The sequence below is a fragment of the Streptomyces sp. NBC_00442 genome, from assembly GCF_036014195.1.
Taxonomy (GTDB): Bacteria; Actinomycetota; Actinomycetes; order Streptomycetales; family Streptomycetaceae; genus Streptomyces.
The window spans coordinates 1,655,553-1,885,055 of sequence record NZ_CP107918.1; the positions used below are offsets into that span (position 1 = coordinate 1,655,553).

The 229,503-nt window shown below is 71.5% G+C and carries 208 protein-coding genes, 5 tRNA genes and 3 pseudogenes (2 of these 216 running past the window's edge); 78 read left to right on the forward strand and 138 right to left on the reverse strand.

The genetic code is table 11. The features are described 5' to 3' along the window. The 3 genes from OG432_RS07260 to eccB form a co-directional block, all read right to left on the reverse strand. Nucleotides 1-364, reverse strand: partial view of a hypothetical protein gene (locus OG432_RS07260; RefSeq protein ID WP_328308896.1) — the 5' portion only. 65 nt of this gene lie to the left of the window's left edge; the window shows 364 of its 429 coding nt (coding positions 1-364); its start codon is at nt 362-364; its stop codon lies beyond the left edge, outside the window. Between the two features lie 298 nt (nt 365-662). After that, complete coding sequence (gene mycP / locus OG432_RS07265) at nt 663-1,949, reverse strand: type VII secretion-associated serine protease mycosin (RefSeq protein ID WP_328308898.1); 1,287 nt, start codon at nt 1,947-1,949, stop codon at nt 663-665. Between the two features lie 14 nt (nt 1,950-1,963). Continuing rightward, nucleotides 1,964-3,490, reverse strand: coding sequence for a type VII secretion protein EccB (gene eccB, locus OG432_RS07270; RefSeq protein ID WP_328308900.1), 1,527 nt, complete (start codon nt 3,488-3,490; stop codon nt 1,964-1,966). A 181-nt stretch (nt 3,491-3,671) separates the two neighbouring features. Here eccB and eccE point away from each other — a divergent pair, with 181 nt between their 5' ends. The 8 genes from eccE (at nt 3,672) to OG432_RS07310 (ending at nt 15,881) form a co-directional block, all read left to right on the forward strand. After that, nucleotides 3,672-5,033 carry a type VII secretion protein EccE gene (gene eccE / locus OG432_RS07275; RefSeq protein WP_328308902.1) on the forward strand — a complete coding sequence of 454 codons (1,362 nt, stop codon included), beginning with the start codon at nt 3,672-3,674 and terminating at the stop codon, nt 5,031-5,033. Continuing rightward, complete coding sequence (locus tag OG432_RS07280) at nt 5,033-5,767, forward strand: hypothetical protein (protein ID WP_328308904.1); 735 nt, start codon at nt 5,033-5,035, stop codon at nt 5,765-5,767. The genes eccE and OG432_RS07280 overlap by 1 nt, the downstream gene beginning before the upstream one ends. A gap of 379 nt (nt 5,768-6,146) precedes the next feature. Further along, complete coding sequence (locus OG432_RS07285; RefSeq protein ID WP_328308906.1) at nt 6,147-9,782, forward strand: SCO5717 family growth-regulating ATPase; 3,636 nt, start codon at nt 6,147-6,149, stop codon at nt 9,780-9,782. 251 nt (nt 9,783-10,033) lie between these two features. Next, nucleotides 10,034-11,884 carry an ABC transporter substrate-binding protein gene (locus tag OG432_RS07290; RefSeq protein ID WP_328308908.1) on the forward strand — a complete coding sequence of 617 codons (1,851 nt, stop codon included), beginning with the start codon at nt 10,034-10,036 and terminating at the stop codon, nt 11,882-11,884. Nucleotides 11,885-11,887: 3 nt separating this feature from the next. Continuing rightward, nucleotides 11,888-12,955 (forward strand): ABC transporter permease, encoded by a 1,068-nt coding sequence (locus OG432_RS07295; protein ID WP_328308910.1) that lies wholly within the window; start codon nt 11,888-11,890, stop codon nt 12,953-12,955. Between the two features lie 43 nt (nt 12,956-12,998). After that, nucleotides 12,999-13,907, forward strand: coding sequence for an ABC transporter permease (locus OG432_RS07300; protein ID WP_328308912.1), 909 nt, complete (start codon nt 12,999-13,001; stop codon nt 13,905-13,907). Next, nucleotides 13,904-14,872, forward strand: a complete 969-nt coding sequence (locus OG432_RS07305) for an ABC transporter ATP-binding protein (protein WP_328308914.1) — start codon at nt 13,904-13,906, stop codon at nt 14,870-14,872. The genes OG432_RS07300 and OG432_RS07305 overlap by 4 nt, the downstream gene beginning before the upstream one ends. 16 nt (nt 14,873-14,888) lie before the next feature. Further along, a complete protein-coding gene (locus OG432_RS07310; protein ID WP_328308917.1) occupies nt 14,889-15,881 on the forward strand; it encodes an ABC transporter ATP-binding protein in 993 nt (330 codons plus the stop codon). Here OG432_RS07310 and OG432_RS07315 read toward each other — a convergent pair. The 13 genes from OG432_RS07315 to rimP all read right to left on the reverse strand — a co-directional run bounded on the left by OG432_RS07315 (nt 15,868) and on the right by rimP (nt 30,500). Then, nucleotides 15,868-16,374, reverse strand: a complete 507-nt coding sequence (locus OG432_RS07315; RefSeq protein ID WP_328308919.1) for a hypothetical protein — start codon at nt 16,372-16,374, stop codon at nt 15,868-15,870. The genes OG432_RS07310 and OG432_RS07315 overlap by 14 nt on opposite strands. Continuing rightward, nucleotides 16,352-17,680 carry a WXG100 family type VII secretion target gene (locus OG432_RS07320; RefSeq protein ID WP_328308921.1) on the reverse strand — a complete coding sequence of 443 codons (1,329 nt, stop codon included), beginning with the start codon at nt 17,678-17,680 and terminating at the stop codon, nt 16,352-16,354. Before OG432_RS07320 ends, OG432_RS07315 begins: the two co-directional genes overlap by 23 nt. Nucleotides 17,681-17,690: 10 nt before the next feature. Continuing rightward, the gene (locus OG432_RS07325; RefSeq protein ID WP_328308923.1) at nt 17,691-17,993 is read right to left on the reverse strand and encodes a DUF6317 family protein; all 303 of its coding nucleotides are present in this window, start codon (nt 17,991-17,993) and stop codon (nt 17,691-17,693) included. Further along, entirely contained in the window at nt 17,990-18,385 is a 396-nt protein-coding gene (locus OG432_RS07330) for an SAV_915 family protein (protein WP_328308925.1), read from the reverse strand. Before OG432_RS07330 ends, OG432_RS07325 begins: the two co-directional genes overlap by 4 nt. 228 nt (nt 18,386-18,613) lie before the next feature. Then, complete coding sequence (locus tag OG432_RS07335; RefSeq protein ID WP_328308927.1) at nt 18,614-19,588, reverse strand: bifunctional riboflavin kinase/FAD synthetase; 975 nt, start codon at nt 19,586-19,588, stop codon at nt 18,614-18,616. A 44-nt stretch (nt 19,589-19,632) separates the two neighbouring features. Then, the gene (locus OG432_RS07340) at nt 19,633-23,214 is read right to left on the reverse strand and encodes a trypsin-like peptidase domain-containing protein (RefSeq protein WP_328308929.1); all 3,582 of its coding nucleotides are present in this window, start codon (nt 23,212-23,214) and stop codon (nt 19,633-19,635) included. Nucleotides 23,215-23,396: 182 nt separating this feature from the next. Further along, nucleotides 23,397-24,302: a tRNA pseudouridine(55) synthase TruB gene (gene truB, locus OG432_RS07345; protein WP_328308931.1), complete on the reverse strand. Its 906-nt coding sequence runs from the start codon at nt 24,300-24,302 to the stop codon at nt 23,397-23,399. Continuing rightward, on the reverse strand, nt 24,299-24,742 hold the full coding sequence (gene rbfA, locus OG432_RS07350) for a 30S ribosome-binding factor RbfA (protein WP_328308933.1): 444 nt from the start codon (nt 24,740-24,742) through the stop codon (nt 24,299-24,301). Before rbfA ends, truB begins: the two co-directional genes overlap by 4 nt. Nucleotides 24,743-24,775: 33 nt before the next feature. Continuing rightward, complete coding sequence (locus OG432_RS07355) at nt 24,776-25,069, reverse strand: DUF503 domain-containing protein (protein ID WP_267056714.1); 294 nt, start codon at nt 25,067-25,069, stop codon at nt 24,776-24,778. A 154-nt stretch (nt 25,070-25,223) separates the two neighbouring features. Beyond that, nucleotides 25,224-28,364 (reverse strand): translation initiation factor IF-2, encoded by a 3,141-nt coding sequence (infB, locus tag OG432_RS07360; RefSeq protein ID WP_328308938.1) that lies wholly within the window; start codon nt 28,362-28,364, stop codon nt 25,224-25,226. A gap of 148 nt (nt 28,365-28,512) precedes the next feature. Beyond that, entirely contained in the window at nt 28,513-28,791 is a 279-nt protein-coding gene (locus OG432_RS07365; RefSeq protein WP_328308940.1) for a YlxR family protein, read from the reverse strand. A gap of 144 nt (nt 28,792-28,935) precedes the next feature. Further along, nucleotides 28,936-29,925, reverse strand: coding sequence for a transcription termination factor NusA (nusA, locus tag OG432_RS07370; protein WP_328308942.1), 990 nt, complete (start codon nt 29,923-29,925; stop codon nt 28,936-28,938). A 2-nt stretch (nt 29,926-29,927) separates the two neighbouring features. Continuing rightward, complete coding sequence (gene rimP / locus OG432_RS07375; RefSeq protein ID WP_328308944.1) at nt 29,928-30,500, reverse strand: ribosome maturation factor RimP; 573 nt, start codon at nt 30,498-30,500, stop codon at nt 29,928-29,930. A 226-nt stretch (nt 30,501-30,726) separates the two neighbouring features. Here rimP and OG432_RS07380 point away from each other — a divergent pair, with 226 nt between their 5' ends. Genes OG432_RS07380 through OG432_RS07390 form a run of 3 tightly spaced genes read left to right on the forward strand, consistent with a single transcriptional unit; the run spans nt 30,727 to nt 32,615 of the window. Beyond that, entirely contained in the window at nt 30,727-31,233 is a 507-nt protein-coding gene (locus OG432_RS07380) for a hypothetical protein (RefSeq protein ID WP_328308946.1), read from the forward strand. Then, nucleotides 31,230-31,676: a DUF4439 domain-containing protein gene (locus OG432_RS07385; RefSeq protein WP_328308949.1), complete on the forward strand. Its 447-nt coding sequence runs from the start codon at nt 31,230-31,232 to the stop codon at nt 31,674-31,676. The genes OG432_RS07380 and OG432_RS07385 overlap by 4 nt, the downstream gene beginning before the upstream one ends. A 39-nt stretch (nt 31,677-31,715) precedes the next feature. Further along, nucleotides 31,716-32,615: an aminoglycoside phosphotransferase family protein gene (locus OG432_RS07390; protein ID WP_328308951.1), complete on the forward strand. Its 900-nt coding sequence runs from the start codon at nt 31,716-31,718 to the stop codon at nt 32,613-32,615. 316 nt (nt 32,616-32,931) lie between these two features. Here the strand turns inward: OG432_RS07390 and OG432_RS07395 are convergent, their stop codons facing one another. From OG432_RS07395 to OG432_RS07440, 10 genes are all read right to left on the reverse strand, one after another. Beyond that, nucleotides 32,932-34,635 (reverse strand): proline--tRNA ligase, encoded by a 1,704-nt coding sequence (locus OG432_RS07395; RefSeq protein ID WP_328308953.1) that lies wholly within the window; start codon nt 34,633-34,635, stop codon nt 32,932-32,934. Between the two features lie 73 nt (nt 34,636-34,708). After that, entirely contained in the window at nt 34,709-35,266 is a 558-nt protein-coding gene (locus OG432_RS07400; RefSeq protein ID WP_328308955.1) for a GNAT family N-acetyltransferase, read from the reverse strand. A 29-nt stretch (nt 35,267-35,295) separates the two neighbouring features. Next, nucleotides 35,296-36,141: a GNAT family N-acetyltransferase gene (locus tag OG432_RS07405; RefSeq protein WP_328308957.1), complete on the reverse strand. Its 846-nt coding sequence runs from the start codon at nt 36,139-36,141 to the stop codon at nt 35,296-35,298. A gap of 438 nt (nt 36,142-36,579) precedes the next feature. Beyond that, nucleotides 36,580-37,737: a flavodoxin-dependent (E)-4-hydroxy-3-methylbut-2-enyl-diphosphate synthase gene (ispG, locus tag OG432_RS07410; RefSeq protein ID WP_328308959.1), complete on the reverse strand. Its 1,158-nt coding sequence runs from the start codon at nt 37,735-37,737 to the stop codon at nt 36,580-36,582. 156 nt (nt 37,738-37,893) lie between these two features. Further along, the gene (locus OG432_RS07415) at nt 37,894-39,195 is read right to left on the reverse strand and encodes a M50 family metallopeptidase (protein ID WP_328308961.1); all 1,302 of its coding nucleotides are present in this window, start codon (nt 39,193-39,195) and stop codon (nt 37,894-37,896) included. Beyond that, nucleotides 39,192-40,442 (reverse strand): 1-deoxy-D-xylulose-5-phosphate reductoisomerase, encoded by a 1,251-nt coding sequence (dxr, locus tag OG432_RS07420; protein WP_328308962.1) that lies wholly within the window; start codon nt 40,440-40,442, stop codon nt 39,192-39,194. Before dxr ends, OG432_RS07415 begins: the two co-directional genes overlap by 4 nt. A gap of 152 nt (nt 40,443-40,594) precedes the next feature. Beyond that, complete coding sequence (locus tag OG432_RS07425) at nt 40,595-42,520, reverse strand: acyl-CoA dehydrogenase family protein (RefSeq protein ID WP_328308964.1); 1,926 nt, start codon at nt 42,518-42,520, stop codon at nt 40,595-40,597. A 201-nt stretch (nt 42,521-42,721) separates the two neighbouring features. Further along, the gene (locus OG432_RS07430; protein WP_328308966.1) at nt 42,722-44,167 is read right to left on the reverse strand and encodes an aldehyde dehydrogenase family protein; all 1,446 of its coding nucleotides are present in this window, start codon (nt 44,165-44,167) and stop codon (nt 42,722-42,724) included. Nucleotides 44,168-44,480: 313 nt separating this feature from the next. Then, complete coding sequence (locus tag OG432_RS07435; protein ID WP_328308968.1) at nt 44,481-46,034, reverse strand: PucR family transcriptional regulator; 1,554 nt, start codon at nt 46,032-46,034, stop codon at nt 44,481-44,483. A gap of 144 nt (nt 46,035-46,178) precedes the next feature. Next, entirely contained in the window at nt 46,179-48,527 is a 2,349-nt protein-coding gene (locus OG432_RS07440) for an ATP/GTP-binding protein (RefSeq protein WP_328308970.1), read from the reverse strand. Between the two features lie 246 nt (nt 48,528-48,773). Between OG432_RS07440 and gabT the strand changes: the two genes are divergently transcribed. Both gabT and OG432_RS07450 read left to right on the forward strand, forming a co-directional pair. Then, a complete protein-coding gene (gabT, locus tag OG432_RS07445) occupies nt 48,774-50,108 on the forward strand; it encodes a 4-aminobutyrate--2-oxoglutarate transaminase (RefSeq protein WP_328308973.1) in 1,335 nt (444 codons plus the stop codon). A gap of 113 nt (nt 50,109-50,221) precedes the next feature. Beyond that, nucleotides 50,222-51,019, forward strand: a complete 798-nt coding sequence (locus OG432_RS07450; RefSeq protein WP_328308975.1) for a phosphatase PAP2 family protein — start codon at nt 50,222-50,224, stop codon at nt 51,017-51,019. Here the strand turns inward: OG432_RS07450 and OG432_RS07455 are convergent. The 8 genes from OG432_RS07455 to OG432_RS07490 all read right to left on the reverse strand — a co-directional run bounded on the left by OG432_RS07455 (nt 50,970) and on the right by OG432_RS07490 (nt 60,885). After that, on the reverse strand, nt 50,970-52,790 hold the full coding sequence (locus tag OG432_RS07455; protein WP_328308977.1) for a chitinase: 1,821 nt from the start codon (nt 52,788-52,790) through the stop codon (nt 50,970-50,972). The two genes, OG432_RS07450 and OG432_RS07455, sit on opposite strands and share 50 nt — an antisense overlap. Nucleotides 52,791-52,900: 110 nt before the next feature. After that, nucleotides 52,901-53,374, reverse strand: a complete 474-nt coding sequence (locus tag OG432_RS07460) for a hypothetical protein (RefSeq protein WP_328308979.1) — start codon at nt 53,372-53,374, stop codon at nt 52,901-52,903. A 180-nt stretch (nt 53,375-53,554) separates the two neighbouring features. After that, the gene (locus OG432_RS07465) at nt 53,555-54,976 is read right to left on the reverse strand and encodes an NAD(P)/FAD-dependent oxidoreductase (RefSeq protein WP_328308981.1); all 1,422 of its coding nucleotides are present in this window, start codon (nt 54,974-54,976) and stop codon (nt 53,555-53,557) included. Between the two features lie 31 nt (nt 54,977-55,007). Further along, nucleotides 55,008-55,811 carry an ABC transporter permease gene (locus OG432_RS07470; RefSeq protein WP_328308983.1) on the reverse strand — a complete coding sequence of 268 codons (804 nt, stop codon included), beginning with the start codon at nt 55,809-55,811 and terminating at the stop codon, nt 55,008-55,010. Continuing rightward, the gene (locus OG432_RS07475) at nt 55,811-56,737 is read right to left on the reverse strand and encodes an ABC transporter permease (protein ID WP_328308985.1); all 927 of its coding nucleotides are present in this window, start codon (nt 56,735-56,737) and stop codon (nt 55,811-55,813) included. The genes OG432_RS07470 and OG432_RS07475 overlap by 1 nt, the downstream gene beginning before the upstream one ends. Further along, entirely contained in the window at nt 56,734-57,885 is a 1,152-nt protein-coding gene (locus OG432_RS07480) for an ABC transporter ATP-binding protein (RefSeq protein ID WP_328308987.1), read from the reverse strand. The genes OG432_RS07475 and OG432_RS07480 overlap by 4 nt, the downstream gene beginning before the upstream one ends. Before the next feature lie 119 nt (nt 57,886-58,004). Further along, a complete protein-coding gene (locus tag OG432_RS07485; RefSeq protein WP_328308989.1) occupies nt 58,005-59,294 on the reverse strand; it encodes a polyamine ABC transporter substrate-binding protein in 1,290 nt (429 codons plus the stop codon). 49 nt (nt 59,295-59,343) lie between these two features. Beyond that, a complete protein-coding gene (locus OG432_RS07490) occupies nt 59,344-60,885 on the reverse strand; it encodes a gamma-aminobutyraldehyde dehydrogenase (RefSeq protein WP_328308991.1) in 1,542 nt (513 codons plus the stop codon). A gap of 151 nt (nt 60,886-61,036) precedes the next feature. Here OG432_RS07490 and OG432_RS07495 point away from each other — a divergent pair, with 151 nt between their 5' ends. Continuing rightward, nucleotides 61,037-61,636, forward strand: coding sequence for an NADAR family protein (locus OG432_RS07495; protein WP_443058350.1), 600 nt, complete (start codon nt 61,037-61,039; stop codon nt 61,634-61,636). Between the two features lie 242 nt (nt 61,637-61,878). Here OG432_RS07495 and OG432_RS07500 read toward each other — a convergent pair whose 3' ends face one another. Further along, nucleotides 61,879-62,625, reverse strand: a complete 747-nt coding sequence (locus tag OG432_RS07500) for a DUF4190 domain-containing protein (RefSeq protein WP_328308995.1) — start codon at nt 62,623-62,625, stop codon at nt 61,879-61,881. Nucleotides 62,626-62,675: 50 nt separating this feature from the next. Between OG432_RS07500 and OG432_RS07505 the strand changes: the two genes are divergently transcribed. From OG432_RS07505 to OG432_RS07525, 5 genes are all read left to right on the forward strand, one after another. Continuing rightward, entirely contained in the window at nt 62,676-63,797 is a 1,122-nt protein-coding gene (locus tag OG432_RS07505) for an adenosine deaminase (RefSeq protein ID WP_443058557.1), read from the forward strand. A 58-nt stretch (nt 63,798-63,855) separates the two neighbouring features. Beyond that, a complete protein-coding gene (locus tag OG432_RS07510; protein WP_328308997.1) occupies nt 63,856-64,539 on the forward strand; it encodes a glycerophosphodiester phosphodiesterase in 684 nt (227 codons plus the stop codon). Between the two features lie 98 nt (nt 64,540-64,637). After that, nucleotides 64,638-65,864 carry a sensor histidine kinase gene (locus tag OG432_RS07515; RefSeq protein WP_328308998.1) on the forward strand — a complete coding sequence of 409 codons (1,227 nt, stop codon included), beginning with the start codon at nt 64,638-64,640 and terminating at the stop codon, nt 65,862-65,864. After that, complete coding sequence (locus tag OG432_RS07520; RefSeq protein ID WP_328308999.1) at nt 65,861-66,529, forward strand: response regulator transcription factor; 669 nt, start codon at nt 65,861-65,863, stop codon at nt 66,527-66,529. Before OG432_RS07515 ends, OG432_RS07520 begins: the two co-directional genes overlap by 4 nt. A 160-nt stretch (nt 66,530-66,689) precedes the next feature. Continuing rightward, the gene (locus OG432_RS07525) at nt 66,690-67,898 is read left to right on the forward strand and encodes a serine hydrolase domain-containing protein (protein ID WP_328309001.1); all 1,209 of its coding nucleotides are present in this window, start codon (nt 66,690-66,692) and stop codon (nt 67,896-67,898) included. A gap of 12 nt (nt 67,899-67,910) precedes the next feature. Here the strand turns inward: OG432_RS07525 and OG432_RS07530 are convergent, their stop codons facing one another. From OG432_RS07530 to OG432_RS07540, 3 genes are all read right to left on the reverse strand, one after another. After that, entirely contained in the window at nt 67,911-68,438 is a 528-nt protein-coding gene (locus tag OG432_RS07530; RefSeq protein ID WP_328309003.1) for a hypothetical protein, read from the reverse strand. An 83-nt stretch (nt 68,439-68,521) separates the two neighbouring features. Then, on the reverse strand, nt 68,522-69,718 hold the full coding sequence (locus OG432_RS07535; protein ID WP_328309005.1) for a polyamine ABC transporter substrate-binding protein: 1,197 nt from the start codon (nt 69,716-69,718) through the stop codon (nt 68,522-68,524). Between the two features lie 193 nt (nt 69,719-69,911). Then, on the reverse strand, nt 69,912-71,351 hold the full coding sequence (locus OG432_RS07540; protein WP_328309007.1) for a gamma-aminobutyraldehyde dehydrogenase: 1,440 nt from the start codon (nt 71,349-71,351) through the stop codon (nt 69,912-69,914). 165 nt (nt 71,352-71,516) lie between these two features. Here OG432_RS07540 and OG432_RS07545 point away from each other — a divergent pair, with 165 nt between their 5' ends. The 6 genes from OG432_RS07545 (at nt 71,517) to OG432_RS07570 (ending at nt 77,977) form a co-directional block, all read left to right on the forward strand. Next, the gene (locus OG432_RS07545; protein WP_328309009.1) at nt 71,517-72,077 is read left to right on the forward strand and encodes an Lrp/AsnC family transcriptional regulator; all 561 of its coding nucleotides are present in this window, start codon (nt 71,517-71,519) and stop codon (nt 72,075-72,077) included. Then, a complete protein-coding gene (locus OG432_RS07550; protein WP_328309011.1) occupies nt 72,062-73,441 on the forward strand; it encodes an aspartate aminotransferase family protein in 1,380 nt (459 codons plus the stop codon). The genes OG432_RS07545 and OG432_RS07550 overlap by 16 nt, the downstream gene beginning before the upstream one ends. A gap of 182 nt (nt 73,442-73,623) precedes the next feature. Then, nucleotides 73,624-74,361, forward strand: coding sequence for an ABC transporter ATP-binding protein (locus OG432_RS07555; protein ID WP_328309013.1), 738 nt, complete (start codon nt 73,624-73,626; stop codon nt 74,359-74,361). Continuing rightward, a complete protein-coding gene (locus tag OG432_RS07560; RefSeq protein ID WP_328309015.1) occupies nt 74,343-75,500 on the forward strand; it encodes a hypothetical protein in 1,158 nt (385 codons plus the stop codon). The genes OG432_RS07555 and OG432_RS07560 overlap by 19 nt, the downstream gene beginning before the upstream one ends. A gap of 317 nt (nt 75,501-75,817) precedes the next feature. Beyond that, entirely contained in the window at nt 75,818-76,951 is a 1,134-nt protein-coding gene (locus OG432_RS07565; RefSeq protein WP_443058351.1) for an LOG family protein, read from the forward strand. A gap of 123 nt (nt 76,952-77,074) precedes the next feature. Further along, nucleotides 77,075-77,977, forward strand: a complete 903-nt coding sequence (locus OG432_RS07570; protein WP_328309019.1) for a hypothetical protein — start codon at nt 77,075-77,077, stop codon at nt 77,975-77,977. 19 nt (nt 77,978-77,996) lie between these two features. On the opposite strand, the gene OG432_RS07575 is transcribed toward OG432_RS07570, so the two are convergent. From OG432_RS07575 to rpsB, 9 genes are all read right to left on the reverse strand, one after another. Next, complete coding sequence (locus OG432_RS07575) at nt 77,997-79,019, reverse strand: ABC transporter ATP-binding protein (protein WP_328309021.1); 1,023 nt, start codon at nt 79,017-79,019, stop codon at nt 77,997-77,999. Further along, a complete protein-coding gene (locus OG432_RS07580) occupies nt 79,019-80,632 on the reverse strand; it encodes an ABC transporter permease (RefSeq protein WP_328315035.1) in 1,614 nt (537 codons plus the stop codon). Before OG432_RS07580 ends, OG432_RS07575 begins: the two co-directional genes overlap by 1 nt. Before the next feature lie 107 nt (nt 80,633-80,739). Further along, entirely contained in the window at nt 80,740-81,840 is a 1,101-nt protein-coding gene (locus OG432_RS07585) for a thiamine ABC transporter substrate-binding protein (RefSeq protein ID WP_328309023.1), read from the reverse strand. Between the two features lie 340 nt (nt 81,841-82,180). Beyond that, nucleotides 82,181-83,293 (reverse strand): 23S rRNA (adenine(2503)-C(2))-methyltransferase RlmN, encoded by a 1,113-nt coding sequence (gene rlmN / locus OG432_RS07590; RefSeq protein WP_328309025.1) that lies wholly within the window; start codon nt 83,291-83,293, stop codon nt 82,181-82,183. 170 nt (nt 83,294-83,463) lie between these two features. Next, nucleotides 83,464-84,573, reverse strand: a complete 1,110-nt coding sequence (locus OG432_RS07595; protein ID WP_328309027.1) for a phosphatidate cytidylyltransferase — start codon at nt 84,571-84,573, stop codon at nt 83,464-83,466. Further along, nucleotides 84,573-85,130 (reverse strand): ribosome recycling factor, encoded by a 558-nt coding sequence (gene frr / locus OG432_RS07600; protein WP_328309029.1) that lies wholly within the window; start codon nt 85,128-85,130, stop codon nt 84,573-84,575. The genes OG432_RS07595 and frr overlap by 1 nt, the downstream gene beginning before the upstream one ends. A 124-nt stretch (nt 85,131-85,254) precedes the next feature. Next, complete coding sequence (gene pyrH / locus OG432_RS07605) at nt 85,255-86,043, reverse strand: UMP kinase (protein WP_328309030.1); 789 nt, start codon at nt 86,041-86,043, stop codon at nt 85,255-85,257. Between the two features lie 160 nt (nt 86,044-86,203). Next, a complete protein-coding gene (gene tsf, locus OG432_RS07610) occupies nt 86,204-87,040 on the reverse strand; it encodes a translation elongation factor Ts (protein WP_328309032.1) in 837 nt (278 codons plus the stop codon). 121 nt (nt 87,041-87,161) lie between these two features. Then, entirely contained in the window at nt 87,162-88,103 is a 942-nt protein-coding gene (gene rpsB, locus OG432_RS07615) for a 30S ribosomal protein S2 (protein WP_328309034.1), read from the reverse strand. A 291-nt stretch (nt 88,104-88,394) separates the two neighbouring features. Here rpsB and OG432_RS07620 point away from each other — a divergent pair, with 291 nt between their 5' ends. Then, nucleotides 88,395-88,862 (forward strand): murein hydrolase activator EnvC family protein, encoded by a 468-nt coding sequence (locus OG432_RS07620; RefSeq protein ID WP_328309036.1) that lies wholly within the window; start codon nt 88,395-88,397, stop codon nt 88,860-88,862. Between the two features lie 119 nt (nt 88,863-88,981). On the opposite strand, the gene OG432_RS07625 is transcribed toward OG432_RS07620, so the two are convergent. The 18 genes and pseudogenes from OG432_RS07625 to proS form a co-directional block, all read right to left on the reverse strand. Further along, a complete protein-coding gene (locus tag OG432_RS07625; RefSeq protein WP_328315036.1) occupies nt 88,982-89,539 on the reverse strand; it encodes a TetR/AcrR family transcriptional regulator in 558 nt (185 codons plus the stop codon). 100 nt (nt 89,540-89,639) lie between these two features. Further along, complete coding sequence (gene whiG / locus OG432_RS07630) at nt 89,640-90,482, reverse strand: RNA polymerase sigma factor WhiG (protein WP_328309038.1); 843 nt, start codon at nt 90,480-90,482, stop codon at nt 89,640-89,642. Between the two features lie 241 nt (nt 90,483-90,723). Then, nucleotides 90,724-91,890 carry a DNA-processing protein DprA gene (gene dprA, locus OG432_RS07635; RefSeq protein WP_328309040.1) on the reverse strand — a complete coding sequence of 389 codons (1,167 nt, stop codon included), beginning with the start codon at nt 91,888-91,890 and terminating at the stop codon, nt 90,724-90,726. Further along, the gene (locus OG432_RS07640; RefSeq protein ID WP_328309042.1) at nt 91,887-93,503 is read right to left on the reverse strand and encodes a YifB family Mg chelatase-like AAA ATPase; all 1,617 of its coding nucleotides are present in this window, start codon (nt 93,501-93,503) and stop codon (nt 91,887-91,889) included. The genes dprA and OG432_RS07640 overlap by 4 nt, the downstream gene beginning before the upstream one ends. Before the next feature lies 1 nt (nt 93,504). Continuing rightward, on the reverse strand, nt 93,505-93,882 hold the full coding sequence (locus OG432_RS07645; protein ID WP_328309044.1) for a YraN family protein: 378 nt from the start codon (nt 93,880-93,882) through the stop codon (nt 93,505-93,507). 192 nt (nt 93,883-94,074) lie between these two features. Beyond that, nucleotides 94,075-94,383 (reverse strand): DUF2469 domain-containing protein, encoded by a 309-nt coding sequence (locus tag OG432_RS07650; RefSeq protein WP_003965949.1) that lies wholly within the window; start codon nt 94,381-94,383, stop codon nt 94,075-94,077. Between the two features lie 55 nt (nt 94,384-94,438). Next, a complete protein-coding gene (locus OG432_RS07655; RefSeq protein ID WP_328309046.1) occupies nt 94,439-94,924 on the reverse strand; it encodes an NUDIX hydrolase in 486 nt (161 codons plus the stop codon). 4 nt (nt 94,925-94,928) lie between these two features. After that, a complete protein-coding gene (gene lepB / locus OG432_RS07660; protein WP_328309048.1) occupies nt 94,929-95,672 on the reverse strand; it encodes a signal peptidase I in 744 nt (247 codons plus the stop codon). A 102-nt stretch (nt 95,673-95,774) separates the two neighbouring features. After that, nucleotides 95,775-96,764 (reverse strand): signal peptidase I, encoded by a 990-nt coding sequence (lepB, locus tag OG432_RS07665; protein WP_443058558.1) that lies wholly within the window; start codon nt 96,762-96,764, stop codon nt 95,775-95,777. Then, a pseudogene (gene lepB, locus OG432_RS07670) lies at nt 96,658-97,767 on the reverse strand (signal peptidase I); the annotation flags it as partial. The gene lepB (OG432_RS07665) and the pseudogene lepB (OG432_RS07670), both read right to left, overlap by 107 nt. Further along, entirely contained in the window at nt 97,760-98,533 is a 774-nt protein-coding gene (gene lepB, locus OG432_RS07675; protein ID WP_328309052.1) for a signal peptidase I, read from the reverse strand. The pseudogene lepB (OG432_RS07670) and the gene lepB (OG432_RS07675), both read right to left, overlap by 8 nt. Nucleotides 98,534-98,589: 56 nt before the next feature. Continuing rightward, nucleotides 98,590-98,940 carry a 50S ribosomal protein L19 gene (rplS, locus tag OG432_RS07680; RefSeq protein ID WP_328309054.1) on the reverse strand — a complete coding sequence of 117 codons (351 nt, stop codon included), beginning with the start codon at nt 98,938-98,940 and terminating at the stop codon, nt 98,590-98,592. Between the two features lie 126 nt (nt 98,941-99,066). After that, nucleotides 99,067-99,888 carry a tRNA (guanosine(37)-N1)-methyltransferase TrmD gene (trmD, locus tag OG432_RS07685; RefSeq protein WP_328309055.1) on the reverse strand — a complete coding sequence of 274 codons (822 nt, stop codon included), beginning with the start codon at nt 99,886-99,888 and terminating at the stop codon, nt 99,067-99,069. Continuing rightward, entirely contained in the window at nt 99,888-100,496 is a 609-nt protein-coding gene (gene rimM, locus OG432_RS07690; RefSeq protein WP_328309056.1) for a ribosome maturation factor RimM, read from the reverse strand. Before rimM ends, trmD begins: the two co-directional genes overlap by 1 nt. A gap of 183 nt (nt 100,497-100,679) precedes the next feature. After that, nucleotides 100,680-100,919 carry an RNA-binding protein gene (locus OG432_RS07695; protein WP_030206382.1) on the reverse strand — a complete coding sequence of 80 codons (240 nt, stop codon included), beginning with the start codon at nt 100,917-100,919 and terminating at the stop codon, nt 100,680-100,682. 2 nt (nt 100,920-100,921) lie between these two features. Then, nucleotides 100,922-101,359, reverse strand: coding sequence for a 30S ribosomal protein S16 (gene rpsP / locus OG432_RS07700; protein WP_328309058.1), 438 nt, complete (start codon nt 101,357-101,359; stop codon nt 100,922-100,924). 239 nt (nt 101,360-101,598) lie between these two features. Then, a complete protein-coding gene (locus OG432_RS07705; protein ID WP_114040425.1) occupies nt 101,599-102,201 on the reverse strand; it encodes a hypothetical protein in 603 nt (200 codons plus the stop codon). Nucleotides 102,202-102,504: 303 nt separating this feature from the next. Then, nucleotides 102,505-103,917, reverse strand: a complete 1,413-nt coding sequence (gene proS, locus OG432_RS07710) for a proline--tRNA ligase (protein ID WP_328309060.1) — start codon at nt 103,915-103,917, stop codon at nt 102,505-102,507. Between the two features lie 211 nt (nt 103,918-104,128). On the opposite strand from proS, the gene OG432_RS07715 reads away from it, so the two are divergent. Further along, the gene (locus tag OG432_RS07715; protein WP_328309062.1) at nt 104,129-104,992 is read left to right on the forward strand and encodes an SAM-dependent methyltransferase; all 864 of its coding nucleotides are present in this window, start codon (nt 104,129-104,131) and stop codon (nt 104,990-104,992) included. Between the two features lie 117 nt (nt 104,993-105,109). On the opposite strand, the gene OG432_RS07720 is transcribed toward OG432_RS07715, so the two are convergent. Continuing rightward, nucleotides 105,110-105,823: an SDR family oxidoreductase gene (locus OG432_RS07720; RefSeq protein WP_328309064.1), complete on the reverse strand. Its 714-nt coding sequence runs from the start codon at nt 105,821-105,823 to the stop codon at nt 105,110-105,112. A gap of 88 nt (nt 105,824-105,911) precedes the next feature. Between OG432_RS07720 and OG432_RS07725 the strand changes: the two genes are divergently transcribed. Then, the gene (locus tag OG432_RS07725; protein ID WP_328309066.1) at nt 105,912-106,235 is read left to right on the forward strand and encodes an ArsR/SmtB family transcription factor; all 324 of its coding nucleotides are present in this window, start codon (nt 105,912-105,914) and stop codon (nt 106,233-106,235) included. A 58-nt stretch (nt 106,236-106,293) separates the two neighbouring features. Here OG432_RS07725 and ftsH read toward each other — a convergent pair whose 3' ends face one another. The 6 genes from ftsH to nsdA form a co-directional block, all read right to left on the reverse strand. Next, nucleotides 106,294-108,225, reverse strand: coding sequence for an ATP-dependent zinc metalloprotease FtsH (ftsH, locus tag OG432_RS07730; RefSeq protein ID WP_328309068.1), 1,932 nt, complete (start codon nt 108,223-108,225; stop codon nt 106,294-106,296). 164 nt (nt 108,226-108,389) lie between these two features. After that, nucleotides 108,390-109,931: a signal recognition particle protein gene (ffh, locus tag OG432_RS07735; protein ID WP_328309070.1), complete on the reverse strand. Its 1,542-nt coding sequence runs from the start codon at nt 109,929-109,931 to the stop codon at nt 108,390-108,392. Nucleotides 109,932-110,061: 130 nt separating this feature from the next. Further along, nucleotides 110,062-112,521, reverse strand: coding sequence for a [protein-PII] uridylyltransferase (locus tag OG432_RS07740; protein WP_328309072.1), 2,460 nt, complete (start codon nt 112,519-112,521; stop codon nt 110,062-110,064). A 21-nt stretch (nt 112,522-112,542) separates the two neighbouring features. Further along, the gene (locus OG432_RS07745; protein ID WP_328309074.1) at nt 112,543-112,881 is read right to left on the reverse strand and encodes a P-II family nitrogen regulator; all 339 of its coding nucleotides are present in this window, start codon (nt 112,879-112,881) and stop codon (nt 112,543-112,545) included. Then, a complete protein-coding gene (locus OG432_RS07750) occupies nt 112,878-114,218 on the reverse strand; it encodes an ammonium transporter (protein WP_328309076.1) in 1,341 nt (446 codons plus the stop codon). The genes OG432_RS07745 and OG432_RS07750 overlap by 4 nt, the downstream gene beginning before the upstream one ends. Nucleotides 114,219-114,557: 339 nt before the next feature. Next, nucleotides 114,558-116,033 (reverse strand): transcriptional repressor NsdA, encoded by a 1,476-nt coding sequence (gene nsdA, locus OG432_RS07755; protein ID WP_328315037.1) that lies wholly within the window; start codon nt 116,031-116,033, stop codon nt 114,558-114,560. A 461-nt stretch (nt 116,034-116,494) separates the two neighbouring features. On the opposite strand from nsdA, the gene OG432_RS07760 reads away from it, so the two are divergent. Then, the gene (locus OG432_RS07760) at nt 116,495-117,160 is read left to right on the forward strand and encodes a bifunctional DNA primase/polymerase (RefSeq protein ID WP_328309078.1); all 666 of its coding nucleotides are present in this window, start codon (nt 116,495-116,497) and stop codon (nt 117,158-117,160) included. A 95-nt stretch (nt 117,161-117,255) separates the two neighbouring features. On the opposite strand, the gene ftsY is transcribed toward OG432_RS07760, so the two are convergent. Further along, complete coding sequence (gene ftsY, locus OG432_RS07765; protein ID WP_328309080.1) at nt 117,256-118,461, reverse strand: signal recognition particle-docking protein FtsY; 1,206 nt, start codon at nt 118,459-118,461, stop codon at nt 117,256-117,258. Between the two features lie 192 nt (nt 118,462-118,653). On the opposite strand from ftsY, the gene OG432_RS07770 reads away from it, so the two are divergent. Together OG432_RS07770 and OG432_RS07775 are read left to right on the forward strand one after the other, a co-directional pair. Then, nucleotides 118,654-120,126, forward strand: a complete 1,473-nt coding sequence (locus tag OG432_RS07770) for a cytosine permease (protein ID WP_328309082.1) — start codon at nt 118,654-118,656, stop codon at nt 120,124-120,126. Between the two features lie 74 nt (nt 120,127-120,200). Continuing rightward, nucleotides 120,201-121,166 (forward strand): LLM class flavin-dependent oxidoreductase, encoded by a 966-nt coding sequence (locus OG432_RS07775; protein WP_328309084.1) that lies wholly within the window; start codon nt 120,201-120,203, stop codon nt 121,164-121,166. A 443-nt stretch (nt 121,167-121,609) separates the two neighbouring features. Here OG432_RS07775 and OG432_RS07780 read toward each other — a convergent pair whose 3' ends face one another. From OG432_RS07780 to OG432_RS07795, 4 genes are all read right to left on the reverse strand, one after another. Continuing rightward, nucleotides 121,610-123,028 (reverse strand): sugar porter family MFS transporter, encoded by a 1,419-nt coding sequence (locus tag OG432_RS07780; protein WP_328309085.1) that lies wholly within the window; start codon nt 123,026-123,028, stop codon nt 121,610-121,612. A gap of 234 nt (nt 123,029-123,262) precedes the next feature. After that, complete coding sequence (gene smc / locus OG432_RS07785; protein ID WP_328309087.1) at nt 123,263-126,814, reverse strand: chromosome segregation protein SMC; 3,552 nt, start codon at nt 126,812-126,814, stop codon at nt 123,263-123,265. A 198-nt stretch (nt 126,815-127,012) separates the two neighbouring features. After that, nucleotides 127,013-127,231, reverse strand: coding sequence for a hypothetical protein (locus OG432_RS07790; RefSeq protein ID WP_328309089.1), 219 nt, complete (start codon nt 127,229-127,231; stop codon nt 127,013-127,015). A gap of 378 nt (nt 127,232-127,609) precedes the next feature. Continuing rightward, nucleotides 127,610-127,903: an acylphosphatase gene (locus OG432_RS07795; RefSeq protein WP_328309091.1), complete on the reverse strand. Its 294-nt coding sequence runs from the start codon at nt 127,901-127,903 to the stop codon at nt 127,610-127,612. Between the two features lie 181 nt (nt 127,904-128,084). On the opposite strand from OG432_RS07795, the gene OG432_RS07800 reads away from it, so the two are divergent. Beyond that, nucleotides 128,085-129,008, forward strand: coding sequence for a CAP domain-containing protein (locus OG432_RS07800; RefSeq protein WP_328309093.1), 924 nt, complete (start codon nt 128,085-128,087; stop codon nt 129,006-129,008). A gap of 210 nt (nt 129,009-129,218) precedes the next feature. Here the strand turns inward: OG432_RS07800 and OG432_RS07805 are convergent, their stop codons facing one another. Next, nucleotides 129,219-129,809, reverse strand: a complete 591-nt coding sequence (locus OG432_RS07805) for a flavodoxin family protein (RefSeq protein ID WP_328309095.1) — start codon at nt 129,807-129,809, stop codon at nt 129,219-129,221. Nucleotides 129,810-130,024: 215 nt separating this feature from the next. On the opposite strand from OG432_RS07805, the gene OG432_RS07810 reads away from it, so the two are divergent. Then, nucleotides 130,025-130,462: a winged helix-turn-helix transcriptional regulator gene (locus OG432_RS07810; RefSeq protein WP_328309097.1), complete on the forward strand. Its 438-nt coding sequence runs from the start codon at nt 130,025-130,027 to the stop codon at nt 130,460-130,462. Here the strand turns inward: OG432_RS07810 and mutM are convergent. From mutM to OG432_RS07855, 9 genes are all read right to left on the reverse strand, one after another. Continuing rightward, nucleotides 130,435-131,304 (reverse strand): bifunctional DNA-formamidopyrimidine glycosylase/DNA-(apurinic or apyrimidinic site) lyase, encoded by an 870-nt coding sequence (gene mutM, locus OG432_RS07815; RefSeq protein ID WP_328309099.1) that lies wholly within the window; start codon nt 131,302-131,304, stop codon nt 130,435-130,437. The two genes, OG432_RS07810 and mutM, sit on opposite strands and share 28 nt — an antisense overlap. Before the next feature lie 147 nt (nt 131,305-131,451). Further along, nucleotides 131,452-132,258, reverse strand: a complete 807-nt coding sequence (rnc, locus tag OG432_RS07820) for a ribonuclease III (protein WP_328309101.1) — start codon at nt 132,256-132,258, stop codon at nt 131,452-131,454. A 19-nt stretch (nt 132,259-132,277) separates the two neighbouring features. Continuing rightward, the gene (gene rpmF, locus OG432_RS07825) at nt 132,278-132,451 is read right to left on the reverse strand and encodes a 50S ribosomal protein L32 (protein ID WP_007493396.1); all 174 of its coding nucleotides are present in this window, start codon (nt 132,449-132,451) and stop codon (nt 132,278-132,280) included. Between the two features lie 2 nt (nt 132,452-132,453). Next, nucleotides 132,454-133,101, reverse strand: a complete 648-nt coding sequence (locus tag OG432_RS07830) for a YceD family protein (RefSeq protein WP_328315038.1) — start codon at nt 133,099-133,101, stop codon at nt 132,454-132,456. Between the two features lie 217 nt (nt 133,102-133,318). Then, the gene (locus OG432_RS07835; protein WP_328309103.1) at nt 133,319-134,386 is read right to left on the reverse strand and encodes a cell division initiation protein; all 1,068 of its coding nucleotides are present in this window, start codon (nt 134,384-134,386) and stop codon (nt 133,319-133,321) included. A gap of 108 nt (nt 134,387-134,494) precedes the next feature. Continuing rightward, entirely contained in the window at nt 134,495-134,974 is a 480-nt protein-coding gene (gene coaD / locus OG432_RS07840) for a pantetheine-phosphate adenylyltransferase (protein WP_267057052.1), read from the reverse strand. A gap of 26 nt (nt 134,975-135,000) precedes the next feature. Then, nucleotides 135,001-135,597, reverse strand: a complete 597-nt coding sequence (rsmD, locus tag OG432_RS07845; protein WP_328309105.1) for a 16S rRNA (guanine(966)-N(2))-methyltransferase RsmD — start codon at nt 135,595-135,597, stop codon at nt 135,001-135,003. 63 nt (nt 135,598-135,660) lie between these two features. Then, nucleotides 135,661-137,880 carry an ATP-dependent DNA helicase RecG gene (gene recG / locus OG432_RS07850; RefSeq protein ID WP_328309106.1) on the reverse strand — a complete coding sequence of 740 codons (2,220 nt, stop codon included), beginning with the start codon at nt 137,878-137,880 and terminating at the stop codon, nt 135,661-135,663. Between the two features lie 76 nt (nt 137,881-137,956). Next, nucleotides 137,957-138,646, reverse strand: a complete 690-nt coding sequence (locus tag OG432_RS07855) for a DJ-1/PfpI family protein (protein WP_328309108.1) — start codon at nt 138,644-138,646, stop codon at nt 137,957-137,959. A 174-nt stretch (nt 138,647-138,820) separates the two neighbouring features. On the opposite strand from OG432_RS07855, the gene OG432_RS07860 reads away from it, so the two are divergent. After that, nucleotides 138,821-139,774, forward strand: a complete 954-nt coding sequence (locus OG432_RS07860) for a GlxA family transcriptional regulator (protein ID WP_443058559.1) — start codon at nt 138,821-138,823, stop codon at nt 139,772-139,774. A gap of 116 nt (nt 139,775-139,890) precedes the next feature. Here the strand turns inward: OG432_RS07860 and OG432_RS07865 are convergent, their stop codons facing one another. Continuing rightward, a complete protein-coding gene (locus tag OG432_RS07865; RefSeq protein WP_328309112.1) occupies nt 139,891-141,501 on the reverse strand; it encodes a DAK2 domain-containing protein in 1,611 nt (536 codons plus the stop codon). 267 nt (nt 141,502-141,768) lie between these two features. Here OG432_RS07865 and rpmB point away from each other — a divergent pair, with 267 nt between their 5' ends. Beyond that, entirely contained in the window at nt 141,769-141,954 is a 186-nt protein-coding gene (gene rpmB, locus OG432_RS07870; protein ID WP_003951095.1) for a 50S ribosomal protein L28, read from the forward strand. A gap of 162 nt (nt 141,955-142,116) precedes the next feature. On the opposite strand, the gene thiD is transcribed toward rpmB, so the two are convergent. Continuing rightward, complete coding sequence (gene thiD / locus OG432_RS07875) at nt 142,117-142,899, reverse strand: bifunctional hydroxymethylpyrimidine kinase/phosphomethylpyrimidine kinase (RefSeq protein WP_328309115.1); 783 nt, start codon at nt 142,897-142,899, stop codon at nt 142,117-142,119. Continuing rightward, nucleotides 142,896-143,861, reverse strand: coding sequence for a thiamine-phosphate kinase (locus tag OG432_RS07880; RefSeq protein ID WP_328309117.1), 966 nt, complete (start codon nt 143,859-143,861; stop codon nt 142,896-142,898). Before OG432_RS07880 ends, thiD begins: the two co-directional genes overlap by 4 nt. A 224-nt stretch (nt 143,862-144,085) precedes the next feature. On the opposite strand from OG432_RS07880, the gene OG432_RS07885 reads away from it, so the two are divergent. Together OG432_RS07885 and OG432_RS07890 are read left to right on the forward strand one after the other, a co-directional pair. After that, on the forward strand, nt 144,086-144,319 hold the full coding sequence (locus tag OG432_RS07885) for an Lrp/AsnC family transcriptional regulator (RefSeq protein WP_328309119.1): 234 nt from the start codon (nt 144,086-144,088) through the stop codon (nt 144,317-144,319). Between the two features lie 20 nt (nt 144,320-144,339). Beyond that, on the forward strand, nt 144,340-144,822 hold the full coding sequence (locus OG432_RS07890; RefSeq protein WP_328309121.1) for a DUF3515 domain-containing protein: 483 nt from the start codon (nt 144,340-144,342) through the stop codon (nt 144,820-144,822). Nucleotides 144,823-144,859: 37 nt separating this feature from the next. Here the strand turns inward: OG432_RS07890 and OG432_RS07895 are convergent, their stop codons facing one another. Genes OG432_RS07895 through OG432_RS07905 form a run of 3 tightly spaced genes read right to left on the reverse strand, consistent with a single transcriptional unit; the run spans nt 144,860 to nt 147,837 of the window. After that, on the reverse strand, nt 144,860-146,017 hold the full coding sequence (locus tag OG432_RS07895) for a D-alanine--D-alanine ligase family protein (RefSeq protein WP_328309122.1): 1,158 nt from the start codon (nt 146,015-146,017) through the stop codon (nt 144,860-144,862). 57 nt (nt 146,018-146,074) lie between these two features. Beyond that, a complete protein-coding gene (locus OG432_RS07900) occupies nt 146,075-147,088 on the reverse strand; it encodes an NAD(P)H-dependent glycerol-3-phosphate dehydrogenase (RefSeq protein WP_328309124.1) in 1,014 nt (337 codons plus the stop codon). Next, nucleotides 147,085-147,837, reverse strand: coding sequence for a lysophospholipid acyltransferase family protein (locus OG432_RS07905; protein WP_328309126.1), 753 nt, complete (start codon nt 147,835-147,837; stop codon nt 147,085-147,087). The genes OG432_RS07900 and OG432_RS07905 overlap by 4 nt, the downstream gene beginning before the upstream one ends. Nucleotides 147,838-148,091: 254 nt before the next feature. On the opposite strand from OG432_RS07905, the gene cofC reads away from it, so the two are divergent. Both cofC and OG432_RS07915 read left to right on the forward strand, forming a co-directional pair. Next, entirely contained in the window at nt 148,092-148,709 is a 618-nt protein-coding gene (gene cofC / locus OG432_RS07910; protein WP_328315039.1) for a 2-phospho-L-lactate guanylyltransferase, read from the forward strand. A gap of 9 nt (nt 148,710-148,718) precedes the next feature. Further along, complete coding sequence (locus OG432_RS07915) at nt 148,719-148,922, forward strand: hypothetical protein (protein ID WP_328309128.1); 204 nt, start codon at nt 148,719-148,721, stop codon at nt 148,920-148,922. 131 nt (nt 148,923-149,053) lie between these two features. Here the strand turns inward: OG432_RS07915 and OG432_RS07920 are convergent, their stop codons facing one another. From OG432_RS07920 to leuC, 4 genes are all read right to left on the reverse strand, one after another. Next, the gene (locus OG432_RS07920) at nt 149,054-149,713 is read right to left on the reverse strand and encodes an HU family DNA-binding protein (protein WP_328309130.1); all 660 of its coding nucleotides are present in this window, start codon (nt 149,711-149,713) and stop codon (nt 149,054-149,056) included. A gap of 144 nt (nt 149,714-149,857) precedes the next feature. Beyond that, complete coding sequence (locus OG432_RS07925) at nt 149,858-150,085, reverse strand: hypothetical protein (RefSeq protein ID WP_267056617.1); 228 nt, start codon at nt 150,083-150,085, stop codon at nt 149,858-149,860. Nucleotides 150,086-150,324: 239 nt separating this feature from the next. Then, nucleotides 150,325-150,918, reverse strand: a complete 594-nt coding sequence (leuD, locus tag OG432_RS07930) for a 3-isopropylmalate dehydratase small subunit (RefSeq protein ID WP_328309134.1) — start codon at nt 150,916-150,918, stop codon at nt 150,325-150,327. A gap of 5 nt (nt 150,919-150,923) precedes the next feature. After that, nucleotides 150,924-152,348: a 3-isopropylmalate dehydratase large subunit gene (gene leuC, locus OG432_RS07935; protein ID WP_328309136.1), complete on the reverse strand. Its 1,425-nt coding sequence runs from the start codon at nt 152,346-152,348 to the stop codon at nt 150,924-150,926. A 175-nt stretch (nt 152,349-152,523) separates the two neighbouring features. On the opposite strand from leuC, the gene ndgR reads away from it, so the two are divergent. Further along, nucleotides 152,524-153,240, forward strand: coding sequence for an IclR family transcriptional regulator NdgR (gene ndgR / locus OG432_RS07940; protein WP_055634332.1), 717 nt, complete (start codon nt 152,524-152,526; stop codon nt 153,238-153,240). Between the two features lie 335 nt (nt 153,241-153,575). Here the strand turns inward: ndgR and OG432_RS07945 are convergent. The 7 genes from OG432_RS07945 to OG432_RS07975 all read right to left on the reverse strand — a co-directional run bounded on the left by OG432_RS07945 (nt 153,576) and on the right by OG432_RS07975 (nt 155,641). Beyond that, nucleotides 153,576-153,648, reverse strand: a tRNA-Glu gene (locus tag OG432_RS07945). 52 nt (nt 153,649-153,700) lie between these two features. Next, a tRNA-Gln gene (locus OG432_RS07950) sits at nt 153,701-153,772 on the reverse strand. A gap of 16 nt (nt 153,773-153,788) precedes the next feature. Beyond that, nucleotides 153,789-153,861: transfer RNA gene (locus OG432_RS07955), tRNA-Glu, on the reverse strand. A gap of 61 nt (nt 153,862-153,922) precedes the next feature. Continuing rightward, nucleotides 153,923-153,995 (reverse strand) — tRNA-Glu (locus tag OG432_RS07960). Between the two features lie 22 nt (nt 153,996-154,017). Further along, nucleotides 154,018-154,089 (reverse strand) — tRNA-Gln (locus tag OG432_RS07965). A gap of 89 nt (nt 154,090-154,178) precedes the next feature. Next, nucleotides 154,179-154,898 (reverse strand): HAD family hydrolase, encoded by a 720-nt coding sequence (locus tag OG432_RS07970; protein WP_328309141.1) that lies wholly within the window; start codon nt 154,896-154,898, stop codon nt 154,179-154,181. Nucleotides 154,899-154,969: 71 nt separating this feature from the next. Then, entirely contained in the window at nt 154,970-155,641 is a 672-nt protein-coding gene (locus OG432_RS07975; protein WP_328309143.1) for a DUF4241 domain-containing protein, read from the reverse strand. A gap of 355 nt (nt 155,642-155,996) precedes the next feature. Here OG432_RS07975 and OG432_RS07980 point away from each other — a divergent pair, with 355 nt between their 5' ends. From OG432_RS07980 to OG432_RS08005, 6 genes and pseudogenes are all read left to right on the forward strand, one after another. Continuing rightward, complete coding sequence (locus OG432_RS07980; RefSeq protein WP_328309145.1) at nt 155,997-156,140, forward strand: hypothetical protein; 144 nt, start codon at nt 155,997-155,999, stop codon at nt 156,138-156,140. Between the two features lie 24 nt (nt 156,141-156,164). Next, complete coding sequence (locus tag OG432_RS07985) at nt 156,165-156,464, forward strand: WXG100 family type VII secretion target (protein WP_328309147.1); 300 nt, start codon at nt 156,165-156,167, stop codon at nt 156,462-156,464. A gap of 569 nt (nt 156,465-157,033) precedes the next feature. Continuing rightward, nucleotides 157,034-158,371, forward strand: a pseudogene (locus OG432_RS07990) (RNase A-like domain-containing protein). Between the two features lie 24 nt (nt 158,372-158,395). Further along, entirely contained in the window at nt 158,396-158,896 is a 501-nt protein-coding gene (locus OG432_RS07995) for a hypothetical protein (RefSeq protein ID WP_328309149.1), read from the forward strand. 56 nt (nt 158,897-158,952) lie between these two features. Next, complete coding sequence (locus tag OG432_RS08000) at nt 158,953-159,258, forward strand: RNase A-like domain-containing protein (RefSeq protein ID WP_328309151.1); 306 nt, start codon at nt 158,953-158,955, stop codon at nt 159,256-159,258. A 10-nt stretch (nt 159,259-159,268) separates the two neighbouring features. Continuing rightward, a pseudogene (locus tag OG432_RS08005) lies at nt 159,269-159,934 on the forward strand (contact-dependent growth inhibition system immunity protein). Between the two features lie 113 nt (nt 159,935-160,047). On the opposite strand, the gene gltX reads toward OG432_RS08005, so the two are convergent. From gltX to OG432_RS08020, 3 genes are all read right to left on the reverse strand, one after another. Further along, nucleotides 160,048-161,532: a glutamate--tRNA ligase gene (gene gltX / locus OG432_RS08010; RefSeq protein ID WP_328309153.1), complete on the reverse strand. Its 1,485-nt coding sequence runs from the start codon at nt 161,530-161,532 to the stop codon at nt 160,048-160,050. Beyond that, nucleotides 161,525-162,319: a fumarylacetoacetate hydrolase family protein gene (locus OG432_RS08015; RefSeq protein ID WP_328309155.1), complete on the reverse strand. Its 795-nt coding sequence runs from the start codon at nt 162,317-162,319 to the stop codon at nt 161,525-161,527. Before OG432_RS08015 ends, gltX begins: the two co-directional genes overlap by 8 nt. A 123-nt stretch (nt 162,320-162,442) precedes the next feature. Then, nucleotides 162,443-162,652 carry a hypothetical protein gene (locus OG432_RS08020; RefSeq protein WP_328309157.1) on the reverse strand — a complete coding sequence of 70 codons (210 nt, stop codon included), beginning with the start codon at nt 162,650-162,652 and terminating at the stop codon, nt 162,443-162,445. Nucleotides 162,653-163,231: 579 nt separating this feature from the next. Between OG432_RS08020 and OG432_RS08025 the strand changes: the two genes are divergently transcribed. From OG432_RS08025 to OG432_RS08060, 8 genes are all read left to right on the forward strand, one after another. After that, the gene (locus OG432_RS08025; protein ID WP_328309159.1) at nt 163,232-167,131 is read left to right on the forward strand and encodes a sensor histidine kinase; all 3,900 of its coding nucleotides are present in this window, start codon (nt 163,232-163,234) and stop codon (nt 167,129-167,131) included. A 9-nt stretch (nt 167,132-167,140) separates the two neighbouring features. Further along, nucleotides 167,141-167,554 carry a roadblock/LC7 domain-containing protein gene (locus OG432_RS08030; RefSeq protein WP_100577622.1) on the forward strand — a complete coding sequence of 138 codons (414 nt, stop codon included), beginning with the start codon at nt 167,141-167,143 and terminating at the stop codon, nt 167,552-167,554. Nucleotides 167,555-167,733: 179 nt separating this feature from the next. Then, nucleotides 167,734-168,141 (forward strand): DUF742 domain-containing protein, encoded by a 408-nt coding sequence (locus tag OG432_RS08035; protein ID WP_189968088.1) that lies wholly within the window; start codon nt 167,734-167,736, stop codon nt 168,139-168,141. After that, nucleotides 168,122-168,703, forward strand: a complete 582-nt coding sequence (locus tag OG432_RS08040) for a GTP-binding protein (RefSeq protein ID WP_100577621.1) — start codon at nt 168,122-168,124, stop codon at nt 168,701-168,703. Before OG432_RS08035 ends, OG432_RS08040 begins: the two co-directional genes overlap by 20 nt. Before the next feature lie 368 nt (nt 168,704-169,071). Further along, entirely contained in the window at nt 169,072-172,302 is a 3,231-nt protein-coding gene (locus OG432_RS08045; protein ID WP_328309166.1) for a sensor histidine kinase, read from the forward strand. Nucleotides 172,303-172,312: 10 nt separating this feature from the next. Further along, nucleotides 172,313-172,726, forward strand: a complete 414-nt coding sequence (locus OG432_RS08050) for a roadblock/LC7 domain-containing protein (RefSeq protein WP_053725133.1) — start codon at nt 172,313-172,315, stop codon at nt 172,724-172,726. Nucleotides 172,727-172,837: 111 nt separating this feature from the next. Then, entirely contained in the window at nt 172,838-173,425 is a 588-nt protein-coding gene (locus tag OG432_RS08055) for a DUF742 domain-containing protein (RefSeq protein ID WP_328309168.1), read from the forward strand. After that, on the forward strand, nt 173,406-173,987 hold the full coding sequence (locus OG432_RS08060) for a GTP-binding protein (RefSeq protein WP_100577617.1): 582 nt from the start codon (nt 173,406-173,408) through the stop codon (nt 173,985-173,987). Before OG432_RS08055 ends, OG432_RS08060 begins: the two co-directional genes overlap by 20 nt. A gap of 230 nt (nt 173,988-174,217) precedes the next feature. Here OG432_RS08060 and OG432_RS08065 read toward each other — a convergent pair whose 3' ends face one another. From OG432_RS08065 to OG432_RS08085, 5 genes are all read right to left on the reverse strand, one after another. After that, entirely contained in the window at nt 174,218-175,048 is an 831-nt protein-coding gene (locus OG432_RS08065; protein ID WP_328309171.1) for an alpha/beta fold hydrolase, read from the reverse strand. After that, a complete protein-coding gene (locus OG432_RS08070; RefSeq protein WP_328309173.1) occupies nt 175,041-175,637 on the reverse strand; it encodes a TetR/AcrR family transcriptional regulator in 597 nt (198 codons plus the stop codon). Before OG432_RS08070 ends, OG432_RS08065 begins: the two co-directional genes overlap by 8 nt. Nucleotides 175,638-175,773: 136 nt before the next feature. Then, nucleotides 175,774-175,989 (reverse strand): acyl-CoA carboxylase subunit epsilon, encoded by a 216-nt coding sequence (locus OG432_RS08075; protein WP_328309175.1) that lies wholly within the window; start codon nt 175,987-175,989, stop codon nt 175,774-175,776. Nucleotides 175,990-176,042: 53 nt separating this feature from the next. Continuing rightward, nucleotides 176,043-177,626, reverse strand: a complete 1,584-nt coding sequence (locus OG432_RS08080) for an acyl-CoA carboxylase subunit beta (RefSeq protein ID WP_328309177.1) — start codon at nt 177,624-177,626, stop codon at nt 176,043-176,045. Nucleotides 177,627-177,858: 232 nt separating this feature from the next. Further along, nucleotides 177,859-180,273 carry a polysaccharide lyase 8 family protein gene (locus OG432_RS08085; RefSeq protein WP_328309179.1) on the reverse strand — a complete coding sequence of 805 codons (2,415 nt, stop codon included), beginning with the start codon at nt 180,271-180,273 and terminating at the stop codon, nt 177,859-177,861. A 245-nt stretch (nt 180,274-180,518) separates the two neighbouring features. Here OG432_RS08085 and OG432_RS08090 point away from each other — a divergent pair, with 245 nt between their 5' ends. Further along, entirely contained in the window at nt 180,519-181,571 is a 1,053-nt protein-coding gene (locus tag OG432_RS08090; RefSeq protein ID WP_328309182.1) for a substrate-binding domain-containing protein, read from the forward strand. Nucleotides 181,572-181,623: 52 nt separating this feature from the next. After that, on the forward strand, nt 181,624-182,475 hold the full coding sequence (locus tag OG432_RS08095; protein ID WP_328309184.1) for a hypothetical protein: 852 nt from the start codon (nt 181,624-181,626) through the stop codon (nt 182,473-182,475). A gap of 102 nt (nt 182,476-182,577) precedes the next feature. Here the strand turns inward: OG432_RS08095 and OG432_RS08100 are convergent, their stop codons facing one another. Then, nucleotides 182,578-183,108, reverse strand: coding sequence for a hypothetical protein (locus tag OG432_RS08100; RefSeq protein WP_328309186.1), 531 nt, complete (start codon nt 183,106-183,108; stop codon nt 182,578-182,580). 268 nt (nt 183,109-183,376) lie between these two features. Continuing rightward, a complete protein-coding gene (locus tag OG432_RS08105; protein ID WP_328309187.1) occupies nt 183,377-184,747 on the reverse strand; it encodes a M64 family metallopeptidase in 1,371 nt (456 codons plus the stop codon). 112 nt (nt 184,748-184,859) lie between these two features. Here OG432_RS08105 and OG432_RS08110 point away from each other — a divergent pair, with 112 nt between their 5' ends. The 3 genes from OG432_RS08110 (at nt 184,860) to OG432_RS08120 (ending at nt 187,364) form a co-directional block, all read left to right on the forward strand. Further along, entirely contained in the window at nt 184,860-186,191 is a 1,332-nt protein-coding gene (locus OG432_RS08110) for a helix-turn-helix domain-containing protein (protein WP_328309189.1), read from the forward strand. Between the two features lie 142 nt (nt 186,192-186,333). Next, complete coding sequence (locus tag OG432_RS08115) at nt 186,334-186,954, forward strand: YceI family protein (protein ID WP_328309191.1); 621 nt, start codon at nt 186,334-186,336, stop codon at nt 186,952-186,954. Between the two features lie 134 nt (nt 186,955-187,088). Then, complete coding sequence (locus OG432_RS08120) at nt 187,089-187,364, forward strand: DUF2087 domain-containing protein (protein ID WP_328309193.1); 276 nt, start codon at nt 187,089-187,091, stop codon at nt 187,362-187,364. Here the strand turns inward: OG432_RS08120 and OG432_RS08125 are convergent. The 6 genes from OG432_RS08125 to OG432_RS08150 form a co-directional block, all read right to left on the reverse strand. Next, nucleotides 187,346-188,257, reverse strand: a complete 912-nt coding sequence (locus OG432_RS08125) for a hypothetical protein (protein WP_328309195.1) — start codon at nt 188,255-188,257, stop codon at nt 187,346-187,348. The two genes, OG432_RS08120 and OG432_RS08125, sit on opposite strands and share 19 nt — an antisense overlap. A gap of 165 nt (nt 188,258-188,422) precedes the next feature. Then, a complete protein-coding gene (locus tag OG432_RS08130; RefSeq protein ID WP_328309197.1) occupies nt 188,423-189,781 on the reverse strand; it encodes a hypothetical protein in 1,359 nt (452 codons plus the stop codon). Between the two features lie 220 nt (nt 189,782-190,001). Then, the gene (gene cimA, locus OG432_RS08135) at nt 190,002-191,645 is read right to left on the reverse strand and encodes a citramalate synthase (RefSeq protein ID WP_328309199.1); all 1,644 of its coding nucleotides are present in this window, start codon (nt 191,643-191,645) and stop codon (nt 190,002-190,004) included. Between the two features lie 329 nt (nt 191,646-191,974). Further along, nucleotides 191,975-193,288: an MFS transporter gene (locus OG432_RS08140; protein ID WP_328309201.1), complete on the reverse strand. Its 1,314-nt coding sequence runs from the start codon at nt 193,286-193,288 to the stop codon at nt 191,975-191,977. Nucleotides 193,289-193,434: 146 nt separating this feature from the next. Further along, nucleotides 193,435-194,037 carry a TetR/AcrR family transcriptional regulator gene (locus OG432_RS08145; protein ID WP_328309203.1) on the reverse strand — a complete coding sequence of 201 codons (603 nt, stop codon included), beginning with the start codon at nt 194,035-194,037 and terminating at the stop codon, nt 193,435-193,437. Between the two features lie 119 nt (nt 194,038-194,156). Further along, nucleotides 194,157-194,702, reverse strand: coding sequence for a flavoprotein (locus tag OG432_RS08150; RefSeq protein WP_328309205.1), 546 nt, complete (start codon nt 194,700-194,702; stop codon nt 194,157-194,159). A 347-nt stretch (nt 194,703-195,049) separates the two neighbouring features. Here OG432_RS08150 and OG432_RS08155 point away from each other — a divergent pair, with 347 nt between their 5' ends. Both OG432_RS08155 and OG432_RS08160 read left to right on the forward strand, forming a co-directional pair. Next, nucleotides 195,050-195,634 (forward strand): dihydrofolate reductase family protein, encoded by a 585-nt coding sequence (locus OG432_RS08155; RefSeq protein WP_328309207.1) that lies wholly within the window; start codon nt 195,050-195,052, stop codon nt 195,632-195,634. Further along, on the forward strand, nt 195,631-196,044 hold the full coding sequence (locus OG432_RS08160) for a VOC family protein (protein ID WP_328309209.1): 414 nt from the start codon (nt 195,631-195,633) through the stop codon (nt 196,042-196,044). Before OG432_RS08155 ends, OG432_RS08160 begins: the two co-directional genes overlap by 4 nt. 18 nt (nt 196,045-196,062) lie before the next feature. Here OG432_RS08160 and OG432_RS08165 read toward each other — a convergent pair whose 3' ends face one another. The 3 genes from OG432_RS08165 to OG432_RS08175 form a co-directional block, all read right to left on the reverse strand. Continuing rightward, nucleotides 196,063-196,665, reverse strand: coding sequence for a hypothetical protein (locus tag OG432_RS08165; protein ID WP_328309211.1), 603 nt, complete (start codon nt 196,663-196,665; stop codon nt 196,063-196,065). Between the two features lie 239 nt (nt 196,666-196,904). Next, nucleotides 196,905-197,084, reverse strand: coding sequence for a hypothetical protein (locus OG432_RS08170; RefSeq protein WP_328309213.1), 180 nt, complete (start codon nt 197,082-197,084; stop codon nt 196,905-196,907). A 41-nt stretch (nt 197,085-197,125) separates the two neighbouring features. Beyond that, on the reverse strand, nt 197,126-197,806 hold the full coding sequence (locus tag OG432_RS08175; RefSeq protein WP_328309216.1) for an HAD family hydrolase: 681 nt from the start codon (nt 197,804-197,806) through the stop codon (nt 197,126-197,128). 134 nt (nt 197,807-197,940) lie between these two features. Here OG432_RS08175 and OG432_RS08180 point away from each other — a divergent pair, with 134 nt between their 5' ends. From OG432_RS08180 to OG432_RS08190, 3 genes are all read left to right on the forward strand, one after another. Further along, nucleotides 197,941-199,155 (forward strand): helix-turn-helix domain-containing protein, encoded by a 1,215-nt coding sequence (locus OG432_RS08180; protein ID WP_328309218.1) that lies wholly within the window; start codon nt 197,941-197,943, stop codon nt 199,153-199,155. Nucleotides 199,156-199,250: 95 nt separating this feature from the next. Then, a complete protein-coding gene (locus tag OG432_RS08185) occupies nt 199,251-199,655 on the forward strand; it encodes a hypothetical protein (protein ID WP_328309219.1) in 405 nt (134 codons plus the stop codon). Then, nucleotides 199,652-199,816: a hypothetical protein gene (locus tag OG432_RS08190; RefSeq protein WP_328309221.1), complete on the forward strand. Its 165-nt coding sequence runs from the start codon at nt 199,652-199,654 to the stop codon at nt 199,814-199,816. The genes OG432_RS08185 and OG432_RS08190 overlap by 4 nt, the downstream gene beginning before the upstream one ends. A gap of 90 nt (nt 199,817-199,906) precedes the next feature. Here OG432_RS08190 and OG432_RS08195 read toward each other — a convergent pair whose 3' ends face one another. The 3 genes from OG432_RS08195 to ureA are packed head-to-tail and all read right to left on the reverse strand — an operon-like array spanning nt 199,907 to nt 203,387. Beyond that, nucleotides 199,907-200,944, reverse strand: coding sequence for an agmatine deiminase family protein (locus OG432_RS08195; RefSeq protein ID WP_328309223.1), 1,038 nt, complete (start codon nt 200,942-200,944; stop codon nt 199,907-199,909). 11 nt (nt 200,945-200,955) lie between these two features. Beyond that, on the reverse strand, nt 200,956-202,638 hold the full coding sequence (locus tag OG432_RS08200) for an urease subunit alpha (protein ID WP_328309225.1): 1,683 nt from the start codon (nt 202,636-202,638) through the stop codon (nt 200,956-200,958). Further along, on the reverse strand, nt 202,638-203,387 hold the full coding sequence (gene ureA / locus OG432_RS08205) for an urease subunit gamma (RefSeq protein ID WP_328309227.1): 750 nt from the start codon (nt 203,385-203,387) through the stop codon (nt 202,638-202,640). The genes OG432_RS08200 and ureA overlap by 1 nt, the downstream gene beginning before the upstream one ends. A 159-nt stretch (nt 203,388-203,546) precedes the next feature. Here ureA and OG432_RS08210 point away from each other — a divergent pair, with 159 nt between their 5' ends. Continuing rightward, complete coding sequence (locus OG432_RS08210) at nt 203,547-204,983, forward strand: cytosine permease (RefSeq protein WP_328309229.1); 1,437 nt, start codon at nt 203,547-203,549, stop codon at nt 204,981-204,983. 49 nt (nt 204,984-205,032) lie between these two features. Here the strand turns inward: OG432_RS08210 and OG432_RS08215 are convergent, their stop codons facing one another. Then, nucleotides 205,033-206,133 (reverse strand): branched-chain amino acid aminotransferase, encoded by a 1,101-nt coding sequence (locus OG432_RS08215; RefSeq protein ID WP_328309231.1) that lies wholly within the window; start codon nt 206,131-206,133, stop codon nt 205,033-205,035. Between the two features lie 238 nt (nt 206,134-206,371). Then, nucleotides 206,372-207,421, reverse strand: a complete 1,050-nt coding sequence (locus tag OG432_RS08220) for a 3-isopropylmalate dehydrogenase (protein WP_328309233.1) — start codon at nt 207,419-207,421, stop codon at nt 206,372-206,374. A gap of 152 nt (nt 207,422-207,573) precedes the next feature. Between OG432_RS08220 and OG432_RS08225 the strand changes: the two genes are divergently transcribed. After that, entirely contained in the window at nt 207,574-209,148 is a 1,575-nt protein-coding gene (locus OG432_RS08225) for a purple acid phosphatase family protein (RefSeq protein WP_328309235.1), read from the forward strand. A 24-nt stretch (nt 209,149-209,172) separates the two neighbouring features. Here the strand turns inward: OG432_RS08225 and OG432_RS08230 are convergent, their stop codons facing one another. Both OG432_RS08230 and OG432_RS08235 read right to left on the reverse strand, forming a co-directional pair. After that, complete coding sequence (locus OG432_RS08230) at nt 209,173-209,301, reverse strand: hypothetical protein (RefSeq protein WP_267056578.1); 129 nt, start codon at nt 209,299-209,301, stop codon at nt 209,173-209,175. A 193-nt stretch (nt 209,302-209,494) separates the two neighbouring features. Then, nucleotides 209,495-210,934, reverse strand: a complete 1,440-nt coding sequence (locus tag OG432_RS08235) for an MFS transporter (protein ID WP_328309239.1) — start codon at nt 210,932-210,934, stop codon at nt 209,495-209,497. Between the two features lie 93 nt (nt 210,935-211,027). Here OG432_RS08235 and OG432_RS08240 point away from each other — a divergent pair, with 93 nt between their 5' ends. The 7 genes from OG432_RS08240 (at nt 211,028) to OG432_RS08270 (ending at nt 218,052) form a co-directional block, all read left to right on the forward strand. Beyond that, entirely contained in the window at nt 211,028-211,996 is a 969-nt protein-coding gene (locus tag OG432_RS08240; protein WP_328309241.1) for a LysR family transcriptional regulator, read from the forward strand. A 36-nt stretch (nt 211,997-212,032) separates the two neighbouring features. After that, nucleotides 212,033-212,380 (forward strand): PadR family transcriptional regulator, encoded by a 348-nt coding sequence (locus OG432_RS08245; protein ID WP_328309243.1) that lies wholly within the window; start codon nt 212,033-212,035, stop codon nt 212,378-212,380. Continuing rightward, a complete protein-coding gene (locus OG432_RS08250; RefSeq protein WP_328309245.1) occupies nt 212,377-213,120 on the forward strand; it encodes a hypothetical protein in 744 nt (247 codons plus the stop codon). The genes OG432_RS08245 and OG432_RS08250 overlap by 4 nt, the downstream gene beginning before the upstream one ends. A 202-nt stretch (nt 213,121-213,322) precedes the next feature. Then, nucleotides 213,323-215,365, forward strand: coding sequence for a phosphocholine-specific phospholipase C (locus OG432_RS08255; RefSeq protein WP_328309246.1), 2,043 nt, complete (start codon nt 213,323-213,325; stop codon nt 215,363-215,365). Between the two features lie 70 nt (nt 215,366-215,435). Further along, on the forward strand, nt 215,436-216,011 hold the full coding sequence (locus OG432_RS08260) for a CDP-alcohol phosphatidyltransferase family protein (protein ID WP_328309248.1): 576 nt from the start codon (nt 215,436-215,438) through the stop codon (nt 216,009-216,011). Further along, nucleotides 216,008-216,850 (forward strand): phosphatidate cytidylyltransferase, encoded by an 843-nt coding sequence (locus OG432_RS08265; protein WP_328309250.1) that lies wholly within the window; start codon nt 216,008-216,010, stop codon nt 216,848-216,850. The genes OG432_RS08260 and OG432_RS08265 overlap by 4 nt, the downstream gene beginning before the upstream one ends. Then, entirely contained in the window at nt 216,847-218,052 is a 1,206-nt protein-coding gene (locus OG432_RS08270; protein ID WP_328309252.1) for a lysophospholipid acyltransferase family protein, read from the forward strand. The genes OG432_RS08265 and OG432_RS08270 overlap by 4 nt, the downstream gene beginning before the upstream one ends. A gap of 81 nt (nt 218,053-218,133) precedes the next feature. Here the strand turns inward: OG432_RS08270 and OG432_RS08275 are convergent, their stop codons facing one another. Further along, nucleotides 218,134-218,523 (reverse strand): cupin domain-containing protein, encoded by a 390-nt coding sequence (locus OG432_RS08275; protein WP_328309254.1) that lies wholly within the window; start codon nt 218,521-218,523, stop codon nt 218,134-218,136. A 70-nt stretch (nt 218,524-218,593) separates the two neighbouring features. Here OG432_RS08275 and OG432_RS08280 point away from each other — a divergent pair, with 70 nt between their 5' ends. The 4 genes from OG432_RS08280 (at nt 218,594) to OG432_RS08295 (ending at nt 221,391) form a co-directional block, all read left to right on the forward strand. Continuing rightward, complete coding sequence (locus tag OG432_RS08280) at nt 218,594-219,565, forward strand: GlxA family transcriptional regulator (protein ID WP_328309255.1); 972 nt, start codon at nt 218,594-218,596, stop codon at nt 219,563-219,565. 66 nt (nt 219,566-219,631) lie between these two features. Continuing rightward, on the forward strand, nt 219,632-220,336 hold the full coding sequence (locus tag OG432_RS08285) for a nitroreductase family protein (RefSeq protein WP_328309256.1): 705 nt from the start codon (nt 219,632-219,634) through the stop codon (nt 220,334-220,336). 126 nt (nt 220,337-220,462) lie between these two features. Continuing rightward, nucleotides 220,463-220,861, forward strand: a complete 399-nt coding sequence (locus OG432_RS08290; RefSeq protein WP_328309257.1) for an alpha/beta fold hydrolase — start codon at nt 220,463-220,465, stop codon at nt 220,859-220,861. Continuing rightward, on the forward strand, nt 220,813-221,391 hold the full coding sequence (locus OG432_RS08295) for an alpha/beta hydrolase (RefSeq protein ID WP_328309259.1): 579 nt from the start codon (nt 220,813-220,815) through the stop codon (nt 221,389-221,391). The genes OG432_RS08290 and OG432_RS08295 overlap by 49 nt, the downstream gene beginning before the upstream one ends. 47 nt (nt 221,392-221,438) lie before the next feature. Here OG432_RS08295 and OG432_RS08300 read toward each other — a convergent pair whose 3' ends face one another. The 4 genes from OG432_RS08300 to OG432_RS08315 form a co-directional block, all read right to left on the reverse strand. Next, nucleotides 221,439-221,909 carry a hypothetical protein gene (locus tag OG432_RS08300; protein WP_328309261.1) on the reverse strand — a complete coding sequence of 157 codons (471 nt, stop codon included), beginning with the start codon at nt 221,907-221,909 and terminating at the stop codon, nt 221,439-221,441. Beyond that, nucleotides 221,906-222,442, reverse strand: a complete 537-nt coding sequence (locus tag OG432_RS08305) for an RNA polymerase sigma factor (protein ID WP_328309263.1) — start codon at nt 222,440-222,442, stop codon at nt 221,906-221,908. The genes OG432_RS08300 and OG432_RS08305 overlap by 4 nt, the downstream gene beginning before the upstream one ends. Nucleotides 222,443-222,538: 96 nt before the next feature. Next, nucleotides 222,539-224,170: an L-glutamate gamma-semialdehyde dehydrogenase gene (gene pruA / locus OG432_RS08310; protein ID WP_328309265.1), complete on the reverse strand. Its 1,632-nt coding sequence runs from the start codon at nt 224,168-224,170 to the stop codon at nt 222,539-222,541. Nucleotides 224,171-224,254: 84 nt separating this feature from the next. Continuing rightward, entirely contained in the window at nt 224,255-225,181 is a 927-nt protein-coding gene (locus tag OG432_RS08315) for a proline dehydrogenase family protein (RefSeq protein WP_328309267.1), read from the reverse strand. A gap of 201 nt (nt 225,182-225,382) precedes the next feature. Between OG432_RS08315 and OG432_RS08320 the strand changes: the two genes are divergently transcribed. Next, the gene (locus OG432_RS08320) at nt 225,383-226,552 is read left to right on the forward strand and encodes a PucR family transcriptional regulator (RefSeq protein ID WP_328309269.1); all 1,170 of its coding nucleotides are present in this window, start codon (nt 225,383-225,385) and stop codon (nt 226,550-226,552) included. 105 nt (nt 226,553-226,657) lie between these two features. On the opposite strand, the gene OG432_RS08325 is transcribed toward OG432_RS08320, so the two are convergent. The 3 genes from OG432_RS08325 to ilvC all read right to left on the reverse strand — a co-directional run. Further along, a complete protein-coding gene (locus OG432_RS08325; protein ID WP_328309271.1) occupies nt 226,658-227,257 on the reverse strand; it encodes a TetR/AcrR family transcriptional regulator in 600 nt (199 codons plus the stop codon). 99 nt (nt 227,258-227,356) lie between these two features. Continuing rightward, entirely contained in the window at nt 227,357-228,949 is a 1,593-nt protein-coding gene (gene serA, locus OG432_RS08330) for a phosphoglycerate dehydrogenase (protein WP_328309273.1), read from the reverse strand. A gap of 301 nt (nt 228,950-229,250) precedes the next feature. Further along, nucleotides 229,251-229,503: the final stretch of a ketol-acid reductoisomerase gene (gene ilvC, locus OG432_RS08335; RefSeq protein WP_328309275.1), read on the reverse strand. The gene runs 749 nt beyond the window's last position; only the last 253 of its 1,002 coding nucleotides appear in the window; its start codon lies beyond the right edge, outside the window; it ends in the stop codon at nt 229,251-229,253.

Below are 229,503 nucleotides of genomic sequence, written 5' to 3' on the forward strand. Positions count from 1 at the left end.
GCTTCGCCGCGTCCGCGTCGTAGTCGATCCTGGACTGGATCGCCCAGAACCGCTGCCGGGTCTCCTCGTCCAGGTTGTCGAACCCGACGTCCGCCCCGTGCACGGCGATCCCCATCGCCTCGATCTGGAGGCTGAGGGACTTCGACAGCGAGGTCAGGTGTTCGTGGACGCGGTGGTACTGGGTGTAGAGGCCGTCCGCTTCGGGGAACGCCGCGCCTGCGGCACTGAAGGAGGCGCGGGGGATCTGGTGGGACGCGAGCTTCGTGGCGCTGCCGTGCGACTCCTCGAAGGTGGTGAGCACCGTGTCCACGCGGCCCTTGAAGGTCTTCAGCGCCTCCAGGCCGCGGCTGAGGTCAGCTGTCATTGCGGCCGCCCTCACCCGTGCCGGCAGGACGCCGTCCCATGACACTCCTCCCCGTCACGCAATTCCCGTTCGCCCTCGTGCGATCCGGCCGTACCGGAATGTGATCGTCACTCCTCATCGGCACCGCTTGACACACCGCAATCACTCTAACCAACGCCCGCCCCTCACCCAACAGGGAATTACCGGGCACAAGTTGACGGAGGCCGACTGCAACGACTCCGTGTCGCTTCGGCGACTCGGTCCCCCCAGTTCGCTCAAAGCTACGAGGAGTTGGCCGACCAGGCATGAGTACTTCTACTCAGTTCCTTTCCGCCACCCGCCGGCTCCTGCGTCGCGCGTCCCTGATCGCCACCGCCGTGCCGCCCAGCACCGCCGCCAGGACCGCCGCCCCGGTCGCCACGTACATGGCGAGGCGCTGCGTGCGTTCCTCGTCGGTCTCGCCGAGGTGGAGAGCCGCGGGGGTGGGGGCGCGGGCGGGGGTGACGCCCTCGTGGGCGACCGGGGACTCCAGGGGGTGGTCGTCCTCGGTGAGGGCGCGGACCGGGTCGACGACGCCCCAGCCGACCAGACGGTCGTGTCCGGACACCGAACGTTCCGCGGTCTGCTGGATCTGCGTGACGATCTCGCGCTGGGTCCAGCGGGGATGCTTGGCCTTGATGAGCGCCGCCACTCCCGCGACGTAGGGCGCGGAGAAGCTCGTACCGTTGTCGGCGCAGTGGCCGCCGCCGGGCACGGTGGAGACCATGTCGACGCCCGGCGCGGCCACGCCGACGAACTCACCGGACTGCGAGAAGGCCGCCCGTTCGTTGTTGCGGTCGGAGGCGGCGACCGCGAGGACGCCCGGGTAGGACGCGGGATAGGTCGACTTGACGTTGCCGCCGAGGCCGTCGTTGCCCGCCGAGGCGACCACCACGATCTGGTGGGCCAGGGCCGCGTCCACCGCCTGCTTGAGGGTGGCCGCCGGTGCCACCGCGTTCGCCGTGTCCTGCGAGATGTTGATGACGTCGGCGCCCGCGTCGATCGCGTAGCGGATGGCGTCGGCCAGGGTCTGCGCCGTGCCGTGGCCGTCGGCGTCGTTCTGCTGGATGGGGATGATCGTGGCGTCGGGGGCGAGCCCGACGAACCCCGTGTTCTTGGCGGGGCGGGCCGCGATGATCCCGGCGACCCTCGTGCCGTGTCCCACGGTGTCCGTCGTGCCGTTCTCGGCGCCGCGCGGGAGCGGCCGGTTGTCGGGGTCCTTGAGGTCCTTGGGCAGGTAGTTCTTGCCCTTGGAGGCGTCGACGGCACCGGTCAGCTGGGGGTTCTTGATGTCGACGCCCGTGTCGATCACCGCGACCTTCACGCCCTTCCCGGTCGACTGGTGCCAGAGCTCGTCCAGGAGCACGCGCTGGAGCGCCCAGGGGCGGCCCGCGTACGGCTTGGAGGGGAAGGTGCACTGGTCGCCGACGCCGCCGTCGGCGGGGACGACGGGAGTGACGGGAGGGACGGAGATGACGGGGATGGCGGCGGCTGCGGCCGTGGGCCCTGCCAGCACGGTCAGGGCCGCCGCGGCGGACAGGGCAAGGGACTTGAGGGCATACACCATGCTCGTGCCGCCCCTCAGGAGCCCTGGGGCTGGCGGGCCGCCCCGGTGGACAAGCGGGGGCCGGTGGGCAGGAAGGAGGACCAGCTCATGGGGATCGGCGCCGGCTCGGACTTGGCGTAGCCGAGCCGGGTCTGGGCCTGCTGGGCCTCCTGGTCGAGCTGCTTGCGCTGGTCGGCGCTGAGGCCTGCGCCCGAGTCGCCGTCGGCGCTGTCGCTGTTGGACTGCATGGCGTAGCGCAGACCCGTGTCCGTCACGAGGAAGACGCCGCCCGCCGTGGTCTGGGAGCCCTGGACCTGACGGAAGAGCTGGCCGGATCCGGGCGTCACGTAGGCGCTGCTGGAACCGGTGGGCAGCGGCGCGGGGAAGTCGGTGCCCGCCCAGGTGCTCATGGTCGTGGTGCCGTTGTCCTTGTTGACGTCGCGCAGCACGTTGCACACGGTGTTGCGGCTGCCGCTCGCGGTGCCCGCGTCGTTGACGGCGACGGGCGACTGGCGCGGCCAGTTCGCCTGGGCACCGAACTCGGTGGGCTCCGGGGTGAACTGGGAGGCGTTCGTCTCGGTGGCCCGGCCGGTCTTCATGAGGCTGCCGAGCGAGCGGCTGTTGAGGAGCAGCTTCGCCGTGAAGTCGGAGACCGGCGCGACCTTGCCCTGCTGGACGAGGTAGTACTGGCTGCCCGCGCCGTTGGGTGCGCGCAGCACCATGCCGATCCGGTTGGCCTCGCGGGAGAGGGTGCCGGGCACTCCGGCGGGGTCGCCGATCTTCCCCTCCACCTCGGGGAACGTGATCGGGTCACCCGAACGAAGGGTCTCCAGCCACTCCTTGGACACCCGCTCGGGCTGCCGGCCGGAGCCGACCAGGGCGCGCAGGAGGAGTTCGTCGGTGCCGACCTGGTACTTGGTTCCCTGCGCGTCCACGACGTAGCGGGTCTTGTCGTCGGCTCCGGTGACGTACAGGAGCTGGCCGCCGGTCAGGCGCTGGGCGCCGTCCGTGCGTTTCGCGTCGCGGTCGGCGAAGACGAACGCGGCCTTCTGGATGGCGCGTCCGCCGTCGCCGGGACGCTCGCACACCGCCCAGCGCTTGGCGGATCCGGCCTCCTTCGGGGAGGGCAGCCGGTCGGGGGCGTAGGGGATGCCGAGGGTGGCGCCGTGGGGCAGGGAGCCCTTGTCGAGTACGGACTCGTCGACCTTGACGACCTCGCCCTTGGCGGGGTCGAGGAGGAGTTTGGCGGACGCCATGTTGAGGACGGGGTGCAGCTCCTTCTTGCCGTCGGTGGTCAGCACCACGTACCGGGTGGTGGAGTCGCTCGCGATGATCACCTTCTCGCCGGGGGTGTCCCAGCCGGGCGGCGCGGTGGGTTTGAACATCCCCCACGCACCGAACGCGGCGAGCAGCACCACGGCCGCGATGGTGCCCGGCAGCACGGCGCGCAGCGGGCGCGGTGCCCCTTCTTCCGAGCCCGTAGGCGAGGGCTGGATGAATGACGCGAGCGTACGACGCTTCGCGAAGGTGTACGCGTTGAGCTCGTCCCGCCGTGATGCCATGAGTGTCCGCGTTCTCCATTGTCCCCGTGCGGAGCAGCGGGAGCCCGTCCCCCGCCCTGCGTTGTCAGACCGGCGACCTACTATGCCTGTTACGTGATCGTACGCCTGGGGCGGGTAGGGTGAGCGGGTCCTCAAGGGCCCCATCGGCCAAGGGCTTTCGAGGAGTTCGGGGGGTTCAAGGATGGTTTCGCCGACAGGGACTCGGTCGCGCTCGCGGGAGCGTTCCGGTGCGCCGGGCGGCACGGTTCCACGCCCGGGTGGGCGTGCGCAGCCGGCCCCCGCGGTGGTGCGGCGTCCGGCGGCCGCGGCCGTCGGGCCGGTCGCACCCCGGCTCAAATCCCGTTCCGGACGCTTTGGTTCGTTTCGTCTGCAACAACTGGTCCTGATCGAGTCGGCCGTCGCGCTGCTGTTCGCCGCGTGGGTCGCCGGCCCGATGGCGCTGGTGCCGGCGGGCGTCGTCGCCGTGGCTCTCGTGGTGCTCGCGGTGGTGCGCCTTCGGGGGCGCTCGCTGCCCGAGTGGCTGGGCACCGCCTGGGCGCTGCGGCAACGCCGGCGCCGGGCGGGCGCCGTCGCGGTGCCGTCGGGCACGCTGCCGGGGCTCGCGCCCGCCGTGGAGTGCGATCCGACGCTGCGCACCTACAGCCACGGCGACCGGGACCAGCGGCCCATCGGGATGATCGGTGACGGTGGCTTCCTCACCGTCGTCCTCCAGGTCGAGTCGGACGCGACGGCGCTGCGGACCGACCGTGGCCGACGCCCGCTCCCGCTGGCGCTGGTGCGCGACGCGCTCGACGTGGACGACATCCGTCTCGAATCGGCGCAGATCGTGCTGCACACCCAGCCGGCTCCGGCACTGCGGCTGCCGCAGCAGTCGGTGGCGGTCACCAACTACGCGCCGCTGCACGCCCAGACCACGTCGCCCGCGATCCGCATCACCTGGATCGCCCTGAAGCTCAATCCGGAGCTGTGCCCGGAGGCGGTGGCGGCGCGGGGCGGCGGCATCGAGGGTGCCCAGAAGTGCGCGGCGCGCACCGCGCTCCATCTGGCGAGCCGGCTGACCGGCGCGGGCCTGCACACCACGGTGCTGACCGAGGAGGAGCTCGCGGACGCGGTGGCCACGTCGGCCTGCGCCAACCCGCTGGTCACGGCGCAGGCGGGCCGCACGGAGACGCCGCAGCGGCGCACCGAGGAGTCGAGCCGGTCCTGGCGCTGCGACAACCGCCGCCACACCACGTACTGGGTGCGGCGCTGGCCGAGGATCGACGCGGCGTCCGGGACCGGCGGGCTCCCGCAGCTGGTGGCCCTCCTGACGGGGGTCCCGGCGCTCGCGACCACCTTCAGCCTCACCATCGCTCGGACGAGTGCCCGGGAGGGCACCATCAGCGGCCACGTCCGGGTGACCGGTCGCAGCGAGGCCGAACTGGCGGCCGCCCGGCGGGAGTTGACGCGCACCGCGCGCGAGGCGAAGGCCGGGCTCGTGCCGCTCGACCACGAGCAGCTGCCCGGCATGCTCGCCACCCTGCCGTTCGGAGGCGCCCGCTGATGGCCACCACGACTTCGGCCGCGGGCCCGCGCCCCGGGCCCCGCACCGGCTTCGGCCTCATCGGCCCGCGCCACCGCCGGCACGCCCTGTCCGTCGAGCAGTTGGACGCCCTGGCGCTGCCGATCGGTGACGACGGGGTGGTCGTCGGGATGGACATCGAGGGCCGGCCCGCGGTGCTCGGCGTGAGCAGGCCGACCGCGTACGACATCGTGTTCGTCGGCGGCCTGTGGACCGCCCAGGTGCTCGCGCTGCGCGCCGCGGCGACCGGCATACGGGTCGCGGTCGAGACGGGCCGCCCGCAGGCCTGGGCGCAGCTGGTGCACGCGATCGCCAGCCAGAGCGGTATGACGGTGCACGACGTGGGCCGGGTGCCCCCGCTCGGTGCTTCGGCCGGTGAGCCGGTGCTCGTGGTGCGGGACTGCGGCATGCGCCCGCCGCGCGGACGCGTGGTGTCGGCACCCTGGCAGGCGGTGCTCACGCTGCTCCCCTATGTGAGCCCGGTCGCGCCCCGGCTGATCCGCCAGGCGCGGCTCGTCGGTGTGCAGCGGGTCTCGCCGGACGAGGCCGCACAGCTGGGCCGCATCATGAACCTGCCGCGCACGGAGCAGGAGACGCTGTCGACGCTCGCGGACGGCGTGACCCTCTGGTGCAACGACCGCGACCGCTCCTTCACGATGACGCAGGCGACCGACACCGAGACCGGATTGTTGGGGAACGCCCGACGGGTCGACTGACGCGGGGCACGGCGCGGGAGTTGACCCGGTCCGACCCTTTCGTCCCCGATGCTCCCCCGCCTCCCGGCCCCTTCGGCGTGGCCCGTGAGCCATGGGTGACGAAGGGGACAGGCGCTCGGGGCGGCCGGGCCTGCCATGGCGGTATTGACGACGATTAGGGTGGGACGGACCGGGGGCAGGGACCCCATGGCGAGCGTGCGTCGTCCGTACGGTTCCGTACGGTTCCGTACGTCCGCGGATGTCGCGGCGCTCGTGGTGGGCGGGGCGGACGACCGCGTGCGGTTCCGCGCCCACCGCACGGGCGCAGCCCACCCCCGCCCGTACATGCCCATGGGACCTCACGACCTCCACCCGGTCACAGGCGAACGAAAGGAAACCGGTGAACAGCGACCAGGACCAGTTCCGCACCGGCGGGAACGCGCGCGACGAGAATCGGTCCGACGCCGATCCCGAGACCACGGGTGAGTTCACCATCGACTACACCCCTCCCGCCTGGTACACGCAGGGCGCGCAGGACACCCCGCCGCCGCCCCCGGCGCCGGGTCCCGACCAGCGGGCCGGCGCCGCGGGGCCTCCGCTGCCGCCGCCCGTGGGTGCGCCCCTCGACGTTCCGGGGCTTCCGCAGTCCGGCGGTTTCCAGCCGAGCTGGAGCCCGGCCCCGCCGCAGCCCGCCTTCCCGGGCCCCGTGCAGCCGGGCCCCGTGCAGCCGGGTCCCGTGTCCTCCGCGCCCTCCCCCGACGCCCACCGTCCCGCGGACGAGAGCCAGGCGTTCGGCGGCGGCGACATCGAGAGCGGCGCCACGATGCGCTTCTCCCCCTCCGCGCTGAAGCGGGAGTTCGCGCAGCTCGAAGCGGCAGCGGCGGCGGCGCGGGGCGAATCCGCCCCCGCGCCGGATACCGACGGCACGTCAGCTTCGCCTTCCGGCCACCCCGCGCCCGAGACACCCGCGACGCCCCAGAGCTCCGGCCCGGCGGCGGACTCCGGCAGCCCGGCGAATCCCGCCAGGGCGGCCGACCGCACCGACAGCCCGAATGCCGGGGCGCCCGACATGGTCGCGCCCTCGAACGCGGCGCACCTGGCGAGCGGTCCGGACTCCGCGAACACGGCGCCGGACTCCGCGAACACGACGGGCCCGGCCGACGGAACGGACTCGCCGAGCGCGGCGAACACCGCGGGCCCGACGCACCCAGGGGACGAGGAGGTGACGGGCCCGACCGGCCCCGACGCCCCGCCGTTCGGCACATCCGCCGCCGACGACTCGCCCGACCCGCGCTTCGACGGTACGTCCGCCGCTCCGGCCGGCGACGAAGAGGCGTCCGGGACGACCGTGATTCCCGACGCCAGCGCGGCTTCCGGCTCCAGCGCGGCTTCCCAGGCAGCCGAAGCCGAGACGCCGGGCGGCGAGCAGGAGGCCGGATCCCGCCGGGACACCGCATCGGCCGACGGCACGCCGCCCGCTCCCCTCGTTGCCCCGGCCGCCGCCGACACCGCCTCGCGCTCGGCCGACGCCGACACCGCCGACGCCGTCCCCGCCGACGGCTCGGCTTCTGATGCCGGGACCGCGGACTCCGCACCGGCCGGCCCCACGCCTCACGCGGACGCCGCGCCGGTCCCGCGGGACACCCCGCCCGCCCCGCAGGACGCCGCACCCGTCACCGACGCGGTGCCGCTCGCGGACGCCGCGCCCGTCGCCGATGCCGCGCCGCTCGCGGATAGCGTGCCGGCGGACGCCACCGCCCCGGAGCCCCAGGACGCGGCCCCCGCGCCCAACGACCAGCCGTGGGCCGCGAGCCCGCAGCCGCAGCCGCAGCCGCAGCAGCAGCAGCAGCAGCAGCCCGGACTGCCCCCGCTTCCGCCCGCGTTCCAGCCCGCGGCGCCCGCCGCGGCGCCCCAATGGCCGGTGCAGTCGCAGGCGCAGCCGACGCCGGCCGGTGTACAGGATCAGACCGCCCCGGCACCCGCATGGCCACAGCAGCCGCAGCCACAGCCGCAGCAGCCGAACGGGTACGGGTTCCCGCAGCAGGGCGCGTACCCGCCCGGCGCCCCCAACTCGCAGGCGGCGCAGGGTGGTTACGGCTTCCCGCACCCGAGCGCGACCCCGCCCGCCGCACCCGCCCCCGCGGCCCCGCAGGGCAGTTACGGCTTCCCGCAGCAGGCACCCGCACCGGACGCGCCCGCCCCGGAAGGGACGCCCCAGCAGGGCGGCTACGGCTTCCCGCACCAGGGAGCGGCCCCCGGGCCCGGCCCGTCGGCGGACCCGCGCTTCCCCGCACCGAACGGCGCCCCCGACTCCGCCGCCCAGCAAGGCGGTTACGGCTTCCCCCAGCAGGGCCCGCAGGGCGACGGCGTGCCGCCGCAGGCGCAGCCCGTGGATCCCCGGTCCGGGACCGCGTGGCCCTCGCCGGTGACGCACGACCAGCGTGAGCGGTCGATGCCCGGTGCCCCGCTCGGATACACGGCCGCCGTCGAGCTCTCCTCCGACCGGCTGCTGCGCAACAACAAGCCCAAGCCGAAGAGCAGCCGGGGCCCGGCCGTCGGAGCCTCGCGCTTCAAGTTCGGCGCCAAGAAGGAGGAAGCGGAGCGGCAGCAGAAGCTCGGCCTCATCCGCACGCCGGTGCTCTCCTGCTACCGGATCGCGGTGATCTCCCTCAAGGGCGGCGTCGGCAAGACCACCACCACGACCGCGCTCGGCGCGACCCTGGCCACCGAGCGGCAGGACAAGATCCTCGCGATCGACGCCAACCCGGACGCGGGCACGCTCGGCCGCAGGGTGCGCCGCGAGACCGGGGCCACCATCCGCGACCTCGTCCAGGCGATCCCGTACCTCAACTCGTACATGGACATCCGCCGCTTCACCTCGCAGGCGCCCTCCGGTCTGGAGATCATCGCCAACGACGTGGACCCGGCGGTGTCCACGACGTTCAACGACGAGGACTACCGGCGTGCGATAGACGTCCTGGGCAAGCAGTACCCGATCATCCTCACCGACTCGGGCACCGGTCTGCTGTACTCCGCGATGCGGGGCGTGCTCGATCTCGCCGACCAGTTGATCATCATCTCGACGCCCTCGGTGGACGGTGCGTCCAGCGCCTCCACCACGCTCGACTGGCTCTCCGCGCACGGGTACGCCGACCTCGTGCAGCGTTCGCTCACCGTCATCTCCGGGGTCCGCGAGACCGGCAAGATGATCAAGGTGGACGACATCGTGCAGCACTTCCAGACGCGCTGCCGCGGTGTGGTCGTGGTGCCGTTCGACGAACACCTCGCGGCCGGCGCCGAGGTGGACCTCGACATGATGCGGCCCAAGACCCGGGAGGCGTACTTCAACCTCTCGGCGCTGGTGGCCGAGGACTTCGTACGGGCCCAGCAGCAGCAAGGGCTGTGGACGGGCGACGGCCACAACCCGCCGCCGCGTCTCGCGCCGCCGATGCCGGGCGGGCAGGGCGCCCCCGGGCAGCCGTATCCGGAGCAGGCCCAGCCGTACCCCGGGCAGCAGTTCCAGCCCGGCCCGCCGCAGCCGCAGCCGCAGGCACAACCGCACCCGGGTCAGCCCTACCCCGTGCAGGGGCAGCCGGCATCCGGCCCGCCCTTCCCCCACCAGGCCCAGCCGCAGCCGGGCCAGCCGTACGGGGCCCAGCCCGGTCAGCCCGCGCCCGGCCGGCCGTTCCCGAACCAGGCGCAGCCGCAGCCCGGTCAACCGCTCCCGGACCAGGGCCAGTTCCAGCCCGGCCAGCCGCAGCCCGGCGCGCACCAGCCGATGCCGGGTGCCCCCGGCGCCCCCGGCCAGCACTTCCCGGGGCAGCCGTACGCGGCGCAGCCCGGCCAGCCAGGCCAGCCCGCACCCGGCCAGCCCTACCCCGGCGCCCCGCTGCCGCCCCCCGGGTGGCAGCAGCAGCCCGTCGGTGAAGGCGCGCCCGGCGAACCCGGGCCGCAGGGGTCCGTGCCCCCGCCGGGATGGCCCGGACAGGAGGGTGGCGGCCACGCTCCGCAGCCGCCGTCGGCGCCTCAGCAGTAGGACGTCCCGGACTGGACCAATGAGGGCCCACACCGTTCGTACGGTGTGGGCCCTTCGGTGTTTTCGCAGACCAAATGGCCTGCCGCGCGTCGTTGACACGTCTAGACCACCCTGGTAAACCTTCGCCCACGCCCGCCGCCTACGCCCCTGCCCCCCCGGTTCGACCGACGATCCGCCCGCGATCAACCATGCGCTCAGCCCTGCTTTCCCGTGCGCCTTCCCGCGCGAGTGATGACGCGAGGTCACCGTCCATGGCAAGAACTGTCCCGTCGCACCGGGCCCTTCGGCCGTCGCGGCCCCGCAGCCTCGCGGCCGCCGCCCTCACGGCCGCGCTCGCGCTCACCGCGGCGGGCCCGCCCCCCGCGCGGGGAGTCACGGCCGACGACGCCAAGGCCGGGCGGAAGGTGCTCACGGCCGCCGTATCGCAGAGCGTCGACTCGTTGAGTCCCTTCCTCGCACAGCGGGTGATCAGCACCAGCGTGCACCGCCTGATGTACCCGTACCTGACGGACTACGACCCGAAGGACGGTCATGCGATCGCGGGCCTCGCCACCGCGTGGAAGGCATCGCCGGACAAGCTCACCTGGACGTACACCATCCGGGGGAATTCGCTGTGGTCGGACGGGCAGCGGGTCACCGCACGGGACGCGGCCTGGACGTTCAACACGATGATGAGCGACAAGGGCGCGGCGACCGCCAACGGCAGCTTCGTCGCGAACTTCAAGAAGGTCACCGCGCGCGGCCCGGCCACGCTCGTCATCGAGCTGAAGCGCCCCCAGGCGACGATGACGGCGCTGGACGTGCCGATCGTGCCGGCGCACGTGTGGGAGAAGGTCGGCGACTTCACCAAGTTCAACAACGATCAGCACTTCCCGGTCGTCGGCGACGGGCCGTTCGTCCTGACCGACTACAAGGTCGACCAGTACATCAAGCTGAAGCCGAACAGGAGCTTCTGGCGGGGCGCGCCCCGGTTCGACGAGTTGGTCTTCAAGTACTACAAGGACAATGACGCGGCGGTCGCGGCACTCCGCAAGGGCGAGGTGTCCTTCGTCTCCAACTTGACGCCCGCACAGGCGAGTTCACTGAAGTCCGCCCCGGGCATCAAGGTCAACGACGCGCCCGGCCGGCGCTTCCTCGCGCTCGCCACCAACCCCGGTGCGCGGTCACGGGACGGGACGAGGTTCGGCGACGGCAATCCGGCGCTGCTCGACGCGAAGGTGCGCCGGGCCCTGTTCGCGTCCATCGACCGCGGGACCCTCGTCGACAAGGTGTTCCAGGGGCACGCCGTCGAAGGCCAGGGCTACATCCCGCCCCGGTTCGCCGACTACTTCTGGACGCCGGCCGCCGCACAGAAGATCTCCTACGATCCGGCGCGGGCGGCGGCGCTGCTCGACGCGGCCGGCTACCGCGCGGGAGGGGGCGGGAAGCGGCTCGGCAGGGACGGGAAGCCGCTGTCCCTGCGCCTGCTCTGTCACGCCGTCGATCCCAATGACAAGGCCATCAGCAAGTACCTCCAGGAGTGGTGGGGCAGGCTCGGCATCGGCCTGACGGTGGACTGCGTCGACAACGTCACCGACCCGTGGGCGGCCGGCGAGTACGACCTCGCCCTGGACGGCTACTCGGTCAGCCCCGACCCCGACTACGTGCTGTCCATCCACACCTGCGCCGCGCTGCCCGCGACGCCGAAGGTGAGCGGACAGACCGACGACTTCGTGTGCGACGGGCGGTTCGACGCGCTGTACGCGCGGCAGGTGGCCGAATACGACACCGCCAAGCGGGCGGACCTGGTCAAGCGGATGGAGTCGCGGCTGTACGACACCGGGTACATCAACGTCATGGCGTACCCCAACGCGGTCGAGGCGTACCGCACCGACCGGATCGCGGCGATCACGACGATGCCCGAGGCCGCGGGCAACATCTACGGGCAGGACGGCTACTGGAGCTGGTGGTCGGCGGTGCCCGGGGCGGGCGCGGGCGCCGGGCCGCGCGGTGGCGCATCGGCGGGGCTCGTCCTCGGGATCGTCGCGGGCGCCGTGGTCCTGGCCGGGCTCGGCTCGTTCCTGGTCCTGCGCCGCCGCGCCGGGGCCGACGACCGTGAGTAGCCGATGACCACCGCGAGTCCGGCCGAGACTCCCGCCGCCGTCGTCGAGGCGCGCAGCGGTCCGCGGGGCCGCCGTCTGGCGGCCGCGGGCCCGGCGCTCACCTATCTGCGCTATGTGGGCGGCAAACTGGCGGGGGCGGTGGTCTCCCTGTTCGCCGTCCTCGTCACGAGTTTCTTCCTGTTCCGGATCGTTCCGGGCGATCCGGTCCGCACCATGACCCACGGCCGGCAGGTCTCGGCCGGCCAACTGGCGGCTCTGAGAAGCCAGTTCGGACTCGATCTGCCGTTGTGGCAGCAGTTCACGGACTACTGCGGCAAGGCGCTCACGGGCGATCTGGGCACCTCGTACCAGTTCCATGCCCCGGTCGGCTCGCTCATCGCAGAGAAGCTGCCGGCGACGCTGCTCCTGACGGGGACGGCCGTCGTCCTGTATTCGGCGCTCGGCATCTGGCTCGGCACCCGCTCGGCCTGGCGCAGCGGGGGGATGGGCGACCGGTTCAACACGGGGCTGGCGCTGACGCTGTGGTCGGTGCCGTCGTTCTGGCTCGGGCTGCTGCTCATCATCACGTTCTCGGTGGGGGCGGGCCCGGTCCCGGGCCTCTTCCCGACCGGGGGCATGGAGTCCGGCGACACGAGCGGCTTCTCCTACGTCCTGGACGTGGCACACCACCTGGTACTGCCGGTGCTCACGCTGGTCGCGGTGCAGTACGCACAGACCCTGCTCGTCATGCGCTCCTCGCTCCTGGACGAGATGGGCGGCGACTATCTGACGACGGCCCGCGCGAAGGGGCTGCGCGATGTCGCGGTGCGCCGCCACCACGCGGTGCCCAATGCGCTGCTGCCCACGGTCACGATGCTGTTCATCAATCTGGGCCATGTGGCGGCCGGTTCGATCCTGGTGGAGACGGTGTTCTCCTGGCCGGGGCTCGGCGGCCTGTTCTACCAGGCGCTCAGCGTGCCCGATCTGCCGCTGGTGCAGGGCCTGTTCATGGTCTTCGCGGGCGCGATGATCGTGATGAACCTGCTGGCCGATCTGCTCTATCCGCTGCTCGATCCAAGGGTGGGCCGATGACGACGACCCCGTACGTGCCGCAGCCCGTGCCGGGGGCGGGCCGGTGACCGCGACCTCTGCCCCCGGCACGTCGGGCTCCCTGGCCTGGGCGCGCCGCCGCGACTCGGTGACCCGTTTCTGGCGCGCCTACCGTACGCAGCGGTCCGGCCTGTACGGTCTCGCCGGCCTCGCCGTGATCGGCTTGCTGGCGCTGACCGCGCCGCTCACCGCCGGCGACGACGTCCAGAGCGTGACCAGTGCGCCCGGCGGCCCCCTGGAGCCGCCCAGCGCCCGATTCCCGCTGGGAACCGATCAGTTCGGGCGTTCCCTGCTCGGACTGCTGGTCTGGGGCGCCCGGATCTCCCTTGCGGTGGGGCTGCTCGCGGCCGCGCTGAGCGTGGCGATCGGCACGCTGGTCGGCATCCTGGCCGGGCACTTCGGGGGCCGGCTCGCCACGGTGCTGATGCGGGTCACCGACTGGTTCCTCGTGATGCCCACACTGGTGCTCGCCATCGTGCTCGCCACCGTCATGTCGCACAGTCTGTGGACGGTGGTCCTGGCGATCGGGGTGACGTCCTGGCCGACGACGGCCCGGCTCGTGCGGGCGCAGACCATCGCGGTCGAGTCGCGCCCGTACATCGAGCGTGCCCGCGCGCTCGGCGGCGGGCACGGTCACGTCATGAACCGGCACGTCCTGCCGAACGTGATGCCGCTCGTCCTCGCGCAGACGACGCTCGGCATCTCCAACGCCATCCTCACCGAGGCCACCCTCGCCTTCCTGGGCCTGGGCGATCCGACGGTCGTGTCGTGGGGCGGCATGCTCCAGGACGCCCGCGAGGCGGGCGCGGTCTCCTCGGGCCACTGGTGGTACCTGGCGCCGCCCGGCATCGCGATCGCCCTGGTGGCGCTGTCGTTCACGCTCTGCGGCCGGGCCGTCGAAGCCGTCCTCAATCCGAAGCTGGGGGTCCGGTGAGCCTGTTGGAGATCAAGGACCTGCACGTCACGTACGGGACCGGCGCGGCGGCCGTGCGGGGGGTCGACCTGCGGATCGAGCCGGGCCGGGCGCTCGGCATCGCGGGCGAGTCGGGCTGCGGGAAGTCGACCCTGGCGATGGCGCTGCTGCGGCTGCTGCCCGCGTCGGCGAGGACGACCGGGCAGGTGCTGCTCGACGGCGAGGACGTCCTGACCATGCGGTGGGGGCGGCTGCGGGCGGTCCGCTGGGCGGGCGCGTCCATCGTGTTCCAGGGCGCGATGCACTCGCTCAACGCGGTGCACCGGGTCGGCGACCAGATCGCCGAGCCGATCGTGCTGCACGGCCTCGCGTCACCGGCCGGGGCCCGCGAGCGCGTCGCCCGGCTGCTCGAACAGGTGGGCCTGCCGGCCGCGCGCGCCGACGCCCACCCGCACGAACTGTCCGGCGGCCAGCGCCAGCGCGTGATGATCGCGATGGCGCTGGCGTGCGCCCCGGACCTGATCGTCGCGGACGAGCCGACGACGGCACTCGACGTGATGATCCAGGCCCAGATCCTGCGGCTGATCGAGCGGCTCGTGGCCGACCGGGGCATCAGCCTGCTGATGATCAGCCACGATCTGGCGGTGCTCGCCGACACCTGCGACCGGCTCGCGGTGATGTACGCGGGCCGCGTCGTCGAGGAGGGCCCGGCGCGCGCGGTCTACGCGGCGGCCCATCACCCCTACGGCCGGGCCCTGTCGGCGGCGTTCCCCCGCATCGGCGATCCGGCGTCGCGCCGTGCGCCCCGCGGACTGCCGGGCGATCCGCCCGACCCGTCCGCGCTGCCGCCGGGCTGCGCCTTCCATCCGCGCTGCCCGGTCTCGACCGGCGTCTGTGCCGTCGACGACCCGTCGCTGCGCGCCGCGGGACCCGACCACCGGGCGGCCTGCGTCCACGCCGGTTCCCTTCCGAGGAGCACCGCATGACGCCGAGGAGCACCGCATGACCACCACGCCGGGCCCGCTGCTCAGCGCCGCCGGCCTGCACGTCACCTTCCCCGGGCGGCGCGGCGCCGCGCCGGCCCGAGCGGTCGACGGCGTCGAACTCACCGTCGGCGCGGGCGAGATCGTCGCCCTGGTCGGCGAGTCGGGGTGCGGCAAGACGACCCTGGCGCGCGCCCTGCTCGGCCTGGTCGTCCCCACCGCGGGCTGCGTGAGCTTCGCCGGCCGCCCGCTCGACCACCGTCCGCGCGCGCTCAAGGCGTACCGCAGACGGGTCCAGCTGGTCCTCCAGGACCCGAGCGGCTCCCTCAACCCCCGGCACACGGTGTACGACGCGGTCGCCGAGGGCCTGCGCATCCACGGATCGCCGTGCGACGAGCGGGAGTTGGTGGCCGACGCGCTGTCCCGGGCGGGCCTGCGCCCTCCCGAGCGGTTCTTCCTGCGCTACCCGCACGAGTTGTCGGGCGGCCAGCGCCAGCGCGTGGTGATCGCGGGCGCCCTCGTCCTGTCCCCCGAACTGATCGTCGCGGACGAGCCGGTGGCCTCGCTCGACGCGTCGGTACGCGGCGAGATCCTGGCCCTGTTGCTGCGCCTGCGGGACGAACTCGGCCTGTCCGCCCTCGTCGTCACCCACGACCTGGGCCTCGCGTGGAACATCGCGGACCGGGTGGCGGTGATGTACCTGGGCCGTATCGTGGAGACGGGCCCGGTCGAGGACGTCCTGATCCGCCCCCAACACCCGTACACGCAGGCCCTGTTGTCGGTCCTTCCGGAGTCCCCGGGCGACCCGGTGGTCCTGACGGGCGAGCCACCGGACCCCGCCCGCATCCCCGGCGGCTGCCGCTTCCACGCCCGCTGCCACATCCTGGCCTCGGGCGAGGCCGACCGGGCGGGCGTCGCGGAACGCTGCCGCACGGACGACCCGCCGGTCCTCGCGGGCGGCCCGGCGGCGCGGGTGGCGTGCCACTGGGCGACGGCGGTCAGGGCCGGGTGAGCGCCTTGCGGGCGCCGGCTTCGGAGGGGAGTTCGCGCGCGAAGGCCGTGGCGAGGAGCGCCCCCAGGACCCACGCGAACACGGGCGCCATGAAGGGCAGCAGGAGGAGCGCCGGCAGTCGGCCCGCGCTCGCCAGACCCGGCGCCCGGCGCTGTTGGTACTGGTGCTGCCGCCAGGTCTCCGCCGGGCTCGCGGCTTTCGCCTGCACCTGCCGCGCCTTGCGGCGAGCGTAGGTCCAGCCCCAGCCTGCGGCGCCGGTGGAGGCGACGGCTTGAAGGACGTCGCAGAAGTGGCGCCAGCCGTCGCTCAGGCCGTCGACGGCGTTGACGAACATGCTCAGCGTCACCCCGAACATCAGGCCCATCACGATCAGCATGAACCCGACGAACGCGATGCGGCGCAGCCAGTAGGCGGGGCCCCTGCGGTACCACGTGGTCCCGACGATGGGGAGTTTCGCGGGGCCCACGCTCTCAGAAGAGACCCTTGAACCCATTCCACGCCTTCTTTCCCGCGCCGAGCGCGTCCTCGCCGACGCGCTTCAGGTCGTCCCCGGTGTTCGACAGCACATTGCCGGTGCCGTGCCAGATGCCGCCCACGACCCCGTGGTCGTGGATGTCCTCACTCCAGTGCTCGTGAAAACTCTCGTCGATGATGTCGGTCGCGCCGATGACCACGGCGCCGCCGACTCCGGCGATCACGGCCACTGGGACGGTGACCTCCGAACTCGCGATGAGCCCCACCGCGGCCACCAGGCCCGCTGTCGCGCCCGCACCCGCGGCGAGCCCTCCCAGGGCGGCCCCTCCGTCCACCACCACGGAGTGCGTCCACGACCACCCCTTGTCGTGGTCGTCCTTGGCTTCCAGGAGCCCGCAGACGCTCGCCGCCGCGACGTCCACCACCGGAAGCTCCCGCAGGAACTCCGGAACGCTCTCCAGGGCCTTGCCCGCCCTCAGCGTCTCCGCCACGTCCGCGATCTTCGTGTTGAGGACGTGGTCGTAGGGCAGCTTCGAACTGCCGTGTTCGCCGCGGGCGATGTCCGTCTCCAGGCTGTCGAGCTTGCTCAGCGCGTCCTTGTACGCGACGCGGACCCCGGCGTCGTCGGGCAGCGCCCTGCCGGCCTTCTGCCACGCCTTGCGTTCGGCGCGCAGGTCCTTCTTCGCGTCGTCGGCTTCCTTCTTGGCGTCGTCCAGCAGCGTGGCGGCACGATTTCCCTTGACCCGCGTCCGTTCCGAGTCATAGGCGTACAGGCCGCGCAGATAGTCCGCGATGGTGACCTTGTCGCCGGGCGAAACCGCCGTGGTGTCCTCCGCGTACAGCTTCTCCAGCGCCTCCGCCGCGTCCAGGCGCGCCTGCTGGGCGGTGTGCAGGATTTCGTCACGTACCGTGCCGTAGTCGGTGAGCGCCTTGATGGCCTTCTGCTCGGCGGCGTCCGGATGGGTGCTGGTCATCAACTGGCCTGGCACGCCCAGGGGTTGGATCGGCGCTCCGGCCCGCACCGCGACGTCCTCCGCGTTCTGGAGCGCGGCCTGTGCCGTGGCGAGGTGGTCCGCGAGGTCGGTGAGGATCTCGCCGGTCGCCTGGACCATTTCGGCGAATCCGCCCGCCGTCATGGCGTCCTCGGTCCACTTGGCCCGGAACGATTCGTCCGCCTCGCCCTGCCACCCCGTGTCCTTCGCGAGCGCCTCGACGCTGCCGCTCAGCGGCTTCACGATGGATTCCAGGTCCGTCTTGGCCTTCTTGTAGGCCTCCCCCATGGTGCGCAGTGCGCCGATGTCACCGCCGACCCAGCTGTCCGTCATGTGCGGTCCTTCATGTGCGGTCCTTCATCAGGTCGTCGAACAGGCCGTGCACGTCGATGTCGTGGCGCTGCATCGAGTCGTGCGCGTACCGCAGCTTGTCGCTGCGGTCGTCGAGGCGGTCCGACAGCTTGTCGTGCAGACCGGCGATGAGGTCGGCCATCGCCTTGATCGCCGCGTCGCATCCGGCGTCCCCGGAACCGGCGATCGCCGGCGTCACGTTCTGGTGCAGCTTGCGGTAGTTCTCGGCCTCTGTGTGGAAGGTGCCCGCCATCGCGTTCAGGTCCGCGAGGACCAGCTTCAGGTCGGCGCTCATGCGGAGGCCTCCGCGGCGCCGTACGCGCGCTCCAGGTCCTCGGCGCGCCATCGGCGACCGCCCGGGGCGACGACCGGATCGAGCCACACCCTGGGCAGCTTGGACTGCCGCATCGTCTCGGTGAACGGGCCCAGCGACACGGCGACCCAGGGCTGGGCCGGGCCGAGGGCGTCGACGAGGCCGTGCAGGCTGGTGAACGCGACCGGGACGGGCGGACCCGATGGACGGGCCAGGAGTTCGTAGTCCACGCACGGCGCCGCTCCGCCGCCGGGGTAGCGCGGATGGGCCGGTATGAACACCGGGGTGTGGTACGGCGGTACGCCTTGCTGAGCGCCCTGCGCCGGCACGTCGCCGACCAGGTCCAGGAGGCGGGACACGGACTGCTCGCCCACGCGTTCCCCCTTGTGGGGTGGGTTGGGAGGTGGGGTGAATCGGCGCTCAACCTACGCGCGGCACAAGGGACCCGAACGCCAGAAACCGCCCATACCCTGCACCCATGCGCAATGGATGCCAGGACTTGGACGGTTTCGGATCGCTCTTTGACCAGCGTTTGACCGGATCGGATTGGCCGGATCGCGTGACCTTCGGCGCGGCGCCCGGCGGAGCCGGTTCCGCAGGGGCTAGTTCCGCGGGGGCTGGTTCCGCTCCGCCTCGTACGCCTCGATCAGCTCCGTCGACCGCTTCACGTCGTTGCCGATCGCTTCGAGGAGGTCCTCGATGGAGTCGAACTTGGCCATGCCGCGCACATAGGCGAGGAAGTCGACGGCGACGTGCAGTCCGTACAGGTCGAGGCCGACGCGGTCGATGGCGTACGCCTCCACCGTGCGCTCGGTGCCCTCGAACTGGGGGTTGGTGCCGACCGAGATCGCGGCGGGCATCCGCTCGCCCGCCGCTGTGAGCCAGCCGGCGTAGACGCCGTCGGCGGGGATCGCGGTGTGCGGCAGGGTCTCGACGTTGGCCGTCGGGTAGCCGAGTTCGCGGCCGCGCTGGGCGCCGCGCACGACGACGCCCTCGACGCGGTGCGGACGGCCGAGGATCTCGGCGGCGCCCTCGATGTCGCCCTCGGTGACCAGGCGGCGGGTCAGGGTGGAGGAGAACGGCTCGCCGCCGCCCGCCTCGCCGCGCACCCGCAGGTCGATGACCTCGACCTCGTAGTCGTAGGTGCGGCCGAGTTCGGCGAGCACCTCGACGTTGCCCGCGGCCTTGTGGCCGAAGCGGAAGTTGGGACCCTCGACGACGAGCTTGGCGTGCAGCTTGTCGACCAGGACCTTCACCACGAAGTCGGCGGCCGACAGCTTCGAGAACTCGCTGGTGAAGGGGAGGATGAGGATCGCGTCGACGCCGAGCCCGGCCATCAGTTCCGCGCGCCGGTGGTGCGGGGCGAGCAGCGGCGGGTGGCTGCCGGGCCGCACGACTTCACTCGGGTGCGGGTCGAAGGTGACCACGACGGACGGCACGCCGAGCTCGCGGGCGCGCTCCACGGCCCGCCCGATGATCAGCTGGTGTCCGCGGTGCACCCCGTCGTAGGAGCCGATGGTGACGACGCTGCGTCCCCAGTCCTGGGGGATGTCCTCCAAGCCACGCCAGCGCTGCACTGTGACCGCTCCTCGAACCCGTGTACGTCGTTGACCCTTACGCGTCATGCAGGTCTAAGACTGCCATGCCCGGCGGCCCGGGAACGCATCGGCATGGGAGTCCCCAGCGACTCCACGGTCCGGCGGGCGTCGGGACCGACCACCGCGGCCCATTCGTGCGGAGCCTGGAACAGCCATCCGGCGACCTGCGCGGCGAACCCGGGCACCTGCTCGCACAGCTCGACAAGGCGCCGGTCGAAGCACGCCGCGCCCTCGGGCGTACGGGCGAAGAGGAGCCCGGTGCGGTGGACGAGGTCGCGGGTGCGCGGCTCGGCCCGCCGGCCCGAGCCGCGCGCCGCGGCGCCGAGCAGGGCGTCCACGACGGCCAGGTCCCGTGCGGCGTGGCGCTCGAAGGACAGGAGCGCGTCGAGCAGCTCGGCGCGCAGCGGGCGCGAGGCCCGCGTGCCGGGCGCGGCGAGGACGGGGGCGAGCGCACACCGCACCTCGGGATGGCCGCTGCCGCGCAGCAGGCTGGTCACCATCGGGAACAGCACCGCGCGCGCGGCGGGGCCGTATTCGAGGCGCCGGTCCACGAAGGCCGCGACCTGCGCGGCCGCTTCGGGGTGGTGCTCGGCGTGGTCCTGGACGAGGGCGGCGGCGCGACGGGCCAGGGCCGGGGTGTCGATCTCCGCGAGCGCTCGGAGGATGTCGGCCGTCCCGGCGCCGGCGCCGCGCAGCCGCGCCTGGAGGGCGGCGAGGACGGGCTCGGGGTGGGTGGTGAGGGCGGCGGCGAGGGCCGGGGCGGTGAGCCCGGGGTCGCTCGCGGCGTAGCGGGCCAGCGCCCGGTCGAGGTGGCGGGCGCGGGTGCGCGGGTCGCGGATCAGGAGGTCGAGGGCCGCGCCGTGCAGGGCGGCGTCCTCGTGGCGGGCGAGCAGGGCGAGGGCGGCGTAGCGCAGCAGGTCGCGGTCGGCCGCGGTGGGGGCGCGCGGGGCGACGCGCGGCCCGTGGGCGGCGGCCGCGGCACGCCGTTCGGGCCGTTCGTCGTGGGCCCAGCGGTCCACGGCGCGGCACAGCGCCGACGGCTCGTCCTCGGAGAGCTGGGCCAGGAGTTCCTCGGCGCGGACGTGTCCCGAGGCGACGAGTGCCTCGGTGAGGTCGTCGACGGCGAGCGTCCGGCGTGCGTACAGGAGGGCCTGGGCGGCACGGGCGACGGTGGGCCGCACCGGAGCCCCTGGCTCCACGGGCAGCGGTCGTTCGTCGGTGAACCAGCGGCACAACAGCGGCTGTACGGCGGTGGGGTCGCCAGCGAGCCGCCGGTCGACGGCGTCGAGGTAGCGGTCCCAGCCGGGCGCGGCCCCGGGTACGCCGTCGGCGGGCACCAGACGGCGCAGGAGGTCGAACCTCTCGGCCTCGCCGAGCCGCAGCCGCGTCCAGAACCAGGGCCCGAACTCCCCGAGCGGGCCCAGGTTCACCGGTCCGCCGTCCCGTACCGAGCGGCGGCCGATGCGGTCCGCGAGCAGCCGCAGTACCTCCTGGTAGGGCCGTACGTCGGGGACGCGCAGCAGGGCCTCGGTGAGCAGGTGCACCGCCCACCACTGCGCGTCGGCGACGCGGCCGTGCTCGGCGCCCGCCGCCGGCGACCGGTCGAGGACGTCCACCAACTCCTTGAATTTCAGGGCGAGTTGGGTGGATCCCTGCTCGCTCGCGAGCAGCAGCAGGGCTTCGAGGACGGGCCCGATGCGGTGCCGGGGCACCGGCAGGGAGCGGGCGGTGGGGGCCCGGCCCGATCCCGGCGGGGGCGGCACGTGGCCCGGCGGGACGGCACTGACGGCGGGGCGCGAGGGGAGCCGCACGGCCTGCGCGGGCTGCGGGTCGCTCCCGTCGTACCAGCGGTGCACCAGGGCGTGCAGTGCGGCGTCGAGGTCGAGGTGGGCCGCCTGCACCCAGTCGGCGAGTTCCTCGTGCGCGAACCGGTAGCCGGAGCCGGCCGGCACGAGCAGACCCTCGGTGAGCACCGCGGACGCCGACCCCGTACGCCACGGGAAGATCTCCTCGAACGACTCCCGGTCGAGCTCGCCCTGGCCGGGGCCGAGGCAGCGGCGGGCCGCCTCGTGCACCTGCCCGGCCACGCGGGCCGCCCCCCGGCGCACGCCGCTGCCGCGCACCGGGGGGCGGGCGGACGCGGCGACGCGCACCGCGATCCGCAGGCACATCAGGTCCAGGTGGGCACGGAAGACCTCCTCCCGTTCGGGCCTGCCCTCGATGCCGCCGGGCAGCGCGGTCCGTACCTCGGCGAGCAGACGCAGCGTCAAAGGGTGCCGTCCGTCGCGCTCGGCGAGGGCGCCGGCCGGGATGCCGTAGCGCTCGCGGGCCCGCTCCGCTTCCTCGCGGCCGAGGTCGCCGATGCGTACGCAGTCCGGCAGGCGGGACTGCGGCGCCGGATGCAGGGCGCCGCGCGGGTAGTGCGCGCCGGCCTGCTCCCAGTGCTCGGGCCGGCAGGCGACGATCATGCGCGCTCCGGCGGCGCCGAGCCAGTCGGCGGTCGCGGCGCTCCAGTCGTCGAGGCGGTGGGCCAGCACGGGCGGCATCTCCTCCGGCCCGTCGAGCAGGACGAGCAGCGGCCGGCGGGCGTCGAGGGCGAGCCGCGCCACCCGGTCCGGTGTGGCCGCTCCCTCACCGGGCGCCGTGGGGGCGGCGACGATCCGCGCCGCCTGCGTCAGGGCGCGTGCGACGGCGTCGGCCACCGAGGTGTCGTCGGCGCGCAGGTCCGCGCCGCGCAGCCACAGCGTCGGCGCGGGCTCGGCGCCGCGGGCCCTGCGCGCGGCGAACGCGGCCAGTTCGGTGGTGCGGCCGGTGCCGGGGTCACCGACGAGGCCGAGTACCAGGGCCTCGCCCGCGCAGAACGCGGCGAACTCCGCAAGCGTGGCGGGCCGTTCCACGGGGTCCTGCCACACGCTGGGGCCGCCGACGGATCCCACGGAGGTGGCGGTGAGCTGGAGCGCTCCGGCGAGGTTCAGATCGGTGCCGTAGGCGGGCACGGTGGCGGCGTTGCGCGCCAGCAGTTCGGCGAGCGGCCCGTGCGCCGCGCGCAGCGGCACCGCGAAGCCGGAGGCCGGGTGGGATGCGTGCAGCGCGGTCCCCACCACCCCGACGACGGCTCCGGTCACGGGGTCGACGACGGGCCCCCCGCTGGCCTCGCCGCCGAGCCGCATGGCCTCGCTGCCGGCCGTGCCGATCGCCAACTCCAGTACGCCGTCCAGGAGATGGAAGCGGTCGGTGGCGGTGTAGGTGACGGCCGATGCGCCGAGGACGCGTGCCTCGCGCCAGCCGTGGGCGGCGACCCGCACATAGGTTCCCGCGCCGGTCCCGGCCCGCGAGGAGATGGGCAGCGGCCGCAGCCCGAGCCCGTCGGTGCGCACGAGGGCGAGGCCGGCGCCGGGCAGCGGGGTGAGGTCGTCGGCCTCGGCGAGCCAGGTCCGCTCGCCGGGCGCGTGGAGGACGACCCTGCTCAGTCCGTCGACGGCTTCGTGGCTGGTGACGACGGTCCCCCGGTCGTCGGCGACGAATCCCGTTCCCCGGGTTCTTCCGGCCAGGTCACAGATCCTTACGAGCGTCTGCGCGCCCTCGCCGTCAGCCCCGCGTCCCATGTCCGAAACGGTAGTTCTGGGGTGATCCGCCCGAGAAGGACTCCCGGGGAAAGCGCCCCCCTGTGCCCCCGTGATTCACTCCGAGCGCCCGCTCGAAGGGGTGAATTGCCCAGGTCCGGCGGATAGACCCCTTGCGAGGGGGATCGTGGAGCGGGCCGGCCGCCCGCTCCACGGTGGGCCGCTCAGCCGAAGACGGCGAGGCTCTTGGCCTTGCCCTTCTGGTTCTCGACCAGCGCGAGGAACGCGCCCCCGGGTCCGAACACGCCGACCGGCTTGCCCGTCTCGTACTCGTCGGGCATCTCCAGGCGTACGCCGTTGAGCAGCAGCCCGCCGCGGCGCTGGTCCACGTCCCAGCGCGCGAAGGCGGCGGCCGCGGCTTCGGCGACCGGCATCACGGTGAGGGATTCCTGGAGCTGGTCCAGGGTGCGGGCGGCGTCGATGCCGTAGGGGCCGACGCGGGTGCGGCGCAGCGCGGTGAGGTGGCCGCCGACGCCGAGCGCGGCCCCGAGGTCGCGGGCGAGCGCGCGGATGTAGGTGCCGGAGGAGCAGACGACCGAGACGACCAGGTCGACGACGGGCGTGCCGTCCTCGGCGACGGCCTCGCGGACGTCGTAGACACGGAAGGAGGACACGGTCACCGGGCGGGCCGGGATCTCGAACTCCTCGCCGCCGCGCACCCTCGCGTAGGACCGCTTGCCGTCGATCTTGATGGCGGAGACCTTCGACGGCACCTGCATGATGGCGCCGGTCAGCTCCGCGACGCCCGCGTCGATGCCCTCGCGGGTCACCTTGGAGGCGTCGGTGGAGGAGGTGATCTCGCCCTCGGCGTCGTCGGTGACGGTGTCCTGGCCGAGCCGGATCGTACCGAGGTACTCCTTCTCCGTCAGGGCGAGGTGGCCGAGGAGCTTGGTGGCTCGCTCCACGCCCAGGACGAGCACCCCGGTCGCCATCGGGTCGAGGGTGCCCGCGTGGCCGACACGGCGGGTCTTGGCGATGCCGCGCATCTTGGCCACGACGTCGTGCGAAGTGAAGCCCGACGGCTTGTCGACAATGACAAGGCCGTCGGGCGTCTTTGCTGCGGTGCTCATTCGGTGGCGTCGTCCTCGTCGCCGGGCTTCTTGTACGGGTCGGCGTCGCCGGCGAACTTGGCGTCCGAGGACACCTCGCGCACCGCGGCGTCGGAGGCCCGCGCCTTGTCGAGGAGGTCCTCGATGGTCCGGGCGTTGTCGGGGAGCGCGTCCGCGATGAACGTCAGGGTGGGGGTGAACTTGGTGCCGGCGGCGGCACCGACCGCGGAGCGCAGGATGCCCTTGGCGCTCTCCAGGCCGGCCGCGGCGGCGGCCCGGTCCTCGTCGTCCCCGTACACCGTGTAGAAGACCGTGGCCTCCCGCAGGTCGCCGGTGACCCGGGTGTCCGTGATGGTGACGTGTGTTCCGAGGCGCGGGTCCTTGACGCCACGCAGCAGCTTCTCGGCCACCACCTCTCGGATGAGGTCCGCCAGCTTCTTCGCCCGCGCGTTGTCGGCCACTGGTCCTTCTCCTTCTCAAGCCTTGCTCGGTGTTCAGTCTTCGTCGCCGTGGAGCCTGCGTCTCACCGAGAGCAGCTCCACCTCGGGCCGGCCGGCCACAAGCCGCTCGCACCGGTCGAGTACCTCTGTCAGGTGCCCCGTGTCCCCGGACACCACCGCCAGGCCGATCTCGGCCCTGCGGTGCAGGTCCTGGTCACCCACCTCCGCCACGCTCACCGCGTACTTGCGCTGGAGCTCGGCCACGATGGGCCGGACGACGGAGCGTTTCTCCTTCAGCGACCGTACGTCGCCGAGGAGCAGATCGAAGGACAGCGTCCCCACGTACATGGATGTCCGGATGTCCCGCCGGTACGGGTTAGAGGACCCCGCCAAAGACTTGGCAGGGACATCAGAACCGTACCGGAACGGCCGGGGCCGATCGACGGAAATATTCTTCCCGCCGATCGGCCCCGACTGCTGAGGTACGGGTCAGCCTCGCGGACTAGCCGCGCGGCTTCTCGCGCATCTCGTACGTCGCGATGACGTCGTCGATCTTGATGTCGTTGAAGTTTCCGAGGTTGATACCGCCCTCGAAGCCTTCGCGGATCTCGGTGACGTCGTCCTTGAAGCGACGGAGGCCGGAGATGTTGAGGTTCTCCGCGATGACCTTGCCGTCGCGCAGCAGGCGCGCCTTGGTGTTGCGCTTGACCTCGCCCGACCGGACCAGGACACCGGCGATGTTGCCCAGCTTGGACGAGCGGAAGATCTCGCGGATCTCCGCCGTGCCGAGCTCGACCTCTTCGTACTCCGGCTTGAGCATGCCCTTGAGGGCCGCTTCGATCTCTTCGATCGCCTGGTAGATGACCGAGTAGTACCGGACGTCGACGCCTTCGCGGTCCGCCATCTGGGCCGCGCGGCCCGCTGCGCGGACGTTGAAGCCGATGACGATCGCGTCGGAGCCGGTCGCCAGGTTGATGTCGGACTCGGTGACCGCACCCACACCGCGGTGCAGGACGCGGATGTCGACCTCGTCGCCGACGTCGAGCTGGAGCAGCGAGGACTCGAGGGCCTCCACCGAACCGGACGCGTCGCCCTTGATGATGAGGTTGAGTTCCTGCACCAGACCGGCCTTGAGGGCCTCGTCCAGGTTCTCCAGGGAGAACCGCACACCCTTGCGGGCGAAGCGGACGTTGCGCTCACGGGCGGCACGCTTCTCGGCGATCTGACGGGCCGTACGGTCCTCGTCGACGACCAGGAAGTTGTCGCCGGCGCCCGGGACGTTGGTGAGACCGAGGACGAGGACCGGGGTCGAGGGACCCGCCTCTTCCACGTTCTCGCCCTTGTCGTCGAGCATGGCGCGCACACGGCCGTAGGCGTCGCCCACGACCATCGTGTCGCCGACGCGCAGCGTGCCTCGCTGGACCAGGACGGTCGCGACGGCGCCGCGGCCCTTGTCCAGGTGGGACTCGATCGCGATGCCCTGCGCGTCCTGCTCCGGGTTGGCCCGCAGGTCGAGCGAGGCGTCGGCGGTGAGGACGACGGCCTCCAGGAGGGACTCGATGTTGAGGCCCTGCTTGGCGGAGATGTCGACGAACATCGTGTCGCCGCCGTACTCCTCGGCCACCAGACCGAACTCGGTGAGCTGACCGCGCACCTTGGTCGGGTCCGCGCCCTCGACGTCGATCTTGTTGACCGCGACCACGATCGGCACGTCGGCCGCCTTGGCGTGGTTCAGCGCCTCGATCGTCTGGGGCATCACACCGTCGTTCGCCGCCACCACGAGGATCGCGATGTCGGTGGACTTGGCACCACGGGCACGCATGGCGGTGAACGCCTCGTGACCCGGGGTGTCGATGAAGGTGATCTTGCGGTCTTCACCGTTGACCTCGGTGGCGACCTGGTACGCACCGATGTGCTGCGTGATGCCGCCGGCCTCGCCCGCAACGACGTTCGTCTTGCGGATCGCGTCCAGAAGGCGGGTCTTACCGTGGTCGACGTGACCCATGACGGTCACGACCGGCGGACGCGCGACGAGGAGTTCCTCGCCACCCTCGTCCTCACCGAACTCGATGTCGAAGGACTCGAGCAGCTCGCGGTCCTCCTCCTCGGGGCTGACGATCTCCAGGACGAAGTTCATCTCGTCCGCGAGCAGCTTCAGCGTCTCGTCGGAGACGGACTGCGTGGCGGTGACCATCTCGCCGAGGTTCATCATCACGCCGACGAGCGACGCCGGGTTGGCGCCGATCTTCTCGGCGAAGTCGGTCAGCGAGGCACCGCGCGACAGGCGGACGGACTGTCCGTTGCCGCGAGGCAGCATGACGCCGCCCACCGACGGGGCCTGCATGGCCTCGTACTCCTGGCGCCTCTGGCGCTTCGACTTGCGGCCACGACGGGCGGGCCCGCCGGGACGGCCGAAGGCACCCTGCGTGCCACCACGGGCACCGGGGCCACCGGGACGGCCCTGGAATCCGGGACGACCGCCGAAGCCGCCGCCACCACCGGGAGCGCCGCCACCCGGACGGGGGCCGCCGAAGCCGCCGCCACCACCGGGACGACCGCCGCCACCGGGACCGGCCGGACGGCCGGCGAAGCCGCCGCCGCCACCGGGACGACCGGCGCCGCCACCCGGACGGCCACCGGGGCCACCGGGACCACGGCCACCGGGGCCGCCGCCGGGACGCGGGGAGGCCGCGGGACGCTGCGGCATCATGCCGGGGTTGGGACGGTTGCCGCCGGGGGCACCGCCACCGGGACGCGGAGCGCCGCCCTGCGGACGGGGCATGCCGCCCGGACTCGGACGGGCGCCGCCCTGACCCTGCGGACGCGGAGCGCCGCCGGGGCCGCCCTGGGGACGCGGGGCGCCACCGGGGGCACCGGCACCGCCGGGACGCGGGGCGCCACCGCCGGGACGGGGCGCCTGCGGGCGCGCCATTCCGGTGGAGCCACCCGAGGTGAACGGGTTGTTGCCGGGACGCGGACCGGCCGGACGGGCACCGCCCGGACGGGGAGCGCCCTGACCCGCGGGGCGGGCCGGACGGTCGCCGCCACGGCCACCGTCGCGCTGGCCGCCGTCACGCTGACCGCCGGCCGGAGCCGGACGGGACGCGGCGGGACGCGGGCCGGGGGTGGCACCGGCGGGACGCGGGGCCTGGGAGGGCGCCGCGGGCTGGGCCGGAGCCGGAGCCGAGAACTCGGCGGCGGGCACCGGGGTGACCGGGGCCGGCTTGGCCGGGGCGGGCTTCGGACCCGGGCGGGGGCCCGAGGCGGCCGGAGCCGGAGAAGAGGGGGTGCTGCTCGCCGGGGCGGCCGGGGCCGCCGGGCTGACCGGCGCGGCCGGGGCCGCAGGCGCGGCGGGGGCCGGCTTGGGGGCCGGGGCGCCGGGCTTCGGGGCAGCGGGACGTGCCGCGGCGGGCGCCGCGGGCTTTGCAGGCGCGGCCTTGCGGGGCGCGCCGGGCTTCGCAGCGGACTTGCCGGCGTTGCCGCCGGGCCCCTGCAGTGCGTCAGTCAACTTGCGTACAACCGGCGCCTCGATCGTCGAGGACGCCGAACGGACGAATTCACCGAGTTCTTGGAGCTTGGCCATGACGACCTTGCTCTCCACCCCGAACTCCTTGGCGAGTTCGTATACCCGGACCTTAGCCACTTCGCTCCTTTTAGGTCCGGGTTACCGCCGGACCGTCGCTACTTCATGGGCGTACTCATCGCGTACTCATCGAGTGCTCATCGCAATCTCGACCTACTTCCAACTCGCGAGGTACCTGACCGCACGGGATTCCGTGCCGTACTTCTTCTTACGTTGCCGCCTGCTCGACGTAGTTCCGCACATCCGCGGTGTCGAGCGCCTCCTTGGCCCGGAAGGCCCTGGAGAACGCCCGGCGGCGGACCGCCTGGTCGAGACAGACCGAGGCGGGGTGGACGTACGCACCCCGGCCGGGCAGCGTACCGCGAGGATCAGGGGCGCAAGCACCCTCGATCACCACGATGCGCAGCAGATCGCTCTTGGCCGCTCGCTCCCGGCAACCCACGCAGGTTCGCTCAGGGCAGGCGCGGGCGTGCGTCCGGCCAGACACGTTTAAGTCTACCTCCCCGTAGCGACCTCACCCCTTGGGGGCAAAAATCGAACGGTTGTTGTCCAGAAAGCTTCACCCTGCCCCGTCGAACGGGGCCGGGCCAGTTCTTATTCCCGCCGGACCCCTCGGCCCCGCGGAAACCGCTCAGTCCTCGTCGGGCTGCTCGGTGTCCGGGCGGATGTCGATGCGCCAGCCCGTCAGCCGCGCGGCGAGGCGGGCGTTCTGGCCCTCCTTGCCGATGGCCAGCGAGAGCTGGTAGTCCGGCACGGTCACCCGGGCGGAACGGGCCGCGAGGTCCACGACCTCGACCCGCGAGACCCGGGCCGGGGACAGCGCGTGGGCCACCATCTCGGCCGGGTCATCCGACCAGTCCACGATGTCGATCTTCTCACCGTGAAGTTCGGCCATCACATTGCGGACCCGGCCGCCCATCGGGCCGATGCAGGCGCCCTTGGCGTTGAGGCCGCTGCGCGTGGCGCGCACCGCGATCTTCGTGCGGTGACCGGCCTCGCGGGCGATCGCGGAGATCTCCACCGATCCGTCGGCGATCTCCGGGACCTCCAGGGCGAACAGCTTCTTGACGAGGTTCGGGTGGGTGCGCGACAGCGTCACGGACGGACCGCGCACGCCCTTCGCCACCCGAACGACGTACGTGCGAAGGCGCAGCCCGTGCGTGTACTCCTCGCCCGGCACCTGCTCCTGCACCGGCAGCATGGCCTCCATCTTGCCGATGTCGACCAGCACGTTCTTGGGGTCCTTGCCCTGCTGGACGACGCCGGTGATGACGTCGCCCTCACGCCCGGCGAACTCACCGAAGGTGATGTCGTCCTCGGCGTCGCGCAGGCGCTGCAGGATGACCTGCTTGGCGGTGCTCGCCGCGATCCGGCCGAAGTCGGAGGGGGTGTCGTCGAACTCCTTGGCCTCCTGGCCCTCTTCGAGGTCGGCCGGGTCTTCCTTCGCCCACACCGTGACATGACCGTTCTCACGGTCGAGCTTCACGCGCGCACGCCGGAAGCTGCCCTCGGTGCGGTGGTAGGCGATGAGGAGCGCCGACTCGATCGCCTCGACCAGCAGGTCGAAGGAGATCTCCTTCTCCCGGACCAGACCCCGCAGGGCACTCATGTCGATGTCCACGGCTACGCCTCCTCTTCGTTGTCGTTGTCGATGTGACGGTCACTGTCACTGTCGTCGGGGATGTCGTTCTCGCTGTCTGCTGCGATCTCGTTCTTTCCGTCCTTGCGGTTGAACTCGATCTCGACCCGCGCCTTGGCGATCTCGGCGAAGCCGATCCGGCGGGCGGTGGGCTTGCGCCCCTTCACACCCGGGATCTCGGTGTCGATGCCGTCGTCGTTGGCCTCGAGGATCCGCGCGACCAGCTCGTCGCCGCTGTGCAGCTGGAGCCGTGCGAGGCGCCCGGTGGCACGCCGGTAGTGGCGGAGTTCGGTGAGGGGGCGCTCGGCACCGGGCGACGTCACTTCGAGGACGTACTCGCCGTCGCCCATCGCGTCGCTCTCGTCGAGCACCTCGGCGGCGGCCCTGCTCAGTTCGGCACAGGCGTCGAGCTCCACGCCCTCGTCGGAGTCGACCACGATCCGCAGCACGTGCCGACGGCCTGCCCGGGTCACCTCGATCTCCTCGAGGTCCAGATCCTTCGCGCTGACGAGCGGCTCAAGGAGACCGCGCAGCCTGTCGCTCTGGGTCGTGCTCATCCGGGTGACTCCTCGGCCGCGTCTGCTGTTGTGGGGGATCGTCGTCGCACACGGTGGCGTCGTGCCGACCGCCGCCGTCAGATCAAAGGGTATCCGGTCCGGAAGGGTGTTGCCGTCCACGGCCCCGGGCCCGCGGGTACGCTCGCCTGCGGTGATCACTCGGTCACCGGCGGACCGGCACACAGGGGAGTGACACGTGGGGCACCCGGGGACCACACGACGGCGTGTGCTGGCCGTGACGGGCGCGGCGACGGCAGGCCTCCTGACCGGCTGCTCGCGGGGCCCGTCCGAGAGCGGCGGCGCGGCGGCCGGAGCGCGCGAGGCGGCGGCCCGCGCGGAGACGGCGCTGCGCGCCAGGACCTCCGCCGCGAGCCGGGCCCTCGTCGCCCAGTACGACGCGGTCCTCGCGATGCACCCGGCGTTGCGGCCCCGGCTCGCGCCGCTGCGCGACCAGGCCGCCCAGCACGTCACGGCGCTCGCCGCGGCTCCCGCGCCCTCCCACTCCCCCACCGCCCCGGCCGCGCCGTCCCCGTCCGCCGCCCCGGACACGGTCTCGACGGTCCCCTCCGACGCCGACGAGGCCGTCAAGCAACTCGCGGAGGCCGAACGCCGCACGTCCGAGGCCCAGTTGACGGCGCTCGCCACCGCGCCGCCGGAGCTCGCCCGCCTGCTCGCCTCGGTGTCGGCCTCCGGCGCGGGGCACGCCTATCTCCTCGCCGGAGGTGTCCGATGAGCGAGCCCCTGGACGCGGCGCAGGCCGCGCTGGCCGCCGAACACGCGGCGGTGTACGGGTACGGGGTACTCGGCGGGCGGCTCTCCGGCGCCCGCGCCGCCGAGGCGCGCGAGGCCGCCACCGCCCACCGCTCCCGCCGCGACTCGCTGGCCCGTACCGTGCGCGACCTGGGCGGATCGCCGGTGGCGGCGGCCGCCGCGTACGCGCTGCCGTTCGCCGTGCCCGACGCCGCGGCGGCGCTGCGGCTCGCCGCGGAACTGGAGGACCGGGTCGCCGGCGTCTACTCCGACCTCGTCCGGTCCGCCGCGGGGGCGCTGCGTCGGGACGCGGCCGCCGCGCTGCGGGAGGCCGCGGTACGGGCCGTGCGCTGGCGGGGCGGGAGCGTAGCCTTTCCTGGGCTCGCGGAACGCCCGAGTGCGCCGGTCCCGCCGGCCCGTACCTGAGTTCCACCGGCTAGTACCTGAGCAAGGGGCAATACACGTATGGCTTTCGAACCGCCTGAGCGGCTGGTGCGTGCGCTCGGCGAGACGTACGGGGAGGAGCTGGCCGGGCCCTGGCTCGGCCGGCTGCCGGAGCTGGCCGCCGACGCCGCAGCCCGGCGCGGGCTCGGTGTCGACCGGGTGCAGGCCCCCGGCGGCCGATCCAGCCTCGTCGCCCTCGTACGCCGTCCGGACGGCGCCCCCGCCGCCCTCAAGGTCGCCCCCTCCTTCGCCCGCCCCGACCTGGAACGCGCGGCCCTCGCGCACTGGAACGGCTGGGGCGCGGCGCAGCTCCTCGACGACGACGGTGGTGACGACGCGCTGCTCGTGGAGCGGCTGCACCCCGAGGTGTCGCTGCGCTCGCTGCCCGAGGCCAAGGCGCTGCTCGAAGCGGCGGGGACGGTACGGCGCCTGTGGATCGAGCCTCCCGGCGGCCACGCCTTCGAGACGGTGGCCGAGCGCACGGAGCGCCAGAGCGTGCCGATGCGGGCGGCGCCTGATTCCGAACTGGCGCCGCTCGTCGAGGCGGCCCTGACGGCCCGCGACGAACTCGCCGGTTCCGCGGGCGAGTTGCTCCTGCTGCACGGCAACTTCCGCCAGAGCAAGGTGCTTTCGGGCGAGCGGGTGCCGTGGCTGACGGTGGGCCCGGAGCCGCTGGTGGGTGAGCGGGCCTACGATCTCGCGCGGTTGGTACGGGACCGGGTGGAGGACCTGATCGCGGCGCCGAGCGGGGCGTCCGCGGCGCGCCGCCGGGTCAACAAGCTCGCCGACTCCTTGGACGTGGAACCGGCCCGGCTGCACGGCTGGACGCTGTTCCGTGCGGTCGAGTCCGGACTGCGGGCGAGGGCGGCGGGCCGCCACCAGGACGCGGAGCTACTCCTCGAATTCGCCGGCTGGCTGTAGCCTCCTGGGACTCCGCCCCAGATTTTGTATCGCACCTCAAGGGCGCTCGTCCTCAACTGCCGGACAGGCCAAAAATACCCATGCCGCCCGGCACCGGGTAGTTGGGGGCGCGGGGAACTGCGCGAGAAGCGGGCACGGTCCGCAGACGAAAGCGGGGCTAAGGGGCGCGGGGAACTGCGCGAGAAGCGGGCACGGTCCGCAGACGAAAGCGGGGTTAAGGGGCGCGGGGAACTGCGCGACCAGCCACCCAGCGGCCCGCACCCGAAAGCGAACCGGGGACCCGGGGGCGGCGCCGCCCCCGGGATTTTCGGAGCGGTCAGCGCGTGAGGCGCGCGATCGCCTCCGCCAGCGCAAGCTCCTCGCGCTCCCCGCTGCGCCGGTCCTTCAGCTCGAAGACACCCTCGGCCACCCGCCGCCCCGCCACCAGGATCTGCGGCACACCGATGAGCTCCGCGTCGGTGAACTTGACGCCCGGAGAGACCCCCGCGCGGTCGTCCACGAGGACACGCAGCCCCGCCGCACGCAACTGCTCCGCCGCGTCGAGCGCCGCCTCGGTCTGCGCGGCCTTGCCCGCCGCGACGACGTGCACGTCGGCCGGGGCGATCTCGGCAGGCCAGCACAGGCCCTTGTCGTCCGCCGTCTGCTCGGCGAGCGCCGCCACCGCCCGCGAGACGCCGATCCCGTACGAGCCCATCGTGACCCGGACCGGCTTGCCCTCCTTGCCGAGGACGTCGAGCTGGAAGGTGTCGGCGTACTTGCGGCCCAGCTGGAAGATGTGACCGATCTCGATCGCGCGGTCCAGGGTGAGCCCGGCGCCGCAGGACGGGCAGGGGTCGCCCGCTTCGACCACGACGACGTCCAGGTGGTCGTCGACCTCGAAGTCGCGGCCGCAGACCACGTTGCGCACATGCGTGTCCGCCTTGTTGGCCCCGGTGATCCACGCCGTGCCGGGGGCGATGCGCGGGTCGGCGATGTAGCGGACCTTGTCCAGGCCCTGCGGGCCGACGTAGCCGCGTACGAGGTCGGGCCGGTCGGCGAAGTCCTCGGCCGTCACGAGCTCCACGACGGCCGGCGCGAGGTGCTCGCCGAGCTTGCCGAGATCCACCTCGCGGTCGCCGGGCACGCCGACCGCGACGATCTCGCCGTCCACCTTGACCAGGAGGTTCTTCAGGGTGGCGGAGGCCGGGACGCCGAGGTGCGCGGCCAGGGACTCGATGGTGGGGGTGTCGGGGGTGGCCAGCTCCTCCATCGGACCGTGCTCGGCGGGGGCGCCGGCGGCGGCCGTCGTGAAGGTGACGGCCTCGGTGTTGGCGGCGTAGTCGCACGCCGGGCAGTCCACGAAGGTGTCCTCGCCCGCGGCGGCCGGGGCCAGGAACTCCTCGGACGCGGAGCCGCCCATCGCACCGGACACGGCCGACACGATGCGGTAGTCGAGACCGAGGCGCGCGAAGATCTTCTGGTAGGCCGCGCGGTGCAGGGCGTACGACTCGGCGAGGCCCTCGTCGGTGGTGTCGAAGGAGTACGAGTCCTTCATCTGGAACTCGCGGCCGCGCAGCACGCCGGAGCGCGGGCGGGCCTCGTCGCGGTACTTGGTCTGGATCTGGTAGAGCATCACCGGCAGGTCCTTGTAGGACGTGCACTGGTCCTTGACCGTCTGCGTGAAGATCTCTTCGTGGGTGGGGCCGAGCAGGTACTCGCCGCCCTTGCGGTCCTTGAGGCGGAACAGCAGGTCGCCGTACTCGTCCCAGCGGCCGCTCGCCTCGTACGCGTCCTTGGGCAGCAGCGCGGGCAGCAGGACCTCCTGGGCGCCGATGGCGTCCATTTCCTCGCGCACGACCGTGGAGATGTTGTCCAGGACCTTCTTGCCCAGCGGCAGCCACGTCCAGATCCCGGCGGCGTTGCGCCGCACGTATCCGGCGCGGACCAGCAGCTTGTGGCTGAGCGTCTCGGCATCCGCCGGGTCGTCGCGCAATGTCTTGGCCATCAGACGGGACATGCGCTGAACCTGGGCGGCTGCCATGGATTTCTCTCCTGTACGTGCACGGGGTGATGCCTGGAGGTTAGCCGGGCGGCCCGAGTGCGCGGTAATCCGTTTACCGCGGGGGCTCTCCGCGCAGCAGCGGGAGGGGGGCGCCCATCACGGCGTACGGCCGTGCCGCGCTCGGGAACTGCACCCGGCAGGCCAGGTCCGCGTAGCCGAGCGTCCGGTACAGGGCGCGGGCGGGGCTCTCGGTGTCGATGGCGGAGAGGATCGAGCGGGGTTCGGTGGCGGTGCCGGTGATGGTGGTGATGAGCCCGCGGCCCAGGCCACGGCCCTGGAAGCCGGGGTGGACGTGCAGCTCGGTGATCACGAACGCGTCGTCGAGCCAGTCGTCGACGCCGTTGTTGCGCAGATACGGCTCGACGACGGTCGACCACCAGTGGGCGCGGTCGTTGGGCATCCCGTACACGAAGCCGACCAGACGCCCGTCGGACGTGGTGGCTCCGAACGCCCTGGCGCCCGGGTAGGTGAGGTGGCGCAGCACGATGTGGCGGCGCACCGCGACCTCGTCGGCACCGAGTCCGAAGGCGACGGCCTGCACGGCGAGCGCCTCGTCGACGCGGGCCGCGAGGTCGAGGGGTCCGACGGTCACGTCAGGGTCAGGAGCCATGGGCGCACCCTAACCTCACAAGGGCGGCCTCAGAACAGCACGCTCATGAACGCCCCGGTCTCGCGGAAACCGACCCGGCGGTAGCAGGCGCGGGCGGGGGCGTTGAAGTCGTTGACGTAGAGGCTGACGATCGGCGCGATGTCCGCGAGGGCGTACCGCAGGACGGCCGCCATGCCGGTGGCCGAGAGGCCCTTGCCGCGGTGTTCGGGGGCGACCCACACGCCCTGGATCTGGCAGGCCTGGTTGGTGGCGGCGCCGATCTCCGCCTTGAAGACGACCTTGCCGTCCTCGATGTGGGCGAACGAGCGGCCCGAGCCGACGAGTTCGGCGACGCGGGCCTGGTAGAGCAGGCCGCCGTCGCCGGCGAGCGGGGAGACTCCGACCTCCTCGGTGAACATGGCGACACAGGCCGGCATGATCACGTCCATCTCGTCCTTGCGGATGCGACGGACGTAGGGGTCGGGCCGGATATCGTCCGGCATCCGCTCGGTGACCATGAGCGGCTGGTGCGGGCGTACGTCACGGGCGGGGCCCCAGTGCGGTTCGAGCAGCCGCCACAGCTCGGCGGTGGGCTCGGCGGGACCGACGATCGAGGAGCAGCGGCGGCCGGTGCGGCGGGCCCGGTCGGCGAAGGAACGTACCGCCTCGGGGGTGGCGCAGATGGGTACGAGGTTGGCGCCGGAGTAGCACAGGGAGCGGAGCCTGCCGTCGGTGTACCAGCCCCACATCTCGCCGCCGAGCCGCCAGGGGTCGAGGCCGGCGATCTGCACGCGGGAGGTCACGAAGGCGTTGGCGACCGGGTCGCTCTCCAGGATGGCGAGCGCCGCGCCGAGGTCGCCGGGTTCGAGGACCCGGGTGGTGGTCTGCGTCAACACGAGGGGGCCTCACGGTACGGTCTGCTGATCTCCGCACTGTACCCGCCCCCCAACCCCCAACACCCTGGGGCTCCGCCCCCAGAGACCACGACCGCTCGACACCGGGCGCCCTACCAGGAACGCGGGGCTGTGACACCGCGCGGCTCCGCCGCGGTGGGCGCGACCGCTCGACACCGGGCGCCCAACAGGGGCGCGGGGAACTGCGCGGGACGCGGGCACGGTCCGCAGACGACATACGGCCGTTCAAGGGGCGCGGGGAACTGCGCGAGAAGCGGGCACGGTCCGCAGACGAGAGCGAGGTTAGGGGCGCGGGGAACTGCGCGAGCAAGCCAGCACGGTCCGCACACGAAGGCGGGGTCAAGGGCGCGAGAAGGCATAGGCGGCCCGCGCCTGTAGGTGGGCCGGGGTCCGGGGCGGACGGAGCCGCCCCGGGGCGGGTCAGCCCGCTACCGACACCTGCGGCTCGCCCGACGCGATGCCGTCCTTCTCCATCTGCTCCGCGATCTTCATCGCCTCGTCGATCAGCGTCTCCACGATCTTCGACTCCGGCACGGTCTTGATGACCTCGCCCTTCACGAAGATCTGCCCCTTGCCGTTGCCGGAGGCGACACCGAGGTCGGCCTCGCGCGCCTCGCCGGGGCCGTTCACGACACAGCCCATGACGGCGACCCGCAGCGGAACCTCCATGCCTTCGAGGCCCGCCGTGACCTCCTCGGCCAGCTTGTACACGTCCACCTGGGCGCGGCCGCAGGAGGGGCAGGAGACGATCTCCAGCCGGCGCTGGCGCAGGTTCAGCGACTCCAGGATCTGGATGCCGACCTTGATCTCCTCCGCCGGCGGGGCGGAAAGCGACACGCGGATGGTGTCGCCGATACCCTCCGCGAGCAGCGCGCCGAACGCCACGGCCGACTTGATCGTGCCCTGGAACGCCGGGCCCGCCTCCGTCACACCGAGGTGCAGCGGGTAGTCGCACTGCGCGGCGAGCTGCCGGTAGGCGTTGACCATGACGACCGGGTCGTTGTGCTTGACCGAGATCTTGATGTCGCGGAAGCCGTGCTCCTCGAAGAGGGAGGCCTCCCACAACGCCGACTCCACCAGCGCCTCGGGCGTCGCCTTGCCGTACTTCTTCAGCAGGCGCGCGTCGAGCGAACCGGCGTTGACGCCGATGCGGATCGGGGTGCCCGCGTCCTTCGCCGCCAGCGCGATCTCGCGCACCTTGTCGTCGAACTGCTTGATGTTGCCCGGGTTGACCCGCACCGCGGCGCATCCCGCGTCGATCGCGGCGAACACGTACTTCGGCTGGAAGTGGATGTCCGCGATCACCGGGATCTGCGACTTCCGGGCGATCGTGGCCAGCGCGTCCGCGTCGTCCTGCGTGGGGCAGGCGACCCGCACGATCTGGCAGCCGGACGCCGTCAGTTCGGCGATCTGCTGCAGCGTCGCGCCGATGTCGGACGTACGCGTGGTCGTCATCGATTGGACCGAGACCGGCGCGTCACCGCCGACCGCCACTGTGCCGACCTGGATCTGACGGCTCTTGCGACGCTCGGCGAGCCTGGTCGGCACGTCCGGCATTCCCAGTGAAATCGCAGTCATCTGCTGTGCAACCCCAAGGTGTGGATCAAGGTCCCGAGATCGGCGGGCTCCAGCCTTCGAGGTTACGTCACCCGAAGGGCCCCGCGTACACGCTGCCCCCGGAGTTCACGCGAAGGGGCGGCCCGGACCCGCCATCGGCCCGGACCGCCCCCGCCGTCAGGTGAGCTTCACCGGATTCACCACGTCGGCCACCAGGACGAGCAGGGTGAAGCAGATGAAGATCCCGGCCACCACGTACGCCACCGGCATCAGCTTCGCCACGTCGAACGCGCCCGGGTCGGGGCGCTTGAGGATCCGCGCCACGGTGCGGCGCAGCGACTCCCACAGGGCGCCGGCGATGTGGCCGCCGTCCAGGGGCAGCAGCGGCAGCATGTTGAAGAGGAACAGCGACAGGTTGAAGCCCGCGAGGAGGAACAGGAACGTCGCGATGATGCTCTGCGTCGGGGCGTCCAGGTTGAGCACCTCGCCGCTGAGGCGGGCCGCGCCCACCACGCCGACCGGGGAGTCGGCCTTGCGCTCGCCGCCGTCGAAGGCCGCGTTCCACAGGTCCGGGATCTTGCCGGGCAGCGCGACGATGGAGTGCACGCCGTTCTCCACCATGTCGCCCATGCGGTCGACGGACTCGCCGAAGGTGAGCGGCTTGATCTCGGACTTGGGCGAGAAGCCGAGGTAGCCGGCCGGGACGTACTGGTCGGGGACGGCCTGCCCGTCGGCGTCCTTCTTCGCCACCATGTTCTTGGCGAGCGTGGCGTGCAGGGTGACCTGCTGCCCCGCGCGCTCCACGGTGACGGTGGCCGGGCCGATGGTCTCGCGGATGCGGTCGGAGAGGTCGGACCAGTCCTTCACGGGCTTGCCGTCGAAGGCGACGATCTTGTCGCCGACCTTCAGGCCCGCCGCCTGGGCGGGTGAGGTCTTGTCGCCCGCCTTGCAGGTGTCACGGTGCTCGGTCTGCGCGATCACGCACTTCTGGACGCCGGCGACCTGGGTGGTCTCGGCGGCCATGCCGAAGCCCATGAGCACGCTGAGGAAGATCGCGACCGCGAGGATCAGGTTCATGAACGGGCCGGCGAACATGACGATGACGCGCTTCCACGGCTTGCGCGTGTAGAAGAGCCGGTCCTCGTCGCCGGGCTGGAGCTCCTCGAAGGCCGCGGCCCGCGCGTCCTCGATCATGCCGCGGAACGGCGAGGTCGACCGTGCCTCGATGCGGCCGTCGGCGCCGGGCGGGAACATGCCGATCATGCGGATGTAGCCGCCGGCCGGGATCGCCTTGATGCCGTACTCCGTGTCGCCCTTCTTGCGCGACCAGATGGTGGGGCCGAAGCCGACCATGTACTGGGGCACGCGGATGCCGAAGAGCTTGGCCGTGGAGAGGTGGCCGAGCTCGTGCCAGGCGATGGAGATGAGCAGCCCGACGGCGAAGAGCGCTATGCCGAGGACCGTCAACAGGATCGTCATGCGCGTGCCTCCGCTGTCGCCTTCACCGCGAGTTCGCGGGCCCGAGCTCGTGCCCAGGTCTCCGCCTCCAGGACGTCCGGGACCGTGAGGGAAGTTCCCGCACGCGGCGTTCCGTGTTCGGTGACGACCTCCGTCACCGTCTCCATGATTCCGTTGAACGGGAGCCGCCCGGCCAGGAACGCGTCCACGCACTCCTCGTTCGCGGCATTGAACACCGCCGGGGCCGTCCCGCCCAGCTCCCCGACGTGCCGGGCGAGTCCCACCGAGGGGAAGGCGTCGTTGTCGAGCGGGTAGAACTGCCAGGTCGAGGCCTGGGTCCAGTCGAAGGCGGGCGCGGCGTCCGGGACCCGCTCGGGCCAGCCGAGCCCGATGGCGATCGGACCGCGCATGTCGGGCGGGGTGGCCTGCGCCAGCGTGGAGCCGTCGGTGAACTCGACCATCGAGTGGACGTAGGACTGGGGGTGGACGACGACCTCGATGCGCTCGAAGGGGATGTCGTAGAGCAGATGGGCCTCGATCACCTCAAGGCCCTTGTTGACGAGGGTCGCCGAGTTGACGGTGATGACGGGGCCCATCGCCCAGGTGGGGTGGGCGAGCGCGTCGGTGGGGGTGACGTCGGCGAGCTCGTCCTTGGTGCGGCCGCGGAAGGGCCCGCCGGACGCGGTGACGACGAGCTTGCGCACGTCGGAGCGCTTGCCCGCGGCCAGGGCCTGGAAGAGCGCGGCGTGCTCGGAGTCGACGGGGATGATCTGGCCGGGTCGGGCGAGCGCCTTGACGAGAGGGCCGCCGACGATCAGGGACTCCTTGTTGGCGAGCGCGAGCGTGCGGCCGGCCGAGAGCGCGGCCAGCGTCGGGGCGAGACCGATGGAGCCGGTGATGCCGTTGAGGACGGTGTGGCAGGGGGACGCGGCGAGGTCGGTCGCGGCGTCGGGTCCTGCCAGGATCTCGGGGAGCGGTTCGCCGCCGTACTGCGCCGCCAGCGCCTCGCGCAGCGCGGGCACGGCGTCCTCGCGCGCCACCGCGACGGCGCGGACCCCGAGCCGTCGGGCCTGCTCGGCCAGGAGTCCGACCCGGCCGCCGGCCGCGGAGAGCGCGGTCACGCGGAAGCGGTCGGGGTTGCGCAGGACCAGGTCGATGGCCTGGGTTCCGATGGACCCGGTGGATCCGAGGACGACCACATCGCGTCGGCCTTCGGCCGGATCGAAGGTGATGTGGGGGTCGGCGAGGGGGGCTGGGCTGTCGCTCATGCCCCCATTGTTGCCGCATCGGCTGTGCGCCAGGACAGCGCTCCTGTCAATAAGACCGGGATGAGTGCGGACGGGGTGGCGTCGCGGTGTCCCGCGCGGGCCGGGGCGCCGGAGCGGACGAGCCGCTCCGGCGCCCCGGCGCGCGTATCGGATCAGCGGACCGGGCGGTGGACGTTGTCCCGTCCGGACGGCCCCGGGGTCGCGTCCGCGATCCACGGGCCGTCGCCCGAGGGGTCGATGACGCCCTGCTCCAGCCAGGTGTACGCGCCGGCGAGCACCTCGTCGACGACCTTGCGGTCGAGGTCGTCGGTGTTGCTCCACAGCCGCGTGAAGAGTTCCTCCACGCGGATGCGGGACTGGCGGCAGAACGTGTCGGCCAGCTGGACCGCCTCGCGGCCGTTCTCGCCGGCGGCCCGCAGGTGCTCGGCCCGTACGCAGGCCGCGCTCATCGCGAACAGCTCGGCCCCGATGTCGACGATGCGGCCGAGGAAGCCCTGCTTGGTCTCCATCCGGCCCTGCCAGCGCGACATCGCGTAGAACGTGGAGCGGGCGAGCTTGCGGGCGGAGCGCTCGGCGTAGCGCAGGTGCTGGGCCAGTGGCCCGAACTCGCTGTATGAGCGCGGGAGTTGACCGGGGCCCGCGACCAGCTTGGGCAGCCACTTGGCGTAGAACCCGGCGGCGTTGGCGCCCGCCTTGGCCTTGTCCTGGAGGGTCTTGTCGGGGTCGATGAGGTCGCCCGCCACCGACAGATGGGCGTCGACGGCCTCGCGGGCGATCAGCAGGTGCATGATCTCCGTGGAGCCCTCGAAGATGCGGTTGATGCGCATGTCGCGGAGCATCTGCTCGGCGGGCACGGCCCGCTCGCCGCGCGCCTCGAGGGAGTCCGCGGTCTCGAACCCGCGGCCGCCGCGGATCTGGACCAGCTCGTCCGTCATCAGCCAGCCCATCTCTGAGCCGTACAGCTTGGCGAGGGCGGCCTCGATGCGGATGTCGTTGCGGTTCTCGTCGGCCATCTGAGCGGAGAGGTCGGTCATCGCTTCGAGGGCGAACGTGGTCGCGGCGATGAAGGAGATCTTGGCGCCGACCGCCTCGTGCCGGGCGACCGGGCGGCCCCACTGTTCGCGTACACCGGCCCATTCGCGGGCGATCTTCAGACACCACTTGCCGCCGCCCACGCACATCGCGGGCAGCGAGAGGCGGCCGGTGTTGAGGGTGGTCAGGGCGATCTTGAGGCCGGAGCCCTCGGGCCCGATCCGGTGGGCGGCCGGGACGCGCACCTGGTGGAAGCGGGTGACGCCGTTCTCGATGCCGCGCAGCCCCATGAACGCGTTGCGGTTCTCGACGGTGACGCCCGGCGAGTCCGCCTCCACGACGAAGGCGGTGATGCCGCCCTTGTGGCCCTCGGACTTCGGCACCCGGGCCATCACGACGAGCAGATCGGCGACGACGCCGTTGGTGGTCCACAGCTTCACGCCGTCCAGGACGTACGTGTCCTCGCCGTCCGGCACCGCCGTGGTGGCGAGCCGGGCCGGGTCGGACCCGACGTCGGGCTCGGTGAGCAGGAACGCGGAGATGTCGGTACGGGCACACCGCGGCAGGAAGGTGTCCTTCTGCTCCTGGGTGCCGAACAGCTTCAGCGGCTGGGGCACGCCGATCGACTGGTGCGCGGAGAGCAGCGCGCCGATCGCGGGGCTGGCCGAACCGGCGAGCGTGAGCGCCTTGTTGTAATAGACCTGGGTCAGGCCCTGGCCGCCGTACTTCGTGTCGATCTTCATGCCGAGGGCGCCGAGCTCCTTGAGCCCGTTCACGACGTCGTCGGGGATCTGCGACTCGCGCTCGATGAGCCGGCCGTCGACGCGGGTCTCGCAGAAGTCGCGCATCTTGGCGAGGAACGCCTCGCCGCGTTCCACGTCCTCGGGGGCGGGCTGGGGATGGGGGTGGATCAGATCGAGGCGCAGCCGGCCGAGGAAGAGTTCCTTCGCGAAGCTGGGCTTGCGCCAGTCCTGCTCGCGTGCGGCCTCGGCGACCTGGCGCGCCTCGCGCTCGGAGACCTTGGGCGTGTGCTGTGGTGCGGTCATAGAGGGTTCTCCTCGCCGCGGGCTGACGGGTGCGGGCGGCTGCCCGTTACCGGGTGGTGCTACCCGTCCGTATGTACCCGATTCCCGGGAGTTGGACCACCCGCACGCCTGCCCGGTCGTACGGCGGCGGCCGGAACCCCCGCACAGTGGGTTCCGGCCGCCGGTCTCACGTCGCCCGTGTCCTGCACACCGCGTGCACTCCTACAGGGCGAGGCCCGTCAGGACGAGGACGCGCTCGTAGGTGTAGTCGTCCATCGCGTAGCGGACGCCCTCGCGGCCGACGCCGGAGGCCTTGGCGCCGCCGTACGGCATCTGGTCGGCGCGGTAGGACGGCACGTCGCCGATGATCACGCCGCCGACCTCGAGGGCGCGGTGGGCGCGGAAGGCGGTCTGCACGTCGTGCGTGAACACCCCTGCCTGGAGGCCGTACTTGGAGGAGTTGACCGCGGCGAACGCCTCGGCCTCGCCGTCCACCCTCTGTACGGTCAGGACCGGCCCGAAGACCTCCTCGCAGGCCAGGGTGGTGCCGTCCGGGACGTCGGTGAGCACGGTCGGCGCGTAGGAGGCGCCGTCGCGCTTGCCTCCGGCGAGCAGCTTGGCTCCGGCCGCGACGGCCTCGTCCACCCAGGACTCGACGCGCCGGGCGGCGTCCTCGCTGACCAGCGGGCCGACGTCGGTGGCGGAGTCGGACGGGTCGCCGGTGACCTGTGCCTCGACCGCGGCGACGACCTTCGGGAGCAGCCGGTCGTACACGGCGGCGTCCGCGATCACGCGCTGCACGGAGATGCAGGACTGGCCGCCCTGGTAGTTGGAGAAGGTGGCGATGCGGGTCGCCGCCCAGTCCAGGTCCTCTTCGGAGGCCCAGTCGGCGAGCACGACGGCCGCGCCGTTGCCGCCGAGCTCCAGGGTGCAGTGCTTGCGCGGCACGGAGTCCATGATCGCGTAGCCGACCTTGTCGGAGCCGGTGAAGGAGATGACCGGGAGGCGGTCGTCCTGCACCAGGGCCGGCATCTTGTCGTTGGCGACCGGCAGGATGCTCCACGAGCCGGCGGGCAGCTCGGTCTCGGCGAGCAGCTCGCCGAGGATGAGCCCCGAGAGCGGGGTCGCGGGGGCGGGCTTCAGGACGATCGGGGCGCCGACCGCGATGGCCGGGGCGACCTTGTGGGCGCACAGGTTCAGCGGGAAGTTGAACGGCGCGATGCCGAGGACGACGCCCTTGGGGAAGCGGCGGGTCAGGGCGAGGCGGCCCACGCCGCCGCCGTCGGTGTCCAGGCGCTGGGCCTCGCCGCCGTTGAAGCGGCGGGCCTCCTCCGCGGCGAAGCGGAACACGGACACCGCGCGGCCGACCTCGCCGCGGGCCCACTTGATCGGCTTGCCGTTCTCGGCGGAGATCAGCTGGGCGATCTCCTCGGTGCGCTCGGCGAGGCGCTTGGAGACGTGGTCCAGGGCGGCGGCGCGGACGTGCGCCGGGGTCGCCGCGAACTCCTCCACGACGGCGTGCGCGGCGGCCACGGCCTCCTCGACCTGGGCGTCGGTGGGGACGCTGACCGAGGCGACGTGACGGCCGTCCCAGGGCGAAGTGACATCGAAGCTGTCGTCGCCGGTGGCCTCGCGGCCGGCGAGCCAGAAGGCGTGGGTAGAAGTCATGCCCTCACGGTAGGGCGCGGGACGGAGGTGCGCGTTTGTCCGGGGTGGAGTGGTGCGCCTGCGGCTTACGCCGCTTTGTCGCCCCTACCCCGCTGCCACCCCGCCCCTTCCCGAGACCCTCCGGGGGAGAGATCGTCGGCTGCGGACCGTGCGTGGCTGGTCGCGCAGTCCCCCGCGCCCCCAGCAGCACCGGTGGTGGGTCGCCTACAGCCCGTCATGGGGGTTCCCCCAGGCCTTCAAGGCCTGGGGGAGATCGAGGACGAGCGTCCTTGAGACGCGAACGGGGTCCGGGGCGGGGCCCCAGGTGGCGGGGTCACTCCGGGTCGGGGGCGGACGTCGCCTTCAGGGCGAGCCACAGCTCCATGCGGACGTCCGGGTCGTCGAGGGAGCGGCCCAGGATCTCCTCCACGCGGCGCATGCGGTACCGCAGGGTGTGCCGGTGCACACCCAGGTCCGCGGCCGCCGCGTCCCACTGCCCGTGCCGCGAGAGCCACGCCCGCAGCGAGGCCACCAGGTCGCCCCGCCCGGTCGCGTCGTGCTCGTACAGCGCCCGGAGCATCCCGTCCGCGAACGCCCGTACCGCGTCGTCCGCGAGCAGCGGCAGCACGGAGCCCGCAACGAGCTCCTCGTGTTCGACGAGCGGCTTGCCGCGGCGGCGGGCGACCGACAGTGCCTGCTCGGCCTGTTTGTACGCGGAGGCCGCGGCTATCGGGCCGGCCGGCGCCGAGAGGCCGACGACGAGCTCCTCGCCCTCGGCGTTCTCGTGGGCGAGGCAGGCGGCGACGGCCTCGCCGCCGTCGGCCGCGAGCACCACGAGCCGCCCGGCCTCCGGCACCACGAGCACCGTCTCGCCGCCGCGGGCGGCCGCCGACTCCATGGTCTCGGTCAGCGCCCCGAGCCCGGCCGTCACGCCCTCGCTCGCGGGTTCGGCGATGGCGAGGCGGAACGGCGCGTCCAGGAGTCCGCCGTACAGGTCCCCCGCGACGGCGCGGGCGTGGTCCTGCTGGCCGGAGAGGAGCATCCGCAGCACAGCGGCGCCCAGCCGCTGCTCGGCGGCCTGGAGCGAGCGGGAGCGTTCCGTGGTGAGGGTGAGCAGGGCGACCGCGGAGTGCACCGCGTACCGCTCGGCCGTGCCGAGCGGAGCGCCCGTACCGACGGCGAGCGCGCCGCGCACCCGTCGCCCGGTGCCCAGTGACTGGAGTTCGACGCGGTCGCCGGATGCCTCGTCTGCGCCGCCGACGACCGCGCTCGCCGGGGCCGGGCGCTCGCGCAGCCGGGCGACGTCCGCGGTGAGCCGGGCGGCCCGGCGGGCGGCCCATTCGGGCGCCGCGGCCACGACCGCCCCGGAGGCGTCGTACAGGGCGGCCCAGCCGTCGACGTGGGTGGCGAGCTTGGCGACGAGCACGGCGGGGCCGTCGGCGAGCGCGGCCCGCGTCAGCTCGCGCTGGGCCTCGAACCCGGCGGTCACCGCGCGGTACTGCTCGGCCGAGATCGCCGCCGAGACCGCCTTGGAAATGGCGAGGAACGGGGTGCGCCGGGGCACTTCGAGGAGCGGGAGCCCCTCCTCCCGTGCCGCGTCGAGCAGGGCGCTCGGCACGGTGTCGTAGTTGACGCCGATCGCGAAGCCGAGCCCGACGACCCCGGCCCTGGCGAGGCGGCGCACGTAGCGGCGCATCGCCTGGGGGTCGTCGGCCGCGAGGGTCATCGCGGTGGTGAGCAGCAGTTCGCCGCCCTCCATGTACGGGACGGGGTCGGCGAGTTCGCTGACGTGGGCCCAGCGCACCGGGCGGTCCAGCTGGTCCTCCCCCGCGCGCACGGTGAGCTTGAGCGCCGAGTGCTGGATGAGCGAGGCGAGCGTGGGCGGCATGGGACGGGGTTACCTTCGGCAGTCGATTGCTACGTCCCGTATGAACGGAGCATCTCCATTTTGCCAGCTCGGCCAGGTTCCGCGGCCTCCTTCGGCCACGGAACCCGCCGACCGGGCACCCCTTGCGGCCGGCCCCGGGGCGGCTCAGCCCCGCAGGTCCACCAGGAGCGGCGGCGCGTGCTCGCCCTTGACGGTGGTCAGGGACAGCACGGCGTGCCCGGCCGGTACCTGGTGGGCGAGCTCGGAGGCCGACCAGCGTTCGCGCTCCACCTTGCGCACGGTCACGGCGTCGGTGGTGACCGCCTTGCCGGTGACGAGTTTGCGCAGCGCGTGAATGGCCCGGGTGAGGGGCTGGTCGGCGAAGACGGTGTGCTTGGCGACCTCGGTGGTCTCCACCCATTCGGTGCCCCAGGCCTGCGCGAAGAGCCGCCCGTCCCAGGTGGTGACCCCGGAGAACGCCATGTGGCAGCCGACCGAGCCGAGCAGCGAGGTGTGCAGGTGTTCCGGTACGTCGCCGAGCGCCCGCAGGGTGAGCAGCACTCCGGCGTTGGCGTTCCGCAGCCGCTGCACGGCCCGTACGGATTCGGCGGTGATGGCGTGGGTGGCGTCGTCGAGGGCGAGGAAGGCGAAGAGCGAGCGGTCCCCGCGGGCCGTCGCCCCTGCGGTGAACTGGGCGAGGATCAGCCGGGTCAGCAGGTGCGCCGCCTCGGGGTGGGCGCGTTCGGGCACGTCGATGCGGACCCGCAGGGGGTGTTCCAGGGCGCGCAGCGAGAACGGCCGGGTCTCACCCGTGGTGTCGAAGAACCCCTCGAAGGCGGGGCGGTCGAGCACCGCGACCCGGGCGGCGAGGGCGAGCCCGGGGTCGCCCGGGGTGCCCGACTGGCGTTCCCGCGCGTCGAGTTCGCGGAGCTGGGCGCGGTGCGCCTCGGCGTCGAGGCGCCCCCGCAGGTCCTCCGTGGCGCCGGGTGAGCCGTCGAGGAGTTCGCGCAGGACGGGGACGGAGGGGAAGCGGCCGTGGGCCGCGCGATAGGGGCCGAGCAGCTGGGCCAGGGCGGTCGCGGCGCGGCGCGCGTCGATCTCGGCGAGGTCTCCCGCGAAGGCCTCGGCGAGCAGGACCGCGGCTTCGTCGGGGTCGAGGGTGCCGCCGTACAGGTCGAGGTCGTACGCCGATGCCGGGTCGCCGGGCTTGATCACCACGTCGTACCCGTCGTCGGCGCCCAACGGGGTGCCTGCCGCGCAGACCGCCACGACGGCGGCCTTGCCGGCCAGCGCCTGGAGCGCGAGCGACTCCACGACGGGCCGCACCAGGTGCCGCGTCTTGCCCGCGCCGAACGGTCCGATCGCGAGCAGCGACGAGCCGAGCGCGGCGGGCTCGACCGCGGCGCCCGCGCCCCTGCGGGTGGCCGGGGTGCGGTCGGTGTCGGGGTAACGGCCGATCCGCACCTGCGAGGTGAGCAGGTCGTGGGTGGCCGCGCGGGCCGGCAGGTCGCGGTCGCCCGAGGGATGCAGACAGGCCCGCGCGCCCTGGCCCGCGACCGCGTCGGTGAACGCGGTGAGCCGGGAGGGGTCGGCCTGGACGGTCGTCCAGGCCCGCCGGATGCGGACGCAGTCGACGTCGTTCATCCGTCCGGAACGCTCCTCCGCGACGAGCCGGTCGGCGACCCCGCCGAGCCCGGCGGCCCGCAGCCGGGGCCAGTCGGCGGGCGAGGAGGCAGGCGGCGCAGCGGGCGCGGCCGGGGTGTGGTCCAAGGGCGCTGGCTTGCCCTTGCGGAAGTGGCCCAGCCAGTCGCCGGCCTTGGCGAAGGGCCACAAGATCACTGCTGTGACGATGGCATAGAAGGCATACGCGACCAGCGCCGCCACCACGTGGTCACCTCCCCCCTGCATCCACGACAGCGGGACCATGTGCAGCACGACGACGAAGAACGGCACAAGGTTGGACCACATGAAGAACCAGACAGCCACAGCTCCCACCAGTGCCGTACGCAGGGCACGCTCGGGCTGTGGGTGATCAACCGCATACCGCCGGAAGACCTCGGCCCAGTTGCCCATCCGTCCGAAGGCGAACATCAGCAACGCCGCGAACAGGCAGTTGTAGACGTCGATTGCCGTCTCAGCCTGCGGTGGCCGCGGGTAACCCCACCATTCCGCCGGTGTGAACAGTTCGAGCAACACCCGGCTGTGCGGGATGTAGCCGTTGCTCCACAGCGACCAGACCAGGACGGCGGCGAGGAACGCCACCAGCGCACCGCCGATCAGCGCCCGGTTCGGCACCCGGTCGGGGTCCGCGTCCGGCCGCGGGGTGTGGCCGAAGCGCCACAGGCCGGGTTCGGCGGGGGCGCGCGGGGTGCGCAGCCAGTCGCCGAGCGAGGGCGCGGCAGCGGGCGCCTCGGCGGGCCGGGGCGGGAGCGCCGGGCGCGGGGGCGGTCCCGCGGGGCGCGGGACCGCCCCCGAACGGGTGCCGCGTGCGTCGTACGTGCCTTCGGTGTCCATCGACCCCTTGCCCCCTGACCAGCCAGGTCCGTTCCGAGCGGTGCGAACGCTCAATCTAGTGCCCGCGCACGACGGTTCACCGCTGCCGCGCACCACGCGCCCGCCCGGGGGAACTGTCCGCCGAGGACAAGGGACACACCTCCACCACTACCGAACGGCGCATGCCGCGGGCCGTCCGGGCGCCCTAGCCTGCCAAGAAAGCCAAGGAAGCGTCCGAATCCCCCAGAACATCTCCAGGAGCCCCTCATGAGCGCGATCCCGCAGGAGCGCCGCGTCGTCACCGCCATCCCCGGCCCGAAGTCGCAGGAGCTTCAGGCCCGCCGTCTCGCGGCGGTCGCCGCGGGTGTGGGCTCCACGCTGCCCGTCTTCACCGCGCGCGCGGGCGGCGGCATCATCGAGGACGTCGACGGCAACCGCCTGATCGACTTCGGTTCCGGCATCGCGGTGACCTCGGTGGGCGCGTCCGCCGAGGCCGTGGTGCGCCGCGCGAGCGCCCAGCTGCAGGACTTCACGCACACCTGCTTCATGGTCACGCCGTACGAGGGCTACGTCGCCGTCGCCGAGCAGCTCGCCGAGCTGACCCCGGGCGACCACGCCAAGAAGTCGGCCCTGTTCAACTCGGGCGCCGAGGCCGTCGAGAACGCCGTCAAGATCGCCCGTGCGTACACCAAGCGCCAGGCCGTCGTCGTCTTCGACCACGGCTACCACGGCCGCACCAACCTGACGATGGCGCTGACGTCGAAGAACATGCCGTACAAGAACGGCTTCGGCCCGTTCGCGCCCGAGGTCTACCGGGTTCCGGTGGCCTACGGCTACCGCTGGCTGACCGGCCCGGAGAACGCAGGCGCCGAGGCGTCCGCCCAGGCCATCGACATGATCAACAAGCAGATCGGCGCGGACAACGTCGCCGCGATCATCATCGAGCCGGTGCTCGGCGAGGGCGGCTTCATCGAGCCGGCCAAGGGCTTCCTGCCGGCGATCAGCCAGTTCGCCAAGGACAACGGCATCGTCTTCGTCGCGGACGAGATCCAGTCCGGCTTCTGCCGCACCGGCCAGTGGTTCGCCTGTGAGGACGAGGGCATCGTCCCCGACCTGATCACCACCGCCAAGGGCATCGCGGGCGGCATGCCGCTGGCCGCCGTGACGGGCCGCGCCGAGATCATGGACTCCGCTCACGCGGGCGGCCTCGGCGGCACCTACGGCGGCAACCCGGTGGCCTGTGCCGCCGCCCTCGGCGCGATCGAGACGATGAAGGAGCTCGACCTCAACGGCAGGGCCAAGCGCATCGAGGAGGTCATGAAGGCCCGTCTGGCCACCATGGCCGAGAAGTACGACATCATCGGCGACATCCGAGGCCGCGGCGCCATGATCGCCATCGAGCTGGTCAAGGACCGCGCGTCGAAGACCCCGAATCCGGAGGCGGCCGGCGCGCTCGCCAAGGCCTGCCACGCCGAGGGCCTCCTGGTCCTGACCTGCGGCACCTACGGAAATGTCCTGCGTTTCCTGCCGCCGCTCGTCATCGGCGAGGACCTCCTGAACGAGGGCCTCGACATCATCGAGCAGGCCTTCACCGGCGTCTGAACCGAACACGGGGCAGAGGCGCTCGCACCGCCTGTGAAGAAGGTGTGGGGGGCCGATGGCGGGATGGAGTTCCCGCTGTCGGACCCCCGCCGACTGACGTACGGTTTCTGCAGATGAGAGAAACACCCCGCCCGCAGGGGACTGCGGGCGATCCCAGGGCGCAGCATCCCCAGCCTTGCCCTGGTCGTGCCCTCGCGCACACCACTGGAGCCTCCGGCTCCGGAACTCCTCACCGATCGGATGACCGACCGCCCCACACCCCCCGGGGCGAGCGGTACGCCGGTCAAGGCGGCCGCCCCGGAACCTCCCCCCCTGTTCCGGGGCGGCCGGCTTTCCTCTTCGCCACGCTGCTCGGCGTGTTCGCGGTCATCACCTGGCAGGTCGCTTCGGGCGGCCCGCTGCGCCGTCTCGACGAGCGCCTCGACCCCCCGCTCACCGGCCACGGCCCGTCCTGGCTCGCGGAGGGGCTCTCCGACCTCGGCAGCATGCCGGTCGCCCTGCCGGTCCTCGCCTGTGCGATCGGGTACGCCCTCCACCGCGGCCTGCGCCGCCGGGCCCTGATCGCCGCCGCCACGATGGCGCTCGTGCCGCTGCTCGTGGTGCCGCTGAAGGAGTGGATCGCGCGGCCGGGCCCCTTCGACCCGGCGACCGGCTACTACCCGTCAGGACATACGGCGACCGCGATGGTGGCCTACGGCGCGGCGGCCCTGCTGCTCGCCCCCTTCGTGCGCCGCGGGTGGTTGATGCCCGCCGCCGCGGGGGCGCTGACAGCGGCGACGGGCATCGGTCTCGTGCTGCACGGCTACCACTGGCCCCTCGACGTGCTCGCCAGTGTGTGCCTGTGCGGGGCTCTCCTGGTGGTCAGCTCCACGGGTATGCGTCGTAGTTCTTCGAGAACTCGGCTCCGTTGAACCGGTCCCAGTTGATGGACCAGGTCATCAGTCCGCGCAGCCCCGGCCAGCTGCCGTGGGTCTGGTACGCGCCGCAGTCGGCCTTCTTCGTCAGGCAGTCCAGGGTCTTGGTGACCTCGGCGGGGCCGGTCCAGCCGTTGCCCGCCTGAGTGGAGGCCGGCAGGCCGATGGCGACCTGGTCGGGCCGCAGCGCCGGGAACACCTTCGAGGTGTCGCCCGCGACCGGGAAGCCGGTGAGCAGCATGTCGGTCATGGCGATGTGGAAGTCCGAGCCGCCCATCGAGTGGTACTGGTTGTCGAGGCCCATGATCGAGCCCGAGTTGTAGTCCTGGACGTGCAGCAGGGTGAGCGAGTCGCGCAGCGCGTAGATGACCGGAAGGTAGGCGCCGCAGCGCGGGTCCTGTCCGCCCCAGGGTCCCGAGCCGTAGTACTGGTAGCCCATCTGCACGAAGAACGTCTCCGGGGCCATGGTCAGGACGAACTTCGCGCCGTACTTCGCCTTGAGGGTCTTCAGGGCGTCGATGAGGTTGACGACGACGGGAGTCGTGGGACTCCTGAAGTCGGTGTCGCCGGTGTTCAGGGAGAGCGAGTGGCCCTCGAAGTCGACGTCGAGGCCGTCGAGACCGTAGTCGTCGATGATCTTCGAGACGGACGAGACGAAGGTGTCGCGTGCGGCGGTCGTGGTGAGCTGGACCTGGCCGTTCTGGCCGCCGATGGAGATCAGCACCTTCTTGCCCTTGGCCTGCTTGGCCTTGATGGCCGCCTTGAAGTCGGCGAGCGACTCCACGGTCGGGCACTGGCTGACCGGGCACGGGGTGAAGCGGATGTCGCCCGAGGTCGGGGAGGTGGGCTCGCCGAAGGCCAGGTCGATGATGTTCCAGTCGTCGGGCACGTCGGCCATGCGCGTGTAGCCCGCGCCGTTGGCGAACGAGGCGTGCAGATAACCGACGAGGGCGTGCCCGGAGGGCGGTGGGGTGGTGCCGCCGCCACTGGTGGTGCTCGCGCTGACGGCGGCCGACTTCGGGGACTCCCCCGCGCTGTTGGTCGCGGTGACCTGGAAGCTGTACGAGGTGCCGGCGGTCAGGCCCGTCACGGTGACCGAAGTCCCGCTCGCCGAGGCCGCTTTGAGGCCGTCGCGGTAGACGGTGTAGCCGGTGGCGCCGGTGACCGGGGACCAGTTCAGGCCGATGCTGGAGGAGGTGGCGCCCGAGGCGGTGAGACCGGCGGGCGTGGCGGGTGTCTGCACGGGAGCGCCGCCGGGGCCGATCAGGCTCACGTCGTCGGCGCTGTAGGCGGGCGTTCCGTACCAGCCGTGCGTGTAGACGGTCACCGACGTGGTGCTCGGGCCGGTCTTGAAGGTGGTCTTCAGCTGCTGCCAGGAGGACGCGGACTGGGTCCAGGTCGACACATCGGTGGTGCCGGTGCCGGACGCGCCGAGATACACATAGCTGCCCTGCACCCAACTGCTCAGTGTGTATGTGGAGTTGGGCTGCACGGCCACGCTCTGGGCGCACTGCGCGTTGTCGCTGCCGGCCGGGGTGGCCCTGAGGGCGCCGCTGCCGCTGCGCACGGGCGAGGAGACGGCGGCGCCGCTGCCCGCGGTGCAGTTCCAGCCGTCGAGCGCGGACTCGAAGCCTCCGTTGCGGATGAGGTCGGTGTCGGCGGCGTGCGCGGACGGCGCGGCGGCGACGAGCCCGGCCGCGGCGAGGGCGGCCGCCGTCAGGGCGCCGATGAGCGTCGAACGTGGGGCCTGATGTCTGGTGCGGTCCACAACTGCCTCCGGGCAAGGGGGTATTGAGACACGAAGTGCGCACAACATGGTCCAGACCAATCGGCTTGTCAAGGGTTCCGGCAGCGAACCGCACGCGATCGATCCCCTGGTCAGTCCCCCTTGCCCCGCTTGTCGCCGTCGCGTGCGATATGGGCCGCGGCCTCGTGCATCGCCAGCTCAAGGACCGCGGGATCGGTCAGGGTGCCCGAGCCGTCCGGCGGCACCACCCAGCGCACCCCGCCGACCGCCCGGCCGGGATGGGGGACCACGATCCAGCTGCCGCGGCCCGCGCCCCGCACCCCCGTGCCGAGCCAGCGCGCGGCGGTGCCGGGCGGCACGAAGAAGCCCATGCGCACCTCTCCCAGGTCGGCGAGCACGGGACCCGGCCGGTCCACGAGCCGGGACAGCACGTCGAGCGCGCCGTGCCCGAGCCCGCCCGGCAGGATCAGTACGTCCCAGCTCCGGCCCGCCGGAAGGAGCGCCGTCCCCAGAGGGTTGCGCTCCCATTCCCATCGGCAGGCATCGGGATCCGGCGCCACCGACGCCAGCCATTCCACCGCGCTCCTTGCCCCCGAGGCAGTCATTGCCGTCCTCCCGTTTCCGAGGCCGTTGATCGGGCGCAGGGGTTGCGTCCACCAGGGAGAGCGGCTTCGGGGCGGGCTATGACGCGGCTTCGGCCACCTATCGGTAGTGAGCTGGGTCACACCCCCATCCCCAGGGGTGCGCCCCCGGCGTGACCGGGAGCGCACGAGGCGGTCGAGCGGTCAGCTGTCGAATCCGAGCCCGACCCGGTCCATCGCCTTGAGCCAGAGGTTGCGCCGGCCACCGTTCTCGTCGGCACGGGCCAACGACCACTTGGTGATGCCGATGCCCGCCCAGGCCACCGGCTCCGGCGGGAACGGCAGCGGCTTGGTACGCACCATCTCCAGGTCGGTGCGCTCGGTGGGCTCCCCCGACAGCAGGTCCAGCATCACGTCGGCGCCGAACCGGGTCGCGCCGACGCCGAGCCCGGTGTATCCGGCGGCGTACGCGACCCGGCCGCCGTGCGCGGTGCCGAAGAACGCCGAGAAGCGCGAGCAGGTGTCGATCGCGCCGCCCCAGGCGTGGCTGAAGCGCACCCCGGCCAGCTGCGGGAAGCAGGTGAAGAACTGCTCGGCGAGCTTGGCGTAGGTCGCGGGCCGGTCGTCGTACTCGGTGCGCACCTTCTTGCCGTACTGGTAGATCGCGTCGTAGCCGCCCCACAGGATGCGGTTGTCGGCGGACAGGCGGAAGTAGTGGAACTGGTTGGCCGCGTCCCCGAGCCCCTGCCGGCGGTGCCAGCCGATGGACTCCAGCTGGGCCGAGGTCAGCGGCTCGGTCATCAGCGCGTAGTCGTAGACCGGGACCGTGTACGGGCGCAGCCGCTTGACCAGCGACGGGAAGACGTTGGTGCCGAGTGCGACCTGTTCGGCGCGCACCTTGCCGTACGGGGTGCGTACGCCCATGCCGCCGTCGACCCGGGTCAGCGAGAGGCCCGGGGTGTGCTCGTAGATCCGTACGCCCAGGTCCAGGCAGGTCCGCTTCAGGCCCCAGGCGAGCTTGGCCGGGTGGAGCATGGCGACGCCTTCGCGGTCCCAGAGCCCGCCGAGGAAGGTGGGTGAGTCGACCTCGGCGCGCAGCTGGTCCTCGTCGAGGAGTTCGAGGCCGCCGAAGCCGAGTTTCGTCGCCTCCTCGTACATCTCGTGCAGTTCTTCGAGCTGGTGGGGTTCGGTGGCCACGTCGATCTCGCCGGTGCGCTCGAAGTCGCAGTCGATCGTGTAGCGGGCGACCGTGTCCGCGATGGCGTCGAGGTTGGCCACGCCGAGCTCTTCGAGCTTGGCGAGCTCGCCGGGCCAGCGGGCCAGGCCGTTGCCCAGGCCGTGGGTGAGGGAGGCGGCGCAGAAGCCGCCGTTGCGGCCGGAGGCGGCCCAGCCGATTTCCTTGCCCTCGATGAGGACGACGTCGCGGCCGGGCTCGCGCTCCTTGGCGATGAGCGCGGTCCACAGCCCGCTGTAGCCGCCGCCGATGACGAGGAGGTCGCACTTCTCGTCGCCGGTGAGGGCGGGCAGCGCCTCGGGGCGGCCGGGGTCCTCCAGCCAGAAGGGGACGGGCTGCGCGCCCGCCAGGGACTGTCGTGCTGCGCTCTTCATGGCTCGGGTCACGGCCATGATTTCCAACTCCCTCGGGAACTGCGTACGGTTACGCTTTCGCGCTGTTCTTGCGCCGGTTGGCAATGAATTGTCCGGCGGTGACCACCACGACGGCGATGACGAACATGGCCGTCCCGATGACGTTGATCTGCACGGGTGTGCCGCGCTGTGCCGAGCCCCACACGAACATGGGGAAGGTCACGGTGGAGCCCGCGTTGAAGTTGGTGATGATGAAGTCGTCGAAGGAGAGCGCGAAGGCGAGCAGCGCGCCCGCCGCGATGCCGGGCGACGCGATCGGCAGCGTCACGCGCAGGAACGTCTGGACGGGCCCGGCGTAGAGGTCGCGTGCGGCTTCTTCGAGTCGTGGGTCCATGGACATCACGCGCGCCTTGACGGCGGTGACGACGAAGCTGAGGCAGAACATGATGTGGGCGATGAGGATGGTCCAGAAGCCCAGCCGCGCGCCCATGTTGAGGAACAGCGTGAGGAGCGAGGCGGCCATGACGACCTCGGGCATCGCCATCGGCAGGAAGATCAGCGAGTTGATCGCGCCGCGTGCCCGGAACCGGTAGCGGACCAGGGCGAACGCGATCATCGTGCCGAGCGCGGTCGAGCCGATCGTCGCCCAGAGGGCGATCTGGAGCGAGAGCGAGAGGGAGCCGCACATGTCGGCGACCCCGCAGGGATCCTTCCAGGCGTCGGTGGAGAACCGTGTCCAGGAGTAGTTGAAGCGCCCGTTCGGCTTGTTGAACGAGAACACCATCACGACGACGTTGGGCAGGATCAGGTAGGCGAGCGTCGCGAGTCCCGCGAGCACCACGAGGTTGCGGCGCAGCCACTTGACGAGGGGCATCAGACCAGGTCCTCCGTCCCGGATCGGCGGATGTAGACGGTGACCATGATCAGCACGATCGCCATGAGGATGAAGGAGAGCGCGGCGGCCGTCGGGTAGTCCAGGACGCGCAGGAACTGCGACTGGATGACGTTGCCGACCATTTTCTGGTCGGTGGAGCCGAGCAGTTCGGCGTTGACGTAGTCGCCGCTGGCGGGGATGAAGGTCAGCAGGGTGCCGGAGACGACACCGGGCATCGACAGCGGGAAGGTCACCTTGCGGAAGGTGGTGGCGGGGGTGGCGTACAGGTCGCCGGCGGCTTCGTGCAGCCGGGAGTCGATCCGCTCCAGGGAGGTGTAGAGCGGCAGGATCATGAAGGGCAGGAAGTTGTAGGTGAGGCCGCACACCACGGCCATCGGTGTGGCGAGGACCCGGTTGCCGTCGGTCCATCCCAGCCAGCTGGTGACGTCGAGGACGTGCAGCGTGGACAGCGCGTGCACCACGGGTCCGCCGTCGGCCAGGATCGTCTTCCAGGCCAGGGTGCGGATGAGGAAGCTGGTGAAGAACGGTGCGATGACCAGGACCAGGACGATGTTGCGCCAGCGGCCCGCTTTGAAGGCGATGAGGTAGGCCAGCGGGTAGCCGAGCAGCAGACACAGCAGGGTCGCCGTGCCGGCGTAGAGCAGGGAGCGGATGAACTGCGGGTAGTACTCCTTGAAGGCGTCCCAGTAGGTCTGGAAGTGCCAGGTGACCTGGAAGCCCTTCTCGAGTGAGCCGGTCTGTACGGAGGTCGAGGCCTGGTACACCATCGGCAGCGCGAAGAACACGATCAGCCAGAGGATGCCGGGCAGCAGCAGCCAGTAGGGCACGAGCCGCTTGCGGGCGGATGCCTTGCGCACGGGGAGGTCGTCGCTCGGCGCGGGGGGCGCCTCGGCCGGGGCGGTCACGCGGCGTCCTCGACCTTCTCCACGCCCGCGTCGATCGCCTGGGCGGCGTCGAGCCCGAAGGTGTGCGCCGGGTTCCAGTGCAGGACGACCTCGGCGCCCGGGACGAGCCGGGTGTCGCGCTCGATGTTCTGCTCGTACACGGCGAGGCCCTTGCCCGCCGGGGAGTCCACCAGGTACTGGGTGGAGACGCCGATGAAGGAGGAGTCGACGATGCGGCCGGTGACGCGGTTGCGGCCGTCCGCGATCGCGCCTTCCTCGTCGCGGTGGGCGAGCGAGATCTTTTCGGGGCGTACGCCGACGAGGAGCTTGCCGCCGCTGCTGGTGGGGGCCGAACATCGGTCGCCGGGCAGCCGCAGCTTGGAGCCGCCGGCGCTGACGACGAGGTCGTCGCCGCTCGACTCGGCGACTTCGGCCTCGATGAGGTTGGAGGTGCCGAGGAAGTTCGCGACGAACGTGGTCTGCGGGTTCTCGTACAGGTCGGCCGGGGCGCCGAGCTGTTCGACGCGGCCGCCGTTCATCACCGCGACGGTGTCGGCCATCGTCATGGCCTCCTCCTGGTCGTGGGTGACGTGGACGAAGGTGATGCCGACCTCGGTCTGGATGCGCTTGAGTTCCAGCTGCATCTGGCGGCGCAGCTTGAGGTCGAGGGCGCCGAGCGGCTCGTCGAGGAGCAGTACCTGCGGGTGGTTGATGAGGGCGCGGGCGACCGCGACGCGCTGTTGCTGGCCGCCGGAGAGCTGGTGCGGCTTGCGGCGTGCGAAGTCGCCGAGCTGGACGAGTTCCAGCATGTCGTCGACCTGCTTCTTCACCGACTTGATGCCCCGTCGGCGCAGCCCGAAGGCGATGTTCTCGGTGACGTCCAGGTGCGGGAAGAGGGCGTACGACTGGAAGACGGTGTTGACCGGCCGCTTGTAGGGCGGCAGGTCGGTGACGTCCTTGTCGCCGAGGAAGACGGTGCCGGTGGTGGGCTCCTCAAGTCCGGCGATCATGCGGAGCGTGGTGGTCTTGCCGCAGCCGGACGCACCGAGCAGTGCGAAGAACGAGCCTTGCGGCACGGTCAGTTCGAGCGGATGCACGGCGGTGAAGGAACCGTATGTCTTGCTGATCCCGGTGAGGCGGACATCGCCGCCGGCGGTGCTGTCAGTCATGGGTGGGGTCCCAGGGGGTGTCGAGGGGGAGGGAGGGGGCCTATCGCCCCGAAGGGGCGCGGGGACTGCGCGACCAGCCACAACGGCCCGGCACCTACGAACGCAAGCCCCGCGGAGCGCTACGCTCCGATGAGTCGCGAGAACTTCTGCTCGTACGCCGTCTCCTCGGCCTCGCTGAGCGAGCGGAAGGAGTGGGACTTCGCGCTCATCGCCTTGTCCGGAAGGATGAGTTCGTTGGCCGCGAGGGCGGGGTCGATCTTCGCGAGTTCGTCGCGGACTCCGTCGACGGGGCACTGGTAGTTGATGAACGCGGCGAGCTTGGCGGCGACCGGAAGCTCGTAGTAGTAGTCGATGAGCTTCTCGGCGTTGCTCTGGTGGCGGGCCTTGGCCGGGACGATCAGGTTGTCGCTCGATGTCATGTAGCCGGCCGCCGGGATCGCGTACTTGATGTCCGGGTTGTCGGCGCGCAGTTGGGTCACGTCGCCGCCCCAGGCGACACAGGCCGCGAGGTCGCCCTTCACCAGGTCGCCGGTGTAATCGTTGCCGGTGAAGCGGCGGATCTGCTTGGTGTCGACGCCCTTTTGGAGGCGTCCGATCGCGGCGTCGAAGTCGGCGTCGGTGAAATGGGCGGGGTCCTTGCCGAGGTCGAGCAGGGTCATCCCGATGGAGTCGCGCATCTCGGACAGGAAGCCGACGCGGCCCTTGAGGCTGGGGTCGTCGAGGAGCTGGGTGATCGAGTCGACCTTCTTGCCGCCGGTGGCCTTGGAGTTGTAGGCGATGACGGTCGGGATGCCGGTCCAGGGGTAGGAGTAGGCGCGGCCCGGGTCCCAGTCGGGGGTGCGGAACTGGGACGCGAGGTTGGCGTAGGCGTGCGGCAGGTGCTCGGGGTCGAGCTTCTGTGCCCAGCCGAGCCGGATGAGGCGGGCGGCCAGCCAGTCGGTGAGGACCATGAGGTCGCGGCCGGTGTCCTGGCCGCCGGCGAGCTGCGGCTTGATCTTGCCGAAGAACTCGACGTTGTCGTTGATGTCCTCGGTGTAGGTGACCTGGATCCCGGTGCGGCGGGTGAACTCGTCCAGCGTCGGATGGTGCTTCTTGTCGTCGCTGATGTCCATGTACTGCGTCCAGTTGGAGAAGTTGATCTTCTTCTCCTGGGCGGAGTGGTCGGCGTTGGACGGTCCGGTGCCGTTCTCCTTGGTGGCGGCGGGGATGCCGCAGGCGCTCAGGGTGGCGAGGCCGCCGACGGTAAGCGCGCCGAGGCCCGATGCGCGCAGCACGGAGCGGCGGGTGAGGGCGCCGCGGCCGGTGGTCAGGCTGCGCCGGACGGCGGCCAGTTGGGCCGCGGCGAGGGGGCCGTTGCCCGCTCGGGCGGAGTGGGGAGCTGGGGGGAGGTCGGACTCGTACTGCTCCATGCGCGGTGTGCCCTTCCGGGTGGGTTCGTCGGCCTCGTCGGGCCCTCGGCTATCGGTCCCCGAAGATCGTGCGGTGCCAGTCCTTCTTCGCCACCGCCGTGTTGTCGTACATCACGTGTTTGACCTGCGTGTACTCCTCGAAGGAATACGCCGACATGTCCTTTCCGCTCCCACTCGCCTTGTAGCCGCCGTGCGGCATCTCGCTGATGATCGGAATGTGGTCGTTGATCCAGACACATCCCGCTTTGATCTCGCGGGTCGCCCGGCCGGTGCGGTACACGTCGCGGCTCCAGGCGGAGGCGGCGAGTCCGTAGGGGGTGTCGTTGGCGAGGGCGATGCCTTCGTCGTCGGTGTCGAAGGGCAGCACGACCAGGACGGGGCCGAAGATCTCGGCCTGGACGGCCTCGCTGTCCTGGGCGGCGTCGGCGATGAGGGTGGGCGGGTAGTAGGCGCCGTCGCCCTCGGGGGCCCGGCCGCCGGTCACGATCCGGGCGTAGTCGCGGGCCCGCTCGACGAAGGCGGCGACACGGTCGCGGTGCACGTGGGAGATGAGCGGGCCGAGGTCGGTGTCCTCGCGGAACGGGTCGCCGAGCCGGACGCTCTCCATGAGGGCCGCGACCCGCTCGACGAAGGCGTCGTAGAGGGGACGCTGTACGTAGGCGCGGGTGGCGGCGGTGCAGTCCTGGCCGGAGTTGATGAGCGAGCCGGCGACGGCGCCGTGCACGGCGGCTTCCAGGTCGGCGTCGTCGAACACCACGAAGGGGGCCTTGCCGCCGAGTTCGAGGTGGACGCGCTTGACGGTGCGGGTGGCGATCTCCGCGACGCGTTTGCCGACGCCGGTGGACCCGGTGAAGGAGGTCATGACGACGTCGGGGTGGCCGACGAGGTGCTCGCCCGCGTCCTTGCCGGATCCGCTGACGATGTTGATGACACCGTCCGGGATGCCCGCCTCCTTGGCGGCCTCGGCGAACAGGAGCGAGGTCAGCGGGGTGATCTCGGCGGGCTTGAGGACGATGGTGTTGCCCGCCGCGATCGCCGGGAGGATCTTCCAGGCGGCCATCTGGAGCGGGTAGTTCCAGGGGGCGATGGACCCGACGACGCCGATGGGCTCGCGGCGTACGTAGGAGGTGTGGTCGCCGGAGTACTCGCCGGCGGAGGTGCCTTGGAGGTGCCGGGCCGCCCCCGCGAAGAAGGCGGCGTTGTCGACCGTGCCGGGGACGTCGAACTCGCGGGTCAGCTTGAGGGGCTTGCCGCACTGGAGGGACTCGGCCTGGGCGAATTCCTCGGCGCGCTCGGCGAGCACCTCGGCGAGCTTGTGCAGGGCGGCGGAGCGCTCGCCGGGGGCGGCGGCCGACCATCCGGGGAAGGCCTCCTTGGCGGCGGCGACCGCGGCGTCGACGTCGGCGGTGCCCGCCAGCTCGTACGCGTACACCGTGTCCCCCGTCGCGGGGTCGACGACGGCCTGGCGCCGCCCGGAGGTCCCCGGGCGCAGTCGCCCGCCGATGTACTGGGCGCCGGCCGCGAAGCGGTCCTGTGCGGGGAAGCGGTCCTGTGCGGGGGTGCGGTTGCCTTGGCCGGTGTCGGTGTCCATGTCGCCCACGTTCTTCGTAGCTTCAGCTCGATTTGAGTGACGATCCTGGCAGAGCGACATCCGGCCAACAAGTGATTCCGTTGTTGCCTTTTGGTTACGCGACGGAATCTGTCGACCAAGTGTCGCGTCGGAGCGGCGTTGGCCCGACGGGTTGTCAGTGGCGCGTGCCAGACTCGCGTGCATGACGGGGATCACGGGGGACCGCGCGCCGCTGGACGGACTGATCGCGCAGGTCAAGAAGGGTGAGCGGATCAAGTTCCTGCACTTCTGGGGGCACCGGCCGCAGCGGGACGGGTCGCTGGGCCCGAGCTGTTTCAGCCAGTGGTGGCCGTCACGCTTCGTGGTCGACGGTGTCGAGTACGCGACGGCCGAGCACTGGATGATGGCGGCGAAGGCGCGGCTCTTCGGGGACGCGGAGGGCGAGCGCGCGGCGCTCACCGCACCGAACCCGGCGCTGGCGAAGAAGGCGGGCCGCCTGGTGCGGGGCTTCGACGAAGCGGTGTGGCGGCGGGAGCGCTACGCGACAGTGCGCGCCGGGTGCCTGCACAAATTCGGCCAGGACGCGGCGCTGCGGGCGTATCTGCTCGGCACCGGCGACCGGGTTCTGGTCGAGGCGAGCCCGCTGGACCGCATCTGGGGCATCGGCCGGGCGGCGGACACCCCGGAGGCCCAGGATCCGGCCCAGTGGCGCGGCCTGAACCTCCTGGGCTTCGCCCTCACCGAAACCCGCGAAAGGCTGCGCCGCGAGTAGGCCCCTGCAGGGGACGCGAGCAACCCACCGCGCGCGCAGCCGACCAACAAGCCCCCGGGACGCGGCCCCGCCCAAAGGGGCGCGAGGAACTGCGCTAGCAACCCACCACGGCCGACAGCCGAAACCGCGGGGCCGGCACGGCAAACCCCGGCGCGGGGAGCCGATGCGGGCTCCCCGCGCCGGGGCGGGGTACTGCGGGCGCCGCCCGAAAGCGGCGCCCCGGTGGTGCTACGAGGCAGCCCTCAACGACCCGACGCGGCCAGCGTCAACGCGCTGTCCCAGTAGTCGTACTCGCTGTGGTGCGACTCCGGCGCGTTGGCCACGAGCACGATCAGCAGGACGAGGATCACGACACCGAGCACGATGCCGACGATGCCCATGATGATGCCCGCGAGGGCCTGCCCCCGGTTGCTGGCCTCCCCCCGCGCGGCCTTGCCCTTGCCGAGCATGCCGAAGATCAGGGCCAGCACACCGAGCACGATGCCGGAGATGCCCCACGAGCAGAACATCGTCACGCAGGCGACGATGCCGAGCACCATCGCGGCTATGCCGAACCCGTTCTGCGGAGCGGCCATCCCGGTCCAGCCGGCATAGCCGTAGGAGGGCTGCTGGCCGGGGTAGCCGGGGTAGCCACCGTCGTAACCGGGCTGCTGCCCGGGGTAGCCGGGATATCCGGCGTCCTGGCCCGGCTGCTGGCCCGGGTAGCCGCCGTCCTGGGCCGGCTGCTGCGGCGGGGCGGGGTAGCCGTAACTCCCGGGCGCCGCCTGCGGTGCGGGCGGCGGCGTCGGAGCGCCGAAGCCGGGTGCCTGCTGTCCGGGCGCGCCCGGGTAGGGGGCACCGGTCGGGGCGCCGGCGGGCGGCGCGGGCATCGAGACGACGGTCTGCTGGTCGTGCACCGGCGGCTTGTCCAGCGGGACCTTGCGTTCCGGCGGCGCCCAGGGGTCGCGCGGCTCCTGGCCTCCCGACGGCTGCTGGGTGTTCTCTGACATGGGCCTCCCCCATCGTGGTTCCGTCATGCTACGGCCCGGGTCATGGGCCGATCCGCCCGGCCTACCATGATCCCCGACCGGCGAAGGCCCTACGACGCCGAGCACGCGAGCCCCCTCGCGGCAGACCCTGGAGGACCCCCATGACCGACCTGCACCCCTTCATCGCGGGGCTGCCCAAGGCCGAGCTCCACGTGCACCACGTCGGCTCCGCCTCGCCGCGCATCGTGGCCGAACTCGCCGCCCGGCACGCGGACTCGAAGGTCCCCACCGACCCCGAGGCGCTCGCCGACTACTTCACCTTCACGGACTTCGCCCACTTCATCGAGGTGTACCTCTCGGTCGTCGACCTGATCCGTACGCCGGAAGATGTGCGCCTTCTCACCTACGAGGTGGCCCGTGACATGGCCCGGCAGAACATCCGGTACGCCGAGCTGACCATCACGCCGTTCTCGTCCACCCGACGCGGCATCGACGAGCGCGCGTTCATGGACGCGATCGAGGACGCCCGCAGGGCCGCGGAGGCCGAGTTCGGCACGGTCCTTCGCTGGTGCTTCGACATTCCGGGCGAGGCGGGCCTGGAGGCCGCCGCCGAGACGGCCCGCCTCGCCACCGAGGACGGGGTGCGCCCCGAAGGCCTGGTCTCCTTCGGCCTGGGCGGCCCGGAGATCGGGGTACCGCGCCCGCAGTTCAAGCCGTACTTCGACCGGGCCATCGCCGCCGGCCTGCACTCCGTGCCGCACTCGGGCGAGTCCACGGGACCCCAGTCGATCTGGGACGCGCTGATCGAGCTGCGCGCCGAACGGATCGGCCACGGCACCAGCGCCACCCAGGACCCGGCGCTCCTCAAGCACCTCGCCGAGCACCGGATCGCGCTGGAGGTCTGCCCGACGTCCAACCTGGCGACGCGCGTGGTGCCCGGCCTGGACCGGCACCCGGTCAAGGAGATGGTGGCGGCCGGCGTCCTCGTCACCATCAACAGTGACGACCCGCCGATGTTCGGCAGCGACCTGAACAACGAGTACGCGGTCGCCGCCCGCCTCCTCGACCTGGACGAGCGGGGCCTGGCGGGCCTCGCCAAGAACGCCGTCGAGGCGTCGTTCCTCGACCCGGCGGGCAGGACGAAGCTCGTCGCGGAGATCGACGACTACACCGCCAAGTGGCTCGCCGGCTGACCCGGCCGGGCCGTGGCTCCGGCTGGCCGCGGCCGCGACCGGTCAGCACAATGACCCCATGCGCACCGTGACTGCCGTGGCCCACCGCGGCGACCCGTACCGTGTCCGCGAGAACACGCTCCCCTCCATCGCCTCGGCTCTGGAGCGGGGCGCCGACGCGGTCGAGATCGACGTCCGGACGACCAAGGACGGCGTGCCCGTGCTGCTGCACGACGACACGCTGAAGCGGCTGTGGGACGTCGACCGCCCGCTGGCCGAGCTCCCGCACGCGGAGGTCACCGAGGTCACGGGCGGCGGAGTCCCCACCCTGCGCCGGGCCCTGATGGCGGCCGGCGCGCACCGGGTGATGATCGACCTGCCGGGCGCGACCGAGGAGTCGGTGCGCAAGGTGGTGGGCACGGTGCGCGAGTGCGGGGCGGGCGAGCGGGTCTACTACTGCGCGGGCCCGGTCACCATGCTGCGGGTCCGCCGCGCCGACCCCGGCGCCGAGATCGCCCTGACCTGGACGAAGCCCGCTCCGCCGCGCCCCGCCCTGGTCGACGCCATCAAGCCGCGCTGGCTCAACTACCGCTTCGGCCTGGTGCGTTCGGATGTGGTGGCGCGGGCCCACCGGGACGGCCTGCTCGTCTCGGCGTGGACCGCGGACACGGCCCGCACGCAGCGCCGTCTCGTCGCATACGGCGTGGACTCGATCACCACCAACCGGCTGGACGCGCTGCGCGGGGTCCTGTCCGCGCGGTAGCGGCGCGCGGGGCGGACACGACGGCACAGGACCGGCGGGCGCGGGGCGGCCACGGCCACGAGGGCCCAGGGCAGGCGGGGGCGGGGACGGGGGGCGGGATGACGGCGGAGAGTCCGGCGGCACGGCTGCGGGCGGCGAACGGCTGGGCGGTCGACATCGGTCTCGCCCTGCTGGTGCAGGTGGCGATGTCGATCCCGTTCGTCGTCGGGCGCCCCGACGGGCTGCGCCCCGCCACCTGGGCGGACTACGGGCTGACCTCGCTGTGTGTGCTGCCCCTGGTGTGGCGGCGCCGGGCCCCGGTGACGGTGGCGCTCGCGGTCCTGACGGCCGGCGCGGTGTACAAACTGACCCTCGACGGACCGGGCCAGCCGCTGCCCTACCCCGGGCTCGTCGCCCTGTATTCGGTGGCGGCGCTCTCCCCGCCGCGCCGCAGGATCGGGGTCGCCGCGCTGGTGGCCGCCCTCATCGTGCCCTCGGTGGCGCTCAACACCCAGGACGCCAAGGAGTTGATGTTCTCCTTCTTCGTCTTCGGCGCCGCGTACGCGCTCGGCCGGCTCACCCACACCCGGCAGGCCTACACACGGGCCGTCGAGGACCGTGCGGCGCAGTTGCAGCGGGCCAACCGGATCGAGGCCGAACAGGCCACGGCTCGTGAACGGGCGCGGATCGCCCGGGAGATGCACGACATCCTGTCCCATGCGGTCAGCATCATGATCGTGCAGGCGGAGGCGGGCCCGCTGGCGGTGCGGGCGGCGCCGGCGCGGGCCGAGGCCGCGTTCGAGGTGATCTCCGAGACGGGCCGGGACGCGATGGTGCAGCTGCGCCGGATGCTGGGCGTGCTGCGCGAGGAGGGTCCCGCGCACGCCGTCCCCGCCCCGCGCCGGCCGCAGCCGGGCGTCGCGGAACTGCCCGCGCTGGCCGAGCGCGTGTCCCTGAACGGCCCTTCGGTGGCGTACGAGGTGACGGGTGCGCCGTGCCCCCTGCCGCCCGATGCCGGGGTCACCGCGTACCGGATCGTGCAGGAGGCCCTGACGAACGTGGTCAAGCACGCGTCCGCCTCCTCGGTGTCCGTTCAACTGGCTTATGCGGCGGACGAGTTGACGATCACGGTCCTCGACAACGGCTGCGGGGCGGCGCCCGGCCCCGGGACCGGTGGCGGACACGGCCTGATCGGGGTGCGCGAGCGCGCGGCGGCACACGGCGGCACCTCGGCGGCGGGCCCGGGGCCCGGCGGCCGTGGTTTCGAGGTACGAGCCGTCATCCCGCTGCCGCCCCCCGAGCCGCGCTCCCGCCCGGTAACCTCCCGCACGGAGGTGGGGCCGTGACGATCCGTGTGCTGGTGGCCGACGACCAGGAGCTGGTGCGCAGCGGTTTCGCCCTGATCCTGGACGTGCAGCCGGACATCGAGGTGGTCGCCGAGGTGGGCGACGGCGTGCGGGCCGTCGAAGCGGTGCGCCGGCTCGCGCCGGACGTGGCGCTGCTCGACATCAGGATGCCGCACCTGGACGGCATCGAGGCCTGCCGCGAGATCAGCGCGCGGAGCGCCTGCCGCACGGTGATGCTGACCACCTTCGATTCCGACGAGTACGTCTACGAGGCGCTGCACGCCGGGGCGAGCGGCTTCCTGCTCAAGGACGTGCGGCGGGACGATCTGGTGCACGCGGTACGGGTGGTGGCGGCCGGGGACGCGCTGCTCGCCCCGTCGGTGGCGCGCCGGCTCATCGCCGAGTACACCTCGCGTCCCGCCGCCCCGAGCTCCGCCGGGCGCCTCGACCACCTCGACGCACTGACCGCGCGTGAACGCCAGACGCTGCTCCTGCTCGGCCGTGGCCTGTCCAACGCCGAGATCGCGGCGGAACTGTCGGTCTCCGAGCACACGGTGAAGACGCACGTCGGCAACGTCCTGGCCAAGCTGGGGCTGCGCGACCGCGTGCAGGCCGTGATCTGCGCGTACGAGACGGGCCTGATCTCGGCGGCCCCGGCGCCCTGACCGGCTCCCCCGCGCGAGGGAGTGCGGGCGGCCGGACTCCCCCGTACCGGTGAGGAGCGGCGGCCGCGGAGATCGCTCTCCACGGCGATCCGCCCGCGGCCCGTGATCAGCAGGATGGGCCCATCGGCACGACATCCCCCTCGATCACGGAGATCTCCGCATGAACGCCCGTACCCGTACCACCCTGCTCGCCACGGCTCTGGTCGTGGGGCTCTCGGCGGTCCCCGCCGTCGCGGCCCCCGCGCCGGCGACGGCCGCTGCCGCTGTCGGCCACACCACCCCCGGCCTCGACACCCTCGCGCTGCGCGCGGCCATCGCCGGCGCCGGGAAGCCGGGCGCGGACGCGACGGCCGCGCTGGTCCGGGTCGGCGGTGCCGGAGGGAGCTGGCGCGGCAGTGCCGGGGTGCACGACCTGGCGAGCGGCGCCCCGGCGGACCCGGAAGGACGCTTCCGGGCGGGTTCGGTCACCAAGGTCTTCACCGCGGCGATGGTGCTGCAGCTCGCGGGCGAGGGCAGAGTCGACCTGAACCGGCCGGTGCGCGCCTACCTTCCCGACCTGATCCCGGCCGCCTACGCGAAAGTGACGGTACGTCAGCTTCTCAACCACACCTCCGGCATACCGTCCGCCGGATCGCCCGGCGGCTCCCTCGACGACGTGTACGCGCACCGCTTCGAGAGCCGCGACCCGAAGGACGTGGTCCGCGAGGCGACCGCACAGAAGCCGGACTTCGCGCCGGGCACCGAGCAGCACTACGACAACATCGGCTACACCGTGGCGGGCCTGCTCCTTGAGCGGGTGACCGGCGACTCGTACGCCCATCAGCTGGCCACCCGCATCGTGCGGCCGCTGCGCCTGACGAACACGTGTGTGCCCGGCGCGGATCCCGCCCTCAGGGGCCCGCACAACCACGGCTACCAGGTGTTCACCGCGCCGGACGGCTCGACGGACCTGCGGGACGTGACGGTGTGGGGCGCGGGCGACACGTTCGCGGCGGGGGACCTGATCTCCACCACGGCCGATCTGGAGCACTTCACGAACGCCCTGTTCACGGGCCGGGTGGTGCGCGGGCCCCAGTTGAAGGAGATGTTCACGCTGCCCGGCCGGTCGGTGCGCGACATGGAGACGGGGAAGGCGGCCGCGTACAGCGTGGGTCTTTCGACGATCCGGCTCGGCGGCCACGACGTGTGGGGCAAGACGGGTGGCCGTTACGGTTACAACACCGCGATCGGCGCCACGTTGTCGCCCTCGGGCGACGTCACGCGGACGCTGGTCTACAGCGTCAACTCCACGGACGCGAAGGGCGAGGACATGAACCCGACCGCCATGAAGATCATGACCGCCGCCTTCGGAGCGCCGGACCCCGCCTGACGGACCGCCGTCTCATGCGGGCGCGGGCACGGCGGCCGCGGCCGGGCCGGTCATCGCCTCCAGCGCCTTGATCCTGCGCCGCACCACGTACAGCGGGATCACGCCGAACACCCCGAACGACATGTCGATCACCGACCACCAGAAGGGGATTCCCCTGATGGGGCCGCAGATCAGGGCGACGGGCAGGATGCCGGCGCAGGCGATCATCGCGAACTCGACGACCCAGACGTTGCGGACGGGATCGCGCAGCACCCCGTAGAAGGCGACCGCGATGACGAGATGGGCGAAGGCGAGCCAGTCCGTGCCGTACAGCAGGAACGGATGGTCGGTGTCGGCGGAGTCGAGTCCGGCCCGCACCCGGTCGATCCAGGCGCTCAGGCCGGGCAGCCGGTCCCCCAGCGGGGTGTCGCGCAACAGGGACTGGGTCCAGTGCAGTTCGTGCACCAGGGGGAAGGCCGTCAGCCCGCTCAGGACCAGACAGACGACGAACACGGCCAGCCACACGCGGATACGCCTCAGCAGGGCGTTTCGCTCGCTCATGATCGCAGCGTACGCCACTGTTGAACACGTTCAAAAATCGGGTCCGCCGGCACGGTACGACGGGGCGGCGGACGTTCGGCCGGCTACAGCCCCACGATCGCGTTCCACCGTTTGGCGAACTCCACCCGTTCCGTGGAGGTGATGTCCCGGGCGATCGCGAGGCGGGAGCGCATCGCGGCGTCGGGGAAGATCAGGGGGTTCTCGGCGAGTTCGGCCTCGTCCTTGTCCTTGGAGGAGGCCAGGACCTCGCGGGCGGCCGGGACCGGGCAGACGTAGTTGACCGACGCGGCAAGCTCCGCGGCGACCTCGGGGTCGTAGTAGTAGTCGACCAGCGCTTCCGCGTTCGCCTTGTGGCGGGCCAGGTTGGGGATCATCATCGACTCCGCCCACAGCTCCGCCCCCTCCACGGGCACCACGAACTCGATGTCGGGATTGTCGGCCTGGAGCTGGAACACGTCGCCGCTGTAGGCCTGACAGGCCAGCACGTCGCCCTTGTTGAGGTCGCTGGTGTAGTCGTTGCCGGTGAAGCGCCGGATCTGGTTCTTCGCGACCTGCTTCTCGACCTGGTCGCACATGCGGTGGAAGTCGTCGGCCGTCCACCGGGTGATGTCGACGCCGTTGCCCTGCATCAGGAGCGCGAAGGATTCGTCCAGGCCGGAGAAGAGCGTCACCTTGCCCGCGAGCCGCGGGTCCCACAGGTCGCTCACGTGCTTCAGCTCACGGCCGAGCTTCTTCCGGTTGTACGCGATGCCGGTGATCCCGGACTGCCACGGGACGCTGTGCAGGCGCCCGTTGTCGAAGGCGGGTGTGCGCAGCTGCGGGTCCAGGTACTTCGTGACGTTGGGCTGCTTGGCGCGGTCCATCTCCTGCACCCAGCCCAGCCGCACGAACCGGGCCGCCATCCAGTCGCTGATGACCATGAGGTCGCGGCCGGTCTCCTGGTGGTTCATCAGGGCCGGGCTGATCTTCCCGAAGAACTCGTCGTTGTCGTTGATCTCCTCGGTGTACGTGACGGAGATCCCGGTGCTCTTGGTGAACGCGTCCAGGGTGGGCCGCCGGGAGGCGTCGTTGTCGTCGACGTCTATGTAGAGCGGCCAGTTGGCGAAGGTCAGGGCCTTGTCGGCCGCCGAGCGGTCGCGTCCGGCCCGGTCGCCCGGTGCGACGTACGCTGCGGGGACCCCGCAGCCGGCCAGCGCGGCCAGCGCGGCGCCGCCGCCGAGGGCGCGCAGGAGACTGCGGCGGGTCAGAGGGCTGCTGGCGCGGTGCGCGGTCGGTGGCATGCCCGCAGGATGCCCGGCCCGCCCACCGGGTTCAATGGACGCTGCGTACAGCCCTGCGGCCCAGGCCAGACACCCTGTCGGGGCACCCCGTCGACGCGGCGGGAGCACCACGCCGGCACGGCGGCAGCCGAAAGGGGCGGGGGATCAACTCCCCCGCCCCTCGCGGTCGTTCGGGCCGGCTCGGCGGCCGGGCTCAGCCCTCGATCGACGTCATCACGTGCTTGATGCGCGTGTAGTCCTCGAAGCCGTACGCGGAGAGGTCCTTGCCGTAGCCGGACTTCTTGAAGCCGCCGTGCGGCATCTCGGCGACCAGCGGGATGTGGGTGTTGATCCACACGCAGCCGAAGTCGAGGTTCTTGGACATCCGCATGGCGCGGGCGTGGTCCTTGGTCCACACCGAGGAGGCCAGGGCGTACTCGACGCCATTGGCGTACTCCAGGGCCTGGGCCTCGTCGGTGAAGGACTGGACGGTGATGACCGGCCCGAACACCTCGTTCTGGATGATCTCGTCGTCCTGCTTCAGGCCGGAGACGACGGTCGGGGCGTAGAAGTAGCCCTGGTCGCCGACGCGGTGGCCGCCGGCCTCGACCTTGGCGTGTGCGGGCAGGCGCTCGATGAAGCCGGTCACCTGCTTGAGCTGGTTGGCGTTGTTGAGCGGGCCGTACAGCACGTCCGCGTCGTCGGGCTGCCCGGTCTTGGTGTCGGAGGCGGCCTTGGCGAGCGCGGTCACGAACTCGTCGTGGATCGACTCGTGCACGAGCACGCGGGTCGCGGCGGTGCAGTCCTGGCCGGCGTTGAAGTAGCCCGCGACCGCGATGTCCTCGACGGCCTTGGCGATGTCGGCGTCCTCGAAGACGACGACCGGGGCCTTGCCGCCCAGCTCCAGGTGGACACGCTTGACGTCCTTGGAGGCGGACTCGGCGACCTGCATGCCGGCCCGTACGGAACCGGTGATGGAGGCCATGGCCGGGGTCCGGTGCTCGACCATCGCGCGGCCGGTGTCACGGTCGCCGCAGACGACGTTGAAGACGCCCTTGGGGACGATCGCGCCGATGATCTCGGCGATCAGGACCGTCGAGGCGGGGGTGGTGTCCGAGGGCTTGAGGACCACGGTGTTGCCCGCGGCGAGCGCCGGGGCGAACTTCCACACGGCCATCATCATCGGGTAGTTCCACGGCGCGACCTGCGCGCAGACGCCGACCGGCTCGCGGCGCACGATGGAGGTCAGACCCTCCATGTACTCGCCGGCGCTGCGGCCTTCGAGCAGCCGGGCCGCGCCCGCGAAGAAGCGGATCTGGTCGACCATGGGCGGCACTTCTTCGGTGCGGGTGAGCTCGATCGGCTTGCCGGTGTTCTCCGACTCGGCGGCGATCAGCTCCTCGGCGCGCTCCTCGAAGGCGTCCGCGATCTTGAGCAGCACGCGCTGGCGCTCGGCGGGCGTGCTGTCGCGCCAGGCGGGGAACGCCTTGGCCGCGGCCGCCATGGCGGCGTCCACGTCCTCCTGGCCGGAGAGCGGCGAGGTCGCGTAGGGCTGGCCCGTGGCCGGGTTGACCACCTCGATGGTCCGCCCGTCGGCAGCATCGCGGAACTCTCCGTCGATGTAGTTGCGCAAACGACGCAGTTCGGTGGTCACTTCGCTGGCCTCCCGGTCCGATGTCCGATGGATGAGACAACCCACCCTAGTCGGTGGAGCGACGCTTTCGACAGACCCGACGCCCCTGAACTTCGGATTCAGTTCCCTGGAGGTCACGGAACAACGAATTTCATCGCTTTGGGGTTGCGGGACGGACCGGGTCGGGTGCACAGTGGCTCCGTGGCCAGCCGAAGCACAGACCCCAGGACCGGGAACGGATCACCGTCCCGGCTCCCGACCCCAGCCCCTCAGGGAGACGCCACGCGTCGTACCAACGGGTCGACGATCGATGCCGTCTCTCTGGCGATCATCGAGCAGCTCCAGGAGGACGGGCGCCGCCCGTACGCCGCGATCGGCAAGGCCGTGGGCCTGTCCGAGGCGGCCGTGCGCCAGCGCGTCCAGAAGCTGCTCGACCAGGGTGTGATGCAGATCGTCGCCGTCACCGACCCGCTCACCGTGGGTTTCCGGCGTCAGGCGATGGTCGGCATCCGGGTCGAGGGAGACCTCGACCCGGTGGCGGAGGCACTGACGGCCATGGCCGAATGCGAGTACGTGGTGATGACCGCGGGCTCCTTCGACCTGATGGTGGAGGTCGTCTGCGAGGACGACGACCACCTTCTCGAAGTGATCAACAAGAGGATCCGCGCCCTCCCCGGCGTGCGTTCCACCGAGAGCTTCGTCTATCTCAAGCTGAAGAAGCAGACCTATATGTGGGGAACCCGATAGCCGTGAGCAAGGACCTCAGCCAGACCGCCTACGACCACCTGTGGATGCACTTCACCCGCATGTCGTCGTACGAGAACGCGCCCGTTCCCACCATCGTCCGTGGCGAAGGCACCTACATCTACGACGACAAGGGCAAGAAGTACCTGGACGGCCTGTCGGGCCTGTTCGTCGTCAACGCAGGACACGGCCGTCACGAGCTCGCCGAGACCGCCTACAAGCAGGCGCAGGAGCTGGCCTTCTTCCCGGTGTGGTCCTACGCCCACCCCAAGGCCGTCGAGCTCGCCGAGCGCCTCGCGAACTACGCGCCGGGCGACCTCAACAAGGTCTTCTTCACCACCGGTGGCGGCGAGGCCGTCGAGACCGCGTGGAAGCTGGCGAAGCAGTACCACAAGCTCACCGGCAACCACACCAAGTACAAGGTCATCTCGCGTGCGGTCGCCTACCACGGCACCCCGCAGGGCGCCCTGTCCATCACCGGTCTGCCCGCCCTGAAGGCGCCCTTCGAGCCGCTGGTCCCCGGCGCGCACAAGGTGCCCAACACCAACATCTACCGCGCCCCGATCCACGGCGAGGACCCGGTGGCCTTCGGCCGCTGGGCCGCCGACCAGATCGAGCAGGAGATCCTCTTCGAGGGCCCCGAGACCGTCGCCGCCGTCTTCCTCGAGCCGGTGCAGAACGCGGGCGGCTGCTTCCCGCCGCCGCCCGGCTACTTCCAGCGGGTCCGCGAGATCTGCGACAAGTACGACGTGCTGCTCGTCTCCGACGAGGTCATCTGCGCCTTCGGCCGGCTCGGCACGATGTTCGCCTGTGACAAGTTCGACTACGTGCCGGACATGATCACCTGCGCCAAGGGCATGACGTCGGGCTACTCCCCGATCGGCGCCTGCATCATCTCCGACCGCCTCGCCGAGCCGTTCTACAAGGGCGACAACACCTTCCTGCACGGCTACACCTTCGGCGGCCACCCGGTCTCCGCCGCGGTGGGCCTGGCCAACCTCGACATCTTCGAGCGCGAGGGCCTCAACCAGCACGTCCTCGACAACGAGGGCGCCTTCTTCGACACCCTCAAGAAGCTCCACGACCTGCCGATAGTCGGCGACGTCCGCGGCAACGGCTTCTTCTACGGCATCGAGCTGGTGAAGGACAAGGTCACCAAGGAGAGCTTCAACGACGAGGAGACCGAGCGCGTCCTGTACGGCTTCCTCTCCAAGGCGCTGTACGACAACGGCCTGTACTGCCGGGCCGACGACCGCGGCGACCCGGTCGTCCAGCTCGCGCCGCCGCTCATCTCCGACCAGTCGACCTTCGACGAGATCGAGGGCGTCCTGCGTCAGGTCCTGACGGAGGCCTGGACGAAGCTCTGACCGTCCCCGCACGTCCCCCGCACGCGGCCCGGCCGCGCCCATCCGAGTGAGATGGGCGCGGCCGGGCCGCGTGCTGTTGGGCGAGCCACACCCCACTGCTTAGCGTGCCAGTGACCGATCGGCCCTGCCTTCGTTCCCCCGTACGGGGAGCAGGAAATCTGATCTGAACCGAGGTGTGCACCATGGTGGCTCCGCCGGACAACGACGTGCTGTGGGCACGTTCCCTGAACCATTCCCACAGCGGCTCGCCCGCCCTGACCGGGGTCGGCGTGGAGGTCCGCGAGGGCGAGATCCTCGCCGTGGGCGGTCCGCGCGGCTGCGGCAAGACGACCCTATTGCGCTGTCTCTCGGGCAGTCTCGTGCCGGACGAGGGCGAGGTCTGGTTCACCGGCGTGCCGGTGCACACCCTGGGCGCGGCGGCCCGTGAGCGGCTGCGCCGCGACCGGTTCGCGTGGATCGACCCCGAGCCCACCCTGGTGCCCGAGCTGAGCGCGTGGGAGAACGCCGCGCTGCCGCTGCTCCTGCGCGGCGTCGCACAGCGCGCCGCGAAGAAGACCGCCCTGGAGTGGCTGGAGCGCCTCGACATCGACACCTGCGCGAAGAAGCGGCCGCACGCCCTGCTCCAGGCGGAGCGCCAGCGCGTGGCGATCGCGCGGGCCCTGGTCACCGAGCCCGCCGTGCTGTTCGCGGACGAGCCGACGGCGACCCTGCACCGCGGCGACGGGGCGCAGGTGCTGCGCACCCTGCTGACCGCGGCCCGCTCGCACCACATCACCACGCTCATCGCCACCCACGACACGGAGGTGGCGGCCCTCGCGGACCGCACGGTGGTCCTCATCGACGGGCGCCGGGTCAACTCCCGGGGAAACAACGGCCCTTCGGAAGCGGAGGGTATCGCCGCGTGCTCGCTCTCCGTCTAGCCCGCGGCACCCACCCGCTGGTCCTGCTGCGACGCCTGCTGGTGTCGGCGGCGTCCGCCGGGGTCGGCTTCCTCCTGCTGTGCACGCTCGGCCACGCCGTCGGCCATCCCGGCGCGTCCGTCCTGCGCCTGCTGTGGTGCGCCGTCCCCCTGGCCGCCACCGTGTACTTCGCTGTCGCGGTGGCCCGCACCGATCCCAGCACCCGGCCGCGCCCCGGGCTGTCCGCGGTGGGCCTCGGCCCGGCCCGCCTCGCCGCGATCGCGGCCGCGTCCACGGCGGTGACGTGCACGCTCGGCTCGGCGGTGGCGCTCCTGGTCTACCTCCACCTGCGCGGCGACATCACCGGTCTTCCCTTCGACGGGGCCGCCGCGGGACTGCTCGCCGCGGACCAGCCGATGCCGCTCGCGGCAGCGCTGACCCTGCTCGCCGTGCTGCCGGTGACGGCCTCGACGGCGGCCGGCCTCGCGCTGCGCCCGCGTACGGTCCGTGCCGGTGACCAGAGCGACCCGGTGCACCCCGAGGAGCCCGCGCCCACGCCGAGCGGGCTGCCGTGGGGCTGCGCGCTCATCGCGGTGGGCCTCGCGGTGGAGACGTACGTGAGCCGGGACGGCTCGGGGTCGGGGTTCCCGATGCCGGGCCACCCCGAGGGCAGCCCGGCCGGGCTGCTCGGCGGCTGGGCGCTGACCGCGCTCGGCCTCGCCCTGGCCGGCCCCGCGCTCGCGCATTTCAGCGGACGCCTGCTGCAACTGGCCCGTCCGGGCGCGGCCCGCCTGCTCGCCGGGCGGGTCCTGATGGCGGAGGCGCGCCGCATCGGTCGCCCCCTGGGCGTGGTGAGCGCGGTGGCGTCGGCCGCGATCGCGGCGGCCGCGCTGTACGGGGACCAGGCGGGTCCGCACCCGTTCGGGCCCCTCACGGGACTCGGCGCGGCGCTGGTGATGAGCTGCACGGTGGCCACGCTGCTGACCGCGTTGCTCGAATCCCGTCACGCTCGTGCCCACACGACGGCGGCCCTTGTGTCGATCGGCACCCCGGCCACCACCCTCAGAGCCGCGGCGGCCCTGAGGACCCTGGCTCTGCTGGCCGTCTTCACCCCGCTGACCGCCACGATCGCCGAGGCAGCGGCGCTCCCCCTGCGCTAGCGCCCCGCCCCCCCCTGGGGCCCCGCCCCAGACCCCGTATCGCGCCTCAAGGGCGCTCGTCCTCAAACTCCCCCAAGGCCTCAAGGGCCAGGGGGGACCCCCATGACAGGCTGAAGCGGCCTCCACCGAGCCCCGCCAGGGGCGCGGGGAACTGCGCGCGCAACCGTCCACGGTCCGCACACGAAGGCGGGGCCAGGGGCGCGGGGAACTGCGCGAGACGCGGGCACGGTCCGCACACGAAGGCGGGGTCGGAGGGGCCGGGGCCCGCCTCGCACCCGGGGCACCCGCATTCCGCCCGGCGCAGCGCAGCGCCTAGCATGGCCGCCGTGCCGGACACAGACGAAACCCTCCCCGCGGGCAGCGACACCGAGATCGAGTCGCTGGCCGAATTCGACGCGGCCACCGCGCACGGCGGCCTCACCGGCTTCCGCGTGCAGTCCGTCGACCTCACGGCCCGCACGCCCGCCCTGCTCGCCACCGACACCTCCGCCGCCGTCTTCCTCGGCTGCGCGATGGAGCCGGACGCCGCCGCCAAGGTCCGCGCCGACGGCGCCCTCGTCTTCCCACCCGTCCCGCACCTGCCGTTCAACCCCTACCGCGGCACCCTCTACTCCCCCGCCGAACTCTTCGAGGGCCTCGCGGCCGGCTACGAGCACACCCCGGACGCGCTGTCGTACGCCTGGTTCCAGCGGACCAAGGCCGACGGCGACGTCTTCTCCTCGATGCTGCGCTCCATCCATGACGACGCGGTCTCCGACGCCCTGGACGAACTCCTCGTCGGCGCACGGGTGGCGGGCGTGATGGGCGGCCATGCGATGGCCCGCGGCACCAGCGAGTACCAGGGCGCGGCCGTGCTCGGGCGCACCCTGACCCGCGCCGGGTTCACCGTGGCGACGGGCGGCGGTCCTGGCGCGATGGAGGCCGCGAACCTGGGCGCGTACGCCGCGCCCTTCGACGACGCGATGCTGGACTCGGCCCTTCAACTCCTCGCCGGCGAGCCCTCGTTCAGGCCGTCGGTGTCCGCGTGGGCCCGCGTCGCGTTCGAGGTGCGGACCAAGTGGCCGCGCGGCGCCACCTCCGTCGGCATCCCCACCTGGTTCTACGGCCACGAGCCGCCGAACGCCTTCGCGGGCGCCATCGCCAAGTACTTCGCCAACGCCATCCGCGAGGACGGCCTGCTCGCCCGCTCCAACGCGGGCGTCGTCTTCCTGCCGGGTGCGGCCGGCACCGTACAGGAGATCTTCGACAACGCGACGCCGAACTACTACGAGTCGCACGGCACACCGACGCCGATGGTGCTCGTCGACCGCGCGCACTGGACGCGGGAGCTGCCGGCCTGGCCGCTGCTCCAGGCGCTGGCGCAGGACCGTCCGATGGCGTCCCGCATCGCCCTCGTCGACTCCGTGTCGGAGGCCCCCGAGGCGCTGGCCCGCATGTCGGGCGAGGCCTGAGGGCGGGCGCCGGGGCAGGCGGGCCAGAAACTGCGGGGACCCAGGCAACTCCCAAAGGACGGCAAACGTCTGGTAAAGCGCAGGGGGGTGAACCGGTTGCCCCCGCCATGAACGGAGTCACCCGTGCTGCTCGGTCTGCTGACCGCCATCGCCGCCTCGGTCTGTTACGGCACGGGCTCGGTCCTGCAAGCCGTCGGGTCCCGCAGGTCCGCCCGCCGCGACGCCGCCGCGAGCGATCGCACGCAGCACGGCGGCCCCAGCCTCTCCTCCACCGCGAAGGCGGCGGCGACCTGGGAGTTCATCGTCGGCACGGTCCTCGACTTCGTCGGGTTCGGGCTCGGCGCACTGGCGGCCCGCCTGCTTCCCCTGTTCCTCTCGCAGACGGTGATCAGCGCGAACCTGGTCATCACCGCGGTGCTCAGCGTCAAGCTCCTCGGCATCCGGCTGAGCCGCGCGGAGTGGACGTCCATCGGCGTGGTCTGCTCGGCCCTGGTGCTGCTCGCCACGGCGGCGGGCCATGAGGGCGGCGGGCACACCGCGCCGGCCACGCACGGGTGGCTCCTGGCGGTCTCGCTCCTCCTGATGGCCGGCGGCGCGGTGGCCGTACGCCTGCTGGGCGCCCGCGCGGCGATCCTCGCGGGTCTCCTGTCGGGGCTCGGCTTCGGCGCGCTCGGCGTGGGTGTGCGCGTCCTGAACGGCGTGGACCCCTTCGACGCCGGGGCCCTGCTCGCCGACCCGGCCCTCTACGCGATCCTGGTCGCCGGCATCGGCGGCATGTACCTGCACACGGTGGCGCTCCAGATCGGTTCGGTGAACGGGGCGACGGCGGCGCTGGTGGTCGGCGAGACGGTGTTGCCGGGGGTGATTGGCGTGCTGTGGCTCGGCGACGCGTCGCGGGCGGGGCTCGCCTGGATGGCGGTCCTGGGGTTCCTCCTTGCGGTGGGCGGGGCGGTGGCGGTCGCGTGGTTCGGCACGCCCGACACCCCGGCCCCGGCCACCCCGAAGGAACCGGCCCGGGTCGGCTAGCCCCTCGGGACAGCAGGCCCTACCCGTCCCCCAGCACCACGACCCCGCCCGCCGCGAAGGCGACCCCCACCCCGGTCCCGACCTCGGGGGCCGCCGCCACGTCGCACTCCGCTTCCACCAACGGCCCTGCCGCAGGCCGCAGTTGGAGGGCCACATGGCTGCCCCGGAACGTACGCGAGACGACCTCGCAGGGCAGGCCGTCCCGCACGGGGACCAGTCGGACGCCGCCGGGGCGGATCAGCAGGCGCACCTCGCCCCGAGGGGAGTCCGGCGGGACCGGCACCTTCCCCCAGGGGGTGTCCGCCACTTCCCCCGCCACCGTCGCCGGCACCACGTTCTCGAAGCCGAGAAAGCGTGCCACGAACTCCGAGGCGGGTCGGCGCCAGACCTCGAGGGGCGTGCCGGCCTGCGCGATGCGGCCGTCCCGCATCACCACCACCCGGTCGGCCAGCGCGAACGCCTCGCCCTGGTCGTGGGTGACGGCCAGCACGGTGGTGCCCAACCGGCCGAAGAGCGAGCGGAGTTCGAGTACCAGGCGCTCGCGCAGGGTGCGGTCGAGCTGGCCCAGCGGCTCGTCCAGCATGAGCAGGCGCGGCGAGGGTGCCAGCGCGCGGGCCAGGGCGACGCGCTGCTGTTCGCCGCCGGACAGGGCGGCCACGGCCCGCCCGCCCGCACCGGGCAGTCCCACCAGGTCGAGCAACTCGCCGACCCTACGGTCCTGTTCCTCGCGCGAGGCGCCTCGCATGCGCAGCCCGAACGCCACGTTTCCGGCGACGTCGCGCTGCGGGAACAGCTGGTGGTCCTGGAACATCAGGCCGAGCCCGCGCTTGTGCACGGGCACCCCTGCCTGGTCGGCGCCGCCGAGCAACACCCGCCCGCTGTCCGGGGGTTGGAGGCCGGCCACGACTCGCAACAGCGTGGACTTGCCGCTGCCGCTCGGCCCGAGCACGCACACCGTCCGGTGCTCGGCGACCTCCAGGTCGACCGCGTCGAGCGCGGCCCTCCGTGCGAACCGTACGGTCACTTCGTCGAGCTTGAGCATCAGAACTCCCCGCTCCGGTCGGTCCGGATGCGTTCGAGGACGAGCAGCGACACCGCGCACACCACCATCAAAATCGTGCTGAGGGCCATCGCCTGGCCGTAGTTGAGGTCGCCGGCCCGGCCGAGGAGTCGGGCCACGGCGACGGGCAGCGTCGGGTGGTCGGGCCGTGCGATGAAGACCGTCGCCCCGAATTCGCCGAGCGAGACGGCGAAGGCGAAGCCCGCCGCGACGAGCAGGGCCCGGCGTACCAGGGGAAGGTCGACCTCGCGCCAGACGCGCAGCGGGGACGCGCCGAGCACGGCCGCCGCCTCGCGCAGGCGTCCGTCCACCGCGCGCAGCACGGGCAGCAGGATCCGCACGACGAAGGGCGTGCCCACCAGGGCCTGCGCGAGCGGCACCAGGATCCATGACGTTCTCAGGTCGAGCGGTGGCTCGTCGAGGGTGATGAGGAAGCCGAAGCCGACGGTCACGGCGGAGACACCGAGCGGCAGCATGAGGAGGGCGTCGAAGCCGCGCATGAGGCGGCCGCTGCCGCGCCGGGCCAGGGCGGCCGCCGCGAGCCCGCCGATGACGAGCGCGATCGTGGTGGCGGCGAGGGCGTACTGGAGCGAGTTCCCGATCGCCTCGATGGGCGGGACGAGGAAGCTGCCGTTGTCACCGGCGGCCTGGAGCGCCCGGTAGTAGCCGAATCCGTAGCCGTCGGGGGTGTCGAGGGAACGCTGGACGAGGACGCCGATGGGCAGCAGGATCAACAGCGCCACGACCATCAGGACCGAGCCGAGCAGGGCGCGTTGGCCGGCGCCGCGCGGCCGGCGTGCGGTGTGCGCCGGGTCGACCAGGGTGAGGGCGCTCTCGCGGCGGCGCACCGTCCAGGCGTGCACGGCGAGGATCAACCCGACCGCGGCGAACTGCGCGATCGTCAGGACGGCCGCGGTCGGCAGGTCGAGGAGTTCGGCGGTCTGGCGGTAGATCTCCACTTCGAGGGTGGAGAAGGTGGGGCCGCCGAGGATCTGGACGACGCCGAAGGAGGTGAAGGTGAAGAGGAAGACCATGAGGGCAGCGGCGGCCACCGCGGGGCCGAGCGCGGGCAGCGTGACCGTGCGCCAGGCCGCGAGGCGGGAGGCGCCGAGGACACGGGCGGCCTCCTCCTGACGGGGGTCGAGCTGCGACCACAGGCCGCCCACGGTGCGCACGACCACGGCGTAGTTGAAGAAGACGTGGGCGAGCAGGATCGCCCACACCGTGGTGTCCAGGCGTACCCCCCACAGCTGGTCGAGCAGGCCGCCGCGGCCGAGCAGTGCGAGGAAGGCGGTGCCGACGACGACGGTCGGCAGGACGAACGGGACGGTCACCACGGCCCGCAGGAGCTGCTTGCCGGGGAATTCGAGGCGCGCGAAGACGTAGGCGCCGGGCAGCGCGATCAGCAGGGTGAGCGCGGTGGAGGCGAGCGCCTGCCAGGTGGTGAACCACAGGACGTGGGCGATGTCGGGGTCGCTCAGGACCTCACCGATCCGGCCGAACCGCCAGACGCCGTCCGCCTTGAGCCCGCGGCCGACGATGGCGGCCACGGGCCAGGCGAAGAACAGCGCGAAGAACACGAGCGGCAGCGCCATGAGCGCGAAGCGCACCCCGCCGCGGCGCAGCGCACCGCGCCGCGCCGCGTTCGCCCGCGCCGGGCCTTCGGGGCGGTTGCCCTCGGGGCCGTTGCCGTCGGGGCGGTCTACTTCAGGACGAGCGAGGACCACGTCTTGACCCACTGGTCACGGTTCTTGGCGATCGTGTCGGGAGCGACGGTCGCCGGTTCGGTGATCTTCGCGCCGAACTTGGTGAACTCCGCGGGCACCGCGGCGTCCTTGGCGACCGGGTCCACGAACATCTGGAGCGGCATGTCCTCCTGGAACTTCTTGGAGATCAGGAAGTCCAGGAGCGCCTTGCCGCCGGCCTCGTTCTTCGCACCCTTGAGCAGGCCCGCGAACTCGGTCTGGCGAAAGCAGGTGCCGGTGGCGACGCCGGTGGGGGCCTCGGTGGGCTTGGGGTCGGCGTAGATCACTTCGGCGGGCGGGCTGGACGCGTAGGAGACGACCAGCGGCCGGTCGCCCTTGGCCTTCTTGCCGCCGGCGGAGCCGGAGAAGTCCGTGTTGTAGGCCTGCTCCCAGCCGTCCTCGACCTTGACGCCGTTGGCCTTCAGCTTCTTCCAGTAGTCCTGCCAGCCCGCGTCGCCGTACTTGGCGACCGAGCCGAGCATGAAGCCGAGGCCCGGGGACGAGGTCGCCACGTTCTCCGTGACGAGCAGGCTCTTGTACTCGGGCTTGATCAGGTCGTCGAAGGACTGCGGCGGGCTGAGCTTCTTGTCCGCGAAGTACTTCTTGTCGTAGTTGACGCAGATGTCGCCGGTGTCGATGGGCGTGACCCGGTGCTTGGCCTGGTCGAGCTGGTCCTCGGCGGGCACCCGGTCGAGGCCCTTGGCTTCGTACGGTGTGAAGATGCCGTTGTCCAGGGCGCGCGAGAGCAGGGTGTTGTCGACGCCGAAGAAGACGTCGCCGCGCGGGGAGCCCTTGGTGAGGATCTCCTGGTTGAGGGCGGCCCCGGCGTCCCCGCTCTTGAGCACCTTCACGGTGTAGCCGGTCTGGGCGGTGAACGCCTTGAGGACCGGGTCGGAGGCGTTGAAGGAGTCGTGGCTGACGAGCGTCACGGTCTTGCCGCCGGACCCACTGGCCGAGCCGGACGCCTTCGTGCCGTCCGAGCCGCCGCAGGCCGCGAGCGTGGCGACCCCGAGGGCGGCGGCGAGCGTGCCGGCCGCGAGCCTCTTGGTAGTGCGCATGTGTTCATTCCTCCTGGAGATGACCAGGAAGAGACGCGGCCCTGCCCGCACGACGCAAGGTCGTGCGGGCAGGGCGCAACAGCTTGAGTAATCGCCGAACTTCCTACCCCGAATGACCGGGGCAAGGTTCAGAGGGTCTGCGGTCCGTGTCCCTTGATCGGGCACCGCACTCTCAGCGCTGTGGCGCTCCCCTGTCGGAATATGCAGATGTTTCCAGCCAGGTTACACGGGCCCTGGGACGGGCCCCGGGCCGTTTCGCCGTTCGGACGCCGGCCCCGATCGCCGCCCGGCCGGGCACTCCGGCCGACGCGCCGGGCCGGCGCTCGGGCCCGTGCTCGGGTCAGCGCTCGGACGCGGCCAGCTGACCGCAGGCACCGTCGATCTCCTGGCCCCGGGTGTCACGGACGGTGACGGGTACGCCGTGGGCGGCGATGGCCTCGACGAACGCCTTCTCGTCCTCGGGCCGCGAGGCGGTCCACTTGGAGCCGGGCGTCGGGTTGAGCGGGATGAGGTTCACGTGCACCCGCTTGCCCTTGAGGAGCCGGCCGAGCAGGTCACCGCGCCACGCCTGGTCGTTGATGTCGCGGATCAGGGCGTACTCGATGGAGATGCGGCGCCCGGACTTCTCCGCGTACTCCCACGCCGCGTCGAGGACCTCGCGGACCTTCCAGCGGGTGTTGACCGGGACGAGGGTGTCGCGCAGCTCGTCGTCGGGGGCGTGCAGGCTCACGGCGAGGCGGCACTTGAAGCCCTCGTCGGCGAAGCGGTGCATGGCCGGGACCAGGCCCACGGTGGAGACGGTGATGCCGCGCTGGGACAGACCGAGGCCGTCGGGCTCGGGGTCGGTGAGGCGGCGGATCGAACCGACGACGCGCTTGTAGTTGGCGAGCGGCTCGCCCATGCCCATGAAGACGATGTTGGACAGGCGGGCCGGCCCGCCGGGCACCTCGCCGTCGCGCAGCGCGCGCATCCCGTCGACGATCTGGTGCACGATCTCGGCGGTCGACAGGTTGCGGTCGAGGCCCGCCTGGCCGGTGGCGCAGAACGGGCAGTTCATGCCGCAGCCGGCCTGCGAGGAGATGCACATCGTGACGCGGTCCGGGTAGCGCATCAGGACGGACTCGACGAGCGTGCCGTCGTGCAGCTTCCACAGCGTCTTGCGGGTGGTGTCGTCGTCGCAGGAGATGTGCCGCACGACGGTCATCAGGTCGGGCAGCAGCTCCTCCTGGAGCCGGCCGCGCGCGGCGAGCGGGATGTCCGTCCACTCCGCCGGGTCGTGGGCGTAGCGCGCGAAGTAGTGCTGCGAGAGCTGCTTGGCGCGGAACGGCTTCTCGCCGATCGCGGCGACGGCTTCCTTGCGCTCGGCGGGCGAGAGGTCGGCGAGGTGCCGCGGCGGCTGCTTCGCTCCGCGGGGTGCGGTGAAGGTGAGTTCTCCCGGGACGGGGCGTGCCATGAGCGGTAACTCCTCAGTACGACGAGGCCGGCGATCCCCGCTGGGCGCGGAGCAGGCGACGATACGGTGCCGAAGCCAGGAGACCTCACAGGTTCACCCCCGCAGACGCGGGGCCGAAAAGGGCGCGTCGCTCGCGAGCGACGCGCCCTTCAAGAGTAACCGGCGCCCGGTCAGCCCGTGCCGACGAAGACCGCGAGCAGCAACCACACCACCGGGGCCGTCGGCAGCAGGGAATCCAGCCGGTCCATGATGCCGCCGTGACCCGGGAGCAGGGTGCCCATGTCCTTGATGCCCAGGTCCCGCTTGATCATCGACTCGCCGAGGTCGCCGAGCGTGGCGCTCGCGGCGACCGCGAGGCCGAGCAGCAGGCCCTGCCACCAGGTGCCGTCGTCGATGAGGAACTGCATGCACAGGGCGCCCGCCACCATCGCGAACGACACCGCCCCGAACAGGCCCTCGCGGGTCTTCCCGGGGCTGATGCGCGGAGCGAGCTTGTGCTTGCCGAAGCGCCAGCCGATCGCGTACGCGCCCGTGTCGCTGACCACGGTCAGGAGCAGGAAGGTCAGCACCCGCCAGGGGCCGTCGTCCGCGGTGAGCAGCATCGCCACGAACGTGGCGAGGAACGGCACGTAGAACGCGGCGAAGACGCCCGCGGTGACGTCCCGCAGATAGTTCTCGGGCGGCTCGGTCATCCGCCACACGAGCACCGCGAGCGAGGTGAGCGCCATCGCCACCCACGCGCCCTCGGCGCCGCCGACGTACCCGGCCACGACCATCGCCGCGCCGCCCACCGCGAGCGGGACGAGCGGCGCCTTGATCTGCTTGCGCTCTTCGAGGCGGCTGGTCAGCTCCCACAGGCCGACGACGACGGCGACCGCGATGACGCCGACGAAGACGGCCTTGACGACGAACAGCGACGCGATGATCACCGCGCCCAGGGCTACGCCGACCCCTATCGCGGACCGCAGATCGCGACCCGCCCGCTTCTTCTCCGGCTGGGCGGGCACGGGCGGCGTGGGCGGGGTGCTTGCCATGGGCTCCTGCGGCGTCTCGTCGCGGAAGAGAGGACCGCCCGGCAGAGCGGTCCCCCGGTCACGTTCGTCGCGGTCTGCGGCGTGGTCGCCCGCGTCGGGCACGACGGGCATCTGCTGCGTCCGCGACACGGGCGGGGCGTCGTACGCATCGTATGCAGGTCCCGCCGGGAACGCCCCCTGGGAAGGCCCCTCGGGGGTTCCCCAGTAATCGGGCCTCGGCGGAGCCCCCCAGGAAGAGTCGTTCATCAGACCTCTAGCAGCTCGGCTTCCTTGTGCTTCAGCAGCTCGTCGACCTGCGCCACGTACTTGGCGGTGGTGTCGTCGAGCTCCTTCTCCGCACGGCGGACCTCGTCCTCGCCGGACTCCTTGTCCTTGACGAGCTTGTCGAGGGCGTCCTTGGCCTTGCGGCGCACGGCGCGGATCGACACCTTGGAGTCCTCGGCCTTGGTGCGCGCGACCTTGATGTAGTCCTTGCGGCGCTCCTCGGTCAGCTCCGGGAAGTTCACGCGGATGATGTTGCCGTCGTTGCTGGGGTTGACGCCCAGGTCGGAGTCGCGGATGGCCTGCTCGATGTTGCGCAGCGCGCTCTTGTCGAACGGGGTCACGACCGCCATGCGCGGCTCCGGCACCGAGAAGGAGGCCAGCTGGTTGATCGGCGTCAGCGCACCGTAGTAGTCCGCCACGATCTTGTTGAACATCGCCGGGTGCGCACGGCCGGTGCGGATCGCGGCGAAGTCCTCCTTGGCGACCACGACGGCCTTCTCCATCTTCTCCTCGGCCTCGAGGAGGGTTTCTTCGATCACCACTTGCTCCTGCATGTCTTGGGTGGGCCGGGAGTTCTCAGTGCGTCCTGAGGCCCTGGGCCCTGGATAACCAGCGTCTTTCCCTGCACGGTGTCCGACCGGCAGGGGATTGTCCATCCCCCGGTCAGGCCCGGGTGCCCTGGTCGCTCACGAGCGTGCCGATCTTCTCACCCTTGACGGCGCGCGCGATGTTTCCGGCCGTCACGAGCTCGAAGACGAGGATCGGAAGGTTGTTGTCGCGACACAGGGTGATCGCGGTCATGTCGGCGACCTTCAGGTCCCGGGTGATGACCTCGCCGTACTCCAGCGCGTCGAACTTCACCGCGTCGGGGTTGGTGCGGGGGTCGGAGTCGTAGACGCCGTCCACCCCGTTCTTGCCCATCAGCATCGCTTCGGCGTCGATCTCCAGGGCACGCTGAGCGGCAGTGGTGTCGGTGGAGAAGTACGGCATGCCCATGCCGGCGCCGAAGATGACGACGCGGCCCTTCTCCAGATGACGCACGGCCCGCAGCGGGATGTACGGCTCGGCGACCTGACCCATCGTGATGGCGGTCTGGACGCGCGAGTCGATGCCTTCCTTCTCCAGGAAGTCCTGGAGGGCGAGGCAGTTCATGACCGTCCCGAGCATGCCCATGTAGTCCGAGCGGGCCCGGTCCATACCGCGCTGCTGGAGCTCGGCGCCCCGGAAGAAGTTGCCGCCGCCGATGACGACGGCGATCTGCGCCCCGTCGCGCACGACGGCGGCGATCTCGCGGGCGATGTTGTGCACGACGTCGGGGTCGACACCGAGCGCCCCGCCGCCGGCGAACGCCTCACCGGAAAGCTTCAGCATGAAGCGCCCGGCCACCTTGCCGTCATCGCGCTTGTGGTCCGCCGAGTGATCGGCCTTGGCGGTGTCCGCGCCCTGATTCATGGGGATCTCCTCGTGCACATACGAAGAAGGCCATTGCCGGTGGGTACTCGTAGTCCCTAGCGGCAATGGCCTCCTCGTCAGATCTGCGGTCGTCCGTCGCGTGCGCGGCCGACGACTGCCTCAGACCCTAGCGGGGTCTAGTGTCGAACGCTGAACAGACTCAGATGCCGACCTTGATGCGCGAGAAGCGCTTCAGGGTGACACCGGCCTCCTTCAGAACCTGCTCGACGGACTTCTTGTTGTCGAGCGCGTACGGCTGGCCAAGGAGCGTGGCGTCCTTGAAGAAGCCGTTGACGCGACCCTCGACGATCTTCGGGAGCGCGGCCTCGGGCTTGCCCTCGGCGCGGGTGGTCTCCTCGGCGACGCGACGCTCGGTCTCGACGACCTCGGCCGGAACGTCCTCACGGGTGAGGTACTTCGGCGCGAAGGCGGCGATGTGCTGCGCGACGCCCTTGGCGATCTCGGCGTTGTCCTTGTCGAGCTCGACGAGAACACCGATCTGCGGGGGCAGGTCGGGCATCGTGCGGTGCATGTACGCGGAGACGAAACCGTCGGAGAACTGCGCGAAGCGGTCCAGGACGATCTTCTCGCCGAGGTTGGCGTTGGCCTCGTCGACGAACGCCTGAACGGTCTTGCCGGCCTCGATCTCGGAGGCGAGCAGCGCGGTCAGGTCGGCCGGGGAGGTGGCGGCGACGTGCTCGGCCAGCTTCGTGGCGACGGCCTGGAACTTGTCACCCTTGGCGACGAAGTCCGTCTCGCACTTCAGCTCGACCAGGACGCCGGAGGTCTTGTCCTCGGAGATGAGGGAGACGACGGCACCGTTCTCGGCAGAACGGCCCTCGCGCTTGGCGACGCCCTTCTGACCCTTGATGCGCAGGGCCTCGACGGCCTTGTCGACGTTGCCGTCGGCCTCGTCCAGGGCCTTCTTGCAGTCCATCATGCCGGCGCCGGTGAGCTCACGGAGCTTCTTGACGTCAGCGGCGGTGTAGTTCGCCATGAGTCTGTGTTTCTCTCTCGGAGTCTAGAAAGATCTACGAAGATCTGCGGGGCTACGGGTCGACGGCGGGGGCTTGTGGCCCCCGCCGTCAACTACCGAACCTGTGGGTCCCGGTTAAGGGTCAGGCCTGCTCGGCGTCCGCGGCCGGAGCCTCGGTGGCCTCCGCGGCCGGAGCCTCGGTGGCGTCCGCGGCGGGAGCCTCGGCCGGCTTCTCGGCCTCGGCGGCCGGAGCAGCCTCGGCCGCGGGGGCCGCAGCCTCGGCGGACTCCTCGGAGTCGGCCTTCTTGTCACCCTCGAGCAGGTCGCGCTCCCACTCGGCGAGCGGCTCGCCGGCCGCCTTCTCGCCCGGCTTCGAGTCGCCCGTGGCCGCACCGGAACGGGCGATGAGGCCCTCGGCGACGGCGTCGGCGATCACGCGGGTGAGCAGGGTGACGGAACGGATCGCGTCGTCGTTGCCCGGAATCTTGTAGTCGACCTCGTCGGGGTCGCAGTTCGTGTCGAGGATCGCGACGACCGGGATGTGGAGCTTGCGCGCCTCACCGACGGCGATGTGCTCCTTCTTGGTGTCGACGATCCAGACGGCGCTGGGAACCTTCGACATCTCACGGATACCACCGAGGGTCTTCTCCAGCTTGGCCTTCTCGCGCGAGAGGACCAGGAGCTCCTTCTTGGTGAGACCCGAGGCCGCGACGTCCTCGAAGTCGATCTGCTCGAGCTCCTTGAGGCGCTGCAGACGCTTGTAGACGGTGGAGAAGTTGGTCAGCATGCCGCCGAGCCAGCGCTGGTTGACGTAGGGCATGCCCACGCGCGTCGCCTGCTCGGCGATCGCTTCCTGCGCCTGCTTCTTGGTGCCGACGAACATGATGGAGCCGCCGTGCGCGACGGTCTCCTTGACGAACTCGTAGGCGCGGTCGATGTACGACAGCGACTGGAGCAGGTCGATGATGTAGATGCCGTTGCGCTCCGTGAAGATGAAGCGCTTCATCTTCGGGTTCCAACGACGGGTCTGGTGACCGAAGTGGACGCCGCTCTCCAGCAGCTCCCGCATCGTGACGACGGCCATGGCCGTACTCCTTGAGGTACTCGGTTACCGCGGCTGCCGGTCGGCCGCCGCGCCTGACGCCCCGGTGCGCCGTGCCCTGAACCCCGCGAGGGTGAGGACCGAGAGACGCGGCCGGCGATAGTGGTGAGACCGCCGGCGGGGCGTGCGAAGTCGATCCGGTGACCCGGATCGCCACAAGAAGTGTACGGGACCCGCACAGTGCCGGGTGACGGCGCTGTCCACAACCGCCCGGTACTCCACAGATCAGCACCAAGATCCCCCCGCGGGCCACCCCGGCGGGACCCTGAACCCATGTACCGAGCACTCCTCCTCCTCGCCCTGACCGCCGCCGGCTGGCCGGTGATCCCGCCCGACGTCGTCCACCCCTGGGCCCCGCCGGCCACGCCCTACGGCCCCGGACACCGAGGCATCGACCTGGCCGCTCCCCCGGGCACACCGGTCCGGGCGGCCGCCGCGGGCCGCGTCACCTTCGCCGGCCGGGTCGCGGGACAGGGAGTCCTCACCATCACCCTGCCCGGCAGCGCCGCCCCACCACTGAGAACCACCTATGAACCAGTGAGCCCCCTGGTCACCGAGGGCGCCACCGTCACCGCGGGCCAGGTGGTGGCCACCACGACCGACACCCCGTCCCACTGCCCCACGGGCTGCCTCCACTGGGGCCTCCTGAGAGGCCGGGCCTACCTGAACCCGCTCCTCCTGCTCCACCGCACCGCACCGTCACGACTGCTGCCGGTGGTGGGGGTGGCTGAGCCGGGGTGAGAAGAGGGGGGGGGGGGGGGGGGGGGGCGGGGGGGGCGGGGGGGGCGGGGGGGGCGGGGGGGCGGGGGGGGCGGGGGGGGCGGGGGGGCGGGGGGGGCGGGGGGGGCCCCCCCCGATGGTCAGCCTTCGACGCCGCGCAGTGCCATGCCCACCGCCGCGTCCGCGATGGCGGCGGGGGATTCGGTGGGGCTCTGCTCGATGCGGCGGACCGCGGCGTCGACGATGCCCTGGAGCAGGACCGCGGCCAGGCGGGGCTGGTCGTGGCCGAGGTCGGCGAGGGCTTCGACGATCATGGCGATGAGGCCACCGTGGGCGGCGCGGATCTTCTCGCGGGCGCCGGCGTCGAGTTCACTGGCCGAGATGGCGACGACGGCCCGGTGGCGCTGGTCGCCGACGAGGCCGAGCTGATGGCGTACGTACGCCTCGACCTTGCCGGCGGGGGTGTCGGCGCGCTGCATCGCGCCTTCGATCTCGTCGGCCCACAGCGGGAAGTCGACGGCGCAGAGTTCCTCGACGACCGCGGCGCGCGAGCGGAAGTACTCGTACACGGAGGAGCGGGCGAGGCCCGTGCGCTCGGCCAGGGCCGGGAACGTCAGTGCTTCCGTCCCGCCTTCGGACAGCAGGGAGCGTGCGGCGTCGAGGAGGGCGTCACGCTGCATGGTGCGGTGCTCGGCCACGGAGGCCGCTCGGATCCTGGGCACTGTTCCACTTTACGGCCGGGCCGCCGCGGCGATCGGCAGGGACGATTCACCGGGTGACGGTTCACCGGGTCCCGCCTCATCGCCCGACATCGGCGAGCTTGGCCCGGAGCTGGAGCACCGACTTGGTGTGGATCTGGCTGACCCGGCTTTCGGTGACGCCCAGGACGTTGCCGATCTCGGCGAGGGTGAGGCCTTCGTAGTAGTAGAGCGTGACGACGGTCTTCTCGCGCTCGGGGAGTGTGTTGATGGCGCGGGCCAGGAGCCGGCGCAGCTCGCGGTCCTCGGCGACCTCGACGGGGTCGTCGGCGGAGGTGTCCTCAAGGGTGTCCATGAGGCTGAGCCGGTCGCCGTTCTCCCCGCCGACGTGCAGCAGCTCTTCGAGGGCCACCACGTTCGCGAGCGACAACTGGCTGAAGACCGCGTGCAGTTCCTCCACCGCGATGCCCATCTCGGCGGCCACCTCCAGCTCGGACGGGGTGCGTCTGAGCTGGGCTTCGAGGGTCGCGTAGGCGCGTTCCACGGCGCGCGCCTTCTGGCGCACGGAGCGTGGGATCCAGTCGAGGGCGCGCAGTTCGTCGATCATCGCGCCGCGGATGCGGGTGATGGCGTACGTCTCGAACTTGATGGCGCGCTCGATGTCGAACTTCTCGATGGCGTCGATGAGGCCGAAGACTCCGGAGGAGACGAAGTCGGCCTGCTCGACGTTGGGGGGCAGGCCGACGCTCACGCGTCCCGCGACGTACTTGACGAGGGGCGAGTAGTGGAGGATCAGCTGCTCGCGCAGGCGCTCGTCGCCGGTGGCCTTGTACGACCGCCACAGCTCGTCGACGGACGAGGGTGCCGGTGGCCGCACGGTGCCGCTGCCGCGGGCAGCGGGGGGCACTGCCGTGCGGTCAGACCCGGAGGTGTGCTGGGGCATGCGTTGCCTTGAGCCGTTCTGCTGTGCCGTTAGCGGGGGCTGTTTTCGGTCGGGAGCTCCGTGAGCGTAGCGTGACTGCGCGGTCGCGGTGCGCTAAGGGCGGGTGCGCGGGCGCGGCCGTTGGCCGGCGTCGGGGCGCACCCGCAGGTGGTGGCCGTCGCGCCGCGCGCGGGCCCCGAAAGCGCTGTTGTGCGGCCCGCGGTGGACATCGCTCCTCACCTTGTCACCCGAATGCCCCAGGTCAAGCACCGCCTCGCCGCGCGCCTGCGGGGCGCAGTGCGCCGGACGTCAACTTCCAGCCGTCGCCGACCCGTTCGACGAATTCGAGGGAGTGCAGTTCGTAGAGCCGGCCGAGCGCTTCGTCGGCGCTGGTGCCGGCTTCCCTCGCGATGTCCCGTACGCCGGCCGTGCCGCGTGCGGGCAGTGCTTCCAGTACGCGGGCCGCGCCGGGCGCGAGGAGGTCGCGGGGCAGGACGGGGCCGCGCCGCGCGGGGGCGAGCTCGCCCATGTCTCCGACGAGTTCGACGACTTCCTCGGCGTCGGTGACCAGGATCGCTTCGCCGCGCAGCAGTTCGTGGACGCCGGCCGAGAGCCCGCTGGTGGCGGGGCCGGGCACTCCCATGGTGAAGCGTCCGAGTCTCTGTGCGGCGCGGGCCGTGACGAGCGAGCCGCTGCGGTATTCGGCTTCCACGACGACGGTCCCCCGGGTGAGGGCGGCGATGACGCGGTTGCGTAGGACGAATCTGCTGGGCGTGGGGTGGTCGCCGGGCGGTAATTCCCCCACGAGGAGGCCCTGTTCGGCGATGCGTCCGATCAACTCGGCGTGTCCGCTCGGGTAGACGACGTCGACGCCGCAGGCGAGGACGGCGACGGTGGCGCCCCCCGCGGCGAGGGCGCCGCGGTGCACGGCTCCGTCGATGCCGGCGGCCGCTCCTGATACGACGACCCATCCTTTTTCGGCGAGGCCTGAGCCCAGGACGGCGCCCATGTGGGCTCCGTAGGGGGTGCAGGCGCGGGCGCCCACGACGGCGACGGAACGCAGCGCCCACATTCGCAGGTCGGGGTGGCCTCGCACCCAGAGGCCGACGGGCCGGGTGTCGGCGAGGTCGTCGAGTTGCCGGGGCCATTCCTCGTCGCCGGGGACGAGGAATCTGGCGCCGGCGGCCGCGGCGGTCTCCAGGTCGCGCTCGGGGTCGGCGAGGGCGGCTCGGCGGCGGTGGCCTTCGAGCCGTGCGGGGCTGGCTCCTGGCAGGTCGTCCTCGGGGCCGCGCGGGCTTGTGAGGCGGCGCAGGAGGCCGGCGGCGCCGTAGGTGCGCAGCCAGCGGCCGCCGCGTTCGTCGCCCGGCTCGATGATGCGGGTGAGGGCGGCTCTGGCGAGGCGTTCCTCGCCGCTGTGCGGGGCGTTCACGGCATGCTCCCGGCCGGCATGGGGGTGCCTCGGGAGATGCCGGTGCGCAGTTCGAGGGCGAGGGCGACGTGGCGTTCGTCGGGCCGGTCGTCGCCTGCGAGGTCGGCGACGGTCCAGGCGACCCGTAGGACGCGGTCGAGTCCGCGGGCGGTGAGCAGGCCGCGTTCCATGTCGCGTTCGGCGCCGGTGAGGGCGCCGGGTGCGGTGAGCCAGCGGGTGCGCAGTTCGTGTCCGGGGACTTCGCTGTTGCTGCTCCATGGGGTGTCGGCGAGGCGGGCCGCGGTGCGTTCGCGTGCGGCCATGACGCGTTCGGCGACGCGGGCGCTGGGTTCGCCGCGGCCGCCTCCGCCGAGGAGGTCTTCGCGGCGTACGGGTTCGACTTCGACGCGCAGGTCGACGCGGTCGAGGAGGGGGCCGGAGAGTCTGGCCTGGTAGCGGCGGATCATGGACGCGGGGCATTCGCAGCCCGCTCCGTGCAGGGTGTGCCGTCCGCAGGGGCAGGGGTTGGCGGCGAGGATCATCTGGAAGCGGGCCGGCAGCCGGATCACTCCGGCGCTGCGGGCGATGACGACGTGTCCCGATTCGAGGGGTTGGCGCAGGGCGTCGAGGGCTTTTCCGGCGAATTCGGGTGCTTCGTCCAGAAAGAGGACTCCTCTGTGCGCGACGGAGACGGCGCCGGGGCGTGGCAGGCCGTTGCCGCCGCCGACGAGGGACTGCATGGTCGCCGAGTGGTGGGGGGCGCAGTAGGGGGCGCGGCGGACGAGGGGTTCGCCGGGCGGCAGGATTCCCGCGACCGAGTGGACGGCGGTGACTTCGAGGGATTCCTGGCGGGAGAGGGGCGGCAGGATGCCGGGCAGTCGTTCGGCGAGCATCGTCTTGCCCGCGCCGGGTGGGCCGGAGAGCAGGAGGTGGTGGCCGCCCGCGGCGGCGATTTCGAGGGCGGCGCGGGCGGCGTGCTGGCCCGCGACGTCGATGAGGTCGAGGTCGGCGTCGCGCGGGCCGGGCGAGAGTCCGGTGCCGGCTCCGGCGCCGGGCACCACGAGCCCGGCGAGCATGGCGTCGGGACGGCCCTTCTCGGCGGGTTCTTCCTCCGGTACGGGTTCGTCGGTGAGGACGGCGACGAGTTGGCGCAGGCTGCGGACGCCCAGGACGGAGATGCCGGGGACGAGGCTCGCCTCCGCGGCGGTCTGTTCGGGAACGACGACCTGTTCGTATCCGGCTTCGGCCGCGGCGAGCACGGCGGGCAGGATGCCGCGTACGGGCCGTACGCGTCCGTCGAGACCGAGCTCGCCGATCATGACGAGGTCGGTGAGCTCCCGGGGGTCGATTCGTTCGGCGGCGCCGAGGACGGCGCAGGCGATGGCCAGGTCGAAGCCGGCGCCGCTCTTGGGGACCGATGCCGGGCTGAGCCCGACGGTGAGTTTCTTCTGGGGCCAGGTGTCACCGGAGTTGACGACGGCGGCCCGGACCCGGTCGCGGCTCTCCGCGAGGCTCTTGTCGGGGAGGCCGACGAGGGTGAAGGCGGCGACGCCGGGTTCGAGGTCGGCCTGGACCTCGACGACGACTCCTTCGACGCCGACGAGGGCGACCGAGCAGGTGCGTGCGAATCCCATGTCAGGCCACTCCCCGCACGTGTTCGGCGCGTGGGGCGCCCTTGCCGGGCAGGACGACTCCGACGACGTCGATGCGTACGCCGCCGGGCGGTGGACCTCCGTGGCGGGCGAGCCAGAGGCCGGCCAGACGTTTGAGCCGGTCGGCCTTGACGGGGGTGACGGCGGCCATCGGGTGTTCGTAGGCGCCGGTCCTGCGGGTCTTGACCTCGCAGATGACGAGCACGGGCCCGCCGGGCGCCGTGTCGTCGTGGGCGACGATGTCGATCTCGCCGGCCCTGCCGCACCGCCAGTTGCGTTCGAGGACCGTCATTCCGGCCGCTTCGAGCAGCCGTACCGCCAGGTCTTCGCCGTATTTCCCGAGTGCTCCGCGAGCGTTCATCCGGCACCACCTCCGGCACCGACTCTCACGCAACCCGCGGAACCGAGTGGATCTTGGTGGACAACCGGGCGGTTGTGGAAAACCCCGCCACCCGAAGGGGGCCTTCCGCGAGCGGCCGACCGCTCCCCCGCGTGCCGGAGTGACGCCCGGCCCTGCCCTGCCCGGCCCCGGCGAGCCTCAGCGGCCCCCGGTTCAGCCTCCCGGCAGTTCGAGGTCGCTCTTGTTGAGCTCCTCGATGTTCACGTCCTTGAAGGTGAGGACCCGGACCTGCTTGACGAATCTGGCCGGCCGGTACATGTCCCAGACCCAGGCGTCCGCCATCGACACCTCGAAGAACACCTCGCCCTGGACCGAGTGCACCTGCATCTCGTAGTCATTGGTGAGGTAAAAACGCCGCTCGGTCTCGATCACGTATTTGAAAAGACCGACGACGTCGCGGTACTCCCGGTAGAGCTTCAGCTCCATCTCGGTCTCGTACTTTTCGAGGTCCTCGGCGCTCATGGCATGTTCCCCTTCAGCCGTGCGTCCCCCTATTGTGCGTCAGCCGCCCCGGCCCCTAAACGATTTCCGGGGCCAGGACCACCGGCGCGTGCGGAGGACCCTCGTCGAGCAGCGTGCGCAGCAGCTCGGCGAGCCTGGTCGGGTACACCGTCTCACGCGCCGCGAGGAGTTCGGCGGAGGTCCACCACCTCAGACCCGCGGTACTGCGCAGCTCCAGCTCCGTCAGGGCCGTCGGCGCGGTCTCGGTCTGGCTGGTGCGGGCCAGGTAGTACCACTCGTCCTGGTCCCAGCGGCGCCCGTCGAAGGGGAAGGAGCAGGTGCGCCGCCACAGCACGGGACCCAGCTCGACGTCGGTGATCCCGGTCTCTTCCGCGAGTTCGCGCAGGGCGGCCTCGGCCCGGGTCTCGTCGCCCTCCAGGCCGCCGCCCGGGGTGAACCACCAGGTGTCGGAGGGGTCTTCGGGCTCGTAGCCGTGCATCAGGAGGATGCGGTCCTGCGGGTCGAGCAGGACGACCCGGGCGACCTTGCGCAGCTCTGTCACGGCTTCATTTTCCCGCGGTGGAGGAAGCACGGGTCCCGCGGCGTCGGGTGAGCGAGGCGACCGGGCCGTAGGCGGCGCCGGCCAGGATCAGCACCACACCGATCACGATGGCGCCCAGGACGAGTTTGAGCGGGCCGGGTTGTGAGAGGCCGCCGGGGAGCCGCGCGAAGCCCGAGGGGCGCTCCAGCATGCCGCCCAGGGGCCATGCGACGGCATCCACGCGGGCGGTGACCGTGGTCAGCGGGACGGAGCCGTTGGCGGCGTCGTCGAGGTGGACGCGGGAGTCGAGGGAGACGAAGCGGTCGTCGCCGAGCAGGAAGACCTGCCCGTGCGGGACCTTGGCTGTGAAGGGCGTTCCCGATGCGGGCGTCTTGCCGTGCAGATACGGTTCCTCGACCGGGGTGCCGTTGACGGTGAGCCGGCCGTCCGTGCCGCAGCACTTCACGGTGTCCCCGCCGATGCCGACGACCCGCTTGACCATGGGCACGTTGGCCCAGGCCTTGTCCTGGAACACCACGACGTCGCCCCGGCGCACGTCGCCGCCGGATATGCGCTGGGCCAGCACCCGGTCGCCGGCCTTGACGGTCGGCGACATGGACTGGGTGGGCACGGTGTACGGCTTGTACTGCACGGCGCCCCAGGCGAACCCGCCGAGGAAGAGGACACAGCCGACGGCCACGGCGAGCCCCGACAGCACACTGCCGAGACTCCGGCCGCGGCCGTCGTGGTCCAGTCCGTTACCGCTCATCGCAGCGCTCCCTTTCCGGCAGCGCCCCGGGACGCGTGTGGCGCCCGGGACCCCGGAGATCGACATCCGGGACCGCACCCTACCCGGCGGTACGCCCGCCGGTCAGCCCTTGGCCACCGGGCTTTCCGCCTTGACCTGCGCTTGAAGGAGCTTGCGTCGGCGCCACAGCACCATCGGCACCGCGCCGGCGAGGCCGACGGCGGCGGGCGCGGTCGCGCCCATCGCGCTCAGGCCGGGCTGGTCGAAGGTGTCGGGGACACCGAGCCAGTCGAGGCGGTTGAGCGGCCAGGCGATGGTGAAGGCGCGGCCGACGACCTCGTCGGTGGAGACCGTACCGCCGCCCGTGAGCTCCTGGTGGTAGCGGGAGTCCAGGGAGTTCTGGCGGTGGTCGCCCATCACCCAGATCCGGCCGTCGGGCACCTTGATCGGCCCGAACGGCTTGTCGTCGCAGGCGCTGTCGCCCGGGTAGATGTACGGCTCCTTCAGGGTCTTGCCGTTGACCGTGACCGGGCCGCCCTTCTTGCACTCGACCGTGTCCCCGCCGACCGCGATGACCCGCTTGATCAGGTCCTTCTCCTCGGCGGACGGCATCAGGCCGATGAAGCTGAGGAACTTCTGCGCCGCGTTCGGGGTCGGGGTGGGCTCGCCGTCGAGCCAGCCGCCCGGGTCGTGGAAGACGACGACCTCGCCGCGCTGCGGCTCCGCGCCGAACCACGGCGTGAGCTTGTCGACGAGCACCCGGTCCCCGCGCTGCAGGGTGTCCTGCATCGAGTCCGACGGGATCGAGAACGCCTGCACGAGGAACGTCTTGATCAGCAGGGCCAGGACCAGCGCGATACCGATGAGGAGCGGCAGCTCCTTCCAGAAGGAGCGCGGCTTCTTGGGCGCGCGCCCCGCGCCGTCACCGGGTTCTTCGCCGGGGCCTCCGTCGCCGCGGCCGCCGTCCTGCGCCGGCACCCGGTGCTCGGGCGCGGAAGCACCCGCGGGCGCCCCGGGGACGTGCTCCGCCGCGGGTCCCGGGGAGGAATCGGCGAGCTGGTTCTCCGGCCGCTCCTCCGGCTCTTCGCGTCCGGATCGTGCGCCGACCGCCAAATCCCCCACATCCACTCCTCACTCGTTGCCACCGCCTGGCCCGTACGAGGCTCAGGCCCACCACTCCCATAACGAGCGGGAGTTCCGCAGGGGTCGGGGGCTGGGTCGCCTGGTCGGGGTCCGCCGCCGGATCCCGGGACGCCACCCTATGCGACGCGGCCGTCGCGATAGCGCCGGGCGCGGCGGGCACCGAGCCGAACGTCGACGGCACTTCGAGCCTGCGCCAGTGGGAGAAAGGCCAGGCCACGACCACTGCGCGGCCCACCACCCCGGATACGGGGACGGTGCCGTGGTGGCCGTCGTCCAGGTGGTACCTGGAGTCGGCGGAGTTGGTCCTGTGGTCGCCCATGACGAAGATCCGGCCCTGGGGAACCTTTACCTCGAATTGGATTTGGGTGGGCGGATCGGTGGGGGGTGTGAAGACGTAGGGCTCGTCGAGCGGTACGCCGTTGACGGTGATCCTGCCGTCCGTGCCGCAGCACTTCACGGTGTCCCCGCCGACGCCGATGACGCGCTTGATGAGGTCCTGCTCGTTGTCGGACGGCAGCAGGCCGATGAAGGTGAGGCCCTCCTCGACCTGCTTGACGACGACGGGGTCCTGGCTCGTGGACGTCTTCTCCTCGCCCTTGAGCCAGCCACCGGGGTCCTTGAACACCACGACGTCGCCGCGCTCCGGCTTCGAGCCGAACCAGGGGGTGAGCTTGTCGACCAGAACGCGGTCGCCGATGGTGATCGTCTGCTGCATCGAGCCGGACGGGATCACGAAGGCCTGCACGAGGAAGGTCTTCAGGACGAGGGCGATGAGCAGCGCCACGGTGATCAGGAGCGGAATCTCGCGCACCGCCGACCTGCGTCTGCGCCGTTTCACCCGGCGGGCGAGCCTGCGCCGCTCGGCCCTGCCGCTCTGGCCGCGCCGGCCGGCGGGCGGTTCGGTGGTGGGGCGGGTTCCGGTCGGCAGCGGCTGGTCGCGGGCATCGGGGCGCGGCCGCCCGCGGCTACCCATGTCCCCCGCCGGGATCCCGTACGTCCGTGAAGGCGCCGGAGCTCTCGAGGGACGTCCACCGGTCCAGCGGCCATCCGATCAGGCCGGCCCGGCCGATGACCCGGTCCACGGGCACCATGCCGCCGCCGGGGTCGCCCAGGTGGTCGCGCGAGTCGCTGGAGCGGGAGCGGTGGTCGCCCAGCACCCACAGGGTGCCGTCGGGCACGACGATGTCGAAGGGCACTTGCGAGGGGCTGTCGCCGGGGTGCAGATAGGGCTCGTCGACGGCCGTGCCGTTCACCTGGATCCTCCCCCGTGCGTCGCAGCACACCACGTGGTCCCCGCCGACGCCGATGACGCGCTTGACGAAGTCGGTCTCGGCGGGCTCGGTGAGTCCGAGGGCCGCTCCCATGGAACGCACCGCACGCCCCAGCGGGTTCCCGTCGTCCGTTTCCTGCACGAAGGAGCCGCGGCCGTCGAAGACGATGACGTCGCCGCGCCGGGGGGCGTCGCCGAAGCGGTAGGCGAGCTTGTTCACCAGGACGCGGTCGCCGACCTTGAGCGTCGGTTCCATCGAGCCGCTGGGAATGAGGAAGGGCTGGACGACGAAGTGGCTGAGCAGCAGCAGGAACACGACGCAGAGCACGAAGAGGGCCCCGGCTTTGCGCCAGGGGCCGTCCAGGTGGCCCGTGAGGGCGGTGAAACGCGCGGAGCGCGGCCGCGGCGCCCGACCCTGGTCGGGGTCGGCGCTGCGGTCGCGCTCCGTGTGCTGTGCTTCGGTGTCCATCGGGGCCAGAGCTTATCCGGCCGCCGTCGGACCCGTGCGCGGGTGTGAGCCGGGGCTCAGCGGTCGCGCTTCTCCTTGATCTTCGCGGCCTTGCCGCGCAGCTCACGGAGGAAGTAGAGCTTGGCGCGACGGACGTCACCGCGGGTCACGACCTCGATCTTCTCGAAGATCGGGGAGTTCACCGGGAAGGTGCGCTCGACGCCGACGGAGAAGGAGACCTTGCGGACCGTGAAGGTCTCGGAGACACCGGCGCCCTGGCGACGGATGACGACGCCCTTGAACTGCTGGATACGGGAGCGGCTGCCCTCGATGACGCGGACGTGGACGTTGACGGTGTCACCCGGGCGGAAGGCCGGGACGTCGCTGCGCAGCGTGGCGGCGTTGACGGAGTCGAGCAGGCTTGCCATGACGGACTACTTCCTCACTGATGCCACAGGTCATCAGCGGAATTCGAGATGAATGGGGTGCTGTGCGCGAAGGGCGGGCGTCGTTCCCCCTGTGGCAGGGGCGCCGGCTGAGCGTACGGCAGCGGCCTATTGTTCCACGTCACTCGGCCTGCGCCAAAATCGGCCGCCGGGCTCGGGGGCCCAGCCGAGGATGGAGAGGGTTTCGCGGTCCTTCTTGTCGAAGGCGGAGGCCTCACAGCGCTCGATCAGATCGGGCCGGTTCCGGGCGGTGCGCTTGAACGCCTCGTCCCTGCGCCAGCGGGCGATCTTGCCGTGGTGGCCGCTGAGCAGGACGTCCGGGATGCCGTGGCCGCGCCACTCGGGGGGCTTGGTGTAGACGGGCCCCTCAAGGAGGTTGGCCATGGCGCCGGGTGCGAAGGAGTCGTCGCGGTGGGACTCGGCATTGCCGAGGACACCGGGCAGGAGCCGGGCCACGGCCTCGGTGATCACGAGGACCGCGGCCTCGCCGCCGGCCAGGACGTAGTCGCCGATGGAGACTTCGTACACGGGCAGCCGGGTGGCGTACTCGTCCATGACCCGGCGGTCGATGCCCTCGTAGCGGGCCGGCGTGAAGATCAGCCAGGGCCGCTCGGACAGTTCGACGGCGAGTTCCTGGGTGAAGGGGCGGCCGCTGGGCGTGGGCACGACGAGGACGGGGCCGCTCGCGCCGGACTCGTAGCCGTTCGCGAGTGCCTCGTCCAGGCAGTCGCCCCACGGCTCGGTCTTCATGACCATGCCGGGGCCGCCGCCGTAGGGGGTGTCGTCGACGGTGTTGTGCCGGTCGTACGTCCAGTCCCGCAGGTCGTGGACGTGGACGTCGAGCTGTCCGCGGGCCCGCGCCTTGCCTACCAGGGAGACGTTCAGCGGTTCGAGGTACTCGGGGAAGATCGTGACGACGTCGAGCCGCATCAGTGCGCGTCCCCGGCGCCGGCGGACCCGTTCGGCTCGCGGGGCTCCTCCGGCTCGTCCTCGCCGGTTGCCCCGTCGCGCGCGGAGGCGATCTCGGCGCGGTCGTCGATCAGGCCGGGCGGCGGGTCGATGACCGCGCGCTGGGCGTCCAGATCGATCTCGGTGACGATCTGCTCGACGAACGGGATCATGACCTCGGTCCCGTCGGGGCGCTCCACGATGAAGAGGTCCTGCGAGGGCAGGTGGGTGATCTCGGTGATGCGGCCGACCTCGGTGCCGTCGGCGAGGACCACGTCGAGGTCCATGAGCTGGTGGTCGTAGTACGCGTCCGGCTCGTCGGGAAGCTCCGCGGGGTCCACATCGGCGATGAGGAGGGTGTTGCGCAGGGCCTCGGCGGCGGTGCGGTCGCGCACGCCCTCGAAGCGCAGCAGCAGCCGGCCGCTGTGCACCCGTCCGGTCTCGATGGTCAGCGGGCCCACCGGCGCCGGGTCGGTGGTGAGTACGGCACCGGGGCCGAGCCTCAGTTCCGGCTCGTCGGTGCGCACCTCGACGGTGACCTCGCCCTTGATGCCGTGGGCGCGGCCGATCCGCGCGACTACCAACTGCACGCTTGTTTCTCCTTCGGACAACTGCGGACAACTGCGGCCGGCGGCGTCCTCGGGGCGCCCGCGGCCTTCGTACCACTATGGCCGGGGAGTGCCCCTGTGGCCCGGCATACGACTGCGGGCCGGGGAGGGCCAGAAGCCCTCCCCGGCCCGAGCCGGCGTATCTAGGTAAAGCGACCCTACTGGTCAGCGGACCTGGTCCACGTCGACGAGGTCGACGCGGATGCCACGGCCGCCGATTGCACCCACGACGGTGCGCAGGGCACGGGCGGTACGGCCGTTGCGGCCGATCACCTTGCCGAGGTCTTCGGGATGGACCCGGACCTCCAGCACGCGCCCCCGGCGCAGGTTGCGCGAGGCGACCTGCACGTCGTCGGGGTTGTCGACGATGCCCTTCACGAGGTGCTCGAGAGCCTCCTCGAGCATGCTCAGGCCTCGGTCGACTCGGCGGCGGCCTCGGCCTCGTCCGCCTTCTTCTCGGTCTTCTTCGCCTTCTGGGTGATGGCCTCACCCTTGGCGTCGTCGCCCTCGAGGGTCTTGGCGAAGGCCTCGAAGGAAGCGCGCTTGTCTTCCTTCGGCGCCGGCTGCAGCAGCGGCGCGGGGGCCGGAAGGCCCTTGTGCGCCTGCCAGTCACCGGTGAGCTTCAGGATGGCGAGGACGGCCTCGGTCGGCTGGGCGCCGACGGACAGCCAGTACTGCGCACGCTCGGCGTTGACCTCGATGCGCGACGGGTTGTACGTCGGGTGGTACAGACCGATTTCCTCGATCGCGCGACCGTCACGGCGAGTGCGGGCGTCGGCGACGACGATGCGGTAGTGCGGCTGGCGAATCTTGCCGAGGCGCTTGAGCTTGATCTTGACTGCCACTGGAGTGGTGTCTCCTGGTCTTGACGTGGTTGGGCACATGAGATGCCACGTGGGGTTGCGGTACTCGGATGCCCGATGGACGCGTCAGCCGGAGGCGAGAGGGTTCCTGTGCGGCTGTCGAGTACAGCTAGCCATTGTGCCACACGCCTGGAGTGCGCACGCCGGGGGTCCGTGATGCACCCCCGGTGGCCCGCTCCCCCGGGCCTCGCCGCCCCTGCCGGCGGCCGGCCCGGGGCCGGTCAGCCGACCGCGGCGACCACTTCGGCCCCTTCCGGAATGCGGAACGGCTTGCCGCAGCCGCCGCAGACGATGGGGGCCTGGGCCAGGACGGAGGGGACCACGCGTACGTTGCGCCCGCAGTCGCAGACCGCCTTGACGCGCACGCCGCCCCCGGATGAGCCGTGCCGGGCGGCAGGTCCGCGGAAGGAGCGCTTGGTGTCGGCGGCCGTGGCGACGGTGTGCGCCTTCAGCGCGCGTTGCAGCCGTTCGATGGTGGGTCGGTAGCGGCGCCTGGCCTCGGCGTTCAGCGTGACCAGGGAGAAGCCGCTGCTGGGGTGCGGTTCCTCCGGGTGGTCGAGGCCGAGCTCCTCGGCGATCGCCAGGAACCTCCGGTTGTGGTAGCGGCCGGCGCGGGAGGTGTCGCGTACACCGCGGGCGGCGGCAATGCCGTGGACTGCCTCATGGAGCAGTCGCTCGAAGGAGAGCTCGGCGCCGCAGGCGGACGACGACTCTCCGATCAGGGACTCGGGCGCGGCTAGGTCCGGCAGCTCGGAGTGGTACCGCTGAATGTCGGCCCACGCCTGCGCCAGCTCTGCGGCGAGAACAGGTGGTGTCGTGCTCACGTCGTGACAACGAGCCGCAGGGCCGCTGTGTTCCTATTCCGGGGCATCCCAAATAATTTGCTCGTACCCGTCAGTTGGCATTGATGCGTGCGGACGAGGGCGGGTGCGCTGATCTGCGGAGAAGGCTCACAGCTCACACCAAGGTATGACGTAGCGGCGTGTACGCCCCGGCGTGTAGATGAAGTACGCACTCCGGGGCGGCCGTTGTCGACGGGGACGCAAGAGGGGTTTCGGCCGACTCGTAGCGGCCTGTGCGCCACCAGTGACCGGATCGCGGTCGCCTCGGAGGGCGCGGGCCACGGCTCAGTAGGCGCGGGCCACGATGGCGACCGTACCGGGTGCGTCCTCGGCGTCGGGCACCGACCCGTCCTCGGCGACCAGGCACCGCACGGACACGGCCTGTTCGGCGAGCTCGGCCTCGCCCTCGGGTCCGAGGTCGGCCCAGGCGATGCGCGCCCAGCCACCCGCGATCGCGGCCTCGGCCGCCTCGCCGACGGTGGCGACGTCGCTCGTGCGGGACTCGCGGCGCTCGCGGGACTGCTTCAGGAGCAGCGCCTGGTCCTCTTCGAGGACGGCGGGCAGCAGGTCGGCGAGGGCGTCGAGGGAGACGGGCTCCTTGCCGCCGGGGATGCGGCGGGCCAGCATCGCGGTGCCGGCCTCCAGGTCGCGCGGGCCGATCTCGATGCGTACGGGTACGCCCTTGAGCTCCCAGTCCACGGCACGGCGGCCGAAGGGGGTGTCGACGCGGTCGTCGACCTGGACGCGCAGGCCGGCCGCCTTGAGGCGGTCGCCGACCTCGCGGACCTTGGCGACGGCCTCGTCGCCCTTGATCGCCACGACGACGACCTGGACGGCGGCGAGCCGGGGCGGCACCCGCAGTCCGTTGTCGTCGCCGTGCGACATGATCAGGCCGCCGACCATGCGCGTGGAGACGCCCCAGGAGGTCTGCCAGACGAGCTCCTGCTTGCCCTCCTTGGACAGGTAGCGGGTGTCGAACGCCTTGGCGAAGTTGGTGCCCAGTTCGTGGCTCGTGCCCATCTGGAGGGCCTTGCCGTCGCCCATCATCCCTTCCAGGGTGAGGGTGTTGATGGCTCCGGCGAAGCGTTCCCTGGCGGTCTTGCGGCCGAGCACGACGTCGATGCCGAGGACGTTGATCATGAAGTCGGCGTAGACGTCCCGGTGGATGCGGGCCGCGTAGTCGCGGGCGTCCTCGTAGGTGGCGTGGGCGGTGTGCCCTTCCTGCCACAGGAATTCGCTCGTACGGAGGAAGACACGCGGTCGCATTTCCCAACGGACCACGTTGGCCCACTGGTTGATGAGCAGCGGCAGGTCGCGGTAGCTCTGGACCCACTTCGAGAAGGAGGCGTTGATGATCGTCTCGGAGGTGGGGCGCACCACGACGGGCTCTTCGAGCTCCTTGCCGCCACCGTGCGTGACCACCGCGAGCTCGGGCGCGAAGCCCTCGACGTGCTCAGCTTCGCGAGTCAGGTAAGACTGGGGGATGAAGAGCGGGAAGTAGGCGTTCTGGGCGCCTGCTTCCTTGATGCGTGCGTCCATCTCCTGCTGCATCCGCTCCCACAGGCCGTAGCCGTACGGTCGGATCACCATGGTGCCGCGCACGGGACCGTTGTCCGCGAGTTCGGCCTTGTTGATCAGATCCTGGTACCAGCGCGGGAAGTCTTCCGCCTGGGGCGTGAGAACGGGTGCCTTTGCCATGGCGCGCATGGTACGGCGCGAGGGTGGCGGAGCGTGAATCGCCTTTCCGCTCCCTGCCCCTGCCCCGTCCTGTGCGTGCCGGATGCCTCCGCCCTCTGGACGCGGGGCGGGATGCGGAGTTCCCTGGCATACGGGGGAAGTGCGTACGGACATTCACGGGGGGCTGTTCTTCAGGGCACAACTGACCTCTCGGCGGATTGGGGCGCTTTCCATGACACCAACGCTCGTCCGGCATCAGTCCCGCACGACTACCGCCTCCGTGGCGGACTCGTCCGAGCGCGCGCGGGACTGGGCGGAGATCCAGGAACGGATGCTGGTCCCCCTCGTCGAGGCGGCGTACCAGCGTCTCGACGTCGGGCCGGCCAGCAGGCTGCTCGGGCTCGGCTGCGGCTCGGGGCTCGCGCTGCTGGTGGCCGCGTCGCGGGGCGCCGCGGTGACCGGTGTGGACCGTCCCGAGCGTGCCGCGCGGCTCGCGCTGGCACGCGAGCGGCTGACGCCGCGGCCCGGCCGCTCCGGCGCGCCGGCGACGGGCACGAGCCGCCTCGTGACGGGCGGCCCCGGCGACGCCGCTGGGCCCGGTCACACCCCGTACAACGTGATCACCGCGTTCGAGCCCGTCGGCTGTGCGGCCGGTGACACCGAGGATCTGGTGCCCACGCTGACGTCGGCCGTGGGGCTCGCGGAGCGCGGCAGCCCGGTGGTGCTGGTCGGCTGGGGTCCGCCGGAGCGGTGTGCGACGTCGGGGGTACTGCGGGTGGCGACGCGGCTGACCGCCCGCCTGAGCGACGCCCCGCGCTGGCGGCCGAGCCGGCGCGACGACCTGGAGGACGTGGCGGCGCGGGCCGGTCTCAAGCCGGACGGCTCGGGTCGGGTGGCGTGCCCCTTCGGGTACGCGGATCTGGACAGCGCGATACGGGGGCTGCTCTCGACGGGCGCCTTCGACGCGGCGGCCCGCGCCACCGACCAGGCCCAGGTGGAGAAGGAGCTCATCGAGGCGCTCCACGGGCATGTCCGGCGCGACGGCACGGTGTGGATGCCCAATGTCTTTCGCTATCTGATCGCCCGCACACCCTGAGGGTCGTAACGCCGGTCCGCGGGGCGGCAGTTGGGTGATCCGCCCCACGGCCGCTCCCCCTGTCCATGACGCGGGTGATCACGCCGCCCGGTGTGTGCGGTGCTGAGCATCGATGGTCTAGAGGGAGCGGGCCGCGCCGCCGTCGATGCGGATGTTTTCGCCGTTGATGTAGGCGGCGTTGTCGCTGACGAGGAAGGCGGCCAGCTGTCCGATCTCGGCGACGGTGGCGTAGCGGCCTGCGGGAATGCGGGCGAGGAAATCGGGGTCGGCGGGCCAGCTGTCGACGAAGCCGGGCAGGATGCTGTTCATCCGCACACCCGTTGCGGCGTAGCGGTCGGCGTAGAGCTTGGTGAAGGAGCTCAGGGCGGCGCGCAGGCTGGAGTTGAGCGGGATGAGGCCCATCGGTTCCAGCGCCGTGTAGGAGGACAGGTTCACGATGGCGCCGCGTCCGGCGGCCGTCATGTGCGGGGTGACCAGGCGAGCCATCCGCACGACGCTGAGCAGCAGCATGTCCAGGCCGGCGTGCCACTCGGCGTCGGTGATGTCGAGCAGGTCCCCGTTGGTCGCGTGGCCGGCGCCGTTGACCAGGGCGTCGATGCGGCCGTGCCGCTCAAGAGTGGTGTCGACCAGGCGGGTGAGGTCGTCGGGTTCGGTGAGGGAGCCCTGGACGGCGGTAGCGCCCAGTTCGAGGGCCAGGTCGTGGATACCGGCGCCGTGGCTGAACAGCACGAGCTGGTGGCTGGAGGCGAGCTCCCGAGCGATTCCGGCGCCGATGCCGCGGCCCGCGGCGGTGACGATGGCAATGGGCCGGCTGGTGGTGGGAGTGCGCATGGGGGGCTCCGGGACTCACATCGATACGACTGAACGAAATTCATCGTACAGTCGAACTCAATAGGCGCCCATTCGGACAGTACGGAGAATGTCGTACGCTCAAACCATGGCCGCCTACCACCCCGACCGCGAGCAGTTGCTACTGGAGGACGTGCTTGCCGCACTGGGCAACCCGGTGCGCCTGGGCATCGTGCGCGAACTGGCCGCGTCCCCCGGCGCGCGCAGCTGCGGCAGCCTCCCGCTGGACGTGACGAAGTCGACGGCCACCCACCACTGGCGCGTCCTGCGTGAATCCGGCATCACCCGCGAACACCGCGACGGGCGCTACAAGGCCGTCACGCTGCGCCGCGACGACCTCGACACTCGCTTCCCCGGCCTCCTCGGCGCCATCCTCGACACCCCGGCCACCTGACACCGCACATCCCCCGAAACCCGCCCCACCCATCCGCCGCCCCTTTGGTATCGATCATCTAGGCTCCCGCCTTCGCCAGGCGGGGGATGCCGGCCGCACGGTAGGCGGCCGCCTCCTCCAGGGTCTCGTTGGCGAGCAGCGCCTCGGCGAGCGCGTCCAGCTTGTCGCGGTTGTCGCGCAGGAGCCGGCAGGCCTGCTCGTAGCACTCGTCGACGATGCGGCGCATCTCGGCGGCGATGGCGTCCAGGGTGCCGGGCGCCGCGGACAGCCCGTAGGCCTGCTGGGCGTCGCTGGGCAGCGCGGCCAGCGGGCCGATGCGCTCGCTCATGCCCCAGCGGGCGACCATGCCGCGGACCAGGTTGGTGACCTGTTCGAGGTCGTTCTCGGCGCCGGTGGTGATGACGTCGAAGACGATCCGCTCGGCGGCCATGCCGCCGAGGGCGCCGATGATCCGGCCGCGCAGATACTCCTCGGTGTACGCGTACTTGTCGGCGTCCGGCGTGGACAGGGTGACGCCCAGCGCCCGGCCGCGCGGCACGATGGTGACCTTGCGGACCGGGTCGGCGCCGGGCTGGAGCATGCCGAGCAGTGCGTGCCCGCTCTCGTGGTAGGCGGTGCGGCGGCGCTCCTCGTACGGCATCACCAGGGGCCGTTCGGCGCCGAGTTGGACCTTTTCCAGGGCGTCGGAGAGGTCGGCCTGGCCGACCTCGCGGCGCTGGCGTTTGACGGCGAGCAGGGCCGCCTCGTTGGCGAGGTTGGCGAGGTCGGCGCCGGTCATGCCCGGGGTGGTGCGGGCGACCTGCTCCAGGTCGACGTCGTCGGCCATCGGGATCTCGCGGGTGTGGATCTTCAGGATGGCCGCGCGGCCGTCGCGGTCGGGCGGGCTGACGTGGACGACGCGGTCGAAGCGGCCCGGACGGGTGAGCGCCGGGTCGAGGACGTCGGACCGGTTGGTCGCGGCGAGCACGATGACGCCCTCGGAGCCGGAGAAGCCGTCCATCTCGGTGAGGATCTGGTTCAGCGTCTGTTCCCGCTCGTCGTGGCCGCCCATGCCGGAGCCGCCGCCGCGGGCCCGGCCGATGGTGTCGATCTCGTCGATGAAGACGATCGCGGGGGCGACCTTGCGGGCCTCGGCGAAGAGTTCGCGCACCCGCGAGGCGCCGACGCCCACGATCATCTCGATGAACTCGGAGGCGGAGGCGGAGAAGAAGGGCACCCCGGCCTCCCCCGCGACGGCCCGCGCGAGCAGGGTCTTGCCGGTTCCGGGCGGGCCCGCGAGGAGGACGCCGCCGGGCATCTTGGCGCCCATCTCCCGGTAGGCGCCGGGGTTCTTGAGGAAGTCGACGACGTCGTTGAGTTCGCCCTCGACCTCGTCGATGCCGGCCACGTCCTCGAAGGTGGTGCGCTTGCCGCCGTCCATCTCGACGGGTCTGGGCGGGGTCTTGCGGCCCAGCATCCCTCCCGCGCCGCCGGCCATGCCGGCGCTCATGCGCCGGGCGATGAACAGCCACAGGACGACGAGCAGGAGCATCGGGGCGAGTGAGATGAGCAGGTTGGCGAGGAAGCTGCGGTGCTCGACGACCGGCTCGGCGGTGACGGTGACGTTCTGCTTGGTGAGCTGGGCCCACAGGTCGTCGTCGGCGAACGTGGGCCGCTGGGTGGTGAATTCCGTGTAGTCGCCGCTGCCGTCGCCGGAAGGGACGGGCGCCTTGTTCTTGAGCTTGCCCTGGATGGCGTCGCCCTTGGCGTAGATCTTCGAGACGTTGCCGGCCGCGACCTGCTTGCTGAATTCGGTGTACGAGACGGTTCTCTCGTCACCGTCGTTGAAGAACGACAGGATCAGGTTGGCGATGAGGTAGACGATCAGGGCGGTGAGGATGAGCCGGCCCCAGCCGCCGGGCATCTTCTTCTTCGGCGCGGGCGGCGGCGGTGCCCCTTCCGAGCGCCACGGCTGGTCGGGGCGGTCGCGCGGGGGTACGGAAGTGGGCACGTGCTCTCCTCATGGCCGGTACGCGCCATTATTGGAGACCCGTATAAATACGGCATTCCGGGCGGGTCTCGACGAGGCGACCGGCGCCGGAGCACAAACGCGCGGGGCGCCTGCCCGGTCTCCCGGGAGGCGCCCCACGTATGCCCACACGTATGTGCGGGCTCTCAGCCCATGAACTTCTTGAACTCGTCGGGGAGCTCGAAGTTCTTCTGCTCCTCGGCGGACGGCAGGCCGAGCGCGCCGCCCTGCGCCTTGCGCTCGGCGGCCGCCGCCTCCTCCGCCTTGCGCTTCATCGGGTTGCCGCTCTTGCGCTTGCCCTTGCCCTGCTTGATCTGCTTCTTCTGCCGGCCGGGGCCGCCGCCCATGCCCGGGATCCCCGGCATGCCGGGCATGCCGCCGCCCTGGGCCATGCGGGACATCATCTTGCGGGCGTCGAAGAACCGCTCGACGAGGTTCTTGACCGCGCTGACCTCGACGCCGGAACCCTTGGCGATACGGGCGCGGCGCGAGCCGTTGATGATGGTCGGGTCGTGGCGCTCGCCGGGGGTCATCGACTTGATGATGGCCGCGGTGCGGTCCACGTCGCGCTCGTCGATGTTGTTGATCTGGTCCTTGATCTGCCCCATGCCGGGCAGCATGCCGAGCAGCTTGGAGATGGAGCCCATCTTGCGGACCTGCTCCATCTGGGCCAGGAAGTCGTCGAGCGTGAAGTCCTTGCCCTTGCTGGACGCCAGCTTGGAGGCCATCTTCTCGGCCTCGGCCTGGCTGAACGTCTTCTCCGCCTGCTCGATCAGGGTGAGCAGGTCACCCATGTCGAGGATGCGGGACGCCATGCGGTCCGGGTGGAAGGCGTCGAAGTCCTCCAGCTTTTCGCCGTTGGAGGCGAACATGATCTGCTTGCCCGTGACGTGGGCGATCGAGAGCGCCGCGCCACCGCGGGCGTCGCCGTCGAGCTTGGAGAGCACCACGCCGTCGAAGCCGACGCCGTCGCGGAAGGCCTCGGCGGTGTTGACCGCGTCCTGGCCGATCATGGCGTCGACGACGAAGAGGACCTCGTCGGGGCTGACGGCGTCGCGGATGTCCGCGGCCTGCTGCATCAGCTCCTGGTCGATGCCGAGGCGGCCCGCGGTGTCGACCACGACCACGTCGTACTGCTTGGAGCGGGCGAACTCGATCGAGTCCTGCGCGACCTTGACCGGGTCGCCGACGCCGTTGCCCGGCTCCGGTGCGTAGACCGCGACGCCCGCGCGCTCGGCGACGACGCTCAGCTGGTTGACGGCGTTGGGGCGCTGGAGGTCACAGGCCACCAGGAGCGGGGAGTGCCCCTGCCCCTTGAGCCACTTGCCGAGCTTTCCGGCGAGGGTGGTCTTACCGGCACCCTGGAGGCCCGCGAGCATGATCACGGTCGGCGCGGTCTTGGCGAACCTGAGGCGCCGGGTCTCGCCGCCGAGGATGCCGATGAGCTCCTCGTTGACGATCTTGATGACCTGCTGGGCGGGGTTGAGGGCCTGGGAGACCTCGATGCCGGACGCGCGCTCCTTGACCTGCTTGATGAAGGCGCGGACTACGGGCAGCGCGACGTCGGCCTCGAGGAGCGCGATGCGGATCTCGCGCGCCGTGGCGTCGATGTCCGCTTCGCTCAAGCGTCCTTTGCCCCGGAGGTTCTTGAACGTCGCACTCAGGCGGTCGGAAAGGGTATCGAACACGGTGGTCGCGGGTCCTCGGCTCGTGGGGCGGTCGGGTGAACGTCCCCCAGGGTATCCGGGTATCCGGGCGGATGGCGGCGCGCGGGGGTGCATGGGGTCCCCGGGGTGCGCATTCCCCGCGGGACGATCGTCATGAGGGCCCGGACGCGTCGCCCAGCGCCGACTCCAGCTCCCCGGCGACCTTCGCCGCTTCCGCCGGCGCGAGCGGCACCCCCGCGCCGTCCGTCACGTAGAAGGCGTCCACGGCGTTGGAGCCCAGCGTCGACACGTGCGCGGAGCGCACCCGCACGCCGACCGTCTCCAGTGCGTGGCCGATGCGGTGCAGGAGGCCGGGGACGTCCTGGGCCCGGACCTCGATCACGGTGGCGTGGCGGGAGGCCGAGGGGGCCACCGTCACCCGGGGCGGTGGTGCCTGGCCGCCGCGACGGCGGGGATAGGCCGCCTCGCGTTCGGCGAGGCGCGCCTCGATGTCGAGGGAGCCGTCGAGCGCGCGCACCAGGTCGGCGCGGAGCCGGCTGTCCTGCGGCAGCGAGCCGTACTCCGCGGCCACCCGCCACTCCAGGAGCAGCACCGGGCCGCCGACCGGATCGGGGAGTTCGACGGCGCGCAGTTCCGCGGTGCGGACGGTCAGACGGTGCAGGGCGAGGACCCCGGCCGTCACGGGCAGGACGCTCGGCCGGTCGGGAACGGCGACCAGAAGCCGCGCGCCGAGGGGTTCTTCCTCCGGTGAGCCGTCGGCGCGGGCCCGCAGGGCGAGGACGGGCCCGCCGGTGCGATGGGCCTCCACCGCGAGGCGCTCCTGTTCGGCGGTGACCGCGGCTGGCTCGGGGTCGGCGGGCTCGCCGGCGAGGACCGCCGCGACCCGTTTGACCAGGTCGGCGACGAGCGCGCCGCGCCAGGAGGACCAGGCGGCGGGGCCGGTGGCCAGCGCGTCGGCCTCGGTGAGGGCGTGCAGCAGTTCCAGGGTGCCGGTCGAGCCGACGGCGTCGGCGACCGAGCGCACGGTCACCGGGTCGTCGAGATCGCGCCGGGTCGCGGTCTCGATGAGCAGGAGGTGACGGCGTACGAGGGTGGCGACGACGTCCACGTCGGCGGCGGGGAAGCCGATCCGGGCGGCCATGTCGCGGGCGATGGTCTCGCCGGCCACGCTGTGGTCGCCGGGCCAGCCCTTGCCGATGTCGTGCAGGAGGGCGGCGACGAGGAGCAGGTCGGGGCGGTGCACCCGGCGGGTGAGGCGGGAGGCGCGGACCGCGGTCTCGACGAGGTGGCGGTCGACGGTCCAGGTGTGCACGGCATTGCGCTGGGGCCGGCTGCGCACGCGCTCCCAGTCGGGCAGCAGCCGCGTGACGAGGCCCTCCGCCTCCAGGGCCTCCCACACGGCGACGGTGGACTCGCCCGCGCCGAGCAGGGTGACGAGCTGGTCGCGGGCCTCGGCGGGCCAGGGCGTCGGCAGGGGTCCGGCCGCGGCCGCGAGGCGGCGTACGGCGTGCAGGGAGATGGGCAGGCCGCAGCGGGCGGCCGCGGCGGCGGCGCGCAGCGGCAGGACGGGGTCCTTCTCGGGGCGGGCGGTCAGCGCGAGCACGACCTCGCCGTCCTGCTCGACGACGCCTTCGGCGAGGGGGGTGCGTGCGGGGGCGACGGTGTGGCCGCCGCCGAACAGCCGGCGAAGGCGCGGCCGGGCGGAGCGTGCGCGCAGCACCCGGCCCACCTCGCGCCAGGTGACGTCGCCGGCGTAGGAGATGACGCGGGCCGACTCCGATACCTGACGGAGCATCACATCGGCGTCCAGAAGGTCGAGTTCGGCCGCGACGGCGTCCTGTTCCTGGAGGGCGAGGCGGTCGGTGGCGCGGCCGGTGCACAGGTGCAGCGCGTCGCGTACGTCCAGGAGGCGGCGCCGCGCCTCGGCGAGGCCCTCCCTCGGGGCGTCGGCGAGCCAGGACGCGGCGACGGCGCGCAGGGCGGTGGCGTCCCGCAGTCCGCCCCTCGCTTCCTTGAGGTCGCCTTCGAGGAGGTACTGCAACTCGCCCTGGCGGTGCGCCCGTTCACGGCACAGCTCGTCGAGTTCGGGCAGCCGCTTGGGGGCGGTGTTGCGCCAGTCCGCGAGGACGGTGGTGCGCAGCGCCGAGGTGAGGGCGAGGTCGCCGGCGACATGGCGGGCGTCCAGGAGGCCGAGCTGCACCTTGAGATCCTCGCCCGCGGTCCTGCGGGCCTCGGCTGCGGTGCGCACCGAGTGGTCGAGGGCCAGGCCGAGGTCCCACACCGGGTACCAGAGGCGGTCGGCGAGCAGGGAGAGGGCTCCGGCGTCGGCCCGTCCGTCGTGCAGGAGCAGCAGGTCGAGGTCGCTGCGCGGGGAGAGCTCGCCCCGGCCGTAGCCGCCGACCGCGACCAGGGACGCGCCGCTCACCCCGGCCTCCTGGGCGGCGGCGGCGAACAGGGTGGCGAGCCAGTCGTCGGTCAGCTCGGCCAGGGCCGTGCGGCGCGGCGGCCCGGACCGCCCCTTCTCGTCGAGAAGGCGCAGCCGGGCCGCCGCGTAGCCGCCGGGCTCGGAGTCGTCGTCACGGGATCCGGTACTCACTTCAACGCTCGTCACCCAGCAGCTCCTTGCCCGTGCCTACAGTGCGTCAGGTCCGCGTTCGCCGGTCCGCACCCGGACCGCCGTCTCGACGGGCACGCTCCACACCTTGCCGTCGCCGATCTTTCCGGTGTGGGCGGCCTTGACCACGACCTCGATGAGTTCCTCGGCGTCGTCGTCCTCGACCAGGACCTCGATGCGGATCTTGGGCACGAGGTCGACGGTGTACTCGGCGCCGCGGTAGACCTCGGTGTGGCCGCGCTGGCGTCCGTAGCCGCTGGCCTCGGTCACGGTCAGGCCGTGGACCCCGAAGGCCTGGAGGGCCTGCTTGATCTCGTCGAGCCGGTGCGGCTTGACGACCGCGGTGATGAGCTTCATGCGTCCACCTTCTTGTTCGCTGCCACGTCGCCGGGGACCGCCACCGCCCTGCGGGGCGCGGTGCCGCCGCCCGCGCCGCTGAAGTCGTAGGCCGTCTCGGCGTGTTCGACCTGGTCGATGCCGGAGATCTCGTCGTCCTCGGGGACCCGCATCCCGATCGTCCTGTCCAGGGCGAAGGCGAGGACCGCGGAGACCACGAGGGAGTAGCCGAGGACGGCGCCGACGCCGATGGCCTGCTTGCCGAGCTGGTCGAGGCCGCCTCCGTAGAAGAGGCCCTTGGCGGTGGACTGTACGCCGCCGGTGGCGAAGAGGCCGACGAGGAGCGAGCCGGTGATGCCGCCGACCATGTGGACGCCCACGACGTCGAGCGAGTCGTCGAATCCGAACCGGTACTTGAGGTTGATCGCCATGGCGCACAGGACACCGGCGATCGCGCCGATGGCGATGGCGCCGAGGGGGCTGACGCAGCCGCCCGACGGGGTGATGGCGACGAGGCCCGCGACCGCGCCGGACGCGGCGCCGAGCGTGGTGAAGGAGCCGTGGCGGAGCTTCTCGTACAGCAGCCAGGCGAGCATGGCGGCGGCGGTGGCGACCTGGGTGTTGATGAACATCACGGCGCCCACGCCGTCGTCGTTGCCGAGCCAGGAGCCCGCGTTGAAGCCGAACCAGCCGAACCACAGCAGGCCCGCGCCGAGCATGACGAGCGGCAGGCTGTGCGGCCGCATCGGGTCCTTCTTGAAGCCGACGCGCTTGCCGATGACGAGGATCACGCCGAGGGCGGCCGCACCCGCGTTGATGTGCACGGCGGTGCCGCCGGCGAAGTCGATGACGCCCTTCTTGAAGAGCCAGCCGTCGGAGGCCCACACCCAGTGCGCGACCGGGAAGTAGACGACGGTGACCCACAGGGCGGTGAACAGGGCCCACGCGCTGAACTTGACACGGTCGGCGAGCGCCCCGCTGATGAGTGCGGGTGTGATGACCGCGAACATCAGCTGGAAGACGGCGAAGACGTAGATCGGGATGCTGTATCCCGGCCAGAGCTGGACCAGGCCGATGCCGCTGAGCCCGAAGTAGGCCTTGGACCAGCCGATGAAGCCGTTGCTCTCGCCGAAGGCCAGGCTGAATCCGTAGAGCACCCACAGGATCGTGACGATGCCGAGGCTGATGAAGCTCATCATGAGCATGTTGAGGGTGCTCTTGACGCGGACCATGCCTCCGTAGAAGAAGGCGAGACCCGGCGTCATGATCATCACCAGCGCTGAGCAGATCAGCATGAATCCGGTGTTGGCGCTGGACAGCTGCGGGGCGTCAGCTGCGAGCGTGATGCCTGGGGGCATCGGCGTCTCCTCGTCGTCGGTACGACCCGTGCGGGGGGCGTTACTCGGGCGGGAACTGGCTGGTGGCCGGTTATGCGCCATGAGGTTGTCCCAGCGTGGTTTCCGTCGATGCCGCACGATGTTTCGCCGCAGTGACGAAGGAGGCGGGCGTGTTACGCGCCCGTGAACTGCCGGATCAGGAGGGGTGCGGGACGGCCGTCCCGTGACGCCCGCGGGCACCGGACCGGCCGCGGCCTCACCCGCTTGACCTGGCGTGGGGGAGCCGAGTCGGACAGAACGGGGTGAAGGTCGCGGCCGGCGTCTTGTATGCCGTCGCCCCGCGGGGCGACGTCGGGTGCCTCAGACGGCCTCGGCCGTCTCGGGCAGTTCCCTGGTGAGCAAATCGGTCATCCGGACCACCTCGGCGACGTCCGCGTAGTCGCGGGCGGCCGTGTCGACCGTTTTGCGCAGCCGGGTGTTGACCCGCTCGGAGCGGACCCGCTTGGCGACCCGGAGGGCCTGCTCGGCCAGGACGGTCGACTGCTCGGGCTCCCGCTTGAGCAGGTGCACGGTGGCCATGCCGATCAGGTTGAGGGCGAAGGAGCGCTGGTGCTCCTCGTCCTTGCCGAACAGGTCGACGGCCCGGCCCATCACGGGCTCGGCCAGCGAGGCGTAGGTGGGGCTGCGGCCGGCCACATAGGCGAGGTCGCGGTAGGAGTGGGCGTTCTCCCCGTTGAGCTCCGCCTCGGAGAAGAAGCGGATCCAGTCGGGCTCCGGCTCGCCGTCGAGCCCGGCGTCGCCGAAGGTGTCCTCGGCCATGCGCACGGCGCGCTTGGTCTTGCTGGGCTGGCCCATGTTGGCGTAGGCGCGGGCCTCCATCGCGTACAGCATCGCCTGGGTGCGGGCGGTGGCGCAGTCGCGGCTGCCGTACTGGGCGAGGTGGATCAGTTCGAGGGCGTCGTCGGGCCGGCCGAGGTGAATCATCTGGCGGCTCATGGAGGACAGGATGTAGGAGCCGAGGGGCTTGTCGCCCGCTTCCTTGGAGGCGTGCAGGGCCAGCACGAAGTACTTCTGCGCGGTGGGCTGGAGGCCGACGTCGTAGCTCATCCAGCCGGCGAGTTCCGCGAGTTCGGCGGCGCACTTGAACAGGCGCCGGGCGGTGGCGGCGGGCTGGGGCTCCTGGAGCAGGTCGGTGACCTCGTGGAGCTGGCCGACCACGGCCTTGCGGCGCAGTCCCCCGCCGCACTGGGCGTCCCACTGACGGAACATGGCGGTGGTGGATTCGAGCAGTTCCAGCTCGGGCTTGGAGAGCCGGGAGGGGCGGCGGGCGCTCGCCGCCGTCTCGGGCGGGCCGGGCTCGCTCGCCGGGGAGGGCACGAGCCAGCGCTGCATGGGCTCGATCAGGGAGGGCCCCGCGGCGAGCATCAGCGAGGTGCCGAGGAAGCCGCGCCGGGCGAGCATCAGGTCGCTGCGGGAGAACTCGCTGAGCAGCGACACCGTCTGGGGGCCGGCCCAGGGCAGGTCGACGCCGGACACGGAGGGCGACTGGTGGGCCTGGCGGAGGCCGAGGTCCTCGATGGCGACGACGCTGCCGAAGCGCTCGGAGAACAGCTCGGAGAGGATCCGGGGAATCGGCTCGCGCGGCATCTCGCCGTCGAGCCAGCGCCGCACCCGGGAGGTGTCGGTGCTGATGTGGTGCGCACCCATCTGGCGTGCCCGGCGGTTGACCTGGCGCGCCAGCTCGCCCTTGGACCAGCCGCTCCGTACGAACCAGGAACTCAGCTGCTCGTTGGGGCGCTTGCCGGCGCTCGTACCACTAGCCCCACTGCCGCCCACTGGGACGCCCCCAATCTGCTGAAGCCTCATGTGCGTCGGTTGTGCGTCGATTGCGCGAACCCCTATCAGAATGCCGCTAGTTGGGCCTCCTGTCCCGCGGTTGCACCCGCCCGGACCGGAAACCGGCTTGCCCCCGGCATACCCGCGGGTGCGTATACCCTCCAGGTCCGTGCACCGACAGTAATCCTACGATCACCCGTCCAGCCATGGCGATTGAGGAAACGCCACCATTCGCCACCCCTTCGAATGAACTCCCTTGCGGCCAGGCGCGATTCACTTGACACATGACGATCAGCGTCGGATGGAGCGGAGTGAGCCGGGGCGCACGGCGCACATCGCACCACCCCTTTCACGACCGTGTCCGACCTGGCGGAGACGGAACGTGACGGGAAAACTCCGGATCGTCACGACTATGTCACTGGCGTCGTAACCACGGACGCGGCAGACCCGTTGGAGGGGGCATGGGCTTCACGATCGGCGGCAGCCGGGGTATCAGGGAGACCGGGCCCGGCTCTTGGCGCCGCGGCCGCTCCGCACGCACGAGCCGCACGAGCGAGGTCATCGCGGTGGCCGAGTACACCGGCCTGTGGGGCTGGGACGTCGCTCCGGGCGCCCGGTCCCTGAACGGCGCGTGCTCCTGCGGCAGTTCCTCCTGTACGGCGCCGGGCGCGCACCCTCTCTCCTTCGCGCCGCACGTCCCGGCGGGCGCCACGCTCGACGAGGTGAGCGAGGCGTGGTCGCAGTGCCCGGGGGCGGCGGTCCTGCTGCCGGTCGGCCGGAGCTTCGACGTCCTGGACGTGGCGGCCCCGGCCGGGCGGCGGGCCCTGGTGCGCCTGGAGCGGATGGGGCTTCCGCTCGGCCCGGTCTCCACGACGCCCGAGGGCCGCACCCACTTCTACGTCGCTCCGGGCGCCTCGGCCGAACTGCCAGGACTGCTCTACCGGATGGGCTGGGACGACGCGATCCTGGACCTGCGCTGCCCACAGCGCGGCAGCTTCGTTCCGGCGCCGCCCTCGGGAGAGGTGCGGTGGCTGCGGCCGCCGTCCCTGGACACCGCGACCCGGCCGCCGCAGGCCCGTCTGCTCCTCGGCACGCTGGCCTACATCTGCCACCGCTCCGCCGCGTAGCCCCCTCGACACGCGGGCCGACCGAGCCCGGACACGCGAACGCCCCGCCGCACCTGATCGGTGCGGCGGGGCGCCGGTGGGACCGCTGGTTCCCCTCAGTCCCCGATGAGGGCGTCCACGAACGCCTCGGGTTCGAACGGGGCCAGGTCGTCCGCGCCCTCGCCGAGTCCGACGAGCTTGACGGGGACGCCCAGTTCGCGCTGGACGGCGATGACGATGCCGCCCTTGGCGGTGCCGTCGAGCTTGGTCAGGACGATGCCGGTGATGTCGACGACCTCGGCGAACACCCGGGCCTGGACCAGACCGTTCTGTCCGGTCGTGGCGTCGAGGACGAGCAGGATCTCGTCGAGCGGGCCGTGCTTCTCGACGACACGCTTGACCTTGCCGAGCTCGTCCATGAGCCCGGTCTTGGTGTGCAGCCGGCCGGCGGTGTCGATGAGCACGACGTCGGCGCCCTCGGCGATGCCTTCCTTGACGGCGTCGAACGCGATGGAGGCGGGGTCGCCGCCTTCCGGGCCGCGCACGGTGCGGGCGCCCACGCGCTCGCCCCAGGTCTGGAGCTGGTCGGCGGCGGCGGCGCGGAAGGTGTCGGCCGCACCCAGCACCACGGACTTGCCGTCGGCGACCAGGACGCGGGCGAGCTTGCCGGTGGTGGTGGTCTTGCCGGTGCCGTTGACGCCGACGACCATCACGACGCCGGGAACGGTCTCGCCGCCCTCGGTCCTGACCTCGCGGTCGAAGTCGGTGCCGAGCAGGTTGAGGAGTTCCTCGCGCAGCAGGGTGCGCAGCTCGTCGGGGGTGCGGGTGCCGAGCACCTTGACGCGCTCGCGGAGCCGGTCGACCAGCTCCTGGGTGGGGGCGACGCCGACGTCGGCGGTGAGCAGGGTGTCCTCGATCTCCTCCCAGGTGTCCTCGTCGAGGTGCTCGCGGGAGAGCAGCGTGAGCAGCCCCTTGCCGAGCGAGTTCTGCGATCGGGCGAGGCGGGCCCGCAGCCGGACGAGCCGGCCCGCGGTCGGCTCGGGCACATCGAGCGCCGGCGCCTCGACGACCGGGTCCTCGATGACGACCGGGGTGGCGGGCGCCTCGGGAAGGCCGACCTCCTCGATGGTGCGGCGCGGTTCCTCCGCCGTCTCCGCGGCGTCCTCACCGACCTGAGGCTCGGCGGGCGGGGCTGTGATGGTCGGCGTGCTCGGCGGCGCGGTGGGCGGCAGCTGCTTCTTCTTGCGGCTGCTGACCACGAGCCCGCTGATCGCGCCGACCGCGACCAGGGCGATGACTACAGCAAGGATGACGAATTCCATAACCGTCCCAGTATCGGGTATGGGCAGCGCGAGAACCCCTTTTGTGGATTCCTCCGAGTACGGAACGGAATTATGGGGCAGGTGTCGGATTAAAGTACGATAGAGGTGGCGCATCAACGCGCGTAGAGTCCCCTTTGACTACCCCCACCGGCTCAGCGTCGAGCCGAGCGAGAGGCACGGAACTCCACCCCCATGAACACTGGCACCACCGACGAAGCGCAGAGCACCCTGGAAACACGCGGCCTCGAGCCCGTCCCGGACGCGGAGCGCACCGCGAGAACCCGCGAGCTGTTCCCTACCTGGGTGGCCGCCAACATCAGCGTGCTGCTGCTCACCATGGGCGCCAGCCTCGTCGTCGCGTACAAGCTCAACTTCTGGCAGGCGATCGTGGTCGCCGTGTGCGCGCCCATTCTCTCCTACGGCCTGGTCGGGCTCATCGGCATCGCGGGCAAGCGCGGCGGCGCCCCCGGCATGGCGCTGTCGCGCGCCGTGTTCGGCCAGCGCGGCAATCTGCTGCCCGGGTCCCTCATCTGGGTGGCGCGCTGGGGCTGGGAGACCATCAACGCGGTGACCGGCGCCTACGCGGTGCTGACCGTGCTCGACATCCTCTTCGGGATCAAGAGCAACACGTTCCTGATCATCATCACGCTCGCCGTCTTCGTGGTGATCACGTTCGCGATCTCGGGTCTGGGCATCCACGTCGTGCAGAAGTGCAACAAGTACGCGACGTTCCTGTTCGGCGCGTTCTCGGTCCTGGTGCTCGTCTACCTCGTGATGAACACCGCCTGGTCCGCCGTCTTCCACCAGCAGGCCGGCAAGACCTCGCTGATGGTCACGGGCATCGGCATGATCGCCGCGGGCGGCGTCAGCTGGATCCCGTCCGCCCCCGACTTCGCCCGCTACCTGCCGCGCACCGCCTCCTCCAGGGCGATCGTCGGCAACTCCATCGGCGGCGCCGGCATCGTGGTCCTGCCGATGGTCCTGATGGGCGCGGTCATGGCCGTCTCCACGCCGGACCTGGCCTCGGCGAGCGACCCGGTGTCCTTCCTCGGCGAGATCCTGCCGATGTGGATCGCGGTGCCCTACCTGCTGATCGCGCTGGTCGGCATGCTCCTGATCAACTCGATGTCGATGTACTCGGCGGGCTTCACCGCGCAGACCCTCGGCTTCAAGATCCCGCGGCACTGGGCCGTCTCGGTCAACGCGGTCATCTCGCTGGTCTTCGGCGGCATCCTGATGCTGGTCGCCACCAGTTTCATGGGCTCGTTCATCGCCTTCCTCTCGCTGCTGGCCGTGGCGTTCTCGGCCTGGGTCGGCGTGTTCGGCGCGGACATGCTGCGCCGCACCGAGTACGACGCGAAGGCGCTGCTCGACACCACCCGCACCAGCGCCTACTGGTACACGGGCGGCTTCTCCCCCGCGGCGGTCGTCGCCTGGGCGGTGGGCCTGCTCGGCGGCCTGATGTTCACCAAGTCCGACTGGTTCACGGGCCCACTGTCCGCGAACAACCCGGTCGGCGAGTACGGCCTCGGCTGGGTCGCCACCATCGTGATCTCCGGGCTGCTCTACCTCGCCCTGCCCAAGCCGGCCGTGGTGCCGGCCGAGCCCGCCGAGCCCACCGAGCCCGCCGGGCAAGCCAAGTCGTCCGAGACCCTGGCTGTCTGACGCCTCGTCAGCTACCGTCCCCCTTCGCCCGGGGTTCCTCTGGAACCCGCCCGCCGGTGGAGGGGGACTTTTCCATGCCGTTCACGGTCGTACGCATGAACCTGGTGGACCCGCACGCCACCGCCGCGTCGCTCTCCGCCCGCTACCGGGCGGCCCTGGAGATGGCGGCGTACGCCGACGACCGGGGCGTCGACACCGTCCAGACCGAGGAGCACCACGGCACGGACAACAACTGGCTGCCCTCCCCGTTCACCTTCGCCGGCGCGGTGTTCGGCGCCACCCGCCGCATCGCGGTGACGGTCTCGGCGATCATCGGCCCGTTGTACGACCCGCTGCGCCTGGCCGAGGACATCGCGGTGCTCGACCTGGTGAGCGGGGGCCGCCTGGTGACGGTCTCGGGAATCGGCTACCGGCCCGCCGAGTACGAGCAGCAGGGCATCGAGTGGGGCCGGCGCGGCAAGCTCCAGGACGAGCTGCTCGAAACGCTCCTGAAGGCGTGGAGCGGCGAGGAGTTCACCTTCCGGGGCCGCCGGGTGCGGGTCACGCCGCGCCCGTTCACCGAGCCGCATCCCATGCTCCTGGTCGGCGGCTCCTCGCGGGCGGCCGCGGGCCGTGCGGCCCGGCTCGGCCTGCCGTTCTTCCCGAGCGCGCATCTGCCGGAACTTGAGGCGTACTACAACGAGAAGCGCGCCGAGTACGGCACCGAGGGCTTCTGCATGATGCCGGCGGCCGCGACGCCCCTGCTGCACATCAGCGAGGACCCGGACCGGACGTGGGCGGAGTACGGCGAGCACTTCCTGCACGAGGCCCGGATGTACGCGTCCTGGCAGTCCAAGGACATCCGCTCCGCGGTGAAGTCGGCGGCGACGACGGTGGAGGAGCTGCGCGCGGAGGGCGTGTACCGGGTCCTGACCCCGCAGGAATGCGCGTCCCTCGACGCGGGCAGTCTGGTGCTGCATCCGTTGTGCGGGGGGATGCCGGTGGAGGAGGGGTGGCGGAGTCTGCACTTGTTCTGCGAACGGGTCCTGCCGGCCCGCTGAGGCCCTTTCGACTGCGGGCCGCCGGGTGCTTGTCGCAGGTCCCCGCGCCCCGGCCCACCTGCGGCGGCCGCCCTCGTACGCCCCGGGTGTGCCTTCCGCCACCGGCTGCGGGCCGTGCTGGGTTGCTCGCGCAGTTCCCCGCGCCCCTCAACCCGCCTTCGTCCGCGGACCGTGCCCGCTTCTCGCACAGTTCCCCGCGCCCCTTGTAAGTGACCCGTTGTGGACCGCTCGCGCCCCCGCGGCGGAGCCGCGCACATGTCACAGCCCCGCGCCCCTCGTAGGTGACCCGGTGTTGACCGCTCGCGCCCCCGCCGCGGAGCCGCGCACATGTCACAGCCCCGCGCCCCTCGTAGGGCACCCGGCGCCTACGGCCCGGACACCGAACCGCCCCGGCTCGATGGGCGAGCCGGGGCGGTTGGGTGAGCGGAGAGGGGCAGCGGGGATTAGCCCATCTCCTCCAACGCCTTGCCCTTGGTCTCCTTGACGTACCGGAGCACGAAGGGGATCGAGAGCGCGGCGAAGATCGCGTAGATGACGTACGTGCCGGACAGGTTCCAGTCCGACAGGCTCGGGAAGCTCGCGGTGATCGCCCAGTTGGCGATCCACTGTGCGGCCGCGGCCACACCGAGCGCGGCGGCGCGGATCCGGTTCGGGAACATCTCGCCGAGGAAGACCCAGACCACCACGCCCCACGACAGGGCGAAGAAGAGCACGAAGACGTGGGCGGCGATCAGTGCGGTGACGCCCTCGGTGTTGGGGAGCTTGCCGTCGACGAGGTGGGCCGAGAACGCCCAGGCCTCGACCGCGAGGGCGATCGCCATGCCGATGGAGCCGACGAGCGCGAGCGGCTTGCGGCCGACCCGGTCGACCAGGACCATCGCGATCACGGTGCCGATGATGTTGATGATCGACGTCGTGAAGGAGTAGAAGAACGAGCTCGACGGGTCGATGCCGACGGACTGCCACAGCGTCGAGGAGTAGTAGAACGCCACGTTGATGCCGACGAGCTGCTGGAAGACCGAGAGGCCGATACCGACCCAGACGATGGGCAGGAAGCCCATCTTGGAGCCGAGCAGGTCCTTGAAGCTCGACTTGTGCTCGGACCTCATCGCGTGCTCGATCTCGGCCACGCGGGCGTTCAGGTCGACGTCCTTGCCCTCGACCTCGGCCAGCACCTTCTTGGCGTCCGCGTCGCGGCCGACGGAGATCAGGAAGCGCGGGGACTCGGGGATGGCGAAGGAGAGCAGCCCGTACAGGATGGCCGGGATGACCATCACGCCGAGCATGACCTGCCAGGCCTCGATGCCCAGGAGCTTGCCGCGCTGGTCGCCATTGGCGGCGTTGAGGATGCCCCAGTTGACGAGCTGGGAGATCGCGATGCCGATGACGATGGCGGCCTGCTGGAAGGAGCCGAGACGGCCGCGGTAGGCGGGCGGGGCGACTTCGGCGATGTAGGCCGGGCCGATGACCGAGGCCATGCCGATGGCGAAGCCGCCGATGACGCGCCAGAAGGCCAGGTCCCAGAGCGCGAACGGCAGGGCGGAGCCGACGGCGCTGATGGTGAAGAGGGTCGCCGCGATCTGCATGCAGCGGATGCGGCCGATGCGGTCGGCGATCCGGCCCGCGGTGGCGGCACCGATCGCACAGCCGATCAGGGCGATGGCGATGACCTGGGCGAGCGTCCCCGAGCCGATGGCGTACCGGTCACGGATCGCCTCTACGGCGCCGTTGATCACGGAACTGTCGTAGCCGAAGAGGAAGCCGCCCATCGCGGCCGCCGCCGTGATGAAGATGACATGGCCGAGGTGGTCCGGTGCGGTGTGGCCGCCTCCGGACGCCTGCGCCTGCGCGGTACTGGTCACGTGTACTCCTGGGGCCGCCCGGCAGCGTCGCCAGGCGTGAGGGGACTCTTCCAAGTGGTGCACACCTTCCGGCCACCCACCACTTGAAGGTAAAAGCAACGTTGCAGAGACTATGCCTTCAAGTTTCGAAGTCAATACCTGTGCGGTTATGAATTTGAGGGCAGGGATCGAAAGGTGTTATTCAAGACTTGAACATGAGCAGGGGTGCTCGGAGGGGTGGCCGCCGGCCTCGGGTCAGCGCAGCCGCTGGCTGATGACCTTGGAGACGCCGTCGCCCTGCATCGAGACGCCGTACAGCGCGTCGGCGACCTCCATGGTCCGCTTCTGGTGCGTGATCACGATCAGCTGCGAGGACTCCTGGAGCTCCTGCATGATGCGGATCAGCCGCTGCAGATTGGTGTCGTCGAGCGCGGCCTCGACCTCGTCCATCACGTAGAACGGGCTGGGCCTCGCCTTGAAGATGGAGACGAGCAGGGCCACCGCGGTCAGCGAGCGCTCGCCGCCCGAGAGCAGCGAGAGCCGCTTGACCTTCTTGCCCGGCGGACGCGCCTCGACGTCGATCCCGGTCGTGAGCATGTTGCCGGGATCGGTCAGGATCAGCCGGCCCTCGCCGCCCGGGAAGAGCCGCGAGAAAACGCCCTCGAACTCCCTGGCCGTGTCGCGGTAGGCCTCCGTGAAGACCTGCTCCACCCGCTCGTCGACCTCCTTCACGACTTGAAGGAGGTCGGCCCGGGTCTTCTTGAGGTCTTCCAGCTGCTCGGAAAGGAACTGGTGGCGCTCCTCCAGGGCCGCGAACTCCTCGAGGGCGAGCGGGTTGACCTTTCCGAGCTGCTGGTACGCCCGTTCGGCTGCCTTGAGCCGCTTCTCCTGCTCGGCCCGCACATAGGGAACCGGCTGGTTGCGCGGGTGGTCCGGGTCATCCGGCAGTTCCTCTCCGTCGGCGGGCGGGGAGGGGGCCACCGGCCGGTCGGGCCCGTATTCGGCCACGAGCCCGGCGGGCTCGACCCCCAGCTCCTCCAGCGCCTTGGTCTCCAGCTGCTCGATGCGCAGCCGCTTCTCTGCTCCTAGTACCTCGCCGCGGTGAACTGAATCAGTGAGTTTGTCGAGCTCCGCCTTGAGGTCGCGGCCCGTGCTCCGCGCGGCGGTCAGCTCCTGCTCGCGCTCGGCCTTGGCGGACTCCGCTCCGGCCCGCTCCCGCTCGGCGCGCACCAGCGACACCTCCACGTGGGCGAGGAGGGTGCGGGCCCCGGACGCGACGGCCTCGGCGACGGCGGCCTCGTGCCGCAGCCGGGCGCGCCGCTGCTCGGCCCTGGCCCGCGCCTCGCGTTCGGCCCGCGCCCCGCGGTCGAGCGCCTCGGCCCGCCCGGCGAGCGCCTTGACGCGTTCCTCGTGGGTACGGGCCTGGAGGCGGGCCTCCATCTCGGTCTGGCGGGCGTTGGCGCCGTCGGCCGCCAGCCGGTCGCGCACCGAGGTGTCGGGTTCCTCCTCGACCGGCATCTCCTCGGCGACGAGGAGCCGCTCGGCCAGTTCCTCGGCTTCTTCGGTGGCCCTCTCCAGGGCTTCCTGGGCTCGGGCGGCCGCGGCCGCGGTCCGCTCGGCCTCGCCGGCCGCGCCCCTGGCCTGCCCGGCCAGACGTCCGAGCTGCTGGGCGACGGAGGACCGCGCCTTCTCCGCGTGCCGCCTGCGGTCACCCAACTCATCGACCTGGAGCGCCAGTTGACTGCGCCGCTCCCCCGCCACCCGCTGGGCACCGGCCAGTTCTTCGCAGCGTACGGCCAGGTCGGCGAGTTCGGCGGCGGCCTCGTCGACGGAGGCCCGGACCTCCAGGAGACTGGGTGCGCCGGCCGAGCCGCCGTGGGCGAAGTGGGCGCCGAGCACATCGCCGTCCGCGGTGACGGCGGTCAGTGCGGGCCGCGCGTATACGAGGTCTTCGGCGTCCTCCAGGGTGGCGACCACCACGATGTCGCGGAGCAGCCGCCGCACGGCGGGCATCAGCTCGGCGGGGCCGCGCACCAGGTCGGCGGCGCGGGGCGGGCCGTCGCCCGGGGCGGGCCGCTCGTCCTCCGGGGCGCCGCTCAGGAGCAGGGCCGCGCGGCCGGCGTCCTGTTTGCGCAGCAGCCGGATGGCGTCGGCCGCCGCGGAGGGTCCGGTGACCGCGATGGCGTCGGCGGCGGCGCCCAGCGCCGCGGCGAGCGCCACCTCGTGGCCCTGGGCCACGGTGAGCAGTTCGGCGGCGGGGCCGAGCAGGCCGGTCAGCGCGTCGCGCGCGCCGAGCAGCGCGCCCGTGCCGTCCTTGCGGCGCAGGCCCAGCGCGAGGGCGTCGTGCCGGGCGGCGACGGCGGCGCGGGCGCGCTCGGCGGCGGTGGCCTCCTCGCGGGCGGCGGCGAGCGCGGTTTCCGCACCGGCGAGCTCGCGCCTGGCCGCGTCGTGGGCGTCGGCGAGCTCGGTGTCCTCTGCTTCGAGACCGTCGACTTCGGCCTTGAGCTGCTCGTACTCCTCCTGGGCGAGGACGGCTCGCTCGCCCGCCTCGTCGCGGGCCGCGGCAAGGCGGTCGATCTCCGCCTGCGCGGATCCCGCCCTGCCGCGGGCCGCGTTGACCTGGCCGTGCAGCCGTGCGAGGCCTTCGCGCCGGTCGGCGATGGCGCGGGCCACGTCCTTCAGACGCCGTTCCTCGGCGGCGAGCTCCCGCTCCAGGTCGGCCCGGTGTGCGGTGGTGTCCTCCAGGGCGTGCTCGGCCGCTTCCAGCGCGGCTTCCAGTTCGGCCTCCTGCTCGCGGATCCGGGCGGCCTCGCGCTCCATGTCCTCGGGGTCGCGCCCGCGCCGCTCCTCGGGGGGCTGGGCGCTCGCGCTCGTGACCCGGGCGTCGGCGAGCGAGATGGTGCCGCGCACCCGCTCGGCCAGCTGAGACAGCTCGTACCAGGTCTGCTGGGCGCGCTGGAGGCGCGGCGCCAACTGCCGCACCTGCTCTTCGAGTTGTGCTTCGCGGGCGAGGGCCGCCTTGAGGTCGGCGGCCGCGGCCTCCTTGCGGCGCAGCAGCTCGGCCTCGTCGGCGATCTCGGCGCTGAGCGCCTCGCGCATGCGCACGAGGTCGTCGGCGAGCAGCCGCAGGCGCGCGTCGCGCAGGTCGGCCTGGATGACGGCGGCCCGGCGGGCGACGGCGGCCTGCCGGCCGAGCGGTTTGAGCTGGCGGCGCAGTTCGTCGGTGAGGTCCTGGACGCGGGCCAGGTTGGCCTTCATCGCGTCCAGCTTGCGCAGCGCCTTCTCCTTGCGCTTGCGGTGCTTGAGGACGCCGGCGGCCTCTTCGATGAAGGCGCGCCGCCCCATCGGGTCGGCGTGCAGCACGGAGTCGAGCTGGCCCTGGCCGACGATGACGTGCATCTCGCGGCCGATGCCGGAGTCGGAGAGCAGTTCCTGGATGTCGAGGAGCCGGCAGGTGTCGCCGTTGATCTGGTACTCGCTGCCGCCGTTGCGGAACATGATCCGCGTGATGGTGACTTCGGCGTATTCGATGGGCAGCGCGCCGTCGGAATTGTCGATGGTGAGGGACACTTCGGCGCGGCCGAGCGGCGGCCGGCCGGTCGTCCCGGCGAAGATGACGTCCTCCATCTTTCCGCCGCGCAGCGACTTGGCCCCTTGCTCGCCCATGACCCAGCTGAGCGCGTCCACGACATTGGACTTGCCCGATCCGTTGGGGCCCACGACGCACGTGATGCCCGGCTCGAACTTCAGCGTGGTCGCGGACGCGAAGGATTTGAATCCGCGCAGGGTGAGGGCCTTGAGGTGCACGCCGCCGGACTCTACCTTTCGCTGCCGGTTTCACCCAGGAAGGTCCCGGGCAGATCAGAGCGGAAGAGGGAGGCGGCAGGGCCGGGAGCACCGGGCGGAAAGAAAGAAGGGACGCCGAAGCGTCCCTTGCAATACAGTGCAGTTCTTGCGGATCTCTCGATCTCGACGAGAGGGACGGAAACCTCTCCCACCCGAAGATCAGGTGAGTGCGGGCTCCGCCTGCGGGACGTCGATGTCGATGCCTTCGAGCAGCGAATCGCCGTGGTGCGAAGCGGCGGCAGCGGCCAGCACGTCGTTCTCGGACTGAATCCGGTTGAGCTCGGACTCGAGGTCCTGGACGCGCTGCTGGAGCCGTCGCATCTCGGCGAGGAGTCGCGGGTCGGAACCGCCGACGTAACCGAGAAGCGCCTTTGCCATGATGGATGGTCCTCCACACTGAGTGACCGACCGAAGCGGTGTGGGTCGTAGGGGGATCGCACCCGCGGTGCTTGGACTTGACTGCGGTTCTTCATGCCAAACAGCTAAGGTGCGCGGGGCTTTCAGAGTCTCACCAAAATGTTTGACGGTCAACACGATCACGCCCCGTATCCACCGGCAATCCGGGGGCACGCGGCCGCTGAGCACGCGGCGCTGCCTCTTCTCGGAGCCCTGGGGGCGTGGAGATCATCCTTACTTCCGCAGCCTTCCACGCCGGGCGCGCGTTGGCAACAGTCGGATCGTTCGAGGTCAGCGCGGGGTCGCGAGCCGGATGCGGGGGGTCACCGCGGGTGGCCCCCGCGCGCGGGGGCCACGGGGTCAGCGGATGGCGAAGCCTTCGTAGCCGCCGCGCACTGTGTCCCATATCTCTGTCACTCCGTCGACCCGGCCCGGTGTGTCGTCGGAGCGGAGCCAGTCGAGGAGGCGGTGGCAATTCTCACGCGGCCCCTCGGCGACGACCTGGACGCGTCCGTCGTCCAGATTGAGGGCGAACCCGCTGAGGCCGCCGATCTCCAGGGCATTGGCCCTGGTGAACCAGCGGAAGCCGACTTGCTGTACTCGCCCGCGCACCCAGGCCGTGAGTCGAACATCATCGTGCGCATCTTCGTTCATACGTGCACGCTAACGGGCCAATTGCTCACGCGGCACTTCTCCCCCATGCGCCATGGCGTACAGTCGCGACGAAATGAGCCTCACCCGTATGGGTTAGTGCCCATTTGATCATTTCGGGGCGGTCGGGCCCCCGCGGCAATGCGACCAGGCATTGCCCACGGCATTGAGGAAGGCACAGCAGATGGGACGCCATCGTCGCTCCGGCGCCGCTCCCGTGCCCCCGGACGGGGCGACGGGTGCGGACGGCCGGTCCACGGGTGGATCGCGCCGCAGGAAGCGGGTGATCACGCCCGTGCGCACCGGACTGCTCGGCGTCTCCGCCGCGGTGGCCGTGGGAGCCGTGGCCGTCAGCTCGGGCCTGCTGCCCGGCGGCGGTACGTACAAGGTGAGCGGCGACATCGCTACGGGCGGCCAGGTCCAGGTGGACGGCACGCCCACGCCCAATGTGCGGCCGCAGGGCGGCGAGTCGGAGAAGCCCACCACGGCGGCGCCCACGCCCTCGCAGTCGCCGTCGCGTTCGGCCGGGGCCGCGCACACGCCCTCCGCCGTCCCCTCCCCCAGCGCGCCCGCCACCCGGTCGGCTCCCTCGGCCGCTCCTTCGGACACCTCGCAGAAGAGGACGCAGGCTCCGGCCCCGGCGCCCTCGAAGCCGGCGGCCCCTTCGGCCGCTCCGACGCACGCGCCCCAGAGCGCCGCACCCGCTCGGCGCGGACAGGTGCCGAGCGCCGAGGTGTCGGCGGCGGCGACCGTGATGTCCCTGGTCAACCAGCAGCGGGAGCAGGTGGGTTGCAGCGCCGTGTCGGCGGACCCGGCGCTGGGTTCGCTGGCGACCGCCTTCAGCGACGACATGGCGGCGCGCGGCTTCTTCAACCACACCGACCCGGACGGCAGGACGCCGTGGGACCGGGCGGCGAAGGTGGGCGTGCAGGGTCTGGGCGGCGAGAACATCGCCCGCGGCCAGGCGGACGCCCAGGCCGTGATGGATGCCTGGATGAACAGCCCGGACCACCGCGCGAACATTCTCAACTGCGCGTACAAGACCCTGGGTGTGGGCGTGCACTTCGGTCCCGGAGGTCCCTGGTGGACCCAGGACTTCGGTTTTTGATCATTTGCTCGGGCGCGACGCGTATCGGCCAATTGATCAATGCCATCGCTCATACGCAATCCGGGTACGTCATTCGTTCGTACGCGCACGAATGCGTGAACCGTCCGAGTGCACGGGAAAGGCCCTCTCCGTTGTGAACGGAGAGGGCCTTTCCCGTGTGCGCTCCATCTCTCATGTGCGGACCGTCCGGTGTCGTCGCGGGTGGGCGCCTCAGGCGCCGACGGCCGCCTTGCCGGAGAGGAAGACGCGGGCGGTCTCGGCGACGCGGCGGCCCAGGTGTTCGGCGGTCGAGACGTCGGACTTGTGGACGGCCTCGGGGCCCTGGTCGGAGTTGGTCTGGGCGCCGGCGCCCGCGAAGAACCCGAGCCGGTTGAGGTCGTACTCGGACCCCTCGGAGGAGTTCCAGCCGGGCTTCAGGCCGAGGTTCACCCAGTGCATGCCGTGCTGGGCGGCGAGGGTCTGGAAGAAGCTCAGGGTGTGGCCCTTGTCGCCGCTCTTCGAGCCGGAGTTGGTGAAACCGGCGGCGAGCTTGTCCTGCCAGGAGTCGGTGAACCAGCGCTTGGAACTGGCCTCGGCGAACTGGTGGAAGGCGCCGGAAGCGGTGCCCATGTAGGTGGGCGAGCCGAAGACGATCGCGTCGGAGGCGTCGAGCAGCTCCCACTCGGCCTCGGTGATGGTGTCGACCTTGATGACGTGGACGGTGGCGCCGGCCTCGGCGGCGGCCCGGCCGACGGCTTCGGCGATGACGGCGGTGTGGCCGTATCCGGAGTGATAGGCGATCGAGACGACAGGAGTGGTCACGGCAGTAATCCCCTCAAAGGGCGTGGCAGGTCATGGGTGCCATGGACGTCACGGGTGTGCCACGGACGTCATGGAGGCGGAGGCAGTGGAAAAGCGGACGCGTCGGCGGGGGCCGGTCCCTCGTGGGCGGTCACTGCGGCGCTGCACATAGGTAAGCACTAACCATTAGTTAGCGCAACCCGTTCAAGAGCGCTGCCGGAGCGTATGGTGGGGGTATGGACGAGCTCTCTCCGGATACGCGACTCGCCGACGGGCCGTGTGCCGAGGCCGTGGACGACGACGCCTGCCTGACGTTCAACGTGTTCGCGAAGTCCTGCCCGTCGCGGCGCACCCTTGAGGACGTCACGGGCCGCTGGGGCAGCCTCACGCTCGGCGCCCTGCACGAGGGGAGCGCCCGCTTCAACGAGCTGCGCCGCAGGATCGACGGCGTGAGCGAGAAGATGCTCTCCCAGACGCTGCACTCCCTGGAACGCGACGGGCTCGTGCTGCGCGAGGCACAGCCCACCAACCCGCCGCGGGTCGACTACGAACTGACCCCGCTCGGCCGGGACGTGGCCGAACGGCTGCTCTCCCTCATCCACTTCGTGGAGGAGCGGATGCCGGACGTGCTCCAGGCGCAGGAGAGCTACGACACGGAGCGCGGAGCCCGCTGACACCGCGGGCAGAAGTAGCTGGACCGGTTCATCCAGGCCCGCCTGCGCATCGGCGTGCCGCAGCGCCGGCAGGGCTCGCCCTCGCGGCCGTACGCGTCCAGGGAGCGATCGAAGTAGCCGGACTCCCCGTTGACGTTGACGTAGAGGCTGTCGAAGCTGGTGCCGCCGACGGCGAGCGCCGCGTTCATCACATTCCGTGCGTGGCCCAGGAGCTCGGCCGCCTTGGGACGGTTCAGGGTCGCGGTCGGACGGTCGTAGTGCAGCCGGGCCCTCCAGAGCGCCTCGTCGGCGTAGATGTTGCCGACCCCGCTGATGAGCGATTGATCGAGCAGTGCTCGTTTGATCGTGGTGCGCCGTAGCCGCAGCGCCGCGAAGAAGGCCTCGTCGTCGAAGCCGGGGTCGAGCGGGTCCCGGGCGATGTGCGCGATGACGTCGGGAAGGCCCTCCGTGCTGCCCGCGGCGGTGGCGTGGAGCGAGAGTCCACCGAAGGTGCGCTGGTCGACGAAGCGCAGTTCGGTGCCGAGTTCGTCCTGGAATCCGATGCGGATCCGCAGATGCTTCTCGTCCGGTGCGTCCTGCGGCTGCACGAGCAGTTGCCCGCTCATCCCGAGGTGTCCGAGCACCGACACGTCGGCGTCGGCGAGCGGTAGCCACAGGTATTTGCCGCGCCGGTGCGCGACGCCGATGCGGTGGCCCTTGAGCCGCGCCGCGAAGTCCTCGCCCCCGGCGAGGTGGCGGCGTACGGCGCGCGGATGCAGCACCTCGACGTCCGCCACGGTGCGCCCGGCCACCCAGCGTTCGAGTCCGCGCCGTACGACTTCGACTTCAGGCAGCTCAGGCATGGGCGCAGATTACCTGTTGCCCGCAGGGGGCTCGCGGCGGGTACGGGCAAGCGGCCGCCGGACACTCGGCCACCACCCGCCGGCATGGCGAAAGCCCCCGTCCGGCGCACCGCGGTGCGCCGGACGGGGGCTCCCGAAGGAAGGGGCTCAGGCTGCCGAACCGCCGGCGGGGGTCGGCGACCCGCCGTCGGAGGCGGTGACGGTGGCCGTGGCCACCGCCTTGGCACGCTCGTCGGCGTCGGCCCGGATGGACCGCCATGCCGATTCCGCGGCCTGCTGCTCCGCTTCCTTCTTGCTGCGGCCGGTGCCGGTGCCGTACGAGACACCACCGACGCGGGCGGCAGCAGTAAAGGTCTTCTCGTGGTCGGGACCCGTCTCGGAGACCAGGTACTCGGGCACACCGAGCCCTTCGGCCGCCGTGAGCTCCTGGAGACTGGTCTTCCAGTCCAGGCCGGCCCCGAGGTTCGAGGACTTCTCGATCAGGGGGTCGAACAGCTTGTGGACGAGCGCGGACGCCGCCTCAAGCCCCTGGTCGAGATAGACCGCGCCGATCACCGCTTCTAGGGTGTCGGCAAGAATGGATGCCTTGTCCCGGCCGCCCGTGCCCTCTTCGCCCCGGCCGAGCCGGATGAAGGAGCCGAGTTCGAGCCCTCGGCCCACTTCCGCGAGCGCACGAGAGTTGACCACCGCGGCCCGGAGTTTGGCCAGCTGGCCTTCCGGGAGGTCGGGGTGGGTGCGGTACAGCGTGTCGGTGACGACCAGACCGAGCACCGAGTCCCCGAGGAACTCCAGCCGCTCATTGGTCGGCAGACCGCCGTTCTCGTACGCGTACGAACGGTGGGTGAGTGCACGCACCAGAAGGGCGGACTCAAGTTGATACCCGAGCCGCCCTTCCAGAAGCGTGTGGGACGAGGCCGTGTTGTTGTCCGCCTTTTTGGCGTTGGACTCAGACATCGGGCCTCTCACCAGCCGCTCAGACCTCGAGGACCTGGCGCTTGTTGTAGGTGCCGCAGCTCGGGCACGCGATGTGCTGGAGCTTCGGCTCATGGCAGCGCTCGCACGCAACCAGGGTGGGGACCGCAGCCTTCCACTGCGACCGGCGGTGGCGCGTGTTGCTGCGCGACATCTTCCGCTTCGGAACAGCCACGGCTACTTCTCCTGCTTCTCGGCGGCATCCTGCACGTCAGACGCAGTGCCGCTCATGTTGTCCTTCTCGCCGTCCTGGATGGTCCCGGCGAGTCCCTGCAATGCCGCCCAACGAATGTCGACGGCGTCATGGTGGTGTTCCGGGTCGTCCGCCAGGCGCGCTCCGCATGCGGAACACAGCCCCGGGCAGTCCTCCCGGCACACCGGCTGCATCGGCAGTGCGAGCACTACCGCGTCACGCAGCAAGGGCTCGAGGTCGAACATGCCGTCCTCGAGCGGAATCATGTCCTCGTCGTCCTCGGCATCGTCGTCCGCGGCTGCCTTGCGGCGGCCCCGGTCGTCGGTGTCGGGGTACGAGAACATTTCCTGGAAGTCCACTTCAACGTCCTGCTGAAGCGGCTCCAGACACCTTACGCACTCCCCGTCGGCCGATGCACGGGCGGTGCCTGTGACAAGCACCCCTTCCATGACCGACTCCAGGCGGAGCTCGATGACCACGGGCCTGCCCTCGGGCACGTGGATGACCTCGGGGATCCCGAGTTCCTTCGGGGCCTCCACGGTGCGGGAGAGCCGCTGGAGCGCACCGGGACGCCGCCCCAGCTCGTGTGTGTCGAACACGAGGGGGTCGCGGTGGTCGAGGCGCGTGCTCAGGGCTCTTCCTGCTTTCGAGGTCGTGGAGTGTGGCTGCCACCGGCTTCGCTGAGCGAATCGGGCAGCTTGGATCGCGGACGTAGGCGCGACCGAAGAGCCAGGATACTGGACTGGCCGCCATAGACCCAATCCGGCCCTCTCCGCCCCCCGGCCCCGCGCTCGCGGGGCCTTGCACGGGCGTCCGCCGCCGGGCCGACGGACGCCGGCGGACCGGCGGTCAGGGGCGCTGCTGCCCGTGACCCTGCTCGTAGGCGCGCAGCTGATCCAGGTCGATCATGCTGGTGTCGAAGAGGCTGGTCTCGTCGAGCGCGGCCTGCTGCGGCTGGTGCTGGGGCTGCGGCGGCAGGTAGTGCTGTTGCTGGCTCTGGTCATAGGCGTACGGGTCCTGCTGGACGTATCCGTACTGCGCGTACTGCTCCTGCTGCTGGGCCTGGGCCTGCGGCTGGTAGCCGTACGGGTCCTGCTGGGGCTGCTGGTAGCCGTAGGGGTCGTACGCCGGCTGCTGCTGCGCCGGGATGTGGGCCTCGGCGGCGTGCGCGGCGACGGGCTCCGGCTCGGCCAGTCCGGCGAGGCCGGCCAGATAGTCGGCGTCGCTGGTGTGCTGGTGCAGGTCGCCCACCGCGTCCTGGGCGGCCATGTGGTCGGCGAGGTCGTCCGACGCGGTCCTGCCGTGCAGCTTCTGGCGGCCGCGGCCGACCGCTTCGAGGGTCTTGGCGAGCACCGCCTCGAAGGCGCCCAGCTTGGCGTCGACGTACTCGTCGGCCCGGTGGATCAGGGTGCCCGGGTCCGCGCTGTACTCGGGGGCGTCCTCGTCGGTGCGGCCCTGGTCGTCCAGGCCGGGGCCGCGGCCGAGCAGCTTCTCGCGGCCACGGTCGACCGAGCCGATCGTCTTGGTGAGGACGACTTCGAAGTTGGCGAGCTTGGAGTCGACGTAGTCGTCGGCCTCCGCGCGGATCTCCTCGGCGTCCCTGCGGGCCTCGTCGAGAATCCGGTCCGCCTCGTCCTGGGACTGGCGGGCGACGGCGGTGTCGGAGATCAGGGTGCCGCGCTGGGCGTGCGCGGACTCGATGATCCGCTCGGCCTCCTGGCGCGCCTGCTCGACCATCTGTTCCCGGCCGCCGATCAGCTCCTGGGCCTGGGCGAGCGAGCCGGGCAGCGCCTGGCGCACCTCTTCCAGCATCGCCAGGAGCTCGGCGCGGTTGACCACGCACGAGGCCGACATGGGCATGGACCGGGCGCCGCCGACCACCCCGACGATCTCGTCGAGCTTCTTCTGCACGTCCACCGGTGATCGCCACTCTTCTAACGGATTGGAGACGGACGGGACGACTGTAAGGCCAGTCGGCGCCCGCCCGACACCGGGTGACGGACTGTCAGTCGGCGGGGGCCCGGCTCACTTTCCGGCGAGCCGTGCGACCAGCGCCGCGTGGACGGTGGCCGGCAGCAGGTGGGACACGTCTCCGCCCCAGGTCGCGACCTCCTTGACCAGCGAGGACGACAGGAAGCTGTACGTCGGGTTGGTCGGCACGAACAGGGTCTCGACGCCCGAGAGCCCGTTGTTCATCTGCGCCATCTGCAACTCGTAGTCGAAGTCGCTGACGGCGCGGAGGCCCTTGACGATCGCGGGGATGTCCCGCTGCTTGCAGAAGTCGACGAGCAGGCCGTGGAAGGACTCGACCTCCACGTTGCCGAGGTCGGCCGTCACCTCGCGGATCATCTCGATCCGCTCCTCGATGGTGAACAGGCCCTGCTTCGACTGGTTGATCATCACCGCGACATGTACGACGTCGTACAGGCGGGAGGCGCGGGCGATGATGTCGAGGTGTCCGTTGGTGATGGGGTCAAAGGACCCGGGACAGACGGCGCGGCGCATCTGGTGTCCCTCGCTCTTCGGTCCGGTCATGGAGTGTCTCGCGGTGCGTTTTCGCACGTGGAGGCGGCGCGACCGTACCAAAGCGTGCCCTCGCCGTAACGACGGGCCCGCAGCGCTTCGAATCCTTCGGGCCAGCCGAATTCCCCGCCTCTGGTGCTGCGCTCCACGGTGACGAGACAGTCCTCCGCGAGCCAGCCCCCGCGGCCGAGTGTGAGCAGGATCTCCCGAAGATCGTCATCGGTGACGGCGTACGGAGGGTCGAGGAAGACCACGTCGTACGGCTCGGCGGGCGCCGGTCCTGTCACGATCTGTTCCGCTTTGCCGGCGCGGACCTCGGCGCCGGGGAGCTTCAGCGCGGCCACGTTGTCGCGGACGGTGCGCGCCGCGCGGGTGTCGGCCTCGACGAGCAGGGCGTGGGCGGCGCCCCGGGACAGCGCTTCCAGGCCCACGGCCCCGGAACCCGCGTACAGATCGGCGATCCGGATGCCGTCGAGCGTGCCGAGCAGCGCCTCCCAGGTGGAGAAGAGGCCCTCGCGCGCCCGGTCGGAGGTGGGGCGGGTGCCGGTGCCCGGCGGTACGGCGAGGCGGCGGCCACCGGCCCGGCCGGCGATCACGCGGGTCATCTCAGTCCTTGTCCGTGTGCTTCGTGGCGGGTCATGCGTCGGATGTGCTGGGCACCCAGTCTCTCAGCCCTTGTCGAGGTACTGCTCGCGGTCGGTGTCGAGCAGGGCGTCGAGGGCGGTGCGAAGGCCGGGCAGGCGGTCGAGGTCCGGGTCGTCGGCGACCACGGTGACGGCCTCCTCGCGGGCGGCGGCGATGACCTCCTCGTCCTCGATGACGGTGAGCATCCGCAGCGAGGAGCGCACCCCGGACTGGGCCTGGCCCAGCACATCGCCCTCACGGCGCTGTTCGAGGTCGATGCGGGAGAGTTCGAAGCCGTCGAGCGTGGAGGCGACGGCGTCCAGGCGGGCCCGCGCGGGGCTCGCCTGCGGCATGTCCGTGACGAGCAGGCACAGGCCGGGCGCGGATCCGCGGCCCACGCGCCCGCGCAGCTGGTGGAGCTGGGAGACGCCGAACCGGTCGGCGTCCATGATCACCATCGCGGTGGCGTTCGGCACGTTCACACCGACCTCGATGACCGTGGTGGCCACCAGCACGTCGACGTCGCCGGCGCCGAACCGGCGCATCACGTCGTCCTTGTCGTCCGGCTGCATCCTGCCGTGCAGGATCTCCGTGCGCAGCCCCTGGAGCGGGCCCTTCGACAGCTGCCCGGCGATCTCGATCACGGCGAGCGGCGGCCTCCTGTCGGCCGTCTCCGCCTCCTCCGCCTTCTTCCTGCCCTTGGCGGTCCTGGCCTCTTCTTCGTCATCGCCGATGCGCGGGCAGACCACGTACGCCTGATGGCCCTTGTCGACCTCCTCGCGCACCCGCTCCCAGGCGCGGGTCAGGAAGTGCGGCTTGTCCTGGGCGGGGACGACATGGCTGGCGATGGGCGAGCGCCCGGCGGGCAGCTGGTCGAGGACGGAGGTCTCCAGGTCGCCGAAGACCGTCATCGCGACCGTGCGCGGAATGGGCGTGGCGGTCATGACGAGCAGGTGCGGGGGCTGTTTTCCCTTGCCGCGCAAGGCGTCGCGCTGCTCCACACCGAAGCGGTGCTGCTCGTCGACGACGACCAGGCCCAGGTCGTGGAACTGGACCTTGTCCTCGATCAGGGCGTGGGTGCCGATGACGAGGCCCGCCTCGCCGGTCACCAGGTCGAGCAGCGCCTGGCGACGGGCCGGGACGCCCATGGAGCCGGTGAGTAGCACGACCTTGGTGCCGAGGTCGGCCCCGCCGAGCATGCCGCCCTCGGCGAGCTCGCCCATCATCTCGGTGATCGAGCGGTGGTGCTGCTGGGCGAGGACCTCGGTGGGCGCGAGCATCGCGGCCTGGCCGCCGGAGTCGACGACGGCGAGCATGGCGCGCAGCGCGACCATCGTCTTTCCGCTTCCCACCTCGCCCTGGAGCAGGCGGTGCATGGGGTGTTCGGTCGCCAGGTCGTCGAAGATCTCCCGGGAGACCTTCTCCTGGCCCTCCGTGAGGGTGAAGGGCAGCTTGGCGTCGAACGCGTCGAGCAGGCCGCCGGGAGCCGGCCGCCGTGCCACGGCCGGGAGTTGGGCGTCGGCGTGGCGGCGGCGGGCCAGCGCCACCTGGAGGACGAAGGCCTCGTCCCACTTCAGACGTTGGCGCGCGTCCTCGATGTCGGCCTTGGTGCCCGGCCGGTGGACCTTGAGCAGGGCCTCGGGCAGCGAGACGAAGCCGCGCCCCTCGCGCAGGGATCGCGGCAGCGGGTCGACGGCTTCCCGGGCGCTGGGGAGGACCGCGTCGACGGCCTTGGCGATCTTCCAGGACTCCAGGCCCTTGCAGGCCGGGTAGATGGGGATCAGGGCGCCGGCCCACGAGGCGATGTCCACCCCGTCGTCCGTCTCGCTCTCGGCGGCGTCCGCGGCCAGCTTCGCGTAGGTGGGGTGGGCGAGCTGCATGCGCCGGTTGAACATCGACACCTTGCCGGCGAACATCGCCCGGCTGCCGGGGAGCAGTTCCTTGTGCGGCTTGTGGATGCCGCGGCCGAAGAACACCAGCTGGAGACGGCCGCTGCCATCGGTGATGGTGATCTCCAGGCGCTGGCCGCGGCCTCCGTTGAAGGTGTGCACCCGGGCGTCCGCGACCTGGGCGACGACGGTCACGTCCTCGTCCAGGGGCAGCTCGGCCAGCTTGGTGAGCTGGCCCCGCTCCTCGTACCGCCGCGGGTAGTGGTGCAGGAGGTCGCCGACCGTGTGCAGGTCGAGCTGGTCGGCCATCACCTTCGCGGTGGGTCCGCCGAGGAGCTTCTTCAGTGGTTCTTCGAGCGCAGGCACGCGATCCATTGCACACCACGGGACTGACAGCCCGCCAAACCCCGTGCACAACGGCGGCCTCGCGCCGTCGCCGGGGCGGCCGGGCTCAGGTCGTCAGCCTGGTCAGGAGCTCGGGGTGGTCCGCAAGGGCCGATTCCAGCAAGCGCCGGGCATGGGGCTTGAAGAGGTCGAGGTCGACGGACGGCCAGTCGATGCCGCCCAGCGGCGGCTGCGGGTCGTACTCGACGAGGAGCTGGATCCTGCGGGCGGTCCGCTCGCCCGCGAGGCGTTCGACCAGGTGGAGGGCCATGTCGATGCCGGCCGACACTCCGGCTGCGGTGATCACGGGGCCGGACTCGACCCAGCGTTCGGCGACGGGTGTCGCGCCGAACTTGGTCAGCAGGTCGCGGAAGCCCCAGTGGGTGGTGGCGCGACGGCCGTCGAGGAGGCCGGCCGCGCCCAGGATCAGGGAGCCGGTGCAGACCGAGCCGACGATCTCGGCCGTTCGCGCGGCCCCGCGGATCCAGTCCAGCAGGGGCTCGTCGGCCAGGGCGGCGAGGGTCGGCTCGGTACCGCCGGGCACGATCAGCGCGAAGGGCTCGGCGACCTGGTCGAACGTGTGACTCGGCGCCAGTTCCAGCGGGGTGTCGGTGCTCAGGGTCGCGAGGGTCCTGCCGACGACGACCACCTCGAACGACGGGTCGATCTGGGCCAGCGCCGACAGCACTTGGAGCGGTCCCACCAGGTCGAGCGGGGTGATGCCGGGATAGAGCACGAAGGCGAGCGTCTTGGTCATGCCCTCACTTTCGGCCGCGGGCCCCGGCCGCACCAAGGACGGACGGAAGCAAGGTCCGAATTCTTGGGATGCCTGTCATGACGACATAGGCTCCGGGCCGTGGAGGGACCGGATGGGGAGGGGCGGGCGGTGGAGGGACACGCGGTGGAGGTCCGATCGGCGGGGGAACGCGCGGTGGTCGTCATCGGGTACGACGAGGCCGAGTTGCTGGACATCGCCTGCGTGACGACGGGCCTCGCCGCCGCCAACCGGCTCGGAGCCGCCCCGGCCTACGCCGTGGGCGTGGCCACCCCGGGAGGCCGCGCGATCACCTGTGAATCGGGGCTGACCCTGCAGGGCCGGCATTGCCTTGAGCGGCTCAAGGGCCCTCTGGACACGCTGATCGTCTCGGGAGGGTACGGCCACCTGGCGGCCGGGGACGACGCCCGGATCGTCGGCCATGTGCGCCGCCTGGCCGGGGAGAGCCGCAGAGTGGCCTCGGTCTGCACGGGGGCGACCGTCCTGGCCGCCGCCGGCCTGCTCGACGGGAAACGCGCGACGACCCACTGGCGGTACGCCGATCAGCTGGCCTCCGCCTACCCCGGGGTCACCGTGGATCCGGCGCCGATCTACATCCGCGACGGCAGGGTGTCGACCGCCGCGGGCGTCACCAGCGCCCTGGACCTGACCCTGGCCTTCATCGAGGAGGACCACGGCGCCGAGCTGGCGCGCGCCGTGGCCCGCGCCCTGGTCACCTATCTGCAACGCCCCGGGAACCAGGCGCAGATGAGCATGTTCACCGCCACTCCGGCGCCCACGAACGGGCTGGTCAGGCGGGTCGTCGACCACATCGCCTGCCACCTGGACGGCGATCTGACCGCGCCCGTCCTCGCGGCGGACGCGGGAGTGAGCGAACGCCACCTCACCCGTCTGTTCATCGACCACCTGGGCAAGGCGCCCGGCCGGTTCGTCCGCGACGCGCGCACCGAGGCCGCCGCCCACCTCCTGGCCTCCACCTCGCTTCCCGTGGCGAGCGTGGCCGCACGGTGCGGCTTCGGAACCGCCGAAACCCTGCGCCAGGCATTCGTCGGCCGTTACGGGACACCGCCGTCGCGCTACCGGGCCGCGCACGGCACATCGGCCGGCTGACGAAAGCATCGCGCCGTGCCCGCCAGGAGACCGTGCACCACCGCCCTGGAGACCGTGCACCACTCCGTGGACGTCCGCCGCGCCGCCCTGGACGTCCGCCCCGTACGGACGGGCCGTTACTCCACGCCGATCAGCAGCGGCACGCCTTGGCGGCCACCCTCGTACACCACGGTGTCGACCGCCAAGTGGGCCTTGCCCACGTGGGATTCGAGCATGTCGGCGAGGCCGGGAGGGGCGTCCGCGGCGAGGACCAGGGTGACCAGTTCGCCGCCCGCGGCCAGCATCCGGTCCAGGACGGTACGGGCGGTGCCGGCCAGGTCCTGGCCGATGACGACCACGTCGCCGTCGATGAGGCCGAGCACGTCCCCGGCCTGACAGACACCGGCCATCGTCCACGACTGCCGTTCGGCCACGGCCAGTTCGGCGTGCCGGGTGGCGCCGGCGGCCGAGGTCATCGCGACGACGTCCTCGTCGAAGCGCCGGTCGGGGGCGTGGACGGCGAGCGCCGCGATGCCCTGGACGGCGGCCCGGGTCGGGATGAGCGCGACCCGGATGCCCTCGGCCCGTGCCTGTTCGACGGCGGCGGCCGCCGTGTGCCGCAGCTCGGCGTCGTTCGGCAGCAGCACCACCTCGCGGGCGTGCGCGCGCCGGATCGCCTCGACGAGTTCCCCGCTGGCCGGGGGCTCACCGGGCCGGGCGAGCACCGTCGTCGCGCCCGCTTCGGCGCACAGGCCCGCGAGGCCCTCGCCGGGCACGACCGCGACGACGGCCCGCTGGACCTGCTCCTTGGGCGGCTCGGCGGCGGCCTGCTGCTCGAAGTGCGTGATCCGGATCCGGTAGGGCCTCCCCGCCTCCACCCCGGCCTCCACGGCGGCGCCCGCGTCGTCCACGTGCACGTGGACGTTCCACAGGCCGTCGCCGCCGACCACGACCAGGGAGTCGCCGAGCCGGTCGAGCCGGGTCCGCAGCCGGTCCACGGCCGCGTCGTCGGCCTCCAGGAGGAAGATCACCTCGAAGGCGGGCCCGGCCGCATCGGCCTCGGCCTCGGCCGGGCAGTCCTCCACCGTCACCGGCACCGGTGCTCGTCCGCGCGCCACGGGCGCTTCCCCGGAGAGCGCCTGGACGAGCGCGCCCAGCACGGTGACCAGGCCCCGCCCGCCCGCGTCGACCACGCCCGCGCGTCCGAGGGCGGCCAGCTGGGAGGGGGTCGCGTCCAGGGCGTCGCGGGCGCCCGTGTAGGCGGCCTGCGCCACCACGGCCGGGATGCCGCTCGCCTGCCGCGCGGCCTCGGCCGCGGCCGTGGCCACCGTCAGGACGGTGCCCTCGACGGGGTGGGCGACCGCCAGGTACGCGGCGGACGCGGCCCGTTGCAGCGCCACGGCCAGGTCCCCGTCGTCCTGGAGCACCTCGGCCATGCCCCGCAGGAGCTGGGCGAGGATCGTGCCCGAGTTGCCCCGGGCGCCGATGAGCGCGCCGTGCGCCATGGCCCGTACGACGTCGGCGACGGGCGGGACGCCGGCGTACACGGGCGGCTCGGGATAGGCGGCGAAGACGGCCTCGACGGCCTGCGCGGCGGACTCCATCGTCAGATAGAGGTTGGTGCCGGTGTCCCCGTCGGCGACCGGATACACGTTGATCGCGTCGATCGCCTCGCGGTCCCGGCCCAGTGCGTCGAGCGCCAGCGCGCACCAGCCGCGCACCGCGACGGCATCGAGGGTCTGCGGCACCTGGTGGTCCTCCTTGTGGGAGCGGCGGGCGGGCTGCGTGGGGATGCGGCCGAACCCGCAGGGTAGACCCGGTGCGGGCCGGGGGCCGGGTCGGGGGCGGCCCCGGCCGTGGTAGTTTCGTATCTCAGGAGCAGCCGTTGTATGCTGCTTCGGTTGCCCGGCGAGAGTCGGGCCGATTCCCCCGGCAAGCCACTTCAGATCTCTGATTCCGGTGCGCCGGTTTCACTGTAAGTGCATTTAATGCATCTGAAGCTTTTGGAGTGACCCGTGGCTGCCAACTGCGACGTCTGCGGCAAGGGGCCGAGCTTCGGCAACAACATTTCGCACTCGCACCGCCGTACGTCTCGTCGCTGGAACCCGAACATCCAGCGTGTGCGTGCCGTGGTCGGTCGGACGCCGAAGCGGCTCAACGTCTGCACCTCGTGCATCAAGGCCGGCAAGGTCTCGCGCTAATTGCGACGTCTGTCGTAGCGCAGCCCCTGCGGTTGCCTTGAAAAGCCGGTCCACCTCGGTGGACCGGCTTTTTGCCGTACCCGAGGGCGGTTGCCCAAGGGCCTGTAGCCACGAGCCGTCGCCCGAGGCCGGAGCGGGGCCGTGCCCGCGGCCCGGCGCCCGTCAGCGCGAACGCCAGCCGTGGTCGACCGGGCCGACGCCCGCGCCGAGCGCGAATCCCGCGCCGATGGCACCGGTCACGTACTCCTTGGCCGCCCGGACCGCGTCCGGGACCGCGAGCCCCCTGGCGAGGTGGGAGGCGATGGCGGAGCCGAGCGTGCAGCCCGTGCCGTGGGTGTGCCGGTTGTCCAGGCGCGGGGCGCGCAGCCAGTGTTCCTCGTGGCCGTCGGCCAGCAGGTCGAGCGCGTCCCCGGGATAGTGGCCGCCCTTGATGAGCGCCCAGCGCGGCCCGAACCCCAAGATCGCCTCTGCCGCGCGGCGCATCCCGTCCTCGTCCTCGACCCGGACTCCGGTGAGTTGGGTCACTTCGTCGAGGTTGGGCGTGGCGACGGTCGCGGTCGGCAGCAGCCGGGTGCGCACGCAGTCGAGGGCCTCGGCGGCGAGCAGGGAGTCGCCGTGCTTGGAGACGCCGACCGGGTCCACGACGACCGGGGCCGCGGTGGTGGCGAGCAGGTCGGCGACCGCCTCGACGAGCGGCGCGGACGCCAGCATGCCGGTCTTCACCGCCTGCACGCCGATGTCGTCGACGACGGCCCGGTACTGGGCCCGCACCGCGTCCACCGGAAGCTCCCAGACGCCCTGGACGCCGAGCGAGTTCTGCGCGGTGACGGCGGTGATCACGCTCATGCCGTGCACGCCGAGCGCCAGCATCGTCTTGAGGTCGGCCTGGATGCCGGCGCCGCCGCCGGAGTCGGATCCGGCGACGGTCAGTACGCGGGGGATCACGCGGGATCGTCCCCGAAGTGGTCCCAGCCGCCCTTGCTGGTCCAGGGCGCGCCGTCCACGGTGACGGTGGGCAGCGCGGAGGGGTTGAGCACCTCCCCGATCACCCTCCAGCGGGCCGGCAGCTTCACGTCCGGCGGGAACGTCGCCACGATCGCGTGGTCCTCGCCGCCGGTGAGCACCCATTGCAGCGGGTCCACGCCGACGGCCTGGCCGATGTCGCTCATCTGCGTCGGGATGTCGATGAGCCCGGAGCGCAGGTCGATGCGGACCTTGCTGGACTCGGCGATGTGGCCGAGGTCGGCGACGAGGCCGTCGCTGACGTCGGTCATGGCCGTGGCGCCGAGGCCGGCGGCCGCGGGGCCCGCGTGGTACGGGGGCTCGGGGCGCCGGTGTGCCTCGACGAAGGCGCGTGGCGAGCGGAAGCCGCGCGAGAGCACCGCGTAGCCCGCCGCCGACCAGCCGAGCCAGCCCGTCACGGCGACCACGTCGCCGGGCTGGGCGCCGGCTCGGGTCACCGGCTCGTGGTTGCGCAGGTCGCCGAGCGCGGTGATCGCCACGGTGATGGTGTCGCCGCGCACGACGTCACCGCCGACGACGGCAGCGCCCGCGACCTGGCACTCGTCGCGGATGCCGTCCATCAGCTCGGTGGGCCAGGTGACCGGCAGTTCGGCCGGCACGACGAGCCCGAGCAGCACCGCGGTCGGTACCGCGCCCATGGCGGCGATGTCGGCCAGGTTCTGTGCGGCGGCCTTGCGTCCGACGTCGTACGCCGTCGACCAGTCGCGCCGGAAGTGCCGTCCTTCGAGCAGGATGTCCGTGCTGGCGACCACCCTGCGGTCGGGTGCGGTCACCACCGCGGCGTCGTCGCCCGGCCCCAGCCGGACCGCGGGGGTGGAGGTGAGCCGGGAGGTCAGCTCCCTGATGAGCCCGAACTCCCCCAACTCGCCCACAGTGCCTTTCACCGTGTCCCACCTCTCATCGTCGTACCCCGTCCGGCCCGGTGCGCTTGCGGTCGCGAGCGGCCCCGGGCATGGGTACCGTCAACACATACGTCAACTTCGTGGCGGCTCTCGCCCCCGGGCGCGAGCGGCCGGGGGCGCGGGTCTCCCCGTCGCGCGGGGCGACGCGGTACCGTGGCGTCTCTTTCTCTCCCCCACATGATCCTCGTGGCCGCCCTGGAGGTTCCGTGGTACAGGCGTACATCCTCATTCAGACCGAAGTGGGCAAGGCGTCGACAGTCGCCGAGGCCATCGCACAGCTCGCGGGAGTGATCCAGGCCGAAGACGTCACCGGGCCGTACGACGTGATCGTGCGGGCCCAGGCCGAGACCGTCGACGAACTCGGTCGCATGGTGGTCGCCAAGGTTCAGCAGGTGGACGGCATCACAAGAACGCTGACCTGCCCGGTCGTCCATCTGTAGCCCCCGCTTACCCTGGGCCGGTGACTTTCTCTCGCCGGCCGCTTCTCATCCTGCCCGCGGTCGCCGTCCTGGCGGCCGCGGGCTGTTCTTCGTCCGACGCCACCGCGAAGGTGGCGGTTCCCTCCCCCTCGGCGAAGGAGACGGCCGCCTGCACGGCCCTGGACAGGCTCCTGCCCGACACCGTGGCCGGGCAGAAGCGGCACGACCCCACCCCGGACTCGCCGCTGACGGCCCGCTGGGGGGACGGGGACGCCGCGATCGTACTGCGCTGCGGGATCCCGCGCCCCGACGAGGTGGCGGATCCGAAGTATCCCGGGGTCGAGCTGGCCGGGGTCTCGTGGACCGTGCAGGCCCGCACGCAGGGGCCGCGCTTCATCACCCAGTACCGGGAGCCCTACGTCGAGCTCCTGACGGGGACCCGTTACGAACACGACGCCTCGGTGCTCCAGCCGTTCGGCGCCCCGGTCTCCCGGGCGATTCCCAAGACGCTCGACGTGCCCTAGGGCCCGGCGACGGCCCGGTCCGCCCGGGGTCCGTCCCCTAGCGCAGGCCCGTGGGGCGGCGCAGCGCCGCCTGGATGAGCTTGTCGACCAGGTCCGCGTACGCGACGCCGCTCTCCTGCCACATCCGCGGGTACATCGAGATCGGCGTGAAGCCCGGCATCGTGTTGATCTCGTTGATGACGAACTCGCCGTTGTCCTGGAGGAAGAAGTCCGCGCGGACCAGGCCCTCGCAGGACGCGGCCTCGAACGCCTCGACGGCCAGGCGCTGCACCTCGGCGGTGGCCTCCTCGCCGATCGGGGCGGGCACGATACCGGCCGCCGAGTCGATGTACTTGGCCTCGAAGTCGTAGAACTGGTGGGCGGTCACCGGCGGGATCTCGGCGGGCACGCTCGCACGCGGCCCGTCCTCGAACTCCAGGACGCCGCACTCGATCTCGCGGCCGCGCAGCAGCGACTCGACGAGGAACTTCGGGTCGTGTCGGCGGGCCTCGGCGATGGCCTCGTCCAGGCCCTCGAAGGAGTCGACCTTGGTGATGCCGAACGAGGAGCCGGCCCGGGACGGCTTGATGAACAGCGGCCAGCCGTGCTCACCGGCGAAGTCGGCGATGCGCTGGCGGGCGCTCTTCTCGTCCTGCTCCCACTCGCGCGGACGCACCACCAGGTAGGGGCCGACGGGCAGCCCGAAGGAGGTGAAGACGCGCTTCATGTACTCCTTGTCCTGGCCGACGGCGGAGGCGAGGACGCCCGCGCCGACGTAGGGGATGCCGGAGAGTTCCAGGAAGCCCTGGAGGGTGCCGTCCTCGCCGTAGGGGCCGTGCAGCACCGGGAAGACGACGTCGACCTCGCCGAGCGCCTTGGGCACCGTGCCGGGCTCGGTGTAGACGACTTCGCGGCTGCCCGGGTCCACGGGCAGGATCACGCCGCCCTCGGGGGACTCGGCGAGTTCGTCGACGCTGGGGGTGCGCCGGTCGCTGATCGCCATGCGCTCCGGCTCGTCCGCGGTGAGCGCCCAGCGGCCGTCCGTCGTGATGCCGATGGGCAGCACGTCGTACTTCGTACGGTCGATGGAGCGCAGCACGGCGCCGGCGGTCACGACCGAGATGCCGTGTTCCGAACTGCGGCCGCCGAACACCACGGCCACCCGCGGCTTGCGGGGCTGCTTCTCAGGGCTCTGGGGGAGGTTCTCGCTGCTCATATCGCGTTGAGGGTACCCGTTCGAAGCCCCGCGACCACTGCCACGGGGCCCGCCACGTCAGCGGCGTTCGGCCTTGGCGCTGCGCGACATCAGCTCCTTGAGGGCGACGACCGGCGGCTTGCCCTCGTGGACGATGCCGACGACGGTCTCCGTGATGGGCATGTCGACGCCGTGGCGACGGGCCAGATCGAGCACGGATTCGCAGGACTTGACGCCCTCGGCGGTCTGCTTGGTGACCGCGATGGTCTCCTGCAGCGTCATGCCCCTGCCGAGGTTGGTGCCGAAGGTGTGGTTGCGCGAGAGCGGCGAGGAGCAGGTCGCGACGAGGTCGCCGAGGCCCGCGAGGCCGGAGAAGGTGAGCGGGTCGGCGCCCATCGCGAGGCCGAGCCGGGTGGTTTCGGCGAGCCCGCGGGTGATGAGCGAGCCCTTGGCGTTGTCGCCGAGCCCCATGCCGTCGGCGATGCCGACGGCGAGCCCGATGACGTTCTTGACGGCGCCGCCCAGTTCGCAGCCGACGACGTCGGTGTTGGTGTACGGGCGGAAGTACGGGGTGTGGCAGGCGGCCTGGAGGCGCTGGGCGACGGCCTCGTCCCGGCAGGCGACGACGGCCGCGGCCGGCATCCGCTTGGCGATCTCCTTGGCCAGGTTGGGCCCGGTGACCACGGCGACGCGGTCCTCGGCGACCTTGGCGACCTCGGCGACGACCTCGCTCATCCGCTTGGCGGTGCCGAGTTCGACGCCCTTCATCAGGGAGACGAGCACGGTGCCGGGCGCCAGCAGGGGCGCCCACGCGGCGAGGTTGGCACGCAGGGTCTGCGAGGGCACGGCGAGGACCGTGAAGTCGGCGCCGGCCGCGGCCTCGGCGGGGTCGGTGGTGGCCCGTACGGAGGCGGGCAGCTCGATGCCCGGCAGGTAGTCCGGGTTGGTGCGCGTGGAGTTGACCGCTTCGACGAGTTCGGGCCGGCGGGCCCACAGGGTGACGTCGCACCCCGCGTCGGCGAGGACCATGGCGAACGCCGTGCCCCACGAACCCGTCCCGAACACCGCTGCCTTGGTGGTGCCGTGCGTCACTTGGTGTCCTCCCGGGCGGCCTCGCGGCGCTGCTGTGCGCGGACTTCGCGCAGATCGTACGGCTTGGCGGGCGCCTTCTCGCCCCGCAGCTCCTCCAGGATCGAGGTGATCGAGGCCATGATGGTCTCGGTGACCTCCTTGAGGACCTCCGGCGTCGGCTCCTTGTCGTAGTACCGGTCGAGGTCGACCGGCGGACCGGCCTGAACCTGAAGGGTCTTGCGCGGGAAGAAGCGCACCTTCTTCTCCTTGGCGTACGGCGGCATCGCCAAGTTGGCGCCCCACTGGGCGACGGGGATGACGGGCGCCCGGGTCATCAGGGCGGCCCGCGCGACGCCGGTCTTGGCGGTCATCGGCCACTGGCCCGGGTCGCGGGTGAGGGTGCCTTCGGGGTAGAAGGCCACGCATTCACCGCGTTCCACGGCGTCCACGGCGGCCCGGAAGGCACCGACGGCGGTGGTGGACTCGCGGTAGACGGGAATCTGGCCGGTGCCGCGCAGCAGGGTCCCGACGACGGGGGCCTTGAAAAGGGCGGCCTTGGCCAGGAATCGGGGCACGCGACCCGTGTTGTATTGGAAATGCCCGTACGAGAACATGTCCAGATACGAGTTGTGATTGATGGCGGTGATGAATCCGCCGTCGGCCGGAATGTTCTCCATTCCCCGCCAGTCCCGCTTGAACAGAACGACCAGCGGCGGTTTTGAGATGACCGCCGCCAGGCGGTACCAGAAGCCGATTCTGCGGCGGGACACTCGGACACCTTCCTCTGTGGACCCCGGCCAGGCCTCTGTACGACCCGGGGGAACGGACCCAGGGCGGCTGCTGGGGGGCATGTGGTGCCGCAGGCCCCTGGTCTGTCGAGAACACCGTACGCCCCGGCCCGGACAGTGGCCCTCCGGGCGGGTGACAATGAAGGCCGCCGCCGCTCGGCCGGAGGGGGCGGGGCTCGGACGGAGGGGACGCCACGAACACCGCGACAACTGCCCGCTGGTCCCTCGTCGTCCCGCTGAAGCCCTTGGCACTGGCCAAGAGCAGGCTGGGGGCCGCCGTCGGCGAGGGGCTACGGCCGCGGCTCGCCCTGGCGTTCGCGCTCGACACCGTGGCGGCGGCGCTCGACTGCCCGGCGGTACGCGATGTGGCGGTCGTCACGGACGATCCGCTGGCGGGCGCGGAGCTGGCCGCGCTCGGTGCGCGCATCGTGCCCGACTCCCCCGCCGCCGGCCTCAACGCGGCGCTCGCGCACGGGGCCTGCCGGGTGCGCACGCGCCGGGCGGCGCCCGCGGTGGCCGCCCTGAACGCGGACCTGCCCGCCCTGCGCCCCGCCGAACTGGGCCGTGTGCTCGCCGCGGCGGCCGGATTTCCACGCGCTTTTCTCGCGGATGCGGCGGGCGTCGGAACGACTTTTCTTTCCGCGGCCGCCGGCACCGATTTGAACCCGGTATTCGGCGGCTCCTCCCGGGCCGCCCACGGCGCGTCGGGGGCCGCGGAAATCCTGCTCGACGGCGTGGATTCGGTGCGCAGGGACGTCGACACGGGGGCGGACCTGCGGGCCGCGCTCGCCCTGGGGGTGGGTCCGGCCACCGCCGCCCTACGGGACGCCCTCGATGTCGTACCGGGGCACTAGGCTGCGGGTATGCAGGCGACCGCGTACACATACGACTCCGAGACCCGCAGCGGCAGCGTGCTGCTCGACGACGGCACGCCCGTGGGTTTCGAGGCCCCGGCCTTCGACGCGGGCGGTCTGCGGCTGCTGAGGCCGGGCCAGCGGGTGCGCATCGAGACCGAGGGGTCGGGCGAGGGGCTGCGGATCACTCTGGTGACGCTGCAGACCTTCTGAGCCCCCGGAGCGCGAGCCTCCGCCCCCTGGAGCACAGGAGCCCCGAGCGCGGGCCGCGTGGCCGGAAACGGCCGCGGGCCGGGTCTCCCCGAGGGGAGCCCGGCCCGGCGCTTGAGCCTTGCCGCAGATGACTACTTCTTGCGAGCGGTCGCCTTCTTGGCGGTGGTCTTGCGCGCCGTGGTCTTCTTCGCGGGCGCCTTCTTCGCGACGGCCTTCTTGGCCGGCGCGGTCTTCTTCGCGGTGGCCTTCTTGGCGGTCGCGGTCTTCGCCGGCGTGGCCTTCTTGGCGGTCGCCGTCGTCTTCTTGGCGGTCGCCTTCTTGCCGGTGGCCTTCTTGGCCGCCGTGGTCTTCGCGGCGGCGGTCTTCTTCACCGCGGTGGTCTTCTTGGCGACGGCCTTCTTGGCGGTCGTGGCCTTCTTGGCCGCGGCCTTCTTGACCGTGGCGCGGGTGGAAGTACCGCCCGAGAGGCTGCCCTTGGGGGCCTTCTTGACGGCCACGTCGTTCTTCGGGAGCTTCTTCGAGCCCGCGACGAGGTCCTTGAAGCCCTGGCCCGCGCGGAAGCGCGGAACGGAGGTCTTCTTGACCCGTACGCGCTCACCCGTCTGCGGGTTGCGGGCGTAACGGGCCGGGCGGTCGACCTTCTCGAACGAGCCGAAACCGGTGACCGAGACGCGGTCGCCGGCGACGACCGCACGGACGATCGCGTCCAGCACCGCGTCCACCGCGTCCGCGGCCTGCTGACGGCCGCCGACCTTGTCGGCAATCGCTTCTACGAGCTGCGCCTTGTTCACGTCTTCCCCTTCGGAGACATTGCCTGAGCGAAAGCGTCCAGGCCTTTTCGCACGTTAGGCAGATATATACCGCAAATCAAACACGAAACGGGCTAATCACCCTAGTGCCGCAACGAAGTCGGCTCTTGCCGAGTTCCTTACGGCTCAGTCGCCTTCGGGGAATCGGCCCTCGTCGAGGTCCTTCATCAACCGGTCCAGACGTCTTGCCGCATCGGCGAGATCGTGTTTGGCAGCCGCTGTTATGACCAGCAGCTTCCGGGACAGCGCCATCCGTACGCCCTCCGGGACTTGCAGTTCACGCACCCTTGTGTGCGCTTCTTTGAGTTGGTCCGCCACCATCCCGTAGAGCTCGAGTTGGCTGTCGCGTTCCATGCGTCGATTGTGCCATCTGAGGCGAGTTGTCACCTCCGGCGGGGGCAACTGAGCGAATCCCCCGCCTTCCGGCCGTCCGTACGATCCGTCGGCCGCGCAAGCGGGTATCCAGCCATCTGCCCTGCGCACAAGGCTAGTTGACGTCACCCCCGGAGCCCAAAACGCGACGCGCCCCCTGCCCGGAAACCGGTCCGGAAATCAGGGGGCGCGATGCAGCCGAAGGGGGGTCAATAGGCGGTTCAGCCCTGGATCGTGCTCGGCTTGAAGGAGGGGCGGCTCGCCTCGTAGGCGGCGATGTGGGGCTCGTTCTGGAGCGTGATGGAGATGTCGTCCAGGCCGTTCAGGAGCCGCCAGCGGGCGTTCTCGTCGAGTTCGAAGTCGGCGGTGACGCCTTCCGCGCGAACTTGGCGATCCTGCAGGTCAACGGTGATTTCGGCGGTCGGGTCGCTCTCGGTCAGCTCCCACAGGGCGTCCACGATCTTCTGGTCGAGAACGACGGTGAGCAGCCCGTTCTTCAGCGAGTTGCCGCGGAAGATGTCGGCGAAACGGGACGAGATCACGGCTTTGAAGCCGTAGTTCTGCAGCGCCCATACGGCGTGCTCGCGCGAGGAGCCGGTTCCGAAGTCGGGGCCCGCCACCAAAACCGTGGCGCCCTTGCGCTCGGGCTTGTTCAGAACGAACTCGGAGTCCTTGCGCCAGGCCTCGAAGAGCCCGTCCTCGAAGCCGTCCCGGGTGACCTTCTTCAGCCAGTGGGCCGGGATGATCTGGTCGGTGTCGACGTTGGAGCGGCGCAGCGGAACGGCCCGGCCGGTGTGCGTGGTGAAAGCTTCCATGGTTCTCAGGCCTCCACGGGGGTACGGGCGTCGGACAGGTCGGCGGGCGAGCCCAGATGGCCGAGCACCGCGGTCGCGGCGGCGACCTGGGGCGACACCAGATGGGTGCGGCCGCCCTTGCCCTGCCTGCCCTCGAAGTTGCGGTTGGAGGTGGAGGCGGAGCGCTCACCGGGGGCCAGCTGGTCCGGGTTCATGCCCAGGCACATCGAGCAGCCCGCGTGCCGCCATTCGGCGCCGGCGGCCGTGAACACCTTGTCCAGACCCTCGTCCATGGCCTGCAGCGCGACCCGGACGGAGCCGGGGACGACCAGCATCCGTACGCCGTCGGCGACTTTCCGGCCCTCGATGACGGCCGCGGCGTTGCGCAGGTCCTCGATGCGGCCATTGGTGCACGAACCTACGAAGACGGTGTCGACGTCGATCTCACGCAGCGGCTGCCCGGCGGTCAACCCCATGTACTCCAGGGCCTTTTCGGCGGCCATGCGCTCCGAAGCGTCCTCGTACGAAGCCGGGTCGGGGACGTTGGCCGACAGGGGCGCGCCCTGACCGGGGTTGGTGCCCCAGGTGACGAACGGCGCGAGTTCGTCGGCCTTGATGACGACCTCGGCGTCGAATTCCGCGCCCTCGTCCGTCTTCAGGGTCTTCCAGTAAGCGACCGCCGCGTCCCAGTCCTCGCCCTGGGGGGCGTGGACGCGCCCTTCCAGGTAGTCGAAGGTGGTCTGGTCGGGGGCGATCATGCCCGCGCGGGCGCCGGCCTCGATCGACATGTTGCAGATGGTCATGCGGGCTTCCATCGAGAGCTTCTCGATGGCGGAGCCGCGGTACTCCAGGACGTAGCCCTGGCCGCCGCCGGTGCCGATCTTCGTGATGATGGCCAGGATCAGGTCCTTGGCGGTGACGCCCTCGGGCAGTTCGCCGTCGACGGTGATGGCCATCGTCTTGAACGGGGCCAGCGGCAGCGTCTGGGTGGCCAGCACATGCTCGACCTGGCTGGTGCCGATGCCGAATGCCAGCGCGCCGAAGGCGCCGTGGGTGGAGGTGTGCGAGTCGCCGCAGACGACCGTGGTGCCGGGCTGGGTCAGGCCCAGCTGCGGTCCCACCACGTGGACGACGCCCTGCTCGACATCGCCCAGCGGGTGCAGGCGCACACCGAACTCGGCGCAGTTCTTGCGCAGCGTCTCCAGCTGGATCCGGGAGACCGGGTCCGCGATCGGCTTGTCGATGTCGAGGGTGGGGGTGTTGTGGTCCTCGGTGGCGATGGTGAGGTCCAGGCGCCGCACCTGGCGACCGTTCTTGCGCAGGCCGTCGAAGGCCTGCGGGCTGGTCACCTCGTGCAGGAGGTGCAGATCGATGAAGAGCAGGTCCGGCTCGCCCTCGGCACGCCTGACGACATGGTCGTCCCAGACCTTCTCAGCGAGTGTCCTGGCCATCGCCTTCCCTCCGCCCGGCGTCTTCGCCGGCACTACTAGAGATCGATTGCCCCTTGTCCGTACCGCACGCCCCGGACAAAGGCCGCGATCCGTTGTACGGATCGCCAGTACAGCTTGACGACTTCCGGAGAAAATTGAACTTGCGTTTCACAGAGTGAGACGAGAATATCGTTGCATGGACAACTCTAGCGGCGTAGGCGTTCTCGACAAGGCTGCCCTTGTCTTGAGCGCTCTGGAGTCCGGTCCGGCCACCCTCGCAGGTCTGGTCGCGGCCACAGGGCTCGCACGACCCACGGCACACCGCCTCGCCGTGGCACTGGAACACCACCGGATGGTGGCGCGGGACATGCAGGGCCGATTCATCCTTGGCCCGCGCCTCGCCGAGCTCGCTGCGGCGGCCGGCGAGGACCGCCTGCTGGCCACGGCCGGCCCGGTCCTCACACACCTGCGCGACGTCACGGGCGAGAGCGCTCAGCTCTATCGCCGCCAGGGCGACATGCGGATCTGCGTGGCGGCCGCCGAGCGCCTCTCGGGCCTGCGCGACACCGTGCCGGTCGGCTCCACGCTGACCATGAAGGCCGGCTCGTCCGCGCAGATCCTGATGGCCTGGGAGGAGCCGGAGCGCCTGCACCGCGGCCTCCAGGGCGCCCGCTTCACGGCGACGGCCCTTTCCGGGGTACGCCGCAGGGGCTGGGCCCAGTCGATCGGCGAGCGCGAGCCGGGCGTGGCCTCGGTGTCGGCGCCGGTGCGCGGCCCCTCGAACCGGGTGGTGGCCGCCGTGTCGGTCTCCGGCCCCATCGAGCGCCTGACCCGGCACCCGGGCCGGATGCACGCACAGGCGATCATCGACGCCGCCGCCCGCCTGTCGGAGGCCCTGCGCCGCACCGGCTGACCCCCCGCTCCCCCTTTCCGGCCCACCGCTTCAACGCCGCAGCGGTGGGCCGGAGGTGTGTCCGGGGCCGCCCAGGGGCGCGTCCGAGGGGCGGGATCAACTCGCTTTGGTCCTGAGACGGTCGGCGCGGTCGCGGCGCCGGCCCGGTTCAACTACCCGTGTGACGTGGACGACTTGCTGCCGTACGGGGCGCGCGGTCGACCAACTGGAGCCGAGGGAGCTCGACTTGACGGAGCGTCATGATGCTCCCGACGCGCAGGTGGCGGCGGTGGCGTTCCGGTGCGGGACAAACGAAAAGGCCCTTCGCAAAATGCGAAGGGCCTTTTCTCTGTGCGTACCCCCGACCGGATTCGAACCGGCGCTACCGCCTTGAGAGGGCGGCGTGCTAGGCCGCTACACAACGGGGGCCTACCTGCGTTTTCGGACCTTCGAAGAAGATCCAGGATCTTGAAATGACCCGCTGGGCTACCAGGACTCGAACCTAGAATGACGGTACCAGAAACCGTAGTGTTGCCAATTACACCATAGCCCATGGTGGTTTAGACCAGTACCCCCGACCGGATTCGAACCGGCGCTACCGCCTTGAGAGGGCGGCGTGCTAGGCCGCTACACAACGGGGGCCCTAGCGATCCTGCATCAGGTTCACCGGGTGCGACCCTGGTGATCCCGCGGGAAGGATCTGTACCCCCGACCGGATTCGAACCGGCGCTACCGCCTTGAGAGGGCGGCGTGCTAGGCCGCTACACAACGGGGGCCTTGCAGATGAAGCTCTGCGAGCTGGGCTACCAGGACTCGAACCTAGACTAACGGAACCAGAAACCGTCGTGCTGCCAATTACACCATAGCCCACCAAAACGCAACCCCCGTAGGGGGTTTTGCTTGGCTTGCGCTTCCGGTTCGGGGGTTTTCATCCCGTTCCCCTTGGCGCAGGAAGAACATTACCCGAAGGTGTCCGGCGCTCCAAAACGGGTATCGCGCCGCAGGAGGTCGGGGAGCTGGCCGAGTCCGGTGATGCGGACGAGCTCGGGGCGTCCGCCCGCTCCGGCGCGGTCGAGCCAGACCGCCTTGAGTCCCGCCTCGATGGCCCCGCGCGCGTCGATGTCCGGCTGGTCGCCCACGTAGACGACCTCCTCCGGCGGCAGTCCGAGCGCCTCGCACCCGGCGTGGAAGGCGCCCGCCTGCGGCTTGGCCACGCCGAGTTCGGCCGCGCACAGCAGCGCCTCGAACCTGTCCCGCACACCGAGGATCCGCAGCTTCCGCTCCTGGTTGTGGAGCGAGGAGTTGGACAGGACGGCGTGGCGGTAGCCGTCGGCCAGCAGGTCCAGCACGGGCAGGATGTCGGGGAACAGGCTCCAGGCGGCCTCGTAGTGCGCGATGTGCCGCTCGAACCAGGCCTCGGCGCGCTCGTCGCTCATGGCCTCGCCGAGGAACGACCGCACGCGGTCGCGCCGCTGCCCGTGCCAGTCGGTCTCCCCTGCGGCGAACCGGGCCCAGTGGAAGGCGGTCAGTTCGTCCCAGCCGTCGAGGGCCGCCTCCAGGGATCCGTATGCGGGGGGCAGGCCCTCGATGTCGAGGTGCGCGCGCATGCCGGAGCGGGAGGCCGTGGCGAAGTCGAAGATCGTGTCGTCGATGTCCCAGAGGACGGCGCGGATGGCCATACTCCGAGCTTAGGCCCGGCGTCCGAGCGGCGGACAGCGTTGTGACCTGCCCTGCCCGGCGGGCCGACGGCTCAGGGAACCAGGGCCTCGGCCGGCACGACGAAGAAGTCGGTGACGAAGCAGGTGATCCCGCCCGCCCCGTCGCGGCCTATCCAGGTGGGGTAGACGCCGTCGCCCCACCCCGAGGCGAAGGCGACCAGGTTGTGCCCGGTCGCCGGGTCGGTCACGGTGTGCGGTCCTGGCGAGGGCGGGACGGTGTCGAAGGCGTCCCACAGCGGGCCCTCGTCGCCCTCGCAGTCGGGAAAGGACCCGTCGCACCCGGCGTCGTAGAAACACCCGGTACCGGCGTCGACCCCGTACCCGAAGAACTCGTCGTCATCGAGCTCGCCGAGCTCCTGCCCGGCCTGGAGCGCGAGCTCCCACGTGACGGCCGGGGCATCCCGCACGACGAGCCGTGCCGCGGCCACCCGCAGATGCGGCCCGTCCACCTCGACCTCGCCGGGCCGCACCAGGGTGGCCACGGCCGCCTCCACCCGATACCGCCCCGGCGCCACCTCCGCCGTGAACGGCTCGGCCTCGCCGGCCCCCAGCGCGACGAACGGATCACAGGCGATGACCCGCCCGGTGGGCAGCCACAACTCCCCGCCGGCCACCACACTCAGCGTGCCGGTGGTGCCGGACTCCTCGGCGAACGTGTTGCCCGGAGTGAAGTGCCAGGAGAAGTCGGGGGCGGGCATGGGCATGAGGGCTCCTGGTGAGATGGGGCGACGGCGGTCCGCGTGGTTGTCCGCACTGCTCGACAACATAGCTCGGGCCACTGACAACGGGGCCGGAGGTGACGGCTGCGACGTCGCCACTCCTGTGCACGCCTTTCTCGGATACAACTTCCTTGCTGTCTGGGCACGTTGTCAGGGTCTTGAGCAAGGTCGAGCGGTCGGGCGGTCCGACTCACCGGTCGACGAACGACGGCATCGTCGACCGGATCCAGGCCGACTGGCAGGGTCTGCGGGTTCCGCCTATCGCGATCTTCACAGGGGTGCCGCCAAAGACGCCGTACGCATCCGCGAAACCCTCCGGGTCGTCCAGGAAGCGGTCCTGATGAGCCGCGACGGCTTCACCCAGCGGGAGCTCGACGTCCTCGCCGCCATGCGCAACGTCCAGTCGCACACCGACGTGGACCGTGAGGCCGACGCGCTCCAGGCGCCACCGAGCGCCCCTCGCAGCAGCCTCGACGACCTGTAAATCCATAACGGGGGCCGTACGACCATGCCCGACGACCACATAGCCGTCGACTTCGCAGCTCTGCGCCATCTCGCGGGCGAGCTGGAGGACATCCTCAAGCAGCTCAACACGCATCTGAGCACGCTGTACGACCGCACCGAGAAGGTCGTGCTCACCTGGAACGGCGAGGCCCGCGAGGCCTTCATCGACGAACTGGACCGCTGGGACCAAGACATGCGGGACCTTAAGGCCGGCCAGGCGTGGCTGCACGAGGTGGTCACCACGGGCCACGCCAATTACGCCGCCGCGCACCGGGCCGTGTTGAGGGGATGGGGCGCCCTCTGATGTCCACCCCCTCTCCGTCACCGTCGGGACCCGCCTCTCCAGCTCCCTCTGCTTCTCCTCCCGCGATTCCTTCGCCCTCGCCGTCTGCCACCCCGCCCGCCCCTGCCGGCTCAGGCCCAACTGCCCCGAGCGGACCCGCCCCGACCCCCTCGCCCTCCCCCGGTTCCCTGAGGGATCCCCAGGGCAACGACATCTCCCGCCAGGACACAGCATCGGCGCGCAGGCAGCGAGCCCAAGAGGTGGCGGCCCTCAAGCCCGCCGCACCGCCAGACCCGGGCAAGGGGTTCGATGTCAGCCCGCCGCACCTCTACTACACGTCGTACCTCCTGCGAAACCAGCAGTGCGACTTCTCCGACGGCCCCATCCGGCTCCTCGCCCTGCTGGACGACCACGCGCATGCGTGCGGTCGCGGCAGTGGGCCCGAGGCCTTCGCGGCCGCCTATGCGAAGGTGCCAAAACGGTTCATCGAGGTCTGGGCCAAGGCGGTCGTCGGCGTCGGCGGCGCGGCGGTGGGGCTGACGGTCACCGCCAACAACTACGTACGGGCCGAGTACCTGTCCGACCCCAAAATGGCCCCCGCGCTCCACCTCCAGCCCGAACCCGACGTCATTCGCGTGCCCTCCCCCTACTGGCCGGTCGCCGAACTCGGCTGGGGACACGGCGTGCAGGACTACCTCGGCGATCGGATCATCAACGACGTGGTGACGGGCGCGGGCACAGTCGTCCAGGCCGTACTGGATCCCATCCTGCGAGACGTGCTTCGGCACGGCAAAGTCGCGGACATCACTCCGGGAGGCGATGATCTCGCACTCCCGGAGATCGCAACGGCTTGGACGGCCGCCGCCAAGGACGCCAAAGCGGCCGGTGACGCCTTCGACGGCGCCATCTCGTACATCACCAACCCCACCTCGGGCCACAGCGAGTGGCAGGACGCGATGAAGCAGTTCTGCAGCAGCATCTGGGGAACGACGGCGTGGGGAAAGGACCGGGAGGGCCAGCGCTGGAATCACTCCGACGGCCAGAAGCCCGTGCTGGGCGTCCTTGAGGAGACCGCCCGCGCGCTGGCCGACGCGTGTACTCACTTCGGCACGGCGGGGGCGAAGGTGCGCTCGGAGATCACCGACGCATACCGCGAGTCCGCGCAGAAGACGCTTCAGGGTCTGAATGTCGGCGAGGTGATCGAGTCACTGCTCGATGCGGGAGTTGGGCTCGCCGTCGACTTCATCGCCAACCTGGACACGCCACGCCTCAACCGCGCAGTCGACGCGTACAACGCAACCGTCTCCGCTTTCGCGGGCACCCTGTCCAAGCTTTCGGAACCACTGGACGAGGCGTATCGCAGCGTCCCCACGTACTCGGCGGAAGAGGCCCGAGCCGAAGCAGTCGGCGCAAGGACGCTCAACGATTTCAAAGAGGGCTCCGGGTATACAGTTCCGGAAGAACACAAAGAGAATCACTTTTACCCGATCGACCTCGCCAATCAGGAGGGCATTCACGGCAGTCACGTCGTTGATAAGCACGTGGGGCAGACAGACGGACAGCTTCTCCAACGCTTGAGGGACCAACCGGCGATTGCCGCTGCTTCGACTTTCACGGACCTTGCCACGGCGCAGAAGACAACCCAGGACGCCATGGACTGCATCGGTCCGGACGCCGCCAATCCCGCGAATTCCGGCAAGCCGAATGCAGGAGTCAACAACCCGCAGCTCATAGAGAACTGACTCTCCCGACCCCGTTCCGACAACTCGAAGCTCGAACTGGGTACCGTACAATTTCCCTATTCGACGGGAAAGACGATGCCGGCGGGATCGACGACGGCCAGCGACACCCACGCCGTGAAAGTGATCTTGAAGTACAAGAATGGCATTCATCCACCGTACGTCGTCCTGACCTCCATGCCAAAATAGCAACAAAACTTCAAGGATGCAGCTATGCTCCCCATTCCCGAATACCTCTCGTCTCTCGCGAAATCGGGGCAGTGCTTCATTCAAGCAGCCCGCCGCAAGGACCCGGACTGGCGTCGAGACGTCCTGGACATCATCCAGAACCCACACGGGGTCGGCGTCGACACCACTGGTCTGTTCACAGAAATTTCAGTCGCCAGGCTCAGGGAGAGCCTGGCGCCCGTTGGACGGAAGGGTGCGGAAGATCTTCTCAAATTGATCGCGGTCGGATCACTGTTCAACGGCCCGGACGTGCAGTTCATCGAATCCGACCCCGCCCTGAGTCGAGCGGTCGACGAGGCATTGGATCAATGCGGCCCCGGCGTTGAATACTTCACCAATCACGGCCACGCTCACGACGGTTCCCCCGAGTCGTTCCTCGTTTCCGGATTCCATTTCGAGTCTCTGGCGGTCACCCTGTACGACATCTGCCTCATCGCTGTCGGCTCGGATAGAATTCTCATCGCTTGGAGGTTCGAAGACGCCTGAGTCCGTAGCCGCATGCCGAAAGCGCCATGGTCACTGCAAACACTGCGGAGAGCAGCATGTCAACGCGGAACCGCGCCGCCACTTACCCTGACCGGGAAACCGCCCAATGGGCGACCCAACAGGTCGTCACGCTCAATGAGCAGGTCATCCACCGGTGGCTGGCGCAGTCGACGCGTGCGCGGCTCACCATTGAGGCGGCTTGGCCCTCGCGTGAGGAGGCCGCCGGGAGGGTGCTCGTCCAAGGGATGATGCTGGTCGGCCGCGGGGCCGTAGACGTCCGGGCGGCGCGGGTCGTGCTCCGGCGCAGCGAGTCCAGCCCGCACGGGTTCACTGTGCACGCCACCTTCCCGATCTACCTCTGAGGTCCGCCGGATGTCCCTGAAGCCCCTGCAACACGACCGCCACTACGGCGAGTTGGACCAGGTCGTGCGCGCCTACCTCGGGCAACCCGCCGACGACACCGCCGAGCGGCGCAGCACCGCGCTCGACGCATACCTACGGCACATCTGACACACCCGCCCCTGGGCGCTCGCCGTCGCCGAGAGCCAGCTGCGGGAGTATGCCCAGCGTCCGCCGGGGCGACTGAGGCAGCGGCTCGGGGAGTTCTACGCCATTCCGGACGTGGGCCTGGACGATGCCGAGATCCAGGAGTGGCTGACCGTCCTCGCCGATCACCTCAAACACAGCATCGAGGAGGGCGAGGTGCCCCCGCCTTCCGCCCCCCTCACCCACTGGGAGTGGCACGCCCGGTTCCCCGAGCTGGGGCAGCTCCTCGGTGGCTGGTTCTCGCAGGACATGCCGGACGAGTTCGACGATCACCATGCCGCGATCGACGACTACCGCGTGACATCGGATCCCGTCCTCGTGGCCAGAACCGTCGGCGAGCTCCATGAACTGACCGCCCTCGACCTGGACGGGTCCGCATACGCCCTTGCCGTCGCCGAGTTGGGCATGGAGGTGGACCCGCCGGCTCCGTACTCGCCCGGTGCCTGGCTCATCGTTCTCGCCGACCGGCTGGCGGGAGGCCGGGCCGGCTGAGCCGGGGTACGGGTGGGCCGGGGTGCGGGTGGGCCGGGGTGCGGGTGGGCCGGGGTGTCAGTGAGGGGCGGCAGCCGCGCGCTGCCGCCCCTCACCCCGCCTACTGCCCGCGGCTACGCCGTCAGCTTCGACAGGGCCGTGTCGATCCTTGCCAGGGTCTTCTCCTTGCCCAGGATTTCCAGGGACTCGAAGAGGGGGAGGCCGACCGTGCGGCCGGTGACCGCCACGCGGACCGGGGCCTGGGCCTTGCCGAGCTTCAGGCCGTGCTCCTCGCCCGCCGCCAGGACCGCGTTCTTGAGGGACTCCGGCGACGTCCAGTCCGCCGACTCCAGCTTCTCGCGGGCCGTGCGCAGGAGTGCGTCCGAGCCGTCCTTCATCGCCTTCGTCCACGACGCCTCGTCCTCGACCGGCTGGTCACGGAAGAGGAAGTCGACGTTGGCCGTGATGTCCGAGAGGACGGTCACACGGGTCTGGGCGTGCGGGGCGATCGCCTGCCAGGCCTTCTCGTCGAAGGACTCCGGGGCCCAGTTCGCGTGCGGGGCGCGCAGCCACGGCTCGCAGGCCGCGGCGAACGCCTTCTCGTCCAGCATGCGGATGTGGTCCGCGTTGATGGACTCGGCCTTCTTCAGGTCGAAGCGCGCCGGGTTGGCGTTGACGTCCGCGATGTCGAACTTCGCGACCATGTCCTGGATCGAGAAGACGTCCTGGTCCGCGGAGAACGACCAGCCCAGCAGGGAGAGGTAGTTCAGGAGGCCCTCGGGCAGGAAGCCGCGCTCGCGGTAGACGTTCAGGGACGCCTGCGGGTCACGCTTGGAGAGCTTCTTGTTGCCCTCGCCCATCACGTAGGGCAGGTGGCCGAAGGTGGGGATCTCCTTGGCCACGCCCAGCTCGATCAGCGCCTTGTAGAGCGCGATCTGGCGCGGGGTGGAGGACAGCAGGTCCTCGCCGCGCAGGACGTGGGTGATCTCCATCAGGGCGTCGTCGACCGGGTTGACGAGGGTGTAGAGCGGCGCCCCGTTCGCACGGACGATGCCGTAGTCGGTGACGTTCTCCGCCTGGACGGTGATCTCGCCGCGGACCAGGTCCGTGAACGTGGTCGCCTCGTCCGGCATCCGGAAGCGCACGACGTGGCTGCGGCCCTCGGCCTCGTACGCCTGCTTCTGCTCGGCGCTCAGGTCGCGGCAGTGCCCGTCGTATCCGGACGGCTTGCCGGCGGCGCGGGCGGCCTCGCGGCGGGCGTCCAGCTCCTCGGTGGTGCAGTAGCAGTTGTACGCGTGGCCTGCGGCGAGCAGCTTCTCGGCGATGTCGCGGTAGATGTCCATCCGCTGCGACTGGCGGTACGGGGCGTGCGGGCCGCCGACCTCCGGGCCCTCGTCCCAGTCGAAGCCCAGCCAGCGCATGGAGTCCAGGAGCTGGTTGTAGGAGTCCTCGCTGTCGCGGGCCGCGTCGGTGTCCTCGATGCGGAAGACGAGCGTGCCGCCGTGGTGCCGGGCGAACGCCCAGTTGAACAGGGCGGTGCGGACCAGGCCCACGTGGGGGTTGCCGGTCGGGGAGGGACAGAAACGGACGCGGACCTTCGCGTCCAGGGGGTTAGCCACGCTTGATCACCCTGTTGGTGAGAGTGCCGATGCCTTCGATGGTGACGGCGACTTCGTCGCCGACGTTGAGGGGGCCGACCCCGGCGGGGGTGCCGGTGAGGATGACGTCGCCCGGGAGCAGCGTCATGGCCTCGGTGATGTGGACGACCAGGTCCTCGATGGAGCGGAGCATGTCGGCCGTGCGGCCGAGCTGACGCTGTTCTCCGTTGACCGTGGCCTGAATGGTGAGGTCGCTCGGGTCCAGGTCCGTCTCGACCCAGGGGCCGAGCGGGCACGAGGTGTCGAAGCCCTTGGCGCGGGCCCACTGCTTCTCGCGCTTCTGGACGTCGCGCGCGGTGACGTCATTGGCGCAGGTGTAGCCGAAGATGACGTCCTTGACGCGCTCGCGCGGGACCTCGCGGCACATGCGGCCGATGACGACGGCGAGCTCGGCCTCGTGGTGCAGCTCGTTGGAGAAGGAGGGGTACTCGATGGCGTCGCCGGAGCCGATCACCGAGGTGGTCGGCTTGAAGAAGGCGACCGGCGCCTCCGGGCGGCCTTGGTCGTCGACGATGGCGTTGCCGAGCTCCTTGGCGTGTTCCGCGTAGTTGCGGCCGATGGCCACGACCTTGTTGGGGAGCACGGGCGGCAGGAGGCGGACCTTGCTCAGCGGGACTTTCGTGCCCGAGAGTTCGAAGTCCGCGTACGGGATGCCCTTGATGATGTCGAGCACGAGGCTGTCGGGGCTGTCGCCCTCGACAGCCCCGAAGGCGACATTGCCGTCGATGGAGAACCTGGCGATGCGCACGGGTGCTGTCGCCCCTCACTTCACTGTGTCCGGTGGCCGCGTCTGGTACTGGCCGGAGTCTGGGTCACCAGGCTAACGCGGGCGGGGGCGCCCCCCTCGCGATGACGGGCGGGGCCCGCCGGGTCAGACGGCGGCGGCGACCGCGGGGGTGTCGGCCGGGGCCTGGGCCGGAGCCGTCATCAGGATGGTGCGGCGCGGGTTGGCCGTCTGGGCCGGCAGGTCGACGGTGTGCTCCGGCTGGTCCGCCCGCTGCAGCTCCTCGGCGTCCGCGAGGTGCGCGAGGGTGGTGCGGCGCGGGTTGGCTATGTTCCGGATGATCATCGTCGTCTTCATCTCTGCTACGAACCCTGTCGTTTCGGGCGCCGCGGGGCGCCGATGGTCGGTCTGGCCATCCCTGTAAAGCGTCAGGCTAAACATTCGAATTCCCGGCAAAGGGCCGTAGAGACGACGATCAACATGTGAGTTTGCTCACGAATGAAGCCACAAAAGGGATATAACGACCCGTCAAGACCCTGTCACGGAACGGACATTACGGGATCGACCCCTTCATTCCTCTCCTGATCATCGCGACTGGGACACCCCCCTCCCGTAAGCGACTCGTAAGCAATAGTCCGTTTTCTCCGTGATCACTTTCTACATTTTGTGACTCGATACTCACAATGTGTCACTCAGGTCACGGCCCGGTACGCGGGCCTTGTTGGAGATCCGGCACTGTGCTGGAATTCCACGCACCGCCGCGGGTCACTGACCGGCGCGCAGGGGCGCAACGCAGCGCCGGGTGAGCGGCGGGAGGGGGAGCAGGACAAGCGCCGGTCACTCAGACCACAGAGGGGGCGCGCAGTGCCCCCATGACACCGACACCGTCCCATCCGCCTGTGCGGAGGGACGCCTGGTCCAGAGGTTGCGACGCTAGTGCAGGGACGTTTCAAGAGGGATGGCAGCGCTGCGGCGGAGCAGGAGCCGCAGGGTGGGACTGGCCCCAAGACGGCCGGTTCCTCGCCCCAGCACGCCCAGAACCCCCGGGGCCCCGAGAACCCATCCTCCTCGCCGGCCGGCGAGGCGAACGGCCAGACGGCGCGCACCAGCGGGCCCTCCGGCCCGTCCGGTGGCGAGCAGCCGGGCGCCGAGCGGAAGCCCACGGGACCCACCGACACGGGCTCCCGAATAGCCCTGCGCAACTGGCGCATCTCGACGCGACTCGTCGCCCTGCTCGCCCTGCCCGTGGTCGCCGCGACCACCCTGGGCGGGCTGCGCATCAACCAGTCGATGAACGACATGCAGCAGCTCGATCACATGCAGCTGCTCACCGACATGACCAAGCAGGCGACGGAGCTCGCCGCCGCGCTCCAGACCGAGCGCGACGACTCGGCGGGCCCGCTCTCCACGGGCACGTCCGACGCCCGCGTGCAGACCGACCGGGCCGCCACGGACCTCGTCCAGAAGGCGTTCATCAAGCAGACCCAGGACGTCAGCGGCGCGGAGAACGACGACGCGCTGGAGTCGATCCGGCGCAACGTCACCAACATCGCGATCCAGCTCCAGGACCTCAAGAGCATCCGCCAGACCGCGTACAAGGACGGCTCCACCGACTCCCAGACGGTCGAGTCCTACAGCCGTCTCATCAGCGGTCTGCTCACCCTCTCCCAGGACATGGCGCAGGCCACCTCCAACCCGGAGATGATCAAGCGGACCCGTGCGCTCGCGGCGTTCTCCTCCGCGAAGGAGTACGCCTCGGTGCAGCGCGCGATCATCGCCGCCGCGCTGCCGGCCACCAAGGACAAGTCGGGCAACCTGCTGGAGCCCGACCGCCTCTACGCCAAGGCCGCCCAGGACGGCGAGCGCCAGGCCCTCGCCTCGTTCCAGAACGTCTACGAGGCCAACGGCGGCAACGCCACCGACCTGTTGGCGCCGCTGGACAAGGGCAACTCGGAGATCACCGCCGCCAACGCGTACTCGCAGCACGTGCTCAAGAGCACCGGCGGCATCGGCCAGGAGCAGCGGCGCTCGTACCTCGACTGGTACGACCAGGACTCCAACAAGATCAATCAGATGAAGACCATCGAGCAGACCCTGCTCGGTGAGATGGAGCAGAAGGCGCGCGAGCTGCGCGACTCCTCGCAGCGCGACGCGATCCTCAACGGTGTGCTGATCCTCGTCGTGCTCGGCGTCTCGCTGGTCGGCGCGTTCGTCGTGGCCCGCTCCATGATCCGTTCGCTGCGCCGCCTCCAGGACACCGCGACCCGGGTCGCCCAGGACCGCCTGCCCGAGCTCGTCAAGCAGCTCTCGGAGTCGGACCCGCAGGACGTCGACACCTCGGTGGAGTCGGTCGGCGTGCACTCGCGCGACGAGATCGGCCAGGTGGCCGCGGCCTTCGACGACGTGCACCGCGAGGCCGTGCGACTCGCCGCCGAGCAGGCGCTCCTCCGGGGCAACGTCAACGCGATGTTCACCAACCTCTCGCGCCGCTCCCAGGGTCTGATCCAGCGTCAGCTCTCGCTCATCTCGGAGCTGGAGTCCCGCGAGGCCGACCCGGACCAGCTGTCCTCGCTCTTCAAGCTCGACCACCTCGCGACCCGTATGCGCCGTAACGGCGAAAACCTCCTCGTCCTCGCCGGCGAGGAGCCGGGCCGCCGCTGGACCCGCCCGGTCCCGCTGGTCGACGTGCTCCGCGCCGCCGCGTCCGAGGTGGAGCAGTACGAGCGCATCGAGCTGGCCGCCGTGCCCGCGACCGAGGTCGCCGGACGCGTGGTCAACGACCTCGTGCACCTGCTCGCCGAGCTCCTGGAGAACGCGACCTCGTTCTCCTCGCCGCAGACCAAGGTCCGCGTCACCGGTCACGCGCTGCCCGACGGCCGCGTCCTGGTCGAGATCCACGACACCGGCATCGGCCTCTCCCCCGAGGACCTCGCCGCGATCAACGAGCGGCTCGCGTCGCCGCCCACCGTGGACGTCTCGGTCTCGCGCCGCATGGGTCTGTTCGTGGTCGGCCGCCTGTCCCTGCGCCACGGCATCCGCATCCAGCTGCGCCCGTCGGACTCCGGCGGTACGACCGCGCTGGTCATGCTGCCCGTCGATGTCGCCCAGGGCGGCAAGAAGGTGCCCGGCAAGGCGGGTGGCCAGCAGCCTCAGGCCCCGGCCGGCCAGAGCGGCCGTCCCGGACTCGCGGGCGGTCCGCCCTCCCGTGCCGGGCTCGCCGCGGGTCCGCTCGGCAGCGGTCCCGCCGGATCCGGCGGCCGGCTCGGCGCGGGTGCGCCGCGCGGCCAGGTCACCGGCGGCCAGGAGCCGCGCGCCGCGCTGCCGCCGCGAGGCGGCGGTCCTCAGCAGGGTCAGGCGCCGCAGCAGCAGGGCCAGCAGAACGCCTTCGGCAGCGCCCCGGCGGCCCCCCGTCGCGGTGACCGTCCCCTCACCCCGCCGCCCGGCGCCCCGCGCGCCGAACTGCCCGGCGGCGGCACCAACCCCCTGACCCAGCAGCCCCGGCCGCAGGCCGCGAGCTGGGGCAACGACCCGTCGGCGCTCGACGCTCCGCGCGGCCACGAGGAGCCGGAGCAGCACACCGGCCAGTACCCGCGTCCCGCGCTCGACGACCGCCAGGGTCCGGCCGCGACCGCCGAGTTCGCCCGCCCCGACTTCGACGGGCCCCCGCCGGGCTCGCAGCAGGACCAGGCGTCCGGCACCGGTCAGTTCGTACGTCCCGACGTGTTCGGCGCGCCCGCCGCGCAGGACCCCTCGGCGACCGGACAGTTCGAGCGCCCCGGCTCCTACAACGGCTACGGCGGCCAGTCGTCGGACACCGGCTCGTACGCGCGCCCCGGCCAGGACCCGTCGCACACGGGCTCGTTCGAGCGGCCCGGCCAGGACGGCGCGAACACCGGTGGTTACGGGCGTCCCGACCAGGACCCCTCCAACACCGGTGCGTACCCGCGGCCCGGCCTGGGCGGCGACAGCGGCCAGTACGGGCGTCCCTCGGGCGACGACCGTCAGGGCCCGGCGGCCACGTCCGGGTTCGCCCGGCCGGACTTCAACGCGCCGCGGCCGCCCGCGCCGCAGCCGGTCCAGCCGCAGCAGTACCAGCCCCAGGCGCCCCAGCAGGGCCAGGACTTCGGCCAGGGTGCCCCGCGTCAGCGCCGCGACGGCAACGACTTCGGTGTTCCGCGCCGGCCCGACCCGAACCTGCCCGCGCAGTCGCGTCCCGAGGACGGCGGCGCGCAGCGGCCCGACGAGGCACGCAGGCCGAGCGACGGCTGGGCCCTGCCGCCGGCGGGTGCCGGTGACGGGCGCACCCCGCTGTACGACACGCTGGAGACCAACTGGTTCCAGCAGCAGCCGGGTCAGCAGGGCGGCCCGTCCCAGCAGCCCGACGCGCAGGCGCCCCAGGCTCCGCAGCCGCAGGCCCCCCAGGGCCGGGGCGACGCCCCGCAGCAGCCGCTGCCCGAGCGCCGCCCGGTCCGCGAGACGGGCGCCACGAACAGCTCGAACGGCTCGAACGGCTCAGGGGACGCCGGTTCCAACGGCACCGGTGCCTGGCGCAGTTCGCCCAACGACGATCTGGTGCGCCAGGCGGAGCGGGCCCGCAAGCCCGCCGCCGGCGGCGTCACCACGTCCGGTCTTCCCAAGCGGGTCCCGCGCGCCAACCTGGTGCCGGGCACCGCACAGCAGCAGAACCACCAGGCAGGACCCCAGGTCTCCCGGGCGCCCGACGACGTGCGCGGCCGGCTGACCAATCTCCGCCGGGGCATCCAGCAGGGCCGGCAGGCCAACAACGGCTCCACCGGCAGCTTCCATGTGGACCCCACTCACCAGCAGGAGCGTTAGTTGAGTCCGATGAGCCAGGCGGCACAGAACCTGAACTGGTTGATCACCAACTTTGTGGACAACACCCCAGGGGTGTCCCACACGGTGGTGGTCTCCGCCGACGGCCTGCTCCTCGCCATGTCCGAAGGTTTCCCGCGCGACCGCGCCGACCAGCTGGCCGCCGTGGCGTCCGGTCTGACCTCGCTGACCGCCGGGGCCTCCCGGATCTTCGAGGGTGGCAGCGTCGCCCAGACCGTGGTGGAGATGGAGCGCGGCTTCCTCTTCCTGATGTCCGTGTCCGACGGTTCCTCCCTCGCCGTGCTGGCGCACCCGGAGTGCGACATCGGCCTGGTGGGCTACGAGATGGCCCTCCTGGTCGACCGCGCGGGCAGCGTCCTCACGCCGGACCTGCGCGCCGAGCTCCAGGGCAGCCTGCTCCACTGACCGCAAATCCCCCGGCCGAGCCGCTCGCGAGGCCGGGGGTCGGGAGCCACGAGCGCCGTCCCCTCCGGCGCGGACCGGCCCCGCACGACGCAGAACATCCGTCCAGGCCGCACCACTTCCCCCCACCGGCCCTGCCAGACGGCTTGCAGATGCCTTGCTGTCCCCGCCCGGAGGAACCAATGACCCCGCCACCCGCCTCACACGATTCGTACGGCGCGCTGCACGACGCGGCGTACGACAGTGAAGGCGACCAGCCGCTGGTCCGTCCGTACGCCATGACCGGCGGCCGGACCAGGCCGCGCTACCAGCTCGCCATCGAGGCGCTGGTCAGCACCACAGCCGACCCGGCGCACCTCGCCACCTTGCTCCCCGAGCACCAGCGGATATGCCACCTGTGCCGCGAGGTCAAGTCGGTGGCGGAGGTCTCCGCACTGCTGCAGATGCCGCTGGGCGTGGCCCGGATCCTCGTGGCCGACCTGGCGGAGGCCGGCATGGTGGCGATCCACCAGCCGGGCAATGGAGAGACCGGCGGCACGCCGGACGTAACGCTGCTCGAAAGGGTGCTCAGTGGACTTCGCAAGCTCTAGCGGCGGTGCCGCCCGTTCCACCACGTCGGCGAAGATCGTGGTGGCGGGCGGCTTCGGCGTGGGCAAGACCACGTTCGTCGGCGCGGTCTCGGAGATCAACCCCCTGCGCACCGAAGCCGTCATGACCTCGGCCTCCGCCGGCATCGACGACCTCACCCACACCGGAGACAAGACGACCACCACGGTCGCCATGGACTTCGGCCGCATCACCCTCGACCAGGACCTGATCCTGTACCTCTTCGGTACACCCGGCCAGGACCGCTTCTGGTTCATGTGGGACGACCTCGTCCGCGGCGCCATCGGCGCCGTCGTCCTCGTCGACACCCGCCGCCTCGCCGACTGCTTCCCCGCCGTCGACTACTTCGAAAACTCAGGACTCCCCTTCGTCATCGCCCTCAACGGCTTCGACGGACACCAGCCCTACACCCCCGACGAAGTACGCGAAGCACTCCAGATCGGCCCCGACACCCCCATCATCGTCACCGACGCACGCCACCGCGCCGACGCCAAAAGCGCCCTCATCACCCTCGTCGAACACGCCCTCATGGCCCGACTCAAGTAGCCGACTCAAGTAGCTGGTGCCCTACGGCAGTTGTCGTAGGCGAAACGGGGGCGGACTGTGTCGTTTGACACGATCCGCCCCTGCGTTCATAACGTTTCGACAGAGAATTCTCGTGTCACCGCAACCCGCCGCGTTCATCCGGTGTCACTGCGCGCACGACAGCCCCGTCATTTGGCGGGGCTCGCTCTTTATGCCCGTTTTATCTGAGGCCTTGGCCACTCGGAACCTGAGATTCCAGACGTTTGGATGGCGACCGTCCCGCGTGCTGGAATTCGACGAACTCCCGAGTAGTACGGCCCCGAGAAGTACGGCTCTGAAACACAAACGGCACGCCACCCTGGTGCCGGCTCCGAGAGGTTGTTGGTCGAGTGAAGCGAAGCAGGACGAGCTCCGCGACGCAGCAGGCGCGGGGCAACTTCACCCCGCCGCAGCGTGCGGCGGCACCGGCGCCCCAGACCTCTGCCCAGGATTCCGGCAAGGACAAGGGCGCCACCCAGGGCAGCAGCAGCCGCTTCTCGCCGCGCAACTGGCGCGTCGCAACGCGGCTGAACGCGATCCTCCTCATCCCCGTCCTGGTCGGCCTGGTCATGGGCGGCTTCGAGGTCAACGGGTCCATAGCCACCTGGCGCGACGCCCGGAACGCCGAGAAGGTCGCGACCATCGTGCGCGCCGCCTCCGACTACGGCCAGGCTCTCCTCAACGAGCGCGACCTCACCGCCCAGCCGCTCCTGGAGAACAAGCGCGACAGCGACGTCGTCAGCAAGGCGTACGCCGCCTCCGACGCCGCCCGCGCCTCGTTCGACCAGGCCGTCCAGGGCATGCCGGACACCCCGAGCCTCAAGCGCCGCCTCGCCAAGGTCCGTGAGGCCGAGAAGACCCTCGACGACCTGCGCAAGACCGCCTACACCAAGGGTGTCGAGGCGAAGAACCCGGTGCTGACCGAAGAGGGTTACACCGCGGTCCCCCATTACTTGAGCACGTTCTCCAACGAGCTCGGCCTGGGCACCGGCAACATCACCAGCTACGGCCGCATGGTGTACGCCGTCGACCTCGCCAAGTCCGCCGGATCGCTCCAGCGCTCCATCGGCATGCACCTCCTGCTGCGGCCGAGCGACGACCCCAAGTCCTTCCAGCTCCAGGTCAAGGCGTTCAACTCGTACAACTACCTGGAGTTCATCGCCCTCGGCGAGTTCGACGCGGGTGGCACGGACGCCGACAGCCAGAAGCTGAAGGAGGTCATGGCGAAGAAGGCGGAAGAGGTCGCCAAGGACTTCCCCGACGCCAAGCAGCCGGCGGACAGCGGTCCGCACATCGGCGCCGCTCCGGCGGCCGACGGTTCGGTCTACGGCGGCATGGCCGCCGCGATCGGCGAGGCGCAGAGCGCGCAGAGCATCAAGCAGCTCAAGGCGCGGGGCATCACCCCCGATTCCTGGATGGCCGCCTCCACCTCGAAGTTCGACGGCTACAGCCAGGTCGAGGACGACCTGGTCACCCGGGCCGTGACCGAGGCCGGCCAGATCGCCGACGACGCCAAGACCACCGCGTACATCAACGGCGCGATCGTCGTGGTCGCCCTGCTCGCCGCCTTCATCCTGGCCGGCATGGTGGCCCGCCAGATGAGCCGCTCGATGCGCCGGCTGCGCAGCGCCGCCTTCGACGTGGCCGAACAGCGTCTGCCGATGCTCGTCGACCAGCTCTCGCGCACCGAACCCGGCCGGGTCGACACCCGTGTCGAGCCGATTCCGATCGACTCCACGGACGAGATCGGTGAGGTGGCCCGCGCCTTCGACCAGGTGCACCGCGAGGCCGTCCGGCTCGCCGCCGAGCAGGCGCTGCTCCGGGGCAACGTCAACGCGATCTTCACCAACCTCTCGCGCCGTAACCAGTCCCTGATCGAGGGCCAGCTGACCCTCATCACCGACCTGGAGAACAACGAGGCGGACCCGGACCAGCTGGAGAGCCTGTTCAAGCTCGACCACCTGGCGACCCGCATGCGCCGCAACGGCGAGAACCTGCTGGTCCTCGCCGGCGAGGAGCCGGGCCGCCGCTGGGACCAGCCGGTCCCGCTGGTCGACGTGTTGCGCGCCGCCTCCTCCGAGGTGGAGTCCTACGAGCGCATCGAGCTGTCGGGCGTGCCGGAGGCGGAGATCCACGGCCGGGCCGTGACCGACCTCGTGCACCTGCTCGCCGAGCTCCTGGAGAACGCCACCACGTTCTCCTCGCCGCAGACGAAGGTCCGCGTCACCGCGACCCGTCTTCCCGACGGCCGCGTGATGATCGAGATCCACGACAAGGGCATCGGCCTGACCGCCGAGGACTTCGCGGACATCAACCACCGGCTGGCCAACCCGCCGGCCGTGGACGCCGACGTCTCGCAGCGCATGGGCCTGTTCGTGGTCGGCCGGCTGTCCGACCGGCACGGCATCCGTGTCCAGCTGCGCCCCTCGGGCGAGCAGGCCGGCACCACCTCGCTCGTCATGCTCCCGGACCCGATCACCCACGGTGGCGGTGGCGAGAGCGCGATGGGCGACGACTTCACGGTCTCCTCGATCATTCCCGAGCAGCAGCAACAGCAACAGCAGCCGTACGAGTCGGTCCCCGCGCCGATGCGCACGGCGGCCGAGCTCGGCTTCGACGACTCCCGCTACGAGACCGGCGATCCGTCCGACCCGCGTGAACTCGACCCGGTCAACCGGTCGTTGGTGCGCGAGGAGCGCCGCGCGGCCCTTGAGGCCCAGGCGCAGGGCGGCGAACGCCCGCTGTACCGGGACGAGATCGAGCCCCAGCAGAGCCAGGCGTACGACGGCGCGTACGACGGCGGCCAGCGGTACGCCGGCCAGGACCGGCCCTACGAGGGCTCCTACGAGCCCCAGCGGAGCCCCGGTCACGACGGCTCGTACCAGAACCAGCAGTACGCCCCCGAGCACACCGGTGCCTACGCCCAGGACTCCTACGCGCCCCAGGACGGCTACCGGGAGTCCGGCTATGCGGAAGGCTCCTACCGGGATCAGGTGGCCGGTCAGGGCTCCTACGAGGATCCGTACGCCGCCCAGGCGCCGCAAGGCGAATGGCAGCAGGAGAACGCCTACCAGGAGCCGTACGCGCCTCCCTTCCAGCCGGAAGCGGAATCCGCCGAGGAGAACCGGGGCGTTCCCGCGGGCACCGCGGAGCGCGTAGGCTTCGACCGTCCGGGCCCCACCCCGACCACCGCCCACGAGCTGACCGACGCCGGTCTGCCCAGGCGCGGCAGCCAGCAGGACTGGCCGGCCGAGCCCCAGCAGGATCAGAGCCGGCCGGACCGGAGCGAGACGCCGGACGGACCGCCGGACGACTGGCGTTCGACCAACGACGAGCGCTGGACGCGGGCCGAGAAGCTCCGTGAGCCCAAGGCCGGCGGGGTCACTCCTTCCGGTCTCCCCCGGCGGGTGCCCAAGGCCAATCTGGTCGAGGGCACGGCCGAGCAGACCCCGCAGGGCGGCCCTCAGGTCTCCCGCGCTCCGGAGGACGTGCGCGGCAGGTTGAGCAACCTGCGACGCGGCGTTCAGCAGGGCCGTAACGCGGGGTCGGACACAAGTAACACCTACAACCAGGAGCGTTAGTGTGAGCCCGATGAGCCAGGCGGCGCAGAATCTGAACTGGTTGATCACCAACTTCGTGGACAACACCCCCGGGGTGTCCCACACGGTGGTGGTCTCCGCCGACGGACTCCTGCTGGCGATGTCCGAAGGCTTCCCCCGGGACCGGGCCGATCAGCTGGCGGCCGTGGCCTCCGGTCTGACGTCCCTCACCGCGGGCGCCTCCCGGATCTTCGAAGGCGGCGCCGTCAACCAGACGGTGGTGGAGATGGAGCGCGGCTTCCTCTTCATCATGTCGGTCTCCGACGGATCCTCCCTCGCCGTTCTCGCCCACCCCGAGGCCGACATCGGCCTGGTGGGCTACGAGATGGCGCTGCTCGTGGACCGGGCCGGGAGCGTGCTGACTCCCGACCTCCGGGCGGAGCTTCAGGGAAGCCTTCTTAACTAGTTACCGATCAGTTCTCAATCAGCAGACAGGCCGTGCGTTTCTCGCCACCGCCCCATAAAGTGCGGTGGCGCGGCCCCAATGGGACGGGCACCGGTAGTCGGAGGAGGAAACGTGACAACACCCCCAGGCGGGCACCCCTACAGCGGTGGACAGCAGTCTCCGGGTGAGCACGGCCAGAACCGCTTCAACTACCCTTCCTCGTCCGGCAGACACGGTCAGGGCCAGGGCGGCGGGCACTACCAGCAGCCCTACCGGCAGCCGAACCGTCAGCCCAGCCCTTACGACCAGCCGCCGCAGCCCCGGATCGAACCGGTGCAGCCGAGGCAGACCCCCCAGCCCTCTCCGGCGGGCGGCGCGCACAACCCGCTTGTGCGCCCGTACGCCATGACCGGCGGCCGCACCAGGCCGCGCTACCAGCTCGCCATCGAGGCGCTGGTGCACACCACGGCGGAACCGTCCAGGCTGCAAGGGCAGTTGCCCGAGCACCAGCGGATCTGCCACCTGTGCCGCGAGATCAAGTCGGTCGCCGAGATCTCGGCACTCCTCACCATCCCCCTCGGCGTCGCCCGGATCCTCGTAGCCGACCTGGCGGAGGCCGGACTTGTCGCCATCCACCAGCCGGGCGGCGACGAGTCCGCCGGCGGACAGCCAGACGTGACACTGCTCGAAAGGGTGCTCAGTGGACTTCGCAAGCTCTAGCGGCGGTGCCGCCCGTTCCACCACGTCGGCGAAGATCGTGGTGGCGGGCGGCTTCGGCGTGGGCAAGACCACGTTCGTCGGCGCGGTCTCGGAGATCAACCCCCTGCGCACCGAAGCCGTCATGACCTCGGCCTCCGCCGGCATCGACGACCTCACCCACACCGGAGACAAGACGACCACCACGGTCGCCATGGACTTCGGCCGCATCACCCTCGACCAGGACCTGATCCTGTACCTCTTCGGTACACCCGGCCAGGACCGCTTCTGGTTCATGTGGGACGACCTCGTCCGCGGCGCCATCGGCGCCGTCGTCCTCGTCGACACCCGCCGCCTCGCCGACTGCTTCCCCGCCGTCGACTACTTCGAAAACTCAGGACTCCCCTTCGTCATCGCCCTCAACGGCTTCGACGGACACCAGCCCTACACCCCCGACGAAGTACGCGAAGCACTCCAGATCGGCCCCGACACCCCCATCATCGTCACCGACGCACGCCACCGCGCCGACGCCAAAAGCGCCCTCATCACCCTCGTCGAACACGCCCTCATGGCCCGACTCCGCTAACACCCCCCACCCCTGCGGCGGGGTCGAACGGCCGGGCTCCCTGGGGCTCCGCCCCAGACCCCGTATCGGTTGCCTCTACCGAGCCCCGTAAGGGGCGCGGGGAACTGCGCGAGAAGCGGCCACGGCCCGCAGACGACACCGGGGTTGGGGGCGCGGGAAACTGCGCGGCCGGCCCCCACCGGCCCGCACCCGAAACGTAACCCGCCCCTCCCCCGCTCCCCCCACCGCACTCAGCGGAGCAACTCCCCCAGCCCAAGCGCGAATTCACCCGGGTGCGTCAGCACACCCACATGGCCCCCCGGCAACTCCGCGAGAGCGACCCCGTACCGCTCCGCCAGCGCCTCCGCCGGCCGGGCCAGGCGCAGCCCGGACGACGCCCATCCCACCGCTGGCACCAACTTCCCTGCGACGAGGTCGAGTTGGGCCAGATCGGGCGCGTGCCCGCTGAAGGGCCGGAGGATCCTGCCCAGGAAGAACCCCGAGTTCTCCCCCACCCGTCCCAGCGTGGCCCGCATCCGCGGCGACAATCCGGAAAGATCCGGCTTCTCCCCGCGCTCCTCCCCGCACCCCGCACTCATTTCGGCCATCGCCGCATCCACCCCCGCCCGGTGGAAGGTCGCCACCACGTGGCCGAAAAAGGCGTGTTGCTCGGCCGCGTCGGGCAGCAGCGAGACCAGCACGGGCTCGTGCGCGACCACACGGGCCAGCCGCTCGGGGTGGCGTGTGAGCAGCTCCACCGCGACGATCGCCCCGGAACTCGTCCCGAAGACGTACGCCGGCGCCCCGTCGGGCGCGACCCGTTCGAGCAGCCGGTACGCGTCGTCGGCCTGTGTCCCGACGCGCTGGTCCACGTCGGCCCCGTCGAGCGGGCTGCGGGAATGGCCGCGCGGGTCGTAGGTCACCACCGTGTACCGGTCGGCGAGCGCGTCGGCGACCGGTTCGAAGATCCCGGCGTCCCCGCCCCCGCCCACGATGAGCAGCAGCACGGGCCCGGCGCCGCGCACCTCGTAGCGCAGCGTCGCGCCGGGCACCTCCAGGGTGCCGACGGTCGGTTCAGCCATGGTGTCCGTCCCCCTCTTCTTCGCTTCTGGGCCAGTGCTCCAGGAGGATGTGCAGCGCCTGGACCCCGCGCTCCCACGACCTCTGCACCTCGCGCGGGTGACCGAAGCCGCCTTCCGCCTCGAGCGTGATGTAGCCGTGGAAGGTGCTGCGCAGGAGGCGTACGGCGTCGGTGAGGTCCGGCTCGGTGAGGCCGTAGGCGCGGAGCATCCCGTACGTGGTGTCCACCGTGCGCGCCATGACCGTCGAGCCGGCGAGCAGCCCGGGGTCGACCTGGTGCTGCGTGGCGGCGTACCGGCCGGGATGGGCCAGCGCGTACGCGCGGTAGGCGTCGGCGAAGGCGACCAGGGCCTCCTTGCCCGCCCGGCCCGCGACGGCCGCCGCGATGGAGTCGATGAACTCGCCGGCCGCGTACAGCGTGACCCGCTGGCGCAGCTCCCGGACGTTCGCGATGTGCGAGTACAGGCTCGCGTCCTTGACGCCGAAGCGCCGGGCGAGCGCGGACACGGTGATGCCCGCATATCCCGCCTCGTCCGCCAGCTCGGCGCCGGCCGCGGCGAGCCGCTCCGCCGTCAGTCCCGCTCGCACCATGCGCACACCCCGGATTCACTGGAACCTAGACCCCCTAGGTTGCAGCCTAATATAGCCAGCTTTTCGCGTCGCGGACAGCGAAAAACCCCCGACCACAGGTCGGGGGCTTGTCGGTGCGGCGAGGTGACGGAGGGGGTCAGCCCTGCCAGGAGTGGGGCGCGCGGAATCCGGGGGTGCGCTCCAGGCGCCGCCAGCCGGCGGTGGAACGGCCGCGCTTGGGGGCGGCGGCGGGCTGGGACGCGGCGCGGGCGAGCAGCACCGCGGTGATCGCGGCGAGCTCCTCGGGAGCGGCGTCACCCTTCTCCACGCGGAGCAGGGACTCGGAGGACTTGGCATGGGGTGTGGCGGTCACGTTCGTCTCCTCTTACTGAAGCTTCTGAGGCTTGCTGAGGCTTGTGCTGAGGCTTACTGAGGCGGGTTGCCGTGCTTGCGGGAGGGCAGGTCGGCGTGCTTGGACTTGAGCATCGCGAGGGAGGCGATCAGCACGGCCCGTGTCTCGGCCGGGTCGATCACGTCGTCGACCAGGCCCCGCTCGGCCGCGTAGTACGGGTGCATCAGTTCGGCCTTGTACTCCTTGACCATCCGCGCCCGCATCGCCTCCGGATCCTCGGCATCCGCGATCTGACGGCGGAAGATGACGTTGGCCGCGCCTTCCGCGCCCATCACCGCGATCTCGTTGGTGGGCCACGCGTAGGTGAGGTCCGCGCCGATGGACTGGGAGTCCATGACGATGTACGCGCCGCCGTAGGCCTTGCGCAGGATCAGCGAGATGCGGGGCACCGTGGCGTTGCAGTACGCGTACAGGAGCTTCGCGCCGTGGCGGATGATCCCACCGTGCTCCTGCGAGACGCCGGGCAGGAAGCCGGGGACGTCCAACAGGGTGACGATCGGGATGTTGAACGCATCGCACATCTGCACGAAGCGAGCCGCCTTCTCCGACGCCTCGATGTCCAGCACACCGGCCAGCGACTGCGGCTGGTTGGCGACGATGCCGACGACCTGTCCGTCCAGGCGGGCCAGCGCGCAGATGATGTTCCGCGCCCAGCGCTCGTGCACCTCGAGGAAGTCGCCGTCGTCGACGAGCTCCTCGATCACCTTGTGCATGTCGTACGGCCGGTTCCCGTCCGCCGGCACCAGGTCCAGGAGGATCTCGGAGCGGCGGTCGGCGGGGTCGTCGCTGGTGTGGACCGGCGGGTTCTCCCGGTTGTTCGACGGGAGCATCGAGATGAGGTAGCGCACCTCCGCGAGGCACGTCTCCTCGTCGTCGTACGCGAAATGCGCGACACCCGACGTCTCCGCGTGCACGTCCGCGCCGCCGAGCCCGTTCTGGGTGATCTCCTCGCCCGTCACCGCCCGCACCACGTCAGGACCCGTGATGAACATCTGCGACGTTTCGCGGACCATGAAGACGAAGTCGGTCAGGGCGGGGGAGTACGCCGCGCCGCCGGCGCACGGGCCGAGCATCACGCTGATCTGCGGGATCACACCCGAGGCCCGCGTGTTGCGCTGGAAGATGCCGCCGTAGCCGGCGAGCGCGCTGACGCCCTCCTGGATACGGGCGCCCGCGCCATCGTTCAGCGACACCAGCGGGGCACCGGCCGCGATGGCCATGTCCATGATCTTGTGGATCTTCGTGGCATGCGCCTCACCCAGCGCGCCGCCGAAGATGCGGAAATCGTGGGCGTACACGAAGACCGTACGGCCCTCCACCGTGCCCCAGCCGGTGACCACACCATCGGTGTACGGCTTCTTCGCCTCCAGCCCGAACCCCACCGCACGGTGCCGGCGCAGCTGCTCGACCTCGTGGAACGAGTCGGGGTCGAGCAGCAGGTCGATGCGCTCGCGGGCGGTCAGCTTGCCCTTCGCGTGCTGGGCCTCGGTCGCACGCTCACTCGGCCCGCGACGCGCCTCCTCGCGCAACGCGAGAAGTTCCGCCACGCGTCCACGCGTATCGCTCGGCTCACCCGGGGTCTCGTCCACAACGGTCATGTATCGACCCTACGAAAAGGGACAAGGATTTCCTCCGTCGACTCCGAACAGTCTCGGGACCGCTTTCCTAGTGGGGGCTGACAGTAGACCTGCGCCGAGCGGCCGACCGAACAGCGCAGGGGCCCTGAGATTTGTTGGGTCTCAACAACGCCGATGAGCCTGATTGTCAGCGGTGCGTCAGCCGGACGTCAGCTCGGCGTCCGTCTTCTGTCAGCTTCGCATCAGCCGCGGGTCAGCCGAGCGTGACATCGGCCCGCACCGTGCCGCAGGCGGCGTCCGGGGTGATGCGCAGCCGCAGCGAGCGGCCGGTGGCGAGGACCTCGATCCGCGGGTCCCGCGTGGTCACCGAGCGTACCGGCCGGTCCCAGGTCAGCTCGATCGCGGCGCCGGTGCGTTCGGGCGCGGCCAGCGACAGGGTCGCCGTGGTCCGCGTGGTGCGCACCAGGACGCTCGCCGGACCGTCGGCGGCCAGGCCACCGACCGTACCCGCCGCCCAGAAGTTGGCGGCGAGAAGTCCGAGTCGCTGGGCCGAAATGGACTGTACGGACGGGGAGTTGGCGAGGACGCGCACCTTGCCGGGGTCGGCGGCGCGGACCGCCGTCTCCAACTGGCGGGCGCCGGGCAGCAGGACGTAGGCGTACGAGGCGCCGGCCGGATCGGTGCCGTGGTCGAACCAGAGGGTGAGGTAGCGACGGGTGACCGGGTCGGCGGTGCCGCCGGTGTTGATCGCCTTCCAGGTGTCGGTGCGTTCCTCGCGCAGCGCCTGGACGGGGGCGCCGCCGGGGAAGACGTAGCCGGCGTGGCCCGCGATGTGCGCCCAGCGGGCGCGGGGGAAGGTGTCGTGCCGGCCGAGGGTGGCGGGCAGCCGCCGGCCGTCGACGGTGAGGGCGTTGGTGCCGGTGGCGCCGAGGTTGCGGTGGTCGACGACGGTCTCGACGGGCTCCTTGTCGCTCGCCGTGATGCCGGCGCCGAGGCAGACGATCTCGTCCCCCACGAAGAACCAGGACTTGCGGGCCGCGAGGGTGGAGGAGAGCCCTTTGAGGTGCTGGCCGACGGCCGCGTACGTTCCGTCGGTGGCGCCGCCCACCCAGGTGACGGCGGGCCGGGCCGCGCCCCACGCGCCGCCCTCGCCGTCCGTGAGGGGCTTGCGCGAGACGGTGGTGCCGGGCATGCGGTACGGGTCGGCCGTGGGCCAGAAGCCGTCGCTGTACTGATCGCCCGCGAAGCCCTCGCCCCACCAGGCGAGCATGCCGGAACCGGTGTGCCAGCCGCGGAGGTTCTCGCCGTTGCCGTTCTCGTAGTACGCGATCCGGTTCGAGGACATGCTCAGGGACGCGGCGAAGCGGGTGCCGCGGTGCACGGCGCGGTCCATGGCGGGGAAGAGACGGGGCCCGGTGGGGGCGGGGGCCGCGGCGGGCGCGGCGTCCACGGCGGCGCGCAGCAGGGCGAGGTTGGCGACGGACAGGCGCTGGTCGGTGAGGACGGGGACGGCCGGGGCGCGGTCGGTCCATCCCTTGATCAGGGCGCGCCAGCGGTCGCGTTCGGCGGGCGCGGCGCCCAGCGCGAGCATGGCGATGTGGGCCATGATCGTGCGGCCCATGAGCTGGTCGTCGGTGGTCTGGCGGGAAACGGCGCGGCCGTTGACGCAGTCCATCATCAGGCCGTCGTGGATGAAGGGGGCGTAGCTGCGCTCGACGGAGTCGAGGATGATCTGCCGGTTCGGGTCGGTGACGGCCCAGGTGGAGCCGGCGAGCAGCGCGAAGAGCCGGGACAGGCCGTCGATCTGCACCTCGCCGTACGAGCCGGTGTAGGCGATCCAGGTGTGCTGGACGAACGATCCGTCGGCGTAGAGGCCGTCGCCGGCGGTGACATAGGGGAAGACGGGCGAGAGGGCGTCGCGGGCCAGGGCGATCTTCGCGGCGTTCTTGCCGAGGACTCCGCGGGTGGCGAGCACCCGGCACAGGTCGGTGCGGTTGGCGCCGGTGGAGGTACCGGTGTAGACGGCGACGGCGCTGTCCGGCACGAAATGGTCGATGGCGGCGGTGTAGTGGCCGATCTGCGTGGCGTTCAGGGTGTCGTACGCGATGACGGCGGTGTCGAGGAGGAGCCGGGAGCTGCCGATCTGCCAGTCCCACCAGTTGCCGAAGGTCTTGGTGTTCTCGTTGTAGATCCGCGTGTAGAGGTGGTCGAGGCCCTTGCCGACGGCGGTGATCAGCGCGGTGTCGCCGGTGGATCCCGTGCCGGGCTGGGCCCAGGCCTGCGCCATGGTGTTGAGCCGGGTGTAGCTCGCGCTCATGTTGGCGGAGCCGGTGGCGGGGTCGGTGAGCGGCTGGTCGGGCCAGAGGGATCCGGTCGCCGGGGCCATGGCGGCGAGCGCGGTGCGGGCGGACGTGCCGAGCGCGGCGAGCTTGGTGGCGTAGGGCTCGGCCGTCGCGTCGAAGCCGGTGCCGAGCGTCAGGTCGCGCCACCTCAGGCGCAGGGTGTCGAACTCGTCGGCCGCCGGAGCGGGTTGGGGCTGTGCGGTCCCGGCGTGGGGAGCCGCCGTCGCCGGCCCCGCGGGCAGGGTCAGACCGAGCGCGACGGCGGCGGCGCCGGTGCCGGAAGCGGCGAGGAAGGTACGGCGTGAACTGCCCGAGGGGGATGGCATGGTGGCGGGACCTCCGGAGCGTGAGCGAACGAGGAGGGGCACGGGGCGGGCACGGGGCCCGGGACGAGCGCGGCGCGATTGAGCGGTTTCTCTCATGACATCGAAAGAACGCGCAATACTTCGCACATTCATCAGGGAAATTGATCGTTCGCACAGAATCGTGCACGAACGATCTAACGGGGGTTACGCTCCTGGTCAGCGGTTGACGGCGGTCGGCGCAAGCCGATGGGGAGGGGCGGAACCACGTGCATGCCGAGGACAGACACCAGGCGATACTGCGGCGACTGCGGGAGCGCGGCTCGCTGCGAGTGACCGATTTCGCCGAGGAGTTGAAGGTGTCCGCGGTCACCGTGCGCCGGGACGTGGAGGCGCTCGCCGAGCGCGGTCTGGTGGCCCGGGTGCACGGCGGGGCGCTGCTCCCCGAGTCGGCGCCGGCTCCCGCGCCGCCCTCCCCCGCGCCGAGTGGCGCGCCCTTGGTCTTCGGTCTCGTCGTCCCGGCGGCCGACTACTACTACCCCGAGGTCATCAAGGGCGCGCGGGAGGCGGCGGCCGCCCGGGGCATCCGGCTGGTGCTCGGCATCTCGCAGTACCGGCCCGAGGAAGAGCGGGCGCAGGTACGGCAGTTGCTGTCCCACGGCATCGACGGTCTGCTCATCGCGCCGTGCGGGCCGCCCGGCGACCAGGACTGGCTCGCGGCGCTCGGCGTGCCGTTCGTCCTGGTGGAGCGGCGTTCCGGGGACGACGTGCCGGGCGCGGAGCGGGTGGTGACCGATCACGCCTACGGTGCGCGCCTCGCCGTCCGTCACCTCGCCGGGTCGGGGCGCGGGCGGATCGGGCTGCTCCTTCGCGCGGACAGCCCGCACAGCGCGCTCGTTCAGGAGGGCTACCTCGGCGGGCTCGCCTCGCTCGGGCTCCCGGCGCCGGATTCGCTGCGCTTCACGATCACGGCGCCGGAGGCCGACCCGCTGCGGCGGGACGCCCAACTCGACGAGTTCACCGGGGCGGTGGAGGCTGGGCTGCTCGACGCGGTCCTGGTCCACAACGACCACGACGCGATCGTGCTGCTGCCCCGGCTGCGGGCACGGGGCCTGTCCGTGCCGGGTGACCTCGCGATCGTGGCGTACGACGACGAGGTCGCCGCGCTCGCGGACATCCCGCTGACGGCTGTCGCGCCGCCGAAGCGGGCGGTGGGCGTCGCGGCGGTGGACATGCTGGCGCTGCGGCTCGCCGACCCGCCCCGGGCGCGCCATCACCTCTCGATCCTCCCCGAGTTGAAGATCCGCGCGTCCAGCGCGTGAGGGTGCCGGGATCCGTAACGGTCCGTCCTCTCGTGGCCTAAGATCCACGGGTATGGGGGAATTGAATCGTGAGACCGCCACCGGGGTCGTCCTGTCGGCCGGCCGTACTCGGGCTTGGGTGGAGCGCGGCGCGCTGCACTGGAGCCGGGGACGTACGACCGTCGTCGTCCCCGGGGCGGGGATCCGCCGCGTCGAGGCGGCCGGGACGTCGCTGACCGTGTTCCTCGGCGAGGATGCCGGAGGCGGCTCGTCGATGACGGTCCGTCACCGCAACCGGGACATGGTCGTCGCGCTCGGCGCGGAGATAGAAGCGGTCATCGGTGACGCAGGCCCGCCGGGAACCCGGCGACAGCCACAGCGGCACACGGTGCCGGTGTGGCCGCTGCGCATGCTGTTTCGCGTGCGCGCCGGGGTGCTGCACGGCGGCCCGTGGTGGCGGCGCGCGCTCTGGTACACGGTCGCGGGACTGCCCCTGGCCGTACTGCTGCCGGTCAGCCCCGTCCTGGGCGTCGCCGCCTGGCTCCTGCTGCCGGCCGGTCTCGGCCTGCTGTTCCTGTGGGTGAAGATGGCCGCCCTGGACACGTGGTGGGTGATGCGGCGGCGGGGTGTGACTGTCCACGCGCGGTACGCGTTCGACCTGACCACACCCAGCGACTCAGGCGTCAGCTACATCGTCCACTTCCGCACGCTCGACGGACAGGAGATGGCGCGGCCGATCTCGGTGCGGGGGCACCGCGACGAGATCACGTACGACCCCCGGGACCCGTCCCGCATGTACGCGCGGACCCGGGTGGCCTGGCTGGGATCCGCCCTGGTCGCCTTCACGCTGACCGGCATGTGGGGCGCCCTCTTCTGCGTCCCGGCGGTCATCTGGCTCACCGAGCTGGTGTCCCTGGCGCTCTAGCCGGCCCCGCCCACGCCGAACCGCTCACGTGCACGGACCGGTGCGGACCGAGCCGTCCATGACAGGGCCCTCCTACGGGGCAACGTCGGCGGACCCGGGCGCCTAGCTCAACTCGAAGGAGCTCGCCTTGTTGTTGCACCCGAAGGGGACCTGGGACAGGTCCCAATGCTGGTCGATCCATTCGTTTCCGCACTCGCCCTTGAAGTTGACGTCCGCGGACATCCAGACGTCACAGTGCGAGCCGTTGCCCATCCGTGTGGTCACCGAGGTCGCGGTGTCGTTCCAGCCGCCGGGGAAGGCCGGGAACCGGTAGTCCTTGGTGCCGTCCGTCGAGGGCGTGCAGTCCTTGGCGACGGAGTAGGTGAGGGTGGCGCCGCTCGAGTTGTAGTTGGCCCAGTCGTAGAACGTCACGACGGACATGCCGGCGGCGTCTCCGGCCTGGACCGCCTTCTCCAGGCTCGGGAAGCTCGCCCAGCTCTTGTCCGGGTAGACCAGCAGGTGGCCCGCCGCGGTGGGCTGCGCGGCGGTACCTCCCGCCCCCTCCGCGACGGAAGGGCTCCCGGTCAGGAGAAGCCCCGTGAACGCCAGGGCCATCGCTGCGCAGAACGTGAGGACAGGGCTCAATCGTCGCATCGCACGCTCCATGTGTCGGCGCCGGACCCGGGCCGGGCGATCGCGCGGCTTGCTCGGCCCGCAGGCCGACCATCGCAGCCACAGCCGGACCACACAAGTGCGCAAGAGGCTTGGGCATGACTCGCCGTCCCCGCCTCCGGGGCCCCGCTGCGCGGCTCGGGCCCCGGACGCAGGTACGGCCGTGTCCGACTGCGGTCGGGCTCCAAGGCCACCGCAGTCGGCCAGAGCTCACGTGTTGCTACGTCTCCCGACGCACAACGGCACGGCGTCAGCGGTGGGTGTGCCATTCGGCGGTGTCCTGCAGGGTCTTCGCTATCCCGGGGTCACGCACGGACGGGGTCCGGTCGAGCACCCGTACCGTCAGACGGTGGTCACCACGCCCGAGGCCGAGCCCCCGCACCGGCACCGTCGTACGCCCCTCGTAGTGCCGAAGCTCCCGCCCGTCCAGGTACCAGCGGATCGTCAACTGCCGTGCGCCGGCGAGCCGCGGCACCGTGACCCGGGCCGTGTCGCCCGGCCGCAGCGTGCGGGCCGTGGAGACGGCGGGCGTCGCGATCGAGGCGTGCCGGTAGAACCCCGCGATCATCGCCTCCACCCCCGGCAGGTTGAACGGCTTGCCCAGGATGCGCATGATCGAGCCGTCCGTGGGGCGGCTGAGGCCGGTGACGTAGTAGCCGCCGCCCTCGTACGCACCGACCGTCCCGCCGTCCGGCGAGGTCTCGCCGAGCCAGCGGTACCACTTGGTGCGGTCCGCGGCCATCCGGTCGGCGGACAGCACCGAGATGTTGGACTGGTCGGCCTCGGGGCCCTCGTAGTGCTCGTAGCCCGGGGTGTCCGGGTAGAAGTACTCGTCGGCCAGCTTCCCCAGGGAGTGGCCGGTCTCGTGAATGGCCACCTGGCCGGACTTGGCGTTCCCGGCGGACGCGGTGGATATGCCCTCGTACCCGAGCGTCTTGGACGGCTCGTTGTATCCGGCCCCGCCGTACTTGGCGCTGTTGGAGAGCACGACGACCAGATCGGCCTGGGGCGCCTTCGCCACGTAGGCGTCGACCTTGTCCTGGTCGACGCAGAGCAGCCGCTCGACGCCGTCGCACCAGAAGTAGGAGCCGAGCGCGGTGTTCTTCACGTCGCCCTGCGCCGGGTCGCCGGAGACGCCGCTCTCGGCGGAGACCGCGTCCACCGTCCACACGTTGAACAGGTTCTGGTACGTCGTGTACGGCTCGACGCCGGTGATCTCGCCCCACTTCTCCTTGGCGTCGGTGTGGAACTGGTCCAGCTGGTCGGCCGTGTAGCCGTCGCCGACGATCACGATGTCCAGGCGGTCGGCGGTCGAGCCGTTGTCGATCACCTTGGTGACCCGGCCGTCCGCGGCGGCGGCCGTGGGGGCCGAGAGGTGCGGCGCGGGCCTGCCGAGTCCGTTCTTCGGCACCAGGGTGTGGCCGGAGCCCGCGAGGGTCTGCCCCGACGCGGCTTCGGGGCCGGGTATCTCGACCCGCACCCGGGGCTGCGGCTGTGGTGGGCCGGCGGCGGCCGCGGTACCGGGCCCGGCCGCGAGCGCGGCCAGAGCGGCGGCTCCGGCGAGCGCGGCCGTCGCGATGCTGCCGCGCGCGGTGAAGCTCCTGCGCAGGGGTGGGCGCATGAAGTCCTCTTCTCTGTAACGAAGTTAAGCATCCAGGTAAATGCGTTGAACGGCCTGCTTAAATTAGGGGGCGCACGGGGCGTGCGCAATGCTTCGGGGCCAAGGGGACGCCGTGGACGCACCTGCCGTGATCGGTCGCCGAGTTCAGCAGCTGCGCGGTCAACTCGGGCTGACCCAACGCCAGTTGGCCGAGCCCGCCTATACCCCGGCCTATGTGTCGACCCTGGAGTCGGGCAAGGTCCGCCCCTCGGAGGCGGCCCTGCGTCATCTCGCCGCACGGCTCGGCACGACGTACGAGGAGCTGACCACGGGGCGCCCGGCCCGGCTCGTCACCGAGCTGCGCCTCGGCCTCACCGACGCCCAGCGGGCGCTGGCGACCGGCGAGGCCGACGAGGCGGCCGTCCGCTACCGCCGCCTGCTGACCGAGGCCGAACTGCACGGCCTCGACGAGGAGCGCGCCGAGGCCCTCCAGGGGCTCGGCGACTGCGCGCTGGAGACCGGTGAACTGGCCGACGCGGTACGGCACTTCGAGGCGAGCGAGCAGCTCCTGGCCGCCGAGCCACTGCCGCGCCGCGCTCGGGCGGTCCGGGGCCGCGCGGTCGCCCACATCCTCGCGGGCGAGCTGCGGTACGCCTGCTACCTCCTGGAGTCGGCCATCGACGAGCTCGGCACCAGCGGCCTCGCCGACCCCGAGGCGCTGGTCCTGCTGTACGCCGCGGTCATCGGCCCGTACCTGGACATGGGCGCCCAGGCCCGCGCCGCGCGCGCCGCCGAGCTGGCGCTCGCGCTGGCCCCGCAGGTCAGCGACCCGGCGTTGGTCGCGGGGATGCACCGGCAGGTCGCGCGGACCTTCCTGGCCGAGGGGCGCCTGGCCGACGCGGACGACTCGCTCGCCAAGGCCCAGTCGATCTACCGCCAGCTGCGGCTGCGCACCGACCTCGCGCACTGCCACTGGATGCGCGGTTACGTGTACGCGCAGGAGGACCGACTCGACCGGGCCGAACGGGAGTTGCGTACCGCCCGCGACATGCTCGCGGCCAAGCGGGCCGTCCTGTTCACCGCGCAGGTCGAGGTGGAACTGGCGGACGTGCTGCGGCGCCTGGGCCGGCACGAGGAGGCCGTGGCCCTGCTCGCCCCGCTCACCGGGCTCGGCGACCAGCACGGCGCCGTGCACGCCGGCGGCGCGCACCGGCTGCTCGGCCTCATCCGCGAGGAGCGGGGCGAGACCGAGGCGGCGGAGGAGCACTACGTCACCGCGCTCGGGCTGCTCGAACGCAGCGGGGCGAGCGGCGATCTGGCCGACCTGTGCCGACTGCTCGGCGACCTGCTGCGCCGCACCGGCCGCGCGGAGGCGGCCATGGATGCCTATCGCACCGGGCTCGGCCATCGCGCCGCCCCGGGCACCACCACCCTGGGCCCGGCGCCGCTGCCGCCCCGCATCTGACCCGAAGGCCCCCCACGACACGGCGTGGGCACACCACCCGGTCGAGGTAGTTGAAATCCGAACGGAATAGCTCTACGGTAAATCTCGTTGAAACTTAAACCGCTACGGCGCAAGGCCGCAGCGCGTATCGAAGGAGTACGCCATGGGTCTCTTCGGCCGTAGGACCAGCAGCACCGACACCCTCGAATCCGGCGCGCCCGCCACCGTCGAGGTGGACCCCGCGCTCGCCGCGCTGAGCGGCACGTACGCCGTGGACCCGGCGCACAGCAGCATCGGCTTCACCGTGCGCCACGCGATGGTCACCAACGTCCGCGGCTCCTTCACCGACCACGAGGGCACCCTGACCCTCGACGGCACCGACCCGGCCGCCTCCGCCGCCACCATCCACGTCAAGATCGCCAGCGTCGACACCGGCATGGCCGACCGCGACGCCCACCTGCGCAGCGGCGACTTCTTCGACGCCGAGCAGTTCCCGCTGATGAGCTTCCGCTCGACCGAGGCCAAGGCGCTCGGCGGCGACGCCTACCGGCTCATCGGCGACCTGACCATCAAGGACGTCACGCGGCCGCTCACCATCGACCTGGAGTTCCAGGGCTCGGCCACCGACCCCTACGGCAACCAGCGCGTCGGCTTCGAGGGCAGCGCCGAGATCCTGCGCTCCGACTGGGGTCTGACCTGGAACGCCGCCCTGGAGACGGGTGGCGTGATGGTCAGCGACAAGGTGAAGCTCACCTTCGACATCTCCGCGATCAAGTCCGCCTGACGCGCACCCGGCCGGCACCCGGGGTGCCGGCCCGTCGCGCCGCGCGCGTCCACCGCACCGGGCGCGCCCGCGGCTCTGTGCGCGCCCGCCGATATTGCGTTGCCCGGCATCACCCCGTGCGGGAGGCTGCCCGCATGGAGAACAACGCCGCCACCGCCTCCCCCGCGATCACCGCCCTTTTCTCGCGCGGGCGACTGACGGCGATCCCGCGCAGGACCGCTCGCCGCGACCAGTTGCTCGCCCATCTCGCGGGGACACTCTTCGCGTCCGGCCGCGACTACACCGAGCACGAGGTCAACGAGGCGCTGCTCACCGTGCACGACGACTTTCCCGCGCTGCGGCGCTTCATGGTGACCGGCGGCCACCTCACCCGGACCCGGGACGGCTCCCGCTACCGGCGCGCCAGGTAGTCCACGAAGAGGGTGATCGCGGCGGCCGCCGCGATCAAGACCACCGCGGCGGCCGTCTTCTCCCGCGCCGTGTACGGCGGGACGGGCGGCAGAGCGGGGAACGAGCCGCGCGACGACGGCGGCGCGGCCGCCACCTGGGGCCGGGCAAGGGCCCGTCGGCGGGCGCCGCCGAGCACGTGGTGGAGCAGGGGGAACAGCGCGGGTCCGAGCAGCGCGGCGAGGCCCGCCCACGCCGGCAGGTGCAGGGCGACCACCGCGAGCAGCGCCAGGACGAACCACGCCCAGCAGCCGAGGGCGCCCGCGAGCGGGGCCCTGATCAGCAGGCGCAGGGGCGCGCGACCGCGGCGCGCGAGGGCGGTGAGGGTCTCGGCGAGTACGGCGGTCCGGTCGTCCGCCGGGCGTGAGCGCGCCTGCTCCCACGTCTGCTGTGCGGCGCCTGCCGCGTGTCCTATGACGGCGAGCACGAGCCGCGCGTCGTGCCGCTGCACCCGGCCCGTGGACGGCTGCCGCGGGACCCCCCGGGCATCGGCCGCGTGCGCCGCGTGCGCCGAGTCGGGCGCCAACTCCCGTATGCGGGCCGCCAGTTCGGGTGCCCTGCGGTTGCGTGCCGGATCGTCGTCGGCGAGACACAGATCGGTGTAGGCGGTGAGCAGACCCAGGTCGTCGGGGAAGGTGTCGAGTCCCTCGCGGAACACCGCCTCCGCACGGTCGGCGTGTCCTTCGACGCTCTCGGCGGCGTACGCACGGCCGAGCAGCGCGTAGAGGCGGGGGTCGGGGCCTCCCGTGTACAGCGCGGCCCGCGCGGCCTTGCGGGCGGCGCTCGTGCGGCCGGCGCGCAGCAGCGCTTCGGCATCGGCGCAGGCCGCGATGGTGTCTTCGTGCCCGGCGTGCAATATGTCCCCAACCCTGGATGTGCGGCTCGCAACTATCACTCGCTGGCACGCGGCGGGTCAACAGCGGGGTCACCGGCCGCCCGGGACCACCCGTGCCACCGTCACGCGCGGCGGGCCCGAACCCCGGCCGGCGTCACCCGTGGCAGGCCCGAGCCCTGGCCGGCGTCACCAGTCGCCGCCGCCGAACCCTCCGCCGTCGCCTCCCCCGCCGCCCCAGTCGCCGCCCCCGAAGTCGGAGGGGTTGAAGTCGGAGCCCGACACGTCGCCGCCGTCGAAGCCGGCACCCGCGTCGTAGGAGCCGGCCCCGTAGTCCGAGGCGTACGCGGGCGTCGACAGCATCGAGCCGAGCATGGTGCCCATCAGGAGGCCCGGCAGCATGCCGCCGCCGAAGTAGCCGCCCGCCCAGGGGCCGTAGGCCGGGCCCGCGTCGTAGTAGGGGCGGCGGCCCTGGTCGGTGTCGACCTCGCGGACCATCGGGTCCTGGCCGTCGCGCAGCCGGGTCGCGTCCGCCAGGCACACCGGCACCTGCCGCGGTGCGCCGCCGGCCGGCATCCACGTGGCGTCCTCGACGGAGGGGCCGTGGCGCGGGTCGAAGAAGCAGGGGGCGCGGCGCTCGGGCAGCGGCCGGTGTTCGCGGCGGGCGGCGAGGGTGGCGAGCGAGAACCGGCCGTCCTCCAGGGCCTGCGTCACACCCGTCACGTCGGCGGGCCTCTCGGCCTTCGCCATCAGCGACTTGGAGGTCTCGTACGAGTCCAGGGCTCGCTCGTAGTCCGCGCGCATCGCGTCGTCGGCGCCGGCCTCCGCGGGATGGAAGTCGAGCCGGTCGAGCTCCTCGCCGAAGGCGGTGATGTCCTCGTCCACGACGACCTGGAGGCGCTGGAGCGCGGCCCGCTCCTCCTCGGCCTTCTTCTTGCGGCCGCGGCGCACCAGGGCGTACGCACCGGCGCCGCCCGCCACGACCACGGCGCCCACGCCGATGAGCGCGCCGGAGCTCACGCCGCCGCCGGAGCCGGAACCGCCGCCCCAGGAGGCGGGTGCGTGGCCCTTCATCTGCGGGAGCGCCTTGTCGACGAACGCGTTGAGCTGGGTCACCGCGTCACCGCCGGTGCCGGGGGCGCGCACCGCGCTGTTGAGGTTCTTGACCGCCTGCGGGGACATGACCTTGCGGTCGGCGCCCGAGGTGAAGGCGTCGCCGAGCCGGATCGCGTACAGGCCGGTGACGCCGGTGTCCGTCCGCAGGTTCTGCAGGATCGAGGCCTTGGGAAACGCGGCGCTGTTGGGCAGCACGGCCACGAAGAGCGGCTTGTCGGCGTCCTTGATCTTCTTGGCCAGGGCGTCGGCCTGGGCGGGGCTGAGCTGGCTCGCGGCTCCGGGATCCACGTAGACCGGGCTCTTCTTCAGCTGGTCGGCCACGTCGGACGCGCCGGTGGCGGCCATGGCAGGGCCCGCCGCGACCAGTGCGGCGAGCGCTACGGCGGGCAGTGCCGCTACGGCGGGGAGTACGGAGAAAACCCTGAGCCTCATGTGACCGACGCTACCCGAGGCCACGCGGAAACGGACATACGGGGTGGAGCGACCGGGGTCCGGGGTGCGCGGACCCCGGGGCCGAGGCGGCTCGGGCCGGGGTGACGGGGTGGCGGGGTGGTGCCGCCCCGCCCCGGAACCCTGGGGAGTGTCTTCGAAGTGGCGTCGTCCGTCCGTGGGGCGGGACCCCGCCGGCCGGACGGGACCTCGAAGACACGACCTAGCGCCGCGGCTGGATCCCGGCCCGGAGCAGGCCGTAGGTGTACGCGTCCTGGAGCGCCTCCCACGACGCGGCGATCACGTTGGCGCCCGCGCCGACGGTCGTCCACTCGGCCGTGCCGTCCGTCGTGGTGATCAGGACGCGGGTGGTGGAGGCGGTGCCGTGGTTGCCCTCCAGGGTGCGCACCTTGTAGTCGACCAGCTCGAACTTGGCGACCTGCGGATAGAACCGCTCAAGGCCCTGGAGCAGCGCGGAGTCGATCGCGTTGACCGGGCCGTTGCCCTCGGCGGTGACGATGAGGCGCTCCTGGCCCACCCAGAACTTCACGGTGGCGCCGTTGGCGTGGGTGCCGTCCTTGAGGGTCTCGACGATCGCCTGGTACGACTCGATGCGGAAGTAGTCGCGCGGGCCGCCCTCGACCTCGTCGCGAAGCAGCAGCTCGAAGGAGGCGTCGGCCGCCTCGTAGGTGTAGCCCTCCAGCTCGCGCGCCTTGACCCGCTCCACGACCCGGGCCACCACCTCGCGGTCGTCCCCGAGGTCGACGCCGAGCTCCTTGCCCTTGAGCTCGATGGAGGCGCGGCCCGCCATGTCGGAGACCAGCATCCGGATGTGGTTGCCGACCAGACCGGGGTCGATGTGCTGGTACAGATCGGGGTCGACCTTGATCGCGGAGGCGTGCAGGCCCGCCTTGTGGGCGAAGGCGGAGACACCGACGTACGGCTGGTGCGTGGAGGGTGCGAGGTTGACCACCTCGGCGATGGCGTGCGAGATGCGGGTCATCTCGGCGAGCGCGCCCCGAGGAAGCACCCGCTTGCCGTACTTGAGCTCGAGGGCGGCGACGACGGGGAACAGGTTGGCGTTGCCGACGCGCTCGCCGTAGCCGTTGGCGGTGCACTGGACGTGAGTGGCACCCGCGTCGACGGCGGCCAGGGTGTTGGCGACCGCGCAGCCGGTGTCGTCCTGGGCGTGGATGCCGAGCCGGGCGCCGGTGTCGGCGAGCACGGTGGCCACCACCGCGTGGATCTGCGCGGGCAGCATGCCGCCGTTGGTGTCGCACAGGACGACGACGTCGGCACCGGCCTCACTGGCGGCCCGTACGACGGCCTTGGCGTACGCGGGGTTGGCCTTGTAGCCGTCGAAGAAGTGCTCGCAGTCCACGAAGACCCGGCGGCCCTGCTCGCGCAGGTGGGAGACGGTGTCGCGGACCATCTCCAGGTTCTCGTCCAGGGTGGTGCGCAGCGCCAGCTCGACGTGCCGGTCGTGCGACTTGGCGACCAGCGTGACCACCGGGGCGCCCGATTCGAGGAGGGCCCGCACCTGCGGGTCCTCGGCGGCCCTGCCCCCCGCGCGGCGCGTGGCGCCGAAGGCCACGAGCTGGGCGTTCTTGAACCGGATCTCCTGCTGGGCGCGGGCGAAGAACTCGGTGTCGCGGGGATTCGCGCCGGGCCAGCCGCCCTCGATGAAGCCCACGCCGAAGTCGTCCAGGTGCCGGGCGATCGTCAGCTTGTCCGCGACGGTGAGGTTGATGCCCTCGCGCTGGGCGCCGTCGCGCAGCGTCGTGTCGAAGACGTGGAAGCTGTCGTCGACCCGAGGGCCGGCGAGAAGACTCTCCTCGGCGGCCTCGTGCGCCTCGTTGGTCGTCATGCTGATCTGACTCCTGTCGGGTGAGTGGCTCCGAACTGCTGGCTCCACTTGCCCCCGTCGTCGCGCTCCTCGCCCCGGCCGTGATGGGGCCGGTAAACGAAAAGACCCCTCGCGGGTGCGAGAGGTCTGCGCGCGGGTCTGGGGCACGATGGCCGCCGCCGCGGATGGTTCCACGGTTCAGCGATCACTGCGGACCGGCGCGCTGCTGTCCATAATCATGGCGAAAGCGAGCACGCAAGCAGTCTGCCACAAGGGTCCGGCCGCCCGAGACGGGGTCTCACCATCCGGGCGCCCGCGGGCCGGCGCCGGGCCGCCCCCGCCGACCTGCGCTAATTCGACGGAACGGGTTCGGCCGTGAGGCGCTGCGGCTCGTCCTTGACCCGGTTGAGGTCGATGTCACGCGTCTCGCGCATCGAGAGGTAGACGACCAGGGAGACGGCCGCGCACCCCGCCACGTACCAGTAGAAGCCGGACTCGGCGCCGGCCTTCTTGAACCAGAGCGCCACGTATTCGGCGGTCCCGCCGAACAGGGCGTTCGCCAGGGCGTAGGGCAGGGCGACGCCGAGCGCGCGGATGCCGGTGGGGAAGAGCTCGGCCTTCACACAGGCGTTGATCGAGGTGTAGCCGGTGACCACGACCAGGGCGAGCAGGGCGAGACCGAAGGCCGGCCAGAAGGTGCCGGCATGCTTGAGCATCGTCATGATCGGCACGGTCAGGAAGGTCGAGCCGACGGCGAAGGTGATCAGGAGCGGCCGGCGCCCGATCCGGTCGGAGAGCGCGCCCGCCAGCGGCTGGATGCACATGAAGACGAACAGCGCGCAGAAGCTGACGAGCGAGGCGGTGGACTTCTCCATCCCGGCGCTCTTGGACAGGAACTTCGTGAGGTACGTCGTGTACGTGTAGTAGGCGACGGTGCCGCCCATGGTGAGGGCCATGACGAGGAACGCCTCGCGCTTGTGCGCCCACAGCGCCTTCAGAGTGCCCCGGTCCGCGTCCGCGGCCGCGCCCGACTCCTCGTACACCTCGGTCTCCAGCATGGAGCGGCGCAGGTAGAAGACGACGGCCGCGCCGAGCGCGCCGACGATGAAGGGGATGCGCCAGCCCCAGCTGTGCAGGGCCGCATCCGAGAGGCTGCGTTGCAGGACGATCTGGAGGCCGAGGCCGACGAGCTGGCCCGCGGTCATCGACACGTACTGGAAGCTGGAGGCGAAGCCGCGCCGCCCGGGGTCGGAGGCCTCGGTGAGGTAGGTGGCGCTGGCGGCGTACTCGCCGCCGACGGAGAGCCCCTGGAGGAGCCGGGCGATGAGGAGAACGGCCACTCCCCCGTATCCGGCGACGGCGTACGTGGGCGCGATCGCGATCAGGATGGCGGAGGCCGACATCAGGGTGACGGTCAGGGTGAGCGCGGCCTTGCGGCCCTTGCGGTCGCCGATCCGCCCGAGCAGCCAGCCGCCGACGGGCCGCATGAAGAAGCCGACGGCGAAGATCCCCATGGTGTTCATGAGGTTGGCGGTCTCGTTGCCCTTCGGGAAGAACGCGTCCGCGAAGTACACGGCGAACGTGGCGTACACGAACCAGTCGAACCACTCGACCATGTTGCCGGCCGAACCGACCCAGATCTTCTTCCAGTGCTCTCGTCCCATGGACGCTCACGGTGGCGCAGCCGGGCCCGGCCGACAAGGAGTGCGGCCGCAACGATCGGGCGTACTTACGTGCGTTGCGTTCCCGGTGCCGGGGTCCGCGCCGGTGGCACGCCGGTCGCGGACCGGGGGCGCGTGCCGGTGGCGGGTCAGGGGCGCATCAGCGACTCGTCCACGAACTCCCGCACATGGGCGAGGACTTGATCGCGTCCGGTGCCGGGCAGGCCGACCGCGACGTGCACGCTGAACCCGTCGAGCAGGGCACGCAGCCGGGAGGCGAAGCGGTCCGCGTCGACCGGGCGGAACTCGCCGCGCGAGACGCCTTCGGCGACTATCGCGACCAGGTCGCGGTGCCAGGCGCCCTCGATGGCGGCCTGCCGGACGCGGGCGGTGCCGTCGGCGTTCTGCGAGCGGTTCCAGACTTCGAGCCACAGGATCCAGTGCGGATCGCGCGGCCCGTCGGGCACGTACAGGTCGGTGTAGGCGTCGAGCCGCTCCCGTACGGTGCCGGGCCGGGCGAGCAGTGCGCGCCGCTCGTCGCCGAGGCGCCCCTCGCTCCACTCCAGGGTCTGGAGCAGGAGCTCGTCCTTGGTGCGGAAGTAGTAGAGGAGGTGCCCGCTGGACATGCCGACCTCGCGGCCGAGCCCGGCCATGGTGAGCCCGTCGAGTCCGCGTTCGGCGATGGTGGCCATGGCGGCGGCGAGCAGTTCCTCGCGGGGCGGGGCGGTGTTGCGGCGGCGCGGTGCGTTCACCCGTATGTTCTACCCGATGTCCCGGCCCGCCCCGGCCACACGGGCGTCCGCCCCGGGCGGGAGCCGGGGTCGCCCGGGGCGGGGGCGGGGGCGCTCTCAGGGCTGGAGCCGAGGTTCCCTCAGAGCCCGGCGGAGGCCTCGACCGCGTCGAGCACGAGCCGCCACGGGTAGCCCTCGGGGGGCTGCTCGCCCGGCCGGTTCGGTACGAAGCCGGCCTCACCGCCGTAGAGCACGCTCACCCCGGCGGTGCGCAGCACCTCGATGGACCGCTCGAACTGGGGGTGCTGTACGTAGGCGGCGTTCACGCACGGCATGGCGACGATCGGTATCCCCTTGCCGATCGCCTCGGCGGCGACCCCGACGACGAAGGCCGAAGTGAGGCCGAGCGCCCAGGAGTTGACGGTGTTGAACGTGACCGGCGCGAACAGGATCACATCCGGCGCGGGCCACACATCCGGCTCACCGGGCCGCTTGTACCGCGACCGCACCGGATGCCCGGTGAGCGTGGCGAGCCCCGAAAGGGACTCCTCGATCCAGGAAGCGGCGGCGGGCGTAAGCCCGAGACACACGTCCCAGCCGCGCTCTTGCAGCGATTCGACCACCGCGGCGACCTCGAAGACGGGCGGGGCCGCGGAGCAGAACAGGTACACGGTCCTTGAAGTCATGCGGCTCAGTCGATCACACCGGGCGGGAGCGAACCCGGGTCGGCGGATGTTGGCCCTGGATCCGCCCACCATCCGCCCACCATCCGCCGGCCCGCCTCGGCCCGCCTCGACCCCCCACGAGGTCCTGACTCGGCTTGGCCGATTCGTACGACGGGTGAGACCCGAAGATCAACGAGGTGCTGCCGCTTCTCTGCCTGCCAGTGGGCGCGGCAGCAGGGTCGGCGGGTCGGGCCGATGAGTTTGCCCGGTACCGGAAGTCTTCCTTGTGACGTTGTGGCGCGTTCCCGCCCCGTCGGTGGATCAGAAAACGCCGGATCCCGGTGCCGTGAAAGAAAAAGGGGGCCAGGATGAGCAATCCGATTCGGCTGTACATGTCGATGTCGCTCGACGGCTATATCGCCGGCCCGGACGATCGGCCGGGGCAGGAGCTCGGACGCGACGGTGGACGGCTCTTCAACTGGCTCGACGACCGGGAGTCCGAGGGTCCGAGCGGCCAGGTCTACCGCGAGGCGCTGGCGACCGGCGCGGTGATCTCCGGCCGCCGGACCTTCGAACTCGCCGGGCGTTGGCAGGGCGACCATCACGACGGCGTGCCGATCTTCGTCCTCACCCACCAGGTGGACGACGGGGACGTGCCACCCGGCCACGCTCGTTTCGTCACCGATGCCGAGGACTGCGCCCGCCGGGCTCGCGCGGCCGCAGGGGACCGGCCGGTCATGGTCCACGGGGCGGGGGCGGCGCAGGCGCTTCTCCGAGCCGGGCAGATGGACGAGATGGAGATCCACCTGATTCCGGTCCTCCTCGGGGAGGGCCGACGGCTCTTCGACCACCTGGGGAGTGCTCACATCGAACTCGACCTCGTCCGACGGCTCGCGGACCGAGACGTCACGCACCTGCGTTACCGGGTGCGTCGGCCCGGGGAGGCCGCGTGAAGACGCTCTTCGTGTCCTACCGCGTCGCCGACCTGGGCCGCTCGCTCGGTTTCTACGCCGCCCTGGGCTACGTCGAACTGGGCAGGGTCGACGTCGGCGACGGGGCTCGCCTCGCGATCCTCAAGTTCCCCGGCGAACCGGCGGCCTCGCTCGAACTGGTCCACCGCCCCGGTGCCGGCCCGGTCGACGTGGGCAACGGTTTCGACCACCTCGCGATCCAGGCGGAGACGCTGGCAACGACCCTGGAAACCCTGGCCGAAGCCGGCCTGGAGCCCGAACCCGTCCAGTACCCGGGCGGACCGCACGGCCCGAGGACGTCGTGGCTCACGGACCCGGACGGTTACCGGATCGAGCTGGTGGAGTGGCCGTCCGGGCATCCGGACGGCATCACCGCAGCAGACTTCGCCTGAGGCGTCGTCGTCTCCGTCCTAGCTCCATCCCCCGCCGAAGCCTCCGTTGAGCTGGGCGGTGCAGATGTTGTAGCCGCCCGAGGCGTGGCCCGTCTTCGTCTGGCCGTTCACGGTCACCGAGCAGTTGATGTCGCCGCCGCCCGACAGCTGCGCGGTCACGTCGTAGTAGAGAGCCGCCGAGTCGAGCTTCAGCGTCTTCGTCATCGGCAGACCGGACCCTTGCCGGTTGTCACTGTCACTGCCGTAGGTCACCTCGACGCCGGAGGGGGCCGAACCCCACACCTTGAACACGACCGTGCCCGAGGGAGTTGCCTGCTCGGCCGGCTTCTCGACGGCCTTGGTCCTCGGCGGGCTCGTGACCGTCACGGTCGGCTGGGGCGCCGCCTTCTCGGCCTTCGCCGCGGCAGTCTTCGTCACGGTTACGGTCGGCTGCGGCTTCGCCTCGGCGCCGGTCTTCTTCTGGTCGGTGCCACCGGCGGCACCGATGCCTACGCCGACGAACAGGATGACGAAGGCGGCTGGGATCGCGATGCGTTTCCGGGCCCACTTCGGTCGCCCGGTCGGCGCGGGTGCCGACCCGGCGGTCGGCGGCTGGTACGGCGGCAGTTGGCTGTTCGACATGGTGCCCCCACGTGGTGTGCGAGGGGATGACCGTAGCGGGAGGCCGGGTGATGTGCGGTGCGTGTGAGCCTGCGGTGACGGAACCGTGACGAATCCGGCGTCCGCGGTAGCCGCCCGAGGGGCGCAGCCCAGGTTGTCGCACCCCGGCCATTCTGGTCCGCCGTCACCGCGGCAGCGGGATCCAGCTGTCCGCGCTGGGCTCAATGGACTCAATGGACTCAATGGACTCAGCGGGATCTTTAAGCGGCGGGTCCGACATCGTCCCGCGTCGCCTCGCCGCGCACTGCCGCGGCCCACTCGACGAGCAGCTGCTGGTACTCGTCCGGCGCGGGCCCGCCCGCCTCGACGAGACCGCGGATCTCCTCGTTGATCACCGACGCGGGGCGCGGCGAACCACAGTCGGCAGGTGTAGGAGGCATGGATCAAGGCTACTGCCGGGCACTGACAATTGGCATGGCCGTCACGGCTGTTGGCCTGCTTGGCACACGGCGTTCAGCACCCGTCGCATGTCTTGGAGACCAGGCAGCGCCGCGGTTGCGCCAGCCCTCTGGAGTTCTTCCTCGCTGCTCTTGCCCGTGGCGACACCGATACAGCGGATCCTGTTGGACAGGGCCGCATCAACGTCGGCCGGCGTATCCCCGAGCAGTACCGCATCGCCCGCCGCGGTGCCAGAGCGCTCCAGGGCGAGGCGTACCAGTTCGGCACGGATATCGTCGTCCTCGCCGTATGCGCCGAGCTCCCACCGGATGTACCTGTCCAAGCCGAACGTCTTCAGCTTGATCTCCGCTACGGCCCGAACGTTGCCCGATACCACCGTCTGCACGGCGCCGACGCCGTCAAGGGCGTCGAGTACCGCAGCAGCGCCAGGCAGAGCGTGTCCGCGCTCGCGCAACTCGGCGGCCCGCCCGAGATGCTGCTCGGTCAGGGCCTGTGCGAACCGCTCGAAGTCGGCCCGGCCGGTGGTCAGCCCGTGGAGCTTCGCGGTCTCGCGGAAGATGACTGGCTCCGTAATGCCGTCGATCTTTGCCTGCTCCCGCATCCGTAGCCCCGTAGCTTCCTCAAACGCGGCAGCCGACAGCTCCTTACCGACCCCGCGCGTAGAGATCAACGTGTGGTCGATGTCCCACAGCACCAGCACCATGCCCGGCCTCCCCAACTGCCCGTATTCCAAAGGGTTACGCGAACCACGTGAACCACCACAGCGCGTGCTGGAAGCATCCCCGCGGCTCTACGCTTACGTCACTACCCAGCATGCGGGAAGGGAACGGCACAGCAATGGACTCACCGGAGCTCCCGATCGGTGAGCGGATCGCGTACTACCGCAGCAAGAACGGTAACCGCACGCAGGCCGCCATCGCCGGACTGTGCGGCATCAGTGAGCGCTACCTGTCTCTCATCGAGAACGGCAAGCGAACACCCTCCGCCGCCGTCCTGACACGCCTCGCGGCGGAACTCGGCGTGCCTGTGTCAGCCCTCCTCACCGAACACGCCCCTCCTGAGCCGCAAGCCCCGCTCACCGTCGAGCCTGCCGTCGCCCGCGCCCTCATGGGCTACGGGCCGGCACGCTCCACCCCGCCCGTAGCGCCGGCAGAGCTCCGCGAGCGTGTCGAAGGGGCCTGGCGCACCTGGCAGACGTCACCCACCCGCTATACCGACATCGCGGCCGCACTGCCCGCTCTCATCGAAGATGTCGAGCACGCGGTCCGCGCGCACCGCGGCGGCAACGAGGCCGCCACCCGGCGCGAAGTCCTCCGCAGCGCCGCCGATCTATACGGACTGCTCCGCTCCTACTGCCGCCGCACCGGCCGCCTCGACCTGTCCCTCCTCGTCGCCGACCGGGCCATCCGGGCTGCGGAAGACGCCGACGACCCACTCCGGCTCGCCGCCGCCTCCTGGAACCTCGGGCACGTCCTGCTGTCCGACCCGCGCGACGGGGCAGTCGACGAGGCGGCCGACATTGCCATGGAGGCCATCGACAGACTGAGCCGCGAAACGGGCACGCCACAGATCAGCGCCATGCAGGGCGCCCTGGAGCTTGTCGCCGTTGTGGCCGCGGCCCGGCAGCAGAAGTGGTGGAAAGCCCGCGAGCGCCTCGCGAAGAAAGCCGGCCCCCTCTCGAAGCGCGCCGGCGAGGGCAACGTTCAGCGCACCGTCTTCGGCCCGACGAACGTAGCCCTGCACGCCCTCAGCATCGAGATGCTGGCCGGTGCGTCAGCCGAAGCCCTGCGCGTAGCAGACGACATCGATACCGGCGCCCTGCCCAGCCGCGAGCGCGAGTTCACGTTCACCCTGGAAGTCGCCCGCTGCTGCGCCATGCGCCGAGACGACGCGGCAGTCCTCGTGCATCTCCTCGCCCTTGAAGAGCTGTCAGCGGAAGATCTGTGCCGCAGCCCGACAGCAGTAGCGCTCGTCGCCGACCTGCGGAAACGGGTACGGCCGACGTACCGGAGGCAGGTTTACGGTCTCGCCGAACGGCTTGGCATCACCTAACGGACCCGAACGGGCGGCTCGCCCGAACGGAGAGTTCGGGGTGGGGGACTGATCTGCCCTTACCTTCACCAGACACCTCGTGAAGGGAACAGATCATGACTATGACCCGCGGGCCGGCTCGATCCCAGCCCGGCGCAGACGTGGCCCGCCTCGCCCAGGCCGGAATCGACTGGGACGCTGTCGTGGTCAGCCGGTACTACGCCCTCCAGGCTCTCGAACGCCTCGCCCGGCCCGGCTCCGTAGCGGTGGATCCGCGGACCGCCCAGCCAGTACTGCACTTCTTTGTCCCGGCTGGTACCACGGACGGCTGGGATCTGGAGCAGACCACGGCCTTCAGTACGGCGACCTACGTGATGCTGCCAGCGGCCACGAGGGAGGCACAGCCGGGCGCGTACTGGCTCCTGCCGCCCGTCGGCGGCTTCATCCAGCACACCGAGACCGCGGCACTCCAGCTGGCTCTCGAAGCCGTCGGACTGAGGGCGGGGAGGGAGGCCTCATGACCGACACGAGCCGCATCAAGTTCTGCCTCTACTGCGACCGCCCGATCGAGGGCTTCGCCATCAGGATCCGCGAGGCTGACGCCGGCGCCTCGATGAGCGGTGCCCGTCCGGACAACTACCGCCACGTCAAGGGCGACCCCGCCTGCCGGCCCCGCCGGTGAGGGGCGGGGGTTCGCTTTCCGCCGGGTGGGGCTCGCATCCCAGCGGTGGCTCGGTGCACGCCGGGTGGGGCCGGGAGAAGGCGGGGGCGCTCACACGCGGGGCTGCTGCTGCGTGATGCAGTGGATGCCGCCCCCACCCGCGAAGATCGTCCGCGCGTCCACGAGCGTCACCGTGCGCTCGGGGAAGAGGCGGCGGAAGATGCCCGCCGCGTTCTCGTCGCGCGGGTCGTCGAAGGCGCACAGGACGACGCCGCCGTTGCAGAGGTAGTGGTTGATGTAGGAGTAGTCGACCCAGCCGTGGTCGTCCTGGACGACGGTCGGGGCGGGGATCTCCACGACCTCAAGGGTGCGGCCTCGGGCGTCCTTCTGGGAGCGGAGCAGGGCCACGTTCTCCTTGCAGAGTTCGTGGTCGGGGTGAGAGGGGTCGGGCTGGGTGTGGGCGACCACGACGCCGGGCCGGGCGAACGCGGCGACGATGTCGACGTGGCCGAGGGTGCCGTAGCCGTGCGGAGGGTAGTCGGCGGTCAGACCGCGCCTCAGCCAGATCGCCTTGCGGGTGCCGAGCATGGCGTGGATCTCCGTCTCGACCTCTTCGCGGGTCCAGTCCGGGTTGCGCTCGGGGCCGAGCTGCACGGTCTCGGTGAGCAGCACCGTGCCCTCGCCGTCGACGTGGATGGCGCCGCCCTCGTTGACCAGGCGCGAGGTGTAGGTGCGGGCGCCGGCGAGGTCGGAGACGTGGGCGCCGATCTTCGCGTCGTGCTCCCAGGTCGCCCAGTCCTGGGCGCCCCAGCCGTTGAACGTCCAGTCGACGGCGGCCAGTTGGCCCGTGCCGTCGGTGAGGAAGGTGGGGCCGATGTCCCGCATCCACGCGTCGTCGAGTTCGCGCTCGACGAGGTCGATGTCGGGGCCGAGCAGCGCGCGGGCGCTGTCGGCCTGGCCGGGGCCGACCACCATGGTGACCGGCTCGAAGCGGCGTACCGCGCGGGCGACGGAGGCCCAGGCGGCGCGGGACTCGGCGAGCTCGGCCTCGTTCGGGAAGGTGACGTTGGGGCCGGGCCACGCCATCCAGGTCCGCTCGTGCGGAGTCCACTCGGCGGGCATGCGGAAGCCGTCGGCGGCAGCAGACATCAGGGTGGTCCTTACAGGAAGTAGAGGCGGTTGAGGGAGACGGAGTCGGCCGGTTCGGAGCGCAGCGGGTCGCCGTCGAGGGTGACGAGCCCGGTGCGGCCGTCCACGCCGACCGCTCCGGTACGGGAGTTGAGCAGCAGGTCGGCGGGGCCGATGCCGCGGGTGCCGCGTACCGCGACCCGGCGGCGGCGGGTGGGCAGCAGATCGCCGCCCTGCTCGACGGCGGCCCGCGCCACGAAGGCGACGGACAGCTCGGCCGGCGTGCCGCCGTGGGCGCCGAACAGCGGTCCCAGCACGAGCGGTTCACAGGTGTCGGTCGCGGCGTTGGGGTCGCCGGTGACACCCCAGGCCGGGAAGCCCGACTTGAGGACCATCTGCGGCTTGGCGCCGAAGTAGGCCGGGCGCCACAGCACGATGTCGGCCATCTTGCCGGGCTCGATGGAGCCGATCTCGTGGGAGAGTCCGTGCGCGATGGCGGGGTTGATGGTCAGCTTGGCGATGTAGCGCAGCACACGCGCGTTGTCGTCGTCCGGCCCGTCGCCCTCCAGGGGGCCGAGCTCTGCCTTCATCTTGCCGGCCATGGCGAAGGTGCGGCGTACGGTCTCGCCGGCGCGGCCCATGCCCTGGGCGTCGGACGAGGTGATGCCGATCGCGCCCAGGTCGTGCAGCACGTCCTCGGCGCCCATCGTTCCGGCGCGGATGCGGTCGCGGGCCATCGCCGCGTCGCCCGGCAGATCGGTCTTCAGGTCGTGGACCGAGACGATCATGCCGTAGTGCTCGGCGACGGCGTCCCGGCCGAAGGGGAGGGTGGGGTTGGTGGAGGAGCCGATGACGTTCGGCACGCCCGCCATCTTCAGGACGTTGGGTACGTGACCGCCGCCGCAGCCCTCGATGTGGAAGGCGTGGATGGTGCGGCCTTCGAGGACCCTCAGGGTGTCCTCGACGGTGAGGCACTCGTTCAACCCGTCGCTGTGCAGGGCGACTTGGACGTCGTGTTCCTCCGCGACGCGCAGCGCGGTGTCGAGCGCCCGGGTGTGCGCGCCCATGTCCTCGTGCACCTTGAAGCCGCAGGCCCCGCCCTCGGCCAGCGCCTCCACCAGTGGGGCCCCGTCGGAGGACGAACCCCGGCCCAGGAAGCCGATGTTGACCGGCCACGCGTCGAACGACGCGAAGGCATTGCGCAGCGCCCACGGGGAGTTGACGCCGACGCCCCAGACCGGGCCGAACTCCTGGCCGATGATCGTGGTGACACCGGAGGCGAGCGAGGCCTCCATGATGCGCGGGGACAGCAGGTGGACGTGGGGGTCGACGGCTCCGGCGGTGGCGATGAGCCCCTCGCCGGAGACGATCGACGTGCCGGTGCCGACGACGACGTCCACGCCGTCGAGGGTGTCCGGGTTGCCGGCCCGGCCGACCGAACAGATCCGTCCTTCGCGGATGCCGATGGACACCTTGCGGATGCCCTGCACCGCGTCGATCACGACGACGTTGCTGATGACGACGTCGCACGTCTCGCGGACGGCGGCGGCCTTCAGGTGCAGCCCGTCCCGGGCGGTCTTGCCGAAGCCGGCGAGGAACTCGTCGCCGGGGGCCTGGGAGTCGGATGCGACCCGGACGGTCAGGCCCGAGTCCCCGAGCCGGATCCGGTCCCCGGTGCGGGGGCCGTGCACGGAGGCGTACTCGTACGGGTCCATCAGTTCGCTCCCTCTCCCGGCTCGCGTGGTTCGTGTGGCTCTCGCGGCGCTTCCGGATCCCGTGGCTCTCGCGGGCCGGTTCCCAGGTATCCGCAGGCGGCGGCCCTGCGCAGGGCTTCCGCCTTGGCACCTGGCGCGTCCAGCGGCCCGTCGACGAGTCCCGCGAAGCCGATCGCGATCCGGCCGCCGCCGATGGGCACGAGGCCGATCTCGGCGCTTTCGCCCGGCCCGAACCGTACGGAGGAGCCGGCCGGCACGCACAGCCGCATGCCGTAGGCGGCCGCGCGGTCGAAGTCGAGCCGCGGGTTGGCCTCGAAGAAGTGGAAGTGCGAGGTGACCGAGATCGGCACGACGGCGGTGTTGGTCACGGTGAGCAGCACCTCGGGCGCCGCCTCCGGGTAGCCCTCGCCGGGCAGCAGCGCGCCGGGCGCGTCCTGGCCGGCGGTGCCGCCGATGGGGTCGGAGACCACCGCGAGCCGGGATCCGTCGTCGAAGACGGCCTCGACGTGGACCTCGGTGACCACGTCGGAGACGCCGGGCAGTACGTCGTCGGGGCCGAGCACGGACCGGGCCGCCTCGATGGCCTCGGCGAGCCGCCTGCCGTCACGGGCCGCCTCGCAGACGGTGTCCGCGATCAGCGCGGTCGCCTCGGGCACGTTCAGCCGCAGTCCGCGGGCCCTGCGGGATCGGGCCAGTTCAGCGGCGCCGAACAGCAGCAGCCGGTCACGCTCCGTCGGGGTCAGTCGCACGCCACCACACCTCCTGTTTGAACGCCACTCTAACCAGAGATTTCACAGACGGGAAGCATTGACGACATGGCTTGGTGTGCGTCACATTGAGCGGCACTCAAACCCCACACGAGTGACCCCCACGAAGAGTGACCCCACGAAGAAGTGAGAGGCGCCGGCATGCCCATAGAACAGCGCGGAGTCGACACGGTCCCGGAAGCGGAACGCACCAGCGGGCCGCGCGACCTCGTGTCGATCCTGCTCGGCTCGAACCTCTGTCTCGGGGTGATCATCTTCGGCTGGCTGCCGGTCTCCTTCGGCCTCGGCTGGTGGGCCTCGGTGAGTGCCGTGATCACGGGGACCCTGCTGGGCACCCTGCTCACCGCGCCGCTCGCACTGGTCTCGCTGCGTACCGCCACCAATCTGTCGACCTCGTCGGGCGCCCAATTCGGTGTACGGGGACGGCTGGTGGGCTCGGTCGTCGGCCTGCTGCTCTCGCTCGGCTACACCGCCCTGACCGTGTGGATCGGCGGGGACGCCATGACCGGCGTCCTGCACCGCATGTTCGGCCTGCCCACGGGCGGCGTCTCGTACGGCATCGTGTACGCGCTGCTCGCCGCGGCCACCGTCATCGGCGCGGTCTACGGCTACCGGGTGCTGCTGCGCCTCTCGCGCATTCTGGCCATCGGCATGACGGCGCTGCTCGTGCTCGGAGTCTTCGCGTACGCACCGCACTTCAGCACCGGCGCACTGCCGGAGGCGGGCGGCTATCTGCTCGGCTCGTTCTGGCCGACCTGGCTGTTCGCGCTCGTCGCGGCCGGGCTCAGCGGGCCGATCGCCTTCATCACGCTGCTCGGCGACTACACGCGCTACGTCTCACCGACCCGCCACCGCCCGCGCCGCGTCCTGCACGCCACCTGGCTCGGCCTGACGGCGGGTCTGCTCGTGCCGCAGCTCTTCGGCACGTTCACCGCGTACGCGGCCCGTGCGGCCACCGACTTCGCTGGACCGCTGGTCTCCGCCGCCCCCGGCTGGTACCTGGTGCCGCTGCTGCTCTCCGCCTCCGCGGGCTCGGTCGGCAACGCGGGTCTGATGCTCTACTCGATGGGGCTCGACCTCGACGCGATCCTGCCGCGCGCCTCGCGCACCCAGGCGACGTTCGCGGTGGCGGGCGTCGCGACGCTGTGCGTGTTCGCGGGGCACTTCGCCTGGGACGCCCAGGCCGCGATGACCTCGTTCGTCCTGCTGCTCACGGCGATCGGCACGCCCTGGGCGGTGATCACCCTGATCGGTTTCGTGCGCTGTCGCGGTGTGTACGACGCGGACGCCCTCCAGGTCTTCAACCGCCGCTCCCGGGGCGGCATTTACTGGTACCGCTCGGGCTGGAACCCGCGCGCGGTGATCTCCTGGGCGCTCGGCGCGGGCGTCGGTCTGCTGGCCGTGTCGCTGCCGAACTACCAGGGACCGATCCTGAGTTGGACCGGCGGCGTGGACTGCAGCTTCCTGTTGTCGGGCGTGGTGGGGGGCCTTGCGTACCTGGGCCTGACCGCGCGCCCCCGGCCGGCCGAAAAGGCCGCCCCGGAGCTTGAGTCCGAGGCGGCCCTGGCCGAGAGCTGAGCGCCGCGGCGCGGCAACGCGGGGGTTCGGGGGCCGAGCCCCCAAGAACCTAGCCCAGCGGGTGCATCCACCCGTGCGGGTCCGGGGCCGCCCCGGTCTGGAGGTCGAGCAGCGCCTTGCGGAGCTTCATGGTGACCTCGCCCGGCTCGCCGTCGCCCTGCGTCCAGTTGTGGCGGGCCGACTTCACCAAGCCGACCGGGGTGATCACCGCAGCGGTGCCGCAGGCGAAGACCTCGGTCAGGGTGCCGTTCTCGTTGTCCCGCTTCCACTCCTCCGTGGTGATCCGGCCCTCGACGGCCTCGTACCCGAGGTCGCGGGCGATCTTCAGGAGGGAGTCACGCGTGATGCCGGGAAGGAGCGAGCCGGTCAGCTCGGGCGTGACGATCTTCTGCGTGCCGTCCTCCTGGGCGTACACGAAGTACAGGTTCATGCCGCCCATTTCCTCGATCCAGCGGTGCTCGACCGCGTCCAGCCAGACCACCTGGTCGCAGCCGTGCTGGGCGGCCTCGGCCTGGGCGACGAGCGAGGCCGCGTAGTTGCCGCCGGTCTTGGCGGCGCCGGTGCCGCCCTTGACCGCGCGCACGTACTCCTCGGACAGCCAGACCGAGACGGGCTTCACGCCGCCGGGGAAGTAGGCGCCTGCCGGGGAGGCGATCACGATGAACAGGTACTCGTTGGCCGGCTTCACGCCGAGGCCGACCTCGGTCGCGATCATGAAGGGGCGCAGGTAGAGGGAGGCCTCGCCGGAGGACGGGACCCACGCCTTGTCCTGCTGGATCAGCGCGTCGCACGCGGCGATGAAGAGGTCGGTGGGCAGTGCGGGCATCGCGATGCGGCGCGCGGAGTTCTGGAAGCGCTCGGCGTTGGCCTCGGGCCGGAAGGTGGCGACCGTGCCGTCGGGCTGGCGGTAGGCCTTCAGGCCCTCGAAGATCGTCTGCGCGTAGTGCAGCGTCATGTTCGCCGGGTCCATCGACAGCGGTGCGTACGGCACGAGCTGGGCGTCGTGCCAGCCGCGGCCCTCGGTCCAGCGGACCGTCACCATGTTGTCGGTGAAGTGGCGGCCGAAACCGGGGCTGGCCAGAATCGCCTCGCGCTCCGCGTCGGACAGCGGGTGCGAGGTGGGCTTGAGCTCGATCGTGGGCGTCGTCATGAGTGCTGTGTCCTTCACCGGTGGATAGTGACGGACCGCGCTCACGCCGCTGCCTGTTGCTGGACGTCCGAGCTGCTCCGCATGCCGCGGCCCACGTCCGATTATCGCTCTTGGCGGGCCTTGGACATAACGGTGTGATGTGCGGTCCGGGATTGATGGTGTCACCCGGTGGCCGCATGCGGAAAGCCGCCGGGTGCTCGAAGCGGCCCGGCGGCTGTTACGCGTGTTCCGCCGGGCGCTAGCCGGCTACTCGTGCGGCGAGCGCGTCGCCGATCTCGTCCGTGGTGCGGACCGAGCCGCCGCGGGCGGCCAGGTCCTCGGAGACGGCGGTCTCGATGCGGGCCGCCTCGGACTCGTGGCCGAGGTGGCGCAGGAGCAGCGCGACGGACAGGACGGTGGCCGACGGGTCGGCCTTGCCCTGGCCCGCGATGTCCGGGGCGGAGCCGTGCACCGGCTCGAACATCGACGGGAACTCGCCGCTCGGGTTGATGTTGCCCGATGCCGCGACGCCGATACCGCCGGAGACGGCCGCCGCGAGGTCGGTGATGATGTCGCCGAAGAGGTTGTCGGTGACGATCACGTCGAACCGCGCGGGGTCGGTGACGAGGAAGATCGTCGCCGCGTCCACGTGCAGATAGTCGGTGGTGACGTCGGGGAACTCCTTGGCCACCGCGTTGAAGACGTTGGTCCACAGGTGACCGGCGTAGGCCAGCACGTTGTTCTTGTGGACGAGCGTCAGCTTCTTGCGCGGACGGGCCTGGGCGCGGGCGAAGGCGTCACGGACCACGCGCTCGACACCGAAGGCGGTGTTGACCGAGACCTCGGTGGCGACCTCGTGCGGCGTGCCGGTACGGATCGAGCCGCCGTTGCCGGTGTAGGGACCCTCGGTGCCCTCGCGCACGACGATGAAGTCGATCTCGGGCTGGCCGGCGAGCGGGGTGGCGACGCCGGGAAGCAGCCTGCTGGGGCGGAGGTTGACGTAGTGGTCGAAGAGGAAGCGGAGCTTCAGCAGGAAGCCGCGCTCCAGGACGCCGGACGGGACCGAGGGGTCGCCGATCGCGCCGAGCAGGATCGCGTCGTGCTGCTTGAGCTCGGTGACATCGGCGTCGGTGAGGGTCTCACCGGTGGCGCGGTAGCGCCGGGCACCGAAGTCGAACTCCCTGGTCTCCAGCTTCACGTCCTGCGGGAGGACGGCTCGGAGAACCTTCAGGCCCTGGGCCACGACCTCCTGGCCGATGCCGTCACCGGGGATCACTGCGAGATTGATGCTGCGAGAACTTGCCGACATGGGGCGACCCTACTCGCCGTCCCAGCCCCTGACACCCGGTGTCCGGAGTATGGACAAGCCGGTGCCGGCCGGGGAGTCGCGTAGGCAGTTGTACGCCCGGAGTTCACCTCGCGGAGAAGATGCCGTCGATTGGGTGGAGGACGTTTTCGGCCATGGACATCCCCAGATTCGGCATCCCTGACAAGCTCGCCGAGCGCATGAGCATGGCCGAGCAGCACGAGTACCTGCGGAGCAAGCTGAGCCGGCGCGGTGTGCTGCGCACCACCGCGGCCACGGCCGCCGTCGCCGGTGCGGGCCTCGCGACCGCCGGGGCGGCCTCGCCCGCCTTCTCGGCGCCGACCGCGCTCACCTCCGCGTCGCGGCACGGCGTGGACGGCTCGCTGGCCGCGCCGTTCGGCCGCCACCTCGCGTACGGGGCCGACCCCAAGACGCAGATGCGGGTCTCCTGGCAGGTCCCGTTCGCGGTGAAGAAGCCGTACATCCGCATCGGCACGAGCCCCTGGTCGCTGAGCCGGAAGATCGACGCGGAGGTGCGCCACCTGACGACACCCGCACTGAACGGCGGGAAGATCGCGGCCGCCGAGCAGTTCTACGTGCACGCCGGCCTCGACCGGCTGCGGCCCGGCCAGACGTACTACTACGGGGTGGGCCACGACGGCTTCGACCCGGCGGACCGGCGCAACCTCGGCACGCTCGGCACCTTCACCACCGCCCCCGCGCACGCCGAGAACTTCACCTTCACGGCCTTCGGCGACCAGGGCGTCAGCTATCACGCGCTCGGCAACGACCAGGTGATCCTGGGCCAGAACCCGTCCTTCCACCTGCACGCCGGCGACATCTGCTACGCCGACCCGTCCGGTTCGGGCCAGTCCTCGGACCAGTACGACGCGCGCACCTGGGACCAGTTCCTGGCGCAGACGGAGTCGGTGGCCAAGACGGTGCCGTGGATGGTCACGACCGGCAACCACGACATGGAGGCCTGGTACTCGCCGCAGGGCTACGGCGGCCAGAACGCCCGCTGGTCGCTGCCGGCCAACGGCCCGGACCCGGTGAACCAGCCCGGTGTGTACTCGTTCGTGCACGGCAACGTGGGCGTGATCGCCCTGGACGCCAACGACGTCTCCTACGAGATCCCCGCCAACTTCGGCATCAGCGGCGGCAAGCAGACGACGTGGCTGGACAAGCGGCTCGGAGAGCTGCGTGCCAACCACGCCGTCGACTTCATCGTGGTGTTCTTCCACCACTGCGCGTTCTCCACGACGAGCTCGCACGCCTCGGAGGGGGGCGTGCGCGACGCGTGGGTGCCCCTGTTCGAGAAGCACCAGGTGGACCTGGTGATCAACGGCCACAACCACGTGTACGAGCGCACCGACGCCATCAAGGGCAACAAGGTGGGCCGCAAGGTCGCGATCGGCGAGCGCACCGACCCGACGCGGGACGGCATCGTGTACGTGACGGCCGGCGCCGCGGGCCGCTCGCTCTACAGCTTCCCGGTGCCCGACTCGTACGAGGGCCACGTCGCGGACCGCGACAGCGTGGACACCTACCACTGGGTCAAGGGCGGCGCGAAGGTCACCGAGACCGTGGAGTGGTCCCGCGTGCGCTACACCAACTACTCGTTCCTCGCGGTGCAGGTCGAGACCGGCCGCCACCCGAGCATGAAGGTCAGCGCGCTCGCCGAGACGGGCGAGCGCATCGACCACTTCGAGATCCGGCGCGGCCGGTAACCGGCCGGCTCGTGGCAGCGGGCCTCAGTGCCCGGTGGCGCCGCCGTTGTCCCTGCGGTCCAGCGCACGCTGGAGGGCTGCGGCGGCGTTCTTGCGGTCGGACTCGCTGCTGCGCGAAGAGTGACGGACTCGGCGGGCGGGCTGCTTGACCATGGGGATTCGACTCCTCTGCTGGGAGGTCCGGGGACGGGCCCCGGCGGATGCAGTGAGGTGCCGGAAGGGGCGGGGAGCGCGGCCGCAGGGGTTGCCTGCCTCGGGGCACTGCACTCACGACCGCCCTTCGCTGGATCAGCGAGACGTTCGGCTTCTACAAAGCTAAGCGCTGCCCTGGAGTCTGTCTCTACAATTACTCGGACTTCCTACTATCTGAGACGGCGACCCCCGCCCGGCCCGGCAGCGCGGGCTCGGCGCGTCGGGTACGGACCGCGTCGCCGGCCCCGCTGCGCAGCCGCAGCGCACCCAGCGCGGGGAGCAGGCAGAACGCGCCGAGCAGGCAGAACGCCACCGCGTAGGCGTGGGGCGGTGTGTCCTGGAGGGCGCCGCCCAGGCGCAGCGCGATGGTGGCGACGGCGACGGCGAGCCCCGCCGCGAGCTGGTTGGCGGTCGCGGACAGCGCGTTGGCGTCGCGCAGCCGCTCGGGTGCCACCTCGCTGAAGGCGATGGTCGAGTAGCAGGTGAGGCCGAGCGAGCGGGCGGCGCCGCCGAGCGTGACGAGGGCGGCGGTCACGGCGAGCGGGGTCGACGCGGTGAGCAGGGCGCAGCCCGCGACGGCGACGGCGAGCCCGACCGTGGCGACGAGCAGCAGCGGGCGGAACCCGAAGCGGTTGATCAGCGGGGTGGTCGCGGGCTTGATCCCGATGTTGCCGACGAAGACGAACAGCACCACCGCGCCGGACTTCACCGCGCTCCATCCGAACACCTCCTGGAACAGCAGGGGCAGCAGGAAGGGCATGGAGCCGACGACGATCCAGAAGAGCGAGCCGCCGTTCACGGCGGCCCGGAAGGTCGTCACGTCGAGGGTGCGCAGATTGACCAGCGGGTGGGCGGTGCGCAGCAGATGACGTCCGGCGGCGCCGAGCGCGAGGACGGCGAGCGCCCCGACGCCGGCCGGTGCCTCCCATCCGCTGTCGGTCTCGGCGACCAGGTGGGCGGCCCAGGTGAGGGCGGCGAGCCCGGTGCAGCTGAGCAGCACGCCGGGGATGTCGAGCGGGGGCGGGGTGGCGGTGGGCCCGGCCGCGACCAGACGCCGGGCGACGACGAAGGCGGCCGCCCCCAGGGGCAGGTTGACGAGGAACATCCAGTGCCAGCTCGCGTACGTGGTGAGGACGCCGCCGAGCAGAGGAGCGACGACGGGGGCCATCAGGCCCGGCCACACGATGTACGCCATGATCTTCGGTATGTCGGTCCTGGCGGCCCCGGCGAGCACCAGGAGCCGGCCGACCGGGACCATCAGGGCGCCGCCCGCTCCTTGCAGGACGCGCATCGCGACGAGCATGCCGAGGCTGCCGCTCGCGGCGCAGCCCGCCGAGGCGAGCGTGAACAGGACGATGGCGGTGAGGAAGATCCGCCGGGCGCCGTAGCGGGCGGTGAGCCAGCCGCTGAGCGGTATGAGCACGGCGAGGGTCAGCAGATAGACGGTGACGACCAGGCCGACCGAGGTGGGCGTTGTGTCGAGGGAGGCCGCCATCCGCGGGGCGGCGGTGGCCACGATGGTGCCGTCGAGCATCTCCATGAAGAAGCAGCCGGCGACGAGCAGGGCGGTGGTGCGCTGTCGGGTGTCGAGCATGGGATCAGCGTGCTGGGACTCCACTGCTGCATACAAGGTCTGAATTGGCAGCCGAGCCGTGCGCGAGACGCACCATTCGGCCATACTGCCTCCATGCAACAGCTGCCGGACATGAATCTGCTGCCCTCGCTCGACGCCCTGCTGCGGGCGGGAAGCGTGGCGGGGGCCGCGGCCGAGATGCGCATCTCGCCGTCCGCGATGAGCCGGACCCTGGGGCGGCTGCGCCGGGTGGTGGGCGACGAGCTGCTCGTGCCGTCGGGGCGGGGCCTCGTCCTGACGCCGCGCGCCCGCGAACTCCGGCCGCGCGCGGAGGCGGCCCTGGCGTCCGCGCTGGCCGCGCTGCGCCCGCCGACCGAGCTCGAACTGACCACCCTGCAAAGGGAGTTCACGATCCGGTCCAACGACGGCGTGGCCGTCATCTTTGGCTCGGTGCTCACCGAGCGGGTGATGCGCGAGGCACCCCGGGTGCGGCTTCGGATGCTGCCCGAGGGCGACGAGAACCCGGCCGACCTGCGGGACCTGGTCGACCTGGATGTCGGGCAGATGGGCGAGCTGCCGCACGACATCCGCACCGAGCCCCTCGGCGAGTACGGCTACGTGGCGGTGGCGCGGGCCGACGGGCCGTACGCGGACGAGCGGCTCACCCCGGAGCGGTTCGCGGCCCTCCCCCACATCACCGTCACCCGGCGCGGCCGGGTGCGCAGCGTCGTCGACGAGCGGCTCGCCGAACTCGGCCTGACCCGCGACGTGCTGGCCACCGCGCCGACCTACACGGCGGCCTGCTTCTTCGCGCTGCGTTCGGACGCCCTCGCCCTGGTGCCGCGACAGTTCGCCCTGGAGGCGGCCCGCGCGATGCCGCTCGCGGTCCTCGACATCCCGCTCGACCTGCCGGCCAATCCGTTCGTGCAGGCCTGGCACGTCCGGGTCGACGCGGACCCGGCCCACCGGTGGCTGCGGGGCGCCCTGGCGGAGATCGTGACGGAACTCGGCGGGGCGGAGCGGCCGGGCGCCCGACCCCACCGGAAGCGGACACCTCGCCCCGCACACGACTCCGCCATCTAGGTTGCATTCCTACCTAGGTGGTGCTGGAATACACGCATGGCCGCAGACCGCAGATCCAGCTGGCTCAAGGGTGTCCTCGACCTCCTCGTCCTGTCCTGCCTCACCGGGGGTGAGAGCTACGGGTACGAGATCTCCAAGGCACTCACCGCCGCGGGGCTCGGCGACATCAAGGGCGGCACCCTCTATCCCGTGCTCAACCGCCTGGAGGAGGCCGGCCTCGCGGTCGGTGAATTCCGGGCCGCCGAGCGCGGGCCGGGCCGCCGCTACTACCGGCTGACCGACGAGGGCCGGCGTGCCCTCGTCGAACAGGGCGCCGCCTGGGGGGAGTTCCACTCGGCGGTCACGGCCATGCTCACCAGCACACTTCCAGGGGGACCAGCGTGAACACCGAATACTTCGCGGAACTGAGCCGGCTGCTCGTGGCGCGCGGCATGCCGGACCAGGAGGCGGCGGCGACCGTCGCCGACCTCACCGGCTACCTCACCGAGTCCGGTAAGCCCGACGCCCGCGAGGAGTTCGGCCCGCCGGAGGCCTTCGCGGACCGGCTCACCCGGGACCACGACGGCGAGCGGCCCGAGGCCGGCGGCGAGACGTGGAAGTGGACCAGCGACATCTACACCGACCGGCTGCTCCTCAATCGGTACGGGGCCGAGGGCTGGGAGGTCGAGGGGCTCGACTTCGTCGGCCGCTTCGTGTGCCGTCGCACCCCCGGCGCCGCGATGCGCTGGGAGTACCGGCGCGAGAGCGCGCACGGCGCGAAGCAACGCGAGGAACTGACCGCCGGTCTTGAGCCGGACGGCTGGGAGCCGTGCGGGCGCTGGCTGCACATGACCTACTTCAAGCGCCCGCTCGCGGCCAGCACGGGTCCGGCCGCCGACCTGGCCGCGACGCCGCCGCCGCCGGCCCGGCACCTGTTCTTCAGCACCAAGTTCCGGGGTCTGGTCGCCGTGTTCGCGGTGTCGGTGGTGGTGTTCGCGCTCGCCCTGGGCTTCGACGTGGTCGACGCGATCGACCTGCACCGGCCGGCGGTCTACCTCGCCGTCCTGGGCGCGGCGGCCGGTGGCGTGCTGTTCGGCTGGTACGGGGTCAGGCGGGACATCGCCAACGGCGTCGAGAGCCGCTGAACCGTCGGGCGAGCCCGGCCCACCGACCGGGGTGCCGGGGTGGCGCGAAACGGATGCAAGCTCTCATCCAACCTTAAGAAACCCTGCCGTTGACCGAGAGTTCATAAATCCACCCCTGTAGAGGTCTAGCTTCAGACCATTGGACGGCGCCACTCTTGCGCTCGATGTGCCGCAGGGGCACATGCGACGTGGAGGCGGGCGGATGACACCGATCAGTCGTAGGGGTTTCGTGGCACTCGGTGCGGGCGTTGCGGCCGGCTCCGTGCTGCCACCGTCGGCGGCGCGGGCCGTCGGTCCGGCGGTCACGAGCACGGCGGCCGCCTCGGCGACCGGCACCATCAAGGACGTCAAACACGTGGTGATCCTGATGCAGGAGAACCGCAGCTTCGACCACTACTTCGGCCGCCTCAAGGGTGTCCGGGGCTTCGGCGACAAGAGCGGCATCCTGCTGGCCGGCGGGCAGCCCGTCTTCAACCAGCCCAACGGCACCGGCCGCCAGTATCCGTGGAAGCTCAGCTCGACACCGGGTGCGGGCGGCGCGGACGGCGAGACGCTCGCCCAGTGCAGCGGCGACCTGCCGCACAGCTGGACCTCGCAGCACGCGGCATGGAACAAGGGCCGCATGGACAGCTGGGTCTCCGGTGTCGGAAACGTCCGCTCGCTGGGCCATCTCGAACGCGGCGACATCCCCTTCCACTATGCGCTCGCCGACAACTACACGGTCTGCGACGCCTACTTCAGCTCCACGCTCAGCGCCACCGGACCCAACCGCACCTTCCTGTGGAGCGGCAAGGTCGACGGCACCAGCTACGACGGCGGCGACGAGTCGGGCCTGACGTGGGAGACGTACGCGGAGGCGCTCCAGCGCGCCGGGGTGAGCTGGAAGGTCTACCAGAACGCCAACGACAACTACGGCGACAACGGGCTCGCGTACTTCAAGCGGTTCACCTCCGCGCCGGCGGGCGATCCGCTGCACGACCGCGGCATGGGGTCCGTCCCGTCGGTCACCGGCTCCACCCCTGACGACATCGCCGCCGCCATCAAGGCCGACGCGATCGCCGGAAGGCTCCCCCAGGTCTCCTGGGTCGTCGCCAACCAGGCGTTCTCCGAGCACCCCTACGCCCCGCCCGGCGACGGCGCGCACTTCGTCGACCTGGTGTACCGCGCGCTCGCGGCGGCCCCCGACGTCTTCGACTCGACCGTCCTGTTCCTCAACTACGACGAGAACGACGGCTTCTTCGACCACGTGCCCCCGCCGTCGCCGCCCGCCGGGACGGCCGGCGAGTTCCTGAACGGCGTCCCGTACGGTCTGGGCTTCCGGGTGCCGATGGTGGTCATGTCGCCCTGGACGCGCGGTGGCTGGGTCTCCTCCGAGGTCTTCGACCACACGTCGGTGCTGCGCTTCCTGGAGACGTGGACGACGGCGCTCGGCACCCCGGCGAGCTGTCCCGGCATCAGCGCCTGGCGCCGCAAGGTCACCGGCGACCTGACCGGGGTCTTCGACTTCGCGTCGCCCGTGTACGGCATGCCGTCCGGGCTGCCCGCCACCAAGGTGATCGGGATCGCCACCTGCGGCCCGCTGCCCAACCCGGCGCCGCAGAACAACGCACTGCCCGCACAGGAGTCCGGCACCCGGCCGGCCCGCGCGTTGCCCTACCAGCCGAACGGCAACCTCGACCGGTTCGAGTTCAAGGCCGGCGGGCAGATCCTGGCCTGGTTCGGCATGGCCAACCAGGGCTCCCCCGCGACCAGCGCCGCGCACTTCTCGATCCACCCCAACGCCTACCGCGACACCACACCGTGGCAGTACACGGTCGATCCGGGCGGCACCGCGAGCGACTTCTTCCAGATCGGCACGGCCGCGGGCGCGGGCGCGTACGACTTCACCATGGTGGGCCCCAACCGCTTCCTGCGCCGCTTCGTCGGCGACGCCACCAAGCCGGGCAAATCCGTGGAGGTGGCGGCGCGCTACGCCGTCGAGTCCGGGACGGGCAAGATGGCGGTCTGGTTCAGGATGACCAACTCCTCCGCCGCGTCGGTGAAGTTCACCATCACCTCGAACCAGTACCGGACGGGCACCTGGAAGTACACCGTGCCCGCGGGCGGGTCCACCGAGGACTTCTTCAACGCGGTGGCCCTCCAGAACGGCTGGTACGACTTCACGGTCACGGCCGACTGCGACAGCACCTGGTCGCGCCGCTACACCGGGCACATCGAGACGGGCGCGGCGTCGGTCAGCGGATGAGCCGTTGGTGAGTCCCCTCTGAGTACGAGCACTCATGTGGCGCCGCTCCCCCGCAAGGACAGTGGAGTCCATGAACGGCCTCTACGCACTCAAGCCCTGGTACGCGGACCGGCTCTCCGGCGTCCGCGGGGCGCTCGCCCGGCGCGGGGTGTCGCCCGACGCCCTGACCGCGGCGGGCGTGGTGAGCGCCGCGGGAGCGGCCGCGGCGCTCGCCCTGCTGCCCGCGCCGCTCGCCGCCCTGCCGGTCGCGGCGCTCCTCGCGGCCCGGCTCGCCTTCGCGAACCTGGACGGCGCGCTGGCCCGCGACACCGGGCGCACCACACGACGCGGCGCGCTCCTGAACGAACTGGGCGACCGGGCGGCCGACTTGGCGGTGCTCGCGGGATTCCTGCCGCTGGCCCCGCTCTGGCTGGTGTCCACCGCGGGGCTCGCCGCGACCCTGCCGTCGTGGGTCGCGCTCGCCGGCTCGGCGGCCGGCGCGCCGCGCCGCAACGGCGGCCCGGTCGGCAAGACCGAGCGCTGTCTCCTGGTGGCCGTGGCGGCCGCTTCGGGCTGGGCGGTCCCGGTTCTGCTGCTGATCGCGATCGGCTCGCTGCTCACGGCCGCCGTGCGATGCGCCTGGCTGTGGCGGGAGTTGGCGGCATGAGTACGTACGGCCGTACGGTGCTGGTGAGCGTCGGAGTGCTCGGGGTGAGCGGCCTCGCTGTGGCGGCCCTGCCGGCGCGGATCCGGGTGCGGGCCGAGGTGCGCAAGCGGTGGCGGACCTGGGCGCTGGCGGCGCCGGTCTATCTCGGCGCCCTGTTCCTCGGCGGCGGCGGGGCGTGCGCCCTGGCGGCGGCGCTGGGCCTGGTCGCGATGACGGAGTACGTGCGGATGACGGGCCTGCGCCGCGCGGAGGCGGCGGTGCTCGTCGCGGCCTCCGTGGCGCTCCCCATGCTCGCCTGGGCGGCGCCCTCGGCGCTCGACGCGCGCACCATCGGCCTTCTCCTGCCGGTCGCGGCCCTTCCCTCGCTGCTGCGCGGCGACCCGGAATCCGGCTTCACCGCCGCGGCCCGCACGGTCTTCGCGCTGCTGTGGATCGCGGTCCCGCTGACCGCGCTGGTCACGCTCGGCGAGACGGCCGCCGCGGTGGGCATCGCGGTCGCGCTCGGCGATGTGGGCGCGTGGTGCGGCGGTACGTTCCTGGGCCGCCGCGGCGCCCTGGCCCGCCCGCTCTCGCCGCTCTCCCCGCACAAGACCTGGGCGGGAGTTCTCGGCACCGCACTCTCAACCGGCCTTGTCCTCTGGGCAGTTGGGGCATGGTCCCCGCTTCTGTGGGCGGCGGTGGCGCTCGGCTGCGTCCTGGGGGACCTGCTCGAATCCATGGTGAAGCGGGAGGCCGGGGTGAAGGACGCGGGGAGCTGGCTCCCCGGCTTCGGCGGCCTGCTCGACCGCGTCGACTCCCTCCTGCTCGCCCTGCTGCTCACGACGGCGGTGACCCGATGACGACGACCCTGACCCCGGCGAAGCGGACCAGGACCGGGGCCCGGCCGCGGCTCGCCGCGCTGGCCCGGCGCGCCCTGTGGTGGTGCGCCCTGACCCTGACCGGCGGGGTGGAACGCCGGGGGCATCTGCCGCGCGGCGGCTGCGTGGTCGTCGCCAACCACTCCTCGCACGCCGACACCGCGGCCCTGCTCGCCGCGCTCGACGCCCGCCACACCCCGGCGATCGGGGCCGCGGCCGACTACTGGTTCGCCTCGCCGTGGCGGCGCCGCGTGTGCAGCCGGCTCGCCGCGGGCTTCCCGGTGCGGCGCTCCGGCGGCGGCATGGAGGACCTGCTCGCCATGGCCGACGGGCTGCGCGCGGGCCGGGCCGTGGTCCTCTTCCCCGAGGGCACCCGCGGCCACGACGGCGAGGTCGGCTCGTTCCACCGGGGCGCCCTGGTCCTTGCGGAGCACGCGGGGGTGCCGGTGGTGCCGGTGGGCATCGCGGGCACGGACCGGCTGCTGCCCAAGCACGGCCGGTTCCGCTCCGCCCTGATCCGGGTGCGCATCGGGGCGCCACTGCCGCCGTCGGCCACGCCGGACGAGGCACGGGAGGCGGTGGCGGCGCTCCACGCCCGCACGAACGCGGAGGCCCTGCGCGACTCGCCGCTGCGCCGCCGGGTCGCGGCCCTCGCGGCCTCACGGGCCGGCCTCCTCCTGGCCTTCGCCTGGGCGTTCACGGAGGCCCTCAGCTGGCCCCTGATGCCGGAACTCCTCCTCGCGGCGGTGTGCGCCGCGGCCCCGCGCCGAGCCGTCCCGCTCGCCCTCTCGGCCCTCGCGGGCAGCCTCGCGGGCAGTGTCCTCGCGCTTCAACTGGCCCTGTCCGGTGTGCACATGCCGGCGCCGCTGACGACGGACCGGATGCGGACGGAGGTCCGTCACGAGCTCTCCACCCAGGGCGCGTCGGCGGTCCGTCACCAGCCGTGGGACGGCATCCCGTTCAAGGTGTACGCCGCGGAGGCGGGCCGCACGGGAATCCCCACGACCTCCTGGCTGCGCGAGGCCGCCGTCCCGCGCGGCTCCCGCACCCTGACGGTGGGCCTCGTCTTCGGCGGCCTGGCCCTGCTCGCCCGGAGGTGGCGGCGCTGGTACGGGGTGTACCTGGTGCTGCTGGGTGCGGGATTCGGGGTGGGGCTCGGGGTGATCGTGGGGGCGTGGTCGTGAGGAGACGGGCCGTGCGGGAGGGGCCGGGTGCCGTCCGGGTGCCGCGGGCGCCGGCCGGCCGGGGCTCCGCACCAGGGGCGGTCAGGGCACCCGGATGCTCACCCCCAGCATCCGTGCGCCCGTCACCGAGCGCGGCCGGTGCGACGTACCCGCGTCGAAGACGACGTACGACCCCGCCCCGAACACCCCGTCCCCGTCGATGATCTCTCCGCTGATCACGTAGTACCGCTCCTCCTCCGTGTGCACGTCGACCTCCGGCCACTCGCTGCCCGGCGCGAAGTCGATCAGCCAGCCGCGGGCGTGGTCGGTGCGGGTCAGGCGGCGGGACACGACGCCCGGGGCCACCTCCCGCGGCGCGACCTGCGCCACGTCAAGCGCCTGGACCCGGGGCCCGCCCGACCTGTTCAGCTCGTTCAACCCGTCCGTCTCGTTCGTCTCGTGCGTCTCGTCCGTCTCGTGCGATTTGCTCATGCGTCGATCATCCGCAGCGCGCAACAGTCCGCCCAGTGTCAGATCTGACATCATCAGGTACTTTCCTGCCATGCCCACGCCCGCGCCGGACGCCCCGCACCGCATCGCCGCCCTGGTCCACCCTCCCCAGTCCACCTTCGAACTCGGCATCGCCGCCGAGGTGTTCGGGGGCCAACGGGCCGGGGCGGAGCCGCGCTATGCGTTCTGGGTCGCCACCGAACACCCGGGGCCGGTGGACACCCAGGCCGGATACGCCATGCACATCGAGCACGGCCTGGACTCGCTGCGCCGCGCCGACACCATCGTGCTGCCGGGCAAGCAGACGCCCGCCCCCCTCTCGTCCGGCGTGCTCGCCGCGCTGCGCGCCGCCCACCGCGACGGCGCCCGGATCATCTCGCTCTGCTCGGGCGCGTTCATCCTGGCCGAGGCCGGACTGCTCGACGGGCGCCGGGCCGCCACGCACTGGCGCCTGGCCGCCGAACTCGCCCGGCGCTTCCCCGCGGTCGTCGTGGACAGCGATGTGCTCTACGTCGACCACGGCGACGTCGCGACCAGCGCGGGCAGCGGCGCGGCTCTCGACCTCTGCCTGCACCTGGTCCGCAAGGACTTCGGCGCCGCATACGCCGACCGGATCGCCCGCCACATGGTGATGCCCCCGCACCGCGAGGGCGGCCAGCTCCAGTACGCGGCGACCCCGCCGCCCGGCGTGCCCGACTCACTGGCCCCGCTGCTCGACTGGGCCGCCGAACGCCTCGCCGAGCCCCTGTCCGTGGCGACGCTCGCGGCCCGCGCCGGCGTCTCCCCGCGCACCCTGGCCCGCCGCTTCGCCGAGCAGCTCGGCACCGGGCCGGGCCAGTGGCTGCTCGCCCGGCGCATCGCCGCCGCGCAGGCCCTGCTCGAAGAGACGGACCTGCCCGTCGAAGCGGTCGCCGCCCGCACCGGGCTCTCCTCGGCGACCAATCTGCGCCGCCGCTTCCACCGGGCGTTGCGCACCACGCCGGCCGCGTACCGCCGCACGTTCCGCCGCTCGGCCACTGTCTGAACCTTTCAAGTCACCTACCCCTCCAGGGGCTTGGACCAGACCAGGTCCGAGCGCCAGACTCGCCGCATGCCCACACCTACCGAGCAGCACTGGACCCCGGTCCACGGCGAGCCCTACCGGCCCGTCCCCTACCGCCCGGCCCGCATGGCGAGCACCGAGACCCTGGCGCGGGCCGCCGAGTTGCGCGTCCGCATGGACGAGCGCCGTACCGTCCGCAGCTTCTCACCCGACCCGGTGCCCGAGCAGGCGGTCCGGGACGCCGTCGCCTGCGCCGCGACCGCGCCGTCCGGAGCACATCAGCAGCCGTGGACGTTCGTCCTGGTCAAGGACCCGGACGTGCGCCGCAGGATCCGCGAGGCGGCCGAGGAGGAGGAGAAGATCTCCTACGACGGACGGCTCGGTGAGGAGTGGCTCGCGGCGCTGCGGCCGATCGGCACGGACGCGGTGAAGACCCACCTCACCGACGCCCCGGCCCTGCTCGTCGTCTTCCAGCAGCGCTACTGGCTGGCCGAGGACGGCACCAAGCACAAGCACTACTACGTCGACGAGTCGGTCGGCATCGCGGTCGGCATGCTGCTCTCGGCGCTGCACCAGTCCGGTCTCGCCGCGCTCGTGCACACGCCGAGCCCGATGCGGTTCCTGTCCGAGGTGCTCGGGCGCCCCGCGAACGAGAAGGCGTTCGCCGTCATCCCGGTCGGATACCCGGCCGACGACTGCGAAGTGCCCGACCTGGTACGCAAATCACTGGACCAGGTACTGATCGAAGTCTGAGCCCTCGGCCCGGCGCCCCGCCCCGAAAGTCATGGGGAACCTTCGACGGACCGCACGCCTCCTGGCAGGACGACAACGACGACCACCGTCCGTCCGTCCGTCCGTCCGTCCGTCGAAGGGGACCTCATGACCATCAGCGAACGTCCGATGCCGCACCTCGAAGGCGCCACGCACCGGCAAGTGAGGGTGCGCGGTGTCCGGCTGCACCTGGCCGAGTTCGGCAGCGGCGATCCCGTGGTGCTGCTGCACGGCTTTCCGCAGCACTGGTACGCCTGGCGCCACGTCGTGCCGCTGCTCGCCGACGGGCACCGGCTGATCTGTGTCGATCTGCGCGGCTTCGGCTGGTCGGAGCAGAGCCGCACGGGGTACGACACCGAGTCGCTCGCCGCCGACGTCCTCGCGCTGCTCGATGAACTCGGCCTGGAGCAGGCGGTGATCGTCGCGCACAGCTGGGGCGCCGGCGTCGGCTTCCGGGTGTGCGAGCGGGCCCGGAACGCGTCCGCGCCTTCCTCGCCCTCAACATGACGCACCCCTGGACCCGGCACCGCGATGTGCTGGCGAACCTGTGGCGGATGTGGTTCACCGCGTTCGTCGAGTACCCGGTCGTCGGCCGCCTCGTGCTGCGCCACTGGCCCGCATTCACCCGCCACTTGCTGCGGCGCGGGGCGGGCGGCCCCGCACCGTGGAGCGAGGCGGAGCTGACGGAGTTCGCCGAGGCCACTCGGGTGTCGGCGCATGCCGGGCAGTCGTTGTTCTGGCAGTACGTGGTACGGGACATCCCGGCCGGTTTCCGCGGCACCCACCGCAGAACCCGACTCACCGTGCCGACCCGCGTCCTGGGCGGCGAGCTCGACCCGGTGATCCCGCCGGCACTGCTCCGCGGCGAACCGTACGCCGACGACCTGACGGTACGGATCGTGCCGGGTGCGGGCCATCATCTCCCGGAGGAACGGCCTGAGCGGGTGGCCGATGAGCTGCGCAGCCTGGTCTCGGGGACCCGGCGGCCGCCCGGCGGAGCGGAGGGCACCACCCCCGATACTCCCCCGAGGCCGTAACCGCCGCCCATGACGCCGCCTCGCCCCCGCGGCCGCACCCCGCGGGGTCACCGCAGCGCGGCCCGGCGCTCGATCTCGCGGAAGAACGCGCGGGTCCGGCGCGGGCCGAGCAGCCGTCGGTAGGCGTACTGCACGGGGCCCAGGGCGGCGGGCCTGATCGCGCCGCAGACCGCGAACCGCGTCCCGCCGTCGCCGTCCGGCTCGGCCGCCATGCCCATGGTCACGAGCCGGGACTGCATCAGACACCAGCCGCGCCCGAGCCGCACCTCGAAGTCGCCCCGCAGCCCCATCACGTCGACCGCACGGGCCGTCTTGCGCGCACTGTCGCCGGGCGTCACCCGGAACTCCCTTACGAAGGAAAGGAGATGGGGAAGTTCGCCCTCCAGGTCGGCGACGACCGCCCACACCTGGTCGAAGGGCAGGCCGATGCGGCGTTCGACGTAGAGCGGGGCGCGCAGACCGGCGCTCAGCACGCGCAGCCGGGCCACAGCGCTCGCGCCGCCAGAGGGGGATGTCACCGCGTCCACGCCTTCCGGAAGGAGGAACGGGCCCTGCTCAGCCGTGACTTCACGGTGCCCTCGGGTATGTCGAGCAGCTCGGCCATGGCGCGCTCATCGAGCCCCTCCAGCTCGCGCAGCACCAGTACAGTGCGCTGCTGAACGGGCATCCTGGCGAGCAAGTCGCGCACCTCGGAAGGGAGTTGCGCGGTGTCGGCCCGCGGCAGCAGGTCTCGCAGCCGGGCGATCTGCGCGGGGTCGGCGGGGCTCTCCCCCGCCGACCGTCGCGCCACCCGCATGGCCTCGCGCACGGTGACCGCGCGCACCCACCCGTAGAACGCGAGTGGATCGCGCAGCCCCCGCAGTCCCCTGAACACGGCCAGCAGCGACTCCTGCACGGCGTCTTCGGTGCCACCCGGGGCGATGGGCGCGCACAGCCGGGCGACGTACGGCGTGACGAGCTTGAGCAGGTCGTCCATGGCCAGCGCGTCCCCGCTCCTGGCCGCCCGGACGAGCGGCGCCGCGGTGTCCCAGGGCCTTATGTCGTCATCCATCGCCGCCAAGATAGCGGGCCCGGCGGACAGGAAACCGCCCCCGTCCTCGGTTGGGGGACCAAGGACGGGGGCGGGGTTTCGGTGCGGCTACGGCCGTCAGCCCATGTGCGGGTAGCCGTAGTCGGTCGGCGGGACCAGCGTCTCCTTGATGGCGCGGGTCAGCGTCCAGCGCATCAGGTTCTGCGGAGCGCCGGCCTTGTCGTTGGTGCCGGACGCGCGGCCGCCACCGAAGGGCTGCTGGCCGACGACGGCGCCGGTCGACTTGTCGTTGATGTAGAAGTTGCCCGCCGCGTAGCGGAGCTTGTCCATCGTGTACGCGGCCGCGGCACGGTCGTTGGAGATGACGGCGCCGGTCAGGGCGTAGTCGGAAGCCGACTCCATCTGCTCCAGCATCGCGTCGTACTCGGCGTCGTCGTAGACGTGGATCGCGAGGATCGGGCCGAAGTACTCGGTCGTGAAGACCTCGTTGGCCGGGTCGGTGCACTCGATGACGGTCGGGCGCACGAAGTAGCCCACCGAGTCGTCGTAGCTGCCGCCCGCGACGATCGTGCAGGAGGCGTCGGCCTTCGCCCGGTCGATCGCGGCCTTGTTCTTCGCGAAGGAGCGCTCGTCGATGACCGCGCCGATGAAGTTCGACAGGTCGGTGACGTCACCCATGGAGATGCCGTCGACCTCGGCCGCGAACTCCTCCTTGAAGCCGTCGTTCCAGATCGAGGCCGGAACGTAGGCGCGCGAGGACGCGGAGCACTTCTGGCCCTGGTACTCGAAGGAGCCACGGGTCAGCGCGGTCTTCAGGACGGCTCGGTCGGCGCTGGGGTGCGCGACGACGAAGTCCTTGCCGCCGGTCTCGCCGACCAGACGCGGGTAGGTGCGGTACTTCTCGATGTTCGTGCCGACGGTCTTCCACAGGTGCTGGAAGGTCTTGGTCGAACCCGTGAAGTGGATGCCGGCCAGGTCGCGGTGGTTGAGGGCGACCTCGGAGACGGCCAGGCCGTCACCGGTCACCAGGTTGATGACGCCCTTGGGCAGACCGGCCTCCTCCAGGAGCTGCATGAGCAGCACGGCGGCGTGGGTCTGCGTCGGGGACGGCTTCCACACGACGACGTTGCCCATCAGGGCCGGGGCGGTCGGCAGGTTGCCCGCGATGGCCGTGAAGTTGAACGGCGTGATCGCGTAGACGAAGCCTTCGAGCGGGCGGTGGTCCATGCGGTTCCACACGCCCGGGGAGTTCGCCGGGGGCTGCTCGGCGAGCAGGTTGCGGGCGTAGTGGACGTTGAAGCGCCAGAAGTCGACGAGCTCGCAGGGGGTGTCGATCTCGGCCTGCTGGGCGGTCTTCGACTGGCCCAGCATGGTGGAGGCGGCCAGCGTCTCGCGCCAGGGGCCCGACAGCAGCTCGGCGGCGCGCAGGATGATCGCGGCGCGGTCGTCGAAGGACATCGCGCGCCAGGCCGGGGCGGCGGCGAGGGCGGCGTCGACCGCGTCCTTGGCGTCCTGCTCGGTGGCGTTGGCGTAGGTGCCGATGACGGCGCGGTGGTTGTGCGGCTGCACGACGTCGAAGCGCTCGCCGCCGCCCATCCGCCGCTCACCGTTGATGGTCATCGGCAGGTCGACGGGGTTCTCGGCCAGCTCCTTGAGCTTGGCCTCCAGACGGGCGCGCTCCGGGGAACCAGGGGCGTAGCCGTGCACCGGCTCGTTGACCGGGGTGGGGACCTGGGTCACAGCGTCCATGATTCCTTGACTCCTTCGTGAGGGGTGTTCGGGTGAAGGGAGGCTCGGGGCCTGTCCGAAAAGATCCGTGGTCCTGGTGGACGTCTAGTTCTTGGTGATCATCGAGCGGACGAAGAACAGCAGGTTGGCCGGCTTCTCCGCGAGGCGCCGCATGAAGTATCCGTACCAGTCGGTGCCGTACGCCGTGTAGACGCGCATCCGGTGGCCCTCGGCGGCGAGCCGCAGGTGCTCCTCGCCGCGGATCCCGTACAGCATCTGGAACTCGTACTCGTCCAGCTTGCGCCCGGCCCGCCGCGCGAGCTCCTGGCCGATGGCTATCAGGCGCGGGTCGTGGGACCCGATCATCGGGTAGCCCTCGCCCTCCATCAGGATCCTCAGGATGCGGACGTACGCCTTGTCGATCTCGGCCTTGTTCTGGTAAGCGACCTCGGCGGGCTCCTTGTAGGCGCCCTTCACGATGCGCACCCGGCTGCCGGCGTCGGCCAGGCGGCGGGCGTCGGCCTCGGTGCGGAAGAGGTAGGCCTGGATGACGCAGCCCGTCTGCGGGAAGTCCTTCCGCAGCTCCTCGTGGATGGCGAACATCGAGTCGAGGGTGGTGTGGTCCTCGGCGTCCAGGGTGACCGTGGTGCCGATCGCGGCGGCGGCCTCGACGACCGGGCGCACATTGGCGAGCGCCAGCTCGTGGCCGCCTTCGAGGGACTGGCCGAACATGGAGAGCTTCACCGACATCTCGGCCTTGGTGCCGTGGCCGAGGTCCCCCAGCCGCCCGATGAGCTCCAGGTAGGCGTCGCGGGCGTGGGCGGCCTGCGCGGGGGTGGTGATGTCCTCGCCCACCACGTCCAGGGTGAGCTCCAGGCCCTTGCCGACCATTTCCTCGACGATGCGGACCACCTGGTCGACGCTCTCACCGGGGATGAACCGGTTCACCACGGGCTTGGTCACCGGGGCGGCCGAAACAAGCTTGCGCATCTTGTCGCTGCGCGACGCGGCGAGGATCACGGGACCCAGCACGGGGCACCTCCACGGAAAGAACTAGACGGGGCCGCGACCGGGCCGGGGGGACGAGGGCCGTCTTCCCGGGGTGCCGGCGACGGCACGGAGAACCACCGTGAAACCTAGGGATCTCCACGATCCTCGGCCATCGACAGCTGTCACGCATCCGTGGCCCGGATCTCATACATATGTCTGAAGCGGCGGGCGTGATGGGTGAGAATGGCTTCCGTGAAGAGCGACTACCAGGATCTGGTCGATGAAATCTCGGCGCTGCTCGGGGGCGCGGTCACGCTGGAGAACCGGGATTTCGGGCTCATCGCCTTCGGCGCCCACGACTCCGAGAGCGATTTCGGCGAGCTCACCCTCGACCCGGTGCGCACCCGTTCCATCCTGACCAGGAAGTCGACGCCGGCCGTCCGGTCCTGGTTCGAGGGCTTCGGCATCACCCGCGCCACCGGCCCGGTCCGCATCCCGGCCGCGCCCGACGCGGGGGTTCTGCGCGGCCGGATCTGCCTGCCGGTACGCCATCGGGGCGTCGCCCTCGGCTACGTCTGGCTGCTCGACGACGAGCCGGGCCCCGGCGAGGAGAAGCTGGCCGCGGCGATGGAGGTCGCCGCGCGGATCGGGGTGCTGCTCGCCGACGAGGCCCAGGCCGGCTCGGACCTCACCCGCGAGTTCCGTGCGGCGCTGACCGCGGAGCGCGGCCCGCAGCACGACGCGGCGACGGCGGCCCTGACGGCGGCGCTCGGGCCCGACGCGGAGGGCCTGCACGCGCTGGTGTGCGTGGCACCCTGGCCGGCCGCCGACGCCCCTTCGGCCCGTACGGTGGCGGGCGCGGCGGCGGTGTGCACGCTGGCGCCGGAGCCCGCGGGGCCGGGCGGGGGGCAGTGGCTCGCCGCGCTCGTACGCCTGCGCTCGGCGGACGCGCTCGCCCCGGCGAGGACCGCCGCGGAACGGCTGCGGGGCGATGCGGGACCGGGCGCCGCGGCCGGAGTGGCCCTGGCCCGCCGCGGCCTCGCCGACCTCGCGCTCTCCCGCCGCGAGGCAACCGCCGCCGCACGAGCGGCACTTGCCGAGCCCCGGCTCGGCCCGGTGGCCCAGTGGTCGGGCATCGGCCCGTACCGCATGCTGACGGCGCTGCCCCCCGCACACGGCCAGGACCCGGCGGTACGCACCCTGTTGACCGCCCCGCACGCCGAACTCGCGCACACCGCAGAGGTGTTCCTCGACTGCGCCGGCCAGGCGGGCCGCGCGGCGGCCGCCCTCGGCATCCACCGCCAGACCCTCTACTACCGCCTCTCGCGCGTCGAACACCTCACCGGCCTCGACCTGGACCAGGGCGAGGACCGGCTCCTGCTGCACATGGCCCTGAAGGCGGCACGGCTCTGAGGGCCGCTACGGCCCACGGTCGGCGAGGCCGCCCTCGCCGGCCTCACACCCTCGGCGCGGGATGCTCGACCGAGCGGGCCACGCGGGGCCCGTCGCGCCCTCGGCTCAGCTCTCGCCGCGCTCCAGGTCGCCGTCGATCCCCATGACGATCCTCAGCCCCTCGGTGAGGTCGCGCGCCGAGGGGGCCGTGGCGGGGTCGACCATCCACTGCACCATCACGCCGGCGAGCAGCGCCTGGTAGAACGTGCCGGCGAGCCGCGCCCGCTCGGGGTCCGCGTTCTCGTCGAGGCCGAGGAAGCCTTCCGCGAGGCCGGTGCGGCCCTCCACCTGGGGCCCCGCGAGGGCCTTTTGGAGGTCGGGGTCGCTGTCGAGCCGGGAGACGATCTCCATCTGGAGCTTCCAGACCGGCCGGCTCTGCTCGTAGGAGTCGATGACCTTGGCCCAGCCCCGCTCGAAGCGTTCCAGCGGCGGCAGGTCCTCGGGTTCGGCGGCGTCCGCACGGCCATCGGCGACCGCGTCGCCCCACTCCTCGGTCAGCTTCAGGAAGGCGAGGTTGAGCAGCGCTTCCTTGGAGCCGTAGTGGTAGCCGATGGAGGCCAGATTGGTGCCGGACTCGGCGACGATGTCGCGGGCGGTGGTGCGGGCGTAGCCCTTCTCCAGCAAGCAGCGCTTGGCGCCTTCGAGCAGATCCTCACGGTGTCCCATGACAGCAGCGTACCCGGCGTGCAGACATCCGTCTAAGACAAGTGTCTAGGACGGCTCCGCGGGCCGGGTACGGGTGCGCCGGAGGTGGCGGCCGGTCGGTCAGTCGGTGAGGTTCACCGAGCGGGCCGAGTTGGCGCCGATCTCCGCGGCGACCTCGGCGAGGACGTTCTGCGGGATGGTGTCGTCGACGGTCAGCACGGCGAGCGCCTCGCCGCCCTCCTCCGCGCGCGCCACCTGCATGCCGGCGATGTTGAGCCCGGCCTCGCCGAGGACGCGGCCCACGGTGCCGACGATGCCGGGACGGTCCTCGTAGCGCAGCACGATCATGTGGTCCGCGAGCGCGAGCTCCACGTCGAACTCGCCGATCGCGACGACCTTCTGGAGGTGCTTGGGGCCGGCCAGGGTGCCGGAGACCGACACCTCCTCGCCGTCCGACAGCGTGCCGCGCACGGTCACCACGTTGCGGTGGTTGGGGGACTCGCTCGACGTGGTCAGGCGCACCTCGACACCGCGCTCCTGCGCGAACAGCGGGGCGTTGACGTAGGAGACCGTCTCGTCCACCACGTCCTCGAACACGCCCTTGAGCGCCGAGAGTTCGAGCACCTTCACATCGTGCTGGGTGATCTCGCCGTACACCTCGACGTCGAGACGGACCGCGACCTCGCCCGCGAGCGCGGTGAAGATGCGGCCGAGACGCTCGGCGAGCGGCAGGCCGGGCTTCACGTCCTCGGCGATGACGCCGCCCTGGACGTTGACCGCGTCGGGCACGAGCTCGCCCGCGAGCGCGAGGCGTACGGACTTGGCGACGGCGATGCCGGCCTTCTCCTGGGCCTCGTCGGTGGAGGCGCCCAGGTGCGGGGTGCAGACGACCTGGTCGAGCTCGAAGAGCGGGGAGTCCGTGCAGGGCTCCTTCGCGTACACGTCCAGTCCGGCGCCCGCGACGCGGCCCTCCTTGAGGGCCGAGTACAGCGCGGCCTCGTCCACGATGCCGCCGCGCGCCGCGTTCACGATCCGCACGTGCGGCTGCACCTTGTGCAGCGCCTCGTCGCCGATCAGGCCGAGCGTCTCGGGGGTCTTGGGCAGGTGCACGGTGATGAAGTCGGAGGCTTCGAGCAGCTCGTCGAGGGAGAGGAGCTTGACGCCCATCTGCGCGGCGCGGGCCGGCTGCACATAGGGGTCGTACGCGACGATCTTCATGCCGAAGGCCGACATGCGCTGCGCGACCAGGACGCCGATGCGGCCGAGGCCGACGACGCCGAGGGTCTTCTCGCTCAGCTCGACGCCCGTGTACTTGCTCCGCTTCCACTCGCCGTTCTTCAGCGCGGTGTTGGCCTGCGGAATGTTGCGCGCGGTGGCGACGAGGAGGCCGCAGGCGAGCTCGGCGGCGGTGACGATGTTGGAGGTCGGGGCGTTCACGACCATCACGCCGGCCTTGGTGGCGGCGGACACGTCCACGTTGTCCAGGCCGACACCGGCGCGGGCGACGACCCGCAGCTTCTTGGCGGCGGCGACGGCCTCCGCGTCCACCTTGGTGGCCGAGCGGATCAGGATCGCGTCGACGTCGGCGATGGCGGGCAGCAGCTCCGCGCGGTCGGCTCCGTTGCAGTGCCGGATCTCGAAGTCCGGCCCGAGGGCGTCGACGGTGGCGGGCGACAGCTCTTCAGCGATGAGTACGACAGGTTTCGAGCTCACGTGGGTCCTCACTGAATCCTTTGCGGACGGCCGTCCCGACGGCCGCAGGCGGTGGAGGGGAAACGGCACCGGGGAAGTCGAGGCGTGCCTGCAATTCCTCGGGGTCGCTGTGCCGCGTGGAAGACGCACGACGCTGTGGGCCTGACGCGTAGGTGTTGCTGAGCAGTGTAGTGCCGCTCCCCCGAAGGTTTTCCTCCGCGAAGGCAGGATCACCCGATGGGGGTTGGACGCGGTGTCCAGGGCCGTGCGATACCAGCGGGGTCGGACACCGACACTGTGTCCGACCCCGCTGACAGAAGGCTTACGCCTCGTCGTTCTGCACCCAGCTCATGAGCTTGCGCAGCTCCTTGCCCGTGGTCTCCAGGAGGTGCTCGGAGTCCTGGGTCTTGTACTCGTTGTACTTCTTCAGACCGCCGTGGTACTCGTCCATCCAGTTCTTGGCGAACGTGCCGTCCTGGATCTCGGCGAGGACCTTCTTCATCTCGGCCTTGGTGTCGGCGGTGATGATGCGGGGGCCGGTGATGTAGTCGCCCCACTCGGCGGTCTCCGAGACC

Bases quoted from the DNA above. Each gene is read 5' to 3' on its own strand.
- OG432_RS08175 (WP_328309216.1), bottom strand. From the start codon at position 197,806: ATGGTGCTGGTGCTGTGGGACATCGACCACACGTTGATCTCTACGCGC.
- OG432_RS07500 (WP_328308995.1), bottom strand. From the start codon at position 62,625: ATGTCAGAGAACACCCAGCAGCCGTCGGGAGGCCAGGAGCCGCGCGAC.
- proS (WP_328309060.1), bottom strand. From the start codon at position 103,917: ATGGCAAAGGCACCCGTTCTCACGCCCCAGGCGGAAGACTTCCCGCGC.
- OG432_RS07290 (WP_328308908.1), top strand. From the start codon at position 10,034: ATGGCAAGAACTGTCCCGTCGCACCGGGCCCTTCGGCCGTCGCGGCCC.
- OG432_RS07975 (WP_328309143.1), bottom strand. From the start codon at position 155,641: ATGCCCATGCCCGCCCCCGACTTCTCCTGGCACTTCACTCCGGGCAAC.
- OG432_RS07760 (WP_328309078.1), top strand. From the start codon at position 116,495: ATGGGCTTCACGATCGGCGGCAGCCGGGGTATCAGGGAGACCGGGCCC.
- OG432_RS07575 (WP_328309021.1), bottom strand. From the start codon at position 79,019: ATGCTCAAGCTCGACGAAGTGACCGTACGGTTCGCACGGAGGGCCGCG.
- dxr (WP_328308962.1), bottom strand. From the start codon at position 40,442: ATGAGCGACAGCCCAGCCCCCCTCGCCGACCCCCACATCACCTTCGAT.
- OG432_RS08130 (WP_328309197.1), bottom strand. From the start codon at position 189,781: ATGAGGCTCAGGGTTTTCTCCGTACTCCCCGCCGTAGCGGCACTGCCC.
- truB (WP_328308931.1), bottom strand. From the start codon at position 24,302: ATGAGCACCGCAGCAAAGACGCCCGACGGCCTTGTCATTGTCGACAAG.
- OG432_RS07530 (WP_328309003.1), bottom strand. From the start codon at position 68,438: ATGAGCGAGCGAAACGCCCTGCTGAGGCGTATCCGCGTGTGGCTGGCC.
- OG432_RS07795 (WP_328309091.1), bottom strand. From the start codon at position 127,903: ATGAACGAAGATGCGCACGATGATGTTCGACTCACGGCCTGGGTGCGC.
- OG432_RS07995 (WP_328309149.1), top strand. From the start codon at position 158,396: ATGCTCCCCATTCCCGAATACCTCTCGTCTCTCGCGAAATCGGGGCAG.
- OG432_RS07980 (WP_328309145.1), top strand. From the start codon at position 155,997: ATGAGCCGCGACGGCTTCACCCAGCGGGAGCTCGACGTCCTCGCCGCC.
- OG432_RS07715 (WP_328309062.1), top strand. From the start codon at position 104,129: ATGACACCAACGCTCGTCCGGCATCAGTCCCGCACGACTACCGCCTCC.
- eccB (WP_328308900.1), bottom strand. From the start codon at position 3,490: ATGGCATCACGGCGGGACGAGCTCAACGCGTACACCTTCGCGAAGCGT.
- OG432_RS08235 (WP_328309239.1), bottom strand. From the start codon at position 210,934: ATGCTCGACACCCGACAGCGCACCACCGCCCTGCTCGTCGCCGGCTGC.
- pruA (WP_328309265.1), bottom strand. From the start codon at position 224,170: ATGGACGCTGTGACCCAGGTCCCCACCCCGGTCAACGAGCCGGTGCAC.
- OG432_RS07925 (WP_267056617.1), bottom strand. From the start codon at position 150,085: ATGGAACGCGACAGCCAACTCGAGCTCTACGGGATGGTGGCGGACCAA.
- rsmD (WP_328309105.1), bottom strand. From the start codon at position 135,597: ATGACCCGCGTGATCGCCGGCCGGGCCGGTGGCCGCCGCCTCGCCGTA.
- rnc (WP_328309101.1), bottom strand. From the start codon at position 132,258: ATGTCTGAGTCCAACGCCAAAAAGGCGGACAACAACACGGCCTCGTCC.
- OG432_RS07435 (WP_328308968.1), bottom strand. From the start codon at position 46,034: ATGCCGCCCACGCTCGCCTCGCTCATCCAGCACTCGGCGCTCAAGCTC.
- OG432_RS07770 (WP_328309082.1), top strand. From the start codon at position 118,654: ATGAACACTGGCACCACCGACGAAGCGCAGAGCACCCTGGAAACACGC.
- OG432_RS08230 (WP_267056578.1), bottom strand. From the start codon at position 209,301: ATGGTCAAGCAGCCCGCCCGCCGAGTCCGTCACTCTTCGCGCAGCAGC.
- OG432_RS07595 (WP_328309027.1), bottom strand. From the start codon at position 84,573: ATGAACGACTCTTCCTGGGGGGCTCCGCCGAGGCCCGATTACTGGGGA.
- OG432_RS07790 (WP_328309089.1), bottom strand. From the start codon at position 127,231: ATGGCAAAGGCGCTTCTCGGTTACGTCGGCGGTTCCGACCCGCGACTC.
- OG432_RS07425 (WP_328308964.1), bottom strand. From the start codon at position 42,520: ATGACCGCACCACAGCACACGCCCAAGGTCTCCGAGCGCGAGGCGCGC.
- OG432_RS07430 (WP_328308966.1), bottom strand. From the start codon at position 44,167: ATGACTTCTACCCACGCCTTCTGGCTCGCCGGCCGCGAGGCCACCGGC.
- OG432_RS08020 (WP_328309157.1), bottom strand. From the start codon at position 162,652: ATGAAGACGACGATGATCATCCGGAACATAGCCAACCCGCGCCGCACC.
- OG432_RS07555 (WP_328309013.1), top strand. From the start codon at position 73,624: ATGGTGGCTCCGCCGGACAACGACGTGCTGTGGGCACGTTCCCTGAAC.
- ftsY (WP_328309080.1), bottom strand. From the start codon at position 118,461: ATGGAATTCGTCATCCTTGCTGTAGTCATCGCCCTGGTCGCGGTCGGC.
- cimA (WP_328309199.1), bottom strand. From the start codon at position 191,645: ATGACGACCAACGAGGCGCACGAGGCCGCCGAGGAGAGTCTTCTCGCC.
- OG432_RS07325 (WP_328308923.1), bottom strand. From the start codon at position 17,993: ATGAGCGCCGACCTGAAGCTGGTCCTCGCGGACCTGAACGCGATGGCG.
- OG432_RS07810 (WP_328309097.1), top strand. From the start codon at position 130,025: ATGGACGAGCTCTCTCCGGATACGCGACTCGCCGACGGGCCGTGTGCC.
- OG432_RS07460 (WP_328308979.1), bottom strand. From the start codon at position 53,374: ATGACTGCCTCGGGGGCAAGGAGCGCGGTGGAATGGCTGGCGTCGGTG.
- OG432_RS08200 (WP_328309225.1), bottom strand. From the start codon at position 202,638: ATGGACCCGTACGAGTACGCCTCCGTGCACGGCCCCCGCACCGGGGAC.
- OG432_RS08265 (WP_328309250.1), top strand. From the start codon at position 216,008: ATGAGTACGTACGGCCGTACGGTGCTGGTGAGCGTCGGAGTGCTCGGG.
- ndgR (WP_055634332.1), top strand. From the start codon at position 152,524: ATGGACAACTCTAGCGGCGTAGGCGTTCTCGACAAGGCTGCCCTTGTC.
- OG432_RS07800 (WP_328309093.1), top strand. From the start codon at position 128,085: ATGGGACGCCATCGTCGCTCCGGCGCCGCTCCCGTGCCCCCGGACGGG.
- OG432_RS08240 (WP_328309241.1), top strand. From the start codon at position 211,028: ATGCAACAGCTGCCGGACATGAATCTGCTGCCCTCGCTCGACGCCCTG.
- OG432_RS07295 (WP_328308910.1), top strand. From the start codon at position 11,888: ATGACCACCGCGAGTCCGGCCGAGACTCCCGCCGCCGTCGTCGAGGCG.
- OG432_RS07645 (WP_328309044.1), bottom strand. From the start codon at position 93,882: ATGAACGCTCGCGGAGCACTCGGGAAATACGGCGAAGACCTGGCGGTA.
- OG432_RS07650 (WP_003965949.1), bottom strand. From the start codon at position 94,383: ATGAGCGCCGAGGACCTCGAAAAGTACGAGACCGAGATGGAGCTGAAG.
- lepB (WP_328309052.1), bottom strand. From the start codon at position 98,533: ATGGACACCGAAGCACAGCACACGGAGCGCGACCGCAGCGCCGACCCC.
- OG432_RS07400 (WP_328308955.1), bottom strand. From the start codon at position 35,266: ATGGCTCCTGACCCTGACGTGACCGTCGGACCCCTCGACCTCGCGGCC.
- OG432_RS07280 (WP_328308904.1), top strand. From the start codon at position 5,033: ATGGCCACCACGACTTCGGCCGCGGGCCCGCGCCCCGGGCCCCGCACC.
- OG432_RS08305 (WP_328309263.1), bottom strand. From the start codon at position 222,442: ATGGATGACGACATAAGGCCCTGGGACACCGCGGCGCCGCTCGTCCGG.
- OG432_RS08165 (WP_328309211.1), bottom strand. From the start codon at position 196,665: ATGTCGAACAGCCAACTGCCGCCGTACCAGCCGCCGACCGCCGGGTCG.
- OG432_RS07855 (WP_328309108.1), bottom strand. From the start codon at position 138,646: ATGACCAAGACGCTCGCCTTCGTGCTCTATCCCGGCATCACCCCGCTC.
- OG432_RS08260 (WP_328309248.1), top strand. From the start codon at position 215,436: ATGAACGGCCTCTACGCACTCAAGCCCTGGTACGCGGACCGGCTCTCC.
- OG432_RS07915 (WP_328309128.1), top strand. From the start codon at position 148,719: ATGCAGGCGACCGCGTACACATACGACTCCGAGACCCGCAGCGGCAGC.
- OG432_RS07385 (WP_328308949.1), top strand. From the start codon at position 31,230: ATGAGCGAGCCCCTGGACGCGGCGCAGGCCGCGCTGGCCGCCGAACAC.
- OG432_RS08085 (WP_328309179.1), bottom strand. From the start codon at position 180,273: ATGCCATCCCCCTCGGGCAGTTCACGCCGTACCTTCCTCGCCGCTTCC.
- OG432_RS07985 (WP_328309147.1), top strand. From the start codon at position 156,165: ATGCCCGACGACCACATAGCCGTCGACTTCGCAGCTCTGCGCCATCTC.
- mycP (WP_328308898.1), bottom strand. From the start codon at position 1,949: ATGGTGTATGCCCTCAAGTCCCTTGCCCTGTCCGCCGCGGCGGCCCTG.
- recG (WP_328309106.1), bottom strand. From the start codon at position 137,880: ATGGATCGCGTGCCTGCGCTCGAAGAACCACTGAAGAAGCTCCTCGGC.
- OG432_RS08080 (WP_328309177.1), bottom strand. From the start codon at position 177,626: ATGACCGTTGTGGACGAGACCCCGGGTGAGCCGAGCGATACGCGTGGA.
- OG432_RS07580 (WP_328315035.1), bottom strand. From the start codon at position 80,632: ATGGCGCTGCCGCTCGTGTTCTTCGCGCTGTTCTTCGCCTGGCCCGTG.
- OG432_RS07695 (WP_030206382.1), bottom strand. From the start codon at position 100,919: ATGCTCGAGGAGGCTCTCGAGCACCTCGTGAAGGGCATCGTCGACAAC.
- OG432_RS07355 (WP_267056714.1), bottom strand. From the start codon at position 25,069: ATGTACGTGGGGACGCTGTCCTTCGATCTGCTCCTCGGCGACGTACGG.
- OG432_RS08065 (WP_328309171.1), bottom strand. From the start codon at position 175,048: ATGGCTGAACCGACCGTCGGCACCCTGGAGGTGCCCGGCGCGACGCTG.
- ispG (WP_328308959.1), bottom strand. From the start codon at position 37,737: ATGACTGCGATTTCACTGGGAATGCCGGACGTGCCGACCAGGCTCGCC.
- gabT (WP_328308973.1), top strand. From the start codon at position 48,774: ATGAGCGCGATCCCGCAGGAGCGCCGCGTCGTCACCGCCATCCCCGGC.
- OG432_RS08070 (WP_328309173.1), bottom strand. From the start codon at position 175,637: ATGGTGCGAGCGGGACTGACGGCGGAGCGGCTCGCCGCGGCCGGCGCC.
- OG432_RS08140 (WP_328309201.1), bottom strand. From the start codon at position 193,288: ATGGGACGAGAGCACTGGAAGAAGATCTGGGTCGGTTCGGCCGGCAAC.
- OG432_RS07970 (WP_328309141.1), bottom strand. From the start codon at position 154,898: ATGGCCATCCGCGCCGTCCTCTGGGACATCGACGACACGATCTTCGAC.
- OG432_RS08115 (WP_328309191.1), top strand. From the start codon at position 186,334: ATGGGTCTCTTCGGCCGTAGGACCAGCAGCACCGACACCCTCGAATCC.
- trmD (WP_328309055.1), bottom strand. From the start codon at position 99,888: ATGCGGCTCGACGTCGTCACGATCTTCCCCGAGTACCTCGAACCGCTG.
- OG432_RS08185 (WP_328309219.1), top strand. From the start codon at position 199,251: ATGACTATGACCCGCGGGCCGGCTCGATCCCAGCCCGGCGCAGACGTG.
- OG432_RS07470 (WP_328308983.1), bottom strand. From the start codon at position 55,811: ATGCCCCTCGTCAAGTGGCTGCGCCGCAACCTCGTGGTGCTCGCGGGA.
- OG432_RS08275 (WP_328309254.1), bottom strand. From the start codon at position 218,523: ATGAGCAAATCGCACGAGACGGACGAGACGCACGAGACGAACGAGACG.
- OG432_RS07515 (WP_328308998.1), top strand. From the start codon at position 64,638: ATGACGGCGGAGAGTCCGGCGGCACGGCTGCGGGCGGCGAACGGCTGG.
- OG432_RS07750 (WP_328309076.1), bottom strand. From the start codon at position 114,218: ATGCCCCCAGGCATCACGCTCGCAGCTGACGCCCCGCAGCTGTCCAGC.
- OG432_RS07465 (WP_328308981.1), bottom strand. From the start codon at position 54,976: ATGGCCGTGACCCGAGCCATGAAGAGCGCAGCACGACAGTCCCTGGCG.
- OG432_RS07480 (WP_328308987.1), bottom strand. From the start codon at position 57,885: ATGACTGACAGCACCGCCGGCGGCGATGTCCGCCTCACCGGGATCAGC.
- coaD (WP_267057052.1), bottom strand. From the start codon at position 134,974: ATGCGCCGCGCCGTCTGTCCCGGGTCCTTTGACCCCATCACCAACGGA.
- rpsB (WP_328309034.1), bottom strand. From the start codon at position 88,103: ATGGCCGTCGTCACGATGCGGGAGCTGCTGGAGAGCGGCGTCCACTTC.
- OG432_RS08320 (WP_328309269.1), top strand. From the start codon at position 225,383: ATGGCTTCCGTGAAGAGCGACTACCAGGATCTGGTCGATGAAATCTCG.
- OG432_RS08100 (WP_328309186.1), bottom strand. From the start codon at position 183,108: ATGCGACGATTGAGCCCTGTCCTCACGTTCTGCGCAGCGATGGCCCTG.
- OG432_RS07725 (WP_328309066.1), top strand. From the start codon at position 105,912: ATGTCGTACGCTCAAACCATGGCCGCCTACCACCCCGACCGCGAGCAG.
- OG432_RS07485 (WP_328308989.1), bottom strand. From the start codon at position 59,294: ATGGAGCAGTACGAGTCCGACCTCCCCCCAGCTCCCCACTCCGCCCGA.
- OG432_RS08220 (WP_328309233.1), bottom strand. From the start codon at position 207,421: ATGTCGGCAAGTTCTCGCAGCATCAATCTCGCAGTGATCCCCGGTGAC.
- OG432_RS08120 (WP_328309193.1), top strand. From the start codon at position 187,089: ATGGAGAACAACGCCGCCACCGCCTCCCCCGCGATCACCGCCCTTTTC.
- OG432_RS08225 (WP_328309235.1), top strand. From the start codon at position 207,574: ATGGACATCCCCAGATTCGGCATCCCTGACAAGCTCGCCGAGCGCATG.
- OG432_RS08270 (WP_328309252.1), top strand. From the start codon at position 216,847: ATGACGACGACCCTGACCCCGGCGAAGCGGACCAGGACCGGGGCCCGG.
- rplS (WP_328309054.1), bottom strand. From the start codon at position 98,940: ATGGCAAGCCTGCTCGACTCCGTCAACGCCGCCACGCTGCGCAGCGAC.
- pyrH (WP_328309030.1), bottom strand. From the start codon at position 86,043: ATGAATCAGGGCGCGGACACCGCCAAGGCCGATCACTCGGCGGACCAC.
- OG432_RS08170 (WP_328309213.1), bottom strand. From the start codon at position 197,084: ATGCCTCCTACACCTGCCGACTGTGGTTCGCCGCGCCCCGCGTCGGTG.
- OG432_RS07395 (WP_328308953.1), bottom strand. From the start codon at position 34,635: ATGGCAGCCGCCCAGGTTCAGCGCATGTCCCGTCTGATGGCCAAGACA.
- eccE (WP_328308902.1), top strand. From the start codon at position 3,672: ATGGTTTCGCCGACAGGGACTCGGTCGCGCTCGCGGGAGCGTTCCGGT.
- OG432_RS08000 (WP_328309151.1), top strand. From the start codon at position 158,953: ATGTCAACGCGGAACCGCGCCGCCACTTACCCTGACCGGGAAACCGCC.
- mutM (WP_328309099.1), bottom strand. From the start codon at position 131,304: ATGCCTGAGCTGCCTGAAGTCGAAGTCGTACGGCGCGGACTCGAACGC.
- OG432_RS08285 (WP_328309256.1), top strand. From the start codon at position 219,632: ATGCCCACACCTACCGAGCAGCACTGGACCCCGGTCCACGGCGAGCCC.
- rlmN (WP_328309025.1), bottom strand. From the start codon at position 83,293: ATGGCACGCCCCGTCCCGGGAGAACTCACCTTCACCGCACCCCGCGGA.
- OG432_RS08245 (WP_328309243.1), top strand. From the start codon at position 212,033: ATGGCCGCAGACCGCAGATCCAGCTGGCTCAAGGGTGTCCTCGACCTC.
- OG432_RS08150 (WP_328309205.1), bottom strand. From the start codon at position 194,702: ATGACTTCAAGGACCGTGTACCTGTTCTGCTCCGCGGCCCCGCCCGTC.
- OG432_RS07440 (WP_328308970.1), bottom strand. From the start codon at position 48,527: ATGGACACCGAAGGCACGTACGACGCACGCGGCACCCGTTCGGGGGCG.
- OG432_RS07535 (WP_328309005.1), bottom strand. From the start codon at position 69,718: ATGCCACCGACCGCGCACCGCGCCAGCAGCCCTCTGACCCGCCGCAGT.
- OG432_RS08325 (WP_328309271.1), bottom strand. From the start codon at position 227,257: ATGGGACACCGTGAGGATCTGCTCGAAGGCGCCAAGCGCTGCTTGCTG.
- OG432_RS07340 (WP_328308929.1), bottom strand. From the start codon at position 23,214: ATGGGACGCGGGGCTGACGGCGAGGGCGCGCAGACGCTCGTAAGGATC.
- whiG (WP_328309038.1), bottom strand. From the start codon at position 90,482: ATGCCCCAGCACACCTCCGGGTCTGACCGCACGGCAGTGCCCCCCGCT.
- OG432_RS08215 (WP_328309231.1), bottom strand. From the start codon at position 206,133: ATGACGACGCCCACGATCGAGCTCAAGCCCACCTCGCACCCGCTGTCC.
- leuD (WP_328309134.1), bottom strand. From the start codon at position 150,918: ATGGAAGCTTTCACCACGCACACCGGCCGGGCCGTTCCGCTGCGCCGC.
- leuC (WP_328309136.1), bottom strand. From the start codon at position 152,348: ATGGCCAGGACACTCGCTGAGAAGGTCTGGGACGACCATGTCGTCAGG.
- OG432_RS07510 (WP_328308997.1), top strand. From the start codon at position 63,856: ATGCGCACCGTGACTGCCGTGGCCCACCGCGGCGACCCGTACCGTGTC.
- OG432_RS08035 (WP_189968088.1), top strand. From the start codon at position 167,734: ATGACCCCGCCACCCGCCTCACACGATTCGTACGGCGCGCTGCACGAC.
- OG432_RS08195 (WP_328309223.1), bottom strand. From the start codon at position 200,944: ATGTCTGCTGCCGCCGACGGCTTCCGCATGCCCGCCGAGTGGACTCCG.
- rimP (WP_328308944.1), bottom strand. From the start codon at position 30,500: ATGAGCACGACCCAGAGCGACAGGCTGCGCGGTCTCCTTGAGCCGCTC.
- OG432_RS07620 (WP_328309036.1), top strand. From the start codon at position 88,395: ATGTACCGAGCACTCCTCCTCCTCGCCCTGACCGCCGCCGGCTGGCCG.
- OG432_RS08255 (WP_328309246.1), top strand. From the start codon at position 213,323: ATGACACCGATCAGTCGTAGGGGTTTCGTGGCACTCGGTGCGGGCGTT.
- OG432_RS07585 (WP_328309023.1), bottom strand. From the start codon at position 81,840: ATGCGCACTACCAAGAGGCTCGCGGCCGGCACGCTCGCCGCCGCCCTC.
- OG432_RS08050 (WP_053725133.1), top strand. From the start codon at position 172,313: ATGAGCCAGGCGGCGCAGAATCTGAACTGGTTGATCACCAACTTCGTG.
- OG432_RS08180 (WP_328309218.1), top strand. From the start codon at position 197,941: ATGGACTCACCGGAGCTCCCGATCGGTGAGCGGATCGCGTACTACCGC.
- OG432_RS07745 (WP_328309074.1), bottom strand. From the start codon at position 112,881: ATGAAGCTCATCACCGCGGTCGTCAAGCCGCACCGGCTCGACGAGATC.
- OG432_RS07775 (WP_328309084.1), top strand. From the start codon at position 120,201: ATGCCGTTCACGGTCGTACGCATGAACCTGGTGGACCCGCACGCCACC.
- OG432_RS07315 (WP_328308919.1), bottom strand. From the start codon at position 16,374: ATGGGTTCAAGGGTCTCTTCTGAGAGCGTGGGCCCCGCGAAACTCCCC.
- OG432_RS08280 (WP_328309255.1), top strand. From the start codon at position 218,594: ATGCCCACGCCCGCGCCGGACGCCCCGCACCGCATCGCCGCCCTGGTC.
- OG432_RS07310 (WP_328308917.1), top strand. From the start codon at position 14,889: ATGACCACCACGCCGGGCCCGCTGCTCAGCGCCGCCGGCCTGCACGTC.
- OG432_RS08190 (WP_328309221.1), top strand. From the start codon at position 199,652: ATGACCGACACGAGCCGCATCAAGTTCTGCCTCTACTGCGACCGCCCG.
- OG432_RS08105 (WP_328309187.1), bottom strand. From the start codon at position 184,747: ATGCGCCCACCCCTGCGCAGGAGCTTCACCGCGCGCGGCAGCATCGCG.
- OG432_RS07390 (WP_328308951.1), top strand. From the start codon at position 31,716: ATGGCTTTCGAACCGCCTGAGCGGCTGGTGCGTGCGCTCGGCGAGACG.
- OG432_RS08095 (WP_328309184.1), top strand. From the start codon at position 181,624: ATGGGGGAATTGAATCGTGAGACCGCCACCGGGGTCGTCCTGTCGGCC.
- OG432_RS07320 (WP_328308921.1), bottom strand. From the start codon at position 17,680: ATGACGGACAGCTGGGTCGGCGGTGACATCGGCGCACTGCGCACCATG.
- tsf (WP_328309032.1), bottom strand. From the start codon at position 87,040: ATGGCGAACTACACCGCCGCTGACGTCAAGAAGCTCCGTGAGCTCACC.
- OG432_RS08155 (WP_328309207.1), top strand. From the start codon at position 195,050: ATGAGCAATCCGATTCGGCTGTACATGTCGATGTCGCTCGACGGCTAT.
- OG432_RS07525 (WP_328309001.1), top strand. From the start codon at position 66,690: ATGAACGCCCGTACCCGTACCACCCTGCTCGCCACGGCTCTGGTCGTG.
- OG432_RS08210 (WP_328309229.1), top strand. From the start codon at position 203,547: ATGCCCATAGAACAGCGCGGAGTCGACACGGTCCCGGAAGCGGAACGC.
- OG432_RS07415 (WP_328308961.1), bottom strand. From the start codon at position 39,195: ATGACGATCCTGTTGACGGTCCTCGGCATAGCGCTCTTCGCCGTCGGG.
- OG432_RS07640 (WP_328309042.1), bottom strand. From the start codon at position 93,503: ATGGGATTCGCACGCACCTGCTCGGTCGCCCTCGTCGGCGTCGAAGGA.
- OG432_RS07720 (WP_328309064.1), bottom strand. From the start codon at position 105,823: ATGCGCACTCCCACCACCAGCCGGCCCATTGCCATCGTCACCGCCGCG.
- lepB (WP_328309048.1), bottom strand. From the start codon at position 95,672: ATGAGCGGTAACGGACTGGACCACGACGGCCGCGGCCGGAGTCTCGGC.
- OG432_RS07565 (WP_443058351.1), top strand. From the start codon at position 75,818: ATGGCCGCCGTGCCGGACACAGACGAAACCCTCCCCGCGGGCAGCGAC.
- OG432_RS07450 (WP_328308975.1), top strand. From the start codon at position 50,222: ATGAGAGAAACACCCCGCCCGCAGGGGACTGCGGGCGATCCCAGGGCG.
- OG432_RS07895 (WP_328309122.1), bottom strand. From the start codon at position 146,017: ATGAGCAGCGAGAACCTCCCCCAGAGCCCTGAGAAGCAGCCCCGCAAG.
- OG432_RS08030 (WP_100577622.1), top strand. From the start codon at position 167,141: ATGAGCCAGGCGGCACAGAACCTGAACTGGTTGATCACCAACTTTGTG.
- OG432_RS07490 (WP_328308991.1), bottom strand. From the start codon at position 60,885: ATGGACACCGACACCGGCCAAGGCAACCGCACCCCCGCACAGGACCGC.
- OG432_RS08290 (WP_328309257.1), top strand. From the start codon at position 220,463: ATGACCATCAGCGAACGTCCGATGCCGCACCTCGAAGGCGCCACGCAC.